The organism is Sphingobium sp. V4, from assembly GCF_029590555.1.
Lineage (GTDB): Bacteria > Pseudomonadota > Alphaproteobacteria > Sphingomonadales > Sphingomonadaceae > Sphingobium.
Map to the genome: position 1 here is coordinate 1280947 of NZ_CP081001.1, position 230686 is coordinate 1511632.

Annotated in this window: 206 protein-coding genes, 7 tRNA genes, 2 pseudogenes and 2 riboswitches (2 of these 217 running past the window's edge); of the genes and pseudogenes, 133 read left to right on the plus strand and 82 right to left on the minus strand. The window is 64.4% G+C overall.

Features of this window, described 5'->3' with window-relative positions; genetic code table 11:
- The 11 genes from K3M67_RS06580 to K3M67_RS06630 form a co-directional block, all read left to right on the plus strand.
- On the plus strand, positions 1-875 hold the 3' portion of the coding sequence (locus tag K3M67_RS06580; protein ID WP_285832705.1) for an ATP-binding protein. 1225 nt of this gene lie to the left of the window's left edge; only the last 875 of its 2100 coding nucleotides appear in the window; its start codon lies off the left edge, out of view; its stop codon occupies positions 873-875.
- A gap of 72 nt (positions 876-947) precedes the next feature.
- The gene (locus tag K3M67_RS06585) at positions 948-1541 is read left to right on the plus strand and encodes a DUF1419 domain-containing protein (RefSeq protein ID WP_285832706.1); all 594 of its coding nucleotides are present in this window, start codon (positions 948-950) and stop codon (positions 1539-1541) included.
- A 125-nt stretch (positions 1542-1666) separates the two neighbouring features.
- The gene (locus tag K3M67_RS06590) at positions 1667-2209 is read left to right on the plus strand and encodes a hypothetical protein (RefSeq protein ID WP_285832707.1); all 543 of its coding nucleotides are present in this window, start codon (positions 1667-1669) and stop codon (positions 2207-2209) included.
- Positions 2206-2571, plus strand: a complete 366-nt coding sequence (locus K3M67_RS06595) for a DUF6283 family protein (protein ID WP_285832708.1) — start codon at positions 2206-2208, stop codon at positions 2569-2571. Before K3M67_RS06590 ends, K3M67_RS06595 begins: the two co-directional genes overlap by 4 nt.
- Before the next feature lie 495 nt (positions 2572-3066).
- The gene (locus tag K3M67_RS06600) at positions 3067-3891 is read left to right on the plus strand and encodes a hypothetical protein (RefSeq protein WP_285832709.1); all 825 of its coding nucleotides are present in this window, start codon (positions 3067-3069) and stop codon (positions 3889-3891) included.
- Between the two features lie 195 nt (positions 3892-4086).
- Positions 4087-4281 carry a hypothetical protein gene (locus K3M67_RS06605; protein ID WP_285832710.1) on the plus strand — a complete coding sequence of 65 codons (195 nt, stop codon included), beginning with the start codon at positions 4087-4089 and terminating at the stop codon, positions 4279-4281.
- Positions 4278-4826, plus strand: coding sequence for a hypothetical protein (locus K3M67_RS06610; protein ID WP_285832711.1), 549 nt, complete (start codon positions 4278-4280; stop codon positions 4824-4826). Before K3M67_RS06605 ends, K3M67_RS06610 begins: the two co-directional genes overlap by 4 nt.
- Positions 4827-4974: 148 nt before the next feature.
- Positions 4975-5289, plus strand: coding sequence for a type II toxin-antitoxin system Phd/YefM family antitoxin (locus tag K3M67_RS06615; RefSeq protein ID WP_285832712.1), 315 nt, complete (start codon positions 4975-4977; stop codon positions 5287-5289).
- Positions 5286-5738: a type II toxin-antitoxin system VapC family toxin gene (locus K3M67_RS06620; RefSeq protein ID WP_285832713.1), complete on the plus strand. Its 453-nt coding sequence runs from the start codon at positions 5286-5288 to the stop codon at positions 5736-5738. Before K3M67_RS06615 ends, K3M67_RS06620 begins: the two co-directional genes overlap by 4 nt.
- Positions 5739-6075: 337 nt before the next feature.
- Complete coding sequence (locus tag K3M67_RS06625) at positions 6076-6579, plus strand: hypothetical protein (protein WP_285832714.1); 504 nt, start codon at positions 6076-6078, stop codon at positions 6577-6579.
- A gap of 249 nt (positions 6580-6828) precedes the next feature.
- A complete protein-coding gene (locus K3M67_RS06630) occupies positions 6829-7104 on the plus strand; it encodes a hypothetical protein (RefSeq protein ID WP_285832715.1) in 276 nt (91 codons plus the stop codon).
- Positions 7105-7322: 218 nt separating this feature from the next.
- On the opposite strand, the gene K3M67_RS06635 is transcribed toward K3M67_RS06630, so the two are convergent.
- The gene (locus K3M67_RS06635) at positions 7323-7865 is read right to left on the minus strand and encodes a hypothetical protein (RefSeq protein ID WP_285832716.1); all 543 of its coding nucleotides are present in this window, start codon (positions 7863-7865) and stop codon (positions 7323-7325) included.
- An 858-nt stretch (positions 7866-8723) separates the two neighbouring features.
- Between K3M67_RS06635 and K3M67_RS06640 the strand changes: the two genes are divergently transcribed.
- Both K3M67_RS06640 and K3M67_RS06645 read left to right on the plus strand, forming a co-directional pair.
- Positions 8724-9239: a DUF736 domain-containing protein gene (locus tag K3M67_RS06640; protein WP_285832717.1), complete on the plus strand. Its 516-nt coding sequence runs from the start codon at positions 8724-8726 to the stop codon at positions 9237-9239.
- A gap of 83 nt (positions 9240-9322) precedes the next feature.
- Positions 9323-10564 carry a DUF2493 domain-containing protein gene (locus K3M67_RS06645; protein ID WP_285832718.1) on the plus strand — a complete coding sequence of 414 codons (1242 nt, stop codon included), beginning with the start codon at positions 9323-9325 and terminating at the stop codon, positions 10562-10564.
- Between the two features lie 330 nt (positions 10565-10894).
- Here the strand turns inward: K3M67_RS06645 and K3M67_RS06650 are convergent, their stop codons facing one another.
- A complete protein-coding gene (locus K3M67_RS06650; protein ID WP_285832719.1) occupies positions 10895-11131 on the minus strand; it encodes a hypothetical protein in 237 nt (78 codons plus the stop codon).
- A 521-nt stretch (positions 11132-11652) separates the two neighbouring features.
- Between K3M67_RS06650 and K3M67_RS06655 the strand changes: the two genes are divergently transcribed.
- The 6 genes from K3M67_RS06655 (at position 11653) to K3M67_RS06685 (ending at position 19448) form a co-directional block, all read left to right on the plus strand.
- Positions 11653-11877, plus strand: coding sequence for a hypothetical protein (locus tag K3M67_RS06655; RefSeq protein ID WP_285832720.1), 225 nt, complete (start codon positions 11653-11655; stop codon positions 11875-11877).
- Positions 11878-12486: 609 nt separating this feature from the next.
- Positions 12487-12786, plus strand: a complete 300-nt coding sequence (locus tag K3M67_RS06660; RefSeq protein ID WP_285832721.1) for a CopG family transcriptional regulator — start codon at positions 12487-12489, stop codon at positions 12784-12786.
- A complete protein-coding gene (locus tag K3M67_RS06665; RefSeq protein WP_285832722.1) occupies positions 12783-14852 on the plus strand; it encodes a type IV secretion system DNA-binding domain-containing protein in 2070 nt (689 codons plus the stop codon). Before K3M67_RS06660 ends, K3M67_RS06665 begins: the two co-directional genes overlap by 4 nt.
- Entirely contained in the window at positions 14849-17812 is a 2964-nt protein-coding gene (gene mobF, locus K3M67_RS06670) for a MobF family relaxase (protein WP_285832723.1), read from the plus strand. The genes K3M67_RS06665 and mobF overlap by 4 nt, the downstream gene beginning before the upstream one ends.
- A gap of 14 nt (positions 17813-17826) precedes the next feature.
- Positions 17827-18363 (plus strand): restriction endonuclease, encoded by a 537-nt coding sequence (locus tag K3M67_RS06675; protein WP_285832724.1) that lies wholly within the window; start codon positions 17827-17829, stop codon positions 18361-18363.
- Between the two features lie 749 nt (positions 18364-19112).
- Positions 19113-19448 carry a hypothetical protein gene (locus tag K3M67_RS06685; protein WP_285832725.1) on the plus strand — a complete coding sequence of 112 codons (336 nt, stop codon included), beginning with the start codon at positions 19113-19115 and terminating at the stop codon, positions 19446-19448.
- A gap of 21 nt (positions 19449-19469) precedes the next feature.
- On the opposite strand, the gene qatD is transcribed toward K3M67_RS06685, so the two are convergent.
- The 5 genes from qatD to K3M67_RS06710 all read right to left on the minus strand — a co-directional run bounded on the left by qatD (position 19470) and on the right by K3M67_RS06710 (position 25720).
- Positions 19470-20234, minus strand: a complete 765-nt coding sequence (gene qatD, locus K3M67_RS06690) for a Qat anti-phage system TatD family nuclease QatD (protein WP_285832726.1) — start codon at positions 20232-20234, stop codon at positions 19470-19472.
- Positions 20231-21580, minus strand: coding sequence for a Qat anti-phage system QueC-like protein QatC (gene qatC, locus K3M67_RS06695; RefSeq protein WP_285832727.1), 1350 nt, complete (start codon positions 21578-21580; stop codon positions 20231-20233). The genes qatD and qatC overlap by 4 nt, the downstream gene beginning before the upstream one ends.
- Positions 21577-22269, minus strand: coding sequence for a Qat anti-phage system associated protein QatB (gene qatB / locus K3M67_RS06700; protein WP_285832728.1), 693 nt, complete (start codon positions 22267-22269; stop codon positions 21577-21579). The genes qatC and qatB overlap by 4 nt, the downstream gene beginning before the upstream one ends.
- Before the next feature lie 176 nt (positions 22270-22445).
- Positions 22446-24425: a Qat anti-phage system ATPase QatA gene (qatA, locus tag K3M67_RS06705; protein ID WP_285832729.1), complete on the minus strand. Its 1980-nt coding sequence runs from the start codon at positions 24423-24425 to the stop codon at positions 22446-22448.
- Between the two features lie 395 nt (positions 24426-24820).
- On the minus strand, positions 24821-25720 hold the full coding sequence (locus tag K3M67_RS06710; RefSeq protein WP_285832905.1) for a LysR family transcriptional regulator: 900 nt from the start codon (positions 25718-25720) through the stop codon (positions 24821-24823).
- Between the two features lie 194 nt (positions 25721-25914).
- Between K3M67_RS06710 and K3M67_RS06715 the strand changes: the two genes are divergently transcribed.
- From K3M67_RS06715 to K3M67_RS06725, 3 genes and pseudogenes are all read left to right on the plus strand, one after another.
- Positions 25915-26877 (plus strand): SDR family NAD(P)-dependent oxidoreductase, encoded by a 963-nt coding sequence (locus K3M67_RS06715; RefSeq protein WP_285832730.1) that lies wholly within the window; start codon positions 25915-25917, stop codon positions 26875-26877.
- A 27-nt stretch (positions 26878-26904) separates the two neighbouring features.
- The gene (locus K3M67_RS06720) at positions 26905-27888 is read left to right on the plus strand and encodes an aldo/keto reductase (protein WP_285832731.1); all 984 of its coding nucleotides are present in this window, start codon (positions 26905-26907) and stop codon (positions 27886-27888) included.
- Between the two features lie 246 nt (positions 27889-28134).
- Positions 28135-29399: pseudogene (locus K3M67_RS06725) on the plus strand (IS701 family transposase).
- A 341-nt stretch (positions 29400-29740) separates the two neighbouring features.
- Here the strand turns inward: K3M67_RS06725 and K3M67_RS06730 are convergent.
- The 6 genes from K3M67_RS06730 to K3M67_RS06755 all read right to left on the minus strand — a co-directional run bounded on the left by K3M67_RS06730 (position 29741) and on the right by K3M67_RS06755 (position 35613).
- Positions 29741-29816: transfer RNA gene (locus tag K3M67_RS06730), tRNA-Lys, on the minus strand.
- A gap of 120 nt (positions 29817-29936) precedes the next feature.
- Positions 29937-31049 carry a rod shape-determining protein RodA gene (gene rodA, locus K3M67_RS06735; RefSeq protein WP_285832732.1) on the minus strand — a complete coding sequence of 371 codons (1113 nt, stop codon included), beginning with the start codon at positions 31047-31049 and terminating at the stop codon, positions 29937-29939.
- Complete coding sequence (gene mrdA / locus K3M67_RS06740; protein WP_066861397.1) at positions 31046-33118, minus strand: penicillin-binding protein 2; 2073 nt, start codon at positions 33116-33118, stop codon at positions 31046-31048. Before mrdA ends, rodA begins: the two co-directional genes overlap by 4 nt.
- Positions 33115-33642: a rod shape-determining protein MreD gene (locus tag K3M67_RS06745; RefSeq protein ID WP_066861399.1), complete on the minus strand. Its 528-nt coding sequence runs from the start codon at positions 33640-33642 to the stop codon at positions 33115-33117. The genes mrdA and K3M67_RS06745 overlap by 4 nt, the downstream gene beginning before the upstream one ends.
- Entirely contained in the window at positions 33639-34550 is a 912-nt protein-coding gene (gene mreC / locus K3M67_RS06750; protein ID WP_066861402.1) for a rod shape-determining protein MreC, read from the minus strand. The genes K3M67_RS06745 and mreC overlap by 4 nt, the downstream gene beginning before the upstream one ends.
- 16 nt (positions 34551-34566) lie before the next feature.
- The gene (locus K3M67_RS06755; protein WP_066861405.1) at positions 34567-35613 is read right to left on the minus strand and encodes a rod shape-determining protein; all 1047 of its coding nucleotides are present in this window, start codon (positions 35611-35613) and stop codon (positions 34567-34569) included.
- Between the two features lie 158 nt (positions 35614-35771).
- Here K3M67_RS06755 and mutL point away from each other — a divergent pair, with 158 nt between their 5' ends.
- Together mutL and K3M67_RS06765 are read left to right on the plus strand one after the other, a co-directional pair.
- Entirely contained in the window at positions 35772-37574 is a 1803-nt protein-coding gene (mutL, locus tag K3M67_RS06760; protein ID WP_285832733.1) for a DNA mismatch repair endonuclease MutL, read from the plus strand.
- A gap of 4 nt (positions 37575-37578) precedes the next feature.
- Positions 37579-38064: a hypothetical protein gene (locus K3M67_RS06765; protein ID WP_285832734.1), complete on the plus strand. Its 486-nt coding sequence runs from the start codon at positions 37579-37581 to the stop codon at positions 38062-38064.
- 84 nt (positions 38065-38148) lie between these two features.
- Here K3M67_RS06765 and K3M67_RS06770 read toward each other — a convergent pair whose 3' ends face one another.
- The 5 genes from K3M67_RS06770 to ychF all read right to left on the minus strand — a co-directional run bounded on the left by K3M67_RS06770 (position 38149) and on the right by ychF (position 42638).
- Entirely contained in the window at positions 38149-38775 is a 627-nt protein-coding gene (locus K3M67_RS06770) for a LysE family translocator (protein WP_285832735.1), read from the minus strand.
- Between the two features lie 64 nt (positions 38776-38839).
- Entirely contained in the window at positions 38840-39310 is a 471-nt protein-coding gene (locus K3M67_RS06775; RefSeq protein WP_285832906.1) for a MaoC family dehydratase, read from the minus strand.
- Between the two features lie 61 nt (positions 39311-39371).
- Positions 39372-40922 (minus strand): alkaline phosphatase D family protein, encoded by a 1551-nt coding sequence (locus K3M67_RS06780; RefSeq protein WP_285832736.1) that lies wholly within the window; start codon positions 40920-40922, stop codon positions 39372-39374.
- Positions 40923-41011: 89 nt separating this feature from the next.
- Complete coding sequence (locus K3M67_RS06785) at positions 41012-41533, minus strand: DNA-deoxyinosine glycosylase (RefSeq protein ID WP_285832737.1); 522 nt, start codon at positions 41531-41533, stop codon at positions 41012-41014.
- Between the two features lie 4 nt (positions 41534-41537).
- Positions 41538-42638, minus strand: coding sequence for a redox-regulated ATPase YchF (ychF, locus tag K3M67_RS06790; protein ID WP_066861423.1), 1101 nt, complete (start codon positions 42636-42638; stop codon positions 41538-41540).
- Positions 42639-42790: 152 nt separating this feature from the next.
- Between ychF and K3M67_RS06795 the strand changes: the two genes are divergently transcribed.
- Positions 42791-43228 carry a DUF983 domain-containing protein gene (locus tag K3M67_RS06795; RefSeq protein WP_285832738.1) on the plus strand — a complete coding sequence of 146 codons (438 nt, stop codon included), beginning with the start codon at positions 42791-42793 and terminating at the stop codon, positions 43226-43228.
- A gap of 2 nt (positions 43229-43230) precedes the next feature.
- Here K3M67_RS06795 and K3M67_RS06800 read toward each other — a convergent pair whose 3' ends face one another.
- Positions 43231-44646, minus strand: coding sequence for a helix-turn-helix domain-containing protein (locus K3M67_RS06800; protein WP_285832739.1), 1416 nt, complete (start codon positions 44644-44646; stop codon positions 43231-43233).
- A gap of 125 nt (positions 44647-44771) precedes the next feature.
- Here K3M67_RS06800 and K3M67_RS06805 point away from each other — a divergent pair, with 125 nt between their 5' ends.
- From K3M67_RS06805 to alr, 10 genes are all read left to right on the plus strand, one after another.
- On the plus strand, positions 44772-46304 hold the full coding sequence (locus K3M67_RS06805; protein WP_066861435.1) for an acyl-CoA carboxylase subunit beta: 1533 nt from the start codon (positions 44772-44774) through the stop codon (positions 46302-46304).
- A gap of 107 nt (positions 46305-46411) precedes the next feature.
- Positions 46412-46849, plus strand: coding sequence for a methylmalonyl-CoA epimerase (mce, locus tag K3M67_RS06810; RefSeq protein ID WP_066861438.1), 438 nt, complete (start codon positions 46412-46414; stop codon positions 46847-46849).
- Between the two features lie 165 nt (positions 46850-47014).
- A complete protein-coding gene (gene scpA, locus K3M67_RS06815; RefSeq protein WP_285832740.1) occupies positions 47015-49168 on the plus strand; it encodes a methylmalonyl-CoA mutase in 2154 nt (717 codons plus the stop codon).
- A gap of 2 nt (positions 49169-49170) precedes the next feature.
- The gene (gene bioB / locus K3M67_RS06820) at positions 49171-50172 is read left to right on the plus strand and encodes a biotin synthase BioB (RefSeq protein WP_066861445.1); all 1002 of its coding nucleotides are present in this window, start codon (positions 49171-49173) and stop codon (positions 50170-50172) included.
- 132 nt (positions 50173-50304) lie between these two features.
- Entirely contained in the window at positions 50305-52305 is a 2001-nt protein-coding gene (locus tag K3M67_RS06825; RefSeq protein WP_066861448.1) for an acetyl-CoA carboxylase biotin carboxylase subunit, read from the plus strand.
- 118 nt (positions 52306-52423) lie between these two features.
- The gene (locus K3M67_RS06830; RefSeq protein WP_066861452.1) at positions 52424-52795 is read left to right on the plus strand and encodes a tRNA-binding protein; all 372 of its coding nucleotides are present in this window, start codon (positions 52424-52426) and stop codon (positions 52793-52795) included.
- Positions 52796-52901: 106 nt separating this feature from the next.
- The gene (locus K3M67_RS06835) at positions 52902-53312 is read left to right on the plus strand and encodes a hypothetical protein (protein WP_285832741.1); all 411 of its coding nucleotides are present in this window, start codon (positions 52902-52904) and stop codon (positions 53310-53312) included.
- Positions 53313-53461: 149 nt separating this feature from the next.
- Entirely contained in the window at positions 53462-53902 is a 441-nt protein-coding gene (locus K3M67_RS06840; protein WP_285832742.1) for a hypothetical protein, read from the plus strand.
- Between the two features lie 579 nt (positions 53903-54481).
- Complete coding sequence (locus K3M67_RS06845; protein ID WP_285832743.1) at positions 54482-56071, plus strand: MFS transporter; 1590 nt, start codon at positions 54482-54484, stop codon at positions 56069-56071.
- Positions 56072-56096: 25 nt separating this feature from the next.
- Positions 56097-57143: an alanine racemase gene (alr, locus tag K3M67_RS06850; RefSeq protein WP_285832744.1), complete on the plus strand. Its 1047-nt coding sequence runs from the start codon at positions 56097-56099 to the stop codon at positions 57141-57143.
- Positions 57144-57193: 50 nt separating this feature from the next.
- On the opposite strand, the gene K3M67_RS06855 is transcribed toward alr, so the two are convergent.
- Together K3M67_RS06855 and K3M67_RS06860 are read right to left on the minus strand one after the other, a co-directional pair.
- The gene (locus K3M67_RS06855) at positions 57194-58366 is read right to left on the minus strand and encodes an acetyl-CoA C-acetyltransferase (protein WP_285832745.1); all 1173 of its coding nucleotides are present in this window, start codon (positions 58364-58366) and stop codon (positions 57194-57196) included.
- A gap of 50 nt (positions 58367-58416) precedes the next feature.
- Positions 58417-59505 carry a polyhydroxyalkanoate synthase family protein gene (locus K3M67_RS06860; protein WP_285832746.1) on the minus strand — a complete coding sequence of 363 codons (1089 nt, stop codon included), beginning with the start codon at positions 59503-59505 and terminating at the stop codon, positions 58417-58419.
- On the opposite strand from K3M67_RS06860, the gene phaR reads away from it, so the two are divergent.
- The 3 genes from phaR (at position 59504) to proS (ending at position 62053) form a co-directional block, all read left to right on the plus strand.
- Positions 59504-60079, plus strand: a complete 576-nt coding sequence (gene phaR, locus K3M67_RS06865; RefSeq protein ID WP_066861467.1) for a polyhydroxyalkanoate synthesis repressor PhaR — start codon at positions 59504-59506, stop codon at positions 60077-60079. The genes K3M67_RS06860 and phaR overlap by 2 nt on opposite strands.
- Before the next feature lie 18 nt (positions 60080-60097).
- Complete coding sequence (locus K3M67_RS06870) at positions 60098-60442, plus strand: hypothetical protein (RefSeq protein WP_066861469.1); 345 nt, start codon at positions 60098-60100, stop codon at positions 60440-60442.
- 84 nt (positions 60443-60526) lie between these two features.
- Positions 60527-62053 carry a proline--tRNA ligase gene (gene proS / locus K3M67_RS06875; RefSeq protein WP_285832747.1) on the plus strand — a complete coding sequence of 509 codons (1527 nt, stop codon included), beginning with the start codon at positions 60527-60529 and terminating at the stop codon, positions 62051-62053.
- 148 nt (positions 62054-62201) lie between these two features.
- Here the strand turns inward: proS and hslU are convergent, their stop codons facing one another.
- Together hslU and hslV are read right to left on the minus strand one after the other, a co-directional pair.
- The gene (gene hslU, locus K3M67_RS06880; protein WP_285832748.1) at positions 62202-63503 is read right to left on the minus strand and encodes an ATP-dependent protease ATPase subunit HslU; all 1302 of its coding nucleotides are present in this window, start codon (positions 63501-63503) and stop codon (positions 62202-62204) included.
- A 17-nt stretch (positions 63504-63520) separates the two neighbouring features.
- Positions 63521-64075 (minus strand): ATP-dependent protease subunit HslV, encoded by a 555-nt coding sequence (gene hslV, locus K3M67_RS06885; protein ID WP_198162959.1) that lies wholly within the window; start codon positions 64073-64075, stop codon positions 63521-63523.
- Between the two features lie 190 nt (positions 64076-64265).
- Between hslV and K3M67_RS06890 the strand changes: the two genes are divergently transcribed.
- The gene (locus K3M67_RS06890) at positions 64266-64454 is read left to right on the plus strand and encodes a hypothetical protein (protein WP_066861480.1); all 189 of its coding nucleotides are present in this window, start codon (positions 64266-64268) and stop codon (positions 64452-64454) included.
- Between the two features lie 11 nt (positions 64455-64465).
- Here K3M67_RS06890 and K3M67_RS06895 read toward each other — a convergent pair whose 3' ends face one another.
- Positions 64466-64594: an entericidin A/B family lipoprotein gene (locus tag K3M67_RS06895; RefSeq protein WP_066861483.1), complete on the minus strand. Its 129-nt coding sequence runs from the start codon at positions 64592-64594 to the stop codon at positions 64466-64468.
- A gap of 136 nt (positions 64595-64730) precedes the next feature.
- On the opposite strand from K3M67_RS06895, the gene K3M67_RS06900 reads away from it, so the two are divergent.
- The 7 genes from K3M67_RS06900 to K3M67_RS06930 all read left to right on the plus strand — a co-directional run bounded on the left by K3M67_RS06900 (position 64731) and on the right by K3M67_RS06930 (position 73023).
- A tRNA-Val gene (locus K3M67_RS06900) sits at positions 64731-64805 on the plus strand.
- Between the two features lie 117 nt (positions 64806-64922).
- Entirely contained in the window at positions 64923-67145 is a 2223-nt protein-coding gene (locus tag K3M67_RS06905) for a S9 family peptidase (RefSeq protein ID WP_285832749.1), read from the plus strand.
- Between the two features lie 356 nt (positions 67146-67501).
- A complete protein-coding gene (locus K3M67_RS06910) occupies positions 67502-68527 on the plus strand; it encodes an aspartate-semialdehyde dehydrogenase (protein ID WP_066859456.1) in 1026 nt (341 codons plus the stop codon).
- 9 nt (positions 68528-68536) lie between these two features.
- Positions 68537-69175, plus strand: a complete 639-nt coding sequence (locus tag K3M67_RS06915) for a DUF2238 domain-containing protein (protein ID WP_285832750.1) — start codon at positions 68537-68539, stop codon at positions 69173-69175.
- A 44-nt stretch (positions 69176-69219) separates the two neighbouring features.
- Positions 69220-69981 (plus strand): alpha/beta fold hydrolase, encoded by a 762-nt coding sequence (locus K3M67_RS06920; RefSeq protein WP_285832751.1) that lies wholly within the window; start codon positions 69220-69222, stop codon positions 69979-69981.
- A gap of 53 nt (positions 69982-70034) precedes the next feature.
- Positions 70035-71843 carry a M2 family metallopeptidase gene (locus K3M67_RS06925; protein WP_285832752.1) on the plus strand — a complete coding sequence of 603 codons (1809 nt, stop codon included), beginning with the start codon at positions 70035-70037 and terminating at the stop codon, positions 71841-71843.
- 31 nt (positions 71844-71874) lie between these two features.
- A complete protein-coding gene (locus K3M67_RS06930) occupies positions 71875-73023 on the plus strand; it encodes a GGDEF domain-containing protein (protein ID WP_066859452.1) in 1149 nt (382 codons plus the stop codon).
- A 10-nt stretch (positions 73024-73033) separates the two neighbouring features.
- Here the strand turns inward: K3M67_RS06930 and K3M67_RS06935 are convergent, their stop codons facing one another.
- Positions 73034-74488, minus strand: a complete 1455-nt coding sequence (locus tag K3M67_RS06935) for an AMP nucleosidase (protein WP_066859451.1) — start codon at positions 74486-74488, stop codon at positions 73034-73036.
- 82 nt (positions 74489-74570) lie between these two features.
- On the minus strand, positions 74571-75053 hold the full coding sequence (locus K3M67_RS06940; protein ID WP_066859450.1) for a peroxiredoxin: 483 nt from the start codon (positions 75051-75053) through the stop codon (positions 74571-74573).
- A gap of 143 nt (positions 75054-75196) precedes the next feature.
- Here K3M67_RS06940 and K3M67_RS06945 point away from each other — a divergent pair, with 143 nt between their 5' ends.
- The 9 genes from K3M67_RS06945 to trxA all read left to right on the plus strand — a co-directional run bounded on the left by K3M67_RS06945 (position 75197) and on the right by trxA (position 88697).
- Positions 75197-75757 (plus strand): YqgE/AlgH family protein, encoded by a 561-nt coding sequence (locus tag K3M67_RS06945; RefSeq protein WP_066859449.1) that lies wholly within the window; start codon positions 75197-75199, stop codon positions 75755-75757.
- Positions 75758-75892: 135 nt separating this feature from the next.
- Entirely contained in the window at positions 75893-77302 is a 1410-nt protein-coding gene (ahcY, locus tag K3M67_RS06950; RefSeq protein WP_066859448.1) for an adenosylhomocysteinase, read from the plus strand.
- Positions 77303-77472: 170 nt separating this feature from the next.
- A complete protein-coding gene (locus tag K3M67_RS06955; protein ID WP_066859447.1) occupies positions 77473-79821 on the plus strand; it encodes a sensor histidine kinase in 2349 nt (782 codons plus the stop codon).
- Between the two features lie 7 nt (positions 79822-79828).
- Positions 79829-80272, plus strand: coding sequence for a tRNA (adenosine(37)-N6)-threonylcarbamoyltransferase complex ATPase subunit type 1 TsaE (gene tsaE / locus K3M67_RS06960; protein ID WP_443018158.1), 444 nt, complete (start codon positions 79829-79831; stop codon positions 80270-80272).
- A complete protein-coding gene (locus tag K3M67_RS06965) occupies positions 80269-81255 on the plus strand; it encodes an aminoglycoside phosphotransferase family protein (RefSeq protein ID WP_066859445.1) in 987 nt (328 codons plus the stop codon). Before tsaE ends, K3M67_RS06965 begins: the two co-directional genes overlap by 4 nt.
- Positions 81252-81962, plus strand: coding sequence for a nucleotidyltransferase family protein (locus K3M67_RS06970; RefSeq protein WP_066859444.1), 711 nt, complete (start codon positions 81252-81254; stop codon positions 81960-81962). Before K3M67_RS06965 ends, K3M67_RS06970 begins: the two co-directional genes overlap by 4 nt.
- Positions 81955-84927, plus strand: coding sequence for a double-strand break repair protein AddB (addB, locus tag K3M67_RS06975; RefSeq protein ID WP_285832753.1), 2973 nt, complete (start codon positions 81955-81957; stop codon positions 84925-84927). The genes K3M67_RS06970 and addB overlap by 8 nt, the downstream gene beginning before the upstream one ends.
- On the plus strand, positions 84908-88348 hold the full coding sequence (gene addA / locus K3M67_RS06980; protein ID WP_285832754.1) for a double-strand break repair helicase AddA: 3441 nt from the start codon (positions 84908-84910) through the stop codon (positions 88346-88348). Before addB ends, addA begins: the two co-directional genes overlap by 20 nt.
- A 28-nt stretch (positions 88349-88376) precedes the next feature.
- The gene (trxA, locus tag K3M67_RS06985; protein WP_066859441.1) at positions 88377-88697 is read left to right on the plus strand and encodes a thioredoxin TrxA; all 321 of its coding nucleotides are present in this window, start codon (positions 88377-88379) and stop codon (positions 88695-88697) included.
- A 22-nt stretch (positions 88698-88719) separates the two neighbouring features.
- Here trxA and K3M67_RS06990 read toward each other — a convergent pair whose 3' ends face one another.
- From K3M67_RS06990 to argJ, 3 genes are read right to left on the minus strand one after another with little or no spacing between them, the layout of a single operon-like run.
- Entirely contained in the window at positions 88720-89328 is a 609-nt protein-coding gene (locus K3M67_RS06990; protein WP_066859440.1) for a glutathione S-transferase family protein, read from the minus strand.
- An 11-nt stretch (positions 89329-89339) separates the two neighbouring features.
- Positions 89340-90137, minus strand: a complete 798-nt coding sequence (locus K3M67_RS06995) for an inositol monophosphatase family protein (RefSeq protein WP_066859439.1) — start codon at positions 90135-90137, stop codon at positions 89340-89342.
- Between the two features lie 13 nt (positions 90138-90150).
- Positions 90151-91374, minus strand: coding sequence for a bifunctional glutamate N-acetyltransferase/amino-acid acetyltransferase ArgJ (gene argJ, locus K3M67_RS07000; RefSeq protein ID WP_285832755.1), 1224 nt, complete (start codon positions 91372-91374; stop codon positions 90151-90153).
- A 133-nt stretch (positions 91375-91507) separates the two neighbouring features.
- On the opposite strand from argJ, the gene K3M67_RS07005 reads away from it, so the two are divergent.
- The 3 genes from K3M67_RS07005 (at position 91508) to K3M67_RS07015 (ending at position 95912) form a co-directional block, all read left to right on the plus strand.
- A complete protein-coding gene (locus K3M67_RS07005; RefSeq protein WP_285832756.1) occupies positions 91508-92569 on the plus strand; it encodes a hypothetical protein in 1062 nt (353 codons plus the stop codon).
- A 135-nt stretch (positions 92570-92704) separates the two neighbouring features.
- Positions 92705-95440 (plus strand): preprotein translocase subunit SecA, encoded by a 2736-nt coding sequence (secA, locus tag K3M67_RS07010; RefSeq protein WP_066859436.1) that lies wholly within the window; start codon positions 92705-92707, stop codon positions 95438-95440.
- Between the two features lie 115 nt (positions 95441-95555).
- Positions 95556-95912: a PilZ domain-containing protein gene (locus K3M67_RS07015; RefSeq protein ID WP_285832757.1), complete on the plus strand. Its 357-nt coding sequence runs from the start codon at positions 95556-95558 to the stop codon at positions 95910-95912.
- 26 nt (positions 95913-95938) lie between these two features.
- On the opposite strand, the gene K3M67_RS07020 is transcribed toward K3M67_RS07015, so the two are convergent.
- Positions 95939-96028: transfer RNA gene (locus K3M67_RS07020), tRNA-Ser, on the minus strand.
- 132 nt (positions 96029-96160) lie between these two features.
- Here K3M67_RS07020 and K3M67_RS07025 point away from each other — a divergent pair.
- The 13 genes from K3M67_RS07025 (at position 96161) to K3M67_RS07085 (ending at position 108107) form a co-directional block, all read left to right on the plus strand.
- Complete coding sequence (locus tag K3M67_RS07025) at positions 96161-97207, plus strand: lytic murein transglycosylase (RefSeq protein ID WP_285832758.1); 1047 nt, start codon at positions 96161-96163, stop codon at positions 97205-97207.
- 31 nt (positions 97208-97238) lie between these two features.
- Positions 97239-98156, plus strand: a complete 918-nt coding sequence (locus K3M67_RS07030; protein WP_285832907.1) for a septal ring lytic transglycosylase RlpA family protein — start codon at positions 97239-97241, stop codon at positions 98154-98156.
- Between the two features lie 46 nt (positions 98157-98202).
- A complete protein-coding gene (locus tag K3M67_RS07035; RefSeq protein WP_285832759.1) occupies positions 98203-99366 on the plus strand; it encodes a D-alanyl-D-alanine carboxypeptidase family protein in 1164 nt (387 codons plus the stop codon).
- Positions 99363-99989 (plus strand): dTMP kinase, encoded by a 627-nt coding sequence (gene tmk / locus K3M67_RS07040; protein WP_066859431.1) that lies wholly within the window; start codon positions 99363-99365, stop codon positions 99987-99989. Before K3M67_RS07035 ends, tmk begins: the two co-directional genes overlap by 4 nt.
- Positions 99986-100957 (plus strand): DNA polymerase III delta subunit-related protein, encoded by a 972-nt coding sequence (locus K3M67_RS07045; protein ID WP_285832760.1) that lies wholly within the window; start codon positions 99986-99988, stop codon positions 100955-100957. The genes tmk and K3M67_RS07045 overlap by 4 nt, the downstream gene beginning before the upstream one ends.
- A 41-nt stretch (positions 100958-100998) precedes the next feature.
- Entirely contained in the window at positions 100999-102567 is a 1569-nt protein-coding gene (metG, locus tag K3M67_RS07050; RefSeq protein ID WP_285832761.1) for a methionine--tRNA ligase, read from the plus strand.
- A 4-nt stretch (positions 102568-102571) separates the two neighbouring features.
- Entirely contained in the window at positions 102572-103345 is a 774-nt protein-coding gene (locus K3M67_RS07055) for a TatD family hydrolase (RefSeq protein WP_066859428.1), read from the plus strand.
- A complete protein-coding gene (locus K3M67_RS07060) occupies positions 103342-104127 on the plus strand; it encodes an MBL fold metallo-hydrolase (protein ID WP_285832762.1) in 786 nt (261 codons plus the stop codon). The genes K3M67_RS07055 and K3M67_RS07060 overlap by 4 nt, the downstream gene beginning before the upstream one ends.
- Positions 104127-104756, plus strand: a complete 630-nt coding sequence (locus K3M67_RS07065; protein WP_285832763.1) for a retropepsin-like aspartic protease family protein — start codon at positions 104127-104129, stop codon at positions 104754-104756. Before K3M67_RS07060 ends, K3M67_RS07065 begins: the two co-directional genes overlap by 1 nt.
- Entirely contained in the window at positions 104753-106069 is a 1317-nt protein-coding gene (locus tag K3M67_RS07070; RefSeq protein ID WP_285832764.1) for an MFS transporter, read from the plus strand. Before K3M67_RS07065 ends, K3M67_RS07070 begins: the two co-directional genes overlap by 4 nt.
- A gap of 161 nt (positions 106070-106230) precedes the next feature.
- The gene (mazG, locus tag K3M67_RS07075) at positions 106231-107010 is read left to right on the plus strand and encodes a nucleoside triphosphate pyrophosphohydrolase (protein ID WP_285832765.1); all 780 of its coding nucleotides are present in this window, start codon (positions 106231-106233) and stop codon (positions 107008-107010) included.
- A complete protein-coding gene (locus tag K3M67_RS07080) occupies positions 107007-107486 on the plus strand; it encodes a GNAT family N-acetyltransferase (RefSeq protein ID WP_285832766.1) in 480 nt (159 codons plus the stop codon). Before mazG ends, K3M67_RS07080 begins: the two co-directional genes overlap by 4 nt.
- A gap of 90 nt (positions 107487-107576) precedes the next feature.
- Positions 107577-108107 carry a tetratricopeptide repeat protein gene (locus tag K3M67_RS07085; RefSeq protein ID WP_285832767.1) on the plus strand — a complete coding sequence of 177 codons (531 nt, stop codon included), beginning with the start codon at positions 107577-107579 and terminating at the stop codon, positions 108105-108107.
- Between the two features lie 79 nt (positions 108108-108186).
- On the opposite strand, the gene hflX is transcribed toward K3M67_RS07085, so the two are convergent.
- The 7 genes from hflX to dusB all read right to left on the minus strand — a co-directional run bounded on the left by hflX (position 108187) and on the right by dusB (position 117547).
- Entirely contained in the window at positions 108187-109521 is a 1335-nt protein-coding gene (gene hflX, locus K3M67_RS07090) for a GTPase HflX (RefSeq protein WP_285832768.1), read from the minus strand.
- Positions 109522-109586: 65 nt separating this feature from the next.
- Positions 109587-110069, minus strand: coding sequence for an RNA chaperone Hfq (gene hfq / locus K3M67_RS07095; RefSeq protein ID WP_066859421.1), 483 nt, complete (start codon positions 110067-110069; stop codon positions 109587-109589).
- A 177-nt stretch (positions 110070-110246) separates the two neighbouring features.
- A complete protein-coding gene (ntrX, locus tag K3M67_RS07100) occupies positions 110247-111617 on the minus strand; it encodes a nitrogen assimilation response regulator NtrX (protein WP_066859420.1) in 1371 nt (456 codons plus the stop codon).
- On the minus strand, positions 111607-113862 hold the full coding sequence (locus tag K3M67_RS07105) for a sensor histidine kinase (protein ID WP_066859419.1): 2256 nt from the start codon (positions 113860-113862) through the stop codon (positions 111607-111609). Before K3M67_RS07105 ends, ntrX begins: the two co-directional genes overlap by 11 nt.
- Positions 113863-113973: 111 nt before the next feature.
- Positions 113974-115419, minus strand: coding sequence for a nitrogen regulation protein NR(I) (ntrC, locus tag K3M67_RS07110; protein WP_066859418.1), 1446 nt, complete (start codon positions 115417-115419; stop codon positions 113974-113976).
- Positions 115419-116528: a two-component system sensor histidine kinase NtrB gene (locus tag K3M67_RS07115; protein ID WP_066859417.1), complete on the minus strand. Its 1110-nt coding sequence runs from the start codon at positions 116526-116528 to the stop codon at positions 115419-115421. Before K3M67_RS07115 ends, ntrC begins: the two co-directional genes overlap by 1 nt.
- Positions 116525-117547: a tRNA dihydrouridine synthase DusB gene (dusB, locus tag K3M67_RS07120; RefSeq protein ID WP_285832769.1), complete on the minus strand. Its 1023-nt coding sequence runs from the start codon at positions 117545-117547 to the stop codon at positions 116525-116527. The genes K3M67_RS07115 and dusB overlap by 4 nt, the downstream gene beginning before the upstream one ends.
- A 133-nt stretch (positions 117548-117680) precedes the next feature.
- Here dusB and K3M67_RS07125 point away from each other — a divergent pair, with 133 nt between their 5' ends.
- Positions 117681-118850, plus strand: a complete 1170-nt coding sequence (locus K3M67_RS07125) for a bifunctional 2-C-methyl-D-erythritol 4-phosphate cytidylyltransferase/2-C-methyl-D-erythritol 2,4-cyclodiphosphate synthase (RefSeq protein ID WP_285832770.1) — start codon at positions 117681-117683, stop codon at positions 118848-118850.
- 4 nt (positions 118851-118854) lie between these two features.
- A complete protein-coding gene (locus tag K3M67_RS07130) occupies positions 118855-119367 on the plus strand; it encodes a CinA family protein (protein ID WP_285832771.1) in 513 nt (170 codons plus the stop codon).
- Here K3M67_RS07130 and K3M67_RS07135 read toward each other — a convergent pair.
- Both K3M67_RS07135 and lipA read right to left on the minus strand, forming a co-directional pair.
- On the minus strand, positions 119319-119789 hold the full coding sequence (locus K3M67_RS07135; RefSeq protein ID WP_066859414.1) for a type II toxin-antitoxin system RatA family toxin: 471 nt from the start codon (positions 119787-119789) through the stop codon (positions 119319-119321). The two genes, K3M67_RS07130 and K3M67_RS07135, sit on opposite strands and share 49 nt — an antisense overlap.
- A gap of 7 nt (positions 119790-119796) precedes the next feature.
- Positions 119797-120795 carry a lipoyl synthase gene (gene lipA / locus K3M67_RS07140; protein ID WP_066859413.1) on the minus strand — a complete coding sequence of 333 codons (999 nt, stop codon included), beginning with the start codon at positions 120793-120795 and terminating at the stop codon, positions 119797-119799.
- Between the two features lie 9 nt (positions 120796-120804).
- Between lipA and K3M67_RS07145 the strand changes: the two genes are divergently transcribed.
- From K3M67_RS07145 to K3M67_RS07155, 3 genes are read left to right on the plus strand one after another with little or no spacing between them, the layout of a single operon-like run.
- Complete coding sequence (locus K3M67_RS07145; protein WP_066859412.1) at positions 120805-121443, plus strand: carbonic anhydrase; 639 nt, start codon at positions 120805-120807, stop codon at positions 121441-121443.
- 14 nt (positions 121444-121457) lie between these two features.
- Positions 121458-122231 carry an NYN domain-containing protein gene (locus K3M67_RS07150; RefSeq protein ID WP_066859411.1) on the plus strand — a complete coding sequence of 258 codons (774 nt, stop codon included), beginning with the start codon at positions 121458-121460 and terminating at the stop codon, positions 122229-122231.
- Positions 122231-122512 carry an acylphosphatase gene (locus K3M67_RS07155; protein WP_066859410.1) on the plus strand — a complete coding sequence of 94 codons (282 nt, stop codon included), beginning with the start codon at positions 122231-122233 and terminating at the stop codon, positions 122510-122512. Before K3M67_RS07150 ends, K3M67_RS07155 begins: the two co-directional genes overlap by 1 nt.
- Before the next feature lie 124 nt (positions 122513-122636).
- On the opposite strand, the gene K3M67_RS07160 is transcribed toward K3M67_RS07155, so the two are convergent.
- A complete protein-coding gene (locus K3M67_RS07160) occupies positions 122637-124640 on the minus strand; it encodes a TonB-dependent receptor plug domain-containing protein (RefSeq protein WP_285832772.1) in 2004 nt (667 codons plus the stop codon).
- A gap of 354 nt (positions 124641-124994) precedes the next feature.
- Positions 124995-125216: riboswitch (cobalamin riboswitch) on the plus strand.
- A 184-nt stretch (positions 125217-125400) separates the two neighbouring features.
- Between K3M67_RS07160 and K3M67_RS07165 the strand changes: the two genes are divergently transcribed.
- Positions 125401-127326, plus strand: coding sequence for a TonB-dependent receptor plug domain-containing protein (locus tag K3M67_RS07165; protein ID WP_285832773.1), 1926 nt, complete (start codon positions 125401-125403; stop codon positions 127324-127326).
- A 35-nt stretch (positions 127327-127361) separates the two neighbouring features.
- On the opposite strand, the gene K3M67_RS07170 is transcribed toward K3M67_RS07165, so the two are convergent.
- A complete protein-coding gene (locus K3M67_RS07170; RefSeq protein WP_285832774.1) occupies positions 127362-128219 on the minus strand; it encodes an ABC transporter substrate-binding protein in 858 nt (285 codons plus the stop codon).
- Between the two features lie 71 nt (positions 128220-128290).
- Here K3M67_RS07170 and K3M67_RS07175 point away from each other — a divergent pair, with 71 nt between their 5' ends.
- The 15 genes from K3M67_RS07175 to K3M67_RS07245 all read left to right on the plus strand — a co-directional run bounded on the left by K3M67_RS07175 (position 128291) and on the right by K3M67_RS07245 (position 143856).
- The gene (locus K3M67_RS07175; RefSeq protein WP_285832908.1) at positions 128291-129265 is read left to right on the plus strand and encodes a FecCD family ABC transporter permease; all 975 of its coding nucleotides are present in this window, start codon (positions 128291-128293) and stop codon (positions 129263-129265) included.
- Entirely contained in the window at positions 129259-130056 is a 798-nt protein-coding gene (locus K3M67_RS07180) for an ABC transporter ATP-binding protein (protein ID WP_285832775.1), read from the plus strand. The genes K3M67_RS07175 and K3M67_RS07180 overlap by 7 nt, the downstream gene beginning before the upstream one ends.
- Positions 130054-130238: riboswitch (cobalamin riboswitch) on the plus strand. It overlaps the preceding gene by 3 nt.
- A 166-nt stretch (positions 130239-130404) precedes the next feature.
- Positions 130405-130812: a DUF1636 domain-containing protein gene (locus K3M67_RS07185; RefSeq protein ID WP_285832776.1), complete on the plus strand. Its 408-nt coding sequence runs from the start codon at positions 130405-130407 to the stop codon at positions 130810-130812.
- Positions 130809-131825: a nicotinate-nucleotide--dimethylbenzimidazole phosphoribosyltransferase gene (cobT, locus tag K3M67_RS07190; RefSeq protein WP_285832777.1), complete on the plus strand. Its 1017-nt coding sequence runs from the start codon at positions 130809-130811 to the stop codon at positions 131823-131825. The genes K3M67_RS07185 and cobT overlap by 4 nt, the downstream gene beginning before the upstream one ends.
- Positions 131822-132391 (plus strand): histidine phosphatase family protein, encoded by a 570-nt coding sequence (locus K3M67_RS07195; RefSeq protein WP_285832778.1) that lies wholly within the window; start codon positions 131822-131824, stop codon positions 132389-132391. The genes cobT and K3M67_RS07195 overlap by 4 nt, the downstream gene beginning before the upstream one ends.
- Positions 132388-133107, plus strand: coding sequence for an adenosylcobinamide-GDP ribazoletransferase (locus K3M67_RS07200; protein ID WP_285832779.1), 720 nt, complete (start codon positions 132388-132390; stop codon positions 133105-133107). The genes K3M67_RS07195 and K3M67_RS07200 overlap by 4 nt, the downstream gene beginning before the upstream one ends.
- A complete protein-coding gene (locus K3M67_RS07205; protein ID WP_285832780.1) occupies positions 133104-134084 on the plus strand; it encodes a threonine-phosphate decarboxylase in 981 nt (326 codons plus the stop codon). The genes K3M67_RS07200 and K3M67_RS07205 overlap by 4 nt, the downstream gene beginning before the upstream one ends.
- The gene (gene cbiB, locus K3M67_RS07210) at positions 134077-135015 is read left to right on the plus strand and encodes an adenosylcobinamide-phosphate synthase CbiB (protein ID WP_285832781.1); all 939 of its coding nucleotides are present in this window, start codon (positions 134077-134079) and stop codon (positions 135013-135015) included. The genes K3M67_RS07205 and cbiB overlap by 8 nt, the downstream gene beginning before the upstream one ends.
- Positions 135016-135037: 22 nt before the next feature.
- Entirely contained in the window at positions 135038-135550 is a 513-nt protein-coding gene (gene cobU, locus K3M67_RS07215) for a bifunctional adenosylcobinamide kinase/adenosylcobinamide-phosphate guanylyltransferase (RefSeq protein ID WP_285832782.1), read from the plus strand.
- Between the two features lie 137 nt (positions 135551-135687).
- Entirely contained in the window at positions 135688-136641 is a 954-nt protein-coding gene (locus tag K3M67_RS07220; RefSeq protein WP_502958897.1) for a formylglycine-generating enzyme family protein, read from the plus strand.
- On the plus strand, positions 136634-136984 hold the full coding sequence (locus K3M67_RS07225; RefSeq protein WP_285832783.1) for a hypothetical protein: 351 nt from the start codon (positions 136634-136636) through the stop codon (positions 136982-136984). The genes K3M67_RS07220 and K3M67_RS07225 overlap by 8 nt, the downstream gene beginning before the upstream one ends.
- Before the next feature lie 74 nt (positions 136985-137058).
- Positions 137059-137910, plus strand: coding sequence for a formate/nitrite transporter family protein (locus K3M67_RS07230; RefSeq protein WP_285832784.1), 852 nt, complete (start codon positions 137059-137061; stop codon positions 137908-137910).
- 135 nt (positions 137911-138045) lie between these two features.
- Positions 138046-141153 (plus strand): response regulator, encoded by a 3108-nt coding sequence (locus K3M67_RS07235; RefSeq protein WP_285832785.1) that lies wholly within the window; start codon positions 138046-138048, stop codon positions 141151-141153.
- Positions 141150-142013 (plus strand): CheR family methyltransferase, encoded by an 864-nt coding sequence (locus K3M67_RS07240; protein ID WP_285832786.1) that lies wholly within the window; start codon positions 141150-141152, stop codon positions 142011-142013. The genes K3M67_RS07235 and K3M67_RS07240 overlap by 4 nt, the downstream gene beginning before the upstream one ends.
- A complete protein-coding gene (locus K3M67_RS07245; protein WP_285832787.1) occupies positions 142003-143856 on the plus strand; it encodes a response regulator in 1854 nt (617 codons plus the stop codon). The genes K3M67_RS07240 and K3M67_RS07245 overlap by 11 nt, the downstream gene beginning before the upstream one ends.
- Before the next feature lie 215 nt (positions 143857-144071).
- On the opposite strand, the gene K3M67_RS07250 is transcribed toward K3M67_RS07245, so the two are convergent.
- The 6 genes from K3M67_RS07250 to gyrA form a co-directional block, all read right to left on the minus strand.
- Positions 144072-144275 (minus strand): hypothetical protein, encoded by a 204-nt coding sequence (locus K3M67_RS07250; protein ID WP_066859509.1) that lies wholly within the window; start codon positions 144273-144275, stop codon positions 144072-144074.
- A 132-nt stretch (positions 144276-144407) separates the two neighbouring features.
- Positions 144408-145949 (minus strand): SpoVR family protein, encoded by a 1542-nt coding sequence (locus K3M67_RS07255; RefSeq protein ID WP_285832788.1) that lies wholly within the window; start codon positions 145947-145949, stop codon positions 144408-144410.
- A complete protein-coding gene (locus K3M67_RS07260; RefSeq protein ID WP_066859393.1) occupies positions 145946-147253 on the minus strand; it encodes a YeaH/YhbH family protein in 1308 nt (435 codons plus the stop codon). Before K3M67_RS07260 ends, K3M67_RS07255 begins: the two co-directional genes overlap by 4 nt.
- Before the next feature lie 37 nt (positions 147254-147290).
- Positions 147291-149234 carry a PrkA family serine protein kinase gene (locus K3M67_RS07265; protein ID WP_285832789.1) on the minus strand — a complete coding sequence of 648 codons (1944 nt, stop codon included), beginning with the start codon at positions 149232-149234 and terminating at the stop codon, positions 147291-147293.
- Positions 149235-149616: 382 nt separating this feature from the next.
- Positions 149617-149964: a DUF952 domain-containing protein gene (locus K3M67_RS07270; RefSeq protein WP_066859391.1), complete on the minus strand. Its 348-nt coding sequence runs from the start codon at positions 149962-149964 to the stop codon at positions 149617-149619.
- Positions 149961-152639 (minus strand): DNA gyrase subunit A, encoded by a 2679-nt coding sequence (gyrA, locus tag K3M67_RS07275; RefSeq protein WP_066859390.1) that lies wholly within the window; start codon positions 152637-152639, stop codon positions 149961-149963. The genes K3M67_RS07270 and gyrA overlap by 4 nt, the downstream gene beginning before the upstream one ends.
- Before the next feature lie 277 nt (positions 152640-152916).
- On the opposite strand from gyrA, the gene K3M67_RS07280 reads away from it, so the two are divergent.
- Positions 152917-154191: a hypothetical protein gene (locus tag K3M67_RS07280; protein ID WP_066859389.1), complete on the plus strand. Its 1275-nt coding sequence runs from the start codon at positions 152917-152919 to the stop codon at positions 154189-154191.
- A 100-nt stretch (positions 154192-154291) separates the two neighbouring features.
- Complete coding sequence (locus K3M67_RS07285; protein WP_285832790.1) at positions 154292-155536, plus strand: tetratricopeptide repeat protein; 1245 nt, start codon at positions 154292-154294, stop codon at positions 155534-155536.
- A gap of 27 nt (positions 155537-155563) precedes the next feature.
- Here the strand turns inward: K3M67_RS07285 and K3M67_RS07290 are convergent, their stop codons facing one another.
- Complete coding sequence (locus tag K3M67_RS07290) at positions 155564-156037, minus strand: Lrp/AsnC family transcriptional regulator (RefSeq protein WP_066859388.1); 474 nt, start codon at positions 156035-156037, stop codon at positions 155564-155566.
- 204 nt (positions 156038-156241) lie between these two features.
- Here K3M67_RS07290 and K3M67_RS07295 point away from each other — a divergent pair, with 204 nt between their 5' ends.
- The 3 genes from K3M67_RS07295 (at position 156242) to K3M67_RS07305 (ending at position 159161) form a co-directional block, all read left to right on the plus strand.
- Positions 156242-157966, plus strand: coding sequence for a sensor histidine kinase (locus K3M67_RS07295; protein ID WP_066859387.1), 1725 nt, complete (start codon positions 156242-156244; stop codon positions 157964-157966).
- Between the two features lie 50 nt (positions 157967-158016).
- Positions 158017-159054: a polysaccharide deacetylase family protein gene (locus K3M67_RS07300; RefSeq protein ID WP_285832791.1), complete on the plus strand. Its 1038-nt coding sequence runs from the start codon at positions 158017-158019 to the stop codon at positions 159052-159054.
- 31 nt (positions 159055-159085) lie between these two features.
- A tRNA-Ile gene (locus K3M67_RS07305) sits at positions 159086-159161 on the plus strand.
- Between the two features lie 41 nt (positions 159162-159202).
- Here the strand turns inward: K3M67_RS07305 and K3M67_RS07310 are convergent.
- On the minus strand, positions 159203-160312 hold the full coding sequence (locus tag K3M67_RS07310; protein WP_285832910.1) for a glycosyltransferase family protein: 1110 nt from the start codon (positions 160310-160312) through the stop codon (positions 159203-159205).
- A gap of 59 nt (positions 160313-160371) precedes the next feature.
- On the opposite strand from K3M67_RS07310, the gene K3M67_RS07315 reads away from it, so the two are divergent.
- From K3M67_RS07315 to K3M67_RS07345, 7 genes are all read left to right on the plus strand, one after another.
- On the plus strand, positions 160372-161235 hold the full coding sequence (locus K3M67_RS07315) for a lysophospholipid acyltransferase family protein (protein WP_285832792.1): 864 nt from the start codon (positions 160372-160374) through the stop codon (positions 161233-161235).
- A gap of 28 nt (positions 161236-161263) precedes the next feature.
- Positions 161264-161908, plus strand: a complete 645-nt coding sequence (locus K3M67_RS07320; protein ID WP_285832793.1) for a phosphoribosylanthranilate isomerase — start codon at positions 161264-161266, stop codon at positions 161906-161908.
- Positions 161909-162007: 99 nt separating this feature from the next.
- Positions 162008-163249 carry a tryptophan synthase subunit beta gene (trpB, locus tag K3M67_RS07325; RefSeq protein WP_285832794.1) on the plus strand — a complete coding sequence of 414 codons (1242 nt, stop codon included), beginning with the start codon at positions 162008-162010 and terminating at the stop codon, positions 163247-163249.
- Positions 163250-163251: 2 nt separating this feature from the next.
- Positions 163252-164067, plus strand: a complete 816-nt coding sequence (gene trpA / locus K3M67_RS07330; RefSeq protein WP_285832911.1) for a tryptophan synthase subunit alpha — start codon at positions 163252-163254, stop codon at positions 164065-164067.
- Positions 164064-164912 (plus strand): acetyl-CoA carboxylase, carboxyltransferase subunit beta, encoded by an 849-nt coding sequence (gene accD / locus K3M67_RS07335; RefSeq protein WP_066859380.1) that lies wholly within the window; start codon positions 164064-164066, stop codon positions 164910-164912. Before trpA ends, accD begins: the two co-directional genes overlap by 4 nt.
- 37 nt (positions 164913-164949) lie before the next feature.
- A complete protein-coding gene (locus K3M67_RS07340) occupies positions 164950-166284 on the plus strand; it encodes a bifunctional folylpolyglutamate synthase/dihydrofolate synthase (RefSeq protein ID WP_066859379.1) in 1335 nt (444 codons plus the stop codon).
- A 67-nt stretch (positions 166285-166351) separates the two neighbouring features.
- Positions 166352-166792, plus strand: a complete 441-nt coding sequence (locus K3M67_RS07345) for a DUF6628 family protein (RefSeq protein WP_066859378.1) — start codon at positions 166352-166354, stop codon at positions 166790-166792.
- Here the strand turns inward: K3M67_RS07345 and K3M67_RS07350 are convergent.
- Entirely contained in the window at positions 166777-168102 is a 1326-nt protein-coding gene (locus tag K3M67_RS07350; RefSeq protein WP_066859507.1) for an AmpG family muropeptide MFS transporter, read from the minus strand. The genes K3M67_RS07345 and K3M67_RS07350 overlap by 16 nt on opposite strands.
- A 75-nt stretch (positions 168103-168177) precedes the next feature.
- Positions 168178-168636 carry a response regulator gene (locus K3M67_RS07355; RefSeq protein ID WP_285832795.1) on the minus strand — a complete coding sequence of 153 codons (459 nt, stop codon included), beginning with the start codon at positions 168634-168636 and terminating at the stop codon, positions 168178-168180.
- Between the two features lie 174 nt (positions 168637-168810).
- On the opposite strand from K3M67_RS07355, the gene K3M67_RS07360 reads away from it, so the two are divergent.
- From K3M67_RS07360 to K3M67_RS07370, 3 genes are read left to right on the plus strand one after another with little or no spacing between them, the layout of a single operon-like run.
- Complete coding sequence (locus K3M67_RS07360; RefSeq protein WP_285832796.1) at positions 168811-170001, plus strand: pseudouridine synthase; 1191 nt, start codon at positions 168811-168813, stop codon at positions 169999-170001.
- The gene (gene rsmD, locus K3M67_RS07365) at positions 169998-170537 is read left to right on the plus strand and encodes a 16S rRNA (guanine(966)-N(2))-methyltransferase RsmD (RefSeq protein WP_066859376.1); all 540 of its coding nucleotides are present in this window, start codon (positions 169998-170000) and stop codon (positions 170535-170537) included. Before K3M67_RS07360 ends, rsmD begins: the two co-directional genes overlap by 4 nt.
- A gap of 2 nt (positions 170538-170539) precedes the next feature.
- Entirely contained in the window at positions 170540-171295 is a 756-nt protein-coding gene (locus tag K3M67_RS07370; protein ID WP_285832797.1) for a class I SAM-dependent methyltransferase, read from the plus strand.
- A 14-nt stretch (positions 171296-171309) separates the two neighbouring features.
- Here K3M67_RS07370 and K3M67_RS07375 read toward each other — a convergent pair whose 3' ends face one another.
- A complete protein-coding gene (locus K3M67_RS07375; protein WP_285832798.1) occupies positions 171310-171756 on the minus strand; it encodes a globin domain-containing protein in 447 nt (148 codons plus the stop codon).
- 109 nt (positions 171757-171865) lie between these two features.
- Between K3M67_RS07375 and K3M67_RS07380 the strand changes: the two genes are divergently transcribed.
- Positions 171866-172327 carry an Rrf2 family transcriptional regulator gene (locus tag K3M67_RS07380; protein WP_285832799.1) on the plus strand — a complete coding sequence of 154 codons (462 nt, stop codon included), beginning with the start codon at positions 171866-171868 and terminating at the stop codon, positions 172325-172327.
- Here K3M67_RS07380 and K3M67_RS07385 read toward each other — a convergent pair.
- Positions 172302-172766: a Fe-S oxidoreductase gene (locus tag K3M67_RS07385; RefSeq protein WP_285832800.1), complete on the minus strand. Its 465-nt coding sequence runs from the start codon at positions 172764-172766 to the stop codon at positions 172302-172304. The genes K3M67_RS07380 and K3M67_RS07385 overlap by 26 nt on opposite strands.
- Positions 172767-172902: 136 nt before the next feature.
- Entirely contained in the window at positions 172903-173301 is a 399-nt protein-coding gene (locus tag K3M67_RS07390; protein WP_066859371.1) for a GFA family protein, read from the minus strand.
- Between the two features lie 118 nt (positions 173302-173419).
- Between K3M67_RS07390 and K3M67_RS07395 the strand changes: the two genes are divergently transcribed.
- Both K3M67_RS07395 and K3M67_RS07400 read left to right on the plus strand, forming a co-directional pair.
- Positions 173420-175696 (plus strand): ATP-dependent helicase, encoded by a 2277-nt coding sequence (locus K3M67_RS07395; RefSeq protein ID WP_285832801.1) that lies wholly within the window; start codon positions 173420-173422, stop codon positions 175694-175696.
- 57 nt (positions 175697-175753) lie between these two features.
- Positions 175754-176344 (plus strand): potassium channel family protein, encoded by a 591-nt coding sequence (locus K3M67_RS07400; RefSeq protein WP_353051171.1) that lies wholly within the window; start codon positions 175754-175756, stop codon positions 176342-176344.
- A 29-nt stretch (positions 176345-176373) separates the two neighbouring features.
- Here the strand turns inward: K3M67_RS07400 and K3M67_RS07405 are convergent.
- The 3 genes from K3M67_RS07405 to K3M67_RS07415 form a co-directional block, all read right to left on the minus strand.
- Positions 176374-176449: transfer RNA gene (locus K3M67_RS07405), tRNA-Ala, on the minus strand.
- Between the two features lie 173 nt (positions 176450-176622).
- Positions 176623-176698 (minus strand) — tRNA-Ala (locus tag K3M67_RS07410).
- A gap of 88 nt (positions 176699-176786) precedes the next feature.
- Positions 176787-177125 (minus strand): TIGR02300 family protein, encoded by a 339-nt coding sequence (locus K3M67_RS07415; protein ID WP_066859368.1) that lies wholly within the window; start codon positions 177123-177125, stop codon positions 176787-176789.
- A gap of 149 nt (positions 177126-177274) precedes the next feature.
- Here K3M67_RS07415 and aroA point away from each other — a divergent pair, with 149 nt between their 5' ends.
- The 6 genes from aroA (at position 177275) to K3M67_RS07445 (ending at position 183697) form a co-directional block, all read left to right on the plus strand.
- Complete coding sequence (aroA, locus tag K3M67_RS07420) at positions 177275-178615, plus strand: 3-phosphoshikimate 1-carboxyvinyltransferase (protein ID WP_285832802.1); 1341 nt, start codon at positions 177275-177277, stop codon at positions 178613-178615.
- Positions 178612-179241 (plus strand): (d)CMP kinase, encoded by a 630-nt coding sequence (gene cmk / locus K3M67_RS07425; protein WP_066859366.1) that lies wholly within the window; start codon positions 178612-178614, stop codon positions 179239-179241. The genes aroA and cmk overlap by 4 nt, the downstream gene beginning before the upstream one ends.
- Positions 179242-179416: 175 nt before the next feature.
- Entirely contained in the window at positions 179417-181129 is a 1713-nt protein-coding gene (gene rpsA / locus K3M67_RS07430; protein ID WP_066859365.1) for a 30S ribosomal protein S1, read from the plus strand.
- Positions 181130-181292: 163 nt separating this feature from the next.
- The gene (locus K3M67_RS07435) at positions 181293-181595 is read left to right on the plus strand and encodes an integration host factor subunit beta (protein WP_066859364.1); all 303 of its coding nucleotides are present in this window, start codon (positions 181293-181295) and stop codon (positions 181593-181595) included.
- Positions 181596-181643: 48 nt separating this feature from the next.
- A tRNA-Leu gene (locus K3M67_RS07440) sits at positions 181644-181729 on the plus strand.
- 183 nt (positions 181730-181912) lie between these two features.
- Positions 181913-183697, plus strand: coding sequence for a cation:proton antiporter domain-containing protein (locus tag K3M67_RS07445; protein ID WP_066859363.1), 1785 nt, complete (start codon positions 181913-181915; stop codon positions 183695-183697).
- Here K3M67_RS07445 and K3M67_RS07450 read toward each other — a convergent pair.
- The 5 genes from K3M67_RS07450 to K3M67_RS07470 form a co-directional block, all read right to left on the minus strand.
- Entirely contained in the window at positions 183694-184641 is a 948-nt protein-coding gene (locus K3M67_RS07450) for a glutaminase (protein ID WP_066859505.1), read from the minus strand. The genes K3M67_RS07445 and K3M67_RS07450 overlap by 4 nt on opposite strands.
- Before the next feature lie 66 nt (positions 184642-184707).
- On the minus strand, positions 184708-185199 hold the full coding sequence (locus K3M67_RS07455; RefSeq protein WP_066859504.1) for a methylated-DNA--[protein]-cysteine S-methyltransferase: 492 nt from the start codon (positions 185197-185199) through the stop codon (positions 184708-184710).
- Positions 185200-185279: 80 nt separating this feature from the next.
- Complete coding sequence (locus K3M67_RS07460) at positions 185280-186683, minus strand: efflux transporter outer membrane subunit (RefSeq protein ID WP_285832803.1); 1404 nt, start codon at positions 186681-186683, stop codon at positions 185280-185282.
- Positions 186684-186688: 5 nt separating this feature from the next.
- Entirely contained in the window at positions 186689-189862 is a 3174-nt protein-coding gene (locus K3M67_RS07465) for an efflux RND transporter permease subunit (protein ID WP_285832804.1), read from the minus strand.
- 3 nt (positions 189863-189865) lie between these two features.
- Positions 189866-191026: an efflux RND transporter periplasmic adaptor subunit gene (locus K3M67_RS07470; RefSeq protein WP_066859360.1), complete on the minus strand. Its 1161-nt coding sequence runs from the start codon at positions 191024-191026 to the stop codon at positions 189866-189868.
- A gap of 119 nt (positions 191027-191145) precedes the next feature.
- Here K3M67_RS07470 and K3M67_RS07475 point away from each other — a divergent pair, with 119 nt between their 5' ends.
- Positions 191146-191736: a TetR/AcrR family transcriptional regulator gene (locus tag K3M67_RS07475; protein ID WP_285832805.1), complete on the plus strand. Its 591-nt coding sequence runs from the start codon at positions 191146-191148 to the stop codon at positions 191734-191736.
- A 161-nt stretch (positions 191737-191897) separates the two neighbouring features.
- Here K3M67_RS07475 and K3M67_RS07480 read toward each other — a convergent pair whose 3' ends face one another.
- The 4 genes from K3M67_RS07480 to K3M67_RS07495 all read right to left on the minus strand — a co-directional run bounded on the left by K3M67_RS07480 (position 191898) and on the right by K3M67_RS07495 (position 197291).
- Positions 191898-192023, minus strand: a complete 126-nt coding sequence (locus tag K3M67_RS07480) for a hypothetical protein (protein WP_285832806.1) — start codon at positions 192021-192023, stop codon at positions 191898-191900.
- A gap of 103 nt (positions 192024-192126) precedes the next feature.
- The gene (locus tag K3M67_RS07485; protein ID WP_285832807.1) at positions 192127-195018 is read right to left on the minus strand and encodes a M16 family metallopeptidase; all 2892 of its coding nucleotides are present in this window, start codon (positions 195016-195018) and stop codon (positions 192127-192129) included.
- A 121-nt stretch (positions 195019-195139) separates the two neighbouring features.
- Positions 195140-196519, minus strand: coding sequence for a DEAD/DEAH box helicase (locus K3M67_RS07490; protein WP_285832808.1), 1380 nt, complete (start codon positions 196517-196519; stop codon positions 195140-195142).
- Between the two features lie 301 nt (positions 196520-196820).
- Positions 196821-197291, minus strand: a complete 471-nt coding sequence (locus K3M67_RS07495; protein WP_066859503.1) for a pyridoxamine 5'-phosphate oxidase family protein — start codon at positions 197289-197291, stop codon at positions 196821-196823.
- A 97-nt stretch (positions 197292-197388) separates the two neighbouring features.
- On the opposite strand from K3M67_RS07495, the gene K3M67_RS07500 reads away from it, so the two are divergent.
- The 11 genes from K3M67_RS07500 to K3M67_RS07550 all read left to right on the plus strand — a co-directional run bounded on the left by K3M67_RS07500 (position 197389) and on the right by K3M67_RS07550 (position 206541).
- Positions 197389-197964, plus strand: a complete 576-nt coding sequence (locus tag K3M67_RS07500) for a NifU family protein (RefSeq protein WP_285832809.1) — start codon at positions 197389-197391, stop codon at positions 197962-197964.
- Between the two features lie 85 nt (positions 197965-198049).
- Positions 198050-198676, plus strand: coding sequence for a tRNA (adenosine(37)-N6)-threonylcarbamoyltransferase complex dimerization subunit type 1 TsaB (tsaB, locus tag K3M67_RS07505; protein WP_066859356.1), 627 nt, complete (start codon positions 198050-198052; stop codon positions 198674-198676).
- Positions 198673-199152, plus strand: a complete 480-nt coding sequence (locus K3M67_RS07510) for a GNAT family N-acetyltransferase (RefSeq protein WP_066859355.1) — start codon at positions 198673-198675, stop codon at positions 199150-199152. The genes tsaB and K3M67_RS07510 overlap by 4 nt, the downstream gene beginning before the upstream one ends.
- A gap of 112 nt (positions 199153-199264) precedes the next feature.
- A complete protein-coding gene (locus K3M67_RS07515; protein ID WP_066859354.1) occupies positions 199265-199687 on the plus strand; it encodes a Ros/MucR family transcriptional regulator in 423 nt (140 codons plus the stop codon).
- A 121-nt stretch (positions 199688-199808) separates the two neighbouring features.
- Complete coding sequence (locus K3M67_RS07520; protein WP_017184208.1) at positions 199809-200231, plus strand: Fur family transcriptional regulator; 423 nt, start codon at positions 199809-199811, stop codon at positions 200229-200231.
- A gap of 6 nt (positions 200232-200237) precedes the next feature.
- Complete coding sequence (locus K3M67_RS07525; protein WP_285832810.1) at positions 200238-200996, plus strand: lysophospholipid acyltransferase family protein; 759 nt, start codon at positions 200238-200240, stop codon at positions 200994-200996.
- A 9-nt stretch (positions 200997-201005) separates the two neighbouring features.
- Positions 201006-202355 (plus strand): tRNA (N6-isopentenyl adenosine(37)-C2)-methylthiotransferase MiaB, encoded by a 1350-nt coding sequence (miaB, locus tag K3M67_RS07530; RefSeq protein ID WP_285832811.1) that lies wholly within the window; start codon positions 201006-201008, stop codon positions 202353-202355.
- A 121-nt stretch (positions 202356-202476) separates the two neighbouring features.
- Positions 202477-203475, plus strand: a complete 999-nt coding sequence (locus K3M67_RS07535) for a PhoH family protein (RefSeq protein ID WP_066859351.1) — start codon at positions 202477-202479, stop codon at positions 203473-203475.
- Positions 203476-203494: 19 nt separating this feature from the next.
- Positions 203495-204007, plus strand: a complete 513-nt coding sequence (gene ybeY, locus K3M67_RS07540; protein WP_066859350.1) for an rRNA maturation RNase YbeY — start codon at positions 203495-203497, stop codon at positions 204005-204007.
- Between the two features lie 8 nt (positions 204008-204015).
- Positions 204016-204951: a hemolysin family protein gene (locus K3M67_RS07545; protein ID WP_285832812.1), complete on the plus strand. Its 936-nt coding sequence runs from the start codon at positions 204016-204018 to the stop codon at positions 204949-204951.
- A gap of 111 nt (positions 204952-205062) precedes the next feature.
- A complete protein-coding gene (locus K3M67_RS07550) occupies positions 205063-206541 on the plus strand; it encodes a DUF2142 domain-containing protein (protein WP_502958898.1) in 1479 nt (492 codons plus the stop codon).
- Positions 206542-206595: 54 nt separating this feature from the next.
- Here the strand turns inward: K3M67_RS07550 and K3M67_RS07555 are convergent.
- The 4 genes and pseudogenes from K3M67_RS07555 to K3M67_RS07570 form a co-directional block, all read right to left on the minus strand.
- Positions 206596-207156: pseudogene (locus K3M67_RS07555) on the minus strand (phosphatase PAP2 family protein); the annotation flags it as partial.
- Positions 207134-208549: a dihydrolipoyl dehydrogenase gene (gene lpdA, locus K3M67_RS07560; RefSeq protein WP_066859347.1), complete on the minus strand. Its 1416-nt coding sequence runs from the start codon at positions 208547-208549 to the stop codon at positions 207134-207136. The gene lpdA and the pseudogene K3M67_RS07555, both read right to left, overlap by 23 nt.
- Before the next feature lie 17 nt (positions 208550-208566).
- Positions 208567-208983 (minus strand): acyl-CoA thioesterase, encoded by a 417-nt coding sequence (locus K3M67_RS07565; RefSeq protein ID WP_066859346.1) that lies wholly within the window; start codon positions 208981-208983, stop codon positions 208567-208569.
- Positions 208983-210275: a pyruvate dehydrogenase complex dihydrolipoamide acetyltransferase gene (locus K3M67_RS07570; RefSeq protein WP_285832813.1), complete on the minus strand. Its 1293-nt coding sequence runs from the start codon at positions 210273-210275 to the stop codon at positions 208983-208985. Before K3M67_RS07570 ends, K3M67_RS07565 begins: the two co-directional genes overlap by 1 nt.
- A gap of 186 nt (positions 210276-210461) precedes the next feature.
- On the opposite strand from K3M67_RS07570, the gene K3M67_RS07575 reads away from it, so the two are divergent.
- Positions 210462-210917 (plus strand): universal stress protein, encoded by a 456-nt coding sequence (locus tag K3M67_RS07575; protein WP_066859344.1) that lies wholly within the window; start codon positions 210462-210464, stop codon positions 210915-210917.
- 121 nt (positions 210918-211038) lie between these two features.
- Here K3M67_RS07575 and rnr read toward each other — a convergent pair whose 3' ends face one another.
- On the minus strand, positions 211039-213339 hold the full coding sequence (gene rnr / locus K3M67_RS07580) for a ribonuclease R (protein WP_285832814.1): 2301 nt from the start codon (positions 213337-213339) through the stop codon (positions 211039-211041).
- A gap of 95 nt (positions 213340-213434) precedes the next feature.
- On the opposite strand from rnr, the gene K3M67_RS07585 reads away from it, so the two are divergent.
- Both K3M67_RS07585 and K3M67_RS07590 read left to right on the plus strand, forming a co-directional pair.
- Positions 213435-214556, plus strand: coding sequence for a 2OG-Fe(II) oxygenase (locus K3M67_RS07585; RefSeq protein ID WP_285832815.1), 1122 nt, complete (start codon positions 213435-213437; stop codon positions 214554-214556).
- Positions 214557-214603: 47 nt separating this feature from the next.
- Positions 214604-215671 carry a PA0069 family radical SAM protein gene (locus tag K3M67_RS07590; protein ID WP_285832816.1) on the plus strand — a complete coding sequence of 356 codons (1068 nt, stop codon included), beginning with the start codon at positions 214604-214606 and terminating at the stop codon, positions 215669-215671.
- Between the two features lie 209 nt (positions 215672-215880).
- Here K3M67_RS07590 and dnaE read toward each other — a convergent pair whose 3' ends face one another.
- Complete coding sequence (gene dnaE, locus K3M67_RS07595; protein ID WP_285832817.1) at positions 215881-219426, minus strand: DNA polymerase III subunit alpha; 3546 nt, start codon at positions 219424-219426, stop codon at positions 215881-215883.
- A gap of 122 nt (positions 219427-219548) precedes the next feature.
- Between dnaE and K3M67_RS07600 the strand changes: the two genes are divergently transcribed.
- The gene (locus tag K3M67_RS07600; protein ID WP_285832818.1) at positions 219549-221360 is read left to right on the plus strand and encodes a diguanylate cyclase; all 1812 of its coding nucleotides are present in this window, start codon (positions 219549-219551) and stop codon (positions 221358-221360) included.
- Here the strand turns inward: K3M67_RS07600 and K3M67_RS07605 are convergent.
- Positions 221346-222038, minus strand: coding sequence for an ABC transporter ATP-binding protein (locus K3M67_RS07605; RefSeq protein ID WP_285832819.1), 693 nt, complete (start codon positions 222036-222038; stop codon positions 221346-221348). The genes K3M67_RS07600 and K3M67_RS07605 overlap by 15 nt on opposite strands.
- Positions 222031-223281, minus strand: a complete 1251-nt coding sequence (locus K3M67_RS07610; RefSeq protein WP_066859337.1) for a lipoprotein-releasing ABC transporter permease subunit — start codon at positions 223279-223281, stop codon at positions 222031-222033. Before K3M67_RS07610 ends, K3M67_RS07605 begins: the two co-directional genes overlap by 8 nt.
- Positions 223282-223788: 507 nt before the next feature.
- On the opposite strand from K3M67_RS07610, the gene K3M67_RS07615 reads away from it, so the two are divergent.
- On the plus strand, positions 223789-224256 hold the full coding sequence (locus K3M67_RS07615; RefSeq protein WP_066859501.1) for an Hsp20 family protein: 468 nt from the start codon (positions 223789-223791) through the stop codon (positions 224254-224256).
- Between the two features lie 128 nt (positions 224257-224384).
- Here K3M67_RS07615 and K3M67_RS07620 read toward each other — a convergent pair whose 3' ends face one another.
- The 8 genes from K3M67_RS07620 to ccmC form a co-directional block, all read right to left on the minus strand.
- Positions 224385-226313: a potassium transporter Kup gene (locus K3M67_RS07620; RefSeq protein WP_066859336.1), complete on the minus strand. Its 1929-nt coding sequence runs from the start codon at positions 226311-226313 to the stop codon at positions 224385-224387.
- 131 nt (positions 226314-226444) lie between these two features.
- On the minus strand, positions 226445-227089 hold the full coding sequence (locus K3M67_RS07625; RefSeq protein WP_285832820.1) for a tetratricopeptide repeat protein: 645 nt from the start codon (positions 227087-227089) through the stop codon (positions 226445-226447).
- The gene (locus K3M67_RS07630) at positions 227086-227496 is read right to left on the minus strand and encodes a cytochrome c-type biogenesis protein (protein ID WP_285832821.1); all 411 of its coding nucleotides are present in this window, start codon (positions 227494-227496) and stop codon (positions 227086-227088) included. The genes K3M67_RS07625 and K3M67_RS07630 overlap by 4 nt, the downstream gene beginning before the upstream one ends.
- Entirely contained in the window at positions 227493-228020 is a 528-nt protein-coding gene (locus K3M67_RS07635) for a redoxin family protein (RefSeq protein WP_232313756.1), read from the minus strand. The genes K3M67_RS07630 and K3M67_RS07635 overlap by 4 nt, the downstream gene beginning before the upstream one ends.
- Positions 228017-229960, minus strand: a complete 1944-nt coding sequence (locus K3M67_RS07640) for a heme lyase CcmF/NrfE family subunit (protein WP_285832822.1) — start codon at positions 229958-229960, stop codon at positions 228017-228019. Before K3M67_RS07640 ends, K3M67_RS07635 begins: the two co-directional genes overlap by 4 nt.
- Before the next feature lie 127 nt (positions 229961-230087).
- On the minus strand, positions 230088-230534 hold the full coding sequence (gene ccmE, locus K3M67_RS07645) for a cytochrome c maturation protein CcmE (RefSeq protein ID WP_285832823.1): 447 nt from the start codon (positions 230532-230534) through the stop codon (positions 230088-230090).
- Between the two features lie 10 nt (positions 230535-230544).
- Positions 230545-230676, minus strand: coding sequence for a hypothetical protein (locus K3M67_RS07650; RefSeq protein ID WP_269747243.1), 132 nt, complete (start codon positions 230674-230676; stop codon positions 230545-230547).
- Position 230677: 1 nt separating this feature from the next.
- Positions 230678-230686, minus strand: the 3' end of a protein-coding gene (gene ccmC, locus K3M67_RS07655) for a heme ABC transporter permease CcmC (protein WP_066859500.1). The gene runs 717 nt beyond the window's last position; only the last 9 of its 726 coding nucleotides appear in the window; the start codon falls outside the window, past its right edge — the gene reads right to left on this strand; its stop codon occupies positions 230678-230680.

Sequence of the window (230686 nt, forward strand, 5' to 3'; positions counted from 1 at the left end):
CGGCGATCTTTCGTACCATAGCCCGCGAGGGCCATCACCGCCTTGCCTACGCCCACTGGCTTCGCGCGAATGAACTCGGCGTATACCTGCCGGAGGCAGCACCCTGGCTTCCGGCCTGGACACCACGAACTGCCGAGACAGGCAACGTTCTTACCGTTGACCGGATCGCGGGCGAGCCGATGATCCTCATGCCGTCGGACGAGGCCCATATCGAGCAATGTGTCGGGCGCGCGATTTCTTGCAATCGCCTTCTCGGCGCAACGCCGGTCGATCCCGTCGCCGAGTTCGCCGGCTATGGATGGTATGACCGCCTTCCGCGCGTGCTCGGATGGTCCTTTCGGATCGAGCGAGGCGAAAGCGATCCAATCGACTATGCCGCCGGCTCGCAGTTGCCGCCCGAACTTGTCACCGGGCGGGTCGACGCCATCATCGTTGAACTGGCCATCCAGACGGACCACGTCTGCGATGACCCGCCCGAAATCCTCGGCGTTCCCGCTGATCTTCTGATCGTCCCCGCCGACTATTCGGCCGACCTCGACGAGGCGGTCATTCTGCTCGCCAATGACTGTACGATCGAACCCGGCGAGCTTGCTTCGATGCTCGGAGCGGCATGCTTCTTCGCCAGCGAGGATTGCGAGGCAGACAGCTATCACACCCAGCAGGCGACGTTCGATATGAATGCGCGTTTTGCCGCCAACATGCTCCTGCTAGGCGAAGATACCGCGATCATCGAGCGGGTCCGCGAGGCAGTGCGTGAGCATGTTTCGTGGCTCATCCCGAAGAACCGGGCGATCGCCGTACGCGCCATCGACTATCGGGTCGAGGCTGCCTTCGCAGACGATGACGAAATGTCCGCCCCCAGCGCTGCCGAATAGCGCCCTCATTCTCGCAGCCTGGCCGGCGCATCTGCGCGGTTGCCAGTCGGTATCTTCACGAGGAACTATCCCATGACTCAGGATCCGCCATTTCGGAAGATCTTTGATGGCGTCGTCACGCGCGAGCAAATGTTCGAGCTGTTCAATCTCGTGCCGGACGGCCCGGCCGAGGAAATCGCGTCGGGCAAGGCCTACGCAAACCAATGGTTCGAGATTCGCGAGAGTGAGTTCGAATTGATGTTTGATCGCCTGCCGCCGCTTTTCTTGCGAGCCGGCATGTTCGCCATGTCCGAACTCAAGGCCGGATCCATCGGCTTGGTTTTCTTCGACATTACCATCTACGGACGCAGCCGCTGGTTCACCGGATATTGCGACCTTGGCGCTCGCAGCAGCCCCGACGCGATGCGAACCGCAATTATCGAACATGAAAGAGCAGCCGTCGCAAACTTGTCGCGGGGCGATGCCCTGGACGTGATCTGGGAACGCGAGGGCGACGATTTTCGCGGCTTGGCCGGCCAATTTAATCCCGATGCTTGGCCCGCCGAGCATCACGGAAAGCGGACTATCCTCGTCTATGAACCCGGCGTCGGGACGGTCCTGAAGCTATTGGAAAATCTTACCGACGACGAGATCGCGGATCGGCTGCAGCACGGACCGACGATATAGGTCGCGTCCGCTCGGCTTTCCACCCTCGAGGTCGCCGGCAGCCGCCTCCGGGAAGACGATCGGTGACCGGGCGGGGCTTGAGCCGATCGACCAGACTTTCGTCATTCCCACCAAGGAGCCGAAAGATGCCCAATCCATTTCTGCAGACTGCGTTCGCGATCCCGCTGACGCCTGACGAAGCGGTGCTGCTCGAAGAATGCTTCACCGTGGCTGCTGAACTTTCCAGCGATTTCGCGGAGATTTCGACCGACGGCATGCAGACGCTGAAATCCTACTACGCCTCGCGCAGCGAACCGTTCAGGATCACCTTCCCGAAAAAGCCGGAAGAGGATGACCCTTTCGCCGGATTCTTCGATCTTTGGTCCGGTGACGGCTTTCTCGGGTTCGACGCCGACCTCAGCATCCGGCGCGATCCCGAAGGCAAGCCACAGTTCGCGTTCATCAGCGGTGATGATGTGGATGTTCACTCGATCGCCTCCCTGATCCAGAAGGTCTGCAAATCCGCGCTGCCGTTTGGTTTTCAATGGGCTGAAAGTTATGAGGACGACGACTACTCCACCGCCTTTGGCGGCGGGTACTATGTCATCTCCGATGCCGATATATTCGGCGGCCCGACCCGGTCGCTCATGGATGATATGCTGCAAACCTTGCGGGTGGCTGCGGTATGAAACCATTGCTCAAGCGCCCGTGCAACGAATGCCCCTGGCGCCGCAATCATCCGGCCGGGTGGCTCGGCGGCTATCGTCCCGAGGACTTCACCAGCCAGGTCCAGTTCGACGGACCGCCGCTACAGTGTCACAAGACAATCCCCGGGGACGGCACCGATGCCCGTTCGATGTGCGCAGGCGCGCTCATTTTCATGCGCAACAGCTGCAAAGCTGCGAACCATCCCGACTATGGCGATGCGCTCGATACGATCGCGGCCGACACCGAGACTGTGTTCCAATGGTCCGGGGAGTTCCTCGACCACCACAACAACCCGGAGAAATGGATCGAGCACGTTCGGGCACGAATGGCCCGGCGGGCATAACGGGTTCTCCTCTCAGCACATGGAGCATATCATGGCCCATCTGTCCCCACTCCGGGGCGTTTTGGCTGGCTTTGACCACTCGTACCGCCTCGCAATTTGCAGACGCGAGACAACCGGGCGTCACCAGTTCGTCCTGCGCACGCGCGATCCAATCCAGCCGTTTCGCGTGACCGAGGCGCGACCGGCAAGGAACGAAGATCTCGTTCTGCACGTCGCGTGATCAAGTTCCGTATCCTCCGCGTCCAGCCTCAGCTTTTGGGGCTTTATGCAATCCGTCATGACGGATGTCCGTCTGGCTCGGAGCAGCCCCGGCTGGGGCCGACGCCCAGGCCCTTTTACTCAGCTCGGTCGCTTCACAGAGTATGACCCGCCGCACACGCGATCTCGCGGCCACATGGGTCCGCCTGATGCTTGGAGAGAGGGGAAGGGGGCGAATGGATCGGGTTTGGTGAGCATGACCGCCAGCCCGCCCAACCTCCATCTCAGGAAATCCCCATGGCCCGCCTGTTCCTCGACCACGCGAATGTAGCCTCATCCAGGCCACCGACCGTCCACGTCGCTCTCAGCAGCATCGAGCTTTCGTTATTGACACTGGTGACCTCGGATCCGGAAGCCGAGCCCGCCGTGCGGCAGGGCGCATGGGTCAATTTCATCGACGGGGACGATAGCGGCATGCTCCGGCATGTCGTGCCGATCGCCGGCTATCCCGAAGCCGCATGGCGTGCGGTGGCCTCAACCACGCTCGACCTGCCGGCCGTTGCCGACCCTCTGCCAGTGGACGAGATCTACTCGGCACGGATCGTGCCACCTACCGAACCGCCGGCGCGCTTCTTCCGCCTTGACCCGTTCGAACTTGCCGCTGGTCTCAGGACAGAGCATCCGGACGCTCTTCGCGATCGCAACGCCATCGCCGCGCGCATCCACACGCTCGAGGCCCTCAAAGGCGGCGATGGCCCCTGGTTTTTCGTGGAGCCCGATCACTTCTCTCAGGCGGCGCTCCAATCCGTTGCCGAGGAAATGATCCGTCCGGGCGAAACCCACTGGGGCGCTGATATGCTCCTGCAGCGTCGTGTCGTTCTCGACGAGGCCAAGGAGGCACGCGCATGGTCGGGGATTTCCGAATTGCACGCCGCTTTGTGGGTCACGCACGAGGCACCGTTCGATGCCGGGCTCGATTTCACCACCTATTGGGCCGACATGGCGGCACGTCTGCGCGTCGATCCTACCGCCACGCGATTGCTGTCTGAATGCTCCGATCCCGACTTGGATATCGTCCGCGAGGCGCTCGTGTCGCCCGACCTCGCGGTATCCTTCCCATAGTTCGTCAAGGCGCCCCGGCCACGCGTCGTGCGCCATCACTGTGAACAGCCAGCGCATGTGATCGCGTGCTTGCCCTATCGGGACCGGCCGCGCGCGGGCCAAGCCGAGCCGCCCATGCGCGAATGGAACCCATTCCCCCACCCGGTAATCACCGGTGCTGGCGCTCGGCTGTCCAGATGGCTGTGGAGACCACCAATGAACACCGCCGATCAATATCCCATTGCGCCCGGTATGTGGATCAGGACCGAGGAGGACGAACGCCTCTTCTTTCTACGCCATTCGTCCACCAGCCATTGGGGCTTCTTTTCCGAAACGAGGCACCACAAGGCCCGCGAATACAAGCTTCCGCTGGCGGGTCTCAAGCCATGGCAACAGGAGCACCGCTCATGAAAACCCACGCGATGACCAGCGGGCTGCGGGTGACGCTGACCAAGACCGAACTGCAGGCTCTGCTGGCCCTTGCCCGCCATGGGCGCGACCAGCTCGCCGCAAATCCGCGTTCCTATGTCCTGTCCAGGCGAGAGGAGGGCGTGGCGCCCGACGTCGTCCATGCGCTCGAATCCGGACTGCGAGCGGTGCGAGGCAAGCAGGCCGAGGCCAAGGATCGGCGCGAACAGCCGAAGCGCGATGCGGAGCGCCGCGCGGCCCGCGAGCATCATGCCCTTATCGAGGGCTTCTCCGTCCTCGGTATGCTTGGAGACTGGACCGATCTGTCCGACGATCCCGATCGTCACCAATGGGCGGATATGTTCCACCCCGACACCGAGCCCCGCCCGCAGGGCGAGATACGGCGGAACGTCTGGCGCATATTCCTCAGCAAGGGCAGCGCCGCGCTGGACGACCTGGTTGTCCTTCCCGGCGATTGCACGACGACGGCCGACCGTTACGAAATCGATCAGCTTGCTCGCCGGATCATCGCCGACCATCAACGATGACAATTCCTATCCCGGGATGTCTGCCTCGCCATCCGAGGCGATGACCGGCCCGGCGAGCGGCGCTCCTAGCGTCTCGCATTGCGCACAGACATTGCGCGGAACCGGCGACTCCCTTATATCTGACTAGCTAGTCAGAAGGAGGATGGTCATGACGACCTCCAAAGATGTCGATACCCCCCGCACCCGCAAGGCGGCCTCCCGGCTTCCCCCGCCGGCACGGGGATGGAAGCTCGAAGACGCCAAGGCACGCTTCAGCGAGTTGGTCCGCCTTGCGCGCAGCGAAGGGCCGCAGCGCGTGACTGTCCGCGGCAAAGATGCCGTCGTCGTGATCAGCGCCGATGAACTCGAGCGATTGCTGCCGCCTGAGCGCAAGAAGCCGTTGGTCGCCTTTCTTGAGGGGCTTCATCTCGACGGCGTCGATCTCACGCGCGAGCAGGATACCGGCCGGGACATCAGCCTGTGATCGGCTGGCTGCTCGACACCAACGTCATTGCCACGCTGATCAATCCTAACGGCGCGCCCAGCGTGAAGGCATGGGCTTCGGAACAGGCCGAAGACCGCTTCTTCCTCAGCATTCTCACCCTTGGGGAGTATGACAAGGGTATCCACGGCATACCCGTCGAGCACGCCGAGCGGTCCCGCTATATGGGCGCACGAGACGCGCTCGAAGCGCGGTTCAGAGGCCGTATCCTATCGCTCGACGACCAGATCGTACGCCGCTGGGGCGAAATCTCGGGCGACGTCAAGCTGCGCACCGGCCACACTCCGAGCGTCGTCGACACGATGCTGGCCGCTACCGCGATCGAACACCGGCTCTATCTCGTAACCCGCAACGTCAAGGACGTGCGCCACAGTGGCGCAGCGATCTTCAATCCATGGGACGATGATCCCGCGACGCTGTCCCTTTCCTGAAGGAAGGGATGAACGGGTCCACGATCGAGCTGCCCGCTGACGATCCCGTGTGGTTGCCGTTGGGCCGGTCCTGCCCGACCGCGCCGACACTCTCAACCTGACGAAGGATGGCAGCACCGCTTTCTGAAGGTGGTTCCATTGGGTGCTCAGCACGGTCCGTCGCTCCTCCGACGTCCGGTCCTCTCAGCGGGCACCAGAAGGCGCGAAGCACGCATCGTGAAGATCGCCGCCCGACAGGATCGGCCGGTTTGGGAGGAGAGGGGGGCGAGGGAGGCGTCCGGCAGGTCGCTTTCGTTTCCGATCGCGCGCCGCATGCCGCATAATCGGGAGCCTTACCATGCGCCTGTCTGATGACCTTGCAGCGAGCCGTCGCCTTTATGCGGCCCCCATGATCTTCGCCCCGACGGTCATGGTCATCGACATCCCTCCGCACCAGGCGGGATCCGGCCTCGCGCTCGATCGCTATTACATCGTCATGATCGAGACCGACGAGGAACTGGCCGAGTTCGAAGCTTTTCTCGCCGAAGACCGTGCGTTCGCACGGTCGCCCGATCTTCTAGATAGAAGGCCAAGCTGCCGCGAAGCCGGCGCGATTAGCTTCTTCGAGTTTGCGCCGCCAGCCTCGGATTGGCCGTGGATCCTGCTGTGTCACTGGCCACGGCACCTTGCCCGGATGTTCGTTGCCGATCCCGAAGCTCTTGCACGCGGCGCGTATACGATGGAAGCTTTCCACAGCCGGGATACCCTGCGCGCGGCGCTGCGGGCACATGTCGCCCTGTTCGGAGACCTCGCGGAGATACGGACCATCCCGCCGCTGTCCGACATGGCGGGCCGTGCATAGCAGCGTCCGCACGCATCGATTCCGGCCCAGCAAGGAACGGTCCATGTGGAAACTCCGCTACGCCGCAAGGGCGACACGCCTGCTGCTCCAAGGCAAGATCCGATGGGTTGTCTATCGCAAGGCCTTGCGCGAATGGCCCATCGCTGTCGCCGGCCGAGGCGGGTCGTATCAGCTCGACCCCTGCTTCTCCGATCTGCATGACGGTCGCCGGGACATGAGCCTTCCGCAAACCATCGTGGCGTCCGGCCCATGCGCGAGACGATAGAGGCGACCGCCGGGGAGCAGATCGCCTTCGGTTCCTTCGTGATTGTCGACGACGGAACAGCCCGGCATGACCCGGAGGGCGAAGGCGAGGGCGGCCTCGCCCTGCGCCCCGCCAACGCTGGAACCATCACCGTCTACGAGCCCAGTGAAACGATGACGATCTTGAGGACCGGAGGTGCGCTTGGGCTGTTCGGCAAGAACACCCGCTGGGCGGAAGTCCGCAATGGCCGGTTGCTACCGCCCGATGTCGGTGCAGGGTGACCGCGAAGAGTGCCGACGCCACCGGAAGGATCGACTATAGTGTTGCGAGCCGAGAGCTTGCTCCTCGCGATCCGATGACCGCCCCCGAAGCACCGAGCCGCAAGGGCGCATGAAACGCTCATATCCGTCGCCTTGGCCGGATCGCCGTCTCGCGGATTGTGGATTTGAAAATGGCCTCCCGGCGCTTGTCGGGAGGCCATTTTTTTATGCTGCCAAGGTCAGCACCCGAAGGGGCGGCAGCCGATCGGTCCGGATGACAGCTCCTGCCTATGACGGTCGGCTCCCGGCATGCGCGGGACCGGTGCGCCCGCTTCGCGGAGCGTCCGCACCATTCGCGACCGTCCATGAAGCAGGTCCGTCAGCCATTCGAGATCCCGGATCGCTGGGCTTACCGGCCGCTCCGAGAGGATGTAGTAGAGCCGCCGCTGATAGTCGTCGCCTTCGCCGTTCAGGATGTGCCGCAGCCGGGCCTGTCCCTCGCTTTCGACTCCCGACGGCACGGCCCCCATATCCGCTTCAACGGCCTGAAGGGCGTCCAGCAGCTCCATCGCGCTGTAGAAGGCATCATCGACGTCCTGCCGGAACGCCGCCGCGGCGAGCGCACGACGGTCGGGCGAAAGCGCCGGGTCATTCAGCGCGTCCCGCAAGGGCAGATTGATGTCGTAGGTCTCCAGCAGAGCCTTCATGCTCAGGTCAGTCATCATTCGTTCCGATCGCGTTTCTATGAGGCCGACATCATCATGACGGCCGAATTTGCGCAAGCGATCCGCTCCCCCGTGAAAGGGGAGCGCAACATCGAGGACGTTGACGGGCTTGGCTTGGCGATCGGCAAGGACATGGCGCGGATTGGGATGGGCCGCTGCGTCGAGCCGGGCGGGGTGTGGCAGGGCGGGGGAAGGAAAGAAGGGGCGGGCGGATCCCGGCAAGCCGGGAATGGGCTCTATCTCCGCGAGCTGCGCTCGCTCCGACCGGGCCCGCGTTCCGCGGTCCCGTCCTTCGGTAACGATCCCTTCCGCGGTCCGAGCGGCGAGGGCATCCCTTGTCCCGAACCTCATCCTGGCGGCGCCGGCACCGCAAGGCAGGCTTCGCCTAAGGAATCGCGCTGACGCGCGATAGCGTCTTTGTAGCCCAAGATCCCACCGCAGCCTTCGCCGCCTCCCAGTGTCCCGGGCGTACCACACGGATTTTCGTCGCCAAGAATTGCGTCGGGGGGGAAGCTCCGCTAGGCAAAATGGGGCCGGCGGCGCTTTGTCCGTTCCAAAGGCAGCGCCGGCCCCATTTTGCGAAGCTGCGCTAACATCCCCCCTCCCGTGCTTCTTGCCGACAAGAAATCCGCGCGCCACTGGGGACCCTGCGAGGACGGCTCCGGGTGCGATGGGATCAAGGGCACGCTTCGCTCCACGACACAGTTGAGCACAAGAATTGCCCGCTGACGCGGACAATGCGTCTTCGTTTTATTCCGCTTCGCGGAGATTTCTGCTCGGACTCACCAAGTACGATGGATTTCTGTCAAGAAATCAATGACCTATAATGAAAGGAGGGGAGGGAGTATAAAGAAGGTGTCGGCGGGGATTGACCCAAAGACAGGGTAATACACCCGGCATCTTGGAGTAATTGTTATGCAGATCGGTTCTTTCAAGCCTAACAACGGCACGCTGTTCGGCTCCATTTCGACCGCCAATCTTCACCTTCCGCGCCTTGGCCTCAAGCCCGTTCAGAGCAATCATGAACGCGCCCCGGCTTATGAAGTGATGGCGCTCAATCCGGCGCGGCGCTGGGTGCAGATCGGCGCGCTTTGGGAGGCGACGGCCAACTCCACCGGCGAAACCTTCTATCAAGGACAGATTGACGACCCGAGCTTCAACGCCCCGTTGCCGATCGCGCTTTTCGGGGACGGCGAGGAAGGTTTCAACGTCGCTTGGAACCGTCGCCGCAAGCGTCAGGACGACACCTTCAACGACGCCGAAGGCGCGCCCGAGGAAAGCGAAGGCAGCCCGTTCGGCCCGGAACCCGGCAGCGATCCGGCTCCCCGCCGTGCTCGCCGCAGCCGCAGGGCGGACAGCTTCGAGGGGAACGCCGACGATAGCGGCAATCTCACCGAGCGGCAGAACGCCGACGAACACAACCCGTTCTGATCGACCGTCCGACGGGCGGGGGAAGCGTTAGCCGCGCTCCCCCCGACCCTGAGCCGAAAACCCTCCCGACAGGTGATGAGACCATGAGTAAGGAAACGACCTCCCGCCGCTATAGCAGTTTTGCCGATATGGCCCAAGCCATCGGACAGGATGCCACCGGGCCGACACCGGGCAAGTTTGATGCGGCCTATAAAGAGATCATCGAAGGCGATGAGTTTCAGTCCGTTTTGGGCAAGATCGAAGAGCGCTTCGATTGCAAGCTGACTCCGATCCCGCCCGGCGATGTCGACGACGACCTCGAACCGGACGCCATGAGCCCGCGCGACCGGGAGCTTGCCGAACTCTATGCCGAGGAAACCGCGATCCCGGAAATCGAAGCCGCGTTCGGCGACGTCCAGCCGCTCGCGATCATCGAAGGCGCGCGCGACCCGCAGGAACTCGACATGCCGCACCCGATGCAGGCGCAGCAAGATTGCGGGGCGATCATCGCAACCATCTTCGACCTGTTCCGGGATACGAGGATGGAGCCGACAGCCCAGCCGCTCGCATGGGGTTTCGTCAACAGCTTCCACCATGAGGCGCAGAAGCTGGCGGGCATCGAGGATAGCCTAGCCCTCAAGCTGGGCGAGATGATCCGCGATCCCGAAGCGGGCGAAGTCTGGAACAGCAATGTCGAGGAACTGCAAACCCGTTGCCGCACGGTCGCGGAACAGCGCGCCGCCATAGAGGCGATGCGCGATTACGGCGCCGCCGTCTATCGCGCCGAAACCGGCTTTCCGTGGAGCGCCGCGCGCGGTTCCCGAGCATCCAGCGTCACCACCGCAAGCCAGATCGCAGCCGCCGACTTCCTGCGCGAACGTGCCCTTGAAGCGCGCGAACGCCTGAAACCGCAAGGCCCCGTTGTCGTCTTTTCCGGCGGACAGGAATGGCACGACTGGCGGATGATCTGGGACAAGCTCGACCAGATCAAGGCGCGCGTGCCGCATATGACGCTTGTGACCACGGCGCAGCGCAAGGGAGCCGACGCCATCGCCGCCGCGTGGGCCGCAGAGGCAGGCGTCCCGCTTGTCGCCTTCACCCCCGAAGGCCGCCTTGGTCGCCGCGCCGGGTTCGTCCGCAACGAGAAGATGGTCAACCTTCGCCCCCGTCCCGTCGAGGCGCTTGTCTGCCAAGGTTCCGGCATACAGGCGAACCTCCTCGACCTTCTCAAGGATGCGGACATCCCGACCCACGCTTTCAAGGTCGATAGCCAGCGGCCCGATGCGGAAGGGATCGACGCGATCCGCGCCGCCAAGCGCGAGCGCAAAGCGCGCCTCGCGGCCTGAAATCCGGCCCGCCCTTCGGGGCGGGCCATCCTCCTACCGGAGTTTATCCAATGATCGGAGTCTAAGGCGGTTGCATCGACGCCTAGCACACCGTCGATTGCAGTCATTGCGGGCATAGCGCGGCTACAACTGTCTTCCCCGGCCATTGCACCCGCTCATAATATGATCCCGGCATGACCGGCGCGGAACCTTCCGCGTCGGCCTTTGCCGTGTCGTCATGTCGGGTGGGGGAAACCCGAACGGTTTCCCCCACGCCGCTCCTTTTGCCTGGGCCTGCGGCCTGGCAACGTCGCTCCCCTTTCCGCTATCGATGAAACGGATATGGAGCGCTCACGCTACGTTGGGTAGGGGCTTGAGCGCAGAAAATGCGGCGGCACCTCCGACCCGGATTACCTGTCCCAGCACGTCGCGAAACTCGCGCTCGCTCAGTCCCTCGACGGGCAACTCACCAACGATCCGGGCATAACGTTCGCGCAGCTTCTGCCGCGTCGCCTCTATTTCCGTATCCATGCGCTTCTGACGCTCGACCAGATCGGCCAGCTTTTCGCGTTCTGTCATCTTCGGCATTTCCATCTTCCTTACGATGGTCTGCCCGCCAGTCCGTGACATCGCTCAACGATGCGTTGCTTGCAAGCCCTAGACATTGAATGGCGCGCGTCACCTCCGAGGTGGAGCTTTGCTGTTATCGAGGAACATTGCTGCCCCTGCGGCCATCACCCCTGACGGCATCGGGACCGGGCCTCGTGCTCGGTCCAATTTCCTTTTCGGCGGCATCGAGTTCGGTCTCGCTCGCGTGCCGCGCGGACCCTTCGGTCCGCATGCCGCTACGCCTTGCCGGGGTCTCCTGACGAGAGGGAATATCTCTCACAGTCTTCCCATCATGTCGGACGCCCGAGACCGCATCAAGGACGGCGGGGCCCCACCATTTTCTTCGGCGGATCGAGCGAAGCGCTCCTCCTTCGGCGCCCCTGGCCACCGAAGAAAATCGTGACCCCCACCGCCGCTAAAGCGGTCGCTTCGCGATCCTTGACCCGGCCTCGGCCGTCCGACGCGCCGCTCCTGTCATTCAAGACAGACAGGAGCCCATCATGCAGATCATCTCGACCAGCACCGCCGCCGACAACGCCGTCCTTTTCGCCGCCGTCGCGAATGCCGAACGCCGCGCGCTTCACAGCTACTTCAACCAGCATGTCGTGGCGGACGACGAGGCGGGCTACATCACCATTGATGAGGGCGATTGCGCCGCGCTACCGATGACGATCATCGACCGGATCGTCCACAGCGTGCCGGGCGGGCTGGTCGACGAATATTGAGACCGACGGGGGAGGGGCGGCAACGCCTCTCCCTTTTTTCTGTCCCGACACCGAAATCGAGGTGCGCGATCAAAAGCCTGACGGCGCCCATCGAGGGCGCCGTCAGGCTGCTGCCGCGCCAACACAACCTCGCCCACTGTCATCCCAAAGCGACCTGTTTCCCTAAGGAGACCGGCGAAGGCTGGCGCAGTCGGTGAGGAGGTTCGCTCCCCCATCTCACTCCAACACAGGATCCCTCATGGCGAGGTTGCTGATCCCCTTTCAGAGAGCCCCCGCGCCTCCCGGCACGAGGCTTCGCAGCGACGCTGTCGCTGCGCAAGGAACGACGCACGCCAGAGGCGTTTGTAATGCACCCCACGCACGGGTGCTGCGGCACGATTATCGAGCTGTATCAGATAGTTAATGGTGTCAGACATGTCTGCCATCGGTCACGTGGCTTGTCCGACATGTCATCCCGTCTGAAATTCACAGCCATCAATGCTTTGAAATGTCGCAACATTTTCTGTCGGACATGTCCGACATCACTAAATCGTTGAGGGACGGGACGATTTCGAGTAGTTTGACACTGCTTCAAGACATTCCGGTCGAGCTCCCAAGTGGAGTATCGACGTGGTTCGTATCAGTGTTCGTATCGACGACGCCCTCTATGAGCGCCTGAACAGGCGCGCCACGGGCGCCGATCTTTCCTTCTCGACATTCGTCCGATCGGTGCTCGAGCAGGCCGCCGATCCCGGCGGGCGCTATATCTACTCCTCCCAGGACGAGATCCTGGCGACCTGTATCCAGATCCTTTCGATCGTCGCCACCGCGACCGGCCAGCAGTCGCCGAAGGCTCTCGAACAGGCGAAGGCGGATGCGCGCGAAATGCTCCTCAAGAGGGGCCTGCTCGGCCGGGACGGTGTCCGGTGAGCATCTTCCGCAACGACACATTGGGCTCCTGGACCCGGGGTGGTCAGGCCATCGTCCACAATGTCCGTATGACCACCCAGGTCTTCTTCCAGACCATGATCGCTGGCCTCGTAATCTGGGTGATGGGTATCGTCTGGTACGCGCTCGAGAAGTCCAGCGAGTATGAGCGCTTCGTCCTGATGAAGCTCGCCGAGGCGAGCTTCAAGGTCGATGCCGCTGCCGGTACCAACGATCCCGTTCTGTTCAAGACCCCAGCGGGGAAACAATATTGGACGTCGGCCGACTGGCTGATGGAGTCCGCGCTCGCCAAGAAGACGCTCCACAGTTTCGAGTTGTACCTGATCCATGGCGCCCTGGTCTCAGGGATCTTCGCCCTCGGTGCGCTCGCCTGGGCATGGTTTTACTTCACCCGGACGGGAAAGGGCCTCGGCTCCAACCAATATCTACGCGGTGCGCGCTTCGGCACCTTCCGCCAAGTGAAGCGGGCGTTGCGCTGGCAGAAAAAGGGGGTGCTCACCATCGGTGGTGTCCCCGTCCCGGAAGCCTTCGAGCCCGAGCATATTCTCCTGTGTGGGGCGCCCGGCACGGGCAAGACCAACCTCATCATCAAGATGCTCGATGGCATCCGCAAGGCGGGAAAGCGCGCCATCGTCTATGACACAGCTGGCACGTTTGTAGAGAAATTCTACCGGCCCGAGATCGACACTTTGCTCAACCCGCTCGATCAGCGGACCGCACGCTGGTCCCCTTGGGTCGATGTTCCGAGGGACTATCATTACGACCAGATCGCCGAGTCGACGATCCCCGACAAGACAGGCGATCCGTTCTGGGCAAAGGCCGGGCGCGGCACCCTGGTCGCGGTGATGCGCAAGCTCGCCAAACAGAAGCATACCTTCATCTCGCTGCTGCTGGACCGGCTGCTGCGCTCCAAGCTGAGGGATCTCGCCGCCTTCGCTGCAGGGACCGACGCGGCCGCCTTCATCTCCACCGAGGGAGAGCGAACCTCCGCCGGCATTCAGGCCGAACTCGCCTCGGTCATGCGCAGCTTCGCCTATCTCGACGACACCGAGGACGGTTTCTCGATCCGCGACTGGGTGGAGACCGGAGCGGACGGGAGCTGGCTGTTCATCACCGTCAAAGCGGACCAGCTTCCCTCGCTTCGTCCCCTCATCACCGTCTGGCTCGATATCGCCATCTCGGCGATCATGAGCCTCGTGCCGGACCGGGACCGGCGTCTCTATTGCGTCGTCGACGAACTCCCCACTCTCCAGAAGCTCCCCAGCCTTTCCGACTTCCTGGCGCGTGCCCGCAAATATGGCGGATGCGGCATCCTGGGGTTTCAGTCCTATCCCCAGTTGGAAGCCACTTACGGCATTCAGGACGCCGCGGCGATCACCGGCTATTGCTCCACCTGGGTGGCGCTGCGCGCCAACGACTCCCCCACCGCCAAGCATGTTTCCGAGAATCTCGGCCAGGTCGAACAGGTCGAGGCCAACGAGGGTATGTCCTACGGCGTCAACGACATGCGTGACGGCGTGAACCTCTCACGCATGCAGGTGACCCGGCCGCTGGTCATGCATACCGAGGTCACCAATCTTCCCAACCTCTCCGGCTTCCTGCGGTTCGGACGCAACCTTCCGGTGGTCCGGTTTGCCGACCAATATAATCAGGTTCCTTCGATCGCCGAGGCGTTCGTCGAGCGCACTACGCCGCCGGTGCGCCTCTCGCAGGCGGATAAGCTTGTCAAACTGGCCCATGCCGAGGCCCGTGTCCGCGATCAGATGGAGCGGGAGCAGAAACTGGGGAAAACTGCCCCACAGGAGAAGGCGCGAACGGAACGCAAGCCCGCTGACGACCCCGACAATCAGCGAGACCTCTTCAAACCCGCACCACCGCCAAACGCAGAAGAACAGGTCGATGCCATCCTCTCGGCAGGCGAGGGGGAATTGCCCGTACCGGTCAGCGTCGCCTGGGACATCCTTGCCGCTCGACAAGGCGACATCAAGTCGGATCTGGTCCAGCACGGGCAGGCCAATGGGCCTCGTGAGCCGGCGAGGCCGGCATGATCAATCCTGTCCGCCTCAAGGGCAAACCCGGCAACATCGCCCGCTATTATACGGTCGGCGATTATTACACCAAGGGCGCCGAAGAGCATTCCGAATGGGATGGCAGAATCGCTGAGGAACTAGCCCTCAAGGGCAAGGTCGATCCCGCGATCTTCAAAGAGCTGCTCACCGGTAAGGTCGGAGATCAGCAGCTTGGCCGCCACCGTCAGAACGGCGAGATCGAGCATCATCCAGGCTGGGACTTCGCGGTCAATGCCCCTAAGTCGATCTCGATCATGGCACTGGTCATGGGCGACGAGCGCATCCTCGCCGCTCATGAACGCGCCGTCACTGCCGCTCTCGACTATCTCGAAGAACATGCCACGCTCCGTCGACGCGAAGACGGCGAGATCCTGCACGAGACCACCGGCCGCCTCATCATTGCCCGCTTCACGGAGCACGCGTCGCGGGAGCGCGATCCCCATCTCCATACCCATGCCGTGGTCATGAACATCACCAATCGCGAGGACGGGAGCCCGATGGCCAGCCTCGAAACCCGGGCCATGTTCGCCGAGCAGATGGTAGCCGGACAGATCTATCGAAACGAATTGGCTCGGGATGTTCTCGAGCAGGGGCACGAGATCGTATTCGATCCCCGCACAGGGCTGTTCGAACTGGCCGATTTCCCCAAGGAGCTCCTCCTGGAATTTTCCCAGCGCGGCGAACAGATCAACGAACACGCGAAGGAAAATGGCTTCTCGGGGCAGGCCGACCGGCAACGGTCCTTCTATGCGACCCGGCCCCCCAAGGTGAAGATCGGCCTCGACGATCTGCATCGGCATTGGACCGATCGGTCTCAGCCATTCCGTCAATTTCTGGAATCCGTCGCAACGAAAGCAGAGCAGAAAGATGCCCCGCCAGAGCTTGACCCGGCGGCGGCCGGACGTGCCGCTCTGTTCGGCATCCGGCAGGCGGAGACCCGCGAAGCGGTCAACAACCGGGGCAGGATATTGCGGCTTGGTCTGGCAAGCCATGTCGGGGAGGTCCGGTTATCGGACCTGCAACCACGGCTTGAAGTCCACGAAGAGCGGCGCAAGCTTCTCGCCACCCATACCCAGACCGGGGATCAGACCCTGACGCGGGGACGCACCACGCGGCGGACCGCGCGGCTGGAACTCGCGATGACGCAGCACCTGGCCCTGTCGCTCGACGACGCGCGACCGATCGCTTCATCGGATCGTCTCCTGGTCGCTCTCGAAAGCGCCGGCCTGACCTCGGCGCAGGAGCGCGCGCTGGTCGATATCGCCACGTCGCGTGATCGCGTCACGGCGATCCACGGCGTCGCCGGATCGGGCAAATCGACGCTGGTCAGAACGCTCGAGGAAGCCGCCGAACCGGGGACGACCCTGCTGGCGCTCGCCCCGACATCGTCTGCGGCCGCCGAACTCGGGCGGAAGGCGAATATCGAATCGCGTACGGTCGCGAGCTTGCTGGCCGGGGGCGGTCACAGGCTCACCGACCGCCATGTCCTGGTGCTCGACGAGGCCGGCCAGCTCGGCAACCGGCAAGCACTTCGCGTGCTGGAGATCAGCCGGGCCACGGGCGCGCGGGTGCTTCTGCTCGGCGACAACAAGCAGACCGGGGCGATCGAGCAGGGCAAGGCTTTCTGGCTGCTCCAGAAGCTGGGCATGCCGACAACCCAGTTGACCGAGGCGATCCGTCAGGAGACCAAGGTCATGAAAACGGCCGTCGCCCAGGCGCGCGCCGGCGACTATGCGGGCTCACTCGCCAGCCTCGACAAGGTCGTAAGCGGTGAGAGCGCTGACAAGCTCGCCAAGGGACTTGTCCAGGAATGGACGCGCCTCAGACCCGAGAACCGCGCCAATACCAACATCCTCGTGCTCGACAACGCGACCCGTCTGATCGTGAACACCCAGATCCGCGAGACCCTGAAGCGGGAAGGGGTGGTCGCGGCTGAAGACGCCCGGCTCTCCGTTCTCTCCTCATCGGGCATGACCGATGTCGAGAAGCACAATGCCCGCTTCTATTCCGGCGGCCAGGTCGTCTCCTTCGGTCGCGACATCGCCGCGTCGGGCATCGCGCGCGAGACCGAATATCGCGTTCTTGGGCTCGGACGGGATGCGAACGGACGGCAGATCGTCCGGCTCGTGGATGAGAATGGCCGCATTATTCGTTGGGATCCCCGCCTCGGCAACGCCCGCCAGATCAATGTCTTCAATCGCGAGGAGCGCGACCTCGCGCAAGGCGACCGCATCCAGTGGCGACTGGCTAACAAGGACCTGCAGCTCAAGAACGCCGAGCGCGGGACCGTGGAAAAGCTGGATGGCCCGATAGCGACCATCCGGTGGGACCGTGACAATCGTGTCCAGGACATCGATCTTTCGATCCACAAGACCTGGGACCATGGCTATGCGGAAACCGTATACTCCGCGCAGTCGAAGACCTATGACCGGGTCTATGTTCTGGCGCCCGTCAACTCCGGGCTGGTCAACGGCCAGAACTATTACACCGCGATCACGCGCGCCCAATATGGCGTGAAGCTCTGGACCGAGGACACCAAAAAGCTGGCCCAAAGGCTCGCTGAACGGTCGGGGGAGAAAACATCGTCGCTGGAGGGTCTCGGACGCCTGGATCGGGACAGCAATGCCGCTTTCGCAGACCGCCATCCCGATCGCATCGGACAAGGGCGCGACGAGCAGGAGCGGGACAGGCAGCGGCGACGTGATGCTGAGCTTGAGCGTCAGCTCGATCGGCGCGATCGATCGACGAGGGGTCTGGGCCAGCAACTCGCCGACGGTGCGCGGAGCATCGCTGAAGTACTGGACCGCTTTCTTCAGTCTGTTCTCGATCGGACAAATCCCGCCGATGCGCGGGGCAACCCGCAAGCCCCCCACCGTGAGGATCACGCCGCGTCGGGCCCCGACCATCAGCCCGAGCCTTCCCAAGGACCTGAACACTGACAGGACTTTCGGCGATGTCGCTTCTCGTACTCATCATTTTGCTGGTCGTTGCCGCGCTGGTCGCGCGCCTCGTACAAATTCCGCTGCGTCATCGTTGGCGACGACGACAGGCCCGAACCATGTGCGTTGCTTTTCGTGGTCCGGACCGGACCCAGCCGCCCGCCCGCATTTATGCGCGGCTACGGGCTATGGATGCCCTAGCATTCGAGGAACTGCTTCTCGAAAGCTTCGCAATGCGAGGCCACAGGGTGATCCGTAACCCCCGCTACACTGGTGATGGCGGAATTGACGGACAGGTCGTGATTGGTGGCCAGAATTGGCTCATCCAGGCCAAGCGCTACGCCAGCGCCATCCGGCCGGAGCATGTGGAAGCCTTTGCGCTGCTCTGCAGGCGACAAGGGAAGCCAGGGCTCTTCATCCACACCGGTCGAACAGGAGGGATGAGCCGCAGCCTCCTTGACCGTCACAAGAACGTCGAACTCGTCTCGGGCGAACGCTTGCTCACCCTCCTCACCGGAGGCTCACTCATGTTAAAGGGGATTGGCATATGAGCGGCTTGCAAAAGGCTGCTCGCAGATATCTGCGGCCGTGCCTGCACACTGTGATCCTGTTCTCCGCGACCATGCAGTGCGGCGTCTCGGCAGCTCTCGCGAACCAGACCACGCGATCAGTGAACGAGCGGGAGGTGGCAAGGTGCATCCGCGAGGCAGCAGCAGGCAGGCCTTGGCTTGAGAAAACGCTCTGGGGCTTGCGCGATCAGGAGGGCGGCTGGGTCGGCGCTGAGATCCGGAACACCAACGGCTCACATGATCTCGGCCCGTTGCAGGTGAACAGTTGGTGGGTCTCGAAAATTGCCACCGCTATGAGGCGGCCGCCCACGCATGTACGATGGTGGCTCACCCATGACGCGTGCTTCAATGTCAGTGCCGCCCGCTGGATATTCCTTTCTGGCCTGGCTGCGACCCGCGACTATTGGAGCGCCGTCGGCATCTACCACAGTCCGACCGAGTGGAGACAGCGACGCTATGCTGCGAGCGTAGCGGACCATCTCCGAAACCGTTTCGGTTCCGAAATATTTCGAGAGCCACCAGTGTCAGGTTCCCGCTGAGATTCGAAGCTGTGGAACGCTGCCGCAACCCATGCTTCGCGTGATTGGGCGAATGCTTGATCCGTCGGTTGCTCGCGATAGGCATCAAGCAGGCCCAAGCAAATCCTCCGGGACCGTGATGTTATAGTCTCGCGACAAGCGGCCAAGCGCGAGGTTGATGGGCGGGTGTCATCGCTGGAACGCGACGTACGCATGTCGCAGAATCGCGAGGACTGGTCTTGGACGGACGCATTCGACGCCGCCCTCGGCCAGTCCCCGCGCACCGCCGCCGCAGCGTCGTATGACGGTCTCGATCGATCGCGGACCGCGCTACGCCTGCACGCGCACGTAATCGAACGGAAGAGTGCGCTCGCGCGGATGCGCGACAAGCTGTTGACTGCCGCCGCGCAGACACGCCGTCCTGAGCATGCGCCGGTATTCCTGACCACGCCGCACCCCGAATGGCGAGGTAGACACCCGATCGACAGCTGCGTGGACGAGAGGTCATTCGAATACCTGAAGAAGAGAATGGCGAAGATCGCGGGTTGACCGCATCTCCTGCAGCAATCGTCAGCCAATCATCGATTTCAGGTTCCTCATGATACGGCGAGCCATCGCCAGTCCATCGATGTCGTGCATGCGGGCGAGTTCCAAGACCGCCATGGATACGTCGACCGGATGGGAAGGTCGTCCCAACGTCTGGGTGAACGGACCATCTGTTTCGGTCAGCAATCGATCGAGCGGTATTGCTGCGACCAGCGCCCTGCGGCGCTCGCCCTCGAGCATGGCGAAGTTCACCGAGAAGTAGCATCCCATTTCGATGGCGCGCCGCAGTTCCGCAGGCGTGCCGGTAAACCAGTGCATGACGACCTTGCCGCGTCCGCTCGGGAAGCGAGCCTCGAGCATGTCGAGCACGAGCCTCACTGCGCGCACGCTGTGGATCGTCAGGATACGGTCTCCGAGTTCCGCGCACCGATCGAGGATTTCGCCGAACACCTGTTTCTGCAAATCGAGCGAGCGAAAATATTTCGGACCCGAGTCGAGGCCGACCTCGCCGACGTACCGCGTCCCGTCCACCAACTCCTTCCAGAGCGCGAGTTCGTGCGATCGCGATTCCACGAGTTGGGGGTGAAGGCCGAGCGCCGCCCTGACATATTTTGTCGCAGATGCCAGCTTGTGGTTCCGTTCCCACGCCTTCGGGGTCGTCGTGACGGCTAACGTGTAGACGGCCTCGCGCTCGCACCGGTCGATGGCCGCCTGATGGTCGGGATAGAGATCGAGATGGCAGTGGAAATCGACGAGCGCGGCCCCCCCGACCTTTTCTGCCGCGGTCATCCGGGCGCGGCCCGGACGCCCTTCAACAGCTGGCCGACCTCGGCGAGGCCGCGTCGATAGACGTCGGCGAGATCTGCGGTCTGGTGCGGCACGTCGGCGAGGCTTCCAGGTTTGTGAACGAGCATTGTCGCGAGGTCTGGCTTCTTCCGCAGCCGTTCGATCGCGAGCTGGAACGAGCGGACCTGTATTCCCTCAGCCTTCCGCGTGTCGAGCGTGACGGCTTTGAGGTCGTCAAGAATATAGGGCGTGGGATCGCGGCCGAGCAGCGACGCGCGTCGTATCAGGCAGGGCAGGCAATGTCCGCAATGTCCTTGTGGAAGACCGCGCCAGCGTGCCTTCGCGGGCGACGAACACGAGAGTGAACTCGCAGCAAGCTTCATCAACAACGCCTGCTCCGCACATTCAGAGGCCATCTCTCCCTTGGTCTTGTTCCAGTACGGATTAACCAGCGAGCCCGAAATCCCGAGCTGGCCGAGCAGGTCGTTCCAACGCGCGATATGAAATGGATGGGTCGTGCGGGTGCTCGGGGCACCGAGGCGGAGTTGGTCCAATGGTACGTTGAGCGCGATCAAGCCATTCTCGGGAACCTGTATCTCGAACGGGCGCCCCAATCCCGATCCGGCCGTAGCAGCCAGCGCGAAGAACAGGAAGGAGCGTCCTCGCGTCGTCGACTCCGAGGCGACGTCTTCGATGAGGCCATTCTCGAAGGTCATCCACACGCGCAGGCGATCGAGGTCATTCCGTTGGAAATGGTGCTTGAGACCGTCGAAACAGACCTCCTGCGACGAGCTGACGGCGCTCTCGCCTGCATGGCTCACGAACAGTGGCGCATGCCCGGCGCTAAGCCGGTCGATCGCTCCGATTAGGCTGTCGAGCCCGCCCGAGAACAAGCTGATACCATCGTACGGGATGCCGCCGAGCCGATTGTCGGGTGCGACGACAAGGGCACGGTGGGTTTGCGGGCGGCCCCTAAACCCGACCTGCCAACGATCGCCCGTCAGGAAATCGAGGGCACGTTTTAGGATGTGCCCGGTTCTCCGCCAGATGGTTGGATCGCTCACCGGAACGACCAGCCGGATCTCGCGAGTCCATCCGTCCTGCGCTTCGCTGTCGCGCGAGATGCGCGTGTCCGCCGCATGGACGTGCGCGGCGAGGACGAGGAGGTCCGCGCCGATCTCGCTCGGATGGAGGCCGAGCTTCCGGAGATCGTCCAGCGCGTGGCCGATCCCGAATGCGAGACCATCAGCGGGGCCGAAGGCTAGCTGCGTCATCCGCTCGTCGGCCGCCTTCGGTATCCTGGTGCGATCGCCTGGGCCGAGACGACCTACGATGAGGTGCCGGGTCACTTCTGCGCCTCCTCTTCGCCGAGCGCCTCGAGGATGTCGAAGGCCGCCTCGTAAATGCGGTCGATCGTCTGGGCGAGTGCGGCCGAATCGATCGCCGCGAAGTCGATGGCCGCTTCGCTGAAGACATCGGCGACACCGCCCAGGATGAAGTCATGGAGCTGATCCCGCACCGCTTCCGCAGCGCTAATGTCCGAGGGAACCTCGACTCCCTTCACCCCGATGTCATTGTAGATCCGGTCTTCGATCGTGTGGGCGATGTAGAGCTCGAGCACAGTCTGCATCTGCTCAGGCGTGAGGTTGGCCATGTCGGTGACACCCGCGTCGGCCAGATCGATGACGGTCTCCATGAAGGCATCGCGCGCGATACCCTCGTCGATCGATCCACCTTCCGGGCAGAAGTGCTCGACGAGGGCGGACAGGATGTCGGCTGCTGGTCGTCCGGCCAAACCGGCCATGTTGAGAGTCGCGAGAGCCGCTTGCAGGCCGTTCACGCTGACGTCGCCGAGGAAGCCGGCTATCCGCGCAGCGGCGCCGCGCGACGAACCCATCTTGCGCGCGGCCGAGCCGGAACCGCCCGCCGCCTGGGACACATATTGGGATACGGCGCGTCCGAGCGCGCGCCGATCGCCCCCGCCAGAGCTCGCGAACTTGGTGAAGTTCCGACGCGCATTCCTGAACCGGTCCGGCATCGGTGGCGGTATGGGTGCGGGCCGAGGCGCTGGCGCCGGTGGAACGGGCTGGGCTCCATCTTCGTCCGGAGGAGCTGGTGCCGCTCCAGGAGCAGCGCCTCCGTCGCCGTCATCGACGAAGTCGGGAACGAGCGGGTTATTGCCTTTTGGACCGCCGAACGGCGTCGAGGTTCCCATCAGCTTTTCGCCTTGCTCTTGAGCGACATCGCGGCGCCCGCTGCCATCTTTAGAGCGGCATTGTCGTCCTGGTCGTTCCACCGCTTCACGATCAAAGCAAAACGCTGTCCAGATTGTGAGGCGGTCAGCGCCGCGTTCCAGCCCGACGCCAGCCAGGCACCACAGCGGTCGGCAGGGAGTTGCTCGATGAGATCGAGCAGGCTGGGCTGTAGCGCAGGCTGCGCAGTGACGAGCGCGATGATGCCGTCGATACCCTTGGGCTTCTGCTTGAAGTCCTCATTCGACATGATCCGCGACCGGACGCCCTCGAAAACCTTGCTCGCTTCGGCGGGCACCAGTTCGTTGAGCTTCGCACCCTGCGCGCCTATCGCGACCTTGGGCAGCATCAGGATATCCACGATGCCCTGGAGATGGCCCAGCGTGGACGCGGCGCCGAAGAAATCCTTCCGGTCGCGGGCGATGAACAAATACGGGCGAAGATCGACGCCCGTCAGTTTCGGTTCGAGCTTGGCCCATTCTGTCACACGGTCGTCGACCCGCCATTCATCGAGGATCTGATCGCTCGCGGGAGTGGGTGCGGGAGTCGTCTCGGGTTTCGGCTTGCGCCGGGATGTAACTTCTTCTGTGGACGATTCGGATGCAACCTCGGCGATGGGCGCCGCAACCGGGCCTGCCTCGAGCTTGTCCAACCTCCTGCAGAAACCTCCCTGGTCCTGTGCAGCGTCATTCGCGACCTGCTCGAACAGGCGTGGGATAAAGCGTTCGGCGAGCATCAGCTTGGCGAGGACCGTGCGCTTGAAGTCGTCACCAAACTGTCGGTTGCGGGCGGTGTGTTCGCGCAACAGCAGCGCATTCAGGAACCGCTTGATCTGACGAGGGTTGCCGAACGTTCCGCGAGCGAGGAGCGGACCAATCTGGTCGCTCAGGGTCAATGCCGCGACTACCTCGTGAGCTTTGTCGCCAAGGTCGCCGAGCGTGTCGCGTAGCAAAGCCGCATCGACGCCGCCGCCCTTCCAGGGCTCTCGTAACGCTATCCGTGCTTCGGCGATCAGCTCTTTGAAGCCGGCGTGGTCCTCGCCCAGCTCTGCACCCACGAGCAGCAGCGTCACGTACGATCGGGTCTCAACGTCGCCGAGCGCCGGAATCCGGAACGGCACCTGGATCAGCTTCTCGAGATAGTTGCGCGCATAGTCGCGCGGACCGGTGCTGTCGGGCAGGTCGGGGAAGTGCTTGCGAACGGAGTACTCGATCATTGCCTCATCGGCGGCAACGACGAACGCGGTGTTGTCCGTGAACAGGAAGAGTCGGACGGCCTCGAGCGTTTCGATCGCGGTATCGGGAAGGCACCGATCGAGATCATCGATCAGCACAACCAACTGATCGACTCCCGCCTTCTCCAAGAGCTCGTCGAAGGCCTTCCGGAAGGCCTGAATCTCTTCCGGCACTTTCTTCGACGAGGGCTTCAACAGGCCGTTGGCCCCTTCGGCGGCCGCGTCGAGGCTCTCCTTCGTCGCAAGCTTTGCGGGATCGGCGGCGAGGTCCTTGAGCTTGGCAAAAAGCCCGGCCACCAGATCGGGAGAAGGAATACCGGTCGTCGCGGTCAATGCGAGTCCCCCAGCATGCCTCGCGACCTTCAGCCAATCGATCCGGCTGAAGATGTCTTTCACGGTATCGCCGGCCTTGGTCAGCATCGGGCGCTTTTCGACGAGCGCGGTAACGATACCCTCGATCAAGGCGATCTTTGCGTCTTCGAAGCCTTGAAACCGCCAGCCGTTGAACTTCAGGCAGACAGAATTCGCATGGGTCTCGAACTGAGTCTCGATCATCTCGAGAATGCTCGACTTTCCAGCGCCCCAGTCGCCGTGGACGCCGATCGTCATTGGCTTTGATGGATTGTCCCGCAGCAACGCCACGATAGACGCGGCGATCGGCTCATTGTTGAGCAGGTCGACCTTGGTCTCGTTGTCGAACAAAAACATGGCACACCCCCAGCGCCATGCTTGAGCGCTTAAATCGATAGGTCAAGCCCGAAACAATCCTGCCAAGCTCGTTTGCTCAAGTAAGAGCCTTTAATGGTAGAACGTCAGCTTATGTGTTCTCCTGTCAAAAGCTGTCAGTTCGCATCCGGCTTAATCTGGGGTCCCGCAGGCAAAACCGGACAGGCCGCGTCTGGGAACAAAATATCGTCGGCTAAATAGCTGCAAAGGGTCGACTGTGGAGCTGGGGCGAAGCCCCCGTTCCTGAAATATCCTATGAACTCCAGCATATGCCGGGATCAGTGGCTCGGAACGCTGCGGCACTTGGTGCGGCTGCGCCAGTTTCCGCTGGATAAGTAGCTCGCCCGAAGGCCAGCGATCGCCTGAGCTGCGGCGACTTAAATGCGGCCACGCTCCCGGAGCCGATCGAGAAGAAGGCTGAAGGCGGCTGAATGCTGCCGGCGACTGGGATAATAGAGGAAATAGCCGGCGAACGGCTGAGTCCATTCGGTGAGCACCTGTTTAAGGGCACCATTTGTAAGGTACGGCGCAGCGACGTCCTCCATCGCCATCGCCAAGCCAAAGCCGGCTATCGCGCCCTCAAGCACCATCTGAGAATCATCGAAAATCAGTGCTCCCTCCATCGGCACGCGTACCCCATGCCCGTCCCGTTCCAACTCCCACACATAGATTCCCCCGCCACTGCGCATCCGCAGATTTACGGCACGGTGATCCGCGAGGTCGTGGGGGCTTTCGGGTGTGCCGGCCCGATCAAGATAGTCGGGCGATGCGACAACGATCAGGCGTAGGTCCGGCCCGATGCGCACCGCGATCATGTCTTTGTCGACTGACTCACCGATTCGTATTCCGGCGTCGAACCTGTCACCAACGATGTCGGTCATCCGGGAATCGAGACTGATTTCTACAATTACCTCCGGATAATGCGGCAGCCATTCTTTCACTGCCGGCCACAGCACCGTGTCACAGGCATGCTCGCTCGCCGTGATGCGGATCGTGCCCGAGGGCGTCTTGCGCAGGTCGCCAATCGAACGCAGCCCTTCTTCGATCATTTCAAGCGCAGGCGTCAGCTGGCCTAGCAGTCGGCTACCGGCTTCGGTCGGCGCAACATTGCGTGTAGTGCGGGTCAGCAGACGGATGTCGAGGCGCGTTTCAAGGCGCCTGAGTGCGTGGCTGAGTGCCGACTGGGACATCCCGAGTCGGGCAGCGGCGCGGGTGAAGTTCCCATCTTCTGCGATGGCGGAGAAGGCATGAAGGTCGTTGAGATCGTCTCGCTGCATCATGGGTGGCTCCCGAACTTGGCGACCGATAGACTCACGAGTTGGTCTATCTATGCATGCTGTGCATCAGAATATGCGCGTTTTTCCATCTAATTCATCGCTGCCACAGCCGCTATCTCGTTCCGATGAGAGAGCCGGTTCATTCCTGCACCCCACGTCTCAAACACCATTTATAGCTATGCTGAGGAATTCACATGACTGACCAATTTGGATGGGCTTCTACGACCGACGACGTGCTGTCCGGCGTTGACCTTCGGGGTAAGCGGGTGCTCGTAACCGGTGTATCTGCAGGCCTCGGCGTCGAGACTGCGCGCACGCTCGTGGCCCATGGCGCTGATGTGGTCGGGGCGGCACGCAATCTTGCTAAGGCCGAGCAGGCGACAGAAGTCGTCAGGTCCGCCGCGCAGACCGGCGGTGGCAGTCTGCAACTGATCGAGCTTGATCTCGCCGACCTGGCGGATGTGCGTGACTGTGCCAATCGCCTGTTGGCGGATGGTCGTCTGTTCGATCTCATCATCGCCAATGCTGGCGTGATGGCAGCCCCGTTCGGCCGCACCGTCGATGGCTTCGAGATGCAGTTTGCCACCAACCATCTTGGCCATTTCGTGCTGGTCAACCATATTGCCTCGCTGCTGCGTGATAGGGCCCGACTGGTCACTCTGTCATCGGCCGCGCATCACATCTCGGACGTCGACCTTGTCGATCCGAATTTCGAGCACACGGACTACGATCCGTGGGTGTCCTACGGCCGCTCCAAGACGGCGCCGGCCCTGTTCGCTGTGGCGTTCGACAAACGGCATCGTGGGCGCGGCGTCCGCGCAACCAGCGTACATCCGGGCGGTATCCAGACCGAACTCAATCGGCACATTGGCCTCGAAGCAGATCTGGCGCTTGCCGACCAGATGAATGAGGCTCTGGCGGCTGCCGGGCAACCGCTCTTCCGATATAAGTCGGTTCCTCAAGGCGCTGCGACCTCGGTCTGGGCAGGTGTCGTGGCCGAGGCAGACATAGTCGGTGGCCACTACTGCGAAGATTGCCACGTCGCTTTGATCAACGATGGACCGACCATGGATGGTGTCCGCTCCTATGCGATCGATCCCGATCATGCCGATGCGCTGTGGGCCAAGAGCGAGGAACTCGTGGGCGAGCGCTTCTAACTCCGATACAGATGAGAGGAGACAGTTATGAAAACGCGTATTCTTGGGAAAGGTGGCCTGGAGGTCTCCGAACTCGGCTTCGGCTGCATGGGGCTTTCGTTTGGCTACGGCCCGCCTACTGACCGCGGCGAGGCGGTAGAGCTGGTACGGGCGGCCTACGACCTTGGTGTGACCTTCTTTGATACGGCGGAGGCCTATGGCGCCGAGAACGAAGAGCTGCTCGGTGAAGCGCTTGCATCGGTGCGCGATCAGGTGGTGTATGCCACCAAGTTCGGGTGGAAAGACGGCAATGCGAGCACCGGCGAAACGGACAGCCGGCCTGAACGCATCAAGCTTGTCGCAGAGCAGTCGCTGAAACGGCTCAAGACCGACCGCATCGATCTGTTCTACCAGCACCGCGTCGATCCGAACGTGCCGATCGAGGATGTTGCGGGCGCGGTTCAGGAGTTGATCTGGGAAGGCAAGGTCAAGCATTTTGGCCTGTCGGAAGCTGGCCCCGCCACCATCCGCCGCGCTGATGCGGTCCAGCCTGTCGCTGCACTCCAGAGCGAATATTCGCTCTTCACCCGCGACGTCGAATTCGAGATCCTGCCGACGCTGGAGGAACTGGGGATCGGCTTCGTGCCGTTCAGCCCGCTGGGCAAGGGTTTTCTCACCGGCAAGATTGACACGGCCACCACCTTCGCGGACGGGGACATCCGTAATGTCCTTCCGCGTTTCCAGGGTGAGGCACGCATCGCAAATCAGCGTCTGGCTATCGCCATCAGTGAAATCGCGACCGCCAAGGGCATGACGCCTGCTCAGGCGGCACTTGCGTGGCTGCTCGCTCAGAAGCCCTGGATCGCGCCGATTCCTGGCACCACCAAGCTCTATCGCCTGGAGGAGAATGTTGGCGGCGCCAACGTAGCGCTAACGCAAGAAGAGCTGGACGCCATCGCCGCAGTACTCGCGGATATCCCCGTCCAGGGGGCTCGCTATCCTGAGGCCGCCATGCGCCTGATCGACAGATGAGGGACGGAGTTATTTGGTCGACATTGGCCGGCGGCGAGAGCGACCGGAAGAGCTGAACGTCTGCTACTGGGGATCGAAAATCAGGCGCTGAGCGTGTGCAATGGGTCGGGCTCTGCAAAAGCGCAGTTTAAGCGAATATTGTACGCAGAAGTGCACGCGGAAGCTAACGCCCCAATGAAAGCGGGTCGCGACCTAGCACTACTTTGGCAGATTGATACCGGAGGGGATTCCCTTTGGGAGGTTTCGGTGATTCATAGGAGGTCGGCTATAGTGGAGTGCCGGCCATGGACACGGACTGGAGGAATGATCTTGAGCGCTGGTTGGCGCCCTTTGTGAACGCCCTCGGCCATCGCGCGCGGCGCGAGATGTGCCCGGCGTATATCGCTGGTCTGATTGGGCCGGGCGACCGCAAGAGCATCCAGCCGATGGCCGCCAAAGCCGATGATATCAGCTATGACCGACTTCATCATTTCATCGGCGCAGGCATTTGGGACAGCGCGCCGCTGGAAGCGGAGCTCTGGCGACAAGCCGATGCGTTGGTCGGTAGCGCAGAAAGCTGGCTGATCATCGATGATACGGCGCTGCCGAAGAAGGGGCAGAGCTCGGTCGGCGTGGCACCGCAATATGCCTCGGCGCTGGGCAAGAACGCCAACTGCCAGACGATGGTATCGGTGACGCTCGCGCGTGGTGAGGTGCCGGTGATGCTGGGCCTGCGCCTGTTCCTGCCGGAGAGTTGGACCAGTGATCCGGCGCGCATGGACCGTGCCGGCGTGCCCGATGCGCACCGCGTTGCCAAAACCAAGCCTGAGATGGCAATCGCGGAGGTCGATCGCGTGCACGCCGCCGGCGTGCGGTTCGGCTGCGTACTTGCCGATGCGGGTTACGGCCTGAGCGGCCCCTTCCGGCAGGCGCTGAGTGACCGCGGGCTGGCCTGGGCTGTGGGTATCCCTGGACGTCAGAAGGTCTACCCTGCCGATGTCGCCTTGGTCTTCCCGGTGGCAGGTCGAGGACGGCCTCGTCAGCGCCACGTACCCAACAGCAGGTCGATTGCCGCCCAGACGATGCTCGAAAGCGCGAAGTGGCGTCAGGTCAGCTGGCGGCGCGGCACCAAAGGGCGCCTCTCCGCCCGCTTCGCCGCTATTCGTGTTCGGGTGGCGGACGGTCCGCCACAGCGTATTGGCACCATGGGTGCCCAGCACATGCCTGGCGAGGAGGTCTGGCTTGTCGGCGAACACCGCTCCAGCGGCGAACGCAAATACTACCTTTCCAACCTGCCCGCCGACACGCCGATCAGGAAGCTCGCCGGCGCCATCAAGGCGCGATGGATCTGCGAACAGGCCCATCAGCAGTTGAAGGAGGAGCTCGGCCTTGATCACTTCGAAGGCCGTTCCTGGACTGGCCTGCATCGACACACGCTCATGACGATGATCGCCTACGCCTTCCTCCAGACCCGCCGCCTCCGCGCTGCGGGCCGGGAAAAAAAGAGTCGTCGGTCCGCCGCCGCAGCCTAGCTTGCCAGCGATCCGGCAAGCGATCCTCGATCACCTCTCACGCCCGCCGCCAACCTGCTGCGCTCGCTGCGGGGCCGTCCTCATCACGGCACCCAACATCAATCTGCCAAAGTAGTGCTAGGCTTGAAATACATTCTTGATCCTTCGCGCGGCGAGGGAACTCCAAGCGGTTGCCCCACGCCTTGGCTACCTCTCGCTGTGTGCAGGTCTCTCACACCGTATCCGTACGTCTCTGGTTATCGCAGGGGGGGCATTTGTGGCCAAAAGTGTGGCCAAAAATAAAAGGCCAAAGCCAGCCGGTAGCCGAGCCTACTTTAACTCACTGATTTTATTGAGATTTTTGGTGGACGCACTAGGGCTCGAACCTAGGACCCGCTGATTAAGAGTCAGCTGCTCTACCAACTGAGCTATGCGTCCACGCTGGCGTTGGCGTGACCCTGTGGGTCGTCGCTCCGGCGTGGCCGGGCTGTTAGCAGCCGCTCGCGATTCTGCAAACACTAAATCGCGTTGCGGCGGAAATTTTCGTTCGCGCTTGCGTCAGGCCCAGTTTCCGACGCCCGCGCGACGCTTGCCCGCCCGGTCGATCGCCATGATGATCCCTACGCATAGCATGACCGTCAGCATCGATGATCCGCCGTAGGACATGAAGGGCAGGGGTATGCCGACAACCGGCGCCAGCCCCATGACCATCATCAGGTTGATCGCGACATAGAAGAAGATGGTGGTGGTCAGGCCCGCTGCCACCAGCCGTGCGAACTTGTCCTGTGTCCGCATGGAAACCCGGATGCCCCAGCGGAACAGCAGCATGAAGCCGCCGATCAGCAGCACCCCGCCCAGCAGGCCCCATTCCTCCGCCATGGTGGCGAAGACGAAGTCGGTATGGCCTTCGGGCAGATAGTCGAGATGGCTTTGCGTACCCTGAAGGAATCCCTTGCCCCAGATGCCGCCCGATCCGATCGCGATCTTGGACTGGCTGATATGATAGCCGGCGCCCAGCGGGTCGCTTTCCGGATCGAGGAAGATGAGGACGCGGTTCTTCTGATAGTCATGCAGGAAGCTGAAGGCGATCGGTACGATGGCGGCCACGGCCAGGCCCGAACCGACGAACAGGCGCAAGGGCAGGCCGGCGAGGAACATCACGGTGATGCCACCGGCAAGGATCATCGTCGCGGTGCCCAGATCCGGCTGCACCAGGACCAGCGCCCAGGGCAGGCCGATCAGCACCAGCGCGGGCCAGATCGCGTTCCAGCGGCGGATCTCGCCCACCGGCAGCATCGCGTAGAAGCGGGCCACCGCCAGCACGATGATCGGCTTCATGAACTCGGACGGCTGCAACTGCATGAAGCCCAGGTTGATCCAGCGCTGGCTGCCGCCCGCGACCCCGCCGATCAGTTCCACCAGCACCAGCGCTGCCAGCACCGCGCCATAGGCGGGAAAGGCGAAGCGCGAGAACAGCTCGAGCGGCACCCGGCTCAATGCCAGGGCCATGCCGGAAAAGACGCAAAAGCGGACGCCCTGGTTGACGGCCCAGGGAAAGATGCTGCCCCCCGCAGCGCTGTAGAGGACCAGTGTCCCGAAGGTCGCGATGGCCAGCAGCAGCAGCAGCACCCGCCAGGGAAATTGCGTCACGGAATGGGGGATGATGCTCATGGCGCGTCCGTCGCGTTGCTGCCGGGCGGTGGCGGAACATCGTTGGCCGCATCTTCGGCGGCAACGGGAGACGGTGCCGTTGCGTTGGCGACGGCGGCGTTGGCCGCATTGTCGGCGACGGGTGGCGGCGCTTCCCCTTTCTCGATCGCCTTGGCCAGGCGGAATGCGGCCATCTGTCGCGCCTGCCGTTCGGCGGGGGTGCCGCCCCAACCCTTTTCCAGCGTGACCAGCTTCTCCATCGCCTTGGTGGGATCGAACAGATAGGACAGGGTGTCGCTGGCGATCATCGGCGCGTCCTCGTTGCGGATCATATGTCCGCCATGCTCGATGATGCAGGCGACCGCATAGCGTGGATTGTCGAAGGGGGCGAAGCCCTGGAACAGGGCGTGGTCGCGCAGCTTGAACGCCAATGAGCTGTCCCGCCGCACGCCCGCGCGGCGCTCGGCCATGGTGATGCGCCGGACCTGGGCGGTGCCGGTCTTGCCCGCGATGAGCACGCCGGGAATGTTCATCCGCGCGGCGCCGCCGGTGCCGCCGCCATTGACCACGGCGCTCATCGCGTCGCGAATGATGACCAGATGCTCCTCGGTGGCGCCGACAGACGTGGGCGGCGGCCGCTTGGCACCCAGAAGGAAATTGGGCATGAGTTGCCGGCCGGTCGCCAGGCGCGCGGCCATCACCGCCATCTGGAGCGGATTGATGAGCATATAGCCCTGGCCGATGGTGGCGTTCACCGTATCATAGGCTTGCCAGCTCTGATCATATTTGCGTTCCTTCCAGGCCGGATCGGGAACGGTGCCGTAGCTCTGGCTGGGGAAGGGCAGGTCGAAGCGCTGGCCCATGCCCACCCGCCGCGCCATCTGGGCGATCCGGTCCATTCCGACGCGCTGCGCCATCTGGTAGAAATAGATGTCGCAGCTCTGGGCGATCGCGCCCCGCATGTCGAGCGGGCCGTGCCCGCGCCGCTTGTGGCAGTGGAACAAGGTGTTGCCCACGCGCAGCGCGCCGGCGCAACTGATCCGCTCCTGCGGCCCGACGCCAGCCTCCAGCAGCGCCAGCGCCACCATTGGCTTCACCGTAGAGCCCGGCGGATAGAGCCCCTGCAAGGTCTTGTTGCGCAGCGGAATATGATCGTCCTTCGACAGCATCTCATATTCCAGATGGCTGATGCCGTCGGAAAAGCTGTTGGGATCGAAGCTGGGCATGGAGGCCATGGCGAGTACGTCGCCGTTGGCGCAATCGATCACGACGACCGAACCGCTTTGCGTCGCAAGGCGCCGCCCCGCATATTCCTGAAGCCCGGCATCGATGGTCAGGCTGACGGGCTTGCCCGGCGTGTCGGGGCGTGTCGTGAGTTCGCGCACGATCTTGCCGCGCGCCGTTACCTCGACCCGCTTGGCGCCGGGCCTGCCGGTCAGGTGCCGGTCGAACGCCTTTTCCAGCCCATCCTTGCCGACCTTGAATCCCGGCGTGATGAGCAGCGGATCCTTGCGCTCCTTATATTCCTCCGCCGTGGCGGCCCCGACATAGCCGAGCAGGTGCCCGACCGTGGCGCCCGCAGGATAATAGCGCGAAAAGCCCTGGCTGGGCGCGACGCCGGGCAGGTCGGGCAGGCGGACGCTGACGGCGGCATATTGGTCATAGGTCAGCTTGTCGGCGACCTGGACCGGACGAAATCCCGCCGACTTGTCCAGTTCCTCGCGGATGCGATCGACTTCGTCCGATTCCAGGCTCAGCAACTGGGCGAGGTGCCGGATCGTCGCCTCGCCGTCCACCACGCGCTGCGGGATCAGGTCGACGCGAAAATCGGTCCGGTTGTTCGCCAGCGTCTTGCCATGGCGATCGAGGATCCAGCCCCGGCGCGGCGGAATGAGCGTGAGGTTGACCCGGTTACTTTCGGAAAGCAGGCTGTATTTCTCGTTTTCAGCGACGCTGATCCAGCCCATGCGACCGACCAGCAGCGCCCCGATCGCGCCTTGCAATCCCCCCACCACCATCGCGCGGCGGCTGAAGGTGAAGGACTGGGTGGCTTCGGTGACGATCTTGCGCTTGGGACCGGGAAACTTCATGCCATCACACGCCAGCGGTCGATCCGGGCGCATTGCCGGACAATGAAGGGAAAGAGCAGGACCGTCCAGACCATCTGCGGCGCGACCAACAGCAACCTTATATCGCCTCCGCCGGTGATCCGCGCGAAGAAAAGCCCCCCTGACAGGCAGAAGATAATCGCGATGCCGGCGATTAGCCAGTCCTGCTTGTAGCTGCGCCAGACCAGTCGATGTTCGATGAAGTCGACGCCGATCAGGGCGACCGTCCACAAAAACATCCCCGATCCGATCGGCTGGCCGCCCACCAGGTCATCGAACAGGCCTAGCGGGAGGCCGATCCAGGTCCGCCACAATTCGGGCCGCAGCAGCCGCCACGACAGCAGCAGCAGCAGGCCGAAGGGCGGCATGATCGGCGACTGGGCGATCAGCGGCAACGTGGTCGCGAGCGACCCCAGCATGACGGTGATGACGGGCGTCCCGGCGAGGCGGAACCGGCCGGGATGCCGGCCCAGGCGCGGGACGTGCAGCAGATGCGGGTCGATCACGGCGCGCTCGCATTTGCGGCCGGCGCCGCCTCCTGCGCCGTCTCGGCGGCTCCACCGCGCGTCACCACCTCCTCGAAGGCGCGTTCCACCACGACCGCATCGACGCGCGAGGGGTTGGCCAGGGGGAAGCCCCAGGCGATCTCGCCCTCGACGCGGACCACTACGGCGACGGGGATATTGGGCTGGTATATGCCGCCGATGCCCGACGTCACCAGCAGGTCGCCTGGCTTGAAGGGGTTGCGGCCCGCGGACAACGCCCGGATTTCGAGCGACCCGTCGCCCGCTCCGGTCGAAATGGCGGGAACGCTGTCATTGGCGCGACGGATCGGCACGATATTGCCGGTGTCCGTCAGTAGCAGCACTTCGGCGGTGTTGGGCGTCGTGCTATGGATGCGGCCGATCAGCCCTTCGGCGGCGCGGACCGGCATTCCGGGGCGCACGCCCTGCCAGCGGCCCGCGTTGAGCCGCGCGAAACGGCGCGCGCTGCTGGAGGAGGAACTGATGAGCCGCGCCGTCAGCAGGTCGCTCTGATCCTCGTCGACCAGCTTGAGCAGCTTCTTTAGCCGCGCATTTTCCTGCTTGACCGCCTTCGCCTCGATGATGCGGTTGCGATCCGTCTCGACCTGGCGGCGCAGCGCCACATTCTGCGAGCCCGCCCGCCAATAGGCGGCCAGCACCTCGTCCACCGAACTGATGCCGCTGACCATATTCTTGAGGCCGGCCGAAACCGGGCGGGTCAGTTCGGCGGTGACCGTGCGCAGGCCAGCGAAGCCGGTCGGATCGAACATCGCGACCACGACCAGCAGCAGGCCGGCCGCCGCACCGGCAACCGCCACCACATAGCTCGCAAACAGGCTATATTGCGCCTTCCGGTTGATGCCGGGGCGTCGGCTGGGTGGCCGCGCCATCAATCGTCCCTTCCGATCAGGCGGTTTGCAGCACACCCCGGAAGATCGGATCCTCCATCGCGCGGCCAGTGCCGATCGCGACGCAGGTCAGCGGATCTTCGGCGATGGTGACGGGCAGGCCCGTCTCGTCGCGCAGTTCGTCGTCCAGCCCCTTGAGCAGCGCGCCGCCGCCGGTCAGGACGATGCCCTGGTCGACGATGTCGGCGGCCAGTTCGGGTGCGGTGTTTTCCAGCGCGATCCGCACGCCTTCGACGATGGTGCTGATCGGCTCGGCCAGCGCATCGGCGATCTGGCCCTGGTTGATCGAAATTTCCTTCGGCACGCCGTTCACCAGGTCGCGGCCCTTGATATGGATCGTCTCGCCGACGCCATCTTCCGGCGGCTGGGCGACGCCATATTGCTTCTTGATCCGCTCGGCCGTGGCTTCGCCGATCAGCAGATTGTGATGGCGACGCACGAAGGAGACGATCGCCTCGTCCATCTTGTCGCCGCCCACGCGGACGCTGGTGGTATAGGCGAGGCCGCGCAGCGAGAGCACGGCAACTTCGGTCGTGCCACCGCCGATGTCCACCACCATCGAACCGATCGGCTCGGTCACGGGCATGTCGGCACCGATCGCTGCGGCCATCGGCTCTTCGATCAGGAAGACCTGGCTGGCGCCGGCGTTGCTGGCGGCGTCGCGAATGGCGCGGCGCTCGACGCTGGTCGATCCGCTGGGCACGCAGATCACGATCTCCGGCGCGCGCCAGGGGCTGTGCTTGCCGCCATGCACCTTGGTGATGAAATGCTTGATCATCTGCTCGGCCACGTCGATGTCGGCGATCACGCCATCGCGCAGCGGCCGGATGGCCTCGATCGAATCCGGGGTCTTGCCCATCATCAGCTTGGCGTCTTCACCGACGGCCTTGACGCGCTTGACGCCGTTCAGCGTCTCCACCGCCACCACCGAAGGCTCGTTCAGGACGATGCCCCGGCCACGTACATAGACCACCGTATTGGCGGTGCCGAGATCGATGGCCATATCCTGCGAGGAGAATTTGAAGAGACGCGAGAAGATCGACATGCCTTATCCTGTTTCGCCCGCCGTCCCCGCGACGCGAAGGGGACCGTCGGAAAGCTGTTTTGCCCGTCCGTTGCTCCCTTCTTCCTTGCCCCTTGCAGTGCAAAAAATATCGGGTTCGCGGCTCGCGGAAAGCGCCCGCTTGGGCTAGTCCCTAATCAATGTCAATACGCCGCCTGCCCGAACATCTGGTCAATCGTATCGCTGCCGGTGAAGTGGTCGAAAGACCCGCCAGCGCGCTCAAGGAGATAGTGGAAAACGCTTTGGACGCGGGTGCGACTCGCATTGCCATACGATTGTCCAACGGTGGGCTGGACCGGATCGAGGTCAGCGACGATGGCTGCGGCATGGATTCGGCCGACATGGCGCTCGCGCTGGAGCGCCATGCGACATCGAAACTGCCCGATGATGCGATCGAGAATGTGGCGACGCTGGGCTTTCGCGGCGAAGCGCTGCCGTCGATCGCCAGTGTCGCCCGGCTTTCGATCGACAGCCGCCCGCGCGGCGCCGATGGCTGGAACCGCACGGTCGACAATGGGCGGCTGGTGGCGGAGGGGCCGGCCGCGCTGCCGCCCGGCACCCGCGTCACGGTGGAAGAACTGTTCGGGAAGGTGCCCGCGCGGCGGAAATTCCTGCGTTCGGCCAAGGCCGAATATGCCGCCTGCCTCGACATCGTCCGCCGGCTGGCCATGGCCCATCCGTCGGTTGCCTTTTCGGTCGAACATGATGGGCGCCGGGTGCTGGGCGTGCAGGGCGACGAAGCGCGGGAGGACCGGGTCGCCGCGCTGACCGACAGGCAACTGGCGGACAATCATGTAATCGTGAGCCTGGAACGGGACGGGGTGCGCCTGTCCGGGGTCGCATCGCTGCCCACCTACAATCGCGGCGTGGGCGATCATCAATATCTGTTCGTCAACGGCCGTCCGGTGAAGGACCGGCTGCTGATCGGCGCGCTGCGTGGCGCCTATGCCGACATGCTGGCGCGCGACCGGCATCCGGTGGTGGCGCTGTTCCTGGACGTGCCGCCGCTCGACGTAGACGTCAACGTTCATCCCGCCAAGACGGAGGTGCGCTTCCGCGACCCCGCGATGATCCGGGGCATGATCGTCTCCGGCCTGCGTCGGGCGCTCGATGCCGAAGGGTTCCGCGCGGTGCAGCAGGCGGATGCGGCGGGGCTGGCGGCCTGGCGGCCGGAGCCGATGTCGCCCACCCCGATCGGCGCCATGCCGATCTTCGAGGCGGCGGCCTCCTCGCCCGCAAGCTACAGCCAGTTCGCGCCGGCCTCCTTCGCTGACCGCCGCCCGTCCTTTCTCGCGCCGCCGCCCCAGGCGCGCGCCGAGCCTGCCGCCGCGCCCGCACCCGAAGGCCATAGCTTCCCGCTGGGGGTTGCGCGCGGTCAGGTGGCGCGCACCTATATCGTCGCGGAGGCGGAGGACGGCCTGGTGATCGTCGACCAGCACGCCGCGCATGAGCGGCTGACGCTCGAACGGATGCGCCGTGCGATGGAGGGCCAGGAGAATGGCAATCGCGTCGCGTCCCAGGCGCTGCTGCTGCCCGAAGTGGTGGAACTGGATGAGCCGGCCTGCGACCGGTTGGAGGCGCGCGCCGCCGAACTCAAGGATTTCGGCCTTGATCTTGAGCGGTTCGGTCCCTCGGCCATGCTGGTCCGCGCCGTCCCCGCGATGCTGGGCCAGTCGGACGTGCAGGGACTGGTCACGGATCTGGCCGACGATCTCGCCGCCTATGACAGCGCCCTGTCGCTCAAGGAGCGGCTCGATCTCGTCGCCGCGACCATGGCCTGCCACGGCTCGGTCCGCGCCGGCCGCGTGCTGAGTGTCGCAGAAATGAACGCCCTGCTCCGCGAGATGGAAGTCACCCCGCGATCGGGACAATGCAACCATGGCCGCCCGACCTGGGTGAAGCTGGGGCATGGCGACATCGAAAAACTGTTCGGAAGGAAATGAGCCGATGACGATGTTTGCCGCCCTGCTGCTCGCCGCCGCGCCCGTCTGCCCCGACCCTGCGCCGCTGGGCGAGCCGTGGACCAGTTGGACCCAGAGCGGGGAGGTGAAGGCCGGGGTGCAGGTACAGGGCGCGCCGACGCTGATCCTTGGCAAGCCGGTTATGGCGGCGTTGACGCCGGCGGCCTATGTCCAGTTCGCCGCAGCCCCCGGCAAAGGTGCGAAGGAGGGGCATGGCGGGCTGTTCGGCTTGTCGCTCAAGGCGGCGGCGCGCATCGGCATCGCACTGTCGGGGCCGGCCTGGGTCGATGTCGTGACGGGCACCACCCCGGTCGCCTCGATCGAGCATGGCCATGGTCCGGATTGTTCGGGCATTCGCAAGATCGTGTGGTTCGACCTGCCCGCCGGTCGCCATATCATCCAGATTGTCGGATCGAAGGACGCCAGCATCCGCATCATGACCGCTGATGCGAAGGCCAACCAGCCGCTCTAGCTGGATCGGATGTCCGGAAAACGCGCGGACCATTAATCGGTTTGGCGGCGGTAGTATCAAGCCATGATGACGGAGGCCGTGCCGTTACCGCTCCACCGCCATGCGTGCGGCCAGCCCGCCCAGAACCGTGCCCATGAACCAGCGCTGGATCGTCAGCCAGCGCGGGCGGCCGTGGAGAAATCCGGCGATCGATCCGGCGAGGCAGGCGATCAGCGCATTGACCGACAAGCTGATGACGATCTGCGTCGCGCCGAGCGCCAGCGACTGGCCCAGCACATTGTCGCGCGTCGGCTCGACGAACTGCGGCAGCAGCGACAGATAGATCATCGCGACCTTGGGATTGAGCAGGTTGGTGACCAGCCCGATCGTGAAGAGCCGTCGCGGCGAATCCTGCGGCAGGGTGCGGACCTGAAAGGGGGATCGCCCGCCCGGCCGCACTGCGCTCCACGCCAGCCAAAGCAGATAGAGCGCGCCACCGATCCGCAGGGCATCATAGGCGAACGGCACCGCCATCAGCAGTGCGGTGATGCCGAAGGCCGCGCTCACCATGTAGAAGAGGAAGCCGCACGCCACGCCGAGCAGCGAGATCATGCCCGCCGCGCGCCCTTGCGAAATCGAACGCGACACCAGATAGATCATGTTGGGACCGGGCGTCAGCACCATGCCCAGCGATACCAGCGCAAAAGCGATCAGATGAGCGGCACTCGGCATCGGCATTCCCCCAACGGCATGATGCCGTTCGCCTAGCCCGGACGAGCGGAGCGGGGCAGGGCCACTATGGGGGCGTTGGCCGGGTCCGCCACATGGCGATCGGGATCATCGTCAGCACCGGCTGATCGTCCTGGTTGAGGATCGTCACCTTGCTGCGGACGATGCCCATTTCCGGACGGCTCTGCGACGCCTTCTTGTCGATCACTTCGCTCTTCCCGCGCAGCGTGTCGCCGGGACGCACCGGGCGCAGCCAGCGCAGTTCGTCCACCCCCATCGCGCCCAGGCTGGCCGCCTGACGCCCCGGATCCCGCTGCATTTCGGCGACGAACATCTTCATGAACAGGGCGGTGTTGTGCCAGCCACTTGCCGAGATGGTCCCGAAATGGGTGCTGGCCGCGGCCTCATCCGACAGATGGAAGGGCTGGGGATCGAACTCCGCCGCGAAAGCGACGCTTTCCTCGCGTAACAGGGTCAGCGGACCGAAATCGAAGCTGTCGCCGATCGCGATATCCTCGAAATAGACTATGGCTTCCATCCTCATCCGTCTCCCATTGGAACGGACAAGGATGTAGGCCTGGCTTCCGTTAACGTCAATGTCAGGCGATGGCGAGCGAGGGCTGGCCGCGCGGCACGGTGATGCTGGCGCGGGTTCTGATCGGCGCGCCGGGCGTCGACACCTGATCCACCACGCGGAAACGCGTGGTCCAGGCATCGGGCGTCACCTCGCAAAGCAGATAGCCGCGCTGGTCGTTGATGAATTTCAGTTCCGGGCTGTTCTTCATCATCACGTCGCTGCCGGTCCGCAGGTCCGACCCGTCCCCGCCAGAGGAGATGGACGTGGACACGAATTCGACCGCCACCGGCTTGCCCTCGCTTTCCAGCAATCCGGCGAAATTCTGATGCTCGTCGCCGGTCAGGACGACGACATTGTCCAGGCCGCGCATCTTCGCCAGCAGCCGGTTGCGCTGCGTCGTATAGGCCGCCCAGCTATCGATATTGTAGATTTTCTGCTTCTCGTCGGCATAGCGGCGACGGTCGAGCGACATCATCATCACCTGCTGCGCCACGCAATTCCACTTCGCCTGGCCGCGCGTCAGGTTGCGCACCAGCCAGCTTTCCTCCTCCGGCGATATGACCTGCGCCTTGTTGTCGTCGATGCCGGTGCAATAGGGCTTGAACCCGTCGTCGCACGGCTGGTCCGAGCGGAAGGAGCGGGTGTCGAGGAAATCGATCGACAGCAGATCGCCGAAGCGCGCCTCGCGATACATATTCGTGATGATGCCGTTGCGGGGCAGCATGGCGGCACGCACCGGCATATATTCATACCAGGCCTGCAACCCCGCCTGCCGGCGCAGGCGGAATATTTCCTGCGGCACGTCCTTCCAGTTGGCGTCGCCGACCCAGTTATTCTCCACCTCATGATCGTCGAAGGTCGGGAACCATGTGTGTTTCGCGCGCGCGGCCTGGAGGTCATAGTCGCTCAGATATTGGGCGTAGCGCAGCCGATAATCGGCGAGGTCGAAACAATCCTGGCCGATATGCTGGCGCACCTGCGGGGCGGGCAGCCCGTCCTTGTCATAGTCCGGGCCGCGCTGCTGATATTCGTAGATGAAGTCGCCATAATGATAGACGAAGGCCAGGTCGTCCTCGCGCGCGAGATGGCGGAAGGCGGTGAACAGGCCGTCCTCGTAATTCTGGCAGCCCGCGACGCCGAACTTGAGCGCGGCGGGGCTGGCGGATGGCAGCGGCAGGGTGCGTGCGCGACCGCGTGACGACTGGTCGCTGCCCAGCGTGAAGCGATACCAATAGGGGCGGTCGGGCTGGAGGCCCGTCACCTCGACATGGACGCTATGGCCCAGTTCCGGGCGCGCGACAGCCTCGCCGGTCGCGACGACGGTCTTGAAACGATCGTCGCTCGCGACCTCCCACTTCACCGGCAGCGGCGCCATCGGCATCCCACCATGCGGCTCGAACGGCCTGGGCGCCAGCTTGGTCCAGATCACGAAGCCGTCGGGCGCGGGATCGCCGGACGTGACGCCCAGCGCGAAGGGATAGCCGGCGAACCAGCTTTGCGCGTTGATGATGGCGGGCGCACCGATCAGCGGCGTGGCGACGGCGGTGGTCAGGATCTGGCGGCGGGTGAGCATGAAGGCGGCGACCTCGTCATCGGGCGGTTGTAAAATAGTCTCTTAGCCGCCTGCTCTAGCGGTGCAATATGACAGGACGACGCAACCGGTCAGACGATCCAGGCGCGCAGCGTCCGCCACGCCTCCGCCTTCTTCTCGCGCGACAGGCTGGCATAGGCGCCGCTGGAGGAGGGCAGGTCGATCAGCGACAAACCGGGCCGCTCGCCCAGTTGCCGCCGTCCGTGCAGTGCGGCGGTCTTGCCGTTGAAGGCGACCGCCCGGAGCGCGGGCAGCCGGTTCACGAAATTGCCAAGGTCGCGCAGTTCGGCGCCCCTGATCTGGCTGTCCAGGCTGCCGGGCCGCTCGGCGCTCTCGATCACGTCCCACAGCCCTACGCCCAGCGCGCGCAGTCGCTTCAGGCGCATCGCATAGGGCTGGCCACGCAATGGCTCGGCCAGCACGTCGCCCAGCAGATCCCAGAAGGCGTTGCCCCGGTGGGCATAATATTCGCCCTGCCGGATCGATGCATCGCCCGGCAGGCTGCCCAGGATCAGCAGGCGCGTGTCCGCATCGACGCTGGGCGGAAAGGCGGCCTTGCGCTGTGCTGGCATCTGGCCGGGGCGCAGCGCCATGGGGTCAGACGTTGAAACGGAACAGCATGATGTCGCCGTCCTGCGTCACATAATCCTTGCCTTCGGAGCGCCACTTGCCCGCTTCCTTGGCACCTGCTTCGCCGTTGAACTGGACATAGTCGGCAAAGGCCATGGTTTCGGCGCGGATGAAGCCCTTTTCGAAATCGGTGTGGATCGCGCCGGCGGCCTGTGGCGCCTTGCTGCCCTTGGTCACGGTCCAGGCGCGGGCTTCCTTCGGCCCGACGGTGAAGAAGGTGATGAGGCCGAGCAGTTCGTAGCCGGCGCGGATGATGCGGGCGAGGCCGGCTTCGGTCAGGCCCAGCGCTTCGAGATATTCGGCGCGCTCCTCGATGGGCATCGTCACCAGTTCGGCCTCGATCGCGGCGGACACGATCACCGCCTTGGCGTTTTCGGCCGCGGCCTTCTCGAAGACACGGGCCGAATGGGCGTTGCCCGTGGCGGCGGCGTCTTCCTCGACATTGCAGACGTAAAGGACCGGCTTGGCGGTGAGCAACTGCGCCTGGGCGAAGAGGCGTTCCTCCTCCACGTCGCGCGGCACGGTGAGGCGCGCGGGTTTGCCGTCGCGCAGGAGGTCGAGCGCCTGGCCCAGCACGGCGGCGGCGGCCTTGGCCTCCTTGTCGCCTTGCGCCGCCTTCTTGGCGAGGTTGGGGACGCGCTTTTCCAGGCTTTCCAGGTCCGCCAGCATCAGCTCAGTCTCGACCGTCTCGGCGTCGGCGATTGGATCGACCTTGCCCTCGACATGGGTGATGTCGCCATCCTCGAAGCAGCGCAGCACATGGACGATCGCATCGGTCTCGCGGATATTGGCGAGGAACTGGTTGCCCAGCCCTTCGCCCTTCGATGCGCCGCGCACCAGGCCGGCGATGTCCACGAAGCTCAGCTGCGTCTCGATGATCTTGGCGCTGCCGCCGATCTTGGCGATGGTCTGGAGCCGGTCGTCGGGCACGGCGACGCGGCCTTCGTTCGGCTCGATCGTGCAGAAGGGGTAATTGGCCGCCTGCGCGGCCTGCGTTTCGGTGAGCGCATTGAACAGGGTGGACTTGCCCACATTGGGAAGACCGACGATACCGCAACGAAAGCCCATTTGACTGCCTTATAAGATCGGGATGATTGGCGCGCCCGATAGCGCTTTGTGCGCGCAAAGGCCAGCCTTGGGCGAAGGGCAGTGGTGGGACAAAAGGCGCAATTGCATTGGGCCGGGTCTTGCCGGCATGGGGCAGGATGACTGGAGACGAGATGGAACAGAGCAGGCAAGCCCATTGGGTCGATGAATCCGGGCGGCAATGGAAGAAGCGCCCCGCGCATGAGACCGGTGTGTTCGGCCGTTGCCCGCGCTGCGGCGAAGGCCATATCTTCACCGGATTCCTGACCGTGCGCGACCATTGCGAGGTCTGCGGCCTCGACTACAGCTTCGCCGATCCGGCGGACGGCCCGGCGGTCTTCGTCCAGCTGTTCGCCTGCGTGCCCGGCGTCGTCTTCATCATCCTGCTGGAGATATTGGCGCGGCCGCCTTGGTGGGTGCATGTCGCCGTGGGCATTCCCGTGCTAATCCTCACCACCGTGCTGCCGATGCGCCCGATCAAGGGCTGGCTGGTTGCAGCTCAGTTCACTACGCAGGCGCAGGAGGCGGGCACGGCGGACCTATGGGCCAGGCTGCATGACCGGAAGGACTGACCCTAGCCGATCCAGTAGGGCACGATCTGCCGATTGTCGGGATCGACATGGATCGGCCGGTCGGCGGGCGGGAAGGCGCGTTGGTCGCAGCTCTGGCGCGGACAGAGGCGGCAGGTGATGCCGATGGGCGTGGCGGCGCCCTCTTCCTGCAAATGCAGGCCGTCGGCATAGACGAAATTGGCGGCGTGGGTGACTTCGCAGCCCAGCACCACGGCGTAGCGGCGCGGCGTTCGCTTGTAGCTGCCCGACGGCTTCACCAGCCCCTTGGCCATCGAGACATAGCGCACCCCGTCCGGCGTCTCGCCCAGCTGCACGTTGATCCGGTCGGGCACGGCCACGGCCTCATGCACGTTCCATAGCGGGCAGGCGCCGCCGAAACGGGCGAATTGCAACCGGGTGGCGCTGTGGCGCTTGGTGATATTGCCGGCCATGTCGACACGGCAGAAGAAGAAGGGAATACCGCGCAGCCCCGGCCGTTGCAGCGTCGAAAGCCGATGGCAGGCCTGTTCGAAGCTGACGCCGAACGTCCGGGCCAGCCGGTCGATGTCGTGGCGCATCGTGCGTGCCGCCTCCCGGAACGGCGCATAGGGCATCAGCAGCGCGCCGGCGGCATAATTGCCAAGCCCGATGGCGAGCAGCCGGTCGGCGCCGGGGACGGGCAGGGCGGCTCTGCCCACCACGTCGGCGATCACCGCCTGCCCTTCCAGCATCATCAACTGATGCGCCAGCATGAACTTGCGGCTTTCGGTCGGCAGCGCGGCGTTGATGAAAAGCTGCCGGTCGGCGGCGCGATAGGCGCGCAGCGCGCTGTCCGGCGTTTCGGCGATCAGCGTCTCGATGCCGTGGCGGCGGGCTAGCGCTTCCACCAGCATCCCTTCGTCCAGCACCTGACCCTGGGTGAAGCTCTCCGCCATCTCCTCGGCCAGGCAATCGAGGCTGTGGACATAGTTGCCGGCCTCGTGGAACCAGTCGCGGGCGGCTTCCCAAGGCAGGCGCGCCTGTACCTCATGATCGTTGGCGATCGCCTCCTCGATCATGTTGATCCGCTCGTTTGCGCGCATATGCGCGTTGTAGAGATCGACATAGCGCGCCGCGAATTCAGGGAATTGCAGGTGCAGCTTCTCGATCCGCTCCGGCTCCATCTGCGCGCCGGGCAGTTCGGGATGGGCCAGCGCATAGGTGAAGGCACCCAGCAGCTGCTCCTCCTCCCGGCTGTCGAAACTGGCCCAGTCGGTGGGAAAGGCGCTGGCGAGCGCGGCCTTGACCTTGGCGGTCAGGGGGCGATCGTCATTTTCCATCTGCGACAGATAGGATACGGATATGCCCAGGGCATGCGCCATCGTCGCCTGGTCCATCCGGTGGTCCAGGCGCAGCTGGCGCAGGCGTGGACCTGCGAAGATACGGTTGCCGCGTGCCATATTTCGCACCCTAATTTGCGAAGTCGTGATTTGCAAATTGGCAAATTTGCATTTGCGAAAATTGCGAAAGCATCGTTAGGGGAAGCACAGGACGGCTGCCGCCGCAATTCTGGAGAGATGCACGAATGTCGAAGCTCGCCATCATCGAACAGCTGGAAGCCAAGCGCGACGCGGCGCGTCTGGGCGGCGGCCAGCGTCGCATCGACGCCCAGCACGCCAAGGGCAAGCTGACCGCGCGCGAACGGCTCGACGTGCTGCTGGACGAAGGCAGCTTCGAGGAGCTGGACATGTATGTCGAGCATAACTGCATCGACTTCGGCATGGACGAACAGCATATTCCCGGCGACGGCGTCGTCACCGGATCGGGCACGATCAACGGTCGGCTGGTGTTCGTGTTCAGCCAGGACTTCACCGTCTATGGTGGCGCGGTCTCGGAACGGCACGCCATGAAGATCTGCAAGATCATGGACATGGCGCTGAAGGTCGGCGCTCCCGTGATCGGCCTCAACGACAGCGGCGGCGCGCGTATCCAGGAAGGCGTCGCCTCGCTCGGCGGCTATGCGGAGATTTTCCAGCGCAACGTGCTGGCGTCGGGCGTGGTGCCGCAGATCAGCGTCATCATGGGGCCGTGCGCGGGCGGCGCGGTCTATTCTCCGGCCATGACCGACTTCATCTTCATGGTGAAGGATAGCAGCTTCATGTTCGTGACTGGTCCCGACGTGGTCAAGACCGTCACCAACGAGGTCGTGACCCAGGAGGAACTGGGTGGCGCTGTCACGCATACGACCAAGTCGGGCGTGGCGGACGTAGCATTCGAAAATGACATAGAAGCGCTGCTGGCGGTGCGCGATTTCGTCGACTTCCTGCCCGCGTCCAACAAGGAACCAGTGCCGGAACGGCCGAGCGCCGATCCGTGGGACCGGATCGAGGAGAGCCTCGACACGCTGATCCCCGCCAACGCGAACCAGCCTTATGACATGCACGAACTGATCCGCAAGGTCGTGGACGAGGGCGATTTCTTTGAGGTGCAGCCAGCCCATGCGGGCAATATCCTCTGCGGTTTCGGCCGGATCGAGGGCAAGACGGTGGGCATCATCGCCAACCAGCCGATGGTGCTGGCCGGGGTGCTGGACATTAATTCATCGAAGAAGGCCGGGCGCTTCGTCCGCTTCTGCGATGCGTTCGAAATTCCCATCGTCACCTTCGTGGACGTCCCAGGCTTCCTGCCCGGCACCGCGCAGGAGCATTCGGGTATCATCAAGCATGGCGCGAAGCTGCTCTTCGCCTATGCCGAGGCGACCGTGCCCAAGATCACCGTCATCACGCGCAAGGCCTATGGCGGCGCCTATGACGTCATGTCCTCCAAGCATCTGCGCGGCGACTTGAACTATGCCTGGCCCACTGCTGAGATCGCGGTGATGGGCGCGAAGGGCGCGGTCGAGATCATCTTCCGCGGCAAGACGCCCGAGGAAATCGCCGAAAAGACGAAGGAATATGAAGACCGCTTCGCCAACCCCTTCGTGGCGGCGGGCAAGGGTTTCATCGACGAGGTGATCCAGCCCCACTCGACGCGCCGCCGCATCGCGCTGGGTCTGCGCAAGCTGCGCAACAAGGCGCTGGAGAACCCCTGGAAGAAGCACGACAATATTCCGCTTTGACGGCCCGCAGGGCCGTCATCCCAGCGCAGGCTGGGATCGCGTGCGGCCAGGTTGCCCATCATTGCCTGAGGCCCCAGCTTTCGCTGGGGTGACGATGTGAGGATAGTATGAAACTCGGCCGCTTGAACCATATCGGTATCGCGACGCCCTCGCTGGAGGCATCGCTCGCTTATTATCGCGACATCATGGGCGCGACGATCACGCACGAGCCGTTCGACCTCCCTGCTCAGGGAGTGAAGGTCTGCTTCGTCGATACGCCGGGCGAGAACGGTACCTCCGGCACGCAGATCGAACTGATCGAGCCGCTGGGAGAGGCCAGCCCGATCCATGGCTTCATCGCCAAAAACCCGGCCGGCGGGCAGCATCATATGTGCTATGAAGTGCCCGACATCCACGAGGCCAAGGCGTGGTTCGAGGGGCTGGGCAAGAAGGTGCTCGGCGAACCCCGCATCGGCGCGCATGGCACGCTCATTTTCTTCGTCCATCCCAAGGACATGAATGGCGTGCTGACCGAGATTATGGAGACGCCGAAGGAGGCGCATTGACATTGCCCCTCCCGCAAGCGGGAGGGGCAGCGAGACTTGGCGGCTTTGCCGCCTGGTCGCAGCGGGGTGGGCAAGGGACAGTTCACTCCAACTTCGGCTAGCCAACAAGTTGGCAGGCCTGCGTATCCTCTCCCGCAAGCGGGAGAGGAATAAGGGTAGGGAAGTATGACCGAGAAGCCGACACTGGACCAATGGGCCGCCGCAGCCGCCAAGGAAGTGAAGGGCAAGGATCTGACCTGGCAGACCCCGGAAGGGATCGCCGTCAAACCGCTCTACACGGCCGAGGACGTGACCGTCGATCCGGGCCTGCCGGGCTTCGCGCCTTTCACCCGGGGCGTCCGTGCATCCATGTATGCGGGCCGTCCCTGGACCATCCGCCAATATGCGGGCTTCTCCACGGCCGAGGAATCCAACGCCTTCTATCGCCGCAACCTGGCAGCGGGGCAGAAGGGGCTATCCGTGGCCTTCGACCTCGCCACCCATCGCGGCTATGACAGCGACCATTCGCGTGTCGTGGGCGATGTCGGCAAGGCCGGCGTGGCGATCGACACGATCGAGGATATGAAGATCCTGTTCGACGGCATCCCGCTCGACCAGATGTCGGTCAGCATGACGATGAACGGCGCGGTGATCCCGATCCTCGCCTTCTTCATCGTCGCGGGCGAGGAGCAGGGGGTTGATCGCAAGCTGCTCGACGGGACCATCCAGAACGACATCCTCAAGGAGTTCATGGTCCGCAACACCTATATCTACCCGCCCGAACCCTCGATGCGGATCATCTCCGACATTTTCGGCTACACCAGCCGCGAGATGCCCAAGTTCAACAGCATCTCCATTTCCGGCTATCATATGCAGGAAGCCGGCGCGACGCAGGTGCAGGAACTGGCTTTCACCATCGCCGACGGCGCGGAATATGTGCGTTATGGCGTGGCGAGCGGCCTCGACATCGACAAGTTCGCCGGGCGGCTGAGCTTCTTCTTCGCCATCGGCATGAACTTCTTCATGGAAATCGCCAAGCTGCGCGCCGCGCGCGTGCTGTGGCATCGGGTCATGACGAAGCTCGGAGCGAAGGACGAGCGCTCGAAGATGCTGCGCACCCATTGCCAGACATCGGGCGTCTCGCTGACCGAGCAGGACCCCTATAACAACGTCATGCGTACCACGATCGAGGCGATGGCCGCGATGCTGGGTGGCACCCAGTCGCTGCACACCAATGCGCTGGACGAAGCGATCGCGCTGCCGACCGACTTCTCGGCCCGCATCGCGCGCAACACCCAGATCGTGATCCAGGAAGAGACGGGCATGTGCAACGTCGTCGATCCGCTGGGTGGCAGCTATTATGTCGAGGCGCTGACCCAGCAACTGGTCGACGCCGCGCAGGAGATCATCGACCGCGTCGAAGCCGAAGGCGGCATGGCCAAGGCCGTCGCGGCCGGCTGGCCCAAGGCGATGATCGAGACCGCCGCCGCCGCACGCCAGGCGCGGGTCGATCGGGGCGACGACGTGATCGTGGGAGTGAACAAGTACCGCCTCGCCAATGAAGACCTGCTCGAAACGCTGGAAGTCGACAACGCCAAGGTGCGCGAAGGCCAGATCGCCCGCATCAACAAGGTGAAGGCGCAGCGCGACGAGCAAGCTTGCCAGGCCGCGCTTGCGGCGTTGCGCGCCGCCGCCGCCGGGCCGCAGACGATCGAGAATAATCTCCTCGCCCATGCCGTCGAAGCGGCGCGCGCCCGCGCCACGCTGGGCGAAATCTCCTCCGCGATGGAGGACAGCTTCAACCGCTACGGCACGCAGCCGACACCGGTGAAGGGCGTCTATGCCGCCCCCTATGAAGGGGACAGCCGCTGGCAACAGGTTCTCGACGGGGTGCAGGCCGTCGAACGGCGCCTCGGTCGCAAGCCCAAACTCCTCGTCGCCAAGATGGGGCAGGACGGGCACGACCGAGGCGCCAACGTCATCGCGTCCGCCTTTGGCGACATGGGCTTCGACGTGGTCTCCGGCCCGCTGTTCCAGACTCCGGAGGAAACTGTGGTGCTGGCGCTCGACAGCGGCGTGGATGTGGTCGGCGCTTCGTCGCTTGCCGCCGGGCACAAGACGCTGATCCCTGAACTGATCGCCAAGCTGCGCGAAAAGGGGCGCAGCGACATCAAGGTGATCGCGGGCGGCGTCATCCCGCCGCAGGATTACGACTTCCTTCGTGACGCAGGGGTTCAGGGCATTTATGGGCCGGGTTCCAATGTCGTGGAGTGCGCCGCCGACGTGCTGCGCCTGCTCGGCCACAACATGCCCCCGGCGGGGCTAGAGGAAGCTGCGTAATAATGACCATCACCGCCCGCACCGACTGGACCCGTGACGAAATCGCCGCGCTGTTCGACCTGCCCTTCGCCGACCTGATGTTCGAGGCGCAGTCGATCCACCGCGCGAACTTCCCGCGCAACGAAGTGCAATTGTCCACCTTGCTGTCGATCAAGACCGGCGGTTGCCCGGAGGATTGCGGCTATTGCAACCAGTCCGCATCGGCGGACAGCGGCCTCAAGGCCGAGAAGCTGATGAGCGTGCAGGCGGTGATGCAGGCGGCGGCGCAGGCGAAGGATGCCGGCAGCTCGCGCTTCTGCATGGGCGCCGCCTGGCGCAACCCCAAGGACCGCGACATGCCCGCCATCGTCGAGATGGTGAAGGGTGTGCGCCAGATGGGCATGGAGACCTGCATGACGCTGGGAATGCTCAGCGAAAGCCAGGCCAAGACGTTGGCCGATGCAGGCCTCGATTATTACAACCATAATATCGACACTTCGCCCGAACATTATGAGAAGGTCATCACCACCCGGACCTTCGACGACCGGCTGGAAACTCTGGAAAATGTCCGCAATTCGGGGATCAATGTCTGCTCCGGCGGGATCGTGGGCATGGGCGAAACGCGCGAGGATCGCGTCGGCTTCCTCCACGCGCTGGCCGTGCTGCCGCAGCATCCCCAAAGCGTGCCGATCAACGCGCTGGTGCCGGTGAAGGGCACGGTGCTGGGCAACATGCTGGCAGACACACCGCTCGCCAGGATCGACGAGATCGAGTTCGTCCGCACGGTCGCGGTCGCGCGCATCGTGATGCCGGAATCGATGGTTCGCCTGAGCGCAGGCCGCGAGAGCATGTCGGACAGTTGCCAGGCGCTCTGCTTCATGGCGGGCGCGAACAGCATCTTCACCGGCGACAAGCTGCTGACCACCGCCAATGCCGGCGACAATGCCGACGCGGCGCTGTTCGCGAAGCTGGGCGTCGTGCCCATGCAGGCCGAAGTGAAGGTCGAGCTGGAGGCAGCGGAGTGACAGGGCCGCACTCTGATCTGGGATTTTAGCGGCGCCAAGCAACAACAGCCGTTCGCTTCGGGCGACGTCGGGAATCGCTTCTCGGCACGCTCGACCCGAACCGCAGCATATAGGACTGGGACAGGAAGTATAATGGCAATCACCAAGATCCTGATCGCGAACCGTGGCGAGATTGCGTGCCGTGTCATGCGGACCGCGAAGAAGATGGGCATCAAGACCGTGGCGGTCTATTCCGATGCCGATGCGCGCGCGCCGCATGTGCTGATGGCGGACGAGGCCGTCCATATCGGCCCGTCGCCTGCCGCCCAGTCCTATCTGATCGCCGAAAAGATCATCGAGGCGTGCAAGGCCACCGGCGCCGATGCGGTGCATCCGGGCTACGGCTTCCTCTCCGAGCGGGAGAGCTTCCGCAAGGCGCTGGACGCCGAGGGCATCATCTTCGTCGGCCCGCCCGCCAACGCCATCGCCGCCATGGGCGACAAGATCGAGTCCAAGAAGCTGGCCATGGAAGCGGGCGTCAATGTCGTCCCCGGCTATGTCGGCGTGATCGAGGACACCGAACACGCCGTCCGCATCTCCAACGAGATCGGCTATCCGGTGATGATGAAGGCATCGGCCGGCGGCGGCGGCAAGGGGATGCGGCTTGCCTATTCCGAACAGGATGTCCGCGAAGGCTTCGAGGCGACCAAGCGCGAAGGCCTCAACAGCTTCGGCGATGACCGCGTATTCATCGAGAAGTTCATCGAAAGCCCGCGTCATATCGAAATTCAGGTGCTGGGCGACCAGCATGGCAATATCGTCTATCTGAACGAGCGCGAATGTTCGATCCAGCGCCGCCACCAGAAGGTGGTCGAGGAAGCACCGTCGCCCTTCGTCAGCCCTGAAATGCGCAGGAAGATGGGCGAACAGTGCGTCGCCCTGGCCCGCGCGGTCGGCTATTTCAGCGCCGGCACGGTCGAACTGATCGTCAGCGGTGAGGACAAGACCGGGGACGGCTTCTACTTCCTCGAAATGAACACCCGCTTGCAGGTCGAACATCCCGTCACCGAGGAAATCACCGGCGTCGACCTGGTCGAACAGATGATCCGCGTCGCCAATGGCGAGGAACTGAGCTTCACCCAGGCGGACGTGAAGATCAACGGATGGGCGATCGAGAACCGCGTCTATGCCGAAGATCCCTATCGCGGCTTCCTGCCGTCCACCGGCCGCCTGATCCGCTATAATCCGCCCGAAACCGGCACGGACGAGAGCGGCGCGCTGATCCGCGTGGATGACGGTGTGGTCGAAGGCGGCGAAGTCTCCATGTTCTACGACCCGATGATCGCCAAGCTCATCACCTGGGCGCCCACCCGCCTTGAAGCGATCGACAAGCAGATCGAGGCGCTCGACAAGTTCGAGATCGAGGGGCCTGGGCATAATATCGATTTCGTCTCCGCGCTGATGCAGCATGAGCGGTTCCGGTCGGGCAACATCACTACCGGCTTCATTGCAGAGGAATATCCCGAGGGCTTTACCGGCGCGCCCGCGTCGCCGCAACTGCTCCAGCGGCTGTCGGCGATCGGTGCCTTTGCCGCCATGGCGCAGGCCGATCGCGCCCGCCGCATTGACGGGCAACTCGGCAGGCGCCTCAGCCCCCCGACCGGCTGGCAGGTCAAGATTGGCGATGCGGTCCATGATGTCGTGATCGATGGCGATGAAGTGACGGTCGATGGCGAGGCGATCGACATGGCGCTCGAATATACGCCGGGTGACCGCCTGATCGAGGCGGAGTTCGGCGAGGAGCAACTGGCCGTGCGGATCGCGCCGGTGCGCTCCGGCTTCGTGCTGACGGCGCATGGCGCCAGCCACAAGCTGCGCATCCTGCCCGCCCATGCCGCTCCCCACGCGGCGCACATGATCGAAAAGATCCCGCCCGACCTGTCGCGCTTCCTGATCTGCCCGATGCCCGGCCTGCTGGTCGCGCTGAACGTGAAGGAAGGCGACAAGGTCGAGGTCGGCCAGCCGCTCGCCGTGATCGAGGCGATGAAGATGGAAAATATCCTCCGCGCCGGAAAGGCGGGCACGGTCAAGAGCGTATCCGCCGCTCAGGGCGAAAGCCTGCCGGTAGACGCGGTGATCCTGGAACTGGAGTAAGGCTCCAACCTCCGTTCGTGTCGGGCTTTTCGACTGCCTGCCAAGGCGGGCGCTCAGGGCAGGCGACGTCGAGACACGCCGCTCGACTTCGCTCGACACGAACGGTTAGGGTAGCGCCATGCACCTGACCCACGATCCCGGCGCCCCGGCCGCCGACCCGATCAGCTTCGATGATTTCCTGAAGGTCGACATCCGCGTCGGCACGATCGTCTCGGCCGAACCCTATCCGCAAGCGCGCAAGCCCGCCTACAAACTGCTGATCGATTTCGGTCCGACCATCGGCCACAGGAAGTCCAGCGCCCAGATCACCGAAAATCACGCGATCGAAGACTTGCCCGGCCGCCAGGTCGCCGCCGTGGTCAATTTCCCCCCGCGCCAGATCGGGAAGTTCATGTCGGAGGTGCTGACCCTTGGCTTCGCCGATGAAAGCGGAGCCGTGACCCTGTTCGCACCGGACAAGGCGGTGCCCAACGGATCGCGGCTGTTTTGACCTTGGGCAGGCAGCGCTGAGGCTGCTGGCGACCATTTTTTGCCATTTGCAGGCCTTTGTGCCGATACCACTAGCGGACATTCGGCCAGTCTGACACGATACGCCGATGCCGAGCATATTTGTCGAAGCGGACGAACCTCTACTCGTTTTCCCTGATCTCAAGGTAGCTCAACGGTATCTCGAAGCCGAGGACGTTCGCAACGGTATTTACCCACGCGCGTTTGGTCCATCGGGTGAGCAGTATTCGATTGATGCTGACGGCTCTCGGGTCATCATAAGTCTGATGGACGCGCCTGCGGACGCGGCCACTTTGATGGCACTTCTGAAGCGGTCTTTGACAGCAGTCGGTGAGCAGCCTGACGACGATGCCACTCTGCCCGAGCTTGTGGCATCGGCAGAGGCATTTTGGGACGAACGCGATCCAATAGGCGATCGCTTTTCAAAACCCGTTCCTTGGTGGGGGTGCCTTCTCGCGGTGATAGCAATTGGAGCCATGGCAGCATATATTTTGGCTTGAGCTGCCAGTCCGCCGTCGACCCCGATCGCCGTGCTGCGACTAATTGCCGAGCGATCTGCGCGATAGCCGTGTGTCCGTTTCGGAGAAAGGAGCGGACCGGGCAAAATCGACCACTTGCGGTCCCGCCCATGCTTCGGCACCGTCCTCACATGCAGACGCTAAACAAAAAACTCGCGATGATTGTTGCGGTAAAATCTGCAACGCTGTTGACGTCTTGTTCGCCTAATCCAATCGAAATTCATGCGTGCCTCCTCGGGAAAAATCTTGCTTTTCATGTGGAGAATACGCGCGGTTGGGTCTCAGATAGCGTTGCCCGACCTTGGAGCGTGTCTGTATTCGAATATCGGACCAAAATGGCTTGGGAAACGAAAGTGCCCTACGGGCTGGCTGAAAATCGGGAACATACATATCAGCCGCAGCGAAGCATTATTCTTTACGGTGATCGGTATGTTGGTTGGGAAGTCCAACAGGAAGCTCAACCGCTGATCAGAGGAAAGAACTACATCGTGACGATTTGGTCTGACGGCGGGGAGGGCCGCTTGGACATGATTTATGGCACCAAGCTTCCTGCATGTCCCAACGGCAGCTAAAGCCCTTAAGCGTCCAAAAGCCGTCAGTCCGCAATCCACCCAAGTTTGTCATTCCCGCGCAGGCGGGAACCCATCTTCTGACCTCGCATCCAGCGTTAGGTCGAAGAAATGGATATATGCCTTGGCGGGGATGACGTTAAAAAAGACCGCCGCTTAGCGACCCTTCCGGACATTCAACTCATACCCATTAAAACCGGTCCGCTAGGACTTGCTTCGACCCATGGCTGCGCCTGTCAGCGGTAAGAATGAATGAAGGCTGTCCTACACGCCGTCTTCCCGTCATAGTCGAGCAGCGGCGGTTCATGGACGCAGGGCAGGAGCCGCAATTATTTCGGGCGGGGGGATATCGACATGCAAAGTAGCAGCCGAAAAGCAGAATATCCCGGCGACGGTGTGAACTTCGCCGCGATGCCCAATTCCGCGGCCGTCCACGCCATCGCATCCGTCCGTTCGATGAAGCCCTGCGACGGTGTGAACTTCGCTGCCATGATCGTTCGACATTGCCCTGCGATAGTGTGAACTTCGGCGCAAACGGGCATTTTCATGGCATCCAGTGACAGTGTGAACTTCGGGGGTGGAATGACGCAATCGGTCGGCAGCGACTATGTGATGGACGCACGGCGGGACCGGCTGGTCATTACCGCCTCGGCGCTCGGCACGGTGTTCGAATGGTATGATTTCTATATCTACGGCGTGCTGGCGCCGATCATCGGGCGCACCTTCTTCCCGACCGACAATCCGACTGTCGAACTCCTCTACACGCTGGCCGGCTTCGCGATCGGCTTTGCCTTCCGGCCGCTGGGCGCCGTGCTGTTCGGCTATCTCGGCGACCGGTGGGGGCGCAAATATACTTTCCTTGCCACCATCGTCCTGATGGGCGCGGCCACGGCCGGCGTCGGCCTCACGCCGTCGGCGGCGGCCATCGGTGTCGCGGCGCCGGTCATCCTCATCCTGCTGCGCGTGGCGCAAGGGCTGGCGCTTGGCGGCGAATATGGCGGCGCGGCCATCTATGTCGCCGAACATGCACCTACCGGAAAGCGCGGTTTCTATACCAGCTTCATCCAGGCCGGGGTCATCGGCGGTTTCGTCCTGTCGCTGATCGTCGTGGTCGGCACGCAGGCGATCGTGGGCAAGGCGGTGTGGGACGCATGGGGCTGGCGCATCCCCTTCATCCTGTCGCTCGCGCTGCTCGGCATATCCTTGTGGATGCGGTTGATGTTGCGCGAAAGCCCGGTCTTCACCGCGATGAAGGCGGCGGGCACGCAGGCGAAGAACCCGCTCAAGGAAGCCTTCACCGCGCCGGGCAATGTCAGGCGGATGCTGGTGGCGATGATCGGCATTGCCGCGGGTTTTACGGTGATCGCCTATACGGTGATGTTCCAGGCGCTCTATTTCCTGCAGAACGGCCTGCACGTCGCGCCGGGCATGGCGCAGTTGCTGGTCGGCGGCAGCGCCTTTTTCGGCGTCGCCAGCTTCATCTTCTTCGGCTGGCTGTCCGACCGGGTGGGGCGCAGGAAGCCGATCCTCATCGGCTATGCGCTGGTGCTGCTGCTGGCGCTGCCGCTCTACCAGTTCATGGGGCGGACGGCGAACCCGGAACTGGAGGCGGCGGCGGCGCGCGGGCCGGTGGTGGTGAGCGGCCCGGATTGCCGTTTCGATCCCTTTGCCAAGGTTCAGCCGACCGACTGCGGAAAGCTGCTCGACCATTTTTCCAAGCGCGGCATCCCTTATGAAAAGCGGGAGGCGGCCATGCCGGGCGTGGCGATCGGCGATGCTTCGGTCGGCGACTTCAGTCCGGACGGGTTGGACGCGGCGCTGGCGGCTGGCGGATATCCGACCGGGACGGTGACGCCCGACTGGCCGCGGGCGCTGGCGCTGTTCGGCGCGCTGTTGCTGCTCTGGACGCTATCGGGCGCGACCTATGGCCCGGTGGCGGCCTTGCTGTCGGAATATTTCCCCGCGCGCATCCGCTATTCCTCGCTGTCCATCCCCTATCATATCGGCACCGGCTATTTCGGCGGGTTCCTGCCGCTGGTCAGCCAATATATCGTGGCGCGGACGGGCGATCCCTATGCGGGCCTGTGGTACACGCTCGCGGTGGTGGCGCTGGCGCTTGTCACCTGCCTGATCGGATTGCCCGAAACCCGGGATCGCCCCCTCGACGCCTGAGTACCGGGACGCTATCGGCAGCGGGATGCACGGCTATATCGCTCCGCTGCGCCTGCGCCTGGATGGCGACGCGCTTGTCTCCAACTGGCGCTGGCTTGCGGGCGCGAGCGGCGATGCGGCCTGTGGCGCGGCGATCAAGGCCGACGGCTATGGGCTGGGCGCGGTCGGGGTCATGCGGCGGCTGCTGCGCGCGGGCTGTCGCGATTTCTTCGTGTCCAACTGGGGCGAGGCGGCAGCGGTCGAACCCTTGCTGGAGGAGGGCGTCGGCCTTTCCGTCCTCCACGGCGTGCGGGAAGAGGATATGCGCCAGGCGCTGGGTTCGCGGGCGCGGCCGATACTCTGCACGCCCTTGCAGGCGGCCCGCTGGCGCGCGGCCGGGGGCGGCGCGTGCGACCTGATGGTCGATACCGGCATGAACCGGCTGGGGCTCGATTGGCGGGGCGATCTCGCGGCGGCGACCGGGGGATTGGAAATCGCGACGTTGCTCAGCCATCTCGCTTCGGCGGACGAGGATGTCGCGCTCAATGCCACCCAGCGGCAGCGGTTCGTCGGAATCAGGAATGCCGTGGCGGCGCAACGCTACAGCCTTGCCAACAGCGCGGGCATTTGCCTGGGGCGCGATTATCATTTCGACCTGACCCGGCCGGGGCTGGCGCTTTATGGCGGCATCCCGCGAGACCAGGCGGCAGGGCATATCCGCGCCGTGGTGCAGCCGCAGGCGCAAGTGCTGCAACGCCGCCGCCTGATCGCCGGGGACAGTATCGGCTATAATGCCATCTTCACCGCCGATCGTGACCATGAGGTCGCGATCCTGAACCTGGGCTATGCCGACGGCTATCTGCGTGGCTTTTCCGGCAAAGGCGCGGCCCGTCACGAGGGCGAGCGCATGCCGCTGCTGGGTCGGGTGTCGATGGATCTGATCGCGGTCGATGTCAGCGCGAGGCCCGATGTGGCGGAGGGCGACTGGATGACGATCGACTATGCGCTGCCGGACGCGGCGGCGGTATCGGGCCTGTCGCAATATGAGTTGCTGACGGGGCTGGGTGCGCGCTTCGACCGGGTATGGGAATGAAAAAGGCCGCCGATCTCTCGATCGGCGGCCTTTTCGTCAGCCTTGCAGCCTCAGCGCTCGATGCACATGGCAACGCCCATGCCGCCGCCGATGCAGAGGGTCGCAAGGCCCTTCTTCGCGTCGCGCTTCGCCATTTCATACAACAAGGTGGTCAGCACGCGCGCGCCTGAAGCGCCGATCGGATGACCGATGGCGATCGCGCCGCCATTGACGTTGACCTTTTCCGGATCCCAGCCCAGTTCCTGGCCGACTGACAGGGCCTGCGCGGCGAACGCTTCGTTCGCTTCGATCAGGTCGAGGTCGGCCACGCTCCAGCCCGCCTTCTCCAGCGCCTTGCGGCTGGCCGGAGCCGGGCCGATGCCCATGATCGACGGATCGACGCCGCAAGTGGCGAAGCCCGCGATGCGCCCCAGGATCGTCGCGCCGCGCTTGGCGGCAGCGTCGGCTGTCATCAGCACCAGCGCGGCGGCGCCATCGTTGATGCCGCTGGCGTTGCCCGCGGTGACGGTGCCGTCCTTCTTGAAGGCGGGGCGCAGCGCCTGCATCGCCTCGATCGTCGCACCGGCGCGAATATATTCGTCATGTTCGACGATCATGTCGCCCTTGCGGCCCTTGATCGTGATCGGCACGATCTCGTCGGCGAAGCGGCCGGCGGCGCGGGCCGCCTCCGCCTTGTTCTGGCTGGCGACGGCGAAGGCGTCCTGAGCATCGCGGCTGATCTGGTATTTTTCCGCCAGATTTTCGGCGGTGATGCCCATATGATAGTTGTTGAAGGCATCAGTCAGGCCGTCATGGATCATGGTGTCGACCAACGTCACCGGCCCCATCTTCGCGCCGGCGCGAAGCAACTGGGCGTGCGGGGCCAGCGACATGCTTTCCTGGCCCCCGGCCACCATGATGCTGGCGTCGCCGGCGCGGATCGCCTGGGCCGCGAGTGCGACGGCGCGCAGGCCCGAGCCGCAAAGCTGGTTGAGGCCGATTGCCGTGCGCTCGACCGGGATGCCGGCGTTGACGGCGGCCTGGCGCGCGGGGTTCTGCCCCTGTCCTGCGGACAGAACCTGCCCGAGGATCACTTCATCCACTTCGTCCGGCGCGACGCCGGCCTGAGCAAGTGCGGCGAGGATCGCCTGACGACCGAGTTCATGCGCCGGGGTCGAAGCGAAAGCCCCCAGGAAGCTGCCGACAGGCGTACGCTTGGCGGCGGTGATGACGATGTCTGACAAAGCCTTGATCCTCGTTGGTGATGAATATTTTTTCGCGGCTGCACATAGCATCAACCGCCATGGCTGGAAAGCCAAAGGGAGAGCGGATTCCACAGCATTTCGCGCGCGCGCCCTCCCACCACCATGCCGACATGGCCGAGCGAGAGACTGCGCTGTTCGCGCAGCGCGGGGCCGGCCTCGGCGGGGACGATGCGGTCGTTGGTCGATACGATGGAAAGGCTGGGACAGTCGAGCGCGGCGGGATCGACCATGCGGCCATCGATCAGCCAGCGTCCCGAACCGCTCGCATTACCGGCGTAGAACCCCTCGAACAGGTCGCGTCCCGCAGCGAAGGTCAGCGGCGCGCCACCATTGGCCCAATCCTCGACCGCCAGGAAAGCGCGCTCGGCATCCGATCCCGGTTCCGCGTCGGCGAAAGCCGCAAATTTGCGGATGGTACGGGTCGGGTCCATCGCCCAGAAGCCGGATTGCAGCACCTCCATCGGCACGGAACCGATCCGCTCACACATGTCCTTTGCTCCACGCCACAGCCCGCCGATCAGATCCAGGTCGCGCGCCGGAAAGCCATCGAACCGCCAGGGGGCGGCGATGGTCACCAGGGCGGGAAAGCGCTGCATCGCCGCGGCGCCGAGCGCGAGGCACCCGCCGAGGCAATAGCCGACCAAAATGGGCGGACGCGGCAGTGCGCCCAGCATCGGCAACAGCCGTTGCGTCACATGGCCGTCAAGCCCGAGCATAGCGTCTCTCGCCGTCGGGTTGCCCCAATCGACGAGATAGGCATCATGGCCTGCTGCGGCCATGCGGCGCAGCAAAGACCGGCTTTCGGACAGATCCAGTACCTGCGGCGGATTGATCAGGGACGGAATGAATACGATTGGGAAACGGCCGTTTTCCGCGCCATATCGCAGCAGTCGCGCCGGTCCGGCGCTGGCGAGGTGCCAAGGCTGCGGCGCGGGGGCGGGACGCTGAGCCTCCTGATATTTGCGCAGCCCCCGGAACGCCCGGCGCCGAAGGTCGGGATCACCCTCCGTTTCGCGCCATAAAATGTTGAGAAAAAGGGGTAAAGGGCGCGGCCCATGTTGCGGTGCGGTATCACCTTGTGCTAATGCGATATGTGCAGGTGTGGGAGAGGAATCCATGACCAAATCCAAGACCGTCAATGAATCTGAGCCGGTCGTCATCAAGAAGTACGCCAACAGGCGGCTCTATAATACCGAAACCTCCAGCTATATCACGCTCGATCTGCTGTCGCAGATGACCCGCGAGGGGCGCGAGTTCGTCGTTGTCGACGCCAAGACCGGCGAGGACATCACGCATAATGTGCTGACCCAGATCATCATGGAAGAGGAACAGCGCGGCAAGAATATGCTGCCGGTCAACTTCCTGCGCCAGCTGATCGCCATGTATGGCGATTCGATGCAATCGATGGTGCCGCAATATCTGGAAGCGTCGATGGACGCCTTCCGCAAGAACCAGCAGCAGTTCCAGGAAGCGATGAAGGGCGCATTCGGTGGCGGTCCGCTCGCCGAAATCGCCAAGCGCAACATGCAGATGTTCGAGGCCGCGGCCAGCGCCTTCGGCAGCGGCGTGCCGGTGATACCCGGTATGACGCCCCCGGCCGCGCCGACATCGGAAGGCAGCAAGGACGACGAGATCAAGGATCTCAAGGCTCAACTGGCTGCGCTGAACGCGAAGATCGACAAGCTGAGCTGAAAGCGGATCGACACCGGCATGGCGAAGGCGGACAGGCTTGAACGGCTCGATATGCGGCGGGCCGAACTGGAGAGCGAATATCGAGCCTCCCTGATCGCAGCCTTGCACGTGACGGCGGCCGGGCGCTGGGGTCTGTTTGCCCATCAGAAGGACAAGGCCGCGATCGCCCGCACCGCGCCGGTGATCGCGGCGCTGACCGAACTGGCGACCGAGATCGACGCGATGCGCGATACACTGGGGTTGGAACCATTCGATCTGCACCGGGACTTCATGGCGGCCCGCGGCCCTGCGGCCGCTGATGCCGTCGGCGAACCGAGGCAGGCGGGCGCATGGTTGCAGCGGATGGGTGCCACCACAGACTGACCGCGCCTCGGGGGTCGACAGGCATGGCGCGTATGGCCTATGGCCCGCCATTCTTCTTTCCCGACTAGCCAAGGTCCGCACCCCGTGAAGCACGCCCTTAATGTCACCCGCGAGCAGGATTTCGCCGCCTGGTATCAGGCCGTCATTTCGGAGGCCGACATGGCCGAGGAAAGCGGAGTGCGCGGCTGCATGGTCATCCGGCCCTGGGGCTATGGCATCTGGGAACGTATCCAGAAGCTGCTGGATGAGAGGATTAAGGCGACCGGCCACGAAAATTGCTATTTCCCGCTGTTCATTCCGCTGAGCTATTTCGAGAAGGAGGCGGAGCATGTGGATGGTTTTGCCAAGGAAATGGCGGTCGTCACCCATCACCGGCTGATCCAGCAGGACGGCAAGCTGGTCCCCGATCCTAGCGCGAAGCTTGAGGAGCCGCTGGTCGTGCGCCCCACGTCGGAGACCGTGATCGGCGCGGCCTTCAGTCGCTGGGTGCAGAGCTGGCGCGATCTGCCCGTCCTCATCAACCAGTGGGCCAATGTCGTGCGCTGGGAAATGCGGACCCGCATGTTCCTGCGCACCGCCGAATTTCTCTGGCAGGAAGGCCATACCGCCCACGCCACGGTGGACGAGGCGATGGACGAGACATTGAAAATGCTCGAAGTCTATCGCAGCTTCGCCGAGGAGTGCATCGCGCTGCCCGTCGTCGCGGGCGAGAAGCCGGAGAATGAACGCTTCCCCGGCGCGGTCGCGACCTATTCGATCGAGGCTATGATGCAGGACGGCAAGGCGCTCCAGGCCGGCACCTCGCACTTCCTGGGCACGACGTTCAGCCAGGCCCAGAATATCCGGTTTCAGAATGCCGAAGGCCAACAGGAACTGGCGCAGACCACCAGCTGGGGCGTGTCGACCCGGATGATCGGCGGCCTCATCATGGTCCATGGCGACGATGACGGGCTGCGCGTACCGCCGCGCGTCGCTCCCTGGCAGATCGTCGTCGTGCCCATGCTGCGCGATACGGAAGAGGACGCCGCGATCATCGATTATTGCACCGATCTGGTCGACCAGCTCAACGGGCTGGACCTGTTTCGCGAGCCGGTGCGTGCGCTGCTCGACAGGCGTCCGGCCAAGGCGGCGAACAAGCGCTGGGGATGGGTCAAGAAGGGCGCGCCGATCGTGATCGAGGTCGGCGGGCGCGATGTCGCCGGCAGCAATGTCTCGGTCATCCGCCGCGACCGACTCTATCGCGAAGACGGCAAGCTCGACAGCCGGATCGTCGCCAAAGCTGATTTCGTCGCAGGGGCAACGGCGATGCTGGAGGATATTCAGGCGTCCTTGTTCGCCGACGCCAAGGCGCGGCTGGATGGCAATATCGACAGGTCGATCACGGACATCGAGGCACTGAAAGCCTATTTCAACGCCAGCAAGAAGCCCGGCTGGGCGCTGGTGCAATGGTCAAAGCCGACCGGCGAAGCACTGGAGAAGGTGGTGCAGTGGCTCAAGGGCGAGAAGCTGACCCTTCGCAACGTGCCGAGCGATGCGGAGGCCGCGGATGGTGCGTGCATCTTCACCGGCGGAAAGGCGGTGGAGCGGGTGCTGGTCGGGCGGAGTTACTGACCCGGTAAATCGCCCTTCCCGAAGGCGGGAGTGGCAGCGAGACTTGATAAGCCGACGGCCAGATTAGTCGCGTCAGGATGTGGGCATTTGCGAGTTTACGCAGGCCCATCCCCTAGTCCCCTCCCGCAGGCGGGAGGGGAAACAGACGCTACAGCACATATTTGCTCAGATCCGTGTCATGCGCGATCTGGTTCAGTTGCTTTTCCACATAGGCGCGGTCGATCACCAGCGTTTCGCCGCGGCGATCCTCCGCTTCGAAGCTCACATCCTCCAGCAGCTTTTCCATGACCGTCTGGAGGCGGCGGGCGCCGATATTCTCGACCTCGCTGTTCACTTCGGCGGCGATCTTTGCGACGGCGCGGATGCCCTCGGGCGTGAGATCGATCGTCACTTCCTCGGTCGCCAGCAACGCCCGATATTGCGCTACCAGGCTGGCCTTGGTGTCGGAGAGAATCGCAACGAAATCCTCTTCGGTCAGCGCTTTCAATTCGACTCGGATCGGCAGGCGGCCCTGCAATTCGGGCAGCAGGTCGCTGGGCTTGGCAACATGGAAGGCGCCCGACGCGATGAACAGGATATGGTCGGTCTTGAGCGGGCCATATTTGGTGGAGACGGTGGTGCCCTCGATCAGCGGCAGCAGGTCGCGCTGCACGCCTTCGCGGCTGACGGAGCCGCCGCGCACGTCGCTGACCGCGATCTTGTCGATCTCGTCGAGGAAGACGATGCCATTCTGCTCGGCGCTGGTGATGGCGGTGCGGGCGACATCATCCTGGTCCAGCCGCTTGTCCTGTTCTTCCTCGACCAGCTTGTCCCAGGCGTCGGCGACGCGCATCTTGCGGCGCTTCTTCTGCACCTGGCCGAACGCCTTGGACATCATGTCGCTGAGGTTGATCATCCCGACCTGGCCGCCCATGCCGGGAATCTCCATCGGCATGGAGGGGCTGTCGGCGACTTCCACCTCGACCTCGACCTCGTTCATCTGGTCGTTCTCGATCTTCTGGCGGAAGGAGAGGCGGGTCGCCTCGCTCGCTTCCTTGCCGGTCAGGGCGTCGAGCAGGCGGGCCATGGCGGCTTCGGACGCCGCTTCGCGCACGGCTTCACGGCGGCGATCCTTCTCCAGACGCACGGCTTCCTCGACCAGGTCGCGCACGATCTGCTCGACATCGCGGCCGACATAGCCGACCTCGGTGAACTTGGTCGCCTCGACCTTTACGAACGGCGCATCGGCAAGCTTGGCGAGGCGGCGGCTGATTTCCGTCTTGCCGCAGCCGGTCGGCCCGATCATCAGGATGTTCTTGGGCGTCACCTCGTCACGCAGTTCGGCGGACAGGTGCTGCCTGCGCCAGCGGTTGCGCAGCGCCACGGCGACCGCGCGCTTGGCATCCTGCTGGCCGATGATATGTGCGTCGAGCGCGGCGACGATGGCTTTGGGGGTCAGGTTGTCGTTCATGATCTCTTCTTGAAATCTCAGGAAACGCTGTCGAGCGTTTCGATGGTGAGCTGGTCGTTGGTGTAGACGCAGATGTCGGCCGCGACGGCCATCGCCTTGCGGGCGAGGGTTTCCGCGTTTTCCTCATATTCCACCAGCGCGCGGGCGGCGGCGAGCGCGAAATTGCCGCCCGAACCGATTGCGGCGACAGTGCCGTTCGGGTGGGCCAGCGGTTCCAGCACATCGCCATTGCCGGTAAGGATCAGGGTCACGTCCTTGTCCGCGACGATCATCATCGCTTCCAGATTGCGCAGATATTTGTCGGTCCGCCAGTCCTTGGCCAGCTCCACCGCAGCGCGCATCAACTGTCCATTATGGCGGTCCAGCTTGGCCTCCAGCCGTTCGAACAGGGTGAAGGCATCGGCGGTAGCGCCGGCAAAGCCGCCGATGACGGAGCCGTCATGCAGGCGGCGGACTTTCCGGGCGTTGGGCTTCATCACCGTCTGGCCCATGGAGACCTGGCCATCGCCGGCGACGACGACCTTCCCATTCTTGCGGACGGACATGATGGTGGTGCCATGCCAGACAGGCATGGCCGAGCTGCGTTGGTCATTCATGGCGCGGCATATGGGACGCGGCATCGCGCCGTGCAAGTCGGGCTTTTGTTCACGCCGGAACGTGTCATTTGCGCGACAATATTCTTACAAAATGTTCAGGAACAAATCTGCGTCAATTGACATTGTGCATCGCACAACGAATGATTACCGAGCAGAAGGAGTATCCATGTCTCTCAAGGCCAGAGCACAGGAAAAGGTCGAACGCGCGGGTATTTCCAATTATTCGTTCGATCAGGATATTCTGGTCATGTGCGGTGTGCGTTACACGATCGAAGCGTGCGAGTGCGGCGAACCCGATTGTGACGGAGTCCGTCTGCGCAAGAATGCGACCGCGATCGGCCGCATCCTGCAATAGCGTTTTCTTCTTCAGTGCATGGCGTCCTTTCCGGCACGACCCACCGATTCGATATCCCGACCCACCCCCTGCACTGTATTGCAGGCGGAAAGGGTCGTAAGCAGCAGGCCGCCGATCACGAGAATAAGGGCTTGACGCATAGAGGCTGAACTCCTGAATTTCGAATGCCTCTCTATAGTCGGCGATCCGACGGTCGGGAAAGCATTTTGCATCGAATCGATGGACAGTGTTGACAGGGCGCGCGGCCGATGCCAAAGGCCGCCTCCTCCTTACAGGGGGCGCGTAGCTCAGCGGTAGAGCACACCCTTCACACGGGTGGGGTCACAGGTTCAATCCCTGTCGCGCCCACCATGGCCCGGCGGTCATGGCAGGATAGATTATTTCCCGGCATTGATCTTTTTATTCGCGTCGCGCTAAGCCTTCTTGCCATGAAGCGGCGTGTCCGCGCGCCGGCCTGAAAGGACGAATATGCCCCCCTATCTGAAAGGTAGCGCTGCTCTCGGCGCGCTGCTGCTGATCCCCGTCATTCCCGTCCATGCACAGGAAAGGCTGACGCTGGAGCGCGTCTTTGCCAGCCCCGATCTTGCAGGCCCCCAGCCGCGCGCGCTGAAGCTGTCGCCCGACGGATCGCTGGTGACCCTGCTCAAGCCCCGCGCCGAGGAGAAGGAACGGCTCGACCTGTGGGCGATCGACAGCAGGATCGGCGCCGAGCGGATGCTGGTCGATTCGAAGAAGACCGGGACGGGCGCCGAACTTTCCGAAGCGGAGAAGATGCAACGCGAGCGTGATCGTTCCGTCGCGGGCAGCACCGGCATCACCAGCTATGACTGGTCGCCGGACGGCAAGAGCGTTTTGGTGCCGGTGGACGGCGATCTCTATCTTGCCGGGCTGGACGGGAATGTCAAACGGCTGACCGACACGCCGGACGGCGAACTGAACGGCGTGGTCAGCCCGAAGGGCGGGTTCGTGTCCTTCGTGCGCGGCGGCAATCTCTTTGTCCAGCCGATCGATGGCGCCGAACGGCAGGTAACGCAGGGCGCGAGCGAGACCGTAAACTGGGGCGTTGCAGAGTTCGTCGCGCAGGAGGAAATGGACCGGCGCACCGGATATTGGTGGTCGCCCGACGACAGTCGCATCGCGGTGGCGCGGGTCGATGAAGGCCCGGTCGGCATCGTCACCCGCACCGCGATCGGCGGGGAGGGGACGAAGGTCTATCAGCAGCGCTACCCCGCGGCCGGCACGCCCAACGCCGTCGTCGATCTCTATGTGCTGAAACCGGACGGATCGGCGCAGGTAAAGGTCGATCTGGGCAGCGATACGGACATCTATCTTGCCCGCGTGAACTGGTCGAAGGATGGGCGGACGCTCTATGTCCAGCGCGAGAGCCGGGACCAGAAGCGGCTCGACCTGCTCGCTGTCGATCCCGCGACCGGCAAGGCGAAGGTGGTACTGACCGAGACGGCGAAGAACTGGATCAACCTGTCCAACAACTTCCGCCCGCTGAATGATGGCAGCTTTCTCTGGTGGTCGGAAAAGAGCGGTCATGGCCATATTTATCGCGTCAGGGACGCCAAATGGACGGCGCTGACCGGCGGCGACTGGGAGGTCCGCGACGTGGTCGGCGTGGACGAGGCCAAGGGGCTGGTCTATTTCACCGGCAATCGCGAAACGCCGCTGGAACAGCAACTCTATGTGACGTCACTTGGCAAGCCTGGTCCTGCGCGTGCGCTGACTGCCAAGGGCTGGTGGAACGACGCCGTCATGGACGGGGCGGCCAGCCGGGCGGTGGTGACGCGCCAGAATAGCGACCAGCCCAAGCAGGTCTACCTGGCCGACAGTGGCGGCAAGCGGTTGCAATGGCTGTCCGAAAATGCGCTGACGGGCAGCCATCCCTATGCCCCCTATGTCGCCGGCCATGTGAAGACGACATTCGGAACGGTGAAGGCGGCGGATGGGACGACGCTTTATACGAAGATCATGACCCCGCCGATCGAGCCGGGCAAACGCTATCCCGTGTTCATGATCCATTATGGCGGTCCCGGCGGCGGGCGTCAGGTCACGAACACATGGTCCGGCGCGCTCAACCAATATCTGGTCGACCGGGGCTGGATCGTCTTTGCCATCGACAATCGCGGCACGCCCGATCGCGGCAAGGCGTTCGAGGATCATCTCTACCGCGCCATGGGCACGGTCGAGGTCGAGGACCAGTTGAAGGGTGTCGAATGGCTGAAGGACCAGCCCTATGTCGATCCGAAGCGGATCGCTACCTATGGCTGGTCCTATGGGGGCTATATGTCGCTCAAGCTGCTGGAAAAGGCGCCGGGCGTCTTCGCGGCGGCGGTGGCAGGTGCGCCGGTGACCAAGTGGCAACTCTACGACACCCATTATACAGAGCGCTATCTGGGCCGGCCGCAGGACAGGCCGAGCGCTTATCCGGCGTCGGGTGCGATCGATGAGGCCGCGAAGATCACCGATCCGCTGTTGCTGATCCATGGCATGTCCGACGATAATGTCGTGTTCGACAATGCCACCGCACTGATGGCGAAGATGCAGGGCGCGGCGGTGCCGTTCGAGATGATGGCCTATCCCGGCCAGACCCACCGCGTCGGCGGGCCGGGCATCAGCGTCCATCTGTGGCGCACGATCGGGCGATTTCTGGCTGCCCATGCCGGCGGGCCGGACGCAGACTGACGGGTAGGGCTATCGCCAGGCGTGGAAGATCGCCCGGCGATAGCGGTCCTTGCGCCGGACCGGCATCGCCCATTTGCGCCAGCCCTTGTTGTCCAGCGCTGCCGGCGTCACATGAAACCGGGAATAGCCAAATCTCGCGGAGGGCGAGGATGTAATCAACGCTGGGGCAGGGGTGGCAGCGGCATTGACTGCATCAACTGAAGATCCGGTGGTGTGAGGAGGGGGGGAAGGGTTGGTCGGGGCTTGAGCGGTAATCTGCGCGCTATCGGGCCGGCAAGCCCTTCTTTCTGGACAAACGCCGCAGTATCGCTATGGCCCGCACTCCGCAATATTGCATTGGAGTGGAGACTTTAGTCATGGGTTACAAGGTCGTCGTCGTTGGTGCCACCGGTAATGTGGGCCGCGAGATGCTGACCATTCTCGCTGAGCGCGAGTTCCCTATTGACGAGATCGCGGCGGTCGCATCGCCCCGGTCGCACGGCACCGACGTCGATTTCGGTGACACCGGCAAGACGCTCAAATGCAAGAATATCGAGCATTTCGACTTCACCGGCTGGGACATCGCCCTGTTCGCCGCCGGCTCCGGCCCGACCGCCGAATATGCGCCCAAGGCTGCTGCGGCCGGCTGCGTCGTGATCGACAATTCGTCGCTCTATCGCATGGACCCGGACGTGCCGCTGATCGTGCCCGAAGTTAACCCGGACGCGATCGACGGCTATACGAAGAAAAACATCATCGCGAACCCGAACTGCTCGACCGCGCAGATGGTCGTTGCCCTGAAGCCGCTTCATGACGCGGCGAAGATCAAGCGCGTCGTCGTCGCGACCTACCAGTCGGTGTCCGGCGCGGGCAAGGCGGGCATGGACGAACTGTTCGAACAGTCGCGCAACATCTTCGTCGGCGACCCGGCCGAACCCAAGAAGTTCACCAAGCAGATCGCCTTCAACGTGATCCCGCATATCGACGTTTTCCTGGATGATGGTTCGACCAAGGAAGAATGGAAGATGGTCGCGGAGACCAAGAAGATCCTCGATCCGAAGGTCAAGGTCACGGCGACCTGCGTGCGCGTGCCGGTGTTCGTCGGTCACTCCGAAGCGCTGAACATCGAGTTCGAGAACGAGATTTCGGCCAAGGAAGCTCAGGACATTCTCCGCGAAGCGCCGGGCGTGATGCTCGTCGACAAGCGCGAGGATGGCGGTTACGTCACCCCGGTCGAATGCGTCGGCGACTATGCGACCTTTATCAGCCGCGTGCGGGAGGATTCGACGGTCGATAACGGCCTGTCGCTCTGGTGCGTCAGCGACAATCTCCGCAAGGGCGCGGCGCTGAATGCGGTGCAGATTGCCGAACTGCTGGGCCGCCGTCATCTCAAGAAGGGTTAAGTCGCCCCGATGACCTCTGGTGCTGTCGCGATTTGGAAGGCTCTTCCGATCGCGCAGCGCCGGATGATCCTGTTGCTGCTGGCCGCGATCGGCCTCGCCAATCTCGCACAGCCCTATCCCGATCTCGCGCCGCTCCAGCATGGCCCGACGGTCGGGCTGATTTTGGCCGCGCCATGGCTGCTGCGGCGCTGGCCGCTCTCCACCACCGCCTTTGCCTGCATCTGGCTGTTCCTGCTGCTTCACACTGTCGGCGCGCGCTGGATCTACAGCTATGTGCCCTATGACGAATGGGCGCGGGCGGTGAGCGGGCAGGATCTATCCAGCCTCTTCGGCATGACCCGCAACGGCTATGATCGACTGGTTCATCTTGCTTTCGGTGCGTTGCTGACCTTGCCGGTCGCAGAAAGCGCGTGGCGGCATGGCGGGTTGTCGCGATGCTGGAGCCTGGCCTTCGCCTTCGCTGCCATCGGCCTGGGCAGCGCGGCCTATGAGATATTCGAATGGTTGCTGACCATCGTCGCCGCCGGCGAGACGGCGGACTATTATAATGGCCAGCAGGGCGATGTGTGGGACGCGCAGAAGGATATGGCGGCCGCACAGGTCGGCAGCGCGGTCGCGCTCATCGCGCTCTTGCGCCGCCGGGAATGACGCCATATCGGCAAGCCGACCCTGTCCGACAAGGAAATGCGCCGATGACCGACCTGCCGATCCAACGCCATGACATCAAAGGCCGGGATGGGCTGCCGATCGCGGTGCATGTCGTGGGCAAGGGCCGCGATCTCGTTCTGATCCATGGCTATTTCTCCAATGCCTGGACCAACTGGATTCGATACGGCCATGCCGCCCGGTTGGTGGAGGCAGGCTTTCGCCTGATCCTGCCGGACCTGCGCGGTCATGGTGAAAGCGCCAAGCCGCATGACGCCGCCGCCTATCCGCCCGATGCGCTGACCGACGACAATCTGGCGCTGGTGGAACAGATGGATCTGACCGACTATGATCTGGGCGGCTATTCCCTTGGCGCGCGGACGACGGTGCGGATGCTGGCGCGGGGGGCAACGCCGCGCCGCGTGATCCTGGCCGGGATGGGGCTGCGCGGCCTTGTCAGGACGCTGGACAAGGGCGGCTATTACAAGAATGTGCTGACCAACCTGGGCACGTTCGAGCGGGGCACGTCGGAGTGGATGACCGAAGCGTTCCTCAAGACCACCAAGGGCGATCCGGTGGCGATGCTCAACATCCTCAACACCTTCGTCGATACGCCCGAAGATGTGATCGCTCGCTTCCAGCAGCCAACCGAAATAATTTGCGGCGCCGACGATCAGGACAATGGCATTGCGCAGGAACTGGCTGAAACTTTGCCCAATGGTCGCTATGTCGAAATTCCTGGCAACCATATGAATGCGGTCACGCGCAAGGAACTGGGGCAGGCTATGGTCGATTTCCTGACAGCTTGACTGTATCGCCTGACCAAGTCAGCTTCCCCGCATAAACAGATCAGGGGAACCCCATGAAAATCGCACTCTCGCTGGCCGCTCTTGCGGCCGCCCTCGTTGCTTCGCCGGCGGCGGCGCAGCAGGCGCCGACGGCGGCCGACGCCGAAGCCTTCCTCGCCAAGGCGGAGAAGAGCCTGTTCGACCAGTCCATCATCAGCGGTCGCGCGCAGTGGATCAATGCGACCTACATCACCGACGACACCGACGCGATCGCATCCTATTTCGGCGCGATCGACACGAAGATGCGGGTCGATTATGCGCTGGACGCGGCGAAATATGCTGCCGCGCCCGGCCTGTCGGAGGAGACGAAGCGCCGCCTGACATTGCTGCGTACCGCACTGACCCTACCCGCACCGACGACGCCCGGAGCGGCCGAGCAGCTCAACGATCTCGCGACCAGGCTCCAGTCCGCCTACGGCAAGGGCAAGGGAACGCTGAAGGGGCAGCCGATCAACGGCAGCGACATCGAAGAACAGATGGGGGAGAATCGCAACCCCGAAGAGCTGAAGGAAATGTGGGTCAGCTGGCATGATAATGTCGGCGCGCCGATGCGGCAGGATTATGCGAGGCTGGTCGGCATCGCCAATGCCGGGGCGAAGGAACTGGGCTTTGCCGATACAGGCGCGATGTGGCGGTCCAAATATGACATGCCGGCCGATGATTTTGCTCGGCTGACCGACAAGATCTGGGCGGAGGTCAAGCCGCTCTATGACGAACTTCACTGCTATACCCGTACCAAGCTCAACGAGAAATATGGCGATGCCGTGCAGCCGAAAGCCGGCCCGATCCGCGCCGACCTGCTGGGCAATATGTGGGCGCAGGAATGGGGCAATATCTACGATATCGTCGCGCCTGCGGGCGCGGGTGACCTGGGCTATGACGTCACCGACCTGCTCAAGACCAAGGCCTATGATCCGGTCAGGATGGTGAAGGCGGGCGAGGGCTTCTATAGCTCGCTCGGCTTCGATCCGCTGCCGCAGAGCTTCTGGGAACGGTCGCAGATCGTGAAGCCTCAGGACCGCGAAGTGGTCTGCCATGCGTCCGCCTGGGATCTGGACAACAAGAACGACATCCGCATCAAGATGTGCACGAAGGTGAATGGCGACGATTTCGTAACGATCCATCACGAGCTGGGCCACAATTATTACCAGCGCGCCTATCAGGTCCAGAAGCCGCTGTATCTGGACGGTGCCAATGATGGCTTTCATGAGGCGATCGGCGATTTCGTGGCGCTATCCATCACCCCCGACTATCTGGTGAAGATCGGGCTGCTCGATCCGGTAAAGGTGCCGGGAACGGACAAGGATCTGGGCCTGCTGCTCCGCCAGGCAATGGACAAGGTGGCGTTCCTGCCCTTCGGCCTCCTGATCGACAAATGGCGCTGGGGCGTGTTTGATGGGTCGATCCCGGAAAGTCAGTATGAAAAGGCCTGGACCGACCTGCGGCTCCAATATCAGGGCATCGTCCCGCCGGTGTCCCGCGATGAGACGAAATTCGACGCCGGGGGCAAATATCATATCCCCGGTAATACGCCCTATACGCGCTACTTCCTCGCGCGTGTGCTCCAGTTCCAATTCTATGCCGCCGCGTGTCGACAGGCCGGCTGGAAGGGGCCGCTGCATCGCTGCTCCTTCTACGGTGACAAGAAGGTGGGGGCGAAGCTGAACGCGATGCTGGAGATGGGAGCATCGAAACCCTGGCCCGATGCGCTGGAGGCGTTCACCGGAAGCCGTGAGATGTCGGGCAAGGCGCTCGTCAATTACTTCGCGCCACTCCAGAAGTGGTTGATCGAACAGAATAAAGGCAAGTCTTGCGGCTGGTAAGTCCGAGTATATCTTGGTAAACGGCTGACGCATGAGCGTGTCAGCCGTCATCCTTTCTCTCCTTTTCGGCACCAGCATCGTCATGGCGATCGCCATGGCGGTGGCCTGGCTGCATTTTGGTCGCCAGAAGCATGTCCTGACTTGGACGGCCTCCTATGCGGTCGCGGTGCTGCAATGGCTGGCCAATGCGGGGGGCTATTTCCTTCAGAATCGTCCGCTGTTCGTGATTGCCGGCATCGGCTTGGTGACGAGCGCGACGCTGCTGGCGATCGGCATCCGGCAAAGGTCCGGGCGACTGGTGTCGATCCGGCTTTTCGCCATTCCGGCGTTGCTGGCGATCGTCGCCACGGCCATCGCCATTTCACCGATCGGCAGCCAGGTGATGCAGGGCATGATCACGCCCGCCTATGTGGGCGTGCTGATGGCGATCAGCGCCGCGTCGCTCTGGCCCAGGGACAGGCGCTTTACCTCGCCCGAACTTGCCTTCTTCGTGCTGCTGGTCGCATTCGCCCTTGTCCAGATAGCGCTGGCCGCTTCGGCCTCGATGATTCGTGGCCCTGAAGACGGCAAGCAATTATATCGCGCCATTCTGAGCCTCTTCATGCCGTCCATCTACGTCGGGACCGGCGTTGCCGCGGTCCTCGTCGTCGCGGGCGATCTCGCCCAGCAGTTGCGGCGGCAGATGCGGCATGATCCCCTGACGCAGGTTCTCAACCGCCGCGGCCTGGATGAAGCGGCCGAACGGGCTATCGCGCAGGCCCGGCGCCATGGACGGCCGCTGGCGCTGGTCGTGTGCGATCTCGACGGGTTCAAGGCGCTGAACGACAGCCACGGACATATCGCCGGCGACCAGGCGTTGCAGGGTTTTGCCCAACTCCTGACCCTGGCCGTGCGCCGTGGCGACATAGTCGGTCGGATGGGCGGGGACGAATTCGGCCTTCTACTACAGGATTCGGACGCCCGCGCGGCTGCCGACGTCATGGAGCGGGTGCGCGCGGAAGTCAGTCACCTGTCACTTCCGCGCGTTCCGGATATGCGCCTGCGCGCCAGCTTCGGCGTTGCCGAGTTGGCGACCGGCGACATGCAACTGGAGGACATGGTCGCGCGCGCCGACGAGGCGCTTTATGCGGCGAAGAAGGACGGGAAGAACCGGGTCAGCATCGCGCGCAGCGCGGCCTGATCCGACCCTCTCATCGAAATGGCGGCTCGTTGAACGCTCGCAGCTTGCGGCTGTGCAGCTTCGCACCCTCTTGTCGCAGCAGTTCGCAGGTCATCAGGCCGACCCGCAGGTGGCCCGCGATCGCTTCCTCGTAAAAGCGGTTGGCCTGGCCGGGCAGCTTGAGTTCGCCATGGATCGGCTTGTCCGACACGCAGAGCAAGGTGCCGTAGGGCACGCGGAAGCGATAGCCCTGGGCCGCGATCGTCGCCGATTCCATGTCGATGCCGACCGCGCGCGACAGGCTGAACCGCAGCGCGGAACTGGAATAGCGCAATTCCCAGTTGCGGTCGTCGGTGGTGACGACGGTCCCTGTGCGCAGGCGGCGCTTGAAGTCCTCCGGATCATTGCCGCCCAATATGGCCTCGGCCGCCGTTTCCATCGCAACCTGGACTTCCGCGATTGCGGGCACCGGAATTTCCGGGGGCAGCATATCGTCCAGCACCTTGTCGTCGCGCAGATAGGCGTGGGCGAGGACATAGTCGCCGATCCGCTGGCTCGGACGCAGGCCGCCGCAATGGCCGATCATCAGCCAGGCTTCGGGACGCACGACCGCCAGGTGATCGCAGATCGTCTTGGCGTTGGCCGGGCCGACGCCGATATTCACCAGGGTGATGCCGCTGCGATCGGGGGCGATCAGGTGATAGGCCGGCATCTGGTGCTTGCGCCATGCGCTGTCGGCGATCATGCCGGCAGGGTCCGCCGTTTCGGGGGTGACATAGACGCCGCCCGCGCCCGAAAGGGCCGTGAACCGGCTCCCCTCGCGCTGCAACTCGCCACAGGCCCAGGTCACGAACTCATCGACGTAGCGGTGATAGTTGGTGAACAGAATGTAGCGTTGTACATGCTCCGCCGGCGTGCCGGTATAATGTTTGAGCCGCGCCAGCGAGAAGTCGGTGCGCAATCCGTCGAACAGCGCGAGAGGGCGGTCGCCGCCGGCATCGGGCATGAACAGGCCATCGGCGATCTCGTCGCCGATCTCCGCCAGTTCGGTCGCCGGGAAATAGCGCGCCAGTTCAGTCGGCGGCGTGCCGTCCAGCGCGCTTATGTCGAGCCCGTCAAGCACATAGGGGAAGGGGATCTGCTGGTCGCTCAGCCCGGCTTCGACTTCCACGCCATAATCGCGGACCAGCAGGTCGATCTGCTCGGCCAGATAGTCGGCGAACATGGCCGGCCTGGTCACCGTGGTCGCATAGCGGCCCGGCTTGGACAGGCGGGCAAAGGAACGGCCGGGGGGCGGTGCGTCGCTGTCGCTATGATGGGTGATCCGCAGTTCCGGATAACAAAAGCGCCGATCCGTGCGTGCGTGCGCCGGGGGGATGCTGCCATCGCGGGCATAGGCGCGCATCGCCTCACGCAGATTTTCGATGGATGTCTGATAGATGCGGTCGAGTTGCGCGACCGTTGCGCTGCCGATGCTTTGTGTCATCGCCTCCTGTTATCGCCTTTGCACGACAGAAGGAAGACATTGAAAGGAATGCGCGCCGGGCAACCGCCCGGCGCGCAACTGATCAGAGCTGTTCCAGCATATGATCGGCCGACGACACCTTGAAATCGCCAGGCGCTTCTACATTGATTTCGGCGACGATCCCGTCCTTGACGATCATGGAAAAGCGCTGGCCGCGCGTCCCCAGGCCGAACTTGCTGCCGTCCATGGTGAGGCCGACGGCCTGCGCGAAATCGGCATTGCCGTCCGCGAGCATCGTCACCTTGCCGTCGGCGCCTGCCGACTTGCCCCAGGCACCCATGACGAACGCGTCGTTTACAGCGGTGCAGGCGATCTCGTCGACACCCTTGGCTTTGAGCGCCTCGGCCTTCTCGATGTAGCCGGGCAGGTGCTTGGCCGAGCAGGTCGGGGTGAAGGCGCCGGGGACGGAAAAGATGGCGACGGTCTTGCCGGCGAAATAATCTTCGGACGGGACGGCCTCCGGGCCGTTTTCTGTCATCTTGGTAAAGGTCGTGCTGGGAAGGCGGTCGCCCTTGGATATGGTCATGGTATGTCTCCTGGCCTGTAACGCGCCGCGGAGGTCGTGCCTGGAGCGTCGACTGTCAAGGCATGGGACGGAATATGTCGCAATGCCCCGTTGCTGCGATCACTCGTCCTTGGCAAGCGACTGCGGTGGGTTATATTCGACCCATGAACGATGCGCGCTTCTTTGGTGGGCATTTCCTGCTCGCCCTTCCCGGTATGCAGGACATGCGGTTCGATCATTCGGTGATCGCCCTGTGTGTGCATGATGCGCAAGGCGCCCTTGGCATTGCCGTGGGCGAGGAAATGGAGGGGGTGCGGTTGCGCGACCTGCTCGACAGTTTCGACATAGACGGCAGTGCGGTGCCCGATGTTCCGGTGCTGCGTGGTGGCCCGGTGGAGCCCCGCCGGGGCTTCGTGCTGCACTCGCTCGACTGGGGTGGGCAGGACATGGTTCAGGTCAGCGACTTCTGGGGGCTGTCCGGGTCGCTGGACATCCTGAAGGCGATAGCGGAAGGGCGCGGCCCTCGGCGCTATCTGGTCGCATTGGGCTATGCGGGATGGGGCGCCGGCCAACTGGAACAGGAAATGACCGGCGAAAGCTGGTTTCTCGCGCCCGGCGACGGGGATCTGCTGTTCGACACGCCGACCCGCCGCCGATGGTCTGCGATCTTTGCCGCCGCGGGTATCGATTCGTCCCATCTTGTGAGTGGCGCCGGATCGGCCTGATCCCTCTTAGGAGGTACATAAAGAAAACTTTATATTGAGTTGCCTTGGCATCGGCCCCTTGGTAATGACCGGTCCATATCGTCGTCGGATTGAGCCGTCGGCGTGGACACATTCTAGACCAACGGAGACACGCTCGTGGCCACTGCACCCGCCACCTTGGCGCAGGATTATGTGATCGCCGACATCGGCCTGGCCGGCTTCGGCCGTAAGGAGATCGAGATCGCCGAAACCGAAATGCCCGGCCTGATGGCCCTGCGCGCCGAATTCGGCGCTGCACAGCCGCTCAAGGGCGCCCGCATCACCGGTTCGCTGCACATGACCATCCAGACCGCTGTCCTTATCGAGACGCTGGCCGACCTGGGCGCGGAAATCCGCTGGGCCTCGTGCAACATCTTCTCGACCCAGGACCATGCCGCCGCCGCCATCGCCGCGCGCGGCATCCCGGTCTTCGCCGTCAAGGGCGAGACGCTGGAAGAATATTGGGACTATGTCATCCGCATCTTCGACTGGGGTGATACGACCTGCAACATGATCCTGGACGATGGCGGCGACGCCACCATGTTTGCGCTTTGGGGCGCCCGCGTCGAAGCCGGGGAGGAACTCTTCACCCCGACCAACGAAGAAGAGGAAATCTTCGTTGCGACGCTCAAGCGCTTCCTGGCCGAGCGTCCCGGCTACCTGACCGAGACGGTCAAGGCCATCAAGGGCGTGTCGGAAGAAACGACGACCGGGGTTCACCGCCTCTATGAGCTTGCCAAGAAGGGCAAGCTTCCCTTCCCGGCGATCAACGTAAACGACAGCGTCACCAAGTCGAAGTTCGACAATCTCTACGGCTGCAAGGAATCGCTGGTCGACGCCATCCGTCGCGCCACTGACGTCATGCTGGCCGGCAAGGTCGCCTGCGTCGCCGGTTTCGGCGACGTCGGCAAGGGCAGCGCCGCTTCGCTTCGCAACGGCGGCGCCCGCGTCCTCGTGACCGAAGTCGATCCCATTTGCGCGCTCCAGGCCGCGATGGAAGGCTATGAAGTCGTGACCATGGAAGAAGCTGCCAAGCGCGCCGACATCTTCGTCACCGCCACCGGCAATGCCGACGTCATCACGCTCGACCATATGCGCGAGATGAAGAATATGGCGATCGTCTGCAATATCGGCCATTTCGACAGCGAGATCCAGATCGCGGCGCTCAACAACCAGAAGTGGACCGAGATCAAGCCGCAGGTCGACGAAGTCGAATTCGCCGACGGCAAGAAGATCATCGTTCTCGCCAAGGGGCGCCTGGTCAATCTGGGCTGCGCCACCGGCCATCCCAGCTTCGTCATGTCCTCGTCCTTCACCAACCAGGTGCTGGCCCAGATCGAACTGTGGACCAAGTCGGGCGAATACAAGAATGAAGTCTATGTGCTGCCCAAGCATCTGGACGAGAAGGTCGCCGCGCTGCATCTGGAAAAGCTGGGCGTGAAGCTCAGCACCCTGACCCAGAAGCAGGCTGACTATATCGGAGTGCCGGTCGAAGGGCCGTTCAAGCCGGATCATTACCGCTACTGAGACGATAAAAAAGGGGGAAGGCTGCAACGCCTTCCCCCTTTTTGTTCGCGCTTCGCCGTTGCGAACGCAAATCTTTCGATCGCCCGCTTCCCGCTGCGCCCGACATGCGATAGGTCGGTGCCGATTATGAACAGGGTCGGGCAGGTTCAGCAGAAAAGGGGGGCGGTCGAATGACGACGCTGTCGCCCGTCGCTGCCATCATATTGGGGGTCGTGCTGGCCGTGTGGCTCGGCGCGGCATTATGGGCGCTGACCAGCGGCCAGCGGATGCGCCGCGAAGGCACGCAGGCGCAAGGAAAGCTGGATCGGTTGACGGTGCTGCTGGCGTCGGCGCCGGCCGCGCCCATCATCATTCATCCCGATGGGCGGCTGGAAGCCGCCGACCGACTTGCAAAATGGTTGGCCAAGCCGCGCGTGCCCGCCTTCGTGTCGGAACTGACTGCGGCCGATGGCGGACTGGAGCCGGATGACGCGGCGCTGCTGGCGCAGGAAATCGCGTCGGCGCAACGCGCCGGCAAGAGCTTTGCGCTGCCGGTGCGGGGATTAGGGTCGTCGCGTCTGTTGCTGGTGCGCGGCGCGCCGGCCGGGCCGGGGCTGGCCGAAAGCGGCGGCGTCGTGCTGTGGATTTTCGACGCGACCGACAGCCAGAAGGAAATCCAGGGGCTGACGACGCAGGTCGAGCAGTTGCGCGACGCGCTGGAGGCGCTCGCGGGACTGGTCGAAGCGGCGCCCTTCCCCATGTGGCACCGCACACCCGACCTGCGACTCAGCCTGGTCAACAGCGCCTATGTCCGCGCAGTCGATGGGGTGGATGCCCGCGACGTCATCATGCAGGGCGTGGAACTGGTCGAATCGGTCGGCGGCGTGCCGCCGGAAGCCGCAGCGGCCGACGCCATGGCGCGGGACGAACTGGTCGAACGCATGGTTCCCGCCACCATCAAAGGCGAGCGCCGGACGATGCGCGTCGTCGACGTTCCGCTGGGGGAAGCGGGCATCGCCGGCTATGCGGTCGACCAGCATGAACTGGAACAGGCGCGGGTGGAGCATCGCCGCCTCGAAGCGGCGCAACGCGACCTGCTGGACCGGCTTTCCGCGGGGGTGGCGCGGTTCGGCCCGGATCGGGCGCTGCGCTTCTGGAACCAGCCCTTCATCAGCCTTTTCGGGCTGCGGCAGGAGTCGCTAGCGGACGCCCCGCTGTTCGAGCGTGTTCTGGACGAGATGCGCGACGCGCGGCGGTTGCCCGAGCATCGCGATTTCCCGGCCTGGCGGACGGAGCGGCGCAACTGGTTCCTGTCGCCCGAACCGATCGAGGAAAACTGGTTGTTGCAGGACGGCACGCATCTGCGCGTCTATGCGCAGCCGCTGCCCGACGGCGGGCTGCTGCTCATCTTCGAGGATCGTACCGAACAGGTGCAACTGTCGAGCGCGCGCGACACGCTGCTGCGGGTCCGTACCGCGACCTTCGACAATCTGTTCGAATCGATCGGCGTCTTTTCCGCCGATGGACGCCTGCAAATGTGGAACAGCCGGTTCCGCACCATCTGGGGCGCCAATGAGGAGATGCTGGCCACGCATCCGCGCATCGACGACCTGATGCGCGAAGTGCAGTCGCGCCTCGCCAAACCGCAGCAGTCCAACCTGGTGCGCGAACTGGTCCGCGCCGCCACGGTGGAGCGCAAGCAGCGCGTCGGCCATGTTGGTTTTGCGGACGGACGTATCTTCGAATTCGCCGCCATCCCGCTGCCCGACGGCAACGCGCTCTTCACCATGCTCGACGTGACCGACAGCCGCCGGGTCGAACAGGTGCTGCGTGATCGCAACGAGGCGCTGGAGCAGGCGGACAAGATCAAGACCGCTTTCGTGACCAACATGAGCTATGAATTGCGGACGCCCCTCACCACCATCGCCGGTTTCGCCGAGATGATGAGTGCGGGCTATGCGGGGGAATTGAGCGAGTCCGCCAGGGACTATGTCGACGGTATCCTTCAGAGCACAGGGCGCTTGTCGATGCTGATCGACAATGTTCTGGACCTGACCCAGGGGGAAGCGGGGACGCTGCCGATCGATCGCAGCGCGGTCGATCTCGCGACCGTCGCGAGGGCCAGCGCCGACCGGCTGCGCGCCGAGGCATCGGCAAAGGGCATCGACCTTGCTGTGCAGATCGAAGCCTCGCTGGGCAGCGTTCAGGGCGATGCCCGCCGGATCGGTCAGGCCATCGACCATCTCCTCGAAAATGCGCTGCAATATTGCAGCCGCGGCGCTCGCGTCCTGCTCCACGGCGACGGCGGGATCGACAAGGCTCGGATCGTGATATCGGACAATGGTCCCGGCATCCCGTCGGACCAGCAGGGCGCGATCTTCGATCCGGTCGCTCGGGCCGAGCAGGCGCGGGCCGGCAGCAAGGCGGGGATCGGCCTACCACTCGCCCGGCAACTCGCCCAGGCCCATGGCGGCACCCTCCAGCTCGTATCGGAGAAGGGCAAGGGGACCATGGTCGTGATCGAGCTGCCGCGTGGCTGATACGGACATGAAGCTGGCGGACGAAACCGCGATGCTCGATCTAGGCCGGCGAATCGCGGCCGATGTGCGGATCGGCGACGTGATCGCGCTGGAAGGCGGGTTGGGTGCCGGCAAGACGACCCTGGCGCGCGGCATCTTGGCGGCGCTGGGGCTGGAAGGAGAGGCGCCCAGTCCGAGCTTCGCCATCGTCCAGCCCTACGACCTGCCGGAGGTCCGGCTACCGGTCGCGCATGTCGATCTCTATCGGCTCGACGATCCGGCGGAGGCGCAGGAACTGGCGCTGGGCGATTATCTGATGGACAGCCTGCTGATCGTGGAATGGCCCGATCGGCTGGGGGAGGCGCTCTGGCCGCATAGTCTCCGCCTGCACATCGCAATCGAACCGGATGGCGCGCGACGCTTGACAGCGGACGTGCCGGAGGCTTGGACGAACCGATGGTCACAACTATGATCCCCCCGATTTCCGCGCCGGATTTTCTGGCCAAGGCTGGCTGGCCGGGCGCCGCGATCGTCCCGCTTGCTGGCGATGCCTCCTTCCGCCGCTATTTCCGCGTCGTAGATGGCGGGCGCCGCGCCGTCCTGATGGATGCGCCGCCTCCCCATGAAGACCCGCGCCCCTTCATCGCCATCGCGCGGCATCTGGTCGCGGACGGTTTCGCCGCGCCCCGGATATTGGCGGATGACCTTGACGAAGGCCTGGTGCTGATCGAGGATTTCGGCGACCATCGGCTGAAGGAACATATTGACGCGGCGCCTGCGGATGAACTGGCGGTCTATACCCGCGCTGTGGAACTGCTCGCTGCCTTGCATCGGCGTCCGCCCGCCGATCTCCCGCCTTATGACCGCGCCGTCTATCAGCGCGAAGTGGGCCTGCTGACCGAATGGTATTGCCCGGCCATCAACCTGGCCGTGGACGAGCAGGCCTATATCCGCGCCTGGAACGCGGTGCTGCCGATCGTGGAACAGTCGGCCAGCCCGGTCGTGACCGTGCTGCGGGACTATCATGCCGAAAATATCATGCTGATCGACCCGCCCGCCGCGCATGGCCTGGGCCTGCTGGACTTCCAGGACGCGCTGGCGGGCCACCCCGCCTATGACCTGGTGTCGCTGTTGCAGGATGCGCGGCGCGACGTCCCGCCCGAGGTGGAGGCCGCGATGCTCGCCCATTACAAGGCGCTCGCGTCGCCGCCCAATGATTTCGACGCGGCCTATGCCGTGCTCGGCGCGCAGCGCAACGCCAAGATCATCGGCATCTTCACGCGACTGTGGAAGCGGGACGGCAAGCCGCGCTACCTATCCTACCTGCCACGGATGTGGGGCTTGCTGGAGCGCGATCTGGCACATCCGGCGCTCGCTCCGGTTGCCGCCTGGTTCGACGCCAATATTCCGGCCGACCAGCGCCATGATGCGCTCCAGGAGTTTTCGCCCGCATGATCGAAACGGCGATGCTGATGGCGGCCGGCCTTGGCAAGCGGATGCGTCCGCTCACCGCCACCCGGCCCAAGCCGCTGGTGAAGGTCGCGGGCAAGGCGCTGATGGACCATGCGCTGGATCGGCTGGAGGCAGGCGGCATCCGCAAGGTGGTGGTCAACGTCCACTATCTCGCCGACACGGTCGAAGCCCATCTGCGCGCGCGCAAGGGGCCGATGGAGTTCGTGATTTCCGACGAGCGCGGCAAGCTGCTGGAGACGGGCGGCGGCCTGATGCAGGCCCGGCAGCTGCTGGGCGACCAGCCATTCCTATGCGCCAATAGCGACAATCTGTGGGTCGATGGTCCGCAGGAGACGCTGGGCATGATGCAGCGGCTCTGGAATCCGGAGCGGATGGACGCGTTGCTTCTGCTCATTCCGCTGGCCCGCGCCACCTGCCACATGGGACCCGGCGATTTCCACATGGACGCCAGCGGCCGACTCACCCGGCGCAAACCCGCCCACGTTGCGCCCTTCGTCTATACCGGGGTCCAGATCCTGTCCCCCGCCATATTGCGCGATCCGCCCGCTGACGCTTTCTCCACCAACATCTTCTGGAACCGCGCGATGGAGGCGGGCCGGCTTTACGGCGTCGCGCATCAGGGGCTGTGGTTCGACGTCGGCACGCCGCACGCCATTCCGGTGGTGGAGCAGATGCTCGCCCATGGGTGAGCGGAGCCGTCCCGCTCTTTATACCATCCCAGCGCATCGCGCCTTCGCCGATGCGCTGGTGACAGGCATATTGGCGCGTCATGGCGGTGACGTCCGCACCCTGGCGCAAGGGATGGTCCTGCTGTCCAGCAACCGCGCGGTCAGGGCGGTGCGCGACGCCTTCGTTCGGCAATCGGGCGGCGGCCTGTTGCTCCCTCGCCTGGTGACGATCGGCGATCCTGATCTGGGCGAACAGGTCGGCGGGGCGCTCGACCCGCTCGGCGAGGACGATCCCATTGCGCCCGCGATTGCGCCCGTCCGCCGCCAGATGATCCTCGCGCGCCTGGTGCAGGAGGTGAAGCCGGGCACCGATGCCGCGCTCGCCCTGCAACTGGGTCAGGCGCTCGGCAGCGTACTCGACCAGTTGCAGGTCGAGCAATTGCCCGTGGATGCGCTCCGAAATCTCGACCTGTCGGCCGAACTGTCCAGTCACTGGCAGGTGTCGCTCAACTTGTTCGAGATATTGTTGTCGCGCTGGCCAGCGGAACTTGCGCGACTGGGCTGCATCGACCTGGCCGAACGGCGAAACCGGCTGTTCGACCGGCTTGCTGCCCGCTGGCGAGAAGCGCCGCCCGCTGGCTTCGTGGTCGCGGCCGGTATTTCCACCACCGCGCCGGCAGTCGCCCGGTTGCTCCGCCGCGTCGCGGAGCTGCCCGATGGCATGGTGGTCTTTGCCGGGCTTGACCAGAATATGGACGAGACGGCCTGGGAAGCCATCGGCCCATTCGATCCGGACCCACTGACCGGCCGGTCACCGGTGCCGCATGAAACCCATCCGCAATATGCGCTCAAGCGCCTGCTGGATCGTATGGGCGTGACTCGCGACGATGTGGCGCAATGGCGATGGGGCAGCGAGCATGATGCGCGCGCCGTTCGCGGACGCAATATCTCCAACGCCATGCTGCCGCCGCGCCTGACGGGCCGCTGGCGCGATCTCAAGACGGCGGACCGGTCGCTGGCCGGCGTGGAGGCGCTGGAGGTCGCGACCCCCGGCGAGGAAGCTCAGGCCATCGCCATCGCGCTGCGCGAGGCGGTGGAAACGCCGGAGCGCACGGCCGCGCTGGTGACGCCGGATCGCCAATTGGCGACCCGCGTGTCCGCCCATCTGCGGCGCTGGGGCATAGTGGCGGATGATTCCGCCGGCCAGCCCTTGTCGCGCCTGCCACCGGGAACCTTGCTGATCGCCATGGCGGAGGCCGTGGCGGAACGCTTCGCCCCCGTTGCGCTGCTGACGCTCCTCAAGCATCCGCTCGTGATGCGGGGCGATGCGCGGCTCGCCTGGCTGGAGGGGGTGCGTGGTCTTGACCTGCTGCTGCGCGGGCCGCGCCCACAGGCGGGGCTGGTCGGCATCGACCTCATGCTCGCGGCGCGCGGACCGGATGATCGCGACCGGCGACTGCGCGAAGCGGTGCGGGCCTGGTGGCCCGAGGCGCGGAGCCTGCTCGAACCGCTGGAGGAGGGCGCACGGATCGCCTCGGATCTTGCCGGGCAACTCGCGATGATCCGGACCCAGGCGAGCGCCCTGTCCGGCGACATGGTGTGGTCCGGGCATCAGGGTCATGCCGCAGCGGACATTCTGGCCGAGATGGAGGCTTTCGCTTCGGAAGGGCCGCGCCAGGCCGATATCCGCGCGCTTCCGCTATTGCTCGAACAGATGCTCGGCGGCGTCGCTGTCCGCCCCCCCCAGGGCGGCCATCCCCGCGTCGCGATCCTCGGCCTGATCGAGGCACAACTGGCGCAGGCCGATCTCATGATCCTCGGTGGCCTGAACGAAGGAACATGGCCGGGCCTGCCGGCGCCCGACCCCTGGCTTGCGCCGCGTTTGCGGCGGGAACTGGGCCTGCCCGGCCTGGAAAGCCGCATCGGCCTTGCGGCCCATGATTTCGCCAGCGCGCTTGGTGCGCCCAATGTGCTCATCACCCGCGCGCGGCGTGGCAGCGGGGGGCCGGCGGTCGCCTCGCGCTTCTGGCTGCGGCTGAAGGCGATGGCGGGCGCGCAGTGGAAGACGGCGGACCGCTACGCCCTGCTGGCACGGGCGATCGACCGTCCAGGCAGCCACCGGCCCGAACGGCGCCCCGCGCCGGTGCCGCCCCTGGCGGTGCGGCCCAGGGTCATCCCCGTCACCGACGTCGACCGGCTGAAAGCCGATCCTTATGCTTTCTATGCCCGTCGCATCCTTCGCCTCGCGCGCCTGGATCCGGTCGATGCCGATGCCGGACCAGCCTGGCGCGGTACGGCCGTGCATGACATCCTTCAGCGCTGGGCAGAGGAAAAGAGGTTCGACCCGGCCGACCTGGAAGCGCGGGCGAGGGCCATGTTCGAACGGCCGGACGTGCATCCGCTGCTGCGCGCCCTCTGGCAGCCGCGCCTGATCGAGGCGATCCGCTGGATCGCCGCCGAAGTGGCGCGGGACAAGTCCGAAGGACGCACCATCGTTGCGGTCGAGCAGGAAGGCCGGGCCGAAGTTGCCGGGGTCACGTTGATGGGGAAGGCGGACCGTATCGATCGGCTGCCGGGCGGCCGCATCGGCATCATCGACTACAAGACCGGCAAGCCGCCCAGCGCGCGGCAGGTCAAGGCGGGCTTCGCGCTGCAACTCGGACTGCTTGGCGTCATCGCTGAACTGGGCGGCTTCGACGGTCTCGGACCGGCGCCCAGCGCCGGCGATTTCGAATATTGGTCGCTCGCCAAGAAGGGCGACCAGTTCGGCTATCGCGAAAGCCCGGTCGATCCGTTGGGCAAGCGCGAAAAGATCGTCACGGACGCCTTCACCGCCCATGCCCATGAACAATTTGATGGGGTGGCGAGCGATTATCTGCTGGGATCGGCCCCGTTCCGCGCGGAGATCAACCCGGAAGTGGCCAATTATGGTGATTATGACCAGCTGATGCGGCTGGAGGAATGGTATGGTCGCGACGATGGCTGACCGGCCCCGCCCCTTGCAGCGTCTGCTCGGCGATCAGGCGCGCGCGGCCGCCCCCGCCGCCCATGTCTGGCTGTCGGCATCGGCCGGCACCGGCAAGACCCATGTGCTGACCGCGCGCGTGTTCCGCCTCCTGCTTCAAGGGGTGCGACCGGAAAATATCCTCTGCCTCACCTTCACAAAGGCGGGCGCGGCGGAAATGGCGGATCGCATCCATGACCGGCTGGCCGGGTGGGTCCAGATGGATGGTCCCGCCCTGGCCGCGGACCTGATGGCACTGGGCGAGGACCATGATCCGGCGATGCAGGACAAGGCGCGCCGGCTCTTTGCCGAGGTGCTGGAGTCGACCGGCGGCGGCCTGCGCATCCAGACCATTCATGGCTTCTGCCAGCAATTGCTCGCCGCCTTTCCGCTGGAGGCGGACCTTGCGCCCGGCTTCCGCCCCATGGACCAGCGCGAGCAGGCGAGCCTCGCCCGCGCGACGCTGGCCGATCTGTCCGTGCGGGCGCAGGAGCAGGGTGACGAACGCCTGATCGGCGCGCTCCAGGCGCTCAGTCTGCGGCTGGGAGAAGGCGGCGCCGAACGCTTCCTGCTACGCTGCGCGGGTTCGGGGGAGGCGCTGGAGACCCTGCCGGACTCCATCGCCCCCTGGCTGGCATCCGAACTCGGCCTTCCCGACGGCGACATAGATGAATGGCTCGGCGAACAATGTTCCGACGCCCTGTTCGACATGCGGACGCTCGATGGCATCGTCCGCGCCAATGTCGAATGGGGCAAGGGGCGGGGTCTGGAGCGGTGCGACCGGATCGCGGCCTGGCGGGCGCTCGATCCTGCGGCCAGGGCGGCCGGGCTTGCGGACCTGCATCGCGCCTGGGCGAAAGCCGATGGCGACCTGATCGATGCCAAGGGCTGGGTGCCGCCGGTCGACGGCTATCTGGAGATGGCGGCGCGGCTCCACGACCGATGCCGCGAGATGATCGCCGTCAAGCTGCGCGCGGACTATGCCGCGCTCCTGGCGCAGGCGCTCCATGCCGGACGGGCCTATGCGCGCGACTATGCGCAGGCCAAGGTGCTGGCAGGCGCGGTCGATTTCGACGACCTGATCGCCCGCACCGCACGCCTGCTGGAACAGGACGGCATCGCCGAGTGGATCCGCTACAAGCTGGACCAGCGCATCGACCATATATTGGTGGACGAGGCGCAGGATACCAACGCCGCGCAATGGCGGATCGTCCGCACATTGGCGGAGGAATTTTTCGCCAATGAATGGGAAGCGGGCCAAAAGGTCCGCACCATCTTCACCGTTGGCGACTTCAAGCAGGCGATCTTCGGCTTTCAGGGCACCAGTCCGGCCAATTTTGCCGCCGCGCAGATCCTGTTCCAGCATGATGCCGTCAGCTCCGGGCATGATTTCTTCAACCTCTCGCTGGACCAGAGCTTCCGGTCTACGCCGGCGGTCCTGGACGTGGTGGATCGCACCATCGCCACGCTCCGCGCCGAACGGCTGGGGTTGGAGCCGGGGGACGTGCGGCACATCAGCGCGAACCGCCATCCCGGCGAAGTGCTGCTGTGGAAGCCCGTGGTCGCCAACCTGTCCGAGGAGGCGGAAGGCGAGGAAGACTGGGTCGCCGATCAGGAGCGCGTCCTCGCCGCCCGGATCGCCGGCCAGATCCGGCAATGGATCGACGATGGCCTGATGCTCGAAAGCCGGGGACGGCCCGTGCGGGCGGGCGACATCATGATCCTGGTCCGGCGCCGCAGCGAACTGGCGCGCCTGATCGTCGCGCGCCTCTATGAGGAACAGGTCGCGGTCGCCGGCATCGACCGCCTCCGCCTCAACGCGCCGCTGGCCGTGCGCGATCTGCTCGCGGCGCTTCGTTTCGCGGTGCAGCCGGACGATGAACTGAACCTCGCCTCGCTCCTGGTGTCGCCGGTCATAGGATGGAGCCAGGACGAACTGATGGAGCGGCTGATCGGCCGCAGGGTTCCGCTGTGGCGGCATCTCAACCAGACATTGTCGGATGCGCAGCTCGCGCCGTTGCGCGGCCTGCTCGCCGCCGCCGACTTCACGACACCCTATCGCTATCTCGAGGCGATATTGTCGGGCCCGATCGACGGCCGCCGGCGCCTGGTGGAACGGCTGGGGATTGAGGCTGCGGACCCTATCGAGGAATTGCTGAACGCCGCGCTGGCCTTCGAAGGGGAGGCGCATCCCTCGCTCCAGCGGTTCATCGACTGGTTCGACCGGGGCGAGGTGGAGATCGTCCGCGATGCCGCAGGGCAGGGCGACATGCTGCGACTGCTGACGGTGCATGGCGCCAAGGGGCTACAGGCGCCTATCGTCATTCTCGCGGATGCGTGCATGGACCCGGATGCCGGCCAGCGCGCCGATTCGCTCGAATGGAACGGCCTTCCGATAATCGCGCCACGCAAAGGCGAGCGTCAGGGGCCGATCGGCGATGTCGCCGAACAGGCTGCGGCGGAGGAGCGTCGCGAACATTGGCGGCTGCTCTATGTCGCGCTCACCCGGGCGGAAGAAAAGCTGGTCGTCGCGGGCGCGCTGGGACCGCGCGCCAAGGGGGAGGTCAAGCCCGAAAGCTGGTTCGCGGCGGTGGAGGCCGCCCTGGTTTCGCTCGGCGCCGAATGGGAGGCGGACCCGCTGTGGGGCGCCACCCGGCGCTGGCGGGGGACAGAGGCATTGCCCGCGCGCAAGGCGGAGCGCGAATCGGGCGAGGCGCCGCCGGTCATCCAGGAACCGGCATGGCTGCACGCACCCGCGCCGGTCGAGGCCCGCCCGCCCCGGCCACTCGCGCCTTCCGCCGCGGTCGAGGACGACGTGCCCTATCCGCCGCCGTCTCCCGCCATGCGCGCGGCGGCCGAGCGAGGCCGCTGGCTCCATCGCCTGTTCGAGCGCCTGCCCGACCTGCCGGCCGACCGTCGTCGGGATGCCGCCGACCGCTGGCTGGCGCAGCAGGGTGCAGGAGACGCCGCCGTCCGCCGCGATGTCATGGACCAGGCCCTGCGCGTGATCGAGGCTCCCGCCTTCGCCGACCTGTTCGCCCCGGATGCGCTGGCCGAAGCGCCGATCGCCGCCGTGGTGGGGGAGGCCGTGATCGCCGGAACGGTGGACCGGCTGCACATTGGCGACGATCATGTCCAGCTGGTGGATTTCAAGACCGGCCGCATCGTCCCGCAATCACCCGATGACGCGCCGCTCGCGCATGTGCGGCAGATGGCTGCCTATGTCGCCGCGCTCGAAGTCATCTTTCCGGGTCGGACGATCAAGGCCGGGCTTCTCTACACCAGCGGCCCGCACCTGCTGACCCTGCCTCCCGACCTGCTCGCGCGCCACAAGCCGGGCTTTGTCCCCGCGCAGGAGAATTTGCCGCTCTGGCCGGTTGAGCCGGACACACGCGCATCCTAGATATCGCCCAACCAAAGGAGTTTCCGATATGGCCACAAAGGCAGTTACCGACGTCAGCTTCAAGGCGGACGTGATCGATTCCGATAAGCCCGTGCTCGTCGATTTCTGGGCCGAATGGTGCGGTCCGTGCAAGATGATCGGCCCGGCCCTGGAGGAAATCTCCGAGGAACTGGCGGACAAGGTCACGATCGCCAAGATCAACATCGACGAAAATCCCGACGCGCCCGGTCAGTATGGCGTTCGCGGCATCCCGACGATGATCCTGTTCAAGAATGGCGAAGTCAGCGCGACCAAGGTCGGCGCCGCGCCCAAGAGTGCGCTCAAGGGCTGGATCGAAAGCGTCCTGTAATCAGGTCAGGCCGGCGACTGGCCTATGTCAGCGGGATCATCACCGACCAGGCATAGGCCGGCCGCTCGCGCAGCCGGTCATACCAGGCTCGCACATGCGGCACGTCGGGCCGCTCGATAGCCAATGTAAACCAGGTGTGGGCGTAAACACCCATTGGCACATCCGCGACACCGAAATGGACACCTGAAAGCCATGGCTGGGCGGCCAGCGCTTGGTCGAGGACCAGCATCGCCGCGCCCGTCGCTTGGGCCGACTTCGCGATCAACTGTCCATTTCGCTGTCCATCGGGCGTCCGCACCAGTTGCAGGAAGGCGTCCCGCTGTGCATCGGCGAAGGCGAACTGCCAGTCCATCCACTTGTCCCCTTGCGCCCTTTCGACCGGATCGGCCGGCCACAGCGCAGGGGCATGGCGGGCCGCCAGATAGCGCAGGATGGCGTTGGATTCCCACAGGGTCAGGTCGCCATCCTCGATTGTCGGGATCAGCGCATTGGGGTTCCTGGCGAGATAGGTCGCGTCCATGCCGAACGCGCCGCCCACGTCATGGCGGACATGGGGCAGGCCGATCTCGTCCGCGAACCAGACGACCTTCTTCACATTGTGCGAATTCAGCCGTCCCCAGATGGTCAGCATTCCCGATCCCTCTATCCGAACAATATCGACGCCGCCCGGTCCCACAGGCGGGGCGAGGACGCGCCCATCAGCCCGCGGCGCAGATCACCCACGACATAGGGCGTTCCGTCGATCCGCTGGCAACAGCCGCCCGCTTCATTGACGAACAGGGTGCCCGCCGCATGATCCCAGGGCAAGGTCCGCGCGAACACCGACACGTCATTCTGCCCCAGCACCAGCCGGGGATATTGTTCGGCGGCGCAGCGGGGAATATCCACCAGCGTGAAGCTGGCCTGCGAACGGCGCTGGATGTCGGTCCGCTCCTCGGGCGACATGAAATAGACCGCCAGTGCCGCGATCGGTATGTCGCCGCCGCTCTCCCGCGCCTGGACATGTTCGCCGTCGATATGGCTGCCGCCGCCCAGCATCGCATGGCACAGGCGGCCGGTCAGCGGGTCCAATATCCATCCGGCCAGCGTCGTCCCGCCATCGGCCAGCGACACCATGATGCCGAAGGGCGGTTGGCCCGCCGCGAAATTGCCGGTTCCGTCGATCGGGTCGATGATCCAGTTCAACCCTTCGCCCGCCCGTTCCAATATGGCGGGGTCGGCGGCGCAGGCTTCCTCGCCGATGATGCCCGCTTCCGGCAGGATATCCGACAGCCCCTCCGCGAGCCGCAACTCGCTTTCCCGGTCGGCGACGGTGACGAAATCGTCGGCCGCCTTCTCGCTGATCTCATGAGCGGCGAGATTGCGGTAGCGCGGCATCACGATGTCGCGCCCCACTTCGCGCATCAGCGCGACGACCGGTTCATGCAGTTCGAACAGCATCCGCCGCGCCTTCCTAGCTGCGATAGTCGGCGTTGATGGAGATGTAACCATGGGTCAGGTCGCAGGTCCAGATGGTCGCGCGTCCTTCGCCCAGGCCCAGCTCGACGCCGATGACGATGTCCTGTCCTTTCAGGTGCGCCGCGACGGGTGCCTCGTCATAGCCTTCTACTGCCAGGCCGCCGGTCGCGACCTGCGTGCTGCCGAACCGGATCGACAGCTTGTCGCGATCCGCCGGCTCGCCCGCCTTGCCGATGGCGGCGACCACGCGGCCCCAATTGGCATCCTCGCCCGCGATCGCGGTCTTGACCAGCGGCGAATTGGCGATCGACAGGCCGATGCGGTGCGCGCTCTCGTCGCTGACCGCGCCGTCCACGCTGATCTCCACGAACTTGGTGGCCCCTTCGCCGTCGCGCACCACCAGATGGGCGAGCTGGCGGCAAAGATCGCTCAGCGCCGCGTGAAAGGCGTCAGCACCCGCATCGTCCATGTTGGTCAGCGGCGCATTGCCCGCCTTGCCGGTCGCGAAGGCCAGGACGGTGTCGCTGGTGGAGGTGTCGCTGTCCACGGTGATGCAGGAGAATGTGCGTTTGTTGGCCGTCGACAGCATCTGCTGGAGCAAAGCGGGGTCGATCGCCGCGTCAGTGAAGATATAGCCCAGCATCGTTGCCATGTCGGGCGCGATCATGCCGGACCCCTTGATGATGCCGACCAGTTCGACCCGCGTGTCGCCGATCATGGCGGAGGCCGATGCTCCCTTCGGATAGGTGTCGGTGGTGCCGATGGTGGTGGCGGACTCTTCCCAGCCGCAGGGCGCGGCGGTGAAGGCGGCGTCCAGGCCCGCTTCGGCCTTGTCGACCGGCAAGGGCACGCCGATCACCCCGGTCGAGGAGATGAACACGTCCGACGGCTGGCAGGACAGGTGATTGGCGACCTTCGCCGCGATCGCCTCCACCGCCGCGCGGCCGCGATGGCCGGTAAAGGCGTTGGCGTTCCCCGCATTCACCACCAGAGCCCGCGCGGCGCCGAGAGGAATGGCGTCACGGCACCATTCGACTTCGGGCGAGGGGCATTTGCTCTGGGTCGTGACCCCCGCGACGGCGGTGCCGGCGTCCAGTTCGACATAGGTCAGGTCGCAGCGCTCCCACGCCTTGTACCCGGCGCGGGCGACGCGCAGCATGACGCCGCCGATGGCGGGAAGGGACGGAAAGGCGGCTGGAGCGAGAGGCGATTTTTCCATGCCGCCGCCATAAGATGAGCCGCCGCCGATTGCCAGCCTTGCTGCACGGCTTCGGTCGAAAATGACGCATAGCTGCTTGTGTTCATCACGACGCCGGAGGCATAAGGCGCCATCATCACGAGTGCAGCTTTCCATGACAGTCACCGGCAATCGCCGCTTCGCCTTCTACGCCAAACGCTATTCCCGAAAGAAGGCCAGTATTCGGTTGCGCGTGCTGGAGCCGATGGCCGTGCTGCGCGAGGCGGGCGTGGATGTGCGCCGCTATCCCAAGCTGACGGGACCGAAAGGTCTCGACGCCGTCATCATCTCCAAGGCGTTCGGACGGGGCGCGGTCAAAGCGACGAAGGCCGCGCAAAAGGCCGGTTGCAGGCTGATATTCGACATTTGCGACAATCGCTTCGCCAATAACCGGGTGAAGGGATCGGCGCACCATGGACAGCGCACCAGCAGCCTTCTCGCCCAGGCGGACCTGGTCACGGTACCGACCAAGATGATGGGGCAGTTGCTCGTCGCCTCGACCCCGGAGATAGAGGGGCGCATCCGGGTCATTCCCGATATGCTTGAGGACATCTCCACCCTGTCGACACGGCGCCTGTCGATCACGGAACGGTACCATCTGGCGCGCCTGCAATCCTTTCTTGCGAGCCACCCGCAGGCTCTCCATATCGTCTGGTTCGGCAACAACATGGCGGGCATCGCAGGGGTCGGCGAACTGGACGATGCGGTCGCCCAGTTGCGCCAGTTCGCTGCCACGCATCCGATTACGCTGACCATCATCAACAACAAGCCGGCCGTCTACCGCCAGGCGTCGGCCGGATGGGGGATTCCCAGCTTCTACATGCCCTGGTCGCTGGTGAGCTTTCCCGCGGCGCTCAAGCTGCATCGCGTGGCGATCGTACCGGTATCCCGCAATGATTATACTCTGGGCAAATCGATCAATCGCCCTGCGACCGCCATTCTGGCGGGGCTTGGGGTCATCGCGGATTCGATCGAATCCTACGAGGAGTTGAGGCCCTACATCGCCCTGGACGACTGGCAGGACGGACTTTCCCGCTACGCGTTCGATTGGGAAGGGGAGCAGGCCAGGCTGTTGCGGGCGCGGGAATATCTGGATCGGAATTACGGCCGACAGCGCATCGCCGCGCGATGGCTCGAGATTCTTGACGAACTCGCGCCTCGATCGGCAGATGATTAATTGCACTGCACGTCATTTCCGCGCCCGGAAGGACGGCGCTGAATTGACGTTCGGGCGACCGATCCCTATTTGCCGCACAATTGTTCATCGGCGTCGGCGCTTACGCCTTCAGTCTTTTTCGCTCAGGGAGAGCTCATGTTCGGCGCACTCGCCAAGTCCATCTTCGGATCGTCCAACGAACGTTATGTGAAGTCGCTGGGCAAGATCGTCGACAAGATCGCCTCGTTCGAACCTGCGGTCCAGGCGCTGAGCGACGAGGATCTGGCGGCTCAGACGGCGCGATTCCGCGAACGGCTGGCTGCCGGCGAGACGCTGGACGACCTGCTGCCGGAGGCCTTCGCCACGGTCCGCGAAGCGTCCGTCCGCGTTCTGGGAATGCGGCATTTCGACGTGCAGATGGTGGGTGGCATCGTGCTGCATCGCGGCGAGATTGCCGAAATGCGCACTGGTGAGGGCAAGACCCTGGTCGCGACGCTCGCCACCTATCTCAATGCGCTGGAGGGGAAGGGCGTTCACGTCGTCACCGTGAACGACTATCTCGCTACCCGCGACTGCGAATGGATGGGTCAGGTCTATCGCTTCCTCGGCCTCACCACCGGCGTCATCGTGCCGAACATCAGCGAGGACCAGCGGCGCGAGGCCTATGCGGCCGACATCACCTACGCGACGAACAACGAACTCGGCTTCGACTATCTGCGCGACAATATGAAATATGACCGCGGCTCGATGGTCCAGCGGCCGTTCAATTACGCGATCGTCGATGAGGTGGACTCGATCCTGATCGACGAGGCGCGCACGCCGCTCATCATCTCCGGCCCGACCGACGACAAGTCGGAACTCTATGTCGCGGTCGATGCGATCGTGAAGCAGATCACCGAATCCGACTATGAGAAGGACGAGAAGCAGCGCAGCGTCACGCTGACCGAGGACGGCACCGAGAAGATCGAGCGGCTGCTGGAGCAGGCGGGCCTGCTTCAGGGCGCGAACCTCTATGATTTCGAGAATACCGCCGTCGTCCACCATGTGAACCAGGCGCTACGCGCGAACGTGATGTTCCGCCGCGACATCGACTATATCGTGAAGGACGGCAAGGTCGTCATCATCGATGAGTTCACCGGCCGCATGATGGATGGTCGCCGCTGGTCCGATGGCCTGCACCAAGCGGTCGAAGCCAAGGAAGCGGTGAATATCGAGCCGGAAAATCAGACGCTCGCCTCGATCACCTTCCAGAATTATTTCCGCATGTACCCCAAGCTGGGCGGCATGACCGGCACGGCCGCGACCGAGGCGACCGAATTCTACGAAATCTACAAGATGAACGTAGTCACCATCCCGACCAACCGGCCGGTGCAGCGCGTCGACGAGGAAGACAGTTTCTACAAGAATCTGGAAGACAAGTTCCGCGGGATCGCGCGGACCATCAAGGAGCATCAGCTCAAGGGGCAGCCGGTGCTGGTCGGCACAGTGTCGATCGAGAAATCGGAAATGCTGTCCGAATTCCTCAACCAGGAAGGCGTCAAGCACGCGGTCCTCAACGCTCGCTTCCATGAGAGCGAGGCGCATATCGTGGCGCAGGCGGGCCGCAAGGGCGCGGTTACGATCGCCACCAACATGGCCGGGCGCGGCACCGACATCAAGCTGGGCGGCAATCTGGAGATGCGGGTCGAGGACGAACTGCGCGACATGCCCGAAGGGCCGGAGCGCGAAGCGGCCATCGCCCGGATCGAGGCCGAGATCGAGGCGGAGAAGCAGGAAGTGCTGGCCGCCGGCGGCCTGTTCGTGCTGGCGACCGAGCGGCATGAAAGCCGCCGCATCGACAATCAGCTGCGCGGCCGTTCGGGCCGTCAGGGCGACCCCGGCCTGTCGCGCTTCTATCTGAGCCTCGACGACGACCTGATGCGTATCTTCGGCCCGGACACGATGTTCGCGAAGATGATCCGCTCCAATCTGGAGGATGGCGAGGCGCTGCCGCCGTCGAAATGGCTCAGCAAGGCCATCGAGACTGCGCAGAAGAAGGTCGAGGCGCGCAACTACGACATTCGCAAGCAGGTCGTCGAATATGACGACGTGATGAACGACCAGCGCAAGGTCATCTACGAACAGCGCAGCGACATCATGGATGCCGACACGGTGGACGATGTCGTCGCCGACATGCGGCATGAAACGGTCAACGATCTGGTCGGTGCATCCTGCCCGCCGGGCACCTATCCCGAACAATGGGATATGGAGCGTCTCAAGGTCCGTACTGCGGAAATCCTGGGCCTGGAACCTGATTTTGATGCCTGGCTGGCCGAGGATGCCGTCGATCCCGAAATGATCGAGGAACGCCTGGTCGCGCTGGCCGACGAAGCCGTGGCCGAGAAGGTCAAGGAGATCGACGCGGCCGATTGGCACATGATTGAGAAGTCGATCCTGCTTCAGAGCTTGGACCATCACTGGAAGGAGCATCTGGCGACGCTGGACGCGCTGCGCCAGGTTGTCCATCTGCGCGCCTATGCTCAGAAGACGCCGATCAACGAATATAAGCAGGAAGCCTTCGCCCTGTTCGAGCGGATGCTGGAAAATATCCGCGAGGATGTGACCGGGTCGATCGCGCGGGTGCAGTTCCGGATGGAGCAGCCGCCGATCCAGGATTATGGCCTGCCGGTGCTGCCCGATTTCATCACCACGCACATCGATCCGTTTTCGGGCGAGGACAACAGCGCCGATATCGATGCTGGGCAGCTGGGCGGCATCACGACGACGATCCCGCGTGCGGCGCTCGCCCCGGCATCGCCAGGCGAGTTCGCCAATCTCGACATCAGCCGCAACGCGCCCTGTCCGTGCGGATCGGGCCAGAAATACAAGCATTGCCACGGTGCGCTGGCCTGATCCGACATGGGCGGACGATGTTCGCCCCAGGCCGTCTTAACCATCGCGCTTAGGAATTTCGCAAGACAAGGCGGCGAGGCTGCATCTGTCCCGGGGGGCTAACCGGGAGATGGCGATGGACAGCATCATTTATCGCGCGCGCGCCGAACGACGGCGAGAAAAGCGCTTCGCCGCCGATGTCGAAGCAATACTCAGTTGGAGCGGCCTGTCCGAGCCGGTAGAGATCCGCAATATCTCGATCTACGGCGCACTGCTGGCTGGCGCGTGGCTGCCCCCGGTGGGCGAGCGCGTGACGCTGATCGCCGACCATCTGGAGGTGTGCGGCACGGTGATCTGGAACGGGCCGGATCGATGCGGCATATTGCTGAGCCGGGCCGTCGATCCCGTGGCGATCATCGGAGAATCGGGCGCGCGGGCAACGGCGTCCGCTCCCATCACCCTCCGCCAGGTCGCGCCCGGCAGCTACGCCTGATGCAGATGAGCTGCCAGAGCGCAGGGTGGCGGACAGGGTGGGATTCGAACCCACGGTGAGCGTAAACCCACGGCGGTTTTCAAGACCGCTGCCTTAAACCACTCGGCCACCTGTCCGTTGCCCGCTTCCTAACGTGCCGAGCGGACTTGCCAAGCGCAAAATCACGCGATGCACGGTTCATCGCCTTCTCCGCCATCGATCCCGATAAGGGGTTTCCCGTCTCGCACCGGCTGTGCAACAACGGGGTCATGAGAGATTCTGTGCGCTCATCCGCTCTGGCGCTGCTTCTGGGGCTGGCCACCGTTACCGCTACGGTTGCTCCCGTGCCTGCCTTGGCGCAGGACAATGCGTCCTTCCAGGCCTATCTGGAAAGCCTGCGTCCGAAGGCGCGGGCCATGGGCATAGGCGACGGAACGCTGAACAGCGTCTTTCCCGGCCTGACCCCCAATGCGCGCGTCATCCAGCTTGACCAGAGCCAGCCCGGGGGCGGCGCCTATTCGCCGATCCCCAATTTCGAGCCTTATCGCCGCCAGCATGTCGACGCGGCGCGGATCAGTCGCGGCCGCACCGCCTATCGGGCCAATCGCGGCCGACTGGCGCGGATCGAGGCGGAAACCGGCGTTCCGGAAGAGATCATGGTCGCGATCTACGGCCATGAAACCAATTATGGTTCCTACACGGGCGATTTCGACCTGATCCGTTCGCTGGCGACGCTGTCATGGGAAGGGCGACGGCGCGCGCTGTTCGAGCCGGAACTGCTGGCGACGCTCAAGATGCTGGACAATGGCGTGCCGCGCAGCCGGCTGGTCGGCAGCTGGGCCGGCGCAACCGGCTATCCGCAATTCCTGCCCAGCGTCTATCTGCGCCTGGCCAAGGATGGCGATGGCGACGGCAAGGCTGACATCTGGACCAGCGAGGCCGATGCGCTCGCCTCGATCGCCAATTATTTCGTCCAATCCGGATGGCGTCGCGGCCAGCCCTGGGGCGTGGCCGTATCGGTTCCCGCCGGCTTGAACCGCGCGGCCATCGCGGCGCGGACCACGCCGCCCCGCTGCCCCCGCGTGTTCAACCGGCATAGTCGCTGGCTGACCATAGCGGAATGGCGCAAGCTGGGGCTGGCGCCGGCGAACGGCATTTGGCCCGCGGACAGCATGTTGGCCACGCTGCTGGAGCCGGACGGGCCGGGTCAGACCGCCTATCTGCTGACCAGCAATTATCGCGTGATCCTCGATTATAATTGTTCCAATTTCTATGCCTTGTCGGTGGGATTGCTGGCGGATGCGGTCAAACAATAGCGGGCGCGCGGCAGCCGCCTTGATGCTGGCAATGGCTTGTAGCGCGCTGGCGGCGCAGCCGAAAAAGACCGTAACGCCGCCGTCAGGCCGGATGGTCGCGGATGCGCCGGTCCTGCTGGGCGAGCCCTATGTCGTTGCCGGTACGACCTACACGCCGGCCGATCCGGTCCATTATGACGAAGTCGGCTATGCCGGCATCTCGGACAGCGGCAGCCTGGGGAAGGCGACGGCCAATGGCGAAGCCTTCGTGTCTTCAGCGGTCGGTGCCGCGCACAAGACCTTGCCCCTGCCCAGCTATGTCGAGGTGACGGCGCTCGACAGCGGCAGGACGATATTGGTGCGTGTCAATGATCGGGGACCGATGCGTGGCGACCAGGTGATCGCCCTGTCACCCGGCGCCGCAGCGCAGCTCGGCGTCGGTGATGGGCCATTCCCCGTGCGCGTGCGGCGGGTCAATCCGCCCGAACAGGAGCGCGCTGCGCTCCGTGCCCACGGCCGCGCCGCCGACCGGCTGGAAACGCCGCCTGCCTTGCTCAAGGCGCTCAGGAGCAAACTTTCCGCTAGGCCGGTAGCCCCGCCGTCACCACCTCAGCCCCCGATCGCCTCAGCGGCGGCCTCGGCGCCCCGGCCGGGCGCTGATTTCGACAAGCCGACGCCGCGCCTTCCGCTGAAATCCCCTCTGGCGGCCCCGGCGGCCAGGCCCGCCGCACCCACGGTGGCAACCCCGGCGGGCAAGGGCGGCTATGTCGTGCAGGTCGGCGCCTTTTCATCGCAGGAACGGGCCGAAACGCTCGCGAGTAGCATGGGCGCCAGGGCCGAACGGGCCGGAAGCTTGTGGCGCGTGCGCTTCGGCCCCTATCCGACGCGCCAGGCCGCGCAGGCCGGCCTACGCACGGCAACCGCCAAGGGCTTTGAGAATGTCCGCATCATGGCTAATGACGCGCGATAGGCATCGCGCATCGAAGCGATTCCATCTTGTTCGAAGGCAGTCCCCGATGAAGAAAAGCGTTGCCCTCCTCCTTGCCGTCGGGCTGCTGGCCCAGCCGCTGATCGCGGCCGCGCCGCCCTACACCAGCGAAGCGCCGATCGCCTATATGAAGGATCTGTCGTCCGGGGCGGTGTTGTACGACAAGGGGGGGCAGACCCGGATGCCGCCTGCCTCCATGGCGAAGATGATGACGGCCCATGTCGCGTTCCGCCTGATCCAGAAGGGCGAATTGAAGCTCGACACCAAATTCACCGTCCGCCCGGAGACATGGAAGCAGTGGCATGGGCCGCAGGCGGGATCGACCATGTTCCTCTCGGCTGGAGAGCAGGTTTCGGTGGAAAATCTGCTGCACGGCATCGTCACACTGTCGGGTAACGATGCCTGCGTAGTGCTGGCCGAAGGCATCGCCGGGACCGAGCAGGCCTTCGTCGCGGCGATGAATGAGGAAGCCAAGCGGCTGGGCCTCAAGAACAGCCATTTCGGCACCAGCAACGGCTGGCCCGATGAAGGCGTGACCTATGTCACCGCCGAGGATCTGGCCAAGCTGGCCCAGGCGACGGTCGAGGAGACGCCCGACCTCTACAAGAAATTTTATGCCACCCGGTCCTTCACCTGGGGCAAGACCATGGGCGGCGCTGACATCGCCCAGGGCAATCGCAACCCGATCCTGGGCAAGATCGCCGGCGCGGACGGCCTCAAGACCGGCCATACTCAGGAAGCCGGATTCGGCTTCACCGGCTCGGCCGAACAGGATGGCCGCCGCCTGGTGATGGTGGTCGCGGGCCTGACCAGCTTCAACGGCCGCATCGCTGAATCGGTGCGCTTCATGGATTGGGGCTTCAAGGCGTGGAAGGCCCAGCCTCTGTTCAAGAAGGGCCAGACCGTCGAGACGGCGGAGGTGCAACTGGGCAGCGCGATGAGTGTGCCGCTGGTCGCACCACAGAATTTGGCCGTCACCCTGCCGCGCACCGCGTCGGCCAATGTGCAGGTGAAGGTCGTCTACACCGGCCCGATCAAGGCGCCGATCGCGAAGGGGCAGCAGATCGCCCAGCTCATCGTCCAGACGCCGGACACGCCGCCGCAGATCATGCCGCTGGTTGCCGGTGAGGAGGTCGCGGAGGCCGGCATCTTCGGTCGCCTGTGGAACGGCCTGAAGTCGCTCTTCGCTTGAACCAAGGGCGGTTCATCACGCTGGAAGGCGGCGAGGGCGCGGGCAAGTCGACACAGCTTCGTGCGCTGGCGGCGGCATTGCGCGCGCGCGGACTGGAAGTGGTCGAGACGCGCGAACCGGGGGGCAGCGAAGGGGCGGAGGCGATCCGCGCGCTGCTGCTGACCGGGGGCGCCGATCGCTGGAGCCCGCGCGCCGAGGCGCTGCTGTTCGCGGCTGCGCGCGCGGACCATGTCGAAAAGACGATCCGCCCGGCGCTGGCGCGGGGCGCCTGGATATTGTCCGACCGCTTCCTGGATTCCAGTCGCGCCTATCAGGGGCAGGGCGACCTTACCGACGCTGACATATTGATGCTGCACCGGATCGGCAGCGCGGGCTTCCTGCCCGACCGCACCTTGCTGCTGACCCTGCCCGAGGCCGAAGCGACCGGCCGGGCCAAGGCGCGCGACGGCGATGCGGCGGACCGAATCGGCGGGCGGGCAAGTGATTTCCACCGCGCCGTGGCCGACGCCTTCACCCGGTTCGCCCGCGAGGAAGGCGAGCGGGTCCGTGCCGTCGACGCGGCTGGTCCGCCCGAGGCCGTGACCGGGCGACTGTTCGACGCGATCGTAGACCTGCTGCCATGACGTCACTTCTGGGCCATGACGCGCAAGCCGATATGCTGATCGCCGCCGCGCGCGGCGGACGGATGCACCATGGCTGGATTTTCGCTGGTCCAAGAGGTGTCGGCAAGGGCAGCTTTGCAAGGGCACTGGCGCTGCGGCTGCTGGCGGACGCCGCCGGGCCGCTGATCGGGGGGGAGGGGTTGTCCGTACCGGAAAATCACCCGATCCGGCGGCTGATCGAAGCGACCGCGCATCCCGATTATGCCGAACTGGCGCCACTGGAGAAGGAAACCGGGACCGCACGCAACATCAGCGTCGATCAGGTGCGGGGGCTGCAAAGGCTGATCCAGTCCGCCCCTTCGCTGTCGAACCGCCGGGTGGTGGTTATCGACAGCGCCGACGATCTGGAGCGGGGCGCGGCCAACGCGCTGCTCAAGACGCTGGAGGAGCCGCCGGCCGACATGCTGTTCCTGCTGGTCAGCCATGCGCCGGGGCGACTGCTGCCCACTATCCGATCGCGGTGCCGCACCCTGCGCTTCGATCCGCTCGATGCGGCGACGATGCGGGCGGTGTTGAAGGCCAGCGACGAAAGGCTGTCACCACAGGAGATCGACGAGCTGGTGCGGGCAGGCGAGGGTTCGCCGGGGCAGGCGCTGCGTTTTGCCGGCCTCAACCTCTCGGAAATCGAACAGACGCTGACGAGTCTCGCGATGCAGGGTGATCCAGGCAATCGTCAAAGGCTGGCGCTGGCCAAGGCGCTGGCGCTCAAATCGGCCAAGCCGCGCTATGAGGCCTTTCTGGAACGTGCGCCTGCCTTCATCGCGCAGGCGGCGCGGACGCGGCACGGGCCCGCGCTCGGCCAGGCGCTCGACCATTGGGAGAAGGCGCGGCATCTGGCGGGCGGCGCGGTGATCCTGTCGCTCGATCCGGCCGCGGTGGTGTTCGAACTGTCCGGGCACGTTGCGGCGCTGGCGCCAAAGGGGGCATAAAGCGGCTTTGCGACGGCGCGAACTGCGGGTAGGGAAGCGCCATGTCCAAGCCCTTCACCATCACCACCGCCATTTCCTATCCTAACGGCCGGCCCCATATCGGCCACGCTTATGAGGTGATCGCGACCGACGCGGTCGCCCGCTTCCAGCGGATGATGGGCCGCGACGTCTTCTTCCAGACCGGCACTGACGAACATGGGCTGAAAATGGCCCAGACGGCGCGTGGACGCGGTATCGAGCCGCGCGAACTTGCGGATGAAATGGCGTCTTATTTCAAGGATATGAACGACAGGCTGAATATCAGCTATGATCGCTTCATCCGCACCAGCGAACCGGATCATCACCGCGCCAGCCAGGCGATCTGGCAGGCGATGGAGGCCAGCGGCGACCTGTATCTCGGCCGCTACGAAGGCTGGTATTCGGTCCGCGACGAAGCTTTTTACGACGAAAAGGAAATTACGGAAGGAGAAGGCGGCGTCAAGCTGTCCCCCCAGGGTACGCCAGTCGAATGGACGGTCGAGGAAAGCTGGTTCTTCCGCCTTTCCGCCTATCAGGACCGACTGCTGGCGCTATACGAAAGCCAGCCTGACTTCATCCAGCCCGACAGCCGCCGCAATGAAATCCTCCGCTTCGTGGAGGGCGGCCTGTCCGACCTCAGCGTCTCGCGGACCAGCTTCGACTGGGGCGTCAAGGTGCCAGGATCGGATGGCCATGTCATGTATGTCTGGGTCGACGCGCTCACCAACTATCTGACCGGCTGCGGTTATCCCGACGATGCATCTCGGATGGCGCGCTATTGGGCTGAGGGCGGCGACATAACGCACATCATCGGCAAGGATATCGTGCGTTTTCATACAGTTTACTGGCCGGCTTTTCTGATGAGCGCGAAGCTGCCGTTGCCAAAGCAAGTATTCGGCCACGGTTTCCTGCTCAACCGCGGCGAAAAAATGTCCAAGTCGCTGGGGAACGTCGCCGATCCGATGGAACTGGCCGACCGTTTCGGCGTGGACCAGTTGCGCTATTTCCTGCTGTCCGAAGTGACCTTCGGCAATGACGGCAGCTATAGCGCGGAAGCGATCGTCCAGCGGGCGAACAGCGACCTCGGCAATGCCTTCGGCAATCTGGCCCAGCGGACCTTGAGCTTCATCGCCAAGAATCTGGACGGTCGCCTGCCTGCGGTCCATGGGCATGACGCCGCCGACCGCGAGCTGTTCGCGCTGCTCGACAAGACGATCCGCACCGACATGCCCGCCGCCTTCGCCGATCTCGCGCCGAGCGTCGCGATCGAGGCTTGGCTGCGCGCCTGTTTCGCCTGCAACCAATATATCGACGCGCAGGCACCGTGGGCGCTGCGCAAGACCGATCCCGAGCGGATGGAGACGGTGCTGGCGACGCTCTATATCGCGATCGCCCAGCTGGCGGTCGCGATCCTGCCGGTCATCCCGGCGAGCGCCGCCGCGTTGCTCGATCATATGGGCGTGCCGGCCGACAAGCGCGGCTATGCGGCGATCGGCGATCACTGGTATTCGCCGCTGGCCGATAGCGATTTCCTGCTTGCCGCCCCCAAGCCGCTCTTCCCACGCCTCGACCTGGCCGAAGCGGACGTCTGACGCCATGTTAATCGACAGCCATTGTCACCTGAATTACAAAGGCTTGATCGAGGATCAGGCCAATGTGCTGGAACGGGCACGTGCGCGCGGCGTCGGGCTGATGCTCAATATCGCCACGCGCGAAAGCGAATGGGACGCGGTGCTCGATACCGCGGTGCGCGAACCGGATGTCTGGGCCACGGTCGGCATCCATCCCCATGAAGCCGACGAGCATCCCCATGTCGACACCGCCAAACTGGTCGCGCGCGCCGCGCATCCCCGCGTCGTCGGTATCGGCGAGACGGGGCTCGACTATTATTACGACCATAGTGACCGCGAACGGCAGCAGAACAGCTTTCGTTCGCACATCGCCGCGTGCCGTGAGACCGGCCTGCCGCTGATCGTCCATACCCGCGACGCGGAGGATGATACGCTCGCCATCATGCGCGACGAGATGGGGAAGGGCGCCTATGGCGGCGTCATCCATTGCTTCACCGCCAGCGGTGCCTTTGCCGACGCGGCGATGGAACTGGGCTTCTACATCAGCATTTCGGGTATCGTGACCTTCAAGAACGCGAAAGATTTGCAGGAAACGGCGGCCCGTCTGCCGATCGACCGGCTGCTGGTGGAAACCGATTCCCCCTTCCTCGCGCCGGTGCCGCATCGCGGCAGGCCGTGCGAGCCTGCCTATGTCGCCGATACCGCCCAATTCCTCGCCACCCTGCGCCGCGAAAGCGTTGAGGAACTGGCGGCCGCGACATCGGCCAATTTCCGCGCCCTCTTCTCGAAGGTCGCATGAGCCTGAAACTCACGATCCTCGGCAGCGGCACGTCGTCGGGGGTTCCCCGGATCGGCAATGACTGGGGCGATTGCGATCCCGCCGAACCGAAGAACCGGCGGACGCGCGTTTCGATCCTGGTCGAAAGCCCGACGACCCGCCTCCTGGTCGACACCTCGCCTGACCTGCGCGCGCAATTGCTGGCGGCCGATGTCGTTCATATCGACGCGATCCTGTGGACGCACGACCATGCCGACCACAGCCACGGCCTGGATGATGTCCGGCAAATCTACCACCACCGCCGCAGTCCCGTTCCGGGCTATGCGCGGGCACAGACGCTAAAGCTGCTCCGGCGCCGCTTCGCCTATGCCTTCGAAGGCGCGAATGGCTATCATCCCACGATCGACGCCCATGTCCTGCCCGACGGACTGCGGATCGGCGACATCGACATTGCCTGCGTCGATCAGCCCCATGGCGACATCTGGTCGACCGGCTTTCGTTTCCGTCATGATGGCCACTCCATCGGCTATGCCACTGATTTCCATGCCATGACGCCGGACATGCTGGCGCTGTATGACGGATTGGACATCTGGGTGGTGGATGCGTTGCGGGAAAAGCCTCATCCGACCCACCCCCATCTCGCGCTGACACTGGACGCCATCGCCGCCGCCCGGCCGGGCCGTGCGATCCTGACGCACATGGACCAGAGCATGGATTATGCGACCCTGTGCGGCACCCTCCCCAATGGCGTAGAGCCGGGCTATGATGGCATGGTGGTCGAATTGAACGGGCAGGGGGCTTGATGGACGGCACGGATCAGACGGCATCGATCATCTGGTATGTGCTGGCGATCATGCTGGTCGCATCCTCACTGATCGGTCGGCGTCTGGCCTGGGGCGGCCTTTTGCGCATGGCGTTGCTCTGGGTCGCGATCTTTGCCGGATTGCTGGGCCTCTTCAAATTCGCCCAGAACCAGGGCTATCTGACCGGGCGATGGGCCGAGCAAGGCGGCGTCGCCGCACCCGGCGAAACCCCATCCGCGCTGCCGCCCGCCCGGACCGAAGGGCAGGCGCTGCGCGTCCCCGTGGCGCGCGATGGCCATTATTGGGTCGAAGGCTCGATCAACGGTACGCCCGCCCGCTTCCTCATCGATAGCGGCGCGACCTTCACCGCCTTGTCCGAAACCACGGCGCGCGCGGCCGGGCTGAACTATGACGTCGGCTCGCCCGGCGTCATCATGTCCACCGCCAACGGCAAGGTGGAGGCGCGGCGCTCCAGCATTGCCACGCTCGCGATCGGGCCGATCCGCGCGGCCGACCTGCCCGTCGTCGTTTCCCCCGCGTTCGGCGACGTCAACGTGATCGGCATGAACATGCTGTCCCGCCTTCGCCAATGGGGCGTGCAGAATGGGGAAATGGTGCTGACGCCATGACGACACCGGCAGGACAGGGTGCTTCGGCCCCGCAAGCCCCGACACAGCGCGAGCGGCTGAGGGCGATCATCGGCGGTTCCACCGGCAATCTGGTGGAATGGTATGACTGGTATGCCTATGCCGCCTTCACCCTCTATTTCGCGCCGCATTTCTTCCCCAGCGAGGATCGCACCGCGCAGTTGCTGAGCGCGGCGGGCATCTTCGCCGTCGGCTTCCTGATGCGGCCGATCGGCGCCTGGCTGATGGGCGTCTATGCCGACCGGCATGGGCGCAAGAGCGGTCTCACCCTGTCGGTGGCGCTGATGTGCGCCGGGTCGCTGCTGATCGGCGTCACGCCCGGTTACGAGACGATCGGAGTCGCCGCGCCGCTGCTGCTGGTGCTGGCGCGGCTGATGCAGGGGCTGTCGATCGGCGGCGAATATGGCGCGAGCGCCACCTATCTGTCGGAAATGGCGGGCAAGAGCCGGCGCGGATTCTATTCCAGCTTCCAGTATGTAACCTTGATCGCTGGCCAGCTGGTTGCGATCTGCGTGTTGTTGCTGCTCCAGGCGACCCTCAGCGAAGCGCAACTCGACGCCTGGGGATGGAGGATACCCTTCTTCATCGGTGGGGCGCTGGCGATCGTCGTCTTCTGGCTGCGGCGCGGCCTGTCGGAAACGCAGAGCTTCGCGGTGGCCAAGGCGGAGGGCGCGCCCAGGTCCGGCTTTGTGGAACTCGTCACCCGGCATCCGCGCGAGACGTTGACGGTGATGCTGCTGACGGCGGGCGGGACGATCGCTTTCTACGCCTACAGCATTTACATGCAGAAATTCCTGGTGAACACGAGCGGCCTGAGCCGGGAAACGGCGTCGCAGATCAACGCGGTGACCTTGTTCCTGTTCATGTTGTTGCAGCCGGTGGCCGGCGCGCTGTCCGACCGGATCGGGCGCAAGCCCCTGATGGTCGGCTTTGGCGTTCTTGGAATGTTCCTGACCTATCCGATCTTCGCGACCCTGGCCGAAACCCGAAATCCACTGGTGGCCGGACTGCTGGTGATGGCGGGCCTGGTCATCGTGACGGGCTATACGTCGATCAACGCGGTAGTGAAGGCCGAGCTGTTCCCGGCGCATATCCGCGCGCTGGGCGTGGCGCTGCCATATGCGCTTGCGAACACGCTGTTCGGCGGGACGGCTGAGTTGGTCGCTCTGTGGTTCAAGCAGGTCGGCCATGAAGAGGCATTTTATGTCTATGTCACGGTGATGATCGCGATTTCGCTGACCGTCTATGTGCGGATGCGGGACACGGCGCGGCACAGCATGATCCGGGAGGATTGACGCGCGAAAGCCGACAGCGATCTGGACAGCTGAACGACATTGTACGGCGTGACGAAATTTAACATAATCCTTATTATCGAACTTATATTGCGGGGCTGGTCAGCTCGGCGTTAAGCCCCTATCGCTGCGGCTAGTCTTCATTTGCGCCACGAGTTCATCCCATGTCCAACGCAAGTCCCGCCGACATCATGCCACTCGCCAAGGTCATGGCCAGGCTGCGCGATCCCGACACGGGTTGTCCATGGGACATAGAACAGGATTTCGCGTCGATCGCCCCCTACACGATCGAGGAAGCCTATGAAGTCGCCGATGCGATCGAGCGTGAGGATATGGCGGCGCTGCGCGATGAACTGGGCGACCTGCTGCTCCAGGTGGCGTTCCACAGCCGCATGGCCGAACAGGCCGGCCATTTCGCCCTGCAGGATGTGATCGACGCGATCACCCAGAAGATGATCCGGCGCCACCCCCATGTATTCGGCGAGGGCGCGCGCCGTGAGGATGGTCATGCCCAGTGGGAGGTCATCAAGGCTGCCGAGCGCGCCGAGAAGGAGCCGGACCCGAGCGCGCTGGCCGGAGTCGCGATCACCCTGCCCGCGCTGGTGCGGGCGGAAAAGTTGCAGAATCGCGCGGCGCGGACCGGATTCGACTGGCCCGACACGGTCGGCGTGATCGACAAGATCTTCGAGGAACTGGACGAAGTCCGCGAGGCCGAGGACCAGGACGCGCGGGAAGAGGAGATTGGCGACCTGCTCTTCGCCGTGGTCAACCTCGCACGCCATCTCAAGGTCGATCCGGAAGTCGCGCTGCGCAAGGCCAACGGCAAGTTCGATCGCCGCTTCCGGACGATGGAGCAACTGGCGGGCGATGCCTTTGCCGGCCTGTCGCTCGACGACAAGGAAGCCTTGTGGCAACAGGCCAAGCGGCGGGAAAAGACGGAATGATCCGCCGCGTCGCGACGGCGGATCATGACGCCATCTGGGCGATCCTGGAGCCTGTGATCCGTGCGGGCGAGACGCTGGCCATCCCCCGCGACATGAGCCGCGAGGCCACGCTCGCGCTCTGGCTCGCGCCCGACCGGACCGTGCGGGTGTTTGAGGAGGATGGCCGGGTGCTCGGCCTCTTCTACATCCGCGCCAACCAGGCCGGCGGCGGCGGCCATGTAGCCAATGCCGGCTATGTCGTGGCGCAGGACGCAACCGGACGCGGCATCGCGCGACGCATGTGCGCCGCATCCCTCGACCTGGCGCGCGACATGGGTTTTCGCGCGATGCAGTTCAACTTCGTGATCACGACCAACAGCCGCGCCGTCGCATTGTGGCAGGCCATGGGCTTTGCCATCGTCGGCCGATTGCCCGGCGCATTCCTTCTCCCCGGCGGCGTTTATAGCGACGCTCTCGTCATGTATCGCGACCTCTAGGCCGGCTGCCGAAAAGTCCTTCATTGCAATGCAATTTGACAAGTGCTTGCGATCGCGATAGCTTTTCCTTGTCTGATGGAGGATCATGCTATGCGCTGGACGTCCCTGCTCCCCGCCTTCTGTGTTTTTGTCGTGCCTGCTTACGCGCAGACCAGCGGAAGCATCACGCAATCCCCATTCACGCCGATGGTCCAGCCTGTTACGGGCTACGCGTCCTATGATTTCGCTGGCCCTTCCGCCTCGATACCGGGCCGCGACATGCAAAGGGCGCAGGGGTTCATCGCGAGCGGCAATTTTGCCGAAGCAGACAAGTTGCTCGGTTCGCTGATTGGCAAGACCAGCAGCCGGCAAGTCCGTTTCCTGAAGGGCGTCGCGAAGCTCGGCCTGAACGACGCGGAAGCGGCACGGCGCTATTTTGAACAAAGTCTATATACAGGACGCAATGGGCATCCCGGCGCCATGTCGGGCCTGGCCCTGGCGGAAATCCGCCTGGGTAACAGAGATGCCGCTCGCGACATTCTCCAGAAACTGCGTTACCAGCAGGAAAAGTGCGGTAGCGACTGCGACCGCGCCAAGCCTCTGGACCAGGCAGTGTCGGTCGTTGAAAAGGCGCTGATCTGATACGGAAGAATTCCGGCGGCGGGGACATTGTCTCCGCTGCCGGACGCCCTATCCAGCGGCGCGCGTCCGCCCGTAAATGCTACCCCTGCCCCCGCTTGGTAAAACGGGCGAACGCGGCGTCGGAAAGGCGCACGTCGATGCGCGTTTCCTCATCTTCCATGATGGTCGAGAGCACTTCGCCATGTTCGTGCAACCAGGCAAGCGCCGCGCCGTCGGATACCGGGATGCGCAGGCCATAAACTTTTGCGCCGCGCGTCATGCGGTCGCTGATCGTGCGCTGTAGCGCGTCGACGCCTTCACCCGTCAGCGCCGACAGGATCACGACATCATCCCGTCGCGCGGCCTGTTCACGGATCAGCGCCCCATCCTCCTCGCCCAGCAGGTCGAGCTTGTTCCAGGCTTCGATGATCGGTGGCGCATCCGGCTCGCCTTCCGCCCGCTCCAGCGCCGCCTCCCCGGCAACGCCCAGTTCGCCGAGCACATCCAGCACGTCATCGCGCTGTGCATCGGTATCGGGATGGGCGATGTCGCGAACATGGACGATGAGGTCGGCCGACAGGACTTCCTCCAGCGTCGCGCGGAAGGCCGCGATCAACTGGGTCGGAAGGTCGGAAACGAACCCCACCGTATCGGACAGGATCGCCTTGTCGAGGCCGGGGAGCGATATCTGGCGCATGGTGGGATCAAGCGTGGCGAATAGCAGGTCTTCCGCCATGACGTCCGCGCCCGTCAGCCGATTGAAGAGCGTCGACTTCCCAGCATTGGTGTAGCCGACCAGCGCGATCACCGGCCAGGGCGCGCGCTGGCGCCGGGCGCGGTGGAGTCCGCGGGTCCGCGTAACCTGGTCCAGTTCACGGCGAATCTTGGCCATGCGGTCTCGGATCATGCGGCGATCCGCCTCGATCTGGGTTTCGCCGGGGCCGCCGAGGAAGCCGAAGCCACCGCGCTGTCGCTCCAGATGGGTCCAGCTGCGCACCAGGCGCCCGGCCTGATAATCGAGATGGGCCAGCTCGACCTGGAGCCGCCCCTCATTGGTGGCGGCGCGCTCGCCGAAGATTTCGAGGATCAGGCCGGTTCGGTCGATGACCTTCGCCTCGCACGCCTTTTCAAGATTGCTCTGCTGTACCGGCGACAGGCTGTTGTCGACGATGACCAGCTCGGCATCTTCCTGCCTGACCAGCGTCGCGATCTGATCGACCTGTCCGCTGCCGAACAAGGTGGCCGGCTTGCGGTCGCGGACGCGAAAAGCCTGGGCCGCGCGCACGTCGATGCCGATGGCAAGCGCGAGTCCGCGCGCCTCCTCCAGCCGCGCATCGCTGTCGCGGCGATCTGCACCATGGGTTTCGGCATGGACGACGACGGCGCGCGCGCCGCGCGCCACCTCGTCATCGGAGTCGCGGTTGAATATGGCCATGGCGGCTTAAAGCACCTCGCCGCGCGCCGGTCCACTGCAACGGAACCGACGCGCGGCGGAAAGGATCAATCGTCCTGTTCGTTCTCGCCGGTCAGGTCGAGCGCGTGGAGCGGTTGGACCGTCGAAATGGCGTGCTTGTAGACGAGCTGCACCATGCCGTCGCGTTCGAGCAACATGCAGAAAAGGTCGAAGGCGGCGATCTCGCCCTGAAGCATGACGCCGTTCACCAGGAACATCGTCACCGGGCTGCCCGATTTGCGGACCGCGGACAGGAAGATTTCCTGCAACAGCTTGGGCTTGCCATTGCTTTCGCTCGATTTACGCAGGTCGGTCAGGTCCATCGACTGGGCCGGCATCACGGTCGAGATTGCGTGCTTATACACCAGCTGCGACTGGCCGTCGCGGCGCAGCAGCACGGAGAAATTGTCGAACCAGGTGATGATGCCCTGCAACTTCACGCCCTTGACCAGAAACATGGTCACCGGGGTCTTGCTCTTGCGCAGGCTGTTCAGGAAAATATCCTGAAGATTGTTCACTTTATCGGCCATGGTCGTCGCCAGTCCTGTATTCTTGGCGGGACGTTACCCGCTCTCGCACCCTTAAGCAGGATGTCTTGCCTGCCCCCGCGCACCGGAGGCGGGGGCAGTTCTACCGCAATTGCGAAGAGGCGTCCATGGTCGAGATATGCCTTGGCCAAATTCCGCCGCGGATCGACCAGACCCGCGCTATTCCTTGCCTTCGGTGATTCCCAGCAGCTTCAATTTTCGGTGCAGCGCCGATCGCTCCATGCCGATGAAAGTGGCCGTGCGCGAGATATTGCCGGAAAAGCGGCGGATCTGGATGCGCAGATATTCGCGCTCGAAACTCTCGCGTGCCTCGCGCAGCGGGGCGCCCATGATGGCGGACTGGCCGATCCCCTCCCCGCCGCCGCCGCTGGTCAGTTCAGGCGGCAGCATGTCCAGCTCGATCCGGCCGATCCGGTCGCCCGGCGCCAGGATCATCGTGCGTTCGATGACATTACGCAGTTGCCGGACATTGCCGGGCCATTCATTGGCCTGGAGCGCGGCCATCGCGTCGCTGGCGATTTCCGGCGGCGGTACGCGTCGGTCAGCGGCGAAGCGGGCGAGATAATGTTCGACCAGCGGCGGAATGTCGTCGCGGCGCTCGGACAAGGGCGGGATGGCGAGCGGGACGACGTTGAGGCGATAGAAGAGATCCTCGCGGAAACGCCGTTCCTCGATTTCCGTCGCCAGGTTGAGCGCGGTCGAGGAAATCACCCGCACATCAACTTTGACCTGCCGCTGGCCGCCGACGCGGGTGAAGCTCTGGTCAGTCAGCACGCGCAGGATCTTGCCCTGCGTCGTCAGCGGCATGTCGGCGATTTCGTCGAGATAGAGGGTGCCGCCATGCGACTGCTCCAGGAAGCCGGGGCGCACCAGGCCGCTGGGGTCTTCCAGGCCGAACAGTTCCTCCTCCACCCGATCGGGGTCCATCCGCGCGGCGGCGACAATGATGAAGGGCGAATCCGCGCGGCCGCTCCAGCTGTGGAGCATCCGCGCGGCGACTTCCTTGCCAACGCCGGCGGGGCCGGAGATCAACACGCGACTGCCGGTTCCGGCGACCTTCTTGATCGTGGCGCGAACGCTGTTGATCGCCGCGGACGTGCCGGTCAGCTCGTCATCCTGGCCGAAACGCGCCCGCAGCACCTGGTTCTCCCGCCGCAGCCGCTCCGTCTCCGTTGCGCGGGCGACAAGATGGAGCAGCCGGTCGGCCTCGAACGGCTTTTCGATGAAATCGGCCGCGCCCTTGCGGATGGCGGCGACGGCTGTATCGATATTGCCGTGCCCCGAAATCATCAGCACCGGTATGCTAGGGTCGCGACGCTTGATCTCGTCCAGCAATTCCAGCCCGTCCATCCGCGATCCCTGGAGCCAGACGTCGAGCAGCACGAGCGAAGGGCGGCGCGAATCCAGCGCATCGATCGCGCTGTCGCTGTTGGCGGCGGTGCGGGTGGTGAAGCCTTCGTCTTCCAGGACGCCCGCGACCAGATCGCGAATATCCTCTTCATCGTCCACAATCAGAATATCAAGCGCCATTGGCCGTCACTTTTCCTTTGGGCAGGGTTATCACCTGCCCTTCTTCCAGTTTTTCCAGCGCGCCGGCGGCGAACCGCAGGGTCACGCACGCGCCGCCACCTTCGGCATCGTCGAAGCGGATCTCTCCCAGATGCTCCTCGACAATCTTCTTGACGATCGCCAGGCCAAGACCCGTCCCCTTGGACCGCGTCGTCATATAGGGTTCCAATATTCGTTCGCGTTCGGGCGGCAGGCCGATGCCGTCGTCCCGCACGCTGATCAACAGGTCGTCTCCGTCCCGCATGAGCCGCATCCGGACATGGCCACGCGGCCCTCCTTCGTCCGGAACCGTTTTTGGTTCAATGGCTTCCACTGCATTCTTGACAATATTCGTCAGCGCCTGGCCCAGCTGGCGCCGATCGCAGACCAGGTCCATTTCCTCGGCATCCGCCGAATATTCGAAACGGATGTCGGGGTGCGCCACCTCGTGCAGGAACAGCGCATGACGGGCGATGTCGCCGATCGCCTCGCGCCGGAACACCGGCTTGGGCATCCGCGCGAAGGACGAAAATTCGTCGACGATCCGACGCAGATCGCCCACCTGCCGCACGATCGTGCCGGTCAGGCGGGTGAAGGTCGCCTTGTCGCTCGTGATTTCATCGGCATAACGGCGCTGGAGCCGCTCGGCGGCGAGCTGGATCGGCGTCAGCGGATTCTTGATCTCATGGGCGATGCGGCGCGCAACGTCGGACCATGCGGCGCGGCGCTGGTCGGACAGCTGCTGGGTGATGTCGTCGAAGGTCAGGATATGGCGCGACGCGTCCTGCGCGAGCTTGACGGCCAGCGTGCGCAGATCACCATGGGCGCGCACCTGGACGATGCCAGCCGCTTCCTCGGATTCGACGAACTCCGCCAGTTCGGGCGACACGTCCGCCAGCGGGCGACCGACCGGATCATCCCCCTCCTCGACCAGGATCGCGGCGGCGGAGCTGTTGAGCAGCAGGATCACGCCCTGGAGATCGACCGACAGCACCCCTGCGCTGACGCCCGACAAGATCGCCTCGATGAAGGCGCGGCGTTCATCCAGCTGGCTGTTGGCCGCGACCAGGGCGCCGGTCTGGGCCTCCAGCCGCTGGGTCATGCGATTGAAGGCGGCCGCCAGTGTGCCGATCTCGTCCCGGCTCTGCGGACTGGTGACGCGCGCCGACAGGTCGCCGGCGGTGATGCGCCGCGCCGCCGTCACCAGTTCGTTGACCGGGCGCACCATCCAGTCGGCGACCGCGAGCGCGATGTAGACCGCAATTCCCACCAGCAGCAGCGAACCGACGAACAGGGCGATGTTGAACCGCAACTGGAGCGCGCGTGACTGAGCCGAGAAGATGTCATAATCGGCCAGCACCTTCTGCGCCTGCGTCACATTGCTGAACGAAGAGGTGCCGGCATTGCGGGTGGCGTAGAGATAGATTTTGGAATTGGGATAGAGCAGCGTCACCGCCTCGACCTGGTTGGGGCGGGCCTGGACCACGATATCCTCGCCGGCCGCCAGTCGCTTCACCGCTTCGGGCGAGAGCATTTCCGACGCGGGACGATTTTCCGGATCGACGGTCGCCGCAGTGCGGGCGATGCCGTCCTTGCCGACCTCGATGATCGCGGACCGGTTCAGCTTGCGGGTGACGACCTGGTAGATATAGCCTTCGGCGAAGCGCGGGCTGGAGACTTCCGACTGGTTGAGATAGTCACGCAGGTCACCCGCCATGGTCAGCGTTTCGTCCCGCACTTCGCGCAAATTCTGCTCATAATAGCCGCGCGCCAGGTCACTGGCATTCTGCAACATGCCGCGCGCGCTGTCCGAGAACCAGAATTGCACGCCATATTGAAACAACAGCGAGGCGAAGATCACGACCAGCAGCATCGGCACGCTGGCCACGATCGAAAAGATCGCGACCAGGCGAACGTGCAACTGCCCGTCGCTGCCGATCGCCGACTGGGCCGCACGACGCTTGGCCACGCGTCGCCCGAGAAGAACCAGCAGGGCGATCGCCGGCACCAGATTCGCCACCAGCAGCAACGCCACGATCGGCGGTGTCAGCAATGTGTAGGATTCGCGACTGCCCGACAGGAGATGATAGGTCAGACCTGCCATTCCGAGGAAAAGCGCCAAGGTGACGCCCTCCACCAGCGGCGCCAGGCGGCCCTTGCGCAGGAAGGGCGGCAAGTGCCTCCGCCATGCGGAGGCCCGCCTGCGAAGGGTAGTCGCGCCGGTCATAGTGGCTTTGTTACAACAAGCCCGTGCCCGTTCAAACACAGTATTTGGGACAAGCCATGTCGCTGGTCGATGCAGGTCGTCATTTCGTCCCGATTTGCCACCGAAATCCCGTCAATCCCCCAGCCGCAGCTGGAGCGGGTCCAGGCCATGGTCGGTCAACTTCTTGCGCAACGTATTGCGGTTGATCCCCAGCAGCGCCGCCGCGCGGATCTGGTTGCCATCGACACTGGAGAGAACCTCCTCCAGCAGGACCGGCTCGATCACCGCCAGCAGATCGTCATACAGGCTACGTTGGGGCTGGCCAATGCCCACGCCCAGTTGCCGCTTCGCCCAGTCGCGCACGGCATTAACCAGCAGGTCGGCGGGTGCGGCATAGTCTGCCGGCACGGCGTCGATCGGCAGCATGTTCCGCAGCATCTCGCCGGTAATGACGTTTTCGCGGGTGAGCACCGACAGGCGCTGCATCATGTTCTGCAACTCGCGCACATTACCCGGCCAGTGCCAGGCCATCAGCAATTGCGCCGCATCGTCCGAGAGCGTCTTGCGCGGCAGCCCCTCCTGCGCCGCACGCTCCAGGAAATGGCGCGCCAACAGGATCACGTCCTCGCGCCGCTCGCGCAGCGCCGGCAGCGCGATGGGCACGACATTCAGGCGATAATAAAGATCCTGCCGGAAGCGGCCATCCTCGATGAGCAGCGGCAGATCCTTGTTTGTGGCGGCGATGATGCGGACATTGACCCGCACCGGCTTCGACCCGCCGACCGTCGTGACCTCGCCCGACTGGAGCACGCGCAACAAGCGAGTCTGCGCCTCCATCGGCATATCGCCGATCTCGTCCAGGAACAGCGTGCCCCCCTGCGCCTGTTCGAACTTTCCGGCGGTCCGGGCGTGCGCGCCGGTGAACGCTCCTTTCTCATAACCAAATAGTTCTGCTTCGATCAGCTCGCGCGGAATGGCCGCCATGTTGATCGCCACGAATGGCTTGGTGCGGCGCTGGCCCAGGCTGTGAATCGCTTCGGCCACCAGTTCCTTGCCCGTCCCCGATTCGCCCAGCACCAGGATGGACAGATCGTTGGACAATACGCGGGCGATCGTCCGATACACTTCCTGCATCGCCGGCGAACGGCCGACCAGCGGCAGGCCGTCATGGGGCAGGCCGCCCTCTCCGTCCGCTTCCTCCGCGCTGTGCCGCATCCCCAGCGCATCGGCGACTGCGCGGGTCAGTTCGTTGAGATCGAAGGGTTTGGGCAGATATTCAAACGCGCCCTTCTCGGTCGCGCGGATCGCGGTGTTCAGCGTATTCTGCGCCGACAGGATGATCACACTCAGTTCCGGCCTGTTCGCCAGAATCTCGGCCACGCCGTCCAGCCCGTCGCCATCGGGCAGCATGACATCGGTAATCAGAACATCAGGCGCGAAACTGTCCATCAGCGCGGACCGCTCGCGGATGGAGGCTGCGGTCTTGACCTTGTGCCCCTGCCGCCGCAGCGCCTCGCCCACCACCACGCAGATGGCGGGATCGTCGTCCACGACCAGGATCGTGCCCGTCACGGCCATCATGCCATCCCCATGGGCAGGAGGATGCGAAAGGTCGATTCGCCCGCCTCGGCGTCACGCGAATATTGAACGAAGCCGCTCATGTCGCGCACCAATTTGTCGACCAGCGCCAGCCCCAGCCCCTGCCCGTCGCGCTTGCCGGTGATGAACGGATTGAACAGATGGTCCAGGATATGCTCCGGCACACCCGGTCCATTGTCGATCACGACGATTTCGATCGGCAGGACGGCGCTGCCCTTGCCGCCGCCGACCACGACCGACACGCCATGGCGGAAGGCAGTCTCGACCCGGATGCGCGGCTTGGCGACATGCTCCAGCGCTTCGGCCGCGTTCTTGAGCAGGTTGATCATCACCTGCACCAGCGCATCCTCATTGATATTGGCGAATGGCAATGATGGATCATAATGCTTTATGATTCTTATATTTCTTGCAAATCCTGCGGCCGCGATCCCGGCCGCGCGATCGATCAGCGGATAGATGTTGCCGGGCCGGCATTCCAATGTCCGGTCGGTGGTGAAATCCTGCATCCGGTCGATCAAAGCGGCGATCCGGTCCACTTCGTTGCAGATGAGCTGCGTCAGCGCCGCATCCCGTCCGCCATGGCTGGATTCGAGCAGTTGGGCCGCGCCACGAATGCCCGACAGCGGGTTCTTGATCTCATGCGCCAGGATCGCCGCGGCGCCCATGGCGGACCGGGCCCCGCCCGACGAGCCGCGATGGCCGATCTTGCGCGCCTGGCTCTGGGCATGGAGGGACACCACGCGCCAGCCGTCATGATCGACGATCGGCGCGATCATCAGGTCGACCTCCATTTCCGCGGTGCGGCCGGCATGGACCTTGATGTCATAGGCCGCAATCGGCTTGTTGTTATGCCAGATGTCGAAGCGGGCGCCCGCTTCCGCGATCCGGATGGTGCGCGCCACATCGCTGCCGATGATCGCAGAGCGTGCCATGTTGAGCAGGGTTTCAGCGCGGACATTGGCGTCCGCGATGCTGTTGTCGGGTTTCACCACCAGCGTCGCCACGGGCAGCGCGGTCATCTGTTCGGCCAGTGAGGGTCCGTCCTGCTGCACGCGAAGCGGCGGGACTGACGTCATCGCCCCGTTCATGCAGCCCTGCGCAGCTCCGCGGGGTGGAGGCCGGTGGCGATCAGCGGCTCATAGAAGCGGGCGAGCATGTCAAGCACGGTCTTCGCGTCCGGTTCCTGGTTGACGCTGTGGCGAAACTCGGCCGATCCGGGCAGCCCCTTGGTGTACCAGCCGATATGCTTGCGGGCCATGTTGACGCCGGTATAGCTATCATAATGGTCGAGCATTGCATGATAATGCCCGATGATCGCCTGATATTGTTCCGCCAGCGTCGGATCGGGGATGCACGTGCCGTCGGTCAGCCAAGCCATGACCTGGCCGATCAGCCACGGGCGGCCATAAGCCCCCCGCCCGATCATGACGCCATCCGCGCCGCTCTGCTCCAGCGCCGTGTCGGCATCTTCGATGGAGCAGATGTCGCCATTGACGATCACCGGCAGCTTGACCGCATCCTTGACCGAGCGGACGAACGCCCAGTCGGCGCTGCCCTTGTACATCTGGCACCGGGTGCGGCCGTGGACGGTGATGAGCTGCGCGCCCAGATCCTCGGCGATATGGGCGAGTTCGGGGGCGTTGAGGCTCGAATGATCCCAGCCCATCCGCATCTTGACGGTGACGGGAACGTCGACTGCCTCGACCGTTGCCTTGATGAGCGCGGCGGCCAGCGGCAAGTCGCGCATCAGCGCGCTACCGGCATCGCCATTGACGACCTTCTTGACCGGGCAGCCCATGTTGATGTCGATGATCGCCGCACCGCGATCGGCGTTGAGCTTGGCCGCCTCCGCCATTTCGGTCGGCGAACATCCCGCCAGCTGCATCGACACCGGTTCCTCCAGCGGATGCCAGGCGGCCTTCTGCAACGACTGGCGCGTCTCGCGGATCATCGCTGCGGATGCGATCATCTCAGTGACGTTGAGGCCCGATCCGTAGCGTCGGACCAGCGTGCGGAAGGGCATGTCGGTGACGCCGGTCATCGGCGCCAGCACGACCGGCATGTCGATCGTTACCGGACCGATGGCGATGGGAGAAAGCCTGTGCATGATCTACTTTGGGAAAACTGCCTAAAAAACAGGCAGCCTTTAGCGGAAATCGCGTCCGGCGGCAAGGCGCGGACAAGACGGGCCCATGGCGCCGCCCCTTTCAGTCCGCCGCGCGACCCGCTATGCGCCGCGCATGACAGCAAGCAGAAAGATTGTCGCCCTGATCGTCGCCGCAGGCCAGGGGAACCGGGCGGGCGGCGATGCCCCGAAGCAATTCCGAATCGTCGCGGGCAAGGCCGTCCTCGCCCACGCCCATGACGCGCTGGCGGCGCATGGCCGGATTGACGCCATCCATGTCGTCCTGGGCGAAGGGCAGGCGGAGACGGCGCGCGCCCTTCTGGGCGATCGTGCGGCCGCCTTCGTCACTGGGGCGAACAGCCGGCGCGGCTCGGTCCGCGCGGGGCTGGAGGCAATCGCGGCGGCGGGCGGCGCGGACATCGTGCTGATCCACGACGCGGCCCGCCCCTTCCTGCCCGGTGCTGCCATCGACCGGCTGCTCGCGGCGCTCGACCGCGACGAAGGCGCAATCCCGGTCCTGCCCGTCGCCGATACGCTGGTGCGGGGTGTCGATGGCGTGATGGGCCAGGGCGTGGATCGTGCCGGACTGCACAGGGTGCAGACCCCCCAGGCATTCCGTTTCGAGTCCATCCTCGCCGCCCATCGCGCCTGGGACGATGCGCGGGAAGCCACCGACGATGCACAGATATTACGAGCGTGGGGCCGTGACGTCATGATGGTGCCAGGCGATGAAAGGCTGGAGAAATTGACCTATCCGCAGGATTTCGCGCGCGCCGAAGCCCGATTGGCGATGGCGTGCACCACGCGCGTCGGCATGGGGTATGACGTCCATCGGCTGGCCCCTGACGAGGAATTGTGGCTGGGCGGCATATTGGTCCCGCACGATCGCGGCCTGGCCGGGCACAGCGATGCCGACGTGGCCCTCCATGCCATTGTCGACGCCCTGCTCGGCGCGCTGGCGGAGGGAGACATCGGCAGCCACTTCCCGCCATCCGATCCGCAATGGCGCGGCGCTTCGTCCGATCGCTTCCTCGCCTATGCGCGCGACCGGGTGACGGCGCGGGATGGACGGATCGAGCATGTTGATCTGACGATCATCTGCGAAGCACCCAAGATCGGCCCGCATCGCGACGCCATGCGCGCGCGGATCGCGGAGATACTGGCGGTGCCGGTCGACCGGGTCAGCGTCAAGGCGACGACGACCGAGCGGCTGGGCTTTGCCGGCCGGCGCGAAGGCATCGCCGCGCAGGCTGTTGCCACCCTGTCCCTCCCCGCGCTATCCTGATCCCATGCCCGATACCGTCCTACCGACCCAATTGGTCGAACTCGCCGAAAAGGTCATCATCGCCAATCGTCGCGCCGGGCGCACGATCGCCGTCGCGGAAAGCTGCACCGGCGGGCTGGTGTCGGCGGCGCTCACCGAAATCGCCGGCTCGTCCGAGGTGTTCGAAGCCGGTTTCATCACTTATTCCAATGATATGAAGGCAGAACTTCTGAAAGTTTCGCATGATGTGCTGGACACGTTCGGCGCGGTGTCCATCGCCACCGCCTGGGCGATGGCGCAGGGCGCCCTGACCAAGAGCCATGCCCATGTCGCGGTCGCCATCACCGGGATCGCCGGACCGGGCGGCGGCAGCGAGCAGAAGCCGGTCGGCACGGTCGTCTTCGCCCGCGCCGAACGCGGCGCCAGCCCGGACAAGGTCGTGGCCGACATGCGCCACTTCGCGGACAATGGCCGGGGCGGTGTCCGCCTTCAGGCGGCGCTGTGCGCGCTGGAACTGCTGTTGCCCGAAGGGGCATAAAGCTCGGCCGCCCGCGTCTCGAATGCGCCGATCATCTTGCGCAACGCCTTGTCGAAGAACTGCCCGGCGAGCATCTCGAACAGGCGGTTCTTGAACTCGAACTCCACTTCGAAATCGACCAGCACGCCGCCTTGCCCGTCGTCCCGAAACCGCCATTCATTGTGCAGATGCTTCAATGGTCCGTCGAGATAATCGACCCGGACATGATCGGGACGATGCTTGTGGACGCGGGAGGTGAAGCTTTCCTTCACCCCCTTGAAGCCGACGATCATGTCGGCGACCATTTCCGTGTCGCTGTCGGCGCGCACCCGGATCGCGCTCACCCAGGGCAGGAATTGCGGGTAGGCCGCGACGTCCGATACCAGATCGAACATCTGCCTGGGGGTATAGGGAAGCTGGCGCGTCTCTTGATGCTTGGGCATTGACGGATCAGGCCTTCGCCGCCGCCTTGGCCAGCTTCGCGTCGCGCGCAGCCTTCATCTCGGCGAAATCCTGCCCGGCATGATAGCTGGAGCGGGTCAGGGGGCTGGACGCCACCTGCAGGAAGCCCTTGGCCCGCGCGATCGCCGCATAGGCGTTGAAGGCGGCCGGCGTCACGAATTCCATCACCTTGGCGTGCTTGGGCGTGGGCTGGAGATATTGGCCCATCGTCAGGAAGTCGATGTCGGCCGATCGCATGTCGTCCATCACCTGGTGCACCTCCAGCCGTTCCTCGCCCAGGCCCAGCATGATGCCCGACTTGGTGAAGATCGACGGATCGAGCTTCTTCACCGACTCCAGCAGGCGCAGCGATGCATAATAGCGGGCGCCGGGACGGATGGTGGGATAGAGGCGCGGCACCGTTTCGAGATTGTGGTTGTACACGTCGGGCCGGGCGGCGACGATCATCTCGACGGCGCGCTCATGCTTGTTGCGGAAGTCCGGGGTCAGGATCTCGATCGTTGTGTCCGGGGTCGTCCGGCGCAGCGCCTCGATCACCTTGACGAACTGCGCGGCGCCGCCGTCGGGCAGGTCGTCACGGTCGACCGAGGTGATGACGATATGCTCCAGCCCCATTTCTGCACAGGCGTCGGCCAGATTCTGCGGTTCGTTGACATCGACCTTGCGGGGCATCCCGGTCTTGACATTGCAGAAGGCGCAGGCGCGGGTGCAGACATCGCCCAGGATCATCACCGTGGCGTGCTTCTTGGTCCAGCATTCGCCGATATTGGGGCAGGCCGCCTCCTCGCAGACCGTGTTCAGCCCCTTGTCGCGCATCAGCTTGCGCGTCTCATGATAGGCGGGGCTGGTCGGAGCCTTGACGCGAATCCAGTCGGGCTTGCGGGCGCGTTCCGGCTTGGCGATGCCGGGAATGGGGGCGATGTCGGTCATGCGCCCCAGATAGCGATGCGCGGCCGCTCTTGCCAGCCCCCTATTTGTGCGGCACATCACGCGGCCATGACCGACTTTGCCGACATGCTCCAGGGCTATCACCGCTTCCGCGACACCGGCTGGAGCCAGCAGCGAGAGCGATGGGACGAACTGAACGAGGGGCAAAGCCCGAAGGTGATGGTGATCGCCTGTTCCGACAGCCGGGTCGATCCCGCGCAGATTTTCGACACCAGTCCCGGCCAGATTTTCGTCGTGCGCAATGTCGCCGCGCTGGTGCCGCCCTTCGAGACCAATCCGGGCCATCATGGCGTGTCGGCGGCGCTGGAATTTGCCGTGCAAGTGCTCAAGGTCGGCGAGATCGTCGTGATGGGCCATGGCAAATGCGGCGGTTGCAAGGCGGCGCTCAGCCATGACCTGAAGGATGCGCCTCCGGGCGAAGGCGGCTTCATCCACAACTGGATCGAATTGCTGGATGGCGCGCGCGAGACGGTGGTGGGCCGCTATGGCGAGCAGCGCGACCGCGACGTGGAGCGCGCGATGGAACTGGAGGCGGTCAAGGTCAGCCTCGCCAACCTGCGCACCTTTCCCTGCGTCCGGTCGAAGGAACGCAAGGGCGAACTGAAACTGGTCGGCAGCTTCTTCGCCATTTCGGACGGGCAACTGCACGTCCTGGATGAGGAAAGCGGCGCCTTCTCGCCTGCCTGAAGGGGTCAGCACCGATGGCGACACCGCTGGAAGGCCGGGGCAATATCGCCCTCCTGATCGATGCGGACAACGCGTCGGCGGCGCATTTCGACTCGGTCATGACCGTGCTGGCGGAGCTTGGCACCGTCAACATCCGCCGTGCCTATGGCAATTGGAGCAAGGCGACGCTGAAGGCCTGGGCGGCGCTGTCCATCACTCAGGCGATTGAGCCGCAGCAGCAGTTCGACCTCACCAGGGGCAAGAACGCCACCGACATGAAGATGACCATCGATGCGATGGACCTGCTGGCCAGCGGGCGCGTCGACGGTTTCGGCCTCATGTCCAGCGACAGCGACTTCACCCCGCTCGTCACGCGCCTGCGCCAGAACGGCATTCCCGTCTATGGCTTCGGCAATGCCAATACGCCGGAGGGCTTCCGCCGCGCCTGCACCCGTTTCATCGACGTCGCCGCGCTGGAGGCGGCCGAGGTGCCGGTGGCGAAGCCGGCCGCGAAGCGCACGGCCAAGGCCGCGCCTGCCAAGGCCGTGGCGGCCGAAACCGAAGACAGCAAGGCCAAGCCCGTCGATCCCGAGGTGGTGAAACTGCTCATCGACGCCTATGACGCAGTGAAGCGCGACGAAAAGGGCTTCGCCGCGCTGGGCAGCGTCGGCCAGCTGGCCGGCAACCGGTCCAGCTTCGACGCGCGCAACTATGGCTATAAACGCCTGTCGGATCTGGTCCGCGCCATCCCCAATTTCATCGTCGAGGTGCGCGAGGGCGGACAGACCTGGATCAAGCGGCTGCACTGATGCCGCTTGTCGCCCGCCGCCTGATGATCCACGGCCGGGTCCAGGGCGTCTGGTACCGCGCCTGGACGGTCGAGACGGCGCGCGGGCTGGGGCTGGTGGGCTGGGTCCGCAATCGAATCGACGGCTGCGTCGAGGCGCTGGTTCAGGGCGAGGCGGACCGGATCGACCGCTTCATCGCCCTGGCGCAGGATGGTCCGCCCGCAGCGCAGGTCGCGCGGATCGATGCCACGGATGCGCCGGTCGAACCGTTCCATGCGTTTGACAAGCGGGCGACGACCTGAACCTGACCGTCGCCGCGCGGGGGCACCTCATCCGGGCTTGAACCGGATGACGTCGCCAGGCGCCGCCTTCACGAAGGCCGGCGCGGGAGGGGAAATGCGAGTTCGGCGCTGTTGCCGCACTGGGTCAGCGGCTGAAGCTCAGGCCGATCCAGAGCGTGCGCGGCGTGCCGAGGTCGATCGATCCGCCCGCATTGCGGGTCACGATCTCCTCGTCGAACAGATTTTCGCCACGCGCCACTAAGCTCACGCCATGGCCGATTGGCAGACGCGCGACCGCATCCATGGTCAAGGCGTCGGGCAGGACGTCGCTTTGCAGATCATCCTCATATTGATCCGCGACATAGCGCAGGGTCGCCGACAGTGACGGCCCCTGCTGCGGCGCCCAGGCCAGCGTCGCGCTGGTGGCATGGCGCGGACTTTGCGCCGGCGTGAAGCCGTCAAAGGCCGCGCCGGGCGCATGGACCGTGCTGTGGCTATAGGCGTAGGAGGCCGACAGGCGGACATCGCCCAGGGCCGCCGCCGCCGTCAGTTCGATCCCCTTGGCGACGATCCGTTCGACATTCCGCCGCTGGCGGGTGATGCTGTCGATCGTCACATTGGCGATGGCGTCGTCCAGCCGATTGTAGAAAGCGGTCGCCGACAGGCTGATCCCCTCGGCCGGGGTCAGGTCGATCCCGGCTTCCGCCCCCTTCAGCTTTTCCGGCACCAGCGCATCGTTGGCCCGTGTCGTGATCGGAAAGACGACGAAGGGGCGATAAAGTTCATTCAGCGTCGGCAGGCGGAACCCGCTATAGGCCGCCGCCCGTAACGCCAGTGCGTCGCTGGCCTTGTAGAGCGCGCCCACCCGTCCCGACACTTCCCAGTTGGACCGGTCGGCAAAGTCCCCGCCAGTCGCCGCGCCGGTCGTGGCGCTCACCTGCCGGTAGAAGCCGTTGCGGATCGTCCAGCGATCCGCCCGCGCGCCGCCGGTCAGCACCAGTTTTCCGATGCTCCAGTCGTCCTCGACGAACAGGCCGGTCGTCCGCTGATCGCCACCGGCATGGCGCAGGAAGGTGCGCGGATTGCTGGCGATATTGGCGTTATAGGCGTCCTCGTACATGTCGCCGGTCGCAAAGCGCGTATCCGCGCCGATTCGCAGCACATGGTCGGCGCCCACCGGCGGCCGCAGTTCGATCTTGCCGCCAAGGCCGGTGGATGGCGTGTTGCGCTGGTCGAGCGACTTGCGGAAGCTGGAGGACGAAATGACGATGTTGGAGAAGTTGCGCGTTTGGATATAGGCCAGCGCATCGACCTGCCACGGCCCCCGCGAAATATAACGGATGCTGGCATCCTGCCCTTGGCTCATGCTGTCCGCGCCGACAAAGCGCAGCGTGCGCTTATCCTCGAACAGGGTTGCGCGGAATTGCAGTTCTGACGTGGCGCCGATCGGCGCGACGGCGCGCAGATTGGTCGACCAGCCATCATAGGCGGCCGGCATGGTCGCGGCGTTGCGCTGGCTCTTTGGCGTTGTCTGGAAACCATCGCCCCGGTCCCAGCGGCCCGACAGGGAGACATAGCCGCTGTCCAGGTCGGGCGTCACGGTCGCCGACAATTCGGTCGAATCGCGGCTGCCGTAGAAGGCGCTGGCGGCGACATCGGGCAACTGGTCGCGGGTCGCGCTCGCCATCTCGATCGTGCCGGCGACCGCGCCCGCTCCGAAGGCGCCGATGCCGCCTCCGCGGGTGACGCGCACCACCGACAGCCGTTCAGGAACAAGCGCGCTGAAGGGGATATAGCCGAAGAAGGGATCGGCGATCGGCACCCCGTCGAGCAGCATCAGCGTGCGGCTCGACGCATTGCCGCCCAGCGCGCGCAGCGTCGCGCCCTGATTGGACGGGTTGGAGGATCGGCTGTCCGACCGGCGGAACTGCTGGAAGCCGGCGACATCGCCCAGCACCGTCTCGATCCGCCCGGATGCGCTGTCCAGCAGCCGCTGCCGCTCGATCACCACCGATCCATAGGCCGGCGTGCCCGGCGGCAGGTCAAGCCCCGCGCCGGTCACGACGATGGACGGCGCATCCCCCGGCGCTTCGGCCCAAGCGACAGTCGGGACAGCCAACAACAGGATGGACAGACACGGCTTCTTCATGGCGCTCCCCTCGATTTGGCCCCCTTTGTGGTTTTTCACCGTTTTTGCAAACGGAAAGGGGCCGCTTGCGATATCCCTCTCCGGAGATGGCGGGCTTATGACGCTCGACGCCTTGCGGACTGAAACCGGCGAAATGCCGCATGAGAAGTTCGCTACGGCCCAATGCGTCCCATAGCCCGAAAAAGCACTGGATATTTTCGCGTCAGGATCTGGCCCGTGGAATGTCCAGCATATGGCGCCATTCGCCTTACATGTTTCCCGGGGTCCATAGCTGGGCTTCCAGCCCCCCAACGCGAAAGCCGTTTGCGAAAATGGCGCCCGGCGCTATGGGCAGGCGCGTGGGGAGCAGATGCGCCCCACATGATCGCGCCGGTGCCCCTCGGGGCTTGAATGGGAACATGGTGAGGCGGCTTCGTTCAGAGGTCGGCAAATCCAGGGCTGTCCCTGCAACTGTAAGCGGTGAGCGCGATGCACGGGTTCCGGAACGATCCGGGACGGCCACTGGGGAAACCTGGGAAGGTGTGCATCGCGCGACGACCCGTGAGCCAGGAGACCTGCCGGCGTGGGTCGCTCATTGTCCCAGGTCCAGGGAAAGGCCGGGGCACGGAGAATGTCCGTCGAGCGACGACCAAGCGGCGCGGGCCGCTTCGGCGCAGGGTATGCGGGCGCATGACGCCGGCTCGCCGGTCCTGCGCCGGTCGATCGCACGCTGCGCATCGGCAGGCCCCGCCTTCGTTGCCGGTGTTCGGAGGGGGCCTCCATGAAATTTGTCACGACCATTTCCCTGATTGCCATAACGGCGGCGGCGCCCGCGCTGGCGCAAGCGCCCGACGGCGAAGCCAGCGCCCTGCCCGGCGACGCGATCATCGTCACCGCGTCACGCTCCGGCGAGGGCGTGAAGGCGAGCCAGTTGGGCGCGTCCGTCACGGTGATCGACAATGCCACGCTGGAAGCGCGGCAGACGCGGATCGTGTCCGACGTGCTGCGCGACGTACCCGGCATCGCCGTCAGCCGCATCGGCGGGGTCGGTGGCCAGACTCAGGTTCGCCTGCGCGGCAGCGAATCCAACCATGTACTGGTGTTGATCGACGGCATCGAGGCGGCCGATCCCTATTATGGCGAATATGACTTCGGCACGCTGATCGCCGATCCGGCCGCCCGGATCGAGATATTGCGGGGCCAGCAATCCTCACTCTACGGCTCCGATGCGATCGGCGGCGTGATCAACTACATCACCCTGTCGGGCCGCGAAGCGCCGGGCATCAGGGGTCGGATCGAGGGCGGCTCCTTTGGCACCGTCAGCGGCGCGGCACGCGTCGCGGGCGCCGGCGACGCCCTCGATTATGCGCTGTCCGCGTCCTATTACGACACGGACGGCTATCCTACCGCGCGCGGCGGCAGCAGGGACATCGGCTCGCAAAGCCTGGGCACGAGCGGAAAGCTGAACTGGACGCCGACCGACAATATCAAGCTGACCGGCGTGGTACGCTACAGCCTGACCAAGGCGGACACCAACAACAGCGAATTCGATCCGTCCAGCCCGCTCTTCGGCTACACCGTCGACAGCCCCGGCGTGCGGTATCGTAACGAAGCGCTCTATGGCTTGCTTTCGGCGCAGATCACGGGACTGGACGGTCGTTGGATCAGCACCTTGTCGGGCCAGTTCGCGGACACTACGCGCAAGGGCTATGCCTCCTATGGTTTCGACTATGGCGACAAGGGACGGCGCTATAAAGGCTCCCTCACCTCCAGCCTGACACTGGGCACCGAGGCGGTCACGCACCGTATTACCGGCGCTGTCGATGTGGAGCGGGAAAGCTTCCGCAACCTGTCGAGCTTCGCTTTCATGGGCAAGCGGCATACCGACAATCTGGGCGTGGTCGGCCAGTATGAACTGACGGCGGGCGGCCTCTCGCTCGGCGGTTCGGTGCGCTATGACGAAAATGACCGGTTCGACGACACCACGACCTGGCGGGTCCAGGGCAGCTATCTGCTGCCCACGGGCACGCGCATCCGCGCCGCCTATGGTACAGGCGTCAAGAACCCGGGCTATTACGAACTTTATGGCTATATGGACGGCACCTATATCGGCAACCCGAACCTGAAGCCGGAAAAGTCAGAAGGCTGGGAGGCGGGATTGGAGCAGAGCGTCGGTGGCTGGGCGACGATCAGTGCGACCTGGTTCGATTCCACGCTGAACAATGAAATCTATACCTCCTATCCCGCACCGGCCTATGTCGCGACGCCCGCCAACCGCGACACGAAGAGCAAGCAGCATGGCATCGAAGCGTTCGTCAGCGCCCAGCCCCTGCCGCAACTGCGCTTCGACCTGGCCTATACCTGGCTGAAGGCGAAGGAGGATGGCGTCCGCGAAATCCGCCGGCCGAGGCATGTCGCGAGCGTCAACACCACGGTGACGAGTGCCGACCAGCGCTTCGCGACCACGCTGACGATCCGCTATAACGGCAGGACGACCGACACCGCCTATACCGATCCCAGCTATGTCCCCGTGACCGTGTCGATGCGGGAATATGTGCTGGTAAACCTCAGCCTCGACTACCGGGTGTCCCGCAATGTGGCGCTGTTCGGCCGGATCGAGAACCTGGCGGACGAGCAATATGAGGAAGTGTTCAGCTTCGCGACCGCCGGTCGCGCTGCCTATGGCGGCGTGCGGCTGACCTTCTGATGACAGGGACGTCGCGCCATCGCTCCGGAAGCCTGTCAGCGATGCGCGCCGTCCAACCGCATGATCTGATCCGCCATGCTACGCGCCGCGCGCGTGTAGCTGGGACCGCCGCACACCGTCCAGGCCTGTGGGATACTTATGCGTGGAATGTCGCGCAGCGCGGGATGGTGCAGCATTTCGCTGCCCTGATCGGTGATGCGGTCGGTCGCGCTTTCCACGATCAGGAAATCGGGCCGGGCGGCCACCATTTCCTCCAGGCTGACCTGCGCCAGCGCCGGCTTCCCCAGTTTTGCGGCAAGGTTCACCAGCCCCATGCGCTGCATCAGGTCGTCGATCAGCGTGCCGGTGCCGGTCATGAAGCCGCGTCGCTGATAATAGGCGGCGACCCGTCCCGCGCCCGGACGAGGCAGATCGGCGAGTTCGCGCTGCATCCGGGCGATCATCGCCTCCCCCCTGTCACGATGCCCAACCGCGGCTGCGGTCGTGCGGATCGAACGGTAAATGTCGCCCAGTCGGTCGGCGCTCTCAAGATCAAGTGTCCTCACGTCACGATCGAGACCCGTCAGAACCGCGTTGCCGCGCGCCGGCATACCCGCCACCAGATCGGGGCCGATGGTCAGTATCTGCTCGGCGGAATGGGTGAGGATCGGCAATCCGCGCGCCCTTGCCGCTTCGGCCGACATCTGGGTATCGACGGCATTGCGGGTCAATCCCGCGATCTGTCGCCGATCGGCCAGCGCCAGCACCAGTTGATCGGCACACAGGTTGAGCGACACGATCCGCTGCGGCGGCCGGGTTGCGCTGGGCGCGGCGCGGAAGGCGGTGGCCAACAGCCCGGAACCTGCCATGGCGGCACACAGGCAGGCGAAGAGAAGAAAGACCTTGCGCGACATGCGTCTTCCCATAATCGCACCTTCATGCGTGGCAAGGCGATAAGATGACAGAGACGACGCACAATCGCGCCATGCTCCTTGCCGGGTTGGCGGCCGTGGCGGCCGCTGCGACCATTGGCTCGCTGCTGCTCGGCCCGGTCGACATTCCGATCGCGCGGATCTGGGCGGCGCTCTTCGGCGGGGCGGATCATGCTACACGCGTGATCCTGTTCCAACTGCGCCTGCCCCGGACGCTGATTGCCCTTGCCGTCGGCGCTATGCTGGGGCTGGCTGGCGCCGCGATGCAGGGCTATCTGCGCAATCCTCTGGCCGAACCGTCGGTGCTCGGCACATCGAGCGCCGCGGCGCTGGGCGCGGTCGCCGCGATCTATTACGGCCTTGCAAACATCCATCCGGTGATGCTGCCGCTTCTGTCGATTGGCGGCGCCTGTCTCTCGCTGCTGCTGCTGTTCCTGCTGGCCGGTCGGTCGGAAAGTCCATTGACGCTGATCCTGGCCGGGATCGCCGTGGCGACCGTGGCGCAGGCCGGGATTGCCCTGGCGCTGAACCTGTCACCCAATCCCTTCGCCGCCATGGAGATCATGACCTGGCTGATGGGTAGCCTGGAAAATCGGTCGTTCGACCATCTCTGGATCGCCCTGCCCTGCATCGTCGCCGGCCTGGCGTTATTGCTGTGGAATGCACGATCGCTCGATGCACTCACCCTTGGCGAGGATGGCGCGCAGGCGCTGGGCGTCGACCTTCGCCGCACGCGGTTGCGGCTGATGCTGGGCACGGCCATCGGCGTGGGCGGCGCAGTAGCCGTGTCGGGCGCGATCGGTTTCATCGGCCTCATCGTGCCGCATCTGCTGCGCCCGCTGACGGACCGCAGCCCTTCGGCGATCCTGCTGCCCTCGGCGCTGGGCGGCGCGGCATTGCTGACCCTCGCAGACATGGCGGTGCGGTTGATCGACACGGCGAACGAGTTGAAGCTGGGCGTGGTGACAGCATTTCTCGGCATCCCGATCTTCCTCCTCCACCTGATGCGCGAGCGGCGGCTATGGTGATGCTCGAACTGGACCGGGTCTGCGTCGCACTGGGCCGCCGCCAGGTGCTGAGCGGCGTTTCGGCAACCTTCGGCGCCGGGGCGCTGGTAGGGATCGTCGGTCCCAACGGCGCCGGCAAATCCACCCTCGCGCGGGCCATGCTGGCGCTGGTACCCGCGCAGGGGCGCGTCCTGATCGACAGCTCAGATGTGGCCGCCATGCGCCGCGATGACCTCGCCCGGCGGATCGCCTATCTTCCCCAGGGCCAGACGCTGCACTGGCCTCTGACGGTCGAGCGCCTGGTCGGCCTCGGTCGCCTGCCCCATCTCGGACCCATGTCGCGGATCGGCCCGCACGATGCCGCCGCCATCGAGCGGGCCATGACGCGGGCCGATGTGCTGGACCTGCGGCAGCGAGTCGCGACCGAATTGTCCGGCGGCGAACGCGCACGTGTACTGCTGGCAAGGGCGCTGGCGGTCGAAGCGCCCACCCTGATCGCCGACGAACCGCTCGCCAGCCTGGACCCCGGCCACCAGATCGACGTCATGGACCTGCTCCGCGCACAAGCGCATGACGGCGCGCTCGTCATCGCCGTCCTTCATGACCTGACCATGGCGGCTCGCTATTGCGACCGGCTCCTGCTGATCGATCAGGGAAGGCTGGTCGCCGACGGCACGCCTGCGGATGTCCTTACCAACGGCCATCTTCGCGATGTCTATGGGATCGAGGCGGAGGTGCATCTGGGCGGAGCCTGGCCAACGGTCACGCCGCTGGCGCGCAGCCCGTTGACCGCGCCATCGAAATCGATGTAACGCGGCGTCGCGACAGGTTCCCCGGAGACGGGGACGAAGATGGGAACGGGACAAACCCGGCTGCCCCTGCAACTGTACGCGGCGAGCCATCGGCCATATGCCATTGGGACGAATGTCCCGAGAAGGCGGCCGACCGGCGCTGACCCGCAAGCCAGGAGACCTGCCTGTCGCCGTCGTCTTTCGCGCGGACAGGGTGAGCCGGGCGGACGGGGGTCAACCCGAGCGACGACAGGGAAGCCGCGCGAAGCGCGGTCGATGTCGTGCGCGCCAGGGCAATCGCATCGGCCGGTTCGGGCGGCATTGTCGATGGGGGGTAGCCGTGCCGATATTTGTTGAGCGAGATGTCCAGTGCTGAAGCCGGTCGATACGGGACCGGCCGTGGTGGCGTGCAACACTTGCCGTCACAGTCGCGACGCGCGGGAAGATCAGGACGGCGCGCGCGGTGGCGCGCGACTGGCCGCCGCCCTGAAACGCGTGAAGGCCAGCGATCCGCGCTATGATGGCATCGCCGTGCAGGAAATGCCGTGCCTCTTCGCCTGCCAGGATTTCTGCACCGTCCACCTGCGCGCGCCGGACAAGGTCGGCTATGTGCTGGGCCGTTTCGAGCCGGGCGAAGAGTCCGCCCGCGCCATCCTCGACTATGCCGTCCATTATGCGGCGAGCGAACATGGCCGCGTGCCCTTTTCACACTGGCCCCAGGGCGTCAAAGGTCATTTCATCACGCGCACGCCGCCACCGGGATTTGTCGCCGAATGACCAGCTATGGCTCGATCGCCGCCTTCGAAGCCGCGCTGTCCGACTTGCCTGCGCCGGATTGGGTGGCGGAGGCGGCCGCCCGCGCGCGGCAGGCGCAATTGACCAAGCCGGCTGGCTCGCTCGGTCGCCTGGAGGACGTCGCTATCTTCCTGGCGGGCTGGCAGCGCCGGGAACGCCCCCGAATGGACCGGGCGCGCGCGGCCGTCTTTGCGGGCAATCATGGCGTCACTGTCCACGGCGTCAGCGCCTTCCCGACCGGCGTCACGGCGCAGATGGTCGCCAACTTCCGCGCGGGCGGCGCGGCCATCAACGCATTGTCGGGCGCGGCCGGGCTGGACCTCAAGGTCGTCGCTCTCGACCTGGACCGGCCCACCGCCGATTTCTCGGCGGTGGCTGCCATGACGGCCGCGGAATGTCTCGACGCGCTGAATGCCGGAGCGGCGGTGGTCGAAGAAGGCCTGGACCTCCTCGTCCTCGGGGAGATGGGCATCGGCAACTCTACGTCCGCCGCTGCCATTTGTGCGCGCAGCTTCGGCTCCGCAGCGGAAACCTGGGTCGGTCCGGGCACGGGCGTCGATGACGCGGGCATCAGCCGCAAGATCGACGTCATAGACCGCGCGATCGCACGCCACGCCTCGGCGCCCCGCTCCGCCTTCGAGACATTGCGCCTCGTAGGCGGCCGGGAAATCGCGGCCATCGCGGGCGCGGTGCTGCGCGCGCGCCAGCTCTCGGTGCCGGTGCTGCTCGACGGTTTCATCTGCTGCTCTGCGATCGCGCCGCTCGCCGTCGAACGTCCCGCGATCACGGCGCATTGTCTTGCTGGCCATTGTTCGGCCGAGCCAGGTCATGCCCGATTGCTCGAACAGCTCGACCTTGCGCCGCTGCTGTCGCTGGGGATGCGTCTGGGGGAAGGTAGCGGGGCAGCGGTCGCCGCTGCCGTCGTCCGCGCTGCCTTGGCCGCGCATGATCAGATGGCGACTTTCGCGCAAGCCGCCGTCTCCGGATCGACATGAACAGCTTTCCGCTGCACCTGCTGCGCCATGGCGCACCGCTGCATCCCGGTCTGATGCTGGGGTGGAGCGACGACGCGCCCACGACGGAGGGCATCAGCGCCTGCGTGCGGCAGGTGGCGGATCTCGATGTCGAGCGACTGGCCACGTCCGACCTGCAACGATGCAGCCTGACCGCCAGCGCGATCGGCGATGGCCGGCACCTGCCGGTGGAGAGCGATCCCCGCTGGCGCGAACTGGACTTTGGCGCATGGGACGGTTTGCCGGCCAGCGCCATTGATCCTGACGCGATCGGGCGCTTCTGGAACGATCCCGACCTGCACCCCCCGCCCGAAGGCGAGCGCTGGGCGGCCTTGGTCGACCGCATCGGCGCGGCCATTGCGGACCTCGCGCCCTGCCCCACGCTGGTCGTGACCCATGGTGGCGCGATGCGTGCCGCGCTTCACATCCTCTGCGGCATCCCCCTGCCGCAGCTGTGGGCATTCGACCTGCCTTATGGTGCGCTGCTTTCGCTGGACGTCTGGCCGGGCACGCCCCGCGCCGCCCGGATCAAGGGGTTGCGCGCATGAAGGGGCTGATCCTCGCCATCCAGTTCCTGACCCGCCTGCCGATGCCCCGCGTCACCGCGGACGGCGGGGATTTCGCTGCCTCGATCCGCTGGTTTCCGGCGGTCGGCTTGATCATCGGCGCGATGATCGCGGTCGCTGCCTGGGGTGGCGCGCTGATCGATCCGTGGCTCGGCGCCCTCGGCGCATTGACCCTGTGGGTTCGGATAACGGGTGGGCTTCATCTCGATGGGCTGGGCGACATAGCCGATGCCGCCGGCGCAGCGCACAAGGACCGCGCGCGGCTGATCGCGGTCCTTGCCGACCCCCATGTGGGCAGCTTCGCGGTCGTGACCATCGTCCTGCAACTGATCGCCAAGCTGATCCTGCTCCGCCTGCTCATCGAGACGCAGGCTTTCTCCATGATCGCGGTCATCCCATTTGCCGCGCGTATCGGTCCCCTCTTCTGGTCCCGCGCCCTGCCGCAACTTCATGATGGGCTGGCGGCGCAGTTCCGCAACGCGGTTCGTGTGCGCGATCTTGCGATATGGACCGCGGCCCTCGCCGTCATTGCACTGGCCTCTCCCCCGCTGCTCGCGACGCCCCTGATCCTGCCGCTCTGGGCCATGTGGCTCCGTCGCCGCATCGGCGGCATTTCGGGTGACGGGCATGGCGCGGGCATCGAGGTGGCGGAAAGCCTGCTGCTCCTGTCTGCCTTGCTGTGGGTTCAGGCGGCATGACGGACATCTGGACCTGGCATGGCGGCGCGCTGGAGGCGGCGAAACGCCATTTCGGGGCGGGCGCGGAACCGTGGATCGACCTGTCGACCGGCATTAATCCGAAAGCCTGGCCCGGCACGGCGGGACTCTCCATCGACTGGCGGCGCCTGCCCGAACCCGACAGTTTGCGACAACTCGAAACCGCAGCAGCTGTCCATTTCGGTGTCGACCCGCAGCATGTCTGCGCCGTACCGGGAACCGAAACGGGGTTGCGACTGGCGGGGTGCCTGATCGGCGGCCCGGCCCGCCATGTCGCTCCCAGCTATCGCACCCATGGCGAAATGATCGTAGGCTCCAGAGCGATCGAATGGATCGCCACGGGCGGCTCATCGGAAACGCTGATCCTCGCCAATCCCAACAATCCCGACGGTCGGTGGCTGGACCGGGAGCAAATGCGCGCATTGCTGGAGGCGCGCGCGCATCACGGCTGGCTGCTGGTCGACGAAGCCTTTGCGGACAGCGATCCGGCGATCAGCGTTGCATCTTTGGTGAGCGAAACGCGAAGGCTGCTCGTCTTCCGCTCCTTCGGCAAATTTTTCGGGCTGGCCGGCGTGCGCCTTGGCTTCGTGATCGGCCCCTCGCAAGTGCTGGCGCCGTTGCGGGAGCAGTTGGGCGCCTGGCCACTTTCCACGGCGGCGATCGCGATCGGGACCGCCGCCTATCGCGATCGACCGTGGATCGCGGCAACCCGCGAGCGGTTGGACCACGAAGCCGCGCGGCTTGACGCCGTGCTTGTGCGATGCGGGCATCAGCCGATCGGTCGCTGCCCGCTGTTCCGGCTCATCGAGACGGACGAGGCGCCTCAACTGTTCGACCGGCTGGCCCGCGCGGCGATCCTGACGCGGCCCTATGAGCCCGACCGTCGCTGGTTGCGGATCGGACTGCCGCCCGACCAGGCGGCGCTTGACCGTCTTGAGCGGGTCATGGCGCATGGCTGATCCGGTCGCGCTGGGCGCACTGATGCTGGACGCCGCGCTCGGCTGGCCCCATTCGCTCTATCGCCGCATAGGCCATCCGGTCGGATGCTTCGCGCGCCTGATCGATGGATGCGAGACGCGCTGGAACCGGCCGGAGCGATCATTCGCCGTGCGCCGGGCGCTGGGTATTGTCACGGTCCTGATGCTCGTACTGAGCAGCGGCGGCCTGGCCTGGATGCTGGCTCGCCTCGCAGCCCAGGTTCCGGGAGGTCTTGCCTGGACGGCTCTTGCCCTGTTCGCTTGGCCGGGACTGGCCCAGCGCAGCCTGTTCGATCATGTCCGCCCGGTAGCCATCGCGTTGGAAACCGGCGATCTGCCGGCCGCCCGCATCGCCGTAAGCGCCATTGTCGGCCGCGACACGGCGGCCCTTGAAGAATGCGGGGTCGCACGGGCCGCCATCGAAAGCCTCGCCGAAAGCTTTTGCGACGGGGTCGTGGCTCCGCTCTTCTGGCTGTTGGTCCTGGGGCTGCCCGGCATCTGGGTCTATAAGGCCATCAACACCGCGGACAGCCTGATCGGTCATTATGAGCAACGCTGGCGCGCTTTCGGCTGGGCCGCAGCCAGGACGGATGATCTGCTCAATATCATCCCGGCGCGACTGTCCGGCCTGCTGCTCTGCGTTGCGGGCGGGGGCGGCTGGCGTATATTGTTGCGCGACGCGCGTAACCATGCGTCCCCCAACGCCGGGTGGCCCGAAGCGGCCATGGCGGGGGCGCTTCGTGTCCGCCTTGCCGGCCCCGTATCCTATGACGGTCATGTCCATGCCAAGCCATGGATCGGGGACGAGGGACTGGATGCGATCGCCGGCGATGTCGGACGTGCGCTCGCCATTTACCGCCGCGCCTGCATTCTGCTGTGGCTGATCGCCGCTGTCGTCGCGTGGTTGTCATGACCCTGCCCAAAAGGAGCTTTGCATGGACGGACATCGCCTTTTCGTGCTGGGTGGCGCCAGATCCGGCAAGAGCCGCCATGCCCAACACCGCGCCGAGTCGCTTGAAGGACGCCTGACATTCGTCGCGACCGCCCAGGCCCATGATGATGAAATGCGCGACCGCATCGCCCGGCATCAGGCCGATCGCGACCAGCGCTGGAGGACGATCGATGCTTCCGTCGCTCTCCCCGAAGCGATCCAGGCGCTCGACGGCCGGGACCATGTCGTACTGGTCGACTGCCTGACCCTGTGGTTGTCCAACCTCTTGCTGATGGATGCCGACATTCCTGCCGCGTGCGATCGGTTGACGCGGGCCATCGGTGACTTCTCCGGTCACATCATCCTCGTCGCAAATGAGGTCGGGTTCGGGATCGTCCCCGACAATGTGCTTGCCCGCCGGTTTCGCGACGATGCCGGTCGGTTGAACCAGCGGGTGGCGGCGATTGCCGATGAAGTCCTGCTGGTCGCAGCAGGGCTGCCGCTCCGTCTGAAATAAATCCGTGCGCCGCCAGTAGAATATCTGCCGATCGGGCCATTGCGGCGCTCCGCCTTCCATCGCTACAATGCAGCCTGCACCGTCCGTTGGAACATATCGCGTCATGCCTTTGCCGGCCCATCTTCCGAACAGCCGACATGACTGAGATCGCAGTCGCACGCACGCAGGACATGCGCTTCGTGCCTGGTGGAACCTTCCTGATGGGCTCGGACCGCTTCTATCCGGAGGAAGCGCCCGCCCGGCGGGTCCAGGTCGACGGCTTCTGGATAGACGAGGCGCCCGTCACCAACCGGGATTTCGCCCTGTTCGTCGCGGCCACCGGTTACCGTACACTGGCGGAAATCGCGCCGGACGCCAAGGATTATCCCGGCATGGACCCGGCCATGGCGCGGGCCGGATCGCTCCTCTTCCAGCGCACAGCCGGCCCGGTGGACCTTTTCGATTACAGCCAGTGGTGGACTTTCAGCTTCGGCACGGACTGGCGCCATCCCCACGGCCCGGACAGCAGCGCGGAGGAATTGCCCGATCACCCCGTGGTTCATGTCGCTTATCAGGATGCCGAAACCTATGCCCGCTGGGCCGGCAAGGCGCTGCCGACCGAGGCCGAATGGGAATATGCCGCACGGGGCGGCCTGGACGGGGCGGACTATGCGTGGGGCGACACGCTTGCGCCTGACGGACGGATGCTTGCTAATTACTGGCAGGGCGCCTTTCCCTACGGCAATACGCTGGAGGACGGCTATGAGCGCACGTCGCCCGTGCGCTCCTATCCCGCCAATGGCTATGGCCTCTACGACATGATCGGCAATGTATGGGAATGGACGACAGACTGGTTCGCCCAGCACCGGATAGAGCGCAAGGCGAAGGGGAGTTGCTGCGTGCCGTCCAACCCCCGCGGCGGGACGAAACGTGAGAGCTTCGACCCAGCGACGCCCCGCGTCTCCATCCCCCGCAAGGTGCTGAAGGGCGGATCGCATTTGTGCGCCGCCACTTATTGCCAACGCTATCGGCCGGCAGCGCGCCATCCCCAGGCGGTGGACAGCGCGACCAGCCATATCGGCTTCCGCTGCATCGTTCGCGATCATGGATGAAGATAGCGCGGAACCCTGCACGCCACAGACCATTGTCGCCGGCGTGACAAAAGCCACTCCCTTCACGCTCGCCTTCGACTGCTGGAGCCTCGGCGTCGAGGCCTGGTCCGTGATCGGGCTGCGCATTCCCCGCCTGATGGCCGGCAATCCGGCGGCCGCGATCGAGGCGCACCGGATGGTTGCGGAAAAGATCGAGGCAGTCGCAATCCTGCAATGGAAGATGATGACGGGCGAACTCGGACGAACGGGCCACGAAGCGCTCGCCCATTCGGTCGCCCATTACCGCAAGGCGGTGGCGAAGAACCGGCGCCGTCTGGGCGGAAGGCGCGCCGCGCGGGGATAAACGCGATCGGCACCAAATGAAACGGGTGCGGAACAGACTGGTCGCCTCGGCGTCTCACCAGGATGGACGATCATTTGAAACCCGACCATGCGCTCTCGGCAGATGAAGCGCGCGACGTCAACCAGCGGCGCGCGAGTTCGCCGATGGTCGTCCACGAGGTCGTCCGGCTACAGGGCGAGGAGGAGTTGAAGCGGCCCATCCTGTCGATGGTCCTGTCCGGCATGGCAGCTGGCCTTGCGATCAATGCCTCGCTCCTCACCGAACTATATCTGCGTATGCGCCTGCCCGACACACGGTGGGCGGAACTTATTTTTCTCCTCGGCTATCCGGTCGGCTACGTCATCGTCATCATGGGGCGGCTTCAGCTGTTCACGGAAAGCACCATCACGGCGGTTCTGCCCGTCGCGGCGCATCCGGATTGGGAAAATCTGGGTCGGCTGCTCCGCCTCTGGTCCACCGTTCTCCTGGCGAACCTGCTTGGCGTCGTCATCGTGGCTGCGCTGATGGCGAACGAAGTCATCATCACACATGACCAGCGTCTGATCGCACTGGATATATTGGAGAAGCTGCCGCGCCAGGAGGGGCTTCAGACCCTGACCCTTGGTATCCCCGCCGGTTTCCTGATGGCGGCCATCGCGTGGATACTTCCGAGTGCGAAAGGCAGCGAATTCTGGGTCATTTCGATGCTGACTTACGTCATCGCGCTAGGCGGGTTCAGCCATGTCGTGACAGGTTCGTCCCAGAGCGCGTTTCTCTGGCTGAACGGCGTCATGTCCTTGTCCGAGATGATGGCCGACTTCATCCTGCCTGCGCTCGTCGGCAATGTCATCGGAGGAACTGGCCTGTTCGCGGTTCTGGCCCATGGGCAGATGCGGAGCGATGTAAAGGCTGCGGAGCAGGATGCCGACGCGGCCCCTCCGTCCTGATGGCGATGCGTCGCGGGAACTCTTTGCGGATTTGCTCGTTCGTGCGGAGCGGCCGCGCGGGGGCCGGCATCTTTGCAAGGGGGTATTGATCCAGTGCGTCGCGGTCGGCCGGCCGCTCGTCCAGATCCGATCATCATGAAGAACAAGTACGCTGGTAGCACCAATTTCGTCCAGGGCTGGCTCTATGCAGGGCTGATCGCCCTGCTCATGCTGCCGTTTCTCGCAGACCTTGTCTTCCCGCTGGGGACGGCCGTGTGGGTGGCTTATCTCCTTCCGGTGGTGCTGGCCTATCTGGCCCGGCGACCACAGGTACCATTGATCACCGCCACGGCGGCGACCATCTTGACCGCGACGGGCTTTTTCTACGCGCCGGCCGGCGTCGATCCGACGGTTGCCTTTCTCAATCGTTCACTCGTCGTAGGCGTCTTCTGGATTCTTGCCGTCATCGGATTGCTTTTCATCCGCAACAGGCTGGCGATCTTGCAGGAGGAATGGTTGCGCGGAGGGCAACTCGGCCTGGCCAAGGCGGTCGGCGGCGAACAGCCCTTGGCTGAACTGGCCAACAGCGCGCTGACCTTTCTGGCCGAATATCTCCAGGCGCAGGCCGGCGCGCTGTATATCGCCAACGGCGACGGCTTCCGCCGTTACGCCACCTATGCCGTTCCCGCCGATGCGCCCCTGCCGGAGCGGTTCGACGCCGGCGACGGATTGCTGGGACAGGCCGTCGCCGACCGTCGCAGCTTCCATCTCGACAAGGTTCCGGCGGACTATCTGTCCTACGGATCGGCCCTTGGTTCCGCCAGGCCCGAGACGCTGGTCATCGCCACCGCTCAGGCGGGTGGCGCGATCAATGCGGTGATCGAACTCGGCCTGCGCGCTGGCGCGGGTGACAATGCACTTGCGCTGCTCGATCGGGTTCACGATCAACTCGGCGTCGCCATCCGATCGGGCAAATATCGGGCGCGGCTGCGCGAACTGCTGGAAGAGACGCAGCAGCAGGCGGAAGAATTACAGGCGCAGAGCGAAGAATTGCGCGCCAATAACGAGGAACTGGAACAGCAGAGTCGCCAGCTCCAGGAATCTGCCGCACGGCTGGAGGCCCAGCAGGCGGAAATGGAGCAGACCAACGTCCAGCTCGAGGAGCAGGCCCGCCAGCTGGAAATTCAGCGCGATGACCTGTCCCGGTCGCAAAAGTCGCTCAAGACCCAGGCAGAAGAACTCACACAGGCGAGCCGTTACAAATCCGAATTCCTCGCCAATATGAGCCATGAATTGCGCACACCGCTCAACTCGCTGCTCATCATGGCGCGATTGCTGGCGGAAAATCGGGGTGGCAACCTGTCTGGTGAACAGATCCGCCATGCCGAGACGATCGAAACGTCGGGGAATGACCTGCTCAACCTCATAAATGACATTCTCGACATATCGAAGATCGAGGCCGGCAAGCTGGAGTTGCAGCCGCGCCGCATCCGCATCGCTGCGATGCTGGACAAGCTGACCGCGATCTTCGGCCCGTCCGCGGAGGCCAAGGGGCTGAGCTTTGCGGCGGACGCCGGCCCCGGCACGCCCGTCGACATGGAGAGCGACCCGCTTCGGATCGAGCAGGTGCTCAAGAACTTCCTCTCCAACGCGATCAAGTTCACCGATCGAGGCTCGGTGTCGCTGGAGGTGGCCAGTCGAGACGATGGCCGCATCGCCTTCACGGTCCGTGACACCGGTGTAGGTATTGCGGCGGACCAGCAGCAGCTTATCTTTGAGGCGTTTCGACAGGCGGACGGAACCATCAGCCGGAAATATGGGGGAACCGGGCTGGGTCTCTCCATCTCCCGCGAACTGGCCCGGCTGCTGGGAGGGCAGGTCGAGGTAGAGAGCAAACCCGGTGAAGGCAGCGCTTTCACGCTCATCCTCCCCGAGCGCTTCGATCCTGCTGTAGCGACGCTGGCGGATGTGCCGCAGGGAACCGCCACGCTCCGCACGCCGCCATCGAACCCGAAACCCGGTCGCACGCGCCCCGGTCCGGCGACGCTGGATGATCGCGAGCAGCTCTCCGGTGACGCCCGGGTCATTCTGATCGTCGAGGATGATCCGGTATTTGCCCGGATTCTGTGCGACATCGCCCATGAACTCGGGTTCCAGTGCCTGGTGGCGGGGACGGCGGATGAAGGCGCGCTGATGGCACGGCAATATGTGCCGAATGCCGTCATCCTGGATATGAACCTGCCCGACCATACCGGCCTTTCGGTGCTGGACAGGATCAAGCGCGACGTGCGGACGCGGCATATTCCGGTCCATGTCGTTTCCGTGGACGACGACAGCCAGGCCGCTCTTTCCAGTGGCGCCATCGGCTATCTCTTCAAGCCTGTGAAGCGCGAGGCACTGACCGACATGCTCGCGGGGCTGGAAGCCCGCATGTCCCAGCGTGTGCGGCGGGTGCTGGTGGTCGAGGATGACGCGCAGCAGGCCGAAAGCGTCAAGCTGCTGCTGGCCTCGCGTGATGTCGAAACCATCCAGGCTCATTCGGCCGCCCAATGTTTCGAGCAGCTGGGTCAGGAAACCTTCGACTGCATGGTGCTCGACCTCAACCTGCCCGACAGTTCCGGCCTCGACCTGCTCGATCGGCTGAGCAATGATGATGCGGTCGGTTTTCCGCCGGTCATCGTCTATACCGGCCGCGACTTGTCCCATGACGAGGAAATGCGCCTGCGACGCTATTCCAAGTCGATCATCGTCAAGGGCGCCAAGTCGCCCGAACGACTGCTCGATGAAGTGACGCTGTTCCTGCATCAGGTCGTGTCGGACCTGCCGGAACCGCAGCAGGCGCTGATCGCCAAGTCGCTCAATCGCGATGCCGCGCTGGACGGGCGCAACATTCTCGTGGTCGAGGACGACATCCGCAATGTCTATGCCCTGACCTCGATATTCGAACCGCACGGCGCGAATGTCCGGATCGGGCGCAACGGGCGCGAAGCGCTGGACCTGCTCGACGAAGCTGCCAAAGGTCTGGCCGATCCGGTCGACCTGGTGCTGATGGACGTGATGATGCCGGAGATGGACGGGCTCACGGCCACGCGGGAAATCCGGACCAAGCCCTGGGGCAAGCAATTGCCGATCATCGCGCTGACCGCCAAAGCCATGGCACGCGACCAGCAGGATTGCCTGGATGCGGGCGCCAATGACTATCTCGCCAAGCCGCTGGACGTCGACAAACTGCTCAGCCTGACCCGAGTCTGGATGCCGCGATGAGCGAGCCGATCTTCGCACCCCATGAAGAACTGGAACTGGATCTCCTGCTGGAGGCGATCCACCGCCATTGCCATTATGACTTTCGTGGCTATTCGCGAGGCTCCCTTCACCGTCGCCTCGCTCGCGCGCAGCAACGCCACCATTGCGAGAGCCTGTCACAGCTGCAGCATCTCGTGCTGCGCGACCCCTCGGTTTTTGCTGATCTGATGGGGTTCCTCACCATCCAGGTGAGCGAGATGTTTCGCGACCCGGCCTATTTCCGCGCGCTCCGCGAACAGGTGATCCCGCACCTGCGCACATATCCTTCGCTGAAGGTCTGGATCGCGGGATGCGCAAATGGCGAGGAATTCTACTCGATGGCTATCCTGTTCCGGGAGGAGGGACTGGAAGATCGCACCATATTCTATTGCACCGACATCAGCCCGGCCGCGCTGGAGAAGGCGGAGGCGGGTATCTATGATCTCGACCGAATCCAGCAGTTTACCGAGAACCATCGGCTGGCGGGCGGCAAGACGTCACTGTCGGACTATTATACCGCGGCCTATGGTGCGGCCGTGTTCGACAAGGGCCTGCGTCGCCGTGCAGTCTTTGCCGAGCATAATCTGGCCAGCGATGAGGTGTTCGCTGAGGCGCAGCTGGTTTCCAGCCGCAATGTCCTGATTTATTTCGACCGTGACTTGCAGGATCGGGCACTCGGCCTGTTCGGCGGTTCGCTCGTGCGAGGCGGCTTCCTGGGGCTGGGTTCGAAAGAGACATTGCGGTTTTCGCGCTACTCCGATGCCTTCGCTGATTTTGACGAACATCAGAAAATCTACCGCCGCAACCTCATCGACCTGAAAGCGCTCGACCATGCTGCCTGAGACCGCAAAAATCCTCGCCGTCGACGATGTCGAGGAAAATCTGACGGCGATCGAGGCGTTGCTCAAGGCGGACGGGATCGAGATCATCAAGGCCCGGTCCGGACTGCAAGCACTGGAACTGCTTCTCGTCGAGGATGTCGCGCTGGCTCTGCTCGATATCCAGATGCCCGGCATGGACGGGTTCGAACTGGCCGAACTGATGCGCGGCACCGAAAGGACGCGCCGTGTGCCGATCGTATTCCTGACCGCCGTCGGCACCGACGAGATGCGGCGCTTCCGGGGCTACGAGGCCGGGGCGATCGACTATCTGTTCAAGCCCGTCGACCCGGACATTCTGCGGCACAAAGTCAGCATTTTCATCGAACTGTTCCGGCAGCGACAGGAATTGGCGCGGGAAAGGGACCAGCACGCCGCCGCCCTTTCCCGTTTGCAGGCACATGGCGACAACTCCCCGCTCGGTATCGTCGAGTTCGACGCGGGCCAGCACATCATCTCCTGGTCGGCCGGCGCCGAGCGGATGTTCGGCTGGCGCGCGCCCGAAGTGGCGGGTTTTAAGGCGCTGGAATTCGATTGGCTCGACCCGGACGACGCCGGAGCCTTCAGCACGCTGATCGGCGACATGATTGCCGGGCGCAGGCCGAGGGACATGCAGCCATTGCGAATGCGTACTGCGCAAGGGACCAGCCTGGATTGCGAATGCTATTGGTCCGCTTTGCTCGATGCGCGCGGACGCCTCGTGTCCGTTAACGCCCAGATCCTTGACGTTACCGAACGCAAGCGCGCCGAAGAGACGCAACGCCTGCTCGTCGGCGAACTCAACCATCGGGTCAAGAACACGCTCGCTTCGGTTCAGGCCATTGCCGTGCAAACACTTCGCCATTCCAACGGCCCCTCCGATTTCGCACCGACCTTTACCGGCCGCATACATGCGCTCGCCCGCGCCCATTCGCTCCTGAGCAGTTCTACCTGGCAGGGCGCGCGGCTGAGGGAACTGATCGATGGTCAGGTGGACATCGGCGCGGTCGATGTCGGGCAATGGGACATTAATGGGCCGGAACTGGAACTTGCGCCGGAGTTGGCGCTGCATCTCGCGCTCATCCTGCACGAACTGGTCACCAATGCCCATAAATATGGGGCGCTTTCGATGCCGGGAGGACGATTGAGCCTGAACTGGGCAGTCAGGGACGATCGCCTGCTCATTAACTGGGAAGAGCGCGGAGGTCCGAGCGCAGGTACCCCGACGCGAAAGGGCTTCGGCACGGCGCTGATCGAGCGTAGTATGCGCGCCGAAGGCGGCGCGGCAGTGGCTGACTACGCATCCGAAGGCGTGCGCTGGACCTTGTCCCTTCCGATGGGGCCGCGCATCAATCGCGTCGTGTCGCGCGACGCGGGAAAGGAACTGACGAGCAGCGACCGCAGCGGGCCACCGGTCGCCATTGCCGGCCGCAACATCCTCCTGATCGAGGACGAGCCGCTTGTCGCGATGGAACTGGCCGCGCTACTCGAAGATCATGGCGCCGTCGTCCCGGCGGTCGCCGCATCGGCCGACGAAGCCATGGCGCTGGTAAAGACCGGCGGTTTCGACGCCGCCCTGCTGGACGGCAATCTTCAGGGCGCACCGGTCGATGCCATCGCACAGGCACTCGCCACCAACGGCATTCCGTTTGCGTTTGTTACCGGCTACGGCCGCGAAAATCTGCCGGCCGGCTTCGACAGCCATCCCGTTATCGGCAAGCCTTTCGACCGGTCGACCATCCTCAATGGCGTGACAACTCTGTTTTATTCATGCCAAGGAAGTGCCGCCTGTGCGCAAGGCACAATCCAGCGCCCTGGCGTAGGATGACGTTTGAGCTAATCCTTCGAGGTTCGCTTGCAGGATTTGCTGATCCCGGCGACTGGCGGGGCGAGGCAGACTTGCAAATCCGTACTACTGATCAAGAACTGGGGAGACGCCATGGGAATAAGCAGGCTGGCTAGATACCCGTCCGAGACGGCGAAAAACTACTCCATAATTACATTCCGCGTCCGTGGTACTGCATAAGGCGCTTCCCACGGGACTCACTGAAACGGAGCGGCGGAAAGCTCCAGCAAAGGCCGGTTGACAGGCGCGGCTTCCACCCCACCGGCTTCCGCGCGGCGGCGGAATTCTGCCGCCATTGCCTGGTGCATCTTGCGCGCCGAAACGTCGTCCGTGCTCCTCGCGAGTTGTTCGTGCATACGCGCCCGCTCCAGGCATTCTGCGGAGGTAATATCATTCACCATGACGCACTCCTGCTGTTTCGCGAGTACTCCGTCGCGTGCCACCCGCAGAAAACGCGCGGATTTTAACGCTTCCACCGCCGAATGGAAATGGAATCTTCACCGATGCGGCAAACGGCGCGATCACGGCCAATCCTAGCACAGCCAGTTGAGCCTGGGTTGGGCGACATGGTTCTTCAGTTCGCGCCGCGTATCGGCATCAACCTCTTTCAGGGCGACTTCATAACCCCATAGATTGGCGAGGTTTTGCAAAACCAGGACGGCGTCACCGGGATCGAGCACCACCCCGTCCAGCACCGAATGCTCCAGCATCAGTCTGCGGTCGCCAGCCAGATCGACATCGACGACCTGAATGTCCGGTTCTTGTCGCCCGATATCATATTCGCGCGCCAAAGCCCGCCGGATCCGTCGGTAGCCGCGTTCGTCATGAATTGCGTCGACCCGCAATTCCGACTCGCCCGTCCGATCGACAATGCTGAACAGCCGCCAGTGTCGGATCAGGCGGGGGCTGAGAAATTGGGAGACGAAGCTTTCGTCCCGATAATTGGCCCATATATCCTTCAGCACCTCGACCGGATCGCCGTATCCGGCAATCGTGCCAAACCATTCACGATCTTCCTCTGTCGGTTCCCGGCAGATCCGGTCGATATCCGACATGATGCCGAAGCCCAGCGCATAGGGGTTGAAGCCGCCGAAGTGGCCGGAATCATAGGTAGGTTGATAGACGACATTGGTATGCGACTGGAGAAATTCCATGAAGGCGCCGTCGGTGAGCAGGCCACGCTCATGCAGCGTCGTCATGATGCGATAATGGGTATAGGTCGCCGCCCCCTCATTCATCGCCTTGGTCTGGCGCTGGGGATAGAAATATTGGGCGATCAGGCGGACGATACGCAGCACTTCACGCTGCCAGCTCTCCAGCCGGGGCGCCGTCTTTTCCAGGAAATAGAGGATATTTTCCTGGGGCAGACCGAGCGCGGCGCGGCGTGCGTCGCTGGGCACCGCGTCGGCGCGAGCGCCGACGGGCACAGTGCGCCACAAATCGTCATAGATGCGGTCGCGATAAGCCTGCCGCTCAGCCTCCCGCGCGGCCTCGCTCTTGAGGTCACGGGGACGGACGCGGGGATAGCGATGAACGCCCTGGTTCATCAGTGCATGGGCCGCGTCCAGCACACGCTCCACCGCCAACTGGCCATAACGTTCCTCGCACTGGGCGATGTAGCGCTTCGCGAATTCCAGATAATCGAGAATCCCTTCCGCATCGGTCCATTGCCGGAAGACATAATTATTCTTGAAGAAATGATTATGCCCAAAGGCAGCATGGGCTATCACCAGCGTCTGCATGGTCGCACTATTTTCCTGCATCAGATAGTTGATGCAGGGATTGCTGTTTATGACCAGTTCATAGGCCAACCCCCGCTGTCCCTTTCGATACAGCATTTCATTGGTCACGAACTGTTTGCCGAAGGACCAATGTTTGTAGAAGAGCGGCATACCGATCGACGAATAGGCGTCCAGCATCTGTTCCGCGCTGATGATTTCTATCTGGTTGGGATAGATATCCAGCTTCATTTCCTTGAGCGCGATCGGCTCGATCGCATCATGGATACGGTTGATAAGAGCAAAATCCCAATCGCTGCCCGTGAACAGCGGGGCATCCGCCTGCCTCGCCTTCATCCGCTTTTCTCCGCCATGCCCCTGCGCTGGAACAGTTCGCGGAAGACTGGATAGATTTCCCGCCGATGATGCACCTTGCGCATCACGAAATGGCGATGCGCTTCACTGACCGGTGCATAGGCCTGCCACAGGCCGGTGGTGGTGCCGATCATGTCGACATCGGCAAACTCCTCGCGCCCGACCTCCAGATAAGCGACATATTGCGACATGGGCAGGATGTCGTCCTGCATCAGGTTCACCACTCGGCCATTGTCCGACTGCATCGTATCGCCGTCCGAAGCCTGCGCCACATAGATGTTCCAGTCGTCGGGCCGATAGCGTTCCTTGATCACTTCCAGCAGCTTCTCAAGCGCGCTCGATACCAGCGTCCCGCCCGTCACCGTGCTGTAGAAAAAGGTCTGCTCATCGACCTCCGCCGCCCGGTCGGTGTGATGGATGAACACCACTTCAACATGCTCATAGCAGCGTGACAGGAACAGATGGAGCAGCGCGAAGAACCGCTTGGCGAGATCCTTCATATGCTCGGTCATGGAGCCGGACACGTCCATCAGGCAGAACATCACCGCCTGCGCAACGGGCTTGGGCACCGTTTCGAAGCGGCGGTAGCGCAGGTCGACCGGGTCAATATAGGCGATCAGGTTGCGCCGACGGATGATATGTGCCCGCTCCTCACGCAGCGCTTCCAATCTTGCGGCACCGTCGGGTGTGGGCGGACTCTGGCGCTCGATCTCGGCGATCTCGTCCTCGATCCGCCGCAGCTCGCCGCCACTCGGCCGGCGCAGCGCCAGCCGACGCGACAGCGCCTTTTGCATGGTGCGCGGCACGGACAGGTTGGACGGATTGCCTGCGGTCGAATAGCCCGCGCGCCTGATCCCGTCGACTGCGCCCCCGATCAGCCTACGCTTCGCCAGGTCGGGCAACTCCAGATCATCGAGGAAAAGGTCTAGAAATTCCTCGCGGCTGAGCACGAACCGGAAATCATCTTCCCCCTCGCCCTGCCCCGCCTGCGATCCCGCTCCCCCACCGCCGCCGGGGCGCTTGATCCTGTCGCCCTCCATATAGTCGCGATTGCCAGGCAGTACGCGCTCGCGATTGCCGCCCTGCGCTGCGCGGTGCAATGTGGGTTCATGGATGGCGTCCCGCTGGATCGAAATCTGGCCCTGCTTGTCCAGATCCTTGATGCTGCGATCCTTCAGGCTGTCACGCACCGCCTGCTGCACATAGGCCTTCGCCCGACGCACGAAGCGTTGCCTGTTGACCAGGCTTTTGCCCCCCGGATTCAAACGTCTGTCGACTATGTGCATGGCACCGCCGGTTTGTCTTCGAGGAAGCCTGGCTCCGTCATCCCGCCTGCTTGACGCGGATATACCATTCGACCAGGCGCCTGACCTGCCGTTCGGTATAACCCCGCTCGATCATGCGGGCGACGAATTCATCATGCTTGGTCGCCGTCTCGCCGTCCTTCTTCGATCCGAAACTGATGACCGGCAACAGATCCTCGACCTGGCTGAACATCCGCTTCTCGATGACTTCGCGGATTTTTTCATAGCTGGTCCAGCTGGGATTGCGCCCGTCATTGCTGGCCCGCATCCGGAGTGCGAACTTCACCACCTCGTTTCGAAAATCCTTTGGGTTGGCGATCCCCGCCGGCTTTTCGGTCTTGGACAATTCCTGGTTGATGACCTCCCGGTCCAGCAACTGGCCGGTATCGGGATCCTTGAAATCCAGATCCTCGATCCATGCGTCGGCATAGGCGACATAGCGGTCGAACAGGTTCTGGCCATAGTCGTTGTAGGATTCCAGATAGGCCTTCTGGATCTCGTTGCCGATGAACTCGGCATAGCGCGGGGCCAATTCGCCCTTGATGAACTCCAGATAGCGGGCCTCGACGTCGGCGGGGAATTGTTCCTGCCGCACCATGCCTTCCAGCACATACATCAAGTGAACAGGATCGGCCGCAATCTCGTTGCTGTCATGGTTGAAGGTTGCCGACAGCGCCTTGAAGGCGAAACGGGTGGAAGTGCCCGACATCCCTTCGTCCACGCCGGCCGCGTCCTTATACTCCTGGAGGCTTTTCGCTCGCGGATCGATCTCCCGCAGCATTTCGCCGTCATAGACGCGCATCTTTGAGTAGAGGTTGCTATTCTCATGCTCGCGCAGCCGGGTCAGCACCGAAAAGCGGGCCAGCATATCGAGCGTTCCTGGCGCGCAGGGCGCCTTGCTGAGGTCGGATTCCCGCAGCAGCTTCTCGTAGACCTGCCGTTCCTCGCTTGCTTGCAGGGAATAGGGCACCTTGATCACGTAGATGCGGTCAATAAAGGCTTCGTTATTCTTGTTGTTCTTGAAATTGGCCCATTCGGATTCATTGCTGTGGGCCATGACGATGCCGTTGAAGGGAATGGCGCCGATATTTTCCGTACCGATATAATTGCCCTCCTGCGTCGCGGTCAGCAACGGGTGGAGCATCTTTATGGGCGCCTTGAACATCTCGACGAATTCCAGCATCCCCTGGTTCGCCCGGTTGAGGCCGCCCGAATAGCTGTAGGCGTCGGGATCATTCTGCGAGAGCATTTCCAACTTGCGGATATCGACCTTGCCGACCAGCGAACTGATATCCTGGTTATTCTCGTCTCCCGGCTCGGTCTTGGCGATGGCGATCTGCCGCATCCGTGAGGGCATCATCCGCACCACCGAAAAGCGCGTCAGGTCGCCGGCATATTCGTCCAACCGCTTGCGGCACCAGGGACTGATCATTCCCGTCAGGCGACGGCGGGGAATCGCATAATTTTGCTCTATGACGTCGCCATGGGTTTCGGCGTCGAACAGCGCCAGCGGACTTTCGAAGATCGGGCTGACCTCGTCCCCGGCCTTCAGCACATAGATGGGATGGACTTCCATCAGTGCCTTCAAACGCTCGGCCAGCGAGGATTTGCCGCCGCCAACCGGGCCGAGCAGATAGAGGATCTGCTTGCGTTCCTCCAGCCCTTGGCTCGCATGACGCAGGAAGCTGACGATATGTTCGATCGTCCCCTCCATGCCGTAGAAATTGGCGAAGCTGCGATAACGACGGATCGTCCGGTTCATGAATATCCGGCCGAGCCGCTGGTCGCGGGAGGTATCGATGATGTCCGGCTCGCCGATCGCCGCCAGCAAGCGTTCAGGAGCGGATGCGTGCATCAGCGGATCGCTACGGCATCCCAGCAGATAATCCTCGATGGACATTTCGGCTTGCCGTCGATCGTCGAACTTTGTCGCGAAGCTCGAAAACAGTTCATTTTTCGTCACAGGCGACTCCCGCCACATGCGCCACTATGTTGAATATAATACGAAAGCGGGGGCAAAAACAGCCCGTACAAGATGGCAATCGAAAAATGGTCAACATTGACAAGGACGCGCTAAATTCCTCGCAAAATCCGCGATGACATCCATTTTCAATTATGATTGACTTCCCACTTCTGGGAAATTTCAAATATCGGCAGGACGAATTACGACGCCGACACACAAGCCTGGTGCGCCGATATACTGCCACGGCGATGAACGATCGCCTCCAAAAGGCATAATGTCACCACTTGCCCTCGCAGGGAAGAGGCTTCCATCCGTTCAACTAGTCCGACGATCGCGATTCAGGCGTGCGCCCGAAGCCTGCCGTCCGAAACCCTGCCGAAGATCAAAAGCCGGCCGGGAAGAGGTGATTGCCCTGGTCGTCCAGACGCAGCACCACCTTGCCCGCCACTGCGGTCATCGGCAGGTCGCCATAGAGGTGAGGAAAGAGTGCTCCGCCGCGCGATTCTTCCCACCGGATGGCGTCGCCGAAAGCGGCGAGGTCGACCATCAGCATGACCAGCCGATCCTGCCCCGCAAAATGCTTGGCGACGGTCTCTGCCGCCTGCTCGCGCGTCGACATATGGATATAACCATCGGTCAGGTCGATCGGCGCCCCTTTGAAGACGCCGTCGGCCCTGAACTGGTCAAATTGCTCGGCGGTCAGGACCTTGTAGGCGAAGAGGTCGCTCACGCTTCAGTGGCTTCCGGTTCGCCATCCTCGTCGCTTTCCTCGATCTTGGCCGCGCTCACCACATGCTCGTTATCGGCGACGTTGAACAGGCGGACACCGGCCGAATTGCGGCCAATGACCCGCAAGCTGTCGAGTCCCATGCGGATGAGCTTCGCCTGATCCGTGACCAGCATCAGTTGGTCCGCCTGGGTCGCCGGGAAGCTGGCGACTACCAGGCCGTTGCGGCCGATATTGTCGATATTGGTGATACCCTGACCACCGCGTCCCGTGCGCCGATAGTCGTAGGCGGAGGACAGTTTTCCATAGCCATTGGCGCAGACGGTCAGGATGAACTGTTCCTTGCCTTGCAATTCGGCGAAACGTTCCTCGCTCATCTGCGGCGTGCCTTCCTTCTCCGGCTTCCATGGAGCGAAGCGGAGATAATCGTCGCGTTCTTCCTGCGACGCGCCCGCGCGGTGCAGGACCGAGAGCGAGATCACCTCGTCATCACCCTTGAGCGTCATGCCGCGCACGCCTGTCGAGGTGCGGCTCTGGAATTCGCGAACGTCGGTTGCCTGGAAACGGATCGCCTTGCCCTGGCGCGTGGCGAGAAGGACGTCATCCTCCTCCGTGAGCAGCGCGACGCCGATCAGGCGGTCGGTACTCTCATCATCGAAGCGCATGGCGATCTTGCCGTTCGAGGGGATGTTCGCGAAGGCATCCATGCTGTTGCGGCGAACCGTGCCGTTCGCGGTCGCGAACATGACGTGCAGATCCTTCCAGCTTTCCTCATCCTCGGGCAGCGGCAGGACCGTCTGGATAGTCTCGCCGGGACCGAGCGGAAGCAGGTTGACCATTGGTCGGCCGCGTGTCGCCGGGCCGCCTTCGGGCAGGCGCCATACCTTCATGCGGTACACTTTGCCCGCAGTCGAGAAGAACAGCACCGGCGTATGGGTCGATGTCACGAAGAGTTCGGTGACGGCGTCCTCATCCTTGGTCGCCATGCCGGAACGCCCCTTGCCGCCGCGCGCCTGGGCGCGGAAGCTTTCGAGCGGCGTGCGCTTGATATAGCCCTGCACCGTGACGGTGACGACCATCTCCTCGCGCTCGATCAGATCCTCGTCCTCGATTCCGTCGGCAGCGGCCGTGATCTCGGACAGGCGCGGTGTTGCGAACTCGCGCTCGATCGCCTCGAACTCCTCGCGCATCACGGCATAGAGCTTCACCCGGTCGCCAAGGATAGCGAGATATTCCGCAATGGCTTCGGCCAGTTCGGCCAGTTCCTTGCCGATTTCATCACGGCCCAGCGCCGTGAGGCGATGGAGGCGCAAATCAAGGATGGCGCGAACCTGAATGTCGGACAGCTTGTAGACGTCGCCATGGACATCTGTTTCGACCGCTTCGACCAGGCGCAGATAGGGCGCGATCTCGCCGATCGGCCATTCGCGCGCCAGCAGCTTTTCACGCGCTTCGGCCGGACTGGACGAGCCGCGAATGATCTTCACCATCTCGTCGAGATTGCTGACCGCGACAACGAGGCCGAGCAGGATATGAGCGCGGTCCCGCGCCTTGTTCAGCTCATATTTGGTCCGGCGAGTGATGACTTCTTCGCGGAACCTGACGAAGGCTTCGATGATCTCCCGCAGGCCCAGCAGTTCCGGACGACCGCCGCGAATGGCCAGCATGTTAGCCGGGAAGCTCGACTGGGCCGGCGTATTGCGCCACAACTGGTTCAGCACCACATCCGGCGTCGCGTCGCGCTTCAGGTCCATGACGATCCGGACGCCTTCACGGCTCGATTCGTCGCGGATGTCGCTGATGCCTTCGATCCGCTTGTCCTTTGCGGCTTCGGCGATCTTTTCGACCAGGCCGCTCTTGCCGACCTGATAGGGGATGGCCGTCAGCACGATCGAGCGGCGGTCGCCACGCCCTTCCTCGACCTCGTGGCGCGCGCGCATCATGATGGAGCCGCGCCCGGTATGATAGGCGCTGCGCGCGCCCGACTGCCCGAGAATCAGCGGCGCGGTCGGGAAGTCCGGCCCGGGGACGATCTGGATCAGTTCGTCTGTGGAAATGGCGGGATTGTCGATATAGGCCAGGCAGGCCCGCAGCACTTCGCCCAGATTATGCGGGGGGATGTTGGTCGCCATGCCGACCGCGATGCCGCCCGCGCCATTGACCAGCAGGTTCGGGAAGCGTGCGGGCAGAACCTGCGGCTCATTTTCCGAGGCATCGTAATTAGGCTGGAAATCGACCGTGTCCTTGTCGAGATCCTCCAGCAGGGCGCCGGCCACCTTGGCCAGGCGCGCTTCGGTGTAGCGCATTGCCGCTGGCGGATCGGGGTCCATCGAGCCGAAATTGCCCTGGCCGTCGATCAGCGGCACGCGCATCGACCAGTCCTGGGTCATGCGCGCCAACGCATCGTAGATGGAGCTGTCGCCATGCGGGTGATATTTACCCATCACCTCACCGACCAGACGGGCGGACTTGCGATAGGGACGATTGTAGACGAAGCCCGATTCCTGGGCCGAGAAGAGAATTCTGCGATGGACCGGCTTGAGGCCGTCGCGCACGTCCGGCAGGGCGCGGGCGACGATGACCGACATGGCGTAATCGAGATAGCTGGTCTTCATCTCCTCGACGATGGAGATGGGACTGATGTCCGAAGGGTCGGCGAGGACAGTCTCGTCGGTCAAAGCGATTCTCTTTTTTCAGGATGATGATGTGCTGCCCGATCCCTAGCCCAGCGAAACAAATCTGTCACCCCTCGCGCGCGCTCGCGCGCCTGCGCGCGCAGCCTAGGCAGTATGTGCCCGCTCATGGCCGCTAACGGAACGAAGGCGACGCATAACGGTTGCAAATCGTGCCGATTTAGGCTTGTTCAATGCCCATTCACGCGTCGCCCCCTAATCGGCGCTTAACCCCGAAAGGTCGCCTGAGTCCCCTGTCAGGCACGCAAAGGAGATGAGGATCATGCGTTTTGTTACCCCGGTGGCGCTCGCGCTGGCTCTGGCGCTGACGGGCGGCGCCGTTTCGGCACCCGCCTTTGCCGCGAAGAAGGAAGAGAAGAAGGCTGGACCGAAGCTCAACGTCTCCCCCGACGTGATCAAGGCTTTGCAGGCGGCGCAGAAGGCAGCGGAAGCGCAGGATTTCGCGGGTGCAAAGGCCGCGCTGGCCGAAGCCGACAGCAAGGCGCAGTCGAACGACGACAAATATCAGATCGGCGCGATCAAGCTGAACACCTCGATCGCGGCTAAGGATAATGCCCTTCAAGGCGAGGCGCTGGCCCAGATGCTCGACAGCGGCCTGACGCCGCCGGAACAGGCGGGCCAGTTCAATGCGGTCGCTGCCGATCAGGCCTTGGGCGCGAAAAATTATGACCTCGCCATCCAGCGGGCCGAGGCGGCTCTGGCCGCCGGATACAAGCCTGCCGCGGTGAATCCGACGCTTGCCCAGGCCTATTTCGGCAAAGCGGGGACGGCCAACGCTTCGGCTGAACCGGCACGCGGCTTCAACCAGAAAGGGCTTGCCGCGCTCAAGGCTGCTGCGGATGCCGCGAAGGCTTCGGGGCAGCCCGTGCCGGCGCAATGGTACCAGATTGGCGTGGGCCGCGCCGAAGCGGCGAAGCTGCCGGAAGTGACGGAATGGGCGAAGATGGCCTATCAGGCCGAGCCGAGCGGGCAGAATCTCCGCACGCTCGTCCGCCTCTTCCAGCGCGCCAATCCCGCGATTTCCAACCGCGAAAATCTGGACGTGCTTCGCCTGCTGGGGGCTTCCGACGGGCTGGTGATCGCGGCCGACTACACCGAATATGCTGAGATGGCGTCGAAGACCGGCATCTACGGCGAAGTGAAGTCGATCATCGACAAGGGCCGTTCGAAGGGCGTGCTGAGCGCCAGCGCGGGCGCCGATGTCTACCAGACCGCCGTGCCCAAGATCGCCGGCGACAAGGGTTCTCTCGGTTCTGCCGAAGCCGACGCGAAAAAGGCGGCTAACGGCAAGATCGCGGCGGCCACTGCGGATGCGTATCTCGGCTATGGCGACTATGCCAAGGCGGCGGCGCTGTTCGAACTGGCCAAGCAGAAGGGCGGCGTCGATGCGGATGAGGTGAATACCCGCCTTGGCATCGCCAAGATGATGGGGGGCGACACGACCGGTGCGAAGGCAGCGTTCCAGTCGGTCCAGGCCGGATCGCGCAAGCAGATCGCCGACCTTTGGCTGGCCTATCTGGGCACCAAGGGCGCCTGATCCTGCCACGCGCTGCCGCCTCCACGGCGGCAGCGCCGCGCTGTATGTTGCAATGATGCCGGCAGGTTCCGGTCTGGATATGGGGGAGGCCAGGACGGCCATGCGTGTATCGACGGTTATTTCGTGCGGCCTGTCCGTGGCGGCGGCGGTAATGCTCGCTGGCACGCCTGCTCTGGCTAAGAAGAAGCTGGTGGTCGCCGGCCCGCCAATCACGATGTCGGACGCGTTTCGTGCCAATGTGCAGTCCGCCGAAGCGGCGCTCAAGGCAAGGGATGTGACGACGGCGGCGACGCATATCAACGCTCTGATGCCGACGACCGATTTCGAGGCCTATGCCGCAGCCGGCCTTCGCTATCAGCTTGCGGTGCAGCGGCGGGACGTGCAGGCCCAGCGGATCGCGCTGACCGATCTGTTCAAGACGACCGCCGTTCCCCGGACAGATGCTCCCCGCTTGCGCTACATCGCGGGCTACCTTTCCTATGTCGTGGGCAATTATGATGATGCCCTGGCCCAACTCGATTACGCCAAGACGCTTGGCTATGACGGCGTGGATGCGACGATGCTGAGGGCGGACATCGCCATGCGGCGCAACAAGCCGAAGGACGCCCGTCCCTATTTGCAGGCAGCCATCGTGCAGAAGCGCGCTTCTGGCGAACCCGTTCCGCTCCCCTGGATCGACCGCAGCATCGCCATGGCCTATCAGGCCGGGGACTGGGCCGAAGTCAGCCAGCTATACCGCGAGCGGCTCGCGCGATCGTCCAGTCCGGAGGACTGGCGGTCGGCACTGACCAACTATCTGTCCGTCGGCAGCCTGGAGTCCCAGGCCCAGCTTGATCTCTACCGGTTGCAGGCGGCCAATGGGGCGATGGCGAGCGAGCGCGACTATCAGAACTATGCCCAGTTGGCGGAAAAGGCCGGCTATTATGCTGAAGCCAAGGCCATCATCGAGTCCGGGCGCAAGGCCGGCAAGCTGACCCCGACTCAGGCGGTCACGAGCCAGTTGCTCAAGAGCGTGACCCCCAAGGCCACCAAGGAAATTGCGGGCTTGCCCGCACTGGCGAAGAAAGCAGCCTCCGCATCGACCGGCAAGGATGCGCTGGCGCTGGGGGACAGCTACGTGTCGCTGGGTCAATTTCCGCAGGCGGTCGAGCAATATCGCCTGGCCTTGACCAAAGGTGGCGTCGATGCCGGACGGGTCAATGCCCGGCTCGGCATGGCGCTGGCACGATCAGGCGACCTGGCGAGCGCCCAGACCGCACTCAGTCAAGCTGGCAATGGCGACTGGGGGAATGTTGCAGGATTCTGGTCGGTCTGGATCGACCAGCAAAGCAAAAAGGCGGCATAAATCCGCCTTTAACCTTCCGCTGCCGGCTCAAACCGGCAGCGGCACGCCCGGCAGATTCTTTGACGTGCGGATGGTGAGCGACGTCTTCACGCTCACGACATTGGGGGCCGGCGTCAGCTTGGACGTCAGGAACTGCTGGAAGCTTTGCAGATCCTTGGCCACCACCTTGAGAATGAAGTCGATTTCACCGTTCAGCATGTGACATTCGCGGACTTCCGGGAGGCCGGCGACATGATCCTGGAACGCCTTGAGATCGGCTTCCGCCTGGCTCTTCAGACTGACCATGGCAAAGACTGTGATGGTGTAGCCCAGCATCGCCGGGTCGACCACGGCATGATAGGAGGTAATGGCCCCAGCCTCCTCCAATGCGCGCACGCGGCGCAGGCACGGAGGCGCCGTCAGGCCCACTTTCCGGGCCAGTTCCACATTGGTCATTCGTCCGTCCTGCTGCAACTCTCCAAGGATCTGCAGGTCGATGTCGTCGATATTCGGCCCGGCCATTATTCCGATTATTTCCTGTCCTGTTTGAGAGGCTCATCATAATAATGTTTCAGGACAATGCAATTGTCCCACTATGCGACGTTGCGTTTCTGTCGCGACACCGACTCTCTTTCCCTTTTCGTAACGAATGCCTATCCATAGCATCTGCAACGGAGCGCGCGGTCTGACCCCAGGTCGGTCCAGCGCCGCATATGGGGATTTCGGGTGCGGTTCAACGATCTCATGCTTACGGTGCTGGCGGCGGATGACCCCAGTGGCCCGAATGCGGTGACGTTGTGGCGCCAGTGCGTAGACCTGCTTGCCCAGCAGGATCGGGCGGATCGCGCGCCGATGGCGCCTGAAGAAAAGTCCGCGCTGCTCGACCGGCTGAGCGGATTGCGGCCCAAGCTCAGCGAGGCCCAGCGAATCGCAACCGTGGTCGAACTCGGACGGCGGCTGCGTTCGACGGCACTGGTGTCCTTTTTCGGAAGCGATCGACCGTCCATCGCGGCCGCCGCGATGGCGCGGGCGGAACTGCCTGACGACGCATGGGCGAGTCTTTTGCCGGAACTCACGCCCACGGCTCGCGGCGTGTTGCGCGGCCGCCGCGACATGGGGCCGGCGACGCGGCAGGGCTTGGAGGCATTCGGTCCCACCGATCTCGTCCTCACCACCGCGCGGCAGGACATGGTGGGCGACCCCGCCCTGTTACTGACCGGTGAAATGGCCGCGGTCGAGGCAGATGGCGCACCGGAAATGCGGAGCGCAACAGTCACGCCCTTGCGACCACCCGCTCGCGGCGAGGACCAGATCCGTAACCTGGTGGATCGCATCGCGCAATTCACCAGCACGCGGCGGCCAACGCCCGAGCCTGCGCCGGCACCCGAAGAGACCCGGCCTGCCGCGCGCGCCTTCGCCTTCGAAACCGACGCAGCCGGCGTGATCCTGTGGATAGACCAGGGTCCGCGCGCGGCATTGATCGGCCTCTCGCTGGGAGAAGCCGTGATGGAAGGCGGTAGTGGACCGGACGGTCATGTCGCGGGCGCTTTTGCCCGGCGCAGCGCCTTCCGCAATGGCCGCTTCAGCATTGTCGGAGGCGCGATGGACGGGGAATGGCGGCTGTCGGCCACGCCGTTCTTCGATCCGCGTTCGGGACGTTTCCAGGGCTATCGCGGCCAGGCGCGCAGGCCTTATCTGCATGAAGTTGCCACGCCGCCGGAATCGCCGCCAATCACTGGCCTGTCGGCTGATTCGCTGCGCCAACTGGTGCATGAACTGCGCACGCCGTTGAACGCCATATTGGGCTTTGCCGAGATCATCGAGCAGGAACTGTTCGGCCCGGCGGGTGACGCCTATCGCGATATGGCGGGCAAGATCGCGGTCGATGCCCGCCATCTGCTGACCGCATTCGACGATCTGGACCTGGCGGCGCGCGCGTCGCGCGGCGATGAACCTGCCGCTCCCTGCCTGATCGATTCCGCGCATCTGGTCATGCAGGTCGCTGCCCGCTTTCGCGAACAGAGTGGAGCGGCACTGCCCGCGCCGCTCGACATCGCCATAGCCCCGAATTTGCCACCGCTGCTGATCGATCCGGTCCAGGGCGAGCGCATGGTGCAGCATCTGTTTCGCACATTGATCTCCGTCTCGCCGGCGGGTGAGGCCGTGACGGGAGCCTGCTGGATGCGTCCAGACGGCGCGCAAGGCCGCATCGTGCTCGCGGTCGACCGGCCGTCCAGCCTCGTCGGCCTAGAAGAGAGGCAGCTGCTAGATCCGGGCTATGGTGCGGATGGCGAGTGGGCGGACGGGCCATTGCTGGGCATCGGCTTTTCGCTGAGACTCATCCGCAGTCTGGCCAGCAGCTGCGGCGGCGGTCTTGAGATCGAATCCGGCCGCCTGCTGCTGGTCCTGCCCGCCGCATCGGCGGCGAACGACGCGGCGGATCTGGGCTGACACACAATCAGCGAAACTCTCTGGCAACCATTGGCCGCTAGGGACGTGTCATGACTGCTTCCGTACATGACGGCAATCTGCTGGCGCAGCCGCTGGTCGAGGATATGATCCACCTCGATCCCGCGTTCGGGACACGCTTCATGCTCTTCATCGATACCGAGGAAGAGTTTGATTGGAATGCGCCGTTCAGCCGCGCAGATCATGCCGTTTCGGCGCTCGACGGTATGGCGCGCGGTCAGGCCTTTTTCGCGGCGGCCGGCGTCAAGCCTGTCTACGTGACCGACTATCCCGTAGTAGAATCAGACGCGGCGGCCGCTATGATGGGGGAATGGGCAAGCGACGGAGCGGCCGATATTGGCGCCCATCTCCATCCGTGGGTCAATCCGCCCCATGTCGAGGATGTCAATGCGGCCAACAGCTATGTCGGCTTTCTGCCCGAGGCGGTCGAGCGCGCGAAACTCGAAGCGCTTTGCCGACGACTGGAGGAACGCTTCGGCGTGCGTCCCACGGCCTATCGCGCGGGGCGTTATGGCGTTGGGCCAAACAGCGCCCGCTTACTGGAGGAAGCGGGTTTCAGGCTCGACAGTTCAGTTCGCAGTCGGTTCGATTACAGTGCGCAACATGGTCCCGATTTTCGCGGCCTGCCGCAAAATCCCTATTGGGCCGGACCCGCGCGCACTCTGGTAGAATTGCCGCTGTCCACAGCTTTTGTTGGAATGATGCGCGGGGGCGGGGAGCGATTCTATCGGGCGGCCCAAAGCATGGGCCCGATTGCCGGCGCCCTGTCGCGCGCGCGGATGTTGAGCCGGGTGCCGCTAACCCCGGAAGGCGTCCCGGTACATGACGCCATAGCGGCTATCGACGCGCTGATCGAGGAACGCGCCAGGGTTCTCAATTTCAGCTTCCACTCGCCCACGCTCGAACCGGGACACACGCCCTATGTCCGCACCGAAGCGGACCGAAGCGCTTTTTTCGCGTGGTGGGACGCCATATTGACCCATCTCGCCAGGCGCGGCGTTCGCGCCGCCAGCCTCGGCGAATTGCTCGCGGCCATTCCTGCGCGCAGGAAGGCTTGCCAAGCGGCGTGATGCTGCCTAATCCCGCCGATGTTCAAGGGTGGGGCCTGTAGCTCAATGGTTAGAGCTGGCCGCTCATAACGGCTAGGTTGCGGGTTCGAGTCCTGCCGGGCCCACCATGAATTTCAGGGAGCTGGCGATTTTGCGAAGCTTGAGACGTTTAGCGCAGCTTCTCGATCCGCACGACCGCCCCCTGCTTCACCCAATAGTCAAACCCACCCCAGCGGATCCGGTCCGAGCAGGCCGCCGCCAACTGCATCCCCAAATGCGTCCAGCACACGGCAAATGGCGCCAATATGTCCCACCAGAGCGATCGGCGGGCCGCCTGCACCTGCTCCGGTTCCAGTATGTCAGCGATGATCCGCGCCCGCACCAATGCCCTGCCCGCCGCCGCCCCGTAGCCGATCATGACTGCGGGCCAGCCGCCATACAGCAACGCCCACAACCAAAACGCCGACTGGACCGCGACCAAGGCGGTCGCCAAGCGCCACATGCCCGCGCTGTTGGTGATGACATGCCGATATTGTCGAACGCCGAAGGCCAGCGCCCCACTCGCCTGCAACGGGCTCGCCACCAGCAAGTCCCGCACCGGCCGCAGCCGCAGCTTCGCGCGCCAACCGGCCAGCCCAACTGCCATGTCGTCGGACAGCCGCCCCGCCAACGCCGAATCCAGGTCCAGCCGGTCCGCCACCGCCCGCGATATCGCCATCGCGCCGCCCCAGGGCATGGTCGCGTTGGCCGACCGCGGCAGTGTCGCTAATTGCATCTCCACCGCGCCGACCAGCGCCGCGACCATGTTGCGTTCGGGGAGTAGAAGCCGATAGCCGGTGACGATGTCCGCCTTGTCGCGGACCAGCGGGAAAAGCAGCCGTCCGACCAGCCGCGTCGGCGGATCAATGTCGGCATCGATGAACAGCAGCCAGCGATCCTCTGGCCGCAAAGCGCGTAGCGCCGCGCGCAACTTGTGCACCTTCTGGCCTTCATCCTGCGCGATTCCGGCGGCGACGATCTGCACCCAGCCGCCTTCCCGCGCCGCCAGCGCGTCGGCCGCCGGACAGGCGCCCGATGTCGCAATCAGCAAACGAAAAGCCGCGCTTTGCGCTTTCAGTCGCGCGATCAGTACCGGTCCGCCATCCCAGTCGTCGCGGACGCTCAGAATGGCCACTGCGCCATCGGGAGCCTCGATCTTCCGGTCTGTCGGCACATGGCGCAGATACAGCGCCACCCCCATGAGGGTCAGCGCCTGAAGCAGCGCCCATATCCAAAGCATGATCGTCACGGCGCTGCGCCCCTTTACCGTCTCAACTGCTGCTGTATGACGCTATCTTCATGCTCTCCAACCCTTTTCTCTTCATGCTGCTTCGCCGGTTGCCGGCCACCCCGGCATCATGGCTTGGAGGGTGGCTGTCATCCCGCATCGCACGCCCGCGCATGAAGTTGCGGGATGCGCGCGCGCGCGCCAATCTGGCGCTCCTCCGCCCCGATCTGACCCCCGCCGATCGCGAATCCCTTCTGACGCACCGCTGGGAAAATATGGGGCGCACCCTGGCGGAACTCGCCAATATCGACCGGCTGGTCGACGGGGCGCATATCCAGGTCGAAAACGCGGCGGACTATCAGGCCGTGCTGGACGCGCCGCGTCCGCTGATCGGTCTGTCGGTCCATCTGGGCAACTGGGACCTGCTGGGCGCGCATGGCAAGGCATCGACCGACCGGCCCGGCCTTGGCGTCTATGCGCCCCCGGCCGATGAAAAGACCGCTGCTCAACTCGGCAAGGCGCGGCAAAGCTATATGGATGAAGTCGTAACCGGCGATGGTGCGGCACGCCGCATATTGAGGCATCTGACCCGCCATCCCCGCGCCAGCCTGTTCATCCTGCTGGACGAACGGCGCAACCGGCAGGTCTGGTTTCCGACGTTCGGCCGGCCGGTGGAGCCGTCCGGCAATCTGTCGATCGCGCTGCGGCTCGCGCGCAAGACCGACGCGCGTTTCCTGCCCTTCTATCTTCTTCGTACCAGCGGCCCCCATTTCAGGCTCCACTGGCATCCGCCGCTCGATCCCGCGATGATGAGCGACGCAGAGATCGTCGCCGCGCTCGATCGGTTTCTGGGAGACGCCTGCATCACCCATGCCGACCAGTGGCTCGCATTGCATGACATGGACCTGACCGCAGACGGCCACCATGTGACTTGAACGTCCATCCCCGCTAAAGCCCGCTGCCATGTCCCGACTCGCGATCAAGATTTGCGGCCTTTCTACGCCCGAGACTGTGGGGGCAGCCGTTCGCGCGGGCGCAAGCCATCTGGGCTTCGTCCATTTTCCCAAAAGTCCGCGTCACGTCGAGCCTGAGCAGATGGCCGCGCTCGCTGCAGCCGTCCCGGCCCATGTCGAGCGGATCGCGGTTGTCGTCGATCCCGACGACGAACAACTCACCGGGCTGGCCAGGAGCGGCGTGCTGACTGCGTTCCAGCTTCACGGCAAGGAAAGCGCTGAACGGGCGGCGGCCATCCGCCAGCGTTTCGGCCTGCCGGTATGGAAGGCAATCTCGGTCAAGACGCGTGCCGACATCGATGGCGCCAGCCGCTATTCGGGCGCTGTCGACCGGCTGCTGTTTGACGCCAAGACGCCCGACGGCGCGGCTCTCCCTGGCGGCATGGGTCTGCGCTTTGACTGGACATTGTTGTGCGGCCTTTCCATCCCGTCGCCTTGGGGGCTGTCGGGCGGCCTGTCGATCGCCAACGTGTGCGAGGCGATCCGTGTCACCGGCGCGCCTCTGATCGACGTTTCGTCTGGTGTCGAAGACGGGCCGGGCATCAAGAGTGTGGACAAGATCACGGCCTTCTGCAAAGCGGTGTCCGCATGTTGACGCTGAATGCCCTTGCCCTGCGCATCGAAGGACGATGGCGCTGATCGCTTCCCTTGAACCGAAGCGAACACCCATATCTGTCCCGGAAAGACTGACATCATGACCGATATTGCTACCTTGCCCAACAGCCTGCGATCCCAGCCCGACAAGAGCGGCCATTTCGGCGCATTCGGCGGCCGCTATGTCGCCGAAACGCTGATGCCGCTGATCCTGGAGCTGGAGAAGGTCTACAAGGCCGCCAAGGCTGATCCCGAATTCGACGCCGAATATGCCGAACTGCTCCGTTCCTACGTCGGTCGCCCCAACCCGCTTTACTATGCCCAGCGGCTGACCGAAGCGCTGCGCGCCAGAGCGGAGCCGGGCAAGGGCGCAAAAATCTATCTGAAGCGCGAGGAACTGAACCATACCGGCGCGCACAAGATCAACAATTGCATCGGCCAGGCGCTGCTCGCCCGGCGCATGGGCAAAAAGAAGGTCATCGCCGAAACCGGCGCGGGCCAGCATGGCGTGGCCACCGCGACCGTCGCTGCCCTGTTCGGCATGGAATGCAAGATCTTCATGGGCGCGAAGGATGTGGAGCGGCAGAAGCCCAATGTCTTCCGCATGAAGCTGCTGGGCGCGGAAGTGATCCCGGTCACATCGGGATCCGCTACGCTCAAGGATTCGATGAACGACGCGCTGCGCTACTGGGTGTCGAATGTGCATGACACATTCTACATCATCGGTACGGCAGCGGGGCCGCACCCCTATCCCGAACTCGTCCGCGATTTCCAGTCGATCATCGGCAAGGAAACCCGCGCGCAGATGCTGGAGGCCGAAGGCCGCCTGCCCGACATGCTGATCGCACCGGTTGGCGGCGGCTCCAACGCCATCGGCCTGTTCCATCCATTCCTGGATGATCCCGAGGTCGCGATGATCGGTGTGGAAGCGGCGGGCGAAGGGCTGGACAAAAAGCACGCCGCGAGCCTTGCCGGCGGCGCGTCGGGCATCCTCCACGGCAACCGCACCTATCTGTTGCAGGACGAGGACGGCCAGATCACTGAGGCCCACAGCATTTCCGCCGGCCTCGACTATCCCGGCATCGGCCCGGAACATAGCTGGCTGCACGAGATCGGCCGGGTGCAATATATGCCGATCAGGGACGACGAGGCGCTGGAGAGCTTCCAGACGCTCAGCAAGCTGGAAGGCATCATCCCCGCGCTCGAATCCGCCCATGCCGTGGCGGCGGCCGAACAGATCGCGCCGACGCTGGACGCAGACAAGATCATCGTCATCAACCTGTCGGGCCGGGGGGACAAGGACATCTTCACCGTCGCCGACGCGCTGGGAGTGGAGATGTGAGCATGGATCGTCTGGCCTCCCGCTTCGCCGCCTGCAAGGCGCAGGGCCGCGCCGCGCTCATCACCTTCGTGACAGCCGGCGATCCCGACGTTGCCGCCACCCCAGCCATCCTCGACGCGCTGGTTGCGGGCGGGGCGGACATCATCGAACTGGGGATGCCCTTCACCGATCCGATGGCCGATGGCCCGGCGATCGAACTGGCGAACCTGCGTAGCCTTGGTTCCGGCACGAAGACTAAGCATGTCTTCGCACTTGCCGCTGATTTCCGGGCGCGTCATCCCGATACGCCCCTGATCCTGATGGGCTATGCCAATCCGATGCTGGTGCGGGGGCCCGACTGGTTCGCCGATCAGTGCAAGGCTGCGGGCGTCGACGGCGTCATCTGCGTCGATATCCCGCCGGAGGAAGATGCCGAGGTCGGCCCCGCCCTGCGCGGCGTCGGCGTCCACCTTGTTCGACTGGCGACGCCGACCACCGATGCAGCTCGCCTGCCCGCCGTGCTTGATGGCGCCAGCGGCTTCCTCTACCATGTCGCCGTCGCCGGTATCACTGGCAAGCAGCAAGCGGCACAGGCCAATATCGAAATCGCTGTGGAAAAGCTGAAGGCGGCCACCGACCTGCCGATTGCGGTCGGTTTCGGCGTCCGCTCGCCCGAGCAGACCGCCGCGATCGGTCGCATCGCCGACGGCGTGGTGGTCGGATCGGCGATTGTGGACATCGTGGGATCACATGGCGATGCCGCAGCTCCCTTCGTCCAGAATTTCGTCGCTGCCCTCAGCAGCGCCCTCACCGCAAACACCCAAGAGACCGCCGCATGAGCTGGATCAACCGCGTCCGCAACGCCCTCCCCTTCACGAAGAAGGAAACCACAGCCGAGACGCTGTGGCACAAATGCCCCTCCTGCATGGAGATGATCTTCATCAAGGAGTGGGAGGAGAATCTCTCGGTCTGCCCGCGCTGCGACCATCATGGCCGTATCGGGCCCAATGAGCGGTTCGAGCAGATCCTCGACGCCGGCTTCATCCTGCTGCCGACACCGCATGTACCCGAAGACCCGCTCAAATTCCGCGACAGCAAGCGCTATCCCGATCGCATCAGGGCTGCCCGCAGCGCCACAGGCGACCAGGATGCGCTGATCAATGCGCGCGGCGCGATCGACGACGTGCCCCTCGTGATGGGCGTGCAGAATTTCGCCTTCATGGGCGGTTCCATGGGCATGGGCGTGGGCGCGGCCTTCATCCAGGGCGTCAATGACGCGATCGCCCATAAATGCCCTTATGTCATCTTTACCGCCGCCGGCGGCGCGCGGATGCAGGAGGGAATTCTTTCCCTGATGCAGATGCCCCGCGCCACCGTGGCGATCCAGAAGCTCCATGCGGCCGGCCTGCCCTATATCGTCGTGCTGACCGATCCGACGACGGGTGGCGTTACCGCGAGCTATGCGATGCTGGGTGATATCCAGATCGCCGAGCCGAACGCGCTGATCGGCTTCGCCGGACAGCGCGTGATCGAAAACACGATCCGGGAAAAGCTGCCCGAAGGATTCCAGCGCGCCGAATATCTGCTGGACCACGGTATGCTCGACATGGTGGTCCATCGCAACGAATTGCGCGATACGCTGGCGCGTGTGATCGGCTATCTCAGCCCGCGCGCCGCCGCCTGATCCAGACATCATCGCGCGACAGGGGGGAGCAAGCGCCATGGCCGACCACGCCGTTTCGGATGATCCCCAGGTGCAAGCCCAACTAGACCGGCTCTGGTCGCTGTCGCCCGGTGCCGATGTGCTGGGCCTGGAGCGCATCACCCGGCTGCTGGAGCGTCTCGGCGATCCACACCGCGCCCTGCCCCCGATCTTCCATGTGGCCGGCACCAATGGCAAGGGGTCGACCTGCGCCTTCCTGCGCGCGGCAATGGAGGCGGACGGCAAGAGCGTCCACGTCTTCACCTCGCCGCATCTGGTCCGCTTCAACGAGCGAATCCGGGTGTCGGGCCAGCTCATCGCCGACGAACAACTCGCCCGTTACCTGGAGCGCGTCCTCGATATCGCAGAGGGCGTGAACGCCAGCTTCTTCGAAGTGACGACCGCCGCCGCCTTCCTTGCCTTTGCTGAACATGACGCCGATGCCTGTATCGTCGAAGTGGGGCTTGGCGGGCGGCTCGACGCCACCAATGTGATCGTCGATCCGGCAGTGTGCGGCATCGCCCAGCTCGGTATCGACCACCAGGCTTTCCTGGGCGACACGCTCGATCGGATCGCCGCCGAAAAGGCTGGTATCGCCAAGCCCGGCGCCGCGCTCGTGACCCAGCGTTATCCCGACTCGCTCTTCCCGGTGATGCAGGACGCCGCCGATCGGGCCGGCACGGTTTGGATCGGCCAGGGCGAAGGATGGGACGCAGCCGTCTATCGCGACCGGCTCCATTATCGCGACGCTCTGGGCAGGCTCGACACGCCAATGCCGCGCCTTGCCGGCGCGCATCAGGTTCAGAATGCTGCCCTCGCCTTCGCCATGTTGCGCCATCAAAATGCGGTGCCGCTTCCCGAAGCCGCGCTCAAGGCCGCCCCACTCTGGGCGCAATGGCCCGCACGGCTACAGCGGCTGGAGCATGGCCCGTTGATCGCTCCCCTCCCCGAAGGCAGCACAGCGTGGCTGGACGGCGGCCATAATGCAGGTGCGGGCGAGGCGATCGGCGCCTATTTCACCGCCGACCGGCTGGAAGGGCAGAAACTGCACCTTATCATCGGCATGTTGGCCAACAAGGAAATGGACGCCTTCCTCGCGCCGTTCGCTGGCAAGATCGCGCATATCCATGCCTTGCCCGTGCCCGGGCATGACCATCATCCGCCTGAACGGTTCGCGGCCGTTGCCGCGACGTGGGGCATCGGCTGCACGGCCCACGCCGGGCCGGAAGCGGCCATCCGGGCCGTCGCGGCTGGCGCAACCGCGTGGGGCAACGCGCCGCCAAAGCTTTTGATCGGCGGCTCGCTCTATCTGGCGGGCGAGATTTTGCGACTGAATGCGCAACTGCCTGATTGAATATACTTGCGACTGACTCGCAATAGCGTATGCTGCGTTACCTGACTAACGCAAAAGGCGCGATTCTATGGCTTATGGAGAGACATCCCCCCTCGACCTGCCCCGTCCCATCCCGGGGGGCTATGGCAATCGCCTCTTCCTGTTCGTGATGCGGCGCATGGCGACTGCCGGCGTCAATGATGCCCATGCCGCCAATGCAATGCTGGGCGCCTTTGGCCGCAGCTATCGCAGGCCATTGGTGCTGATGCGCGCGATGATGCTGGAACTGGCGCGCGCGTCGAGCCGCAAGATATTGGTCGCGCCCTGCTGCTGCGCCCGCATGACCGCCGATGAAGCTCTGATGATGCAGGCGACGGGCGATGCCCTGCGTGATCCCAACGCCGCTTATGGGCGGGTCAGCGAACTGCTGGGCAACGATCATGCGCTGGGTGCGCTCACCTGCCTTCAGGCGGTCGCGCAGGCCCATGCGGACCTCGGCCGTCCGCTCGATCTCTACGCGGCGGGCTGACCGCCCGCCTCGGTCGCCGCGGTCCCGACGCTGGCATCGATCAGCCCGGCACGCATCATCAGCCAGAAAAGAAGGATCCCCGGCACCGCCAATGCGGTCGTGAACAGGTAGAAATCGACATAGCCGAACCGCTCGATCAGCGCGCCGGCGGTCGTCCCGGTCAGGAAGCGCCCGACGATGCTCGCCGCCGCCGAAATCAGCGCATATTGCGCCGCCGTAAAGCGCAGGTCGCATAGTGCGGAGAAATAGGCGACCACCGTCACGCCCCCGATGCCGCTGGCGAAATTCTCGAAGCCGATGGCCCCCGCCATGCCCCAGTTGCTTTTTCCCAGCGCGGCCAGCGCGGCGAAGCTGAAATTGGAAATGCACATCAGGATGAGGCTGAGCAGCACCGAGCGCTTCATGCCCAGTCGCGCATAGAAAATACCGCCGACGAAGATGCCGATCAGATAGGCCCAGAAACCCATGCCGACGTCGTAAATGGCGATCTCGTCATTGCTGTAGCCCATGTCGTCGAACAGCAGGCGGAAGGTCAGGTTCGCCAGCGTGTCGCCGATCTTGTGCATCAGGATAAACAGCAGGACGAGGAGCGCCCCCCGGCGCTGGAAGAACTCGACCAGCGGCCCGGTGATCGAGGCCATGACTTCGCCGACGCCGCGACGGGCGACTGGTTCCCGGTGTCGTTCCGGCTCACCCATGATAAGCCCGGTCAACATCGCCGGAAGGGCAAAGGCCGCGCAGGCCAGATAGGCGCCGTGCCAGCCGATCCTCGCCGCCAGCACCAGCGCCAGCGACCCGGCGGCGACCGATCCTATCCGCCAGCCATATTGCGACATGCCCGAGCCGACACCCAACTGTTCCGGTTTCAGCAGTTCGATGCGATAGGCGTCTATGACGATGTCGTAGGTGGCACCGGCCACGCCCACCAATATCGCGGCATAGGCGGTCTGGACCAGGCTGGTCTTGGGATCGACCAGCGCCAGATAGCTCATTGCGGCCATGACGAACAGCCCGGCCAGGATCAGCCACGATACGCGCTGTCCCAACCGACCGAGAATCGGCAGCCTGACGCCATCCACGATCCAGGCCCATAGCCATTTCAGATTATAGACGAGGAAGGCGAGCGTGAACGCCGTCACCGCCTTCTTGTCGATCCCGTCCTGTGCGAGCCGCGTCGTCAGCGTTGCGGCGATCATCGCAAAGGGCGCACCCGACGAGACGCCCAGAAAAAAGGCGGCCAACGGCGCCTTCTGCACATAGGGCTTCACGGCGTCGAGCCAGCCATGGCTGGCATCAATGGTATCGGTCATGGATGCGCGCGTCCCCCGTGGCGTCAATTCGGGGGCCACCATATGGCCTGATCGCGCGCTGGCAAGGGGCGACGATCAGCCTTCGGCGGCGAACAGGCTGAGGCCATGCGGTAATTTCGGTCGACGGGCGCCGCGCAACACCGCGTCGACCACATGGATCGCGGCGACCAGTTCGCGTGGCGCATAGGGCTTGGCCAGGCATCCGACCGCCAGCGTGCGCGCGTCGATCGGACAGCGGCCCGTGACGAACAGGACGGGTAGCCCCAAGGCAGCGGCGTGGCGCGCGACGTCGACACCGCTTTTCTCGCCATGCAGGGAGACGTCGGCGATCACCAGATCGACCCCGCCTTCGTCGATGACGCGCACGGCATGGCCATATTCATCGACTGTCGCAGCGATGCGATAGCCGGCCTGCTCCAGCGCATGTTCATTGTCGAAGGCGACCAGCGGCTCATCCTCCACCACCAGCACGGTGCGGACGGCCTTGCGGCGCGGCCCGCGAACGTCTCCCTCTTTCACCAATCCGAAAAACATTTGCCAAGTCCGCCCTGTTTCCGCCATGCACCCGATGAAACGCCGCGCTCCCGGACAGGGTTGCCCAGGGACCGCCCAGGTCCCCCTCACCCAAACGCCGGAGCGGCACATTTCAGCCTGTTGCTGGCTTTCGCCCATATGGGAATGGCCAGTGCGCAAGAAAAGGAACTGCCCGTGTCACCGCCGAAAAAATCCGGACCTCCCCGCCGGGCAGGCCCTGGCGGGCCGAAACGTCCCGGCGGTCCCGATCGGCCGGCGGGCAAGCGCCCGGCCGCGCCCACCTCACGCGCCACTTCGCTGAAGGACGACGATGCAAGACCCCGCGCCGATCGTGGCAAAGGCGATCGGACAGAGCGCCCTCGCGCGGATCGCCCCCGTCCGGACAGGGCGCGCGTAGATGCCCCACGCGCGGAGGCCCCCTCGCGTCGTCGCGCGGCGCCACAGGACAGCCCCGCCAATCTGAGCGAAGGCGACCGCACCGATCGTCCCCGCGCGGAGCGGAGCCGGCCCGAACGACAGCGGACGGAGACCCGCAAACCCTATTCGCCACGCAAGCCGGGGGCAAAGAAGCCAGCGCCCGCCCGCCCCGCCAATCCGCACCCGGCCCACGCCGCAGCCGCTTCGGACGGCAAGGGCGAGCCGCAGCGCATCGCCAAGCTGCTGGCTCGCGCCGGCATCGCCTCCCGCCGGGAAATCGAGCGGATGATCGAAGAAGGACGGATCGCGAAGGACGGCGTCCTGCTCGATACGCCCGCCACCCTGCTCACCTCGCTGCACGGCGTTACGGTCGATGGGGTCGCCGTCGCCGCGCCGCCGCCCGCGCGCCTCTTCCTCTTCCACAAGCCGGTCGGCTGTCTTACGACCGAGCGCGATCCGGCCGGACGGCCAACCATTTACGACCGCCTGCCCGCTGGCCTGCCGCGCCTGATGCCGATCGGCCGGCTCGACATGAATACCGAAGGGCTTCTGCTGCTGACCACCGATGGTGGTTTCAAGCGCCAGATGGAATTGCCCTCGACGGGCGTGCCGCGCACATATCGGGCGCGCGCTTTCGGTGAAGTCAGCCAGCAGCAACTGGAGGATCTGTTCGACGGGCTGGAGATAGACGGCATCCGCTATGGCCAGATCGAGGCCAATCTGGAACGGCGCACGGGTCGCAATCAGTGGATCGAAATGTCCCTGACCGAAGGCAAGAACCGGGAAGTCCGCCGCGTGCTCGAGCATCTCGATCTCAAGGTCAATCGCCTGATCCGCACCAGCTATGGCCCCTTCCACCTGGGCGAGCTGCCGGTCGGCGCTGTCGAGGAGGTACGCCAGCACGATCTGATCCAGTTCCGCAACAGTCTGAAAGCCGACACGAAATGAGGATCATTTCCGGCCAATGGCGCGGTCGGCCGCTGACTGCGCCCAAGGGCGATGCCACGCGCCCGACCGCCGACCGTACCCGCGAGACGCTCTTTTCCATGCTGACTAGCCGGATAGGATCGTTCGAGGGTCTGGCGGTGGGCGACTTTTTCGCAGGCTCCGGCGCACTGGGATATGAGGCGCTGTCGCGCGGCGCGGCCTCCTGCCTGTTCGTGGAGCAGGACAAGGCGGCGCTGGACGTGATCCGCGCCAATGGCGAGAAGTTCGGTGTCCGTCCCGACATCCGGTCCGGCAGCGTCATGTCACTTGGGCCGGCAGCCAGGCCGCTCGACCTCATCTTCATGGACCCGCCCTATAATACGGGCGCGGGGCAGGTGGCGCTCGACAAGCTGGCGCGGCTCGGCTGGACGGGCAGCGCGACCTGGGTCAGCATCGAGACTGACCGGCGGGAGGATGTCGAGGTCAAGGGGTTCGCCATCGACGCCGTGCGCGACGTGGGCAAGGCGCGACTTACCTTGCTGCGCGCCGAGGACTGAGCATGATGGCGGAGCGTGCGCCCAACTGGTTCGACCAGGGCGGCGCCAGCTACCTGCTCTATCGTCCCGGCTATCCCGATGATCTGGCGGCCGTGCTGGCGGCGCTTGCGCCTGACCGCCGACTTGCGGTCGATGTCGGATGCGGCAATGGTCAGTTCACCCGCCATCTCGCCGACCATTTCGAGACGGTCGTCGGCGTCGATCCCAGCGCCGACCAGATCGCCCATGCTGCGCCTGATCCACGGATCGTCTATCGCTGCGGCCCTGCCGAAGCGCTGCCCGTCGCGGACGGATCCGCCAGCCTGATCACCGCGGCGCAGGCGGCGCACTGGTTCGACCTTCCGGCCTTCTACGGGGAGGCACGGCGCGTCGCGTCCAGGGGCGCGGTCATCGCCCTGGTGAGCTATGGGGTCGTCCGGCTCGACCCCGGACCGATCAACGACCGGCTGGCCCGCTTTCATGATGAGGATATAGGCCCCTATTCGCCGCCCGAACGCCACATGGTCGAAAATGGCTATGCCGACATGGACTTTCCCTTCGCGCCCATCCTCGTGCCGCCAATGGCGATCCACCGTGAATGGAGCGCGCGTCAGTTGCTCGGCTATGTCGGCACATGGTCGGCTGTCCGCCGGGCGCGCGACGCCGGGCAGGCGCAGCGACTGGCGGATTTCGCGGCCGAGCTGACCGCATTATGGGGCGATCCCGATCAGACGCGCGCTATCCTGTGGCCGATCAGCGTGCGGGTGGGGCGGCTTTAGTCCGCCCCACCGGTTCAGGCCGCGGCCGCGTAGGCCTCTTCCTCCTTGGCGATCAGGATATCGGCCAGGAACTGATAGGCCTCCGCCCAGGCCGCCAGGACTGCATCGGTGGCGACGTCGTTACCCAGCACCTCGCGGATCGCGGGCAGCAGCGCTGCGGCGACCTTCGGATAATGTTCCGGTTTCACCCCGGTGTCGACATGGCGGGCTACCATCCGCGAGACCGCACCGCCCAGCGCCTCCAGCTTGTCGATATTCTCGGCATAGCCCAGGATCGCCGCCGCCAGTCGCCGCGGCTGCTCGCCGCTTTCCTGCGCCGCCTGGTCGAACATGGCCTTCACCTCCTCGTCCTGGAACAGGCGGGAATACATGACGGTGGTAATCGCGACGCCATGCTGTCGCAGCGCAGGACCGGTGGATTTCACGATGGCGATGGTTTCGGCAGACAGCGAATTGGACACCTGATGGACCTTTCTCCAGAGTCGATAAGGTTCATTTAAAATACATGTTATAAGATGTAAATATGTTACATGTTTCAAGGCGCCTGTTGCGCCCCTATCGAGAACAGCGATGCAGCTGACCCGCCACACTGATTATGCGCTGCGCGTGCTGCTCCACCTGACCGTCGTTCCGACCGGTCGCGCGACGATCCCGGAAATCGCGACGGCCTATGGCCTGTCGCGCAATCATCTGATGAAGGTCGTTCATCATCTGGCGCAGGGCGGCTTCATCGAAACCCAGCGCGGGCGCGGCGGCGGCTTTACCCTGGCGCGTCCACCGGCGGACATCCGCATCGGCGCGGTGGTACGGCACAGCGAGCCGGACATGAAAATGGCGGATTGCGCGGCTTGCGCAATCCGCCCGGCCTGCGGCCTGTCAGGCGTTCTGACCGAAGCGACGAACGCCTTTCTCTCTGTTCTCGATCGTTACAGCCTGACCGATGCTGCGAGGGACCGGGGCCGGCTGGCGGCGTTGATTGCCGCCCTGCCCGCCCCTGCGCCAGGCGTCAGCGAGGCTTGCGTCCCTTCCTGACCTCGCCGGGATTGATACAGCTGTCCTGCACTGCGCGCGAACAGACCGGATAGTCCTTCGTCTCGCTCGGGGGCGGTGTCATGTTGCCGCCCACCGTCACAGGATTCGAGGAGGAGCCGACTGGCGCGGCCGGGTCTTTAGGCACCTCGGCGGGCGCCGGCGTCATCCCGGGATCGGCGGGAACAGCGCCGGTGGGCAGTCCTGCATTGGGATCGGCACCAGCAGGCGGCGACGGCGGCATGGCAGGTTCAGCCGGTGTGGCCGGCATGGCTGGATCGGCGGCCGGGGGTGGCATCGTGGGCGTTGCGGGATCAGCGGGCGGTGTCATGGCGTCACCGGGAGGCTGGCTGCTCGGCGCGGGCGTCTCCTGCGCGACCGCGATTCCGGACAAGGTGGTGAAACTCAGCAGGGCCGCGCCCGCCAGCAGAATCTTTTTCATCGGGATCATCCTTTCCTATGTTCTTCGCCCCGTTCGCCCGATCGGGCAGCGAAAGAACCGGCAGGATGTGTTGGACGTTCCTTACGCCGACGACCAGATGTGCCGGATGCGCGCCGGACGACCTTTCTTCGCGCGTTCAGTCCCCTTCGGGATAACGGTCGAACTTGGGAAGATCATGGGCCTTGTCCATCCAGGGTGCCGCTTCCGCCATTTGCACATGCGCCTGCGGCGGTAGCGCGGCGGGATCGTCCAGCGTCGCGGTCTGGATGTCGATCGATCCGGGGAAGATGACGGGATTGGTGTAGAACAGCCCCGTTCCGCAAACCCCGCAGAAATGGCGGGTCGCGTTTTGCGAAGATTGGTAGCGCACCGGATCGCCGCTGATCTTCACCTTCTCCTCCGGAAACAGCGCCCAGCCAACCATCGGCGCGCCGGCGCTGGCGCGGCAGTCGGCGCAATGACAGATTGCGCTGTAGGCGGGGTCGCCCTCAGCTTCGTAGCGGATCGCGCCGCACTGGCATTTACCCGAAACCATGGCTCGTCCCTCCTTGCATGATTCGCCTTTTGTTCTCATAGAAAGGCCCCCACGGCAAGGGCACGCGTCAAGGCCGTGCCCCTTGCTCAACCTTCCCCCTGTCCCTAGTTGATCGAAGATGACGCTGCCAGCCCCCACTCCCAACGACCCGCCCTATCTCAAGGGGCTGAACGAACCCCAGCGGGAAGCCGTGCTGACCACGGAAGGCCCGGTACTGGTGCTGGCCGGCGCAGGCACGGGCAAGACCGCGGCGCTGACCGCGCGGCTCGCCCATCTGATCGCCACGCGCCGCGCCTGGCCGTCGGAAATCCTGGCTGTTACCTTCACCAACAAGGCGGCGCGGGAGATGCGCGTGCGCGTCGGCGCGATGATCGGCGATGCGGTGGAGGGGATGCCCTGGCTCGGCACCTTCCACGCCATCGCCGCCAAGATGCTGCGGCGCCACGCTGAACTGGTCGGACTGCAATCGAATTTCACCATTCTCGATACCGACGACCAGTTGCGGCTGATGAAACAGCTGATCCAGGCGGAGGGGATCGACGAGAAGCGCTGGCCCGCACGGCAGCTGGGCGGCCTTATCGACCAGTGGAAGAACAAGGGCTGGACGCCCGATGATGTCGGCGCGGGCGAGAGCGAGGGCTATGCCCATGGTAAGGGGCAGAAGCTCTACGCGGCCTATCAGGCGCGGTTGCGCGACGTAAATGCGTGCGATTTCGGTGACTTGCTGTTGCATGTTCTGACGATCTTGAAGAAGCATCGCGACGTGCTGGAGCAATATCAGCAGAAATTCCGCTATATCATGGTGGACGAATATCAGGACACCAACTCCAGCCAATATCTATGGCTGCGGCTGCTGGCCCAGACCCGCAAGAATATCTGCTGCGTGGGCGACGACGATCAGTCCATCTATTCGTGGCGCGGAGCCGAGGTCGCCAATATCCTGCGGTTCGAAAAGGATTTTCCGGGCGCGACGATCATCAGGCTGGAACAGAATTATCGCTCCACGCCCCACATATTGGGCGCGGCGTCCGGCGTCATCGCGGAAAATGGCAATCGCCTGGGCAAGACGCTCTGGACCGACATAGATGTCGGCGAGAAGGTGCGGGTGATAGGCGTATGGGACGGGCCGGAGGAAGCCCGGCGGGTCGGTGAGGAGATTGAGGCGGTCCAACGCGGCGGCGGGTCGCTGGACGAGGTCGCGATCCTGGTCCGCGCCCAGCATCAGACCCGCGAGTTCGAAGACCGCTTCATCCAGATCGGCTTGCCCTATCGCATCGTCGGCGGCTTCCGCTTTTACGAGCGCGCGGAAATCCGAGACGCCCTCGCCTATCTGCGGCTGGTCAACCAGCCTGCCGACGACCTGGCGTTCGAGCGGATCGTCAACGTGCCGAAGCGTGGCCTGGGCGACAAGGCAGTGGAGAAGCTGCACCGACTCGCGCGGGCGCAGGGCATCCCCCTCGCTCTCGCCGCTGCACGCATCCTCGACACTGACGAACTGACGCCGCAGGCGCGCCGTTCGCTGGGCGCGTTTATCGGCGATCTCGCCCGCTGGCGCGATCGGGCGGCGCAATTGCCTCATGCCGAACTGGCGCGGCAGATATTGGACGAAAGCGGCTATACCGCGATGTTGCAGGCGGAGCGCACCACCGAAAGCGCCGGGCGGCTGGAAAATCTCTCCGAACTCGCGCGCGCGATGGAGGAATATGAGACGCTGGGCGCCTTTCTGGAGCATGTCAGCCTCGTCATGGACAATGAAGCGCAGGCGGACGAGCGCAAGGTCACCATCATGACAATCCACGCCGCCAAGGGCCTGGAGTTCGACACCACATTCCTGGTCGGCTGGGAGGAAGGCGTGTTCCCATCGCAGCGAGCGCTGGACGAAGGCGGGCAGAACAGCCTGGAGGAGGAACGGCGGCTCGCCTATGTGGCGATCACGCGGGCGCGTCGGCGCTGCACCATCATTCATGCCGCCAACCGCCGCATCTACGGCCAGTGGACCAGCAGCATCCCGTCGCGCTTCGTCGGCGAATTGCCGCCCGAGCATGTGGAGGAAGAAAGCAGCATGTCGGGCGGCGCGTCGCTGTGGCGCGCCAACTGGTCGGAACGCGACGATCCTTTCGCCAATGTCGCGAGGGGCAGCGGGCGCGGGCCGGGCTGGCAGCGGGCGCAATCGTCCGGCCAGTTCAGCCGCGAGCCGGTGCGAATCGTTGAGGCGCGTGCGTCCGCGGTGTCGCTGGGCAACAAGGGACGCAGCGACATGAGCGTGGGCCTGCGCGTGTTTCACCAGAAATTCGGCTATGGCACCGTTGCGGAGATCGAGGGCAACAAGCTGGAGATCGATTTCGAGACGGCCGGGCGGAAAAGGGTGATGGACAGTTTCGTGTCACTGGCTTGACGCCGAGCCCGCCATTGTCTGAGAACGCCCGCGTCGCTGCATATGAGATGCCGGCCGGTGATCGAACCCAAGGCCCGCAATGGCGCTTGTGGACAGGACGGAAGCCCAGCACAATGTGATGCGATGACGCTTGCGCAACAGCTCCTCGCCGCCACATTCGTCGTAGCCACGACAGTCGTGGTACATCTGATTGGCCTGGCTCTGCTTCTTGCCGTCCTCAGTCGTTATCGTCGTGCGTCACGCCGTCTGCTGGTCATTGTCCATAATGCAGCCGCAATCCTGGTGGCGGCCTTCGGCCTTTTTGCGCTTCATTCGATCGAGATCTGGATATGGGCGGGCGTGTATCAGTGGCTGGCGGCTTTTGCCGACTTCGAACACGCCATTTACTTCTCGACCTCGACCTATGTGACGATCGGCTATGGCGACGTCGTTCTGCCGCCGGGAATGCGGATCCTGGGCTCGATCGAGGGGGCCAGCGGCATAATCCTGATCGGCTGGTCCACAGCCTTCTTCTTTTCGATCGTCGACCGGATGAAGCTGCTGGAACGCCAGTTGGAAAGCGACCATGCGCGCCCCCCAGCCGACCTATCCGACGCCACCCATAGCCAGAAGGCAGAAAGGCGCTCGGCAGAGCCTGAGAAAGGCTGAGCCGGCAGGCAACAACGAAGATTGGAAAATGGTGGAGCCTAGCGGGATCGAACCGCTGACCTCCTGCATGCCATGCAGGCGCTCTCCCAGCTGAGCTAAGGCCCCATCGTAGCGGCATCGGCCGCTATATGGTCAGGCCATGTCCGGTCAAGACCGTCGGCCGATTATACTGTCCCTCGCGATTCCGGGCGGAGGTCTTTCACAACCTCAAGCCCTTGCTTTACGCTCGGGAGTTTTTCGGGAAAATGTCCCCCGGACATTTTCTGCCTCCGAAACACTGGTGGAGCCTAGCGGGATCGAACCGCTGACCTCCTGCATGCCATGCAGGCGCTCTCCCAGCTGAGCTAAGGCCCCGTCACCAGTGAAGCGCCGTTTGGGTCCGGCGCCTCGGAGGTCGCTGCCTCTAGGGTCAGGCGACCCCGTTGGCAAGCACAAAATTCAATTAATTGTCGTCGTCATTATCGTCGCCGGCAGCGTCGACGCCCAGGTCGTCGTCACCGCCCAGATCGACGTCATTGTCCGGCGAATCGCCATCGTCATCGACGTCCAGATCGATGTCCAGATCGTCGTCGGCAGTCTCCAGCTCGCCATCGGCGGTCTCGATGACCTTCTTGGGCGCAACTTCCTCATAAGGCAGCGGCTGCTTCGACTTCAGCACCGGTTCCGGTTCCCAGGCGGTGTTGCAGTTGATGCAGTTCACCGGGTCATCCTTGCCCAGGTCGTAGAAGCGAGTCGCGCATTTCGGGCAGGTCCGCTTCGTGCCCCATTCAGCCTTCACCATGTCCGGCCTGTTCCTTCTTCGATGCTCAAACAGAAATCACGCGGCGCGACGGATGTCGCCCGCGAAACGTCGGGCGCCTTGCCATAGCGAAACCGCGCTGTCAAAAGCCGCTCGCATTTTTTCGGTTCCAAGACATCGGATACCCCCCAGTGACCCAGCATGACGAACAGCCCGCCCCCCGCACCTTCACCGCCGCGCCGCCCCTGTCCGGAAGCGTCACCGTACCGGGGGACAAGAGCATTTCCCACCGATCGCTGATGCTGTCGGCTCTCGCCGTTGGCGAAAGCCGGGTGGAAGGGCTGCTGGAAGGCGAGGACGTGCTGGCCACGGCCTCCGCCATGCGCGCCATGGGCGCGGACATTCAGCGCGACGACGACGGCATCTGGCATATCCATGGCGTCGGAGTCGGCGGCCTGCTCCAGCCGCAGACCGCGCTCGACATGGGCAATAGCGGCACCTCGACCCGCCTGCTGATGGGGCTGCTCGCCAGCCATGACCTGACCGCCACTTTCATCGGGGACGCGTCGCTCAGCAAGCGCCCGATGGCCCGCGTGACGGAGCCGCTCTCACGCATGGGCGCCAGCTTCACCACCAGCCCCGGTGAACGCCTGCCGCTCACCATGAAGGGCGCCTGCCCGGCCGTGCCGCTCGACTATCGCCTGCCCGTCGCGTCGGCCCAGGTGAAGTCCGCGATCCTGCTCGCCGGCCTCAATACGCCGGGCATCACCCGCGTCATCGAGCCGATCCCGACCCGCGATCATAGCGAGCGTATGCTAAAGGGCTTTGGCGCGGACATCGATGTCGAGGTCGAGGCGGACGGCACGCGTATCATCACGCTGGTCGGCGAAGCAGAATTGAAGCCCCAGCAGATTGTCGTGCCGGGCGACCCCTCTTCCGCCGCATTCCCCATGGTCGCGGCCTTGCTGGTGCCGGGTTCGCGTGTGACGATCGCCAATGTCGGCCTCAATGCGACACGCGCCGGCCTCATCGACCTGCTGCGCGAGATGGGCGGATCGATCGAGGTCGTGAACGTCCGCGAGGTCGGCGGCGAGCCGGTCGGCGACCTGATCGTCACCGCATCGGCGCTCAGGGGCATCGAGCCCGATCCGGCCCGCGCGCCCAGCATGATCGACGAATATCCCGTCGCCTTCATCGCCGCCGCCCTCGCCGAAGGCCGCAGCATCTTCCGCGGCCTGGAAGAATTGCGAGTCAAGGAATCCGATCGCATCGCAACGATGGCCGAGGGGCTGCGCACCATCGGCGTCCGCGTGGAGGAACTGGAGGATGGCCTCATCATCGAGGGCAGCGGCGGCGCGTCGCTGGCCGGGGGCGGCCCGATCGCGACGAAGCTGGACCATCGCATTGCCATGAGCTTCGCTGTCGCCGGCCTAGTATCGAAGGATGGCGTTACCATCGACGACATGCGCCCGGTGGCGACCAGCTTCCCGACCTTCCTGCCGCTGCTCCAGTCGCTCGGAGCCATCGCATGATCATCGCCGTGGATGGCCCGGCCGCTTCGGGCAAGGGCACGATCGCCAAGGAACTGGGGCGACATTACGGACTGCCGGTGCTCGACACCGGCCTGCTCTACCGCGCGGTCGGTCTGTCGGTCCTGAAGCAGGGCGGCGACCCGGACCTTGAAGCCGACGCGCTGGCCGCGTGCGACTTCGGCGACGCGATCCTGAGCGATATGGCGCTGCGCAGCGAGGCCGTGGGCAGCCTCGCCTCGCGCGTGTCCGTCCACCAGAGCGTGCGTGACGCGCTGGTCCAGCGCCAGCGTGACTTCGCCACGCAGCCGGGCGGCGCCATCCTGGACGGGCGCGACATCGGCACGGTGATCGCCCCCGATGCCGACGCCAAGATATTCGTCACCGCCAGCGTCCATGTCCGCGCGCAGCGGCGCTACAAGGATGCCCTGGCCCATGGCGGCCACCCCGACATGGACAGCCTGATCGCGGACATCCAGGCCCGCGACACCCGCGACATGAGTCGCGACCATGCCCCCCTGAAGGTCGCCGACGGCGCGGACTTGCTAGATACGTCGGATTTGACTATAGACGCCGCCGTCCAGCGGGCCATCGCGCTTGTGGACGCCCAGCTTGAAGGTCGCCCCTGAGGCGTGACCCGATAAGGCGCGCGGATATTCCGGGCGCCCTTTTCGCTTTTCATGGCCGAGCGTTCCAACGCCCAACTCCTTGGATACGTTCAGGGTATTCGGCCCTGCGCGTGGTTTGGCCAAAGACCATCGGATACAACCGATTGGCCAGCAATGACGAGTGAAGGACTATATAATGGCCTCTGTGGCATTCCCCTCGCGCGACGATTTCGCCGCGCTGCTCAATGATTCTCTCGGTGGCGAGGACGGCGGCTTCGAAGGCCGCGTCGTCAAGGGCACCGTTACCGCCATCGAAAACGACCTCGCCGTCATCGACGTCGGCCTGAAGTCGGAAGGCCGCGTGCCGCTGCGCGAATTCGCGATGCCCGGCCAGAAGGCCGACCTGAAGGTCGGCGACGAAGTCGAAGTCTATGTCGACCGCGTCGAAAACGCCCATGGCGAAGCCATGCTGTCGCGTGACCGCGCCCGCCGCGAAGCCGCCTGGGACAAGCTGGAAGCCGAGTTCACCGAGAGCGCGCGCGTCGAAGGCGTCATCTTCGGTCGTGTCAAGGGTGGCTTCACCGTCGACCTCGACGGCGCCGTGGCGTTCCTGCCCGGCAGCCAGGTCGATATCCGCCCCGTGCGCGATGTCACCCCGCTGATGGACATTCCGCAGCCCTTCCAGATCCTCAAGATGGATCGCCGCCGCGGCAACATCGTCGTGTCGCGCCGCGCCATCCTGGAAGAAACCCGCGCCGAACAGCGCAGCGGCCTCATCCAGACGCTGGCCGAAGGACAGATCATCGAAGGCGTCGTCAAGAACATCACCGATTATGGTGCGTTCGTTGACCTGGGCGGCATCGACGGCCTGCTGCACGTCACTGACCTGTCGTACAAGCGCATCAACCACCCGAACGAGATGATCAACATCGGCGATACCGTCCGTGTCCAGATCATCCGCATCAACCGCGACACCCAGCGCATCAGCCTCGGCATGAAGCAGCTGGAAAGCGATCCGTGGGAAGGCGCATCGGCCAAGTATCCCGTTGGCGCCAAGCTGTCGGGCCGCGTCACGAACATCACCGAATATGGTGCGTTCGTCGAACTGGAAGCCGGAATCGAGGGTCTGGTCCACGTTTCGGAAATGTCCTGGACCAAGAAGAACGTCCACCCCGGCAAGATCGTGTCGACCAGCCAGGAAGTCGAAGTTCTGGTTCTGGAAGTCGATCCCGAGAAGCGCCGCATCAGCCTCGGCCTCAAGCAGGCCCAGAACAACCCCTGGGACAGCTTCGCCGAACGTCACCCGATCGGCTCGACCGTCGAGGGCGAAGTCAAGAACGCGACCGAATTCGGCCTGTTCATCGGTCTGGACGGCGACGTCGACGGCATGGTCCACATGTCGGACATCGCCTGGGGCATTTCGGGCGAAGACGCGCTGGCGCTGCACCGCAAGGGCGAGACGGTTCAGGCCGTCGTTCTCGACATCGACGTCGAGAAGGAACGCATCAGCCTCGGCATGAAGCAGCTTGAGCGTGGCGGCCCTGCCGCTGGCGGCACTGCCGCTGCCGCTGCCGGTCTCAACAAGAACGCGATCGTCACCGTGACCGTTCTGGAAGTTCGCGACGGCGGCCTGGAAGTCCAGGCTGGCGAAGATGGCGCCGCCGGCTTCATCAAGCGCAGCGACCTGGGCCGCGACCGCGACGAGCAGCGTCCGGAGCGCTTCCAGATCGGCCAGAAGTTCGACGCCATGGTGACCGGTTTCGACCGTGCCAAGAAGCCGACCTTCTCGGTCAAGGCGATGCAGATCGCTGAAGAGAAGCAGGCTGTGGCTCAGTATGGCTCGTCGGACAGCGGCGCGTCGCTGGGCGACATTCTGGGCGAAGCCCTCAAGGCCAAGAGCGAAGGCTGATCCCCTTAGGGATTACCTCAGAAAAGCCCGCCGGAACCCAGGTTCCGGCGGGCTTTTCTCATTCTTGGCCATCCGAAACGATCTTGCGCCAGCCAATTGCCAACTTCTTGCAAAAGCTTTATGAAATGCAGGAGGGGAACAGCAGAGGGGCGCTGGTGGAGCAATGATCCGATCGGAACTGATCCAGAAGCTGACGGAAGAGAATCCGGAACTGACCGTTCCGGAGGTCGAGCGCATCGTCGACCTTTTCTTCAAGGAAATCGTCGATCGACTGGCCACGGGTGGGCGGGTCGAATTGCGGGGCTTCGGCGCCTTCACGACGCGCGCCCGCGAAGCGCGCACAGGCCGCAATCCGCGCACCGGCGAACAGGTGCCGGTCTGCGCCAAGCGCGTACCCTATTTCAAGCCGGGCAAGGAAATGCGCGAACGGTTGAACGCCGTTGGCGAAACCGCTGCCGAGGCTTGACCTCGCCCGCGCCAGCCTTCAGGGGGAAATCCGCCCTGAAGGTTTCGGGCGGACGTGGCGAAATCGGTAGACGCAGCGGACTTAAAATCCGCCTTCCCCTGGAAATGCGGGTTCAAGTCCCGCCGTCCGCACCAACCTGATTCGACTGGGTTTTCCGGCGCGCTTTGCCTTGATGAGGTCTAGCCGTTCCTACAGTCTATTTCGGCACTGTTCCGACAGGTCAGTCCGCGGGTGGAAGCCCGGCCCCGCCCGGATAAATTCGGGCTTTTTCTTGCGCAGGGGTAGAAATTGCCCGCGCCAGCCGCGATGATGGCCGCATGGCAGGCGTGATCAATCCCAATAGTTTCAGTGACTCCCTCGTCATTCTTGGCGCGGCGGGGCTGGTCATTCCCGGCTTTGCCCGTTTTCGCATCAGTCCGGTGATCGGCTTCATCCTGGTTGGCCTGGCGGTCGGACCGGCGGGTCTTGGGGCGTTGGTCGGCCAATATCCCTGGCTCTATCATGTGACCATCTCCAACCGGGAAGCGATCGAACCCTTTGCCGAACTCGGCGTCATCCTGCTGCTCTTCTCGATCGGGCTGGAACTCAGCTTCCGGCGCCTGTGGACGATGCGGACGCAAGTCTTCGGCGTTGGCGCGGCCGAACTGATCGGCAGCGGCCTGCTGATCGCGGCCGGCCTCTATCTGCTGGGACAACCCACCGCCGGTGCGATCGGGCTGGGACTGGCGCTGGCGCTGTCCTCGACCGCCGTGGTGTTGCCGATGGTCGGCACCCAGACGGCCGTCGGCCGCGCGGCCTTCTCCATGCTGTTGTTCGAGGATCTCGCCCTCGTCCCCATCATCTTCATGCTGGGCGCGCTGGCGCCGTCCGTTGCCGCCAGCCCGGACGGCGCATGGAGCGAAATGGCCAGCACATTGCTAAGAGGCGGCGTGACAATCGCCATCATGCTGGTGATGGGCCGCCTCTTCCTGCCCCACGTCTTCAGCCAGGCGGCGCGCACCAAGAGCCCCGAGGTGTTTCTGGCGGCCAGTTTGCTGGTCGTCATCATATCCAGCATGGCGACGTCGATCGCCGGCCTGTCGCCGATCGTCGGCGCGCTGCTCGCGGGCCTGCTGATCGCGGAAACCGATTATCATGGCGAGGTCGAGGTGATGACCGCCCCGTTCAAGGGGCTGGCGCTCGGCGTATTCCTCATCACCGTGGGCATGAGCCTGGATGTCCGCGTCATTCTCGCGAACTGGGAAAGCCTGCTGCTGGCGGTTGTCGGCGTGGTGGTGGCCAAGATGCTCGTGACATCGACGCTGCTCTACATCTCGGGCGCGCGCAAGGGCGTGGCGCTCGAAGTCGGGGTGCTGATGTCCAGCCCTTCCGAAACGACGCTGATCGTGCTGTCGGCGGCCGCTGCGGCCCAGTTGATCCTGCCATCGACCGCCGCCTTCTGGCAGATCGTGACCGCGATCGGGCTCACCATCACGCCGCTGCTCGCGCGGGTCGGCCATGACATTGCCCGGCGACTGGAAATGGCGCTGGGGGAGGAAGTCGTCGAACCTGAACATGACCAGACCGAGGCGGCCGCTGTCGTCATCGGTTTCGGCCGGGTCGGGCGCATGGTGTGCGACCTGCTACGCACGCATAACCAGCGCTTCATCGTCGTGGAATCCGACCCCGATGTCGTGGCGGAGGCGCGACGGAGCGGCTATCCGATCCTGTTCGGCGATGTCGCCCGCGCGGAAATGCTGGACAAGCTGCGGCTGGGCCATGCCCGCGCGCTGATCCTGACGATGGACGATCCTGTGCTGTCCGTGCGCGTGACCAAGCGCGTGCGCGGCTGGGTGCCCGACCTGCCGATCATCGCGCGCGCGCGCGACACGGATCATGCGGCGCAACTCTACAAGGCCGGGGCCAGCGACGCGGTCCCGGAAACGCTGGAAAGCTCGCTACAACTGGCGGAGACGGCGCTGGTCGACCTGGGCGTCGCGATGGGCCCGGTGATCGCGTCCATCCACCAGATGCGCGAGGATCTGCGCGTTGGGATCAAGGATGCGGCGCAATTGCAGACCGCGCCCAAATTGCGCCGCCTGCGCGCCGACGAGATCGGCTAATCCGCGTCCAGCGACGCCGGGCTGAACACCGACCAGCCGGTCCGGCGCGCCAGTTCCTCCAGCGCGCGGGTGCCCAGTTCACTATTGCCGCTGGCGTTCAGCCCCGGCGACCAGACCGCGATCGACGCGCGGCCCGGCACGATCGCCAGAATGCCACCGCCGACGCCTGACTTGCCCGGAATGCCGACGCGAAAGGCGAAATCGCCCGATGCGTCATAATGCCCGCAGGTAAGCATCAGGGCGTTGATGCGCCGCGCCCGGCGCGGCGACACCACCCTGCCCCCGCCGGGATGGCGGCCATCCAGCATCAGATAGCGGCCGGCCAGTGCGAGTTGGCGGCAGTTCATCTCGATCGCGCACTGATGGAAATAGGTGCCCAGCACGAGATCGACGGGATGACGGACATTGTCGAACGCCCGCATATAGTTGGCGAGCGCCATGTTGCGGAAACCGGTCGCGGTTTCCGACGCAGCCACCGCCTCGTTGATCGCGATGCCGTCATCGCCCGCGAGGTAACGGACGAAGCGCAGCATTTCCCCGATCGCCACGCGCGGCTGATGTCCGCCCAGATTGACGTCAGCGACGACGATCGCACCCGCATTGATGAAGGGATTGCGCGGGATGCCATGCTCATGTTCCAGCTGGACGATCGAATTGAACGCATTGCCAGAAGGCTCCCGACCGACCCTGTCCCAAAGCTGGTCCCCGACCTTGCCCAATGCCAGGGTCAAGGCAAAGACCTTGGATATGGACTGGATGGAAAAGCCCATATCAGCATCTCCGCCCGTCAGGAGGCGGCCGTCCGCCGTCGCGATCGCGATGCCGAACTGGCCCGGGTCGACCTTGGCGAGTTCAGGAATATAGCTGGCGACGGTCCCGCGTTCATCCGCCTCCGCCATGGCCGCCACAATATCGGCGACGATCGCATCCAAATCCGGTGTCATGGTCGCGCTGCATATCCCCGCTTCGGTGCCAAGCATAGGGAAAGCACAGATTTTGGACAGCCATAATCAGCCCCGCCGATGCGCCTGTTCATGCGCGAGCAGCCAGCGCTTTGTCTCAAGCCCGCCCGCAAAGCCGGTCAACGCGCCGTTGCTGCCCACGACCCGGTGGCAGGGCGCGACGATCGACAGCGGGTTGCGTCCGTTCGCGGCGCCGACCGCGCGCACCGCGGATGGATGGCCGATGGCGCGCGCAATCTCGGCATAGCTCCGCGTCTCACCATAGGGAATGTCGAGCAGCGCGCTCCAGACGCTCTGCTGGAAATCAGTGCCGCGCGGATCGAGCGGCAGGTCAAAACGATGTCGGCGGCCGTCGAAATAGGTCGTGAGCTGGGCGATCGCTTCGACTAGGACCGGATGATCGGGCTGCTCCCGCTCCGCGTCAAGGCGGACCCGTCCAGGCGCGTCGTCCGGCCAGAGGATCGCGACCAATCCGACGTCACTCGCCACGAGCGGAAGCGCGCCCACCGGCGACGGGAATGTCGTGCGGACAAGGTTCATGTGGATCTCCATCGTTGCCGCGCCGCCATAGCGCGGAACGATGACTTTCACTTCCTTTCCCTTGCGCTCAAAGCGACGGCCTATTTCAGACCGCCACCCATTGCGCGGTAGAGTTCTACCAGATTGGTCGCGCGCGTCAGCCGCGTTGCCAACAGGCTCTGCTCGGCCGTGTAAAGCGAACGTTGCGAATCCAGGGTGGTCAGGAACGTGTCGACACCCGCGCGAAACCGTGCCTCCGACAGGCGGTAGGCGGTCCGGGCCGCGTTGCGCTGCGACGTTTGCGCTTCGAGTTGCTGCCCCATCGTCCCACGCCGGGCGAGTGCATCGGCTACCTCGCGGAAGCCGGTCTGGACGCTTTTCTCATAGGTGGCGAGCATCGCGTCATAGGTCGCCTTGGCGTAGCGGAGATTACCCTGGTTCTTGCCGAAATCGAAGATTGGGAGCGTCGCGGACGGCGCCACCGACCAGAAGTCCGATCCCGATGAGAACAGGTTGGACAGCCCCAGACTGACCGATCCGAGCGCAGCAGTCAGCGAAATGTTGGGGAAGAAGGCCGCGCGCGCCGCGCCGATATTGGCATTGGCGCTGCGAAGCTGATGCTCGGCCGATGCGATGTCCGGCCGGCGCAGCAATATTTCGGAAGAAATGCCGGCGGGCAGCGTGTCGATCGTCACGCCGGATTCCGGAAGGGACTGCGGCAGGTCTGCGGTCGGGACGGTGGTGCCCGCAAGCAGGTTGAGCGCATTCTGGTCCTGCGCGACCAGGGTCGTCGCCTCCGCAATATCCGATCGGGCAGCGTCGTAGCTGGTCTGCGCCTGCCGCACCTCCAGTTCGGAGGCGACGCCCTTGTCGAAGCGCGCCCGGGTCAGTTCCAGCGTCTTGCCGAAAGCCTGCTCCAGATCGCGGGCGATACGCAGCCGGTCCTGATCCGCCGCCATGGTAAGCCAGGCATTGGCCGTTTCCGCGATCAGCGTCGTCTGCGCCGCGTTGCGATTTTCCACGCTGGCGAAATATTGCTCCTGCGCGGCTTTGGTCAGGTTTCGCACCCGGCCGAACAGGTCGATTTCCCAGGCCGAAATGCCGACCTGCGCCTGATAGATGTCGGCGCGTCCGGAACCGGCCTGCGAAAAGGGCTGGTCCTGATAGGTGGCAGTCCCGCCCGCGGCAACCGTGGGCAGCAGGTCGGCGCGCTGCACCTTATATTGCGCCCGCGCCTGTTCGACATTGGCCAGCGCCAGGCGCAGGTCGCGATTATTGGCGAGAGCGGTTTCGATCACCCGCGACAGACCGGCATCGGTGAAGAAATCGCGCCAGCCGGTATCCGCAGGCGCGATCGCCCCCTGCCCGTCAGCGGGGGTATAGGCCGGCCCCTGCGGACTGGTAGCGGGCACCGGCAGCTCCGGCCGGACATATTTGGGCGCCATGTCGCAGGCCGTCAGGGCCAGCGAAAGGGCAACGGCGCCGAGCGCGTTCATTTTGCGCATGGTGTTCAAGCCTCCTGCGGGGCGCCGGACGTTGCCGTGCCGCCTGCCGCTTCCTGGTTCTTATGTTCGCGGAACAGCCGCTTCACGACGGTGAAGAAGACCGGGACGAAGAAGATCGCCAACACTGTCGCCGACAACATGCCGCCGACCACCGCCCAGCCGATCGCATTCTGGCCGCCAGCCCCTGCCCCCTTCGCGACCGCCAACGGCAGAACGCCGAAGATGAAGGCGAAGCTGGTCATAAGGATCGGCCGCAGGCGCAGCTTGCCCGCCTCCAGCGCCGCCTGCGCGGGAGACAGTCCTTCACGCATCTTTTCCTCGGCGAACTCCACGATCAGGATCGCGTTCTTCGCCGACACGCCGATGGTCGTGATCAGGCCGACCTGCAGATAGATGTCATTGTCGAGCCCGGCCAGCGTCGCGGCGATCACAGCACCCAGCACGCCCAGTGGCACCACCAGCATGACCGCGATGGGAACCGACCAGCTTTCATACAGCGCGGCAAGGCAGAGAAACACGATCAGCATCGACAGCGCGTAGACATAGGGGGCCTGGCCACCGGACGTGCGTTCCTCGTAGGAAATGCCGTTCCAGCTATAGCCGATGCCCGCAGGCAGCTTGGCGGCATATTCCTCCATCGCCTGCATCGCCGCGCCGCTCGATACGCCCGGTGCGGGCGCGCCCTGGATGTTCATAGACGGAACGCCGTTGAAACGCTCCAGGCGCGCCGGTCCCTGGACCCATTCGGTCGTGGCGAAGGCCGACAGGGGCGCCATGGCGCCAGTGCTGCCACGGACGTGGAAGGCGCCGATGGCCTCGGGCGATGTGCGGAACGGCGCATCCGCCTGCACATAGACCCGCTTCACGCGGTCACGGTCGATGAAGTCGTTGACGTAGGAACTGCCCAGATTGGTGCTGATCGTATCGTTCACGTCGGCCTGGGCGATGCCCAGAGCGCCGGCCGCGGCCTGATCGACATTAAGCTTGAGCTGGGGCGTATCTTCCAGCCCGTTGGGACGGACCTGCGCCAGGCGCTTGTCCGCCATCGCCATGCCGAGCAACTGGTTGCGCGCTGCAAGCAGCTTGTCATGGCCCAGATTGGCCTGATCCAGCAACTGGAAGTCGAAACCCGATGCATTGCCCAGTTCCTGCACCGCCGGCGGGACGAAAGCGAAGGCCATGCCGGCGGAGATTTTCTGAAAGGCCATGTTGGCGCGCAGCGCGATGGCCGGAACCTGGTTGTCGCTGCCCTGGCGATCCTCCCAATCCTTCATGCGCGCGAACACGATGCCGACATTCTGCCCCTGTCCGACGAAACCGAAGCCCGCGATCGTGAAGACCGCCGAGACATTTTTCTTCTCATCGACCAGATAATGATCGCGCATCCGGGCGAGCGCGCGCTCGGTTTCCTCCAGCGTCGTGCCCGCAGGCAGCGACACCTGGTTGATGATGATCCCTTGGTCCTCGTCCGGCAGGAAACCGCTCGGCAGGCGCAGGAAGATGAACGCCATGCCGATCACGATCAGGCCATAGACCAGCATCGTACGGCCCCAACGACGCTCCACCTTCTCGACACCCCGGCCGTAGCGGACCACGCCCTTGTCGAAGCTGCGATTGAACCAGTCAAAGAAGCGACCGAAGATCGAACCGACCGGCCCGTTCCAACTGTGCCCATGCGAAGCCGGCTTCAGGATGGTGGCGCATAGTGCGGGTGTCAGGATCAAGGCGACCAGCACCGACAGGATCATCGAGGAGACGATCGTGATCGAGAATTGGCGGAAGATAACGCCGGTCGATCCGCCGAAAAAGGCCATCGGCAGGAACACCGCAGACAGCACAAGGCCGATGCCGATCAGCGCGCCGCTGATCTCGTCCATCGACTTTCGCGCGGCCTCCTTGGGGCTTAGACCTTCATCCTGGATCAGGCGTTCGACATTCTCGACCACCACGATCGCGTCGTCGACCAGCAGGCCGATCGCCAGCACCATGCCGAACAGAGTCAGCGTGTTGATGGTGAAGCCCGCCACGCTCAGTATGGCCAGCGATCCCAGCAGCACCACCGGCACGGCAATGGTCGGGATCAACGTCGCCCGCCAGTTCTGGAGGAACAGGAACATAACGACGAATACCAGCAGGACGGCTTCGAACAGAGTGTGGATGACCTGCTCGACCGACAGCCTGACGAAGGTCGAATTGTCGACCGGGAAATCATATTTCACCCAGCTCGGAAAATTCTTCGACAGTTGATCGACCCGGCTCTTGACCGCATCGACCGTGTCGAGCGCATTCGCGCCCGGCGCGAGCTTGACGCCGAAGCCCGAGGCCGGATGGCCGTTGAACTTCACACCGAAGCCGTAATTTTCCGCGCCCAGCTCGACCCGCGCAATGTCGGACATCAGCACGACCGAACCGTCGCTGTTGCTGCGCAGGCGGATGTTACGGAACTCTTCGGGGGTGCGTAGGCGCGACTGGGCTGTGACCGTGGCATTGAGCGCCTGCCCCTTTGGCGAGGGCGATCCGCCAATCTGGCCCGCCGAGACCTGCGCATTCTGTGCGGTGATCGCTGATTTGACGTCGCCGGTCGTGACGCCCAGATTTGCCATCTTGTAAGGATCGAGCCAGATACGCATCGCATATTGTGACCCGAAGAGCTGGGTATCGCCGACGCCGGTCACACGGCTGATAGGATCCTGGAGGTTCGACGCGATGAAGTCGGCGGCATCCTCTTGGTCGTGGATGCCGTCATCGGCGTAGACCGACATGATGAGAAGGAAGCTGGAGGTGGACTTGCTGACGCGTAGCCCCTGCTGCTGCACCTCCTGCGGCAACAGCGGCGTGGCCTGCGACAGCTTGTTCTGTACCTGGACCTGCGCGATGTCGGGATCGGTGCCCTGTTCGAAGGTCAAGGTGATGTTAAGATTGCCCGAACCGTCACTGGTCGACGAAAAATAGCGCAGATTGTCGATGCCCTTGAGCTGTTGCTCGATGATCTGCGTGGTCGTGCTTTCCAACGTCTGGGCATTGGCGCCCGGATAGCTGGTCTGGACCGTCACCGCCGGGGGCGCGATCTCGGGGAACTGGGCGACCGGCAGCGAGCGGATCGCCAGCAGACCGGCCAACATGATGACGATGGCGATGACCCATGCGAAGATGGGCCGGTCGATGAAATAGCGGGCCATGGTTCAGTTCGCTCCGCCCTGTGCGGCATTCTGCGCCGCTGCGACCTGCTGCGGAGCGCCGGGCTTCACCACCGTGCCGGGGCGCAGGTTGACCAGCCCCTCGACGATCAGCCGGTCTCCCGGCTTGAGGCCGCTGGTGACGATCCATTTGTCGCCGGCCGCGCGATCGACCTCTACCTGGCGAAGTTCGACCTTGTTGTCCCGGCCCACGACCATGGCCGTGGCGCGGCCGCGCGGATCGCGGCTGATGCCCTGCTGTGGCGCCAGGATCGCCTGCGTTCGCTGACCTTCGACCAGTCGCGCGCGGACGTACATGCCAGGCAGCAGCAGGCCATCGGGATTGGGGAAGGTGGCGCGAAGGGTAACGGCGCCCGATGTCTGGTCGACCGTCACTTCCGAAAATTGCAGCCGTCCTTCGATCGGATAGCTGCTGCCGTTGGGAAGCAGCAAGGTGATGCGTGCGCCATCCGCCTCACTCACGCCCCCGCTCTTCATCGCCTGCTTGAGGTCGATGATCTGCGCAGCGGACTGGGTAACGTCGACATAGACCATGTCGGTGCGCTGGATGGTGGTCAGCGCGTCAGCCTGGCCAGCCTGGACGAGCGCGCCGGGAGTGAAGAGCGACCGGCTGATACGACCGGAAATGGGCGCGCGGATACGGGTGAAATTCTGGTTCACCTGCGCCGCCTGCACTGCACCACGCTGCGCCGCAACATTGGCGCGCGCCTGCTGCGCCGCCGCAACCGAGTCGTCATATTGCTGCTTGCTGACGGCATTGATGGCGACCAGTTCCTTGTAGCGCTGCGCCTGAAGGCTGGTCGACTGGATCGTCGCATTGGCACTGGCGAGCGAACCCTGCGCCTGCGCGAGGGCTGCGCGATAAGGTGCATCATCGATTTCATAGAGTAATTGCCCCGCCCGCACGAAGCCGCCCTCCTGGAACAGGCGACGACGGATGATTCCGCTGATTTGCGGGCGAACTTCGGCCGTTTCAAAGGCCGTGACACGACCCGGCAGCTCGTTCAGCAATGGCACCGACTCGGTCTTGAGCGTCACGACGCCCACGGCGGGCGGCCCTGGCGCCGGCGGAGCGCTCTCGCCGCACCCACTCAGCGCCAGGGCCGACGCGCACGCCAGCAATCCAGTGAAAATCCCCTTTTGCATCGCCTGATTTCCGTTTCGATTTGGATCATATGTAAGGAATGAACGTTCATTCCGCTTGCCGCGCAGGTAGGATCATGCCACAGAATATTCAAGAGGCGAAAAACGCCAAGGGGTAGAAAATGGTTGCAGTGCACCATGAGAGAGATGGCAGAAGCCGCATATTGTCCACCGCGCGCGACCTGTTCGCCACGAGGGGCTTTCACCAGACATCGATGGCGCAACTCGCTGCCGCCGCGCAGGTTTCCGTGGGTCAGATCTATCGCCTATTCAAAGGCAAGGAAGACATTATCGAAGCGCTGGTGAAGGCCGATTCCGACGCATGGGCTACGGATATGGCCGCGTTGCGCTCGCAACTCGATGCCGGGGCGATGAGCATCGAACAGACATTCGAGCAGATATTGCTGCACGGGACCGACAATGCGAACGACGAGGCGCTGTCGTTCGACATTTTGGCGGAGGCGTTCCGCAACGAGGCCGTTGGCGAGACGATCGGCACGCTGTGCGTCGGATTCCGCTCCATCCTTCGGGAATTTGCCTGCGTCGCCAATCCCGAGCTTTCAGGGGAAGCCCTGGATGCCGCCGAAGAACTGATTCTTGCCTGCATGTTCGGCCTTGGCCATCGCAGCCTGTCGCGACCCAAGCTGAGCGCTCCGATCGCGGCCCGCCGCGCCGCCCAGATGATCATCGCCGGGCTGAAGGCCGTCCGCTGACCGGCGTCAGCGCAGCCGCCGGTACACGTCTACGGTTTCGTTGGCGCAGCGATCCCAGCTATAGCCGCCCGCGTAAAGGCAGATTGAGATCGTATCGGGCGTACTCCCATGGGCCCGGGATGAATGGCCGGGCTGGCCGCGAGCGAGACCGCAATGATCCATTAAAAGCGGATCTCACGCACGCCATTGATCAACGTCGAGCGCTGCGACAATTCCCAGCTGTAGCGGCCGATGCCCGAAAGATGCGGCTCGAGCGCCTCGACGGACAATATGACCCGCAGGCTCACTGCACGCCGTCCGACATTCCCGATAGTCTCCAATCAGCTTCCACCGCGCGCCTAGCGGGACGGACGCTCCCAGAGCAAGCGAAATGACCGGCCAGACCCATAGCTATTTCGCCGCCGCGCCTTCGGGCAGGACGATCGCCGACCAGCTCTTGCCCGGAACCAGATATTTGGCGGCCAATCCCTGAAGCTCCGCCGGCGTGACGCTCAGCAGATCGCGGGACATGGACTGCATCGCCTGGATGTAGCGGGGATCGTGGGTCGCGCCTTCCATCTGGTTCATCCAGAAGGCGTTGCCCGTGCTGGCGCGCATTAGCAATTGCTGCATCGGCGCTACCGCCCGCTGCAATTCATCGGCACTGACCGGGTTCTTGGCGAGATCGGCCGCGGTCGCCTTGACCACATCGTAGAAATAGCTGATCCGATCGGGCCGGATCTGGCTGGTGACGAGGATATAGCCACCGTTTTCGTATGAAAAGGGCCAGTTATTCTGCACGCTAGGGGAATAGGCCGCGCCTTCGGTCGACCGCAGCTTGTCGAACAAGCGATCGTTGAAGATCTGCGTCAATATCTCAAGCTGGCGCGCCTCCTTCTGCAAGCCGAACCCACCCGATGTCGGCCATGCCATGACCGCGGCGGCCTGATCCTTGTCGCCATTGTGGCGCAGGATGACGGGCGCCTCGACATGGGCTGGGAAGCGCATCGCCCGGTTCGTGGCCGGAACCGGCGTATCGGGCCGCGCCGGCAGCGCGCCGAAGGTCGCCGCCACGGCATTGATCGCGTCCTGCGCCTCGACATGGCCGAAAATCTGGATTTCGATCGGGCCGGAGGCCAGTACCGGCTCCCAGGTCGCGCGGAAAGCCTGGGGCGTCAGCGCCTCGATTTCCGCGCGTGACGGGGTGCGGAAACGCACATCCTTATCATGGAGCAGCCAGTTGAGGTCACGCCCAAGCACCGCGTCGGGGGACCGCGACATCGCGTCATAAGCGACGATCGCACCCGTCTTCACCCGACCGATCGGGGCGGGGTCCCATCCGGGCGCCGCCAGCTTGGCCGCGAACAGGCGCAACTGATCCTTATAGTCGGCCGGTCGCGTGACCGCCTGCAATTCGAAGGCGTCGTCGTCGATACCGAAATCCAGGCCCATTCGCCGGCCGATGGTCAGTTCGTCCAGTTCCCGCTGCCCCAGCTTGCCGATGCCGCTGGCGACCAGCGCATAATCGCCCGCCCAGCTCGCCACCGGCCTTGTCGGCGAGAAGGCCTGCTGCCCGTGCCCGAACCGCACATTGATACGCACCTTTTCCGGCTCGGCATCATTGGCGAACAGGATCAGCTTGACGCCGTTGGCGAAGCTGATGCTTTCCATGCCCGGCAGCCCCGCCTGCGTCCGGGATACCACGGCCCCGGGTGTCCCCAGGCTCGGCAGGTCGTCCATCGTTACCGGCTTGTCCGCCAGGCGGGCGTTCGTCGCCGCCTTGACGGGCGCAGCGACAGCCGCCGCCAGCTTCGCATCCACGCCCGGTTCCACCTTGCCCGTCACCAGCATCGCGCGGAATACCCCGGCCGAAAAGAGACGCCGCGTCGAATCCAGTATCTTGGCCGGAGTCATGGCGGGCTTCCCCGCGCGAAAAATATCGACGGCCGCCTGCGGACTGACCGTCGTCTCGCGAATATCGACCGCGCTGACCAGATCGCTGGCCTGCTTGGCGCCCGCTTCCGTCGATGCATTTTCGACCTGGATCGCCAGCGCCATGTCCATCTGCGCATATTCGCGGTCTATTTCCGCCTGGCTTGGCGGCGTGGCCTTGGCATCCTCCACGATCGCGCGGACGTCCGCCAGCGCCTTTTCCCAATCATTGCCGCTGGGGATGATCGACAGGAAAGTGCCGTCCGCCGACCGGCTGACATCCTGCTGCTCGACGCTGGCCTGGAGGAAGCTGCCCCCCGCGCGGGCCGCCTGCTCGAACCGGCGGCCGATGATCTGCAACGCCAGCATGTCGGTCAGCTTGTCCTGATTGTAGACGATGGTATCGGCATGAGGTGTCCAGGGCCGCAGCCAGGCCATCGTCAGCCCCGTTGGCGCGCCCGGTTCCACCAGAACGCGGGTCGCGGGCAACGTCGCGTCCGGCGTGCCGAAGTCGGGGATCGCCGCCCCTTTGCCAGGCACCGTCCAGCCGGCAAAATTATCCTTGATCAGTTGCTCGGCCACGGCGGGGTCTATGTCCCCCGATATGGCGATGACGGCATATTCCGGGCGATACCAGCGCTGGTGGAATGCTTCCATCCTCGCCGCGGTCGCCGCGTTCAGCGTCGCCACCGTGCCGATCGGCGCATGTTCGGCGAGGGGCTGGCCCGCGAAGAAATGCTGGCGACTGGCGTCCGATATGCGGCTCTGCGGCCCGTCGCTCTCGCGCTTTTCCGCCAGCACGACCGCCCGCTCGGCGCTGACCGCGCTGTCGACGATGTTGGGATCGACCATCATGCCGGCCAGAATCTTCATGCTTTCGCCCAGCGTCGCCTGCGTCGCCTGCGGCAGGTCCAGCGCATAGGTGGTCCCGGTCGGGGTAGTCTGGGCGTTGCTGTCGCTGCCGAAGGTCACGCCAAGCCGCTGCCAGATCCGCTTGGATTCGCCATCAGGCACATGGCGGGAGCCCCGGAAGGTCAGATGCTCCATATAATGGGCGTAGCCCTGTTCGTCGTCCCGCTCCATGAGCGAGCCGGCGTCAATTCGAAGACGGACCGAAACCTGCCCCGGCGGCACGCCATTGCGTCGGATCGCGTAGCGCAGTCCGTTCGACAGCGTCCCGAACCGCCAGGCCGCGTCGATCGGCACATCGCTATTTTCGTAGAGCCAGGGTCGGACGTGCGCCTGGGTCGTTCCCGCAGCGGCCGGTGCGGTAGTCGTGGCGGTCCTTGCGGCGAGCGGCAGCGAAGACCCCGACAGAAGCAGGGCAAGGATGGTGAGCGATGCGGCCGGACGGCGGGGGAAAAAATGCATAGGCGCGAAAGCCTAACGGCATTTTCCTGAATGGCCACTGACAATCATGGTCATGCCTGCCTTCGTTTCGGTCGCGCCGGGAAACTTTCCCGACGCGTCCGAAGCGAACGGCATCAGGCAATCAGCGCGGGGCGCCGGTGCGCTGGACCGCGCCCTTATGTGCGCCCACGCCGCCACGACGGCGACGGCGGAACGGCTTTTTCTCACCGCCCTCCGAATCCGCGCGATGCGCCCGGTCGGGCGTCCCGCGCTGCGCCTTCTGCCCGTCCTGGTAGCGGCGCTGCCCTTCGGCCCGCTTGGCCTGCTGCTGCGGCGTCTGGCTCGGCCCCTTGCGCGGTGCAGCGGGCTTGGGAAGGTTGCGTACTGCCTCCAGGAAATTCTCCGGAAGCGGCGCTATGTCGAGCTTTACGCGCGTCGCCTTCTCTATGGCCTTGAGATAGGGCCGTTCATCATCCGCCACGAAGCTGATCGCCACGCCCTCGGCGCCGGCACGCGCGGTGCGACCGATGCGGTGGACATATTGTTCGGGCACGTTGGGAATTTCGAAGTTGATGACATGGCTGACGCCCGACACGTCGATGCCGCGCGCAGCGATGTCGGTCGCGACCAGCAGTTTCACCTTGCCCTGACGGAACGCCTGGAGCGCGGTCGTGCGCTGGCCCTGGCTCTTGTTGCCATGGATGGCAAAGGCATCGATGCCCGCGCCTTCCAGGAAACGCACGACCCGGTCGGCGCCATGCTTGGTGCGGGTGAAGATCAGGGCGCGGTCAATATCCTCGGTATTGAGGACGATATGCAGCAATGCCTGCTTTTCCGCCTGATTCACGAAGGTCGCCTGCTGGCGCACCCGTTCCGCCGTGGTGGATTGCGGCGCAACGCTGACCTTGACCGGATCGTTCAGGAACTGGCCGGCCAGCGCCTCGATCTCCTTGGGCATGGTGGCCGAGAAGAACAGGTTCTGGCGGTCGCGTGGCAGCAGCTTGGCGACGCGGCGCAGCGGATGGATGAAGCCCATGTCCATCATCTGGTCGGCTTCGTCGAGCACGAAGATTTCGGTGTCCTTGATGGTCAAGGCGCGCTGGTCGATCAGGTCGAGCAGGCGGCCGGGCGTGGCGACAACGATGTCGACACCCTGCGACAAAGCCCGGATCTGCTTGTTGATCGGCACGCCGCCGAACACGGTTTCGACCGACAGCTTGAGGAAGCGGCCATAATCGCGGAAGCTCTGCGCGATCTGCGCGGCGAGTTCGCGGGTCGGCGACAGCACCAGCATCCGGCAGCCCTTGACCGGCGTCACCTTGGGATTGCGCGCAAAATAGTCGAGACTGGGCAGCGCGAATGCCGCGGTCTTGCCGGTGCCGGTCTGGGCGATGCCGCACAGATCCTTGCCCTCGAGCAGAACGGGAATCGCCTTCTGCTGGATCGGTGTCGGGGTGGCATATTTCTTTGCGGCAAGCGCCTTCAGGATTGGCTCGGACAAGCCAAGATCGGTAAATTCCATGGATAAACTCACAAGTCGGCCATGCGCCGACTTCGCTGCGGACGCAGCAAGGGCGCGAGGCGGGTTACGAAACGACCCGCGTGAAAAGGGAAGCCTCAAGCTTGGCGCAGACTGTCATTGGCCGGTCCTCCAACCCTTCGGGGGTTCGGGACGATCACGCTGCCAATCGCTGGGGACCACAGGGGTCATCTGCTGCGCTGCGGCGCATATGGAGGAAGTGCGGGCAAATAGCAAGCGGCCCCGACCATCACACCGGAGCCGCCACATTCTTGAATGGAATAGGGCTTGAATGGAATAGGGATCAGAGCGCGACTTCGGCGTGCTTCCCCTTCATTTCGCTCCGCACGTCGCCGCCGAACATCATCTTGAACACACCTTTGAGCGAGAGGTCGGCGCGCCAGATTTCAGCCTTACCGAGGTCCAGCCGAAGCATCAGCAGGTTGGGATCATTCCGCCCGCCCGGATACCAGGCCTCCACCTGCTTCGACCAGTAACGATCGATCACCGCCGGGTCGGTCTCGGGCACGAGCGTCCCTTCGATGCAGGCGAAGAGATGATGGTCCTTGGCCACGAACTGCGCCATCGCCGGTCCACCGGGCGCCAGGCGATTGTCCTTGGCCGTATAGAACCAGAAGCAGTGATTGGCTTGCGGATCGAGTTGCGCCGTCATCGGCAGGCTGTGTTCCGCATTGCCCTTCAATCCCACCATCAGGAAGGGGCTGCTCGACAGATCGGCCCAGAAACGGTCGCGGATATCGGCTTCGTCGGTCATCATCCTGTCTCCTTAAGGCTTTCCCCTTCAATGGTCGTCGCACGACGAAGTTCCCGAAACGCTTGATCTTGGCCGCGCCAATCGCCACATGAGCGCCATGTTGATCGAGACCGAACTGACGCCCAACCCGGCCACCATCAAATTCCTGCCTGGCCGCGAGGTCATGGGTGCGGGCACGCGCGATTTCGCGACGCCCGAGGAAGCGGAGGCCTCCCCGCTGGCCGAAGCCCTGTTCGGCCTGGGTGACGTGACCGGCGTGTTCTTCGGCAGTGATTTCGTGTCGGTGACGATCGCACCCGGATCGGAATGGTCGGACGTGAAGCCCGACATTCTTGCCACGCTGCTGGAGCATTTCTCCGCCAACATGCCGCTCTTCGCGCCCGGCAGCGCGGCCGGCATCACTGTCCCGGCCGATGATGACGGCTTTGCCGACGACCCGGAAGATGCCGAAATCATCGAGCAGATTCGCGAGCTGATCGACACGCGTGTCCGCCCCGCCGTCGCCAATGACGGCGGCGACATCATCTATCGCGGCTTCGACAAGGGCACCGTATACCTGAAGATGCAGGGCGCTTGCTCGGGCTGCCCCTCCTCCACCGCGACGCTGAAGAACGGGATCGAGCAACTGCTCAAACATTATGTTCCCGAAGTGACCGAGGTGCGCGCGGTCTGAACCACGCCGCCGATTTGGCAAATCCGGCCGGATCGACTAACCGCTAGGCGAATCCGCATCCTGCGGCCGCTTGAGGGAGTGATTTTTGCGCCTGCTGGTGATCGACACTGCGACACAGGCCCTGTCCGTGGCGCTGCTGGAGGACGGTGCGCCGATCGGCCGATTTCACGACATTGTCGGGCGCGGCCATGCCGAAGCGCTGTTGCCCGCCATCGCCGCCCTGCCCGATGGCGGTCGAGCCGGCGCGATCGCCGTCGATGTCGGACCCGGCAGCTTTACGGGTGTACGCATCGGTATCGCCGCCGCGCGCGCGTTGGCGCTCGCCTGGAACATCCCGCTGCACGGCTACAGCGCCCCGGCGCTGATCGCTGCGCGCGCGGCCCGGTCTCATGAAGGCGGCCCGCTGATCGTCACCATCACCGGCGGGCATGGCGAGCTTTTCTGGCAGAGCTTCACCGCCGACGGCCTGACCGCCACCAGCGACATCGCCTCGACGCCGATTGCAGCGCTTGCCGAACGGATCGACGCAACAACCATCTTCGGGACAGGGGCCGAAGCGCTGGTCACCGCGCGCGGATCGGGCGCTGCGGCGACTCTGTACCCCGATGCAGGCGACTTCATGCTGATCGCCGACCTCGCGCCCCTGCCCCCGGTTCCCATCTACGGCCGGGGCGCGGACGCAAGGACCATGGCGGAGCGCGCCGCATCATGATCCCCGGCCTCGTGCTCGACAGCTATGACGAAGCGGATCGCAACGCGATGTCTGACGCCATGGATGTCATGGTCGCAGCCTTCGACCCGGTCTTTGGCGAGGCGTGGACGCTGCCTCAAGTCGCCGGCGTCATGATGATGCCCGGCACCTGGCTGACGGTCGCGCGGGTGGACGCCACACCGCTCGGCTTCGCACTGGTCCGGTCGGTGCTCGACGAATGCGAATTGCTGCTGCTGGCCGTGGCTCCGCTCTGGCGCGGGCGTGGTGTCGGGGAAACCCTGTTGCGCGATAGCCTGACGACGGCGCGCCGCAGAGGCATCTTGTCGATGAACCTTGAAGTACGCGCCACCAACAACGCCGTCCGCCTGTATGAGAAAGCAGGCTTTGAATATGTGCATCGGCGCCCTGGTTATTATCGTGGTAAAGATGGTCAACTTTATGATGCACTGAGTTTTCGCAAAGACATGCGAATCTGACGCATTCCGGTATTGCGAAATGGGACGCCAAGGTTTAGCGAGGCCGTACCGCTCCTGAAATCAATTCCTCGGGCGGGTCGCAACACAATATAGCCTTGTAGGAAATAGAAAAATGGAAACCGAATCGGCTCAGAGCGAACTGCTCATTACTTTGACATCGGATATTGTCGCCGCCCATGTGTCGAACAACAGTGTAGCGGTCTCGGACGTATCTTCGCTGATTCAGAATGTTCATGCCGCCCTGTCGGCTCTGAACCAGCCGGTCGCCGCCCCGGAAGTAAAGCCGGAGCCAGCCGTTTCGGTCCGTTCGTCGATTAAGCCGGATTACATCATCTGCCTTGAGGACGGCAAGAAGCTGAAGATGCTCAAGCGTCACCTGATGACCCATTATCAGATGACCCCCGAAGATTATCGCGCCAAGTGGGGCCTGCCGGCCGACTATCCGATGGTCGCGCCCAATTATGCCGAACAGCGCCGCAGCCTGGCGAAGAAGATCGGCCTGGGCACCAAGCGTCGCCGCACCCGCAGCAAATAATCGTCGCACCTGGCAAAAGCCGGTTACAAGAGGGGCGCGTCGTGGACGCGCCCCTTTCCTGTCTGGGTAAAAGCCGCTAGGCTTTGTCCGAATTTTCGCCAAAGCCAATAAGCGAGCCTGCATGAACCGCAAAATCGACGTCGAAGCCCTGTGCCATGAAAAGGGGCTGCGCATCACCGAGCAGCGCCGGGTGATCGCCCAGGTGTTGAGTGACGCAACCGATCATCCCGATGTCGAGGAACTGCATAAACGCTCTGCCGCCATCGACCCCGGCATCTCCATTGCGACGGTTTACCGCACCGTGCGCCTGTTCGAGGAGGCCGGCATCCTGGAACGCCACGACTTCGGCGACGGGCGCGCCCGGTATGAAGCGGCGCCGGAATCGCACCACGACCATCTTATTGATGTCGAAACCGGCAACGTCATCGAATTCGTCGACCCGGAACTGGAACAGTTGCAGAAGCAGATCGCCGAGAAGCTGGGTTTCCGCCTGGTCGACCATCGCATGGAACTCTACGGCGTCGCGCTCGACCGCAAGAACTGATCCGACTTGGCCCGCCTGCGTCGACTGGTTCGCATCGGGGCGCTCGTCGGCAGCCTGCTGATCTGCCTTCCATTGCACCTGATCTGGCGGCTTGTCCGCCGCAGATCGCCTTGGCCGCGCCGTTTCCTGGGGCTGGCCGCGCGCTCGGTCGGGGCAGAGGTGCGGATCGAGGGGCGCCCGCATGACGGCGATATATTCCTGCTCGCCAATCATGTCAGCTGGATCGACATCTTGGCGCTGGGCGGCGCGACCGGCGCCGCCTTCGTCTCGCATGACGGCGTGGCCGGCTGGCCGGTCATCGGCTGGCTCGCCGCACAGAACAATACTTTGTTCGTCACGCGCGAGCGGCGCGGCGCACTGTCCGGCCAGCTCGACGCGCTGCGCGCCGCGATGCTGGGTCATCAACCCGTAGCGCTCTTTCCGGAAGGCACAACCAGCGACGGCAGCGGCTTGCTGCCGTTCAAGCCATCGCTGCTTGCGGTGCTTCTCCCACCACCGCGCGCGGTGATGATCCAGCCCGTGCATATCGACTATGGCGACGCGACCCACGCGATCGCCTGGCATGGCGACGAGCCTGCCGGCGCCAATGCGAAACGCATCCTGGATCGCAAGGGGCGGCTGCCGGTCACGCTCCGCTTCCTGGAGTCGTTCGATCCCGCAGCCTGCGCCGATCGCAAGGCGATCGCCGCCCTGGCGCATGAAAAGATCGCGCGAAGCATTGCCATGCATCAGCGCCCTTCCGCTCCGGCCTTGCCCCCTGTATAGCTGGACAGCATGAATCGTAACGACGCCCCAAAGACTCCAGCGACTTTCCACGTCAAATCCTTCGGCTGCCAGATGAACGTCTATGATGGCGAACGCATGGCCGAGATGCTGGGCACGCAGGGCATGACCGTTGCGGCGGACGGCAGCGAAGCCGATCTCGTCATCCTCAACACCTGCCACATCCGCGAAAAGGCCGTGGACAAGGTCTATTCCGACATTGGCCGCCTGACCCGCGAGGATGGCACGCGCCCGATGATCGCCGTCGCCGGCTGCGTCGCCCAGGCGGAGGGGAGCGAGATCCAGCGCCGCGCGCGCAGTGTCGATATCGTCGTCGGCCCGCAAGCCTATCACCGCCTGCCCGACCTGATCGACAAGGCGGGCCGCGGCGAGGACGCCGTCGATACCGACATGCCACTGGCCTCGAAATTCGGCGCCCTGCCCGCCCGTACAAAGCAGGCCCGCCCCACCGCTTTCCTGACGATCATGGAAGGCTGCGACAAATTCTGTACCTATTGCGTCGTGCCCTATACGCGTGGCGCGGAAATAAGCCGGTCGTGGAGCGCGATCATCGACGAGGCCAAGGCGCTGGTCGATGGCGGCGTGCGCGAGATCACCCTGCTCGGCCAGAATGTGAACGCATGGACGGGCGAGGACGACAAGGGCCGCAAGCAGGGCATGGATGGTCTGGCCCGCGAACTGGCGAGAATCCCGGACCTGAAGCGCATCCGCTACACCACCAGCCATCCCAACGACATGAGCGAAGGCTTGATCGCCGCCCATGGCGACGAACCCAAGCTGATGCCCTTCCTCCATCTGCCGGTGCAGTCGGGCAACAACCGCATTCTCAAGGCGATGAATCGCAGCCATAGCGCGGAGAGCTATCTGCGCATCATCGAGCGCGTGCGCGAAATGCGGCCGGACATCGCGCTGTCGGGCGACTTCATCGTCGGCTTCCCCGGCGAAACCGACGCTGAGTTCGAGGATACGCTGAAGATCGTCGAGCAAGCGCGTTACGCCCAATGCTACAGCTTCAAATATAGCCCCCGTCCCGGCACGCCCGCCGCCGACATGGATCACCAGATCCCGGCCGCGGTCATGGATGACCGGCTTGCCCGGCTCCAGGCGCTGATCAACCGTCATCAGGTGGAATTCAACAGCGCCACCGTCGGCCGTACCACGGACATTCTTCTGGAGCGAAAGGGCCGCTATCCCGGCCAGCTCATCGGCAAGTCGCCCTGGCTCCAGTCGGTGGTCGTGACCGCGCCGGAACTCAGCATCGGCGACATGGTCGAAGTCGATATCATCAGCGCCGGCCCGAACAGTCTGGCCGGCGAAATCAGCAGGAGGAAGGCCGCTTGAACCTACTCAAAGTCGTTCCCGCACACAGGGGAACCCATCTCCGAACCTGTCCTTCAGGCTCAATCGAAGGGAGATGGATCGCCGCTTTCGCGGGGATGACGGAAAAAGGGAGGATCTGAGCATGGCCAAGAAACCGCATCACCGCGAAGACATCGCCGAACGCGCCCGGCTCGAAGTCACGTTCGACCGGCCGCATCTACTGGGTGCGCTGTTCGGACAATATGACCAGAATCTGGTGGCGATCGAAAATCGCCTGGGCGTCTATATCGCCGCGCGCGGCAACAAGCTCCAGATCGAGGGCGAGGCCGAAGCCGCCGCCCGCGCGCGGGACGTGATGACCGGGCTCTACAATCGCATCGTCGCGGGGCAGGAAATCGATGCCGGTGCGGTCGAGGCGGTGATCGCCATGTCGTCCGAACCGACGCTCGACGGCATCATCCGCCAGGATGTTGCCGAACCGCCCAAGGTGATGATCCGCACGCGCAAGAAGACCATCGTTCCGCGCTCCGCGACACAGGTCACATACATGGAAGCGCTGACCCGGAACGACATCATCTTCGCGCTCGGCCCGGCCGGCACCGGCAAGACCTATCTCGCCGTCGCGCAGGCGGTGAGCCAGCTCATCACCGGCAGCGTCGATCGCCTGATCCTGTCCCGCCCCGCCGTCGAAGCGGGCGAGCGGCTGGGCTTCCTGCCTGGCGACATGAAGGAGAAGGTCGACCCCTATCTCCGGCCGATCTACGATGCACTTTATGATACGCTGCCGGCCGAACAGGTCGAGCGACGCATCGCATCGGGCGAGATCGAGATTGCTCCGCTCGCCTTCATGCGCGGTCGTACCCTGGCCAATGCCTTCATCGTGCTGGACGAAGCCCAGAACACCACCATTGCCCAGATGAAGATGTTTCTGACCCGCTTCGGCGAGGGCAGCCGAATGGTCATCTGCGGCGATCCCAAGCAGGTCGACCTGCCGCAACCGGGCATATCGGGCCTCGCCGACGCGGTTGCGCGGCTCGATGGCGTGGACGGAATCGCGATGGTGCCCTTCGGCATTGGCGACGTCGTCCGCCACCCGGTCGTCGGCCGTATCGTCCAGGCCTATGAGGGGCCGGATGCCTGATAAATGGAAAGATGTCTGAATGATTGAAGTCGCCGTCCTCCATGAAGAAGGCTGGCCCGGCATCGACTGGGACCTGCTGGCCCAGCGTGCCGTCGTCACCGCCATCGCGCACAGCCCCTATGCCGCTTTCGCGACGGACGAAGCGCTGTACGAGGTGGCGGTCAAGCTGACCACCGACGAGGAGGTGCACGCCCTCAATCGCGCCTATCGGGACAAGGACAAGCCGACCAACGTCCTGTCCTTCCCGATGGTGCAGGACGACCTGCTGGAAGTCACCGGCAACACCGATGATGGCGAAGTGCTGCTGGGCGATATCGTGCTGGCCGAAGGCGTTTGCGCCGCAGAGGCCGCGGAGAAGGGCATATCGGTTGCCGATCATGCCACGCATCTGATTGTTCATGGGACTTTTCATTTGCTTGGATATGATCATATGGACGACAATGAAGCCGAAGCGATGGAAGCGCTGGAGATTGCCGCGCTCCTCAGCATGGGCCTTTCCGATCCCTACGGGGACCGCGTAACAGGGGACTGAGTAGAAATATGGCTGAAGGCAGCCCGAAGGACAGCGCCTCTTCGAAAGAAGCGGACAGTAGCAACGAGGGCGGCTTATGGAGCGGCATCAAGTCGCTCCTGTTCGGCGAGGGTGAGGAAACCAGCCTCCGGAAGGAACTGGAGGAAGCGCTCGACGAATATGACGAGGACGAGCAGGACGAGAACCCGCCGGCCAAGGGCGACCTGTCGGCGATCGAGCGCCAGATGGTCCGCAACCTGCTCCATTTTTCCGAACATACGGTAGACGACGTGGCGGTACCCCGCTCCGACATCATCGCGATCGAGGAGAAGGCGAGCTTCGGCGATCTTGCCGCCCTGTTCGCCGAAGCGGGTCATAGTCGCATCCCGGTCTATCGTGAAAATCTCGACACCATCGTCGGGATGATCCACATCCGCGATGCCTTCGCGATCCTTGCCGGAAAGGCGCCGGTGCCCGATACGCTGGAACCGCTGATCCGCCAGCCGCTCTACGTGCCAGAAAGCATGGGTGCGCTCGACCTGCTCGCCGAAATGCGCGCCAAGCGCACCCATCTCGCCATCGTGCTGGACGAATATTCGGGGACCGAAGGGCTGCTAACCTTCGAGGATCTGGTCGAGGAAATCGTCGGCGAGGTCGAGGATGAGCATGACGACGCGCCCGAAGCGATGCTCGTGCCGCTGGAAGGCGGCCTCTGGGAAGCGGACGCCCGTGCGGAACTGGATGATGTCGCGGAGGAGATTGACGAGCGGCTGGGCGATGTCGAGGAAGATGTCGACACGCTGGGTGGCCTCGCCTTCGTCCTCGCCGGCCGCGTACCGGAACCAGGCGAGATCGTCGAACATGGGACGAGCGGCTGGAAACTGGAGATCGTCGCCAGCGACGGCCGCCGCGTCACGCGCTTGCGCCTGCACCCGCCGGTCGAACGGGAAGTGGTGGACGAATGAAGCCGCACGCCGGCAATTTCCCGTAACTGACGCGAAATATTAAGCCTCTGCGCGCATAGCATGGCCTCGGAAAAAGCTGGGCGTGAACCGTCCTGTTGGGCATGGCTGGCAATGCGGAACGAACGACAATCGATGCGACGATATGGCAGCGCGGACATGCTGTTCGCTGCGCCCTGGAGCGGTGTCGAAAAGCTGCTGCTGGCTATCGTCTGCGTGGCAACTCTATTCTTCGCGATCGCGACGCCGCCCTTTCAGGCGCCCGACGAGAATCAGCATTATATGAAGGCGCTCTCGCTGGCGCAGGGCAATATCCTGACCGAACAGCGGGGCGAGGCGATCGGCGCCGACCTGCCGCGAGCGGCGCTCGACATCCACGCCGTCGATTTTCCGACCGACGTGCCGCCAACGCCCCGTCGGTTCGAGCGCGACCAGTTGACCCGCAGCGCCGCTGCCGATCCCGCGCGCGCGGGCACGGCCTTCGCCGACTTCCCCAATGTCGCCAGCTATGCCCCCAGCCTCTACGCACCGGGCGCGGCGGGCCTGACGATCGGCCGGACGCTGGCGCTGCCGTGGATCGACGCCTTCCATGTCGGGCGGCTGGTCAATGCGGTGACGGGCCTGATGTTGCTGATCGCTTCGCTCGCGCTGTTGCCCTTTGGCCGCAATGCCATGCTGGCGACCGCGCTGCTTCCGACCTTCGCCTATCAAACCGGCTCGCTGTCACCCGATTCCGTCATCAACGGCCTTGGCTTCCTCGGCCTCGCGCTGGCGCTACGCACCGGCTTCATGGGCGCCCCGCCGACGCGATCGGCGGCGCTGGTCGTAACCGCGCCGGTGCTTGCGCTGTGCAAGGGCGTCTATCTGCCGCTGATAGCGGCAGGCCTGCGCTGGACGGGCGATCGCCGTCCATGGCTGATGCTGGGCGCAATGGCGCTGGGCGCGGTCGCCTTCATCGGCTGGATGCACTATTCCGGCGGCAGCCAGGCGCTCTATCATATCCAGTCCCGCAAGACCGGCGAAACGATGATGACCGCGCCGCTGCGCGATCAACTCGCCATCATGGTGGCCGATCCTGCGGCCTATGCGCGCATCCTGACAAGCAGCGTGATCGAGCGCGCGCCCGTCTATGCGCTCCAGATCGTCGGCCGCTTCGGCTGGAACGCCATCCTGCTGCCCTTGCTCGCCTATCCGCTGGCTGCGCTGATGCTGGGCGCTGGCGTGGCGAGCGGGTCGGGCGCGCGCTTCGGCATCGGCCAGCGGCTCTGGTGGCTGGCGGTCGCGGCGGGCGGGGCGCTGCTCGTCGAAACCGCCATGTATCTGACCGGAACGCCGCTCGGCGCCGACTATATCCAGGGAACACAAGGGCGCTACTTTCTGCCCCTCCTGCCGCTGCTATTGCTGGCCCTGTCGCCCGATCAGCCGGTGCGGGGCGCGCCGCGTCTTCTCCTGCTGACGGCCATAACGCTAACCTTGGTCGCTGCCGCCACGGCCTTCGACAGCTTCTGGGTCCATGGCTTCATCACCCGCGACGGGATGCCGCCGCATGAGAGCATTGGTCGCGCGCTGCTCCTCCCCTCTCCCCGCTGGTAGCCAGACCGAACAGAAGGCAAGCCAGCCCAGCCCCTCGATCCAGCCGGCGGTTACATCGCTGGGCCAATGGACGCCCAGCCACACCCGGCTGACCCCGATCAGCGCGATGATCGCGGCGGCCGCGCCATAGACCCGGCGCCGCCCGGCCAGCATTGCCAGCGCGCCGAAGACCATCATGTTGCCCGCCGCGTGGCCGCTGGGAAAGCTGTAGGTGTGCACGATGTCCAGGTGCGGCAGCAAGTCCGGCCGGGGCGCGGCAAAGACCTGCTTCAGCAAAAGGTTGAGGACGGTCCCGCCCGCGATCGTCGTGGCCAGCCACAGCGCCGCCGTGCGCCGCCCGGTCCACAGAAGGGGCGTCAGCACCAGCGCCAGCAGGAGCAGTCGCCCCACGGTCCCTCCGATCGCCGACGCCATCCGCATCAGGACGGTGACATGCTGCCCGGCACCGCTCTCCCGCGCCTGGCCGGCGGCCATCATCAGCCCAGCGTTCAGTCCGTCGAGCCACCCCGCACGCTGCAACAGCGCGATCCCGAGCACGCAAAAAAGCGCGAGAGCCAAAGCCCCCGCGCCTTTCACCAGCGTTATGCGTCGATCAGATATGAAGCGCACGGCCATAGGCCGCGAGCACGCTTTCGTGCATCGATTCGGAAATCGTCGGATGCGGGAAGACCGTGTGCATCAGTTCCGCCTCGGTCGTCTCCAGCGTCTTGCCGATGGTATAACCCTGGATCATCTCGGTCACTTCCGCACCGATCATGTGGGCGCCCAGCAATTCGCCGGTCTTGGCGTCGAACACGGTCTTGGTGAAGCCTTCGGCCTCGCCCAGCGCGATCGCCTTGCCATTGCCGATGAAGGGGAACATGCCGACCTTCACTTCATAGCCGGCCTCCTTGGCCTTAGCCTCGGTCAAGCCGACCGACGCGATCTGCGGATGGCAATAGGTGCAGCCCGGAATATTGCGCACGTCCATGGCATGGGGATGGACATCCTTGTTGCCCAGCGCCTGCGCGATGGCTTCGGCGACGATCACGCCCTCATGGCTCGCCTTGTGCGCCAACCATGGCGGCGCGGTCACGTCGCCGATCGCCCAGAAGCCGTCGACATTGGTCCGGCCATAGGCGTCGGTCTTGATGTGGAAGCGCTGGTCCGGCTCGATGCCGACATCTTCCAGCCCCAGATTTTCGACATTGGGGACGATGCCGATGGCGACGATGACATGGCTGTATTCGGCCGTGACATCCTTGCCGTCCTTGCCCTTGATCGTCGCGGTCACGCCCTTGTCGCCGGTCGCGATCTTCTCGATCTTGGCGCCGGTCATGATGGTCATGCCCTGCTTCTTCACCGCCTTTTCAAGGAAGGCGGAGACATCCGCGTCCTCGACGGGAACGATGCGATCCATCATTTCCACGACGGTCACGTCCGCGCCCATGTCGTTGTAGAAGCTGGCGAACTCGATTCCGATCGCGCCCGATCCGATGACCAGCAGCTTCGTCGGCATTTCCGGCGGCGTCATGGCGTGGCGATAGGTCCATACACGCTTGCCGTCGGCCTTGAGCTGCGGCAGATCGCGGGCGCGGGCGCCGGTCGCGATGATGATGTGCTTCGCCGTCAGTTCTTCGGTCTTGCCATCCTTGGTGACGCTCAGCTTGCCCTTTCCGGTCAGCTTGCCGTCGCCCATGTGGACGCTGATCTTGTTTTTCTTCATCAGGTGCGTGACGCCCTGATTGAGCTGCTTGGCGACGCCGCGCGAGCGCTTCACCACCGCCTCTATATCGGCGCTGATCTTCTCGGCCGCCAGGCCATAATCCTTGGCGTGCTGCATATAATGGAAGATTTCCGCGGAGCGCAGCAGCGCCTTGGTGGGGATGCAGCCCCAGTTGAGGCAGATGCCGCCCAGATTTTCGCGCTCGACGATCGCGGTCTTCAGCCCCAACTGGGCGGCGCGGATCGCGGCGACATAGCCGCCGGGGCCGGAGCCCAGAACGATGACATCGTAATTCTCAGCCATGGTCAGTCTCTCTTGTCTTATTCCGCCGGCCCGGAATGGGTCGGGAGGGGCGGCACGGAACGGGGCTGGCGATCCTCTCCGATCGCCACGAAGGTGAAGGTCGCGCGGGTGACACGATAGCTGCGGTCGTCATGGCGCGCACGGCGCCATGCTTCTACGTCGATCTTCATCGACGTGCGCCCGACGGAATTGAGGGTTGCGAACACCGATACCTCATCGCCGACGATGACCGGGCGCAGGAAGGACATGCCCTCCACCGCAATGGTGACGGCGCGGCCATGGCTGTAGCGGGCCGCGACGGAGCCGGCCGCCGAGTCCATCAGGCTCATCAGCCAGCCGCCGAAAATATCCCCATGGGGATTGGTATCGGCGGGCATGGCGATGACGCGCACCGCCGGGCTTTCGGCCGGCGGCTGCTCGTCGGGCGCAGCCATCAGGCCAGCATACCGATCGGGTTTTCGACCAATTCCTTGAACGCCTTCATCAGGCGGGCGCCATCGGCGCCGTCGATCGCGCGATGGTCGAAGCTGCCGGTCGCTGACATGACGGTCGCGATCTGAAGCGAGTCATCGACCACATAGGGTCGACGGTCTCCCGCGCCGATCGCCATGATCATGCCCTGGGGCGGGTTGATGACCGCTTCGAACTGCTTGATGCCGAACATGCCCATGTTGGACAGCGATGCGGTGCCGCCCTGATATTCCTGCGGCGCGAGCTTGCCGTCCTTGGCGCGGGCAGCCAGATCCTTCATCGCGGTCGAGATCGCGGCCACGCCCATGCTGTCGGCGCCGGTCACGATCGGGGTGATGAGGCCGCCGGGGATCGACACGGCGACGCTGATGTCGGCACGTTTGAATGCAAGCATCTGGTCGCCCGCGAACTGCACGTTGCATTCGGGCACCTGGATCAGCGCCACGCCGAGCGCCTTGATCAGCAGGTCGTTGACCGACAGCTTGACGTTGCGGCTGGCCAGACCGGCGTTCAATTCGCTGCGCAGCTTCAGCAGCTTGTCGAGCTGCACGTCCACCGTCAGGTAGATGTGCGGCACCTGCTGCTTGGATTCGGTCAGGCGGCGCGCGATCGTCTTGCGCATACCGCTGAGCTTGATGACCTCGTGCGGGATGCCGAAATCCTGCGCGGCGGCAGCGACCGGAGCCGGCGTGGAGGCAGGCGCCGCGGGAGCCGGCGCGGCGGTGGCAGGCGTAGCCGGCTTGGCCGCCGGAGCAGCGCCCTCAAGGTCGGCCTTCACGACGCGGCCATTGGGACCGGAGCCGGCCACGGCCGACAGGTCGACGCCCTTCGCCTCGGCCAGGCGGCGCGCCAGCGGGCTTGCCTTCACGCGATTGTCGGCCGCAGCGGGAGGCGCCTTGGCGGGGATCACATCCGCCTTCGCCGCGGGCGCCTCGGCTTCCGACTTGGCGGGAATGGGGTCGGCCTTGGGCGCGGGGGCGCCGCCACCAGCGGCAGCGGCCGCAACATCCTCACCCTCTTCAGCGATGATGGCGATGACGGTGCCGACCTTTACGCCTTCGGACCCTTCGGCGACCAGGATCTTGGCGACCACGCCTTCATCCACCGCCTCGAACTCCATCGTCGCCTTGTCGGTTTCGATCTCCGCGAGCAGGTCGCCCGACGACACCGTGTCGCCCTCCTTGACCAGCCACTTGGCCAGCGTCCCTTCCTCCATGGTCGGGGACAAAGCGGGCATCTGGATCGTCTTGCTCATGCGTTCGGGGCCTCTTCTTGATTATGCGGCACGCGCCATTTGGTGCCCCGTTTCCACCCATTCGCCGGATCGGTCAAGCGAGCGCTTGCGGAAGCCGGATTTATCCCCCACATTTCACCTCACTGGTTCGTTGGCGTGTTTTTCCCGACCGTCCGGGCCATCAGTTCAACGCGGGGGCGATAAGAAGTGCGGACATATCTGGTTGTCGTGGACGAATCGCCGGAGGCCGAAACCGCGCTGCGCTTCGCCGCGCGGCGCGCCTCCAAGACGGGCGGCGCGGTCCGCATCCTGGCGCTGATCCCGCCGGCCGAGTTCGTCCAGTGGGGCGGCGTACAGGCGACGATGGAGGATGAGGCGCTGCAACGGGCCGAGGCGCTCGTGACCAGCGCCGCAGGCACGCTGACCGACGAATCGGGCATCCGCCCCAGCATCACCGTGCGTCAGGGCGAAGCCGTGGCGGTCGTGCGCAAGACGCTGGAGGAAATGGACGATGTCGCCGCCCTGGTGCTGGGTGCGGCCGCCAGCGGCAATCCGGGCAAGCTGGTGACCCACTTCGCGGGCGCGGACGCGGGCAAGCTGCCCTGCCCGATCATGATCATCCCGGGCGGCCTGGACGCCGACGCGATCGACCGGCTGAGCTGAATTTTTGGAAGCGGCCTTCCCCGCGGAGGCGGCTATCCATCTCCTGAGCGTTCTGCTTGGTGCGATGGCGGAGATCGGTTCCCGCTTTCGCGGGAATGACGGCAAGGGTTAGGGCCGGCTTCTATCTTTTATGCTTCCCCCGCTTCGCCCCGATATGCCGGATATTGGCGGGCCGCCCGCGCTTGATCCCCGGCCGCGTGCGATCCCGCTTCATCGGTCCTCCGCGCGGGCTAGGCGCATCGGGCAGTTCGAAGCGCAGCGCGCCATTGATCGGGTCCGCCTCCGCCAGCCGTAACTCCAGCCGCTGGCCGACGGTGTAGCGATCGCCGCTCTCCACGCCCTCCAGCGCCCGGCCCGCCTCGTCATAGAAAAATCGCTCCGCACCCAGCGTCGACACCGGCACCAGCCCGTCGCCGCCCAGCCCCTCGACCGTGGCGAAGAAGCCGAAATTCTGCACCCCTGTGATCCGCGCCTTCACCAGTTCGCCGACATGCGCCGACAGGAACGCCGCGACATAGCGGTCGATCGTCTCCCGTTCCGCTTCCATCGCGCGCCGTTCATGGCCGGAGATCATTTCGCCGACCCGACCCATATTCTCATAATCCTCCTGGCTGAGCGAGGAGCGATCGGGGATCACCCCGCCCTTGGGCGCGGGGAGTTCCAGGCCATGGGCGCCCACCAGCGCCCGATGCACCAGCAGGTCGGCATAGCGGCGAATGGGCGAGGTAAAATGGGCGTAGCTGCCCAGCGCCAGCCCGAAATGTCCCATATTCTGGGGACTGTAATAGGCCTGCGTCTGGCTGCGCAGGATCTGCTCCATGATCTGGGGCTTCTCCTCCGCCTCACCGATCTTCGCGATCAGCTGGTTGAAGGTCGAGGGCTTCACCACCTGCCCCAGCGCGAAGCTGATGTCGAACGTCGCCAGATATTCCTTGAGCGCCACCAGCTTGTCGCGGCTCGGCGGTTCATGGACACGGTACATGACCGGCGCCTTCTTCTGCTCCAGCGCCTTGGCCGCCGCGACATTGGCGGCAATCATATAGTCCTCGATCAGCATATGCGCGTCGAGCCGCTCGCGCACGGCGACGCTCACGATCTTGCCATGCTCGTCCAGCACGACCCGCCGTTCGGGCAGGTCCAGCGCCAGCGGATCGCGCGCCGCCCGCGCCTTGTGCAGCAGCGCCCAGCAGGCCCAGAGCGGCCGCAGCGCCGGCTCCAGCAATTCATGATCCTTTTCGCCATTTATCGCCGCCTGCGCATCCTCATAGGCCAGCACGGCCGCCACGCGGATCACCGCCCGCGTGAAGCGCCAGGCCGTCACCTTGCCCTGCGCGTTGATGGTGAGGTGGCACGCCATTGCCGCCCGGTCCTGACCCGCGCGCAGCGAACACATGTCGGACGAAAGCTGATGCGGCAGCATCGGCACGACCAGGTCGGGGAAATAGACGCTGTTGCCCCGCTTCCTCGCTTCCTTATCGAGCGCGCTGCCGGGGCGGACATAATAGCTGACGTCCGCAATGGCGACGATCGCCTTGAAACCGCCCGGATTGGCACCATCTTCGTCGGGTGCGGCCCAGACGGCGTCGTCATGATCGCGCGCATCGACCGGGTCGATCGCCACGATCGGCAGATGGCGCAGATCCTCACGCTTTTCCTCATGCAGCGGCAGGGCGGACGCCTTCACGGCCTCCTCCTCCACTCGCTCGGGGAACACATGGGGGATGCCATGCTTGTGGATCGCGATCAGGCTGAAGCTGCGCGGCGCAAAGGGATCGCCGAGAATATCCGTCACCCGCGCCGAAATGCGCGGCGGCCGCCCATGCGGTTCGGCCAGCACCAGATCGCCGGGCTTCGCCGTGCCGGCGTCGCTGATCGGCGTATCCTTGCGAATGCGCTTGTCCACCGGCCGCAGCCACAGTTTGCCGTCGGCCATCTCCTCGACCACGCCAAGCAATTCCTCGCTGGCCTTGGCGAGCTTCTTCATCGGATGTGCGATCCAGCCGCGCCCCGCCTCCTCGGTCCGGGCAAGGATGCGGTCGCCGATCGTCAGCGCCCCGCGTTTGCCGCGTTCCACCACGCGCAGTCTCGGCGCGGGCTGGCCTTCCGCTTCCCACCGTTCGGGCGTGGCGATCAGGGTCGTGTCATCGACATCGACGATCCGCAGCACCGTCACCTTCGGCACGCCGCCCATCTTGTGAAAGGCGCGCGCCGGGCCGATGTCGATCAGCCCTTCGTCCGCCATGTCCTTGAGCAGCGCCTTGAGCGCGATCTTCTCCTGCCCCTTCAGGCCGAACGCCTTGCCGATCTCGCGCTTGCCGGCGGGCGTGTCGGACTCGGCGATGAACGCCATGATCTGATCACGGGAGGGGAAGCCGGCGGGCCGGACCTTTGCGGGTTTCTTGTGCTTCTGGGTCGATGCCATGGATCGGGTATAGGGACGCCATCCCGCCAGTGGTAGCCATTATTCGCCGGCGAAGCCCCCTTGCAGGACCGCCCCGTCCAACGCAATCTCCCGGCATGACACGTCAGCTCAATCCGGGAGAGGTGGCGCCCTGGTTCCATGGCGCGGCGCTGGACGGCAATCCCAACTACGCCTTCAGCAGCGTGGGCGGCCGTTGGATCGTGATGCTCCTGATGGGCAGCGGGACAGCGGCGGGCAGCCAGGACGCGCTGGACCTGGTGGCGCGCCACCGCGCGATGTTCGATGACGAGGGCGCCTGCTTCTTCGGGGTGACGATGGACCCGCAGGATGCTGCGCAAGGACGGATCGCGCAAAGCCTGCCGGGCATACGCTGGTTCCTGGACTATGATGGCGCGATCTCAGCGCAGTTCGGCGCGCTCCGGGGTCGGGACGGGCAGCGGGCCTATCATCCCCATTGGCTGCTGATCAACCCGATGATGCGTGTCCGCCACGTCGCGTCCCTCGCCGAAGGAGACGGGCTGATCGCCATGCTGCGCGACAGGCCGCCGCTCCTGCCCGACATCGACGCCCCGGTCCTTGTCGTGCCCGACATTTTCTCCCCTGACCTCTGCCGCCGGATGATCGCGCTGCACGCGCAGCAGGGCGGAGAGGATTCTGGATTCATGCGGGAAGAGAATGGGATCACCGTCCTGAAGGTCGATCACACGCACAAGAAGCGACGCGATCTCGTAATCCAGGACACGGCGTTGATCGATCATCTCAAGGCGCGCATGGGCCAGACGCTGCGTCCCATGATCCAGCGCGCCTTCCAGTTCGACGTCACGCGCGTCGAACGGTTCCTGATCGCCTGCTACGACGCGCAGGAGGGCGGTTATTTCCGGCCGCATCGGGACAACACGACCAAGGGCACCGCCCATCGCCGCTTCGCCTGCACCGTCAACCTCAATGCCGAGGAGTTCGACGGCGGCGAACTGCGCTTTCCCGAATTTGGTGCCCGCAGCTACCGCGCCCCCACCGGCGGCGCGCTGATATTTTCCTGTTCGCTGCTACATGAAGCCTTACCGGTGACGCGCGGCCGCCGCTACGCCTTCCTGCCCTTCTTCTACGATGATGCCGCGGCCCGCCTGCGCGAACAGAATATCCGCTTCGTCGCGCCGGAAATCGGCGGCTACCGGTCGGGACTGCACGATCGCCCGCAGCGGGAAAGCGCCGGCTGAACTCTGGCTCACTTGCCAATGTTCTTTATTTGTTCTATTGTTGTTCCATGACTGCGCACAAGGGCCGAGGTGCAACATCGAACGGCGAAAGCCGACGCTTCAACCTGCCCGAACGGCAGGCCGATGGCGACTGGCTGGATGCGTCCGAAGCGATCGACGGGGAAGCGCCGCGCCTACGCACGGAGGTATCGGTCGAACATCCCCGCACTATCATCGCCCGTAACCAATCCCCTGACATCGCCTTTAGTCAGTCGATCAACGCCTATCGAGGCTGCGAGCATGGCTGCATCTACTGCTTCGCGCGTCCCACCCATGCCTACCACGATCTGTCGCCGGGTCTGGATTTCGAAACGAAGCTGTTCGCCAAACCCGACGCCGCGAGGCTCCTGCGGACTGAACTTATGAAGAAAGGCCATGTCGCCAGCCCGATCGCCATGGGCACCAACACCGATCCCTATCAGCCGATCGAGAAGGATTGGCGGATCACCCGGGAGGTGCTGGAGGTGCTGGCCGAAACCCGCCACCCGACTTTCATTACTACCAAATCCGACCGCATCCTGCGCGACATCGACCTGCTCGCCGACCTTGCGCGCGACAATCTGGTGGCGGTGATGATCTCCGTGACATCACTCGACCCAAAGATTGCCCGCACGCTCGAACCGCGCGCGCCGCATCCCGATCGCCGCGTTGCTGCGATCGCGCGGCTGGCGGAGGCGGGCATACCCGTGTCGGCGAACATGTCGCCCATCGTCCCCGCCATCAACGACCATGAGATTGAAAGCGTCGTCGCGCGCGTCGCCGCCGCTGGCGCCCGCGACGTCAACTATATCCTCGTCCGCCTGCCGCACGAGGTCGCCCCGCTCTTCCGCGCCTGGCTGGCCGAACATTATCCCGAACGCGCGGGCAAGGTGATGGCGATGATCCGCGACATAAGGGGCGGCCGCGACAATGATCCCAACTTCGGCAGCCGAATGAAGGGGCAAGGCGTCTGGGCCGACCTGATCCGCACCCGCTTCCGGCGCGCCCGCCGCCAAGCGGGGCTGGGCGGAGAGCCCCTGACCCTCCGCTCCGACCTTTTCCGCCCGCCCGAAGGCGCGCAGATGCGGCTGTTGTGAGTGGGATGGGAGATCGACCTGACAGAAAGAACAGCGGAAACTCGTCCGTCATCCCCGCGAAGGCGGGGATCCATCTCCCCAGCGTGGCGCGGGACGCGAGGCCAGGAGATGGGTTCCCGCCTGCGCGGGGATGACGAAAAGGATGGCTGGCGGACTGACCGCTTCCCGTTCCATGACAGCCCGCGTCTGGTCACACCTGCCTCGCGCCATCACCCCACCAGCCGCATCCCCGACCGCCGCGTGCGCGTGCGATAGCCGTCCGCTTTCACGTCCATCCGCTCGAACCGATGGATCGACAGGCCCGCGATGGTCGCAATCGCATCGACCTGGTCCGCGCCCAGACTGTAACGGTCGCCCAGAAACACGCGCGCCGCCTGTCCGCCACCCACCGGCGCGCGCAGGAACACCTCGCTGCGGCCACCGTCGGCGCCCGCAAGCAGCGCCGCCAGCGACGCAACCGCCTGCGGCGTCTCGACATCGACGGTCAGCTCCATGCGGGATGCACTGGCGATCTGGCGGAATGGCTCGACCCCGCGCACGGTGACGCGCGGCGTTTCCTCGCCCGGCAGCCGATCCAGCTCCACCACCAGCAGCGCACAGTCGCCGTCCGTCACCAGTTCCTCGATCGCCTTGCACGCGTCCTCGTCGAAACAGCTCGCCTGGAACTGCCCGCTCTGGTCGGAAAAAGTCGCATTGGCGTAGCGCGCGCCGCGCCGCGTCTCGCGCCAGCGCACATCCTCGACCATCGCGGCCATGATCGTCATCACGCGGCCTTCCGCATTGGGCGTGCCCATCGGCGCCTGGCAGATGACACCATAGCTGCGCGCGCCGCGCGCATCGGCCAGATGCTTGTAGCGATCGACCGGATGGGCCGAGAAATAGAAGCCGAACGCCTCCTTCTCCTGCGCCATGCGATCCGCCACGGTCCAGGCCTGGTGCGGCGGAATACGCACGTCGGCGTGCGGCGTCTCGACGTCGCCGAACAGGCCGCCCTGCCCGCTTTCGCGCGCCTGCGCATTGCTGGCCGCCACCGACAGGATGGTCTCCGCCGCCGCATGGACGCCCGCCCGGTCGGCATGGATGCCGTCGAACGCGCCCGCCGCGGCCAGGCTTTCCAGCTGCCGCCGATTGAGCAGGCGGGGTTCGATCCGGTCGGCGAAATCGTCTAGCGACTGGAACGGCCCGGCCGCCTCGCGCTCGGCAACCAGTTGCTCCATCGCCTTCTCGCCCACGCCTTTCAGCCCGCCCAGCGCATAGCGCACGGCGAAGCCCAATCGCTTGTCATCCCCTTCATGCGGCACCGGCTCTACGGAGAAATCCGCCAGGCTGCGATTGATGTCAGGAGGCAGGCAGGACAGCCCCATGCGCCGCATATCGTCGACGAAGATGGTCAGCTTGTCGGTCAGATGAATGTCGAAGGCCATCGACCCGGCATAGAATTCCGCCGGATAATGGGCCTTCAGCCAGGCGGTCTGATAGGCGAGCAGCGCATAGGCCGCCGCGTGCGACTTATTAAAGCCATAGCCCGCGAACTTGTCGATCAAGTCGAACAGTTCATTCGCCTTGGCGGCCGGGATATCGCTCTTTTCCGCGCACCCCTCGACGAAGCGGGACCGCTGCGCGTCCATCTCCGCCTGCACCTTCTTGCCCATGGCGCGGCGCAGCAGGTCGGCGTCGCCCAGCGAATAGCCTGCCAGTATCTGCGCCGCCTGCATCACCTGTTCCTGATAGACGAAGATGCCATAGGTTTCTTCGAGGATCGGCTTCAGCAATATGTGCGGATATTCAATCTCTTCCTGCCCGTTCTTGCGACGCCCGAACATCGGAATATTGTCCATCGGTCCGGGGCGATAGAGCGACACGAGCGCGATGATGTCGCCGAAATTGGTCGGCCGCACCGCTGCCAGCGTCTTGCGCATTCCTTCCGATTCCAGCTGGAACACGCCCACCGTGTCGCCGCGCTGGAGCAGTTCGTAGACCGCCGGATCATCCCAGGCGAGCGTATCGAGATCGACCGCCACGCCCCGCGCGGCCAGCAGCTGCACCGCCTTCTGCAACACCGACAACGTCTTGAGACCCAGGAAGTCGAACTTCACCAGCCCCGCCCCCTCGACATATTTCATGTCGAACTGAGTCACCGGCATGTCGGATCGCGGATCGCGATAAAGCGGCACGAGCTGGCTCAGGGGCCGGTCGCCGATCACCACGCCCGCCGCGTGGGTGGAGCTGTGGCGCGGGAAGCCCTCCAGCTTCATCGCATAGTCGATCAGGCGGCGGACCTGATTGTCATTGTCATATTCCGCCTTGAATTCGGAAACGCCGTTCAGCGACCGTTCGAGCGTCCAGGGATCGGTCGGATGGTTGGGCACCAGCTTGGCGAGCCGGTCGACCTGGCCATAGCTCATCTGGAGCACGCGGCCGGTATCCTTGAGCACCGCGCGGGCCTTGAGCTTACCGAAGGTGATGATCTGCGCCACATGGTCCGCGCCATATTTATTCTGGACGTAACGGATCACCTCTCCCCGCCGCGTTTCGCAGAAGTCGATGTCGAAGTCGGGCATCGACACGCGCTCCGGGTTCAGGAAGCGCTCGAACAGCAGCCCCAGTTGCAGCGGATCGAGATCGGTGATCGTCAGCGCCCAGGCGACCAGCGACCCCGCGCCGGACCCACGGCCCGGCCCCACCGGAATATCATGATCCTTCGCCCATTTGATGAAGTCGGCAACGATCAGGAAATAGCCCGGAAAGCCCATCTGGATGATGATGTCGGTCTCGAACTTGAGGCGTTCGAAATAGGGCCGGCGCGCCTCCTCCGTGACGATGCCGGCCTTTTGCAGCCGCACCTCCAGCCCCGCTGCGGCCTGGTCCCGCAGCATGGCCGCCTCGCCCTCAATGTCGCCGGCCAGGCTCGGCAGGATCGGCCTGCGCTTTGGCGCGGCCACGGCGCAGCGCTGCGCGACGACCAGCGTATTGGCCAGCGCCTCGGGCAGATCCTCGAACAGTCGCTTCATCTCCGCCGCCGGCTTCATCCAGGCGTCGGGCGAACTGGTCCGGCGATCGGGCGTTTCCACATAGGCGCCGTCGGCGATGCACAGCATGACGTCATGCGCCCGGTGGAAATCGGGTTCGGCAAAGCAAGTCGGGTTGGTCGCGACCAGCGGCAGGTTGCGATCATAGGCAAGGTCGAGCAGATGCGGCTCGGCCTTGCCCTCCACCGGGTCCAGCCGCCGGCAGAGCTCGACATAGAGCCGATCTGGAAACAGCGCCTCCAGCCGCTCGGCATAAGCGATCGCGGCCTCGGGCTGATCTTCGGCGAACAGCCGCGCCAGCGCTCCTTCGCCACCCGCAGTCAGGGCGATCAGCCCATCGGTCCGCCCATGCAGCGCCTCGATCGTCACATGCGGCACTTCCTCGACCGGCCGGTCGAGATGCGCCATCGAAACCAGCGCACAGAGATTGTCATAGCCCGCAGCATCCTGCGCATAGAGCGCCAGCCAGTCATGCACCGGCGCGGCATTGGCGGGGCGGCCAGGCCGCAACAGGCCCAGCATCGCGCCGATGACCGGCTGCACCCCTTCATCCTTGCAGGCGTCGGAAAAAGCCATGGAGCCATAGAGCCCGTTGCGATCGGTGATCGCGGCGGCGGGAAAACCCAGCGCCCGCGCCTGCTTCGCGATCTTCTTGGGATCGATCGCCCCTTCGAGCATGGTGAAGGAGGAAAAGACGCGAAGCGGTACGAAAGCGGCATGAGGCATGACCCGTTCTACCCATGGCCGGCGATTCGCCGCTAGCCCTTGAAACAGGAAAGCTGTGGACAAGCAGGATGGCGCCAATGGTTAATCAAATCCCAAGATTTGCGCCCTAGACTCGCGCGACCATGCGTCTTTCCACCATCACCAACTGGGCCTATGGCGCCACTGTCGCCCTCACCCTGCTGTCCGGCTCGACAATGTTGCTCGCTTCGGGTGCAGAACAGCGCGAGCGCGCCGCGGTTGCCCAACGCGCCACATTTGATCAACTCACCGCCTCTCTGGAAGAAGATGTCTATCGCCTGAGCGAACAGGCCCGCAGCTTCGTCGTCACCGGCAACCCCAGCCACTTGATCGTCTATCGCCGCGAACGGGCTGCCTTGCGTTCGGTGGAAGATCGCGTCCGGTATCTGAAGAACGCCGGCGCCCGTGTCGGGGAACTCCAGGCGCTGCAACAGGCGCTCTATTGGGCCGATGCGCTGATGGACGAACAGGACGCCGCGCTCCAGGCGGCTCGACAAGGCGACGATCGGACTGCCCGCGCCATTTTGTTCGGCGACGAATATGGCCGTGAAATGGACCGGATCGCCGGCCAGGTCGCCAAATTTCGGTATCTGCTCGAAACCCGCACTGAACAGGCGGTGGCGGCCGCCACCGAAACGGCGCGTCAATGGCGCAGCATGTCGGAAATCATGCTCGCCGCGACGGCGCTCCTGTTCCTGTGCGTGCTCTATTTCATCCTGAAGCAGCGCATCCTGCACCCTGTCGTAAGGCTGAGCGACGTCGTCACCCGGCTCGCGGCGCAGGACTATGCCGCCATCCCGCCCGACCTGCGTCAGGTCGACGAGATCGGCGACATGGCGCAGGCGATCCGCATCTTTCGCGAAAACGGGCTGGAACGGCAACGGCTCGAACAGGAGCAGGAACGCAATCGGGCGATGCGCGACCTTCTGTCCCGTATGACCCAGCGGTTGCAGGGCTGCGACAGCATGACCGACCTTGCCGAGGTCGTCCGCCGCTTCACGCCCGAAATCGCCCCGCTCTTTGCCGGTCGGCTCTATGTCCAGGACAGCCGCACCGCCCTGATGCAGCAGGTCTGCACCTGGGGTTCGCCCACATTTTCCCGACCGGATTTCCCGCCGTCGGCCTGTTGGGCGTTGCGCCGCGGCCAGCCGCATCGACCGGCGGGCCGGACCATCGACATAGGCTGCGACCATATGGACGAGGGCGGCGACGCGCCGACGCTCTGCATTCCCCTGATCGCGCAGGGCGAGAGCATCGGCCTCCTCTATCTCGAGCAACGGCCGGAAGCGTCAGCCGACGAGGTCGGTCGAAGCGAGAAATATCTGGAAATGCTGGCGGAAAATATCGGTCTCGCCCTCGCCAACCTGCGCCTGCGCGATGCGCTGCGCGAAATGGCGATGGCCGATGCGCTGACCGGCCTCGCCAATCGTCGCCATTTCGACCAGATGCTGAAACATCACACCGAACAGGCCGAGCGGCACCAGTCGCCCCTGTCCTGCCTGATCCTGGACATCGACCATTTCAAGCAGTTCAATGACCAGTTCGGCCATGATGCGGGCGACGCCGTGCTTCAGGCCGTCGGGCAGGTGCTGGGTCAGGCCATGCGGGAAAAGGGCCATGCCTTTCGCCTGGGGGGCGAGGAATTCGTGCTGCTGATGCCCGGTTTCGCGCCGGATCAGGCGCTGGAGCGGGCAAATAGCGTACAGCGGGACATTCGCAATTTGATGGTCGAACATCGGGGCAAGCCCTTGGGCCCGGTGACAGCCTCCTTCGGCCTTGCCACCTTCCCCGACCATGGATCGGCCGACCGGCTTCTGCGGACCGCCGACGCAGCGCTGCTGCGCGCCAAGCGCAACGGCCGCGACCGGATCATCCTTGCGACGGAGCGCGATCCGTCCGCGTCAGAGGCCGCCTGATACGGTTTCTTCCAGCCGCCCTTCGTGCAGCCGCACGACACGGTCCATCTTCTCCGCCAGCCGTTCATTATGGGTGGCGACCAGCGCGGCGGACCCTTCGCCGCGCACCAAACGCAAAAACTCCGCCAGCACCACATCGGCCGTGCGCTCGTCCAGGTTCCCCGTCGGTTCGTCCGCCAGCACCAGCGCAGGCCGGTTGGCCAATGCGCGGGCGACAGCGACGCGCTGCTGCTCGCCGCCCGACAACTGGCTCGGCCGATGGTCCAGCCGATGCCCCAGCCCCAGCGACGTCAGCAGCGATTCGGCCCGCGCTTTCGCCGCCGGCATGTCCACATCGCGGATCACCTGGGGCAGGATCACATTCTCGGTCGCGTTGAAATCCGGCAGCAGGTGGTGGAACTGGTAGACGAAGCCCAGCGCATCGCGCCGCAGCCGGGTGCGCCCGTCATTGTCCAGCTTCGCCGCCTCCTCGCCATCGATGCGGATCGACCCGTCAAAGCCGCCTTCCAGCAGGCCCACCGCCTGCAACAGTGTCGATTTTCCCGATCCCGACGGCCCCAGCAGCGCAACGATCTCGCCCGGCCCGACCGACAGGTCGACGCCACGAAGCACGTCGATCGTGACGCCCCCCTGGGTGAAGCTGCGGGTAAGGCCGCTGACCTTCAGAACATCATTCATAGCGCAGCACCTGCACGGGATCGGTATTGGCCGCCTTGAAGGCCGGATAAAGCGTGGCGAGGAAGCTGAACAGCAATGCCATGACGCAGATGATGACGATCTCCACCGGGTCCGCCTTGGACGGTAATTCGGTCAGGAACCGGATCGATGGATCCCAAAGATTCTGCCCCGTCACGAACTGGATGGCGTTCACCACGCTCTGGCGGAAGAAGAGGAAGGTGAAGCCCAGCAGGATGCCGGCCACCGTCCCCAGCGCGCCGATGGTGACGCCCACGGTCATGAATATGCGGACCAGTCCCGCCCGGCTCGCCCCCATCGTCCGCAGGATGGCGATGTCGCGGGTCTTCGCGCGCACCAGCATGATGAGCGAGGAAAGGATGTTGAACACCGCGACCAGCACGATGATCGAGAGGACCACGAACATCGCCACCCGCTCGACGGCAAGCGCCTCGAACAGCGAACTGTTCATCTGACGCCAGTCGGTGATGACCGCGCGCCCGGCCACCTTGCCCGCCAGCGGTTCCAGTATCTGGCCGACCCGGTCGGCATCGACCGTCTCGACCTCGATCATGCTGACGACATCACCCATCAGCAACAGGGTCTGGGCATCCTCGATCGGCATGACCACGAAGGCCTTGTCATAATCATAGATGCCGACCTCGAAGATCGCCGCGACCTGATAGCCGACCTCGCGCGGCACCGTGCCGAACGGCGTCGCCCGCCCGGACGGATTATAGATGGTGATCGTGTCGCCGACCTGAAGCCCCATATTCTCGGCCAGGCGCGATCCGATCGCCACCTTGCCGCCATTGGGCGTCAGCGCGTCCAGGCTGCCTGCGATGATCTTGCCCTTCATCGTCTGGTTGTCGCGAATGTCGGCGACCGTCATGCCCCGGACCAGCGCCGGCTCGAACCGGCCCTGGAAGATCGCGCCCAGCGGCTGCTCGATCATGGGGGTGGCCGTCGTCACGCCCGGCGTCGCCCGCGCCTCCTTCAGCACGGCCTGCCAGTCCGGCAGCCGGCCGCCATAGCCCTGCACCACCGCATGGCCATTGAGGCCGACGATCTTGTCGAACAGTTCAGCGCGAAAACCATTCATCACGCTCATGACGATGATGAGTGCGGCGACGCCCAGCATCACCGCCGCCAGGCTGATGCCGGCGACCAGGAAGATGAACCCCTCTCCCTTGCCCGGCAGCAGGTAGCGCTTGGCGATCATGCGTTCGTAACGGGAAAGAATCATGTGGCGCGAACGGCCCTTTGAAAAATGGTCTGTTTCATCGTCTAGGGACGCGGGCCTCCAACGGCAAGCATTGCCGGATTGTTGCATCGCCGCCACAGCCCCGAACCGAAAATCATCGCCCCCCGATTTTGACCGTGACTCGGCCCTGTTGCGGGCATAGCAAGACACTCGAAGCACAGGTGAAAGGCCGTGGTTCAGGGATACTGCATCCCGCTTCGAGCTTAGGGGGCTAAGAAGCGGTCGAGGCAGGCCAAGGGGGAGACGAGCAATCGTCCATGAAGCACCCGGATCGTGAAAACACGGTCCGGGTGCTTTTTTATTGCCCTGCCTTCGCCCACCGGACCATTGGACAAAAGGTCCCAGGACCGTTCTTCGGACCTCTTGAAACCGAAAAATGAGCAGACCATATCAGGCGCGTCCGGCCGCCATATGGGGTCGGACATCGTATCGCCGGATGCCAGTTTCAGGGTCCGGCATGTTCATTTTGCTCTTTGGGAGATGATGACAATGCGTGGTTTTGACCTGACCCCCTATCGCCGCTCGACCGTTGGCTTCGATCGGCTGTTCGACCTGATCGAAAACAACGCCCGGCTGAGCCAGGGCGACAATTATCCGCCCTTCAATATCGAGCGCCTGTCGGAGGATCGCTATCGTGTGACTCTGGCCGTCGCAGGCTTCCGTCCCGACGAGATCGACATCACCGCCCAGCAGAATCTGCTCCAGGTGATCGGCCGCAAGGATGACGCCACGGCGACCGACCGCTCGAAATATCTGCATGTCGGCATTGCCAACCGCAGCTTCGAACGCCGTTTCGAACTCGCCGACTTCGTGCGGGTGGAGAAGGCGGATCTGGCCGATGGCCTGCTGGTGATCGACCTGCTGCGCGAAGTGCCCGAGGCGATGAAGCCCAAGAAGATCGCCATCAACGGCGGTCAGCTGGTGGATATCACCGCCCAGGATCGCGACGCCGCCTGAGCGTCCGATGACCTGAAATGATGGAGGGCGCGACCGAATGGCCGCGCCCTTTTTGCTGTCCTGTTCGGAAACGATCGCTCACCATCGTTCCACTCTGAACGGTGTGAACTTCCACATATGAAAAGCGATCAGATCTCGACCTGGCTACCGAGTTCGACGACGCGGTTGGTCGGCAGGCGGAAGAATTCCATCGCACTTTCAGCGTTGCGCAGCATCCAGGCGAAGATTTTTTCGCGCCACAGCGGCATCCCCGGCTTGGCCGACGGCAACAGCGTCTGGCGGGCGAGGAAGAAGCTGGTGTCCATCATCTTGAACGCCTGGCCGCAGCCGGTGACATTCTTGAGCGCGGCGGGCACGTCCGGTTCCTGCATGAAGCCATAATGGAGGACGAGACGGAAGAAGCCTCTGCCCAGATCCTCCAGCCGGCACCGCCCGTCATCCTCGACCACGGGCACATCCTTGATCTTGACCGTCAGCAGGATCACGCGCTCGTGCAGCACCTTGTTGTGCTTCAGGTTGTGCAGCAGCGCATGGGGGACGCCGTCGGGCGTCGAGGTCATGAACACCGCCGTCCCGGGGACGCGAACCGCGCTATTGGCCGCCGACGCCACGAAGACCGGGATCGGCATGGCCGCTTCGCGCAGCCGGTCCTGCACTAGCCGCCGGCCGCGCGACCAGGTCGTCAGCAGCGTGAAGATCACAAAGCCGATCAACAGCGGGAACCAGCCGCCGTCGGGAACCTTGGTCAGGTTGGCCGCCAGATAGGCCCCGTCGACCAGGAAGAAGACCGACAGCAGCGGCGCGGAATAATACCATTTCCAGTGCCACAGACGGTAGAGCAGCACGGTCAGCAGCAGATTGTCGATGAACATCGCCCCCGTGACCGCGATGCCATAGGCCGCGGTCAAGTTGGACGACGTCTGGAACACCAGCACCAGCAGGATCACCATGACCATCAGCCCCCAGTTGATGAGGGGGATGTAGATCTGGCCCGCGGCCGACGCGCTGGTATGGGAAATGCGCAGGCGGGGCATGAACCCCAACTGGATAGCCTGCTGCGTGACCGAGAAGGCGCCGGAAATGACGGCCTGCGAGGCGATAATCGCCGCCAGCGTCGCCAGCACGATCAGAGGCAACTGCCCCCATTGCGGCGCCAGGTTATAAAAGGGGCTGTGCAGCGCATCCGCGCCCTCGCGGAACAGCAGCGCTCCCTGTCCCATATAATTGAGCATCAGGGCGGGCAGCACGAAGAAGAGCCAGGACACGCGAATCGGACTGCGGCCGAAATGGCCCATGTCGGCATAGAGCGCCTCGGCCCCTGTTACCGCCAGCACAACCGACCCCAGCGCAAGAAAGGCAGGCAACGGGTCGGTCACGAAGAACATGAACGCCCAATAGGGATTGAAGGCGTAGAGAATGCCCGGCGTCTGCACGATCGAGATGAGGCCCAAGCCTGCGATCGTGACGAAATAGAGCAGCATGATCGGCCCGAAGAGCGATGCCACCCGGTTCGTGCCCAGGCCCTGTATCCAGAACAGGCCGAGCAGAATGAGCACAGCGACCGGCAAGATCGCCGGCGCCAGTTCGGGATTATAGACCGCCAGACCCTCGACAGCGGACAGGACCGACACGGCCGGGGTGATCATCGAATCGCCGTAGAAGAGGGCGGTGGCGAACACACCCAACAGAACGATGCCGCGCGACCAGCGCTGAGTCTTCGTCTGGCCGTTGATCAGCGCCAGCAGCGCCAGGCTGCCGCCTTCGCCCTTATTGTCGGCGCGCATGATGATGCTGACATATTTCAGCGTCACCACCAGCATCATCGACCAGAACATCAGGCTGATGACGCCCAATATATGATCGGGATCGAGGGTCAGGGGATGATGGCCGGCGAAGGTTTCGCGGAAGGCATAGAGCGGGCTGGTGCCGATATCGCCGAACACGATGCCGATCGCGCCGACGACAAGCTTCAGCGTGGCCTTCTGCCGGGCATGACCATGACCGCCATGCTCGTCCTCGGCCGAAGAAGGCGCGGTGTTGGGAAGAAGATCAGCCATGGAGAAAATGCCAAATGGTCATCGGACACCAGGCTGAAAGGAACCGGGTTGAAAAGGATATGTCATACCCTGCATAGCGGCGCGCCCTATCACGCCTCCCGACAGGGTGCAATCATCCGCGCTGCGGCGCGTCATTGCGGGACGGAAGTCGCTTGAGCAAGCATGGCGTCGATACGCGCTATATTCGCTTGAAGTTCCGCCTTGACCTGGCTGTCCGCCGGCGCGCTGGCCGCCAGCGGCGCCCACAGGTCGCGGGCCGCCTGAAGCTGACCCGCGCGGGCGAGAGCCAAGCCGTAGAAATAGCGGGGCGCCGGCCCTTCCGGATCGAGCGCCAAGGCACGACGATAAGCGAACTCGGCCCCCGGCGAGATCACGCCATCGGCATGATTGACCAGCGCATTGCCCAGACCCAGCCAGAGATTGGCGTCGTCGGGCGTGTCGCGCAGGCCCGAAAGAAGGACGTTGGCCGCTTCCTTGGTCTTGCCTTGTCGTGCGAGCCCGTCGGACAGCATCATCCACTGCGCCGCAGGCCCGAATCGTTCGGCCAGGCCGCGCCGCTTTTCCGCCTGCTCCTCGTCAAAGGCCTCGCCCTTGGTGTCGGCGTGCCGGCGCGGCGCGCCTGCCTGCCCTGGATGGCCCTGCCAGGCATAGCCCGCAAGCCCCAGCAGCAAAGCGGCAGCCGAGATCTCCCGCACCGACCGGGGAATACGGCCGATGAGAAGCAGCGCGACAAAGGCAAGCGCCGCAAGCCCGAACGCGATGAACCAGCCTGTCATCGACCCTTCCTCCGCTTGATTCGACCGCGCAACAGCAGCAGGCCAAGGCCCAGCAGCAGCAGGGGTGCCACCCAGAGCGGCCAGAGGATCGGCGAGGCGGTCGGCTCATAGCTGACCCAGTCTCCATAGCGGGCAATCAGCCAGGCGCGAATGGCCTCCGGCTGTTCGCCCGCCATGATCCGCTCCCTGATCTGCGATCGCATGTCGCCGGCCATGCTGGCGTTCGAATCGGCGATCGACTGGCTCTGGCAGGTGAGACAGCGGATGGTTTCCATCAACGCCCTCGCCGTGCGCTCCTGGCGATCATCAGGGATTTGCCGGTCCGCCCAGGGCGCCGGCGGCAGGGCGGTCTGCGCGGCGAGCGGGGCGGCAACGAGCGCGAGCAGCAAGGCGGGAAAAACCCTCATTGCGCGCTCCTCAGCCGGTCCAGGATCATCGGCACATCGTCCGCGCGAATGTCGCCGATATGCTGATAGGCGATGCGCCCCTGGCCATCGATCACGAAGGTTTCCGGGACGCCGGACGATCCGAGCGCGATCTGCACGCCGCTGCGCGCATCCAGGCCGATCCGGTCATAGGGATTGCCGTAGCGCTGGAGGAAGCGATCGACATCGGCGCGGGCATCGCGGATCGCGATGGCGTCTATCTCCACCCCCGCCTGCCTGAGCGCCATCAATTGCGGCGCTTCGGCCGCGCACGGCACGCACCAGCTGGCGAAGATGTTGAGCAGGCGCGGCTGGCCGGTCGCGAGATCGGCGCTGGCGAGCGCAGGCCGATCGCTGGCGCCGGCGGGCAAGGCGAAGGCCGGAAGCGGCTGGCCGACAAGGCGCGAATGGATGATCCGGTCATCGGGCTGGAACAGCCCGCTCGCGAACAGGCCGACAAAGGCCAGGAACAGGATGAACGGCAGCCAGATCAGAAGCTTCCTCACGCCACCGCCTCCCATGGCTGAGACTGACGCGCGCGCCACTTCATCAACCAACCGCGCCTCTCGCGGCCGACCAGCGCCAGCACGCCGCCCAGCGCGATCAGGATGCCGCCGAGCCAGATGAGCGTGACGAACGGCTTCCACCAGATGCGCAACTGCCAACGGCCGCCTTCAACCTCCTCGCCCAGCACGACATAGAGTTGTCCGTTCCAGCGGGTCAGTAAGGCTGCTTCTGTGGTCGTGGTGGGCGGCGAGGCGAAGAAGCGCGACTGCGGGCGGATGAGGACCGGCGTGCCGCCCCGGTCGACCTGCATGTCGGCCTGGAGCGCAGTCCAATTGTCGCCGGCGAGCGGGGCGATCCGGGTGAAACGCAGCGTCCAGCCCGCGGTCTTGATGGTGTCGCCGGGGCGGGCCGCAACGAGCTTTTCTACCGTAAAGGCCGAATCGCAGGCCATGCCGGCCAGGCTGACCGCGCAGCCCAGATGCGCGATGACCATGCCCCAGGTGAAGAGCGGCGTGCGCAGCAGGTTGCGCTTCCACAGCGGGGCCAGGCTCGCCGCGCCGACCGCAAGGGCAATGACAAGGCCGAGGAACGGCAGGATGCCCATGCGGTCCCAGGCAAAGATGGACAACGAAACAGACACCAGAATCGCTATAAAGGCGGGAAACAGCAAACGTTTGCTGACAACCGACACCCGATCGCGCCGCCAGCGGGTGAGCGGGCCGATCGCAAGCGCCAGCATCAGCGTCAGGGCAATCGGCCCGGCGATCCGGTCGAAATAGGGCGCGCCAACCGACACCTTGTGGCCGAAGGCTTCGGTCATCAGCGGATAGAGGGTGCCGATCAGCACGACGCCCAGAATCACCGAAAGCAGCAGGTTGTTGACCACCAGCAGGGTTTCGCGGCTGACCAGTTCGAACGGCGCGCCTTCACGCACCGAACCGATGCGCCAGCCGAACAGGGCCAGCGCGCCGCCGATATAGACAGCGAGCAGCGCCAGAATGAAGCTACCGCGCTCGGGATCGACGGCAAAGGCGTGAACGCTGGTCAGGATGCCGGACCGCACCAGGAAGGTGCCGACCATCGACATCGAAAAGGCGATGACCGCGAGCATGATCGTCCAGGCGCGCAAGGCGTCGCGGGTCGCGAGCACCGTGACGCTGTGCAGCAGGGCGGTGGCCGCCAGCCATGGCATCAGCGAAGCATTTTCTACCGGATCCCAGAACCACCAGCCGCCCCAGCCCAGTTCATAATAGGCCCAATAGCTGCCCGCCGTTATGCCGAGCGTGAGCAACACCCAGGCAGCCAGCACCCAGGGCCGCATCGCGCGGGCGAAGGCAGCGTCCACACGGCCCGTCAGCAGCGCACCGACGGCGAAGGAAAAGGCGACCGAGAGGCCGACATAGCCGAGATACAGGGTGGGCGGATGAAAGGCGAGGCCGGGGTCCTGAAGCAGCGGGTTCAGCCCCTGCCCGTCGGGCGGCGGCGGGTCGATACGGGTGAAGGGATTGGAGGAAAACAGCAGGAAGGCATAGAAACCCAGCGAAATCGCGGCCTGCCCGCCCAGCGTCGCCATATGGGTATCACGCCGCAGCGCCCGTTCGAACAGGGCAACGGCGGCGCCCGCAACACCCATCACCGTTACCCACAGCAGCATCGACCCTTCATGATTGCCCCAGGTGCCAGCGAACTTGTAGAGCCACGGCTTCATCGAATGGCTGTTGGTCGCGACCAGCAGCACCGACATATCCGAACGCAGAAACAGCGTGATGAGCAGCGCGAAGGCACCGGCGGTCAGTGCGCCCTGCGCCACGGCGGCGGGACGGACGGCAGCCAGCAGTTCTGGCTTGCCGCCTTTCAGCCCGGCGAAGGCAAGGACAAGTTGGAGCAGCGCCAGCGCCGCGGCGAGCCAGAGCGCGGCAAGGCCGGTCTCTGCGATCATGCGACACGACCCCCGTTCACGTCATCCCCCCGCAGGCGGGACTCCGTCTCCGGCGTCATCGCCAATCCGCAACGTTTGGGAGATGAATCCCCGCCTGCGCAGCGATGACGGTGCTGGTGGAGATTGCTCACCGTTCCACCTTCATCTCTCGCGTGGTCTCGTTATAGCTCATGCCTTCCAGTTCGCGGGGCATGTAGCGTTCGTCATGCTTGGCCAGCAAATTGCTGGCGACGAACATGCGCTGCGCGTCGAACGATCCTTCCGCCACGACGCCGCTGCCTTCCTTGAACAGATCGGGAGCGATGCCGCTGAAGGTGGCGGGGACGGTCGCCTTGCCGTCCGTCACATCGAAGCGGATGGTGACGCCGTCGGCCGCCCGCTTGAGGCTGCCTTTTACCACCATGCCGCCCAGCCGGATGGCCTTGCCAGGCTCCACGCCCTTGGTCTTCACGTCGCCCGGCGTGTAGAAATAGGCGGCCTCGTCCTTCAGCGCGGACGCGGCCAGCAGCCCGGCGCCGATGATCGCCGCCAGCCCCGCCAGCGCCAGGATCAATCTTTGATGCTTTGCCTTCATGACGACGCTTTCATGGCCGCTCGGCGAAGCTCTCGACCGCGCGTTCGGCGCGGCACATCGCACGCCAGCTCAGCATGGTGACGATCGCCGTTCCGATCGCCGTCACCGCATAGGCGGCGATCACGAAATCCCACTGGTTCATCCTATCCTCT

Excerpts from the sequence above, each read along its gene's own strand:
- K3M67_RS06585 (WP_285832706.1), top strand. The coding sequence starts at position 948 with ATGACTCAGGATCCGCCATTTCGGAAGATCTTTGATGGCGTCGTCACG.
- K3M67_RS06590 (WP_285832707.1), top strand. The coding sequence starts at position 1,667 with ATGCCCAATCCATTTCTGCAGACTGCGTTCGCGATCCCGCTGACGCCT.
- K3M67_RS06595 (WP_285832708.1), top strand. The coding sequence starts at position 2,206 with ATGAAACCATTGCTCAAGCGCCCGTGCAACGAATGCCCCTGGCGCCGC.
- K3M67_RS06600 (WP_285832709.1), top strand. The coding sequence starts at position 3,067 with ATGGCCCGCCTGTTCCTCGACCACGCGAATGTAGCCTCATCCAGGCCA.
- K3M67_RS06605 (WP_285832710.1), top strand. The coding sequence starts at position 4,087 with ATGAACACCGCCGATCAATATCCCATTGCGCCCGGTATGTGGATCAGG.
- K3M67_RS06610 (WP_285832711.1), top strand. The coding sequence starts at position 4,278 with ATGAAAACCCACGCGATGACCAGCGGGCTGCGGGTGACGCTGACCAAG.
- K3M67_RS06615 (WP_285832712.1), top strand. The coding sequence starts at position 4,975 with ATGACGACCTCCAAAGATGTCGATACCCCCCGCACCCGCAAGGCGGCC.
- K3M67_RS06625 (WP_285832714.1), top strand. The coding sequence starts at position 6,076 with ATGCGCCTGTCTGATGACCTTGCAGCGAGCCGTCGCCTTTATGCGGCC.
- K3M67_RS06630 (WP_285832715.1), top strand. The coding sequence starts at position 6,829 with ATGCGCGAGACGATAGAGGCGACCGCCGGGGAGCAGATCGCCTTCGGT.
- K3M67_RS06640 (WP_285832717.1), top strand. The coding sequence starts at position 8,724 with ATGCAGATCGGTTCTTTCAAGCCTAACAACGGCACGCTGTTCGGCTCC.
- K3M67_RS06645 (WP_285832718.1), top strand. The coding sequence starts at position 9,323 with ATGAGTAAGGAAACGACCTCCCGCCGCTATAGCAGTTTTGCCGATATG.
- K3M67_RS06650 (WP_285832719.1), bottom strand. The coding sequence starts at position 11,131 with ATGCCGAAGATGACAGAACGCGAAAAGCTGGCCGATCTGGTCGAGCGT.
- K3M67_RS06655 (WP_285832720.1), top strand. The coding sequence starts at position 11,653 with ATGCAGATCATCTCGACCAGCACCGCCGCCGACAACGCCGTCCTTTTC.
- mobF (WP_285832723.1), top strand. The coding sequence starts at position 14,849 with ATGATCAATCCTGTCCGCCTCAAGGGCAAACCCGGCAACATCGCCCGC.
- K3M67_RS06675 (WP_285832724.1), top strand. The coding sequence starts at position 17,827 with ATGTCGCTTCTCGTACTCATCATTTTGCTGGTCGTTGCCGCGCTGGTC.
- K3M67_RS06685 (WP_285832725.1), top strand. The coding sequence starts at position 19,113 with ATGTCGCAGAATCGCGAGGACTGGTCTTGGACGGACGCATTCGACGCC.
- qatD (WP_285832726.1), bottom strand. The coding sequence starts at position 20,234 with ATGACCGCGGCAGAAAAGGTCGGGGGGGCCGCGCTCGTCGATTTCCAC.
- qatB (WP_285832728.1), bottom strand. The coding sequence starts at position 22,269 with ATGCCGGACCGGTTCAGGAATGCGCGTCGGAACTTCACCAAGTTCGCG.
- qatA (WP_285832729.1), bottom strand. The coding sequence starts at position 24,425 with ATGTTTTTGTTCGACAACGAGACCAAGGTCGACCTGCTCAACAATGAG.
- K3M67_RS06710 (WP_285832905.1), bottom strand. The coding sequence starts at position 25,720 with ATGCAGCGAGACGATCTCAACGACCTTCATGCCTTCTCCGCCATCGCA.
- K3M67_RS06715 (WP_285832730.1), top strand. The coding sequence starts at position 25,915 with ATGACTGACCAATTTGGATGGGCTTCTACGACCGACGACGTGCTGTCC.
- K3M67_RS06720 (WP_285832731.1), top strand. The coding sequence starts at position 26,905 with ATGAAAACGCGTATTCTTGGGAAAGGTGGCCTGGAGGTCTCCGAACTC.
- rodA (WP_285832732.1), bottom strand. The coding sequence starts at position 31,049 with ATGAGCATCATCCCCCATTCCGTGACGCAATTTCCCTGGCGGGTGCTG.
- mrdA (WP_066861397.1), bottom strand. The coding sequence starts at position 33,118 with ATGAAGTTTCCCGGTCCCAAGCGCAAGATCGTCACCGAAGCCACCCAG.
- mreC (WP_066861402.1), bottom strand. The coding sequence starts at position 34,550 with ATGGCGCGGCCACCCAGCCGACGCCCCGGCATCAACCGGAAGGCGCAA.
- K3M67_RS06755 (WP_066861405.1), bottom strand. The coding sequence starts at position 35,613 with ATGTCGATCTTCTCGCGTCTCTTCAAATTCTCCTCGCAGGATATGGCC.
- mutL (WP_285832733.1), top strand. The coding sequence starts at position 35,772 with ATGTCAATACGCCGCCTGCCCGAACATCTGGTCAATCGTATCGCTGCC.
- K3M67_RS06765 (WP_285832734.1), top strand. The coding sequence starts at position 37,579 with ATGACGATGTTTGCCGCCCTGCTGCTCGCCGCCGCGCCCGTCTGCCCC.
- K3M67_RS06770 (WP_285832735.1), bottom strand. The coding sequence starts at position 38,775 with ATGCCGAGTGCCGCTCATCTGATCGCTTTTGCGCTGGTATCGCTGGGC.
- K3M67_RS06775 (WP_285832906.1), bottom strand. The coding sequence starts at position 39,310 with ATGGAAGCCATAGTCTATTTCGAGGATATCGCGATCGGCGACAGCTTC.
- K3M67_RS06780 (WP_285832736.1), bottom strand. The coding sequence starts at position 40,922 with ATGCTCACCCGCCGCCAGATCCTGACCACCGCCGTCGCCACGCCGCTG.
- K3M67_RS06785 (WP_285832737.1), bottom strand. The coding sequence starts at position 41,533 with ATGGCGCTGCGCCCCGGCCAGATGCCAGCACAGCGCAAGGCCGCCTTT.
- ychF (WP_066861423.1), bottom strand. The coding sequence starts at position 42,638 with ATGGGCTTTCGTTGCGGTATCGTCGGTCTTCCCAATGTGGGCAAGTCC.
- K3M67_RS06795 (WP_285832738.1), top strand. The coding sequence starts at position 42,791 with ATGGAACAGAGCAGGCAAGCCCATTGGGTCGATGAATCCGGGCGGCAA.
- K3M67_RS06800 (WP_285832739.1), bottom strand. The coding sequence starts at position 44,646 with ATGGCACGCGGCAACCGTATCTTCGCAGGTCCACGCCTGCGCCAGCTG.
- K3M67_RS06805 (WP_066861435.1), top strand. The coding sequence starts at position 44,772 with ATGTCGAAGCTCGCCATCATCGAACAGCTGGAAGCCAAGCGCGACGCG.
- mce (WP_066861438.1), top strand. The coding sequence starts at position 46,412 with ATGAAACTCGGCCGCTTGAACCATATCGGTATCGCGACGCCCTCGCTG.
- scpA (WP_285832740.1), top strand. The coding sequence starts at position 47,015 with ATGACCGAGAAGCCGACACTGGACCAATGGGCCGCCGCAGCCGCCAAG.
- bioB (WP_066861445.1), top strand. The coding sequence starts at position 49,171 with ATGACCATCACCGCCCGCACCGACTGGACCCGTGACGAAATCGCCGCG.
- K3M67_RS06825 (WP_066861448.1), top strand. The coding sequence starts at position 50,305 with ATGGCAATCACCAAGATCCTGATCGCGAACCGTGGCGAGATTGCGTGC.
- K3M67_RS06830 (WP_066861452.1), top strand. The coding sequence starts at position 52,424 with ATGCACCTGACCCACGATCCCGGCGCCCCGGCCGCCGACCCGATCAGC.
- K3M67_RS06835 (WP_285832741.1), top strand. The coding sequence starts at position 52,902 with ATGCCGAGCATATTTGTCGAAGCGGACGAACCTCTACTCGTTTTCCCT.
- K3M67_RS06840 (WP_285832742.1), top strand. The coding sequence starts at position 53,462 with ATGCAGACGCTAAACAAAAAACTCGCGATGATTGTTGCGGTAAAATCT.
- K3M67_RS06845 (WP_285832743.1), top strand. The coding sequence starts at position 54,482 with ATGACGCAATCGGTCGGCAGCGACTATGTGATGGACGCACGGCGGGAC.
- alr (WP_285832744.1), top strand. The coding sequence starts at position 56,097 with ATGCACGGCTATATCGCTCCGCTGCGCCTGCGCCTGGATGGCGACGCG.
- phaR (WP_066861467.1), top strand. The coding sequence starts at position 59,504 with ATGACCAAATCCAAGACCGTCAATGAATCTGAGCCGGTCGTCATCAAG.
- K3M67_RS06860 (WP_285832746.1), bottom strand. The coding sequence starts at position 59,505 with ATGGATTCCTCTCCCACACCTGCACATATCGCATTAGCACAAGGTGAT.
- K3M67_RS06870 (WP_066861469.1), top strand. The coding sequence starts at position 60,098 with ATGGCGAAGGCGGACAGGCTTGAACGGCTCGATATGCGGCGGGCCGAA.
- hslU (WP_285832748.1), bottom strand. The coding sequence starts at position 63,503 with ATGAACGACAACCTGACCCCCAAAGCCATCGTCGCCGCGCTCGACGCA.
- hslV (WP_198162959.1), bottom strand. The coding sequence starts at position 64,075 with ATGCCTGTCTGGCATGGCACCACCATCATGTCCGTCCGCAAGAATGGG.
- K3M67_RS06890 (WP_066861480.1), top strand. The coding sequence starts at position 64,266 with ATGTCTCTCAAGGCCAGAGCACAGGAAAAGGTCGAACGCGCGGGTATT.
- K3M67_RS06895 (WP_066861483.1), bottom strand. The coding sequence starts at position 64,594 with ATGCGTCAAGCCCTTATTCTCGTGATCGGCGGCCTGCTGCTTACGACC.
- K3M67_RS06905 (WP_285832749.1), top strand. The coding sequence starts at position 64,923 with ATGCCCCCCTATCTGAAAGGTAGCGCTGCTCTCGGCGCGCTGCTGCTG.
- K3M67_RS06910 (WP_066859456.1), top strand. The coding sequence starts at position 67,502 with ATGGGTTACAAGGTCGTCGTCGTTGGTGCCACCGGTAATGTGGGCCGC.
- K3M67_RS06915 (WP_285832750.1), top strand. The coding sequence starts at position 68,537 with ATGACCTCTGGTGCTGTCGCGATTTGGAAGGCTCTTCCGATCGCGCAG.
- K3M67_RS06920 (WP_285832751.1), top strand. The coding sequence starts at position 69,220 with ATGACCGACCTGCCGATCCAACGCCATGACATCAAAGGCCGGGATGGG.
- K3M67_RS06925 (WP_285832752.1), top strand. The coding sequence starts at position 70,035 with ATGAAAATCGCACTCTCGCTGGCCGCTCTTGCGGCCGCCCTCGTTGCT.
- K3M67_RS06930 (WP_066859452.1), top strand. The coding sequence starts at position 71,875 with ATGAGCGTGTCAGCCGTCATCCTTTCTCTCCTTTTCGGCACCAGCATC.
- K3M67_RS06935 (WP_066859451.1), bottom strand. The coding sequence starts at position 74,488 with ATGACACAAAGCATCGGCAGCGCAACGGTCGCGCAACTCGACCGCATC.
- K3M67_RS06940 (WP_066859450.1), bottom strand. The coding sequence starts at position 75,053 with ATGACCATATCCAAGGGCGACCGCCTTCCCAGCACGACCTTTACCAAG.
- K3M67_RS06945 (WP_066859449.1), top strand. The coding sequence starts at position 75,197 with ATGAACGATGCGCGCTTCTTTGGTGGGCATTTCCTGCTCGCCCTTCCC.
- K3M67_RS06955 (WP_066859447.1), top strand. The coding sequence starts at position 77,473 with ATGACGACGCTGTCGCCCGTCGCTGCCATCATATTGGGGGTCGTGCTG.
- tsaE (WP_443018158.1), top strand. The coding sequence starts at position 79,829 with ATGAAGCTGGCGGACGAAACCGCGATGCTCGATCTAGGCCGGCGAATC.
- K3M67_RS06965 (WP_066859445.1), top strand. The coding sequence starts at position 80,269 with ATGATCCCCCCGATTTCCGCGCCGGATTTTCTGGCCAAGGCTGGCTGG.
- K3M67_RS06970 (WP_066859444.1), top strand. The coding sequence starts at position 81,252 with ATGATCGAAACGGCGATGCTGATGGCGGCCGGCCTTGGCAAGCGGATG.
- addB (WP_285832753.1), top strand. The coding sequence starts at position 81,955 with ATGGGTGAGCGGAGCCGTCCCGCTCTTTATACCATCCCAGCGCATCGC.
- addA (WP_285832754.1), top strand. The coding sequence starts at position 84,908 with ATGGTCGCGACGATGGCTGACCGGCCCCGCCCCTTGCAGCGTCTGCTC.
- trxA (WP_066859441.1), top strand. The coding sequence starts at position 88,377 with ATGGCCACAAAGGCAGTTACCGACGTCAGCTTCAAGGCGGACGTGATC.
- K3M67_RS06990 (WP_066859440.1), bottom strand. The coding sequence starts at position 89,328 with ATGCTGACCATCTGGGGACGGCTGAATTCGCACAATGTGAAGAAGGTC.
- K3M67_RS06995 (WP_066859439.1), bottom strand. The coding sequence starts at position 90,137 with ATGCTGTTCGAACTGCATGAACCGGTCGTCGCGCTGATGCGCGAAGTG.
- argJ (WP_285832755.1), bottom strand. The coding sequence starts at position 91,374 with ATGGAAAAATCGCCTCTCGCTCCAGCCGCCTTTCCGTCCCTTCCCGCC.
- K3M67_RS07005 (WP_285832756.1), top strand. The coding sequence starts at position 91,508 with ATGACAGTCACCGGCAATCGCCGCTTCGCCTTCTACGCCAAACGCTAT.
- secA (WP_066859436.1), top strand. The coding sequence starts at position 92,705 with ATGTTCGGCGCACTCGCCAAGTCCATCTTCGGATCGTCCAACGAACGT.
- K3M67_RS07015 (WP_285832757.1), top strand. The coding sequence starts at position 95,556 with ATGGACAGCATCATTTATCGCGCGCGCGCCGAACGACGGCGAGAAAAG.
- K3M67_RS07025 (WP_285832758.1), top strand. The coding sequence starts at position 96,161 with ATGAGAGATTCTGTGCGCTCATCCGCTCTGGCGCTGCTTCTGGGGCTG.
- K3M67_RS07030 (WP_285832907.1), top strand. The coding sequence starts at position 97,239 with ATGGCTTGTAGCGCGCTGGCGGCGCAGCCGAAAAAGACCGTAACGCCG.
- K3M67_RS07035 (WP_285832759.1), top strand. The coding sequence starts at position 98,203 with ATGAAGAAAAGCGTTGCCCTCCTCCTTGCCGTCGGGCTGCTGGCCCAG.
- K3M67_RS07045 (WP_285832760.1), top strand. The coding sequence starts at position 99,986 with ATGACGTCACTTCTGGGCCATGACGCGCAAGCCGATATGCTGATCGCC.
- metG (WP_285832761.1), top strand. The coding sequence starts at position 100,999 with ATGTCCAAGCCCTTCACCATCACCACCGCCATTTCCTATCCTAACGGC.
- K3M67_RS07055 (WP_066859428.1), top strand. The coding sequence starts at position 102,572 with ATGTTAATCGACAGCCATTGTCACCTGAATTACAAAGGCTTGATCGAG.
- K3M67_RS07060 (WP_285832762.1), top strand. The coding sequence starts at position 103,342 with ATGAGCCTGAAACTCACGATCCTCGGCAGCGGCACGTCGTCGGGGGTT.
- K3M67_RS07065 (WP_285832763.1), top strand. The coding sequence starts at position 104,127 with ATGGACGGCACGGATCAGACGGCATCGATCATCTGGTATGTGCTGGCG.
- K3M67_RS07070 (WP_285832764.1), top strand. The coding sequence starts at position 104,753 with ATGACGACACCGGCAGGACAGGGTGCTTCGGCCCCGCAAGCCCCGACA.
- mazG (WP_285832765.1), top strand. The coding sequence starts at position 106,231 with ATGTCCAACGCAAGTCCCGCCGACATCATGCCACTCGCCAAGGTCATG.
- K3M67_RS07080 (WP_285832766.1), top strand. The coding sequence starts at position 107,007 with ATGATCCGCCGCGTCGCGACGGCGGATCATGACGCCATCTGGGCGATC.
- K3M67_RS07085 (WP_285832767.1), top strand. The coding sequence starts at position 107,577 with ATGCGCTGGACGTCCCTGCTCCCCGCCTTCTGTGTTTTTGTCGTGCCT.
- hflX (WP_285832768.1), bottom strand. The coding sequence starts at position 109,521 with ATGGCCATATTCAACCGCGACTCCGATGACGAGGTGGCGCGCGGCGCG.
- hfq (WP_066859421.1), bottom strand. The coding sequence starts at position 110,069 with ATGGCCGATAAAGTGAACAATCTTCAGGATATTTTCCTGAACAGCCTG.
- ntrX (WP_066859420.1), bottom strand. The coding sequence starts at position 111,617 with ATGGCGCTTGATATTCTGATTGTGGACGATGAAGAGGATATTCGCGAT.
- K3M67_RS07105 (WP_066859419.1), bottom strand. The coding sequence starts at position 113,862 with ATGACCGGCGCGACTACCCTTCGCAGGCGGGCCTCCGCATGGCGGAGG.
- ntrC (WP_066859418.1), bottom strand. The coding sequence starts at position 115,419 with ATGGCCGTGACGGGCACGATCCTGGTCGTGGACGACGATCCCGCCATC.
- K3M67_RS07115 (WP_066859417.1), bottom strand. The coding sequence starts at position 116,528 with ATGAACGGGGCGATGACGTCAGTCCCGCCGCTTCGCGTGCAGCAGGAC.
- dusB (WP_285832769.1), bottom strand. The coding sequence starts at position 117,547 with ATGCACAGGCTTTCTCCCATCGCCATCGGTCCGGTAACGATCGACATG.
- K3M67_RS07125 (WP_285832770.1), top strand. The coding sequence starts at position 117,681 with ATGACAGCAAGCAGAAAGATTGTCGCCCTGATCGTCGCCGCAGGCCAG.
- K3M67_RS07130 (WP_285832771.1), top strand. The coding sequence starts at position 118,855 with ATGCCCGATACCGTCCTACCGACCCAATTGGTCGAACTCGCCGAAAAG.
- K3M67_RS07135 (WP_066859414.1), bottom strand. The coding sequence starts at position 119,789 with ATGCCCAAGCATCAAGAGACGCGCCAGCTTCCCTATACCCCCAGGCAG.
- lipA (WP_066859413.1), bottom strand. The coding sequence starts at position 120,795 with ATGTGCCGCACAAATAGGGGGCTGGCAAGAGCGGCCGCGCATCGCTAT.
- K3M67_RS07145 (WP_066859412.1), top strand. The coding sequence starts at position 120,805 with ATGACCGACTTTGCCGACATGCTCCAGGGCTATCACCGCTTCCGCGAC.
- K3M67_RS07150 (WP_066859411.1), top strand. The coding sequence starts at position 121,458 with ATGGCGACACCGCTGGAAGGCCGGGGCAATATCGCCCTCCTGATCGAT.
- K3M67_RS07155 (WP_066859410.1), top strand. The coding sequence starts at position 122,231 with ATGCCGCTTGTCGCCCGCCGCCTGATGATCCACGGCCGGGTCCAGGGC.
- K3M67_RS07160 (WP_285832772.1), bottom strand. The coding sequence starts at position 124,640 with ATGAAGAAGCCGTGTCTGTCCATCCTGTTGTTGGCTGTCCCGACTGTC.
- K3M67_RS07165 (WP_285832773.1), top strand. The coding sequence starts at position 125,401 with ATGAAATTTGTCACGACCATTTCCCTGATTGCCATAACGGCGGCGGCG.
- K3M67_RS07170 (WP_285832774.1), bottom strand. The coding sequence starts at position 128,219 with ATGTCGCGCAAGGTCTTTCTTCTCTTCGCCTGCCTGTGTGCCGCCATG.
- K3M67_RS07175 (WP_285832908.1), top strand. The coding sequence starts at position 128,291 with ATGCTCCTTGCCGGGTTGGCGGCCGTGGCGGCCGCTGCGACCATTGGC.
- K3M67_RS07180 (WP_285832775.1), top strand. The coding sequence starts at position 129,259 with ATGGTGATGCTCGAACTGGACCGGGTCTGCGTCGCACTGGGCCGCCGC.
- cobT (WP_285832777.1), top strand. The coding sequence starts at position 130,809 with ATGACCAGCTATGGCTCGATCGCCGCCTTCGAAGCCGCGCTGTCCGAC.
- K3M67_RS07195 (WP_285832778.1), top strand. The coding sequence starts at position 131,822 with ATGAACAGCTTTCCGCTGCACCTGCTGCGCCATGGCGCACCGCTGCAT.
- K3M67_RS07200 (WP_285832779.1), top strand. The coding sequence starts at position 132,388 with ATGAAGGGGCTGATCCTCGCCATCCAGTTCCTGACCCGCCTGCCGATG.
- K3M67_RS07205 (WP_285832780.1), top strand. The coding sequence starts at position 133,104 with ATGACGGACATCTGGACCTGGCATGGCGGCGCGCTGGAGGCGGCGAAA.
- cbiB (WP_285832781.1), top strand. The coding sequence starts at position 134,077 with ATGGCTGATCCGGTCGCGCTGGGCGCACTGATGCTGGACGCCGCGCTC.
- cobU (WP_285832782.1), top strand. The coding sequence starts at position 135,038 with ATGGACGGACATCGCCTTTTCGTGCTGGGTGGCGCCAGATCCGGCAAG.
- K3M67_RS07220 (WP_502958897.1), top strand. The coding sequence starts at position 135,688 with ATGACTGAGATCGCAGTCGCACGCACGCAGGACATGCGCTTCGTGCCT.
- K3M67_RS07225 (WP_285832783.1), top strand. The coding sequence starts at position 136,634 with ATGGATGAAGATAGCGCGGAACCCTGCACGCCACAGACCATTGTCGCC.
- K3M67_RS07235 (WP_285832785.1), top strand. The coding sequence starts at position 138,046 with ATGAAGAACAAGTACGCTGGTAGCACCAATTTCGTCCAGGGCTGGCTC.
- K3M67_RS07240 (WP_285832786.1), top strand. The coding sequence starts at position 141,150 with ATGAGCGAGCCGATCTTCGCACCCCATGAAGAACTGGAACTGGATCTC.
- K3M67_RS07245 (WP_285832787.1), top strand. The coding sequence starts at position 142,003 with ATGCTGCCTGAGACCGCAAAAATCCTCGCCGTCGACGATGTCGAGGAA.
- K3M67_RS07250 (WP_066859509.1), bottom strand. The coding sequence starts at position 144,275 with ATGGTGAATGATATTACCTCCGCAGAATGCCTGGAGCGGGCGCGTATG.
- K3M67_RS07255 (WP_285832788.1), bottom strand. The coding sequence starts at position 145,949 with ATGAAGGCGAGGCAGGCGGATGCCCCGCTGTTCACGGGCAGCGATTGG.
- K3M67_RS07260 (WP_066859393.1), bottom strand. The coding sequence starts at position 147,253 with ATGCACATAGTCGACAGACGTTTGAATCCGGGGGGCAAAAGCCTGGTC.
- K3M67_RS07280 (WP_066859389.1), top strand. The coding sequence starts at position 152,917 with ATGCGTTTTGTTACCCCGGTGGCGCTCGCGCTGGCTCTGGCGCTGACG.
- K3M67_RS07285 (WP_285832790.1), top strand. The coding sequence starts at position 154,292 with ATGCGTGTATCGACGGTTATTTCGTGCGGCCTGTCCGTGGCGGCGGCG.
- K3M67_RS07290 (WP_066859388.1), bottom strand. The coding sequence starts at position 156,037 with ATGGCCGGGCCGAATATCGACGACATCGACCTGCAGATCCTTGGAGAG.
- K3M67_RS07300 (WP_285832791.1), top strand. The coding sequence starts at position 158,017 with ATGACTGCTTCCGTACATGACGGCAATCTGCTGGCGCAGCCGCTGGTC.
- K3M67_RS07310 (WP_285832910.1), bottom strand. The coding sequence starts at position 160,312 with ATGCTTTGGATATGGGCGCTGCTTCAGGCGCTGACCCTCATGGGGGTG.
- K3M67_RS07315 (WP_285832792.1), top strand. The coding sequence starts at position 160,372 with ATGCTCTCCAACCCTTTTCTCTTCATGCTGCTTCGCCGGTTGCCGGCC.
- K3M67_RS07320 (WP_285832793.1), top strand. The coding sequence starts at position 161,264 with ATGTCCCGACTCGCGATCAAGATTTGCGGCCTTTCTACGCCCGAGACT.
- trpB (WP_285832794.1), top strand. The coding sequence starts at position 162,008 with ATGACCGATATTGCTACCTTGCCCAACAGCCTGCGATCCCAGCCCGAC.
- trpA (WP_285832911.1), top strand. The coding sequence starts at position 163,252 with ATGGATCGTCTGGCCTCCCGCTTCGCCGCCTGCAAGGCGCAGGGCCGC.
- accD (WP_066859380.1), top strand. The coding sequence starts at position 164,064 with ATGAGCTGGATCAACCGCGTCCGCAACGCCCTCCCCTTCACGAAGAAG.
- K3M67_RS07340 (WP_066859379.1), top strand. The coding sequence starts at position 164,950 with ATGGCCGACCACGCCGTTTCGGATGATCCCCAGGTGCAAGCCCAACTA.
- K3M67_RS07345 (WP_066859378.1), top strand. The coding sequence starts at position 166,352 with ATGGCTTATGGAGAGACATCCCCCCTCGACCTGCCCCGTCCCATCCCG.
- K3M67_RS07350 (WP_066859507.1), bottom strand. The coding sequence starts at position 168,102 with ATGACCGATACCATTGATGCCAGCCATGGCTGGCTCGACGCCGTGAAG.
- K3M67_RS07355 (WP_285832795.1), bottom strand. The coding sequence starts at position 168,636 with ATGTTTTTCGGATTGGTGAAAGAGGGAGACGTTCGCGGGCCGCGCCGC.
- rsmD (WP_066859376.1), top strand. The coding sequence starts at position 169,998 with ATGAGGATCATTTCCGGCCAATGGCGCGGTCGGCCGCTGACTGCGCCC.
- K3M67_RS07370 (WP_285832797.1), top strand. The coding sequence starts at position 170,540 with ATGATGGCGGAGCGTGCGCCCAACTGGTTCGACCAGGGCGGCGCCAGC.
- K3M67_RS07380 (WP_285832799.1), top strand. The coding sequence starts at position 171,866 with ATGCAGCTGACCCGCCACACTGATTATGCGCTGCGCGTGCTGCTCCAC.
- K3M67_RS07385 (WP_285832800.1), bottom strand. The coding sequence starts at position 172,766 with ATGAAAAAGATTCTGCTGGCGGGCGCGGCCCTGCTGAGTTTCACCACC.
- K3M67_RS07390 (WP_066859371.1), bottom strand. The coding sequence starts at position 173,301 with ATGGTTTCGGGTAAATGCCAGTGCGGCGCGATCCGCTACGAAGCTGAG.
- K3M67_RS07395 (WP_285832801.1), top strand. The coding sequence starts at position 173,420 with ATGACGCTGCCAGCCCCCACTCCCAACGACCCGCCCTATCTCAAGGGG.
- K3M67_RS07415 (WP_066859368.1), bottom strand. The coding sequence starts at position 177,125 with ATGGTGAAGGCTGAATGGGGCACGAAGCGGACCTGCCCGAAATGCGCG.
- cmk (WP_066859366.1), top strand. The coding sequence starts at position 178,612 with ATGATCATCGCCGTGGATGGCCCGGCCGCTTCGGGCAAGGGCACGATC.
- rpsA (WP_066859365.1), top strand. The coding sequence starts at position 179,417 with ATGGCCTCTGTGGCATTCCCCTCGCGCGACGATTTCGCCGCGCTGCTC.
- K3M67_RS07435 (WP_066859364.1), top strand. The coding sequence starts at position 181,293 with ATGATCCGATCGGAACTGATCCAGAAGCTGACGGAAGAGAATCCGGAA.
- K3M67_RS07445 (WP_066859363.1), top strand. The coding sequence starts at position 181,913 with ATGGCAGGCGTGATCAATCCCAATAGTTTCAGTGACTCCCTCGTCATT.
- K3M67_RS07450 (WP_066859505.1), bottom strand. The coding sequence starts at position 184,641 with ATGACACCGGATTTGGATGCGATCGTCGCCGATATTGTGGCGGCCATG.
- K3M67_RS07455 (WP_066859504.1), bottom strand. The coding sequence starts at position 185,199 with ATGAACCTTGTCCGCACGACATTCCCGTCGCCGGTGGGCGCGCTTCCG.
- K3M67_RS07460 (WP_285832803.1), bottom strand. The coding sequence starts at position 186,683 with ATGCGCAAAATGAACGCGCTCGGCGCCGTTGCCCTTTCGCTGGCCCTG.
- K3M67_RS07465 (WP_285832804.1), bottom strand. The coding sequence starts at position 189,862 with ATGGCCCGCTATTTCATCGACCGGCCCATCTTCGCATGGGTCATCGCC.
- K3M67_RS07470 (WP_066859360.1), bottom strand. The coding sequence starts at position 191,026 with ATGCAAAAGGGGATTTTCACTGGATTGCTGGCGTGCGCGTCGGCCCTG.
- K3M67_RS07475 (WP_285832805.1), top strand. The coding sequence starts at position 191,146 with ATGGTTGCAGTGCACCATGAGAGAGATGGCAGAAGCCGCATATTGTCC.
- K3M67_RS07485 (WP_285832807.1), bottom strand. The coding sequence starts at position 195,018 with ATGCATTTTTTCCCCCGCCGTCCGGCCGCATCGCTCACCATCCTTGCC.
- K3M67_RS07490 (WP_285832808.1), bottom strand. The coding sequence starts at position 196,519 with ATGGAATTTACCGATCTTGGCTTGTCCGAGCCAATCCTGAAGGCGCTT.
- K3M67_RS07495 (WP_066859503.1), bottom strand. The coding sequence starts at position 197,291 with ATGACCGACGAAGCCGATATCCGCGACCGTTTCTGGGCCGATCTGTCG.
- K3M67_RS07500 (WP_285832809.1), top strand. The coding sequence starts at position 197,389 with ATGTTGATCGAGACCGAACTGACGCCCAACCCGGCCACCATCAAATTC.
- K3M67_RS07510 (WP_066859355.1), top strand. The coding sequence starts at position 198,673 with ATGATCCCCGGCCTCGTGCTCGACAGCTATGACGAAGCGGATCGCAAC.
- K3M67_RS07515 (WP_066859354.1), top strand. The coding sequence starts at position 199,265 with ATGGAAACCGAATCGGCTCAGAGCGAACTGCTCATTACTTTGACATCG.
- K3M67_RS07520 (WP_017184208.1), top strand. The coding sequence starts at position 199,809 with ATGAACCGCAAAATCGACGTCGAAGCCCTGTGCCATGAAAAGGGGCTG.
- miaB (WP_285832811.1), top strand. The coding sequence starts at position 201,006 with ATGAATCGTAACGACGCCCCAAAGACTCCAGCGACTTTCCACGTCAAA.
- K3M67_RS07535 (WP_066859351.1), top strand. The coding sequence starts at position 202,477 with ATGGCCAAGAAACCGCATCACCGCGAAGACATCGCCGAACGCGCCCGG.
- ybeY (WP_066859350.1), top strand. The coding sequence starts at position 203,495 with ATGATTGAAGTCGCCGTCCTCCATGAAGAAGGCTGGCCCGGCATCGAC.
- K3M67_RS07545 (WP_285832812.1), top strand. The coding sequence starts at position 204,016 with ATGGCTGAAGGCAGCCCGAAGGACAGCGCCTCTTCGAAAGAAGCGGAC.
- K3M67_RS07550 (WP_502958898.1), top strand. The coding sequence starts at position 205,063 with ATGCGGAACGAACGACAATCGATGCGACGATATGGCAGCGCGGACATG.
- lpdA (WP_066859347.1), bottom strand. The coding sequence starts at position 208,549 with ATGGCTGAGAATTACGATGTCATCGTTCTGGGCTCCGGCCCCGGCGGC.
- K3M67_RS07565 (WP_066859346.1), bottom strand. The coding sequence starts at position 208,983 with ATGGCTGCGCCCGACGAGCAGCCGCCGGCCGAAAGCCCGGCGGTGCGC.
- K3M67_RS07570 (WP_285832813.1), bottom strand. The coding sequence starts at position 210,275 with ATGAGCAAGACGATCCAGATGCCCGCTTTGTCCCCGACCATGGAGGAA.
- rnr (WP_285832814.1), bottom strand. The coding sequence starts at position 213,339 with ATGGCATCGACCCAGAAGCACAAGAAACCCGCAAAGGTCCGGCCCGCC.
- K3M67_RS07585 (WP_285832815.1), top strand. The coding sequence starts at position 213,435 with ATGACACGTCAGCTCAATCCGGGAGAGGTGGCGCCCTGGTTCCATGGC.
- K3M67_RS07590 (WP_285832816.1), top strand. The coding sequence starts at position 214,604 with ATGACTGCGCACAAGGGCCGAGGTGCAACATCGAACGGCGAAAGCCGA.
- dnaE (WP_285832817.1), bottom strand. The coding sequence starts at position 219,426 with ATGCCTCATGCCGCTTTCGTACCGCTTCGCGTCTTTTCCTCCTTCACC.
- K3M67_RS07600 (WP_285832818.1), top strand. The coding sequence starts at position 219,549 with ATGCGTCTTTCCACCATCACCAACTGGGCCTATGGCGCCACTGTCGCC.
- K3M67_RS07605 (WP_285832819.1), bottom strand. The coding sequence starts at position 222,038 with ATGAATGATGTTCTGAAGGTCAGCGGCCTTACCCGCAGCTTCACCCAG.
- K3M67_RS07610 (WP_066859337.1), bottom strand. The coding sequence starts at position 223,281 with ATGATTCTTTCCCGTTACGAACGCATGATCGCCAAGCGCTACCTGCTG.
- K3M67_RS07615 (WP_066859501.1), top strand. The coding sequence starts at position 223,789 with ATGCGTGGTTTTGACCTGACCCCCTATCGCCGCTCGACCGTTGGCTTC.
- K3M67_RS07620 (WP_066859336.1), bottom strand. The coding sequence starts at position 226,313 with ATGGCTGATCTTCTTCCCAACACCGCGCCTTCTTCGGCCGAGGACGAG.
- K3M67_RS07625 (WP_285832820.1), bottom strand. The coding sequence starts at position 227,089 with ATGACAGGCTGGTTCATCGCGTTCGGGCTTGCGGCGCTTGCCTTTGTC.
- K3M67_RS07630 (WP_285832821.1), bottom strand. The coding sequence starts at position 227,496 with ATGAGGGTTTTTCCCGCCTTGCTGCTCGCGCTCGTTGCCGCCCCGCTC.
- K3M67_RS07640 (WP_285832822.1), bottom strand. The coding sequence starts at position 229,960 with ATGATCGCAGAGACCGGCCTTGCCGCGCTCTGGCTCGCCGCGGCGCTG.
- ccmE (WP_285832823.1), bottom strand. The coding sequence starts at position 230,534 with ATGAAGGCAAAGCATCAAAGATTGATCCTGGCGCTGGCGGGGCTGGCG.
- K3M67_RS07650 (WP_269747243.1), bottom strand. The coding sequence starts at position 230,676 with ATGAACCAGTGGGATTTCGTGATCGCCGCCTATGCGGTGACGGCGATC.